The sequence below is a fragment of the Siphonobacter sp. SORGH_AS_1065 genome, assembly GCF_030818595.1.
In the GTDB taxonomy this organism is placed as follows: Bacteria; Bacteroidota; Bacteroidia; order Cytophagales; family Spirosomataceae; genus Siphonobacter.
Window position 1 is genome coordinate 3,355,145 of record NZ_JAUTAM010000004.1, and the last position, 230,686, is coordinate 3,585,830.

Below are 230,686 nucleotides of genomic sequence, written 5' to 3' on the forward strand. Positions count from 1 at the left end.
CTTTGCCATGAAGCTCGTATAAATCGGAGCAAAAGATTCGCCGATGGCTTTCGTAAACTCGAATAAATGCTCTTTCGACTGCGTTTCGGAGGGCTTCAGGTAATCATAAAAAATACCCCCGATGCCCCGCGTTTCGTCCCGGTGAGGAGAGAAGAAGTAATCATCCGCCCAGGTTTTGAACTTGGGGTAATAGTCTGGCGAAAAGCGATCGCAGGCCGACTTTAACTGTTGATGAAACCAGCGGGCATCTTCTTCAACGACGTAATGAGGCGTTAAATCAATACCGCCGCCAAACCAGCAGGTGCCTGTAGACAATTCAAAATACCGAACATTCATGTGAATAATCGGTACGTTTGGATTTACCGGGTGCTGAACGATGGACACGCCCGTGGCAAAAAATTCGGTCCCTTCCTCTACTCCCAGCGAAGCCCGCATCTTGGGATGAATTTCTCCCGATACGGCTGAAAAACCGACTCCCCCTTTTTCCAGAACAGCACCGTCGGCAATGACCCGGGAGCGACCGCCGCCGCCGCCGGGGCGTTCCCAGAGGTCTTCCCGGAACCTGGCGAGGCCATCGGCTTTCTCTAGTTCCTGGCAAATGTGGTCCTGTAATCCTTTAAAATACTCGGAAATTTCCTGTTTATCTATAACGGCCATGCCGGAATTTGTCTTTAAAGATTCAATGAATCGGGTCGTATATCGATAGTGGGAGGTGCGAACAGATCTTCCAGTGAATCGTTTTCAAAATAATTGGTAGTATCACTCTGAATCGGAGCGTAATAAGACTGACAGGATTTGTATTCTTTCGAAATCGACAGATTCATTTCTTCCGCCGTTGGGAAAGGCTTCAGTGTGTAGGCTCCCGAGTTCAGCATTCGTAACATGAAGTCCTTGTAAATCGGAAGTGCGGTTTGAGCTCCTTCGCCGCGTCGACCCTTGAAGTGAATACTTCGGTCATCACCTCCCACCCAGACTCCGGTCACCAGATCAGAGGTTACTCCCATGAACCAGCCGTCGGAATAATTGGAAGTAGTTCCGGTTTTTCCACCAAAGGAATCATATAACGTCTGGCGTGAAACGCCTTTAGGACTGAATTGCCAGAGGAGGCGAGAAGAGGTTCCTCCGCCTGAAACGCCACCCTGAAGCATGTTTCGCAACAAGAAAGCTGATTCTGGACGAATGACCTGCGTCCGGTTTTTTACAGCCATATCCTTGAAATCGGCAATGATTTCACCATCACGACCTTCAATTCGAAGAATCAATTGAGGTTCAATGCGATAACCACCGTTAATAAAGGCTGAATAGGCTTCTACCATTTCATAAAGCGAAACGTCTTCCGATCCTAGTCCGACGGAAGGAACAGCCTGAATTCGGCTCTTGATGCCTAATTTATGAGCGTATTGAGAAACGGTGTCTGGGGTTACCAGATCCGTTACCTGAGCCGCTACGGAGTTGATGGAACGAGCCATTGCTTCGCGTAAGGTCATCTCACGGTAAGTGAAGTACCCTTCCGCATTTTGCGGAGACCAGCGTTTCTTCTCCCCGTTTTCTTCATATTCTTTAGTGAAGGGCTGATCCCTCACGGTATAACAAGGGCTCAAGTCACGTGGGCCATCGATAGCAGCACAATACATAATGGGCTTAAACGTAGAACCCGGCTGACGCTTGGCCTGACGAACGTGATCGTACTTGAAATAATTATAGTCCAGTCCACCAACCCAGGCTTTGATGTAACCCGTTTGAGGGTCCATCGCCATCATACCGGCTTGAAGCATCCGCTTGTAATAACCCAGCGAATCCATGGAAGTAAACTCTTCCTGACGGCGGGTAATCTGAGGGTCACCTTCTTTGGCCTTATCATTCCAGGCAAACACACGAACGGGGTGTTTAACCTTAGTCAGGTAATAACGGATCGAATCCGGCTGTCCGGGGAAACGTTTCGCTAAAGCTTTATAGGCTTCGGTACGTTTCATAGCCGAATCCAGGAAGTTTGGAATCTCCTGGCCGTTCTCGTAAATCCAGGGATTACGCGAGCCCAAGTGATTCTTAAATTCCCGTTGCGTCTGCCGCATATTTCCCACCAGAGCTTTAATGGCATCCGCCTGCATCCGGGAGTCGATGGTGGTATAAATCTTCAAACCATCGGTGTATAAATCAATACGCTCGTCATTGCTTTCCGCCCATTTGGCAACGGCTTCGGCAATGTATTTTTTGAAGTAACCTTCATAACCAATGGCTTCTTCTTCCTGAAGAGCTTTCTCGCGATCAGTTCTCACGCCTAAATCCAGACGGGCGATGGAGTCGGCCTGGGGTTCCGTGAGGTAACCGTACTTAGCCATCTGGGCTAATACCACATTCCGGCGTTCTTTGGACCGCTCGGGATTGATGTAGGGATTATAGGTAGTAGTAGCTTTCTGTAAACCAACCAGAACGGCTCCTTCCTGTACGCTTAATTCCTGGGGCTGTTTCCCAAAATAAACCCGTGACGCGGTCCGAATACCGTAGGTGTTGGAACCAAAATCTACGGTATTGAAATACATCAGCAAAATTTCATCTTTTGAATATTGCCGCTCCAGCTTCAGGGCCGTTAGCCACTCTTTGGATTTAATCACAAAAAGCCCTACTACTGGAATAGAGCCTAGTAAGCCTTTACGGGCGATCCCCGTTTTCTTGCGGATTTTGAATAAGTTTTTGGCTACCTGCTGGGTAATGGTTGAGCCTCCACCGCGTTGGTTGCCGGTAATGACTCCAAAAGCCACCCGACCCATCGCAGGCCAGTCAATGCCACCGTGTTCGTAAAAACGGGCATCCTCGGTAGCAATCAGAGCTTCAACCGTATGTTTGGGAAGTTCCTCAAAATTGCGGACGGGCGTCCGGTTTTCAGTGAAAAAACGACCCAGCGGTTTTCCGTCAGCCGTATAAATCTCGGAAGCTACAGCTAGGTTTGGGTTCGCCAATTCTTCTGTACTAGGCGTTTCCCCGGTGAGGTACAGAAAGTTCGTTTCCAGTACGAACCAGTAGGCTAGTAATAAAACGAATAGATTCAGGCCAAAGCCAACAATTCGGCCGGGCCAGGGATGCTTCCGGCGAAAGGCCCGGTAAGGGGCTCGAATGCGATGAAACCAGAAGTCAGAAACATTGGTCTCAACTCGAGTATAAGAGGTACCGAAAATTCGTACTAATGCCATACGAATCAGGCTCCAGAGCTTAGAAAAAGCCCAGACAAAGGGGAAAGTAATGATTTTCCAGAGCGTCCTGAAAAAGCCGCGAATTTTTTCCATGTGTGCGTAAAATTCCTGCCTAGCGGGCGGATGAGGGCGAAGTTAACACTTCCCGTCAAAAAGTAAGCCCTTCCGATATTAACTCGAAAGGGCTTCTTTTATTTTATCCAATCTTTATTGCTGATTTTCTTAGGCTTCAGCGGAATTACAAAATTCATCAAAAACCATTTCCAGGTGTTGAGCAATAATCTCAGCAGGACGACCTTCGATGTGGTGACGCTCTACGAAATGCACCAGTTCACCGTCTTTAAATAACGCAATAGCTGGTGAGCTTGGAGGATAAGGCAGCGTAAACTCACGAACCTTAGCTGTAGCTTCCATATCCACCCCTGCAAATACAGTATACAGACGGTCGGGTTTAGCCTGAGAATTATTCACTGCATATTTTACACCGGGACGAGCCGTGCGGGCTGAACAGCCACAAACAGAATTGATGAAGACCAGCGTCGTTCCTTCTTCCGCTTCAGCCATGGCCTTATTTACATCTTCAGCCGAGTGTAATTCCTGGAAACCACCTTCAGTGATGTCCATACGCATGGGAAGTACGAGTTCAGCAGGGTACATTGACATTGCTTTATTTTTTTTAGTTTGAAATAGTATAGTTGTTGGTTGTTTGTTGATGGTTGTTGGAATTTTACGAACAACGAATACCCATCAACGAACAACTAAAAAATTACATGAATCCTAGTTCGAGTTTCGCTACGTCGGACATCATATCCTGCGAGTACGGAGGATCGAAGGTTAATTCCACGGAAACATCCGAAACACCTTCAATTTCGCGAACTTTCTGCTCGGCTTCTCCCGGAATTTCACCCGCAGATGGGCAGGCGGGGGAGGTGAGCGTCATCAGTACGTATACGTTATTAACGGGAAAAATCTTGATGTCGTAAATCAGACCCAGTTCGTAAATGTCCACCGGAATTTCGGGATCATAAACGGTCTTCAGAGCCGCAACCACCTTTTCCCGTAATTCTTCTTCATTCATGGGGAATGTGTTTAAAGTTTTGAGTTTAGGGTTTTGAGTTTAGGGTTTGGGTGAACTAAATTATTCAACAATAACTCCAAACTCTCCACACAAAACTCCCAACATAATTTAGTTCTTCAATGCACTGAAAGCCAGTGCGTAGGTTTTCATTTGTTTTAGCATCGAAGCCAGACCGTTGGAACGGGTTTGGGCTAAGTGTTGCTGAAGACCCACACGCTCCATAAAGTACAGATCAGCATTGATGATTTCTTCGGGGGTATGCCCGGAAAGAACTTTCACCAGCATCGAAATCAGACCTTTCACAATAATAGCGTCGGAGTCTGCGGTAAAAACAACTTTGTCGCCGTTAAGTTCAGCGTGTAACCAAACCCGACTCTGACAACCTTTAATGATGTGATCTTCAGTTCTGAACTGCTCTTCAAACGGAGCCAGTTTTTTCCCTAAATCAATGATGTATTCGTATTTCCCTTCCCAATCATCAAATAACTCAAACTCTTCGATGATCTCGTCCTGGGTTTCGTTAATAGTCATATTTTGTTGTTGGTTGTTAGTTAATAGTTGTTTGTAAAATCCAGTAACAAACAACCATCAGCCAATAACTAAATGTTACTGATTGTTGGTTGATCGTTGTTAGTAAAGACTAATAACAAACAACCATCAACCAATAACTAAATTAAGCCATAAGCTTTTTCACGCGGTGTAAACCCGCTACTAATTTGTCAATTTCTTCAATGGTATTGTAAAAAGCGAACGAAGCCCGTGTGGTTCCCAGAATACAGAAACGATCCATGACTGGTTGGGTGCAGTGGTGACCCGTTCGAACGGCAATGCCTTGCTGATCCAGGATGATACCGATGTCCTGGTGGTGAATACTCTCCAGAACGAAGGACAATACCGAGATTTTTTCTTTCGCCTGACCAATAATCCGAACACCCTCTATTTGACTTACCTGCTCTGTTGCATAGGTCAGTAAATGATTTTCATAAGCCGAAATAGTAGATTTACCGATGGAATTGATGTATTCCAGAGCGGTTTTCAGAGCAACTACGTCGGCAATGTTCGGGGTACCGGCTTCGAACTTATAAGGAAGATCATTGAAAGTCGTTTTCTCGAACGTTACTTCTTTAATCATTTCCCCGCCACCCATGTATGGAGGCATGGCTTCGAGTAAAGCCCGCTTGCCGTATAAGGCACCGATGCCCGTAGGGCCGTAGAGTTTGTGAGCCGAGAAAGCATAAAAATCGACATCCAGATCCTGGACGTCAATTTCAAGGTGGCTGCTGGCCTGGGCTCCGTCTACTAATACCACCGCACCGACGGCGTGTGCCTTGGCAATGATTTCCTTAACGGGGTTCACCGTGCCCAATGAATTGGAAGCATGGTTCACTGCAACGATCTTCGTGCGGTCGGAAAGCATGGTATCGAACGTTTCCATATCCAGTTCTCCATTTTCGAGAACGGGAATCGCCCGAACGGTTAACCCTTTTTCACCCGCCAGCATTTGCCAGGGAACGATGTTGGAATGGTGCTCCAGCCCGGAAATAATGATTTCGTCACCTGCTTTCAGAAAGTGACGACCATACGTTTGAGCCACGAGATTAATCCCCATGGTGGTGCCGGAGGTAAAAATAATTTCTTCTGCCGAAGGAGCGTTCAGAAAATCACGAACGGCCCGACGGGACGCTTCAAAATCAGCCGTAGCTTTTTCAGCCAGCGTATGAATACCGCGGTGAATATTGGCATTATAACCCCGATAATAATTCATCAGAGCCTCAATCACCGCGACGGGCTTTTGGGTCGTAGCGGCGTTATCAAAGTAAACCAGTTTGCGGCCGTTTACTTCCTGATCCAGAATGGGAAAATCAGCCCGGATGCGTTCAATATCAAAACTAACTGCGGAGGTTGTAGTCATCATACTGGGAATTGGTTGCTGATGCGTTTGGGGTTAAAGGTTTCGTGTTTTGAGTTAATTTTCCCAAGACCTCAAAACCACAGCGACGAACGCTATGAACCCCCTACACTTAATCAAGATTCTTTACAGTTGGTTTGGAGTCAAGAACGCTTGGTAATGGCTTATAAAATTAACCCAAAACTCTAAACTCCACTAACCTAACTCTACTAATCAAGATTGCTTGAAAAGAGTTTCGAAAGGTGAAGATATTACCTGTAAGAGTCTATCTTTTTACTAGAGTAACCTATTTTCTAAAAAAATGACCGAAACGATTGGTGATTGGGAAAATCCATCGTTTCGGTCACAAGACAAAGGAATCAGGTGATTAGACTTCGCCTACTTTTTTAGCAATAGCGGATTCCAGATATTCCCGGATGGCTGGGATTTTGATTTTCTCCACTACATCTTCTGCAAAAGCCAGCATTAATAAAGCACGACCTTTGTCTTTAGGAATACCTCTGGACTGTAAATAGAATAACGCTTCTTCGTCCATCTGACCCGTCGTCGTTCCGTGTGAACATTTCACGTCGTCGGCGTAGATTTCCAGCTGAGGCTTGGTATTCATGGTGGCATCTGGAGAAGCCAGCACGTTTTTACAGCTCTGGTAGGCGTTGGTTTTCTGGGCATCCTCGCGAACGAAGATCTTACCGTTGAAAACACCCGTCGATTTATCAAACATGATGCCTTTGTACAACTCGTTTGAGTAGGAGTTAGGCATTGCGTGATCTACCAGGGTATGGTTATCAATGTGTTGTTTGCCATTAGGCAGGTACAGGCCCGTCAGGTGAGCTTCTACGTACTCTCCACCCATAACCAGATTCAGGTTATTACGAACCCAGCCCCCGTTGAGGGTTACGGTTGTATCGTAACTCAACGCTTTATCGCTGTGGTGAACCTGAGTGGTGCCAATGTGGAAGGCTTTTTCTGATTCGTCCTGAACCTTGTAGTGATCGTAATTGGCTTCTTTTCCTAAAAAGGCTTCCGTAACAGTGTTCGTGAATGAAGCAAATTCTCCCAACGTTCGAAACGATTCAGCTACTTTCAGCGAAGCTCGCTCTTCCACGATAATCAGGTTACGCAGTTGAACCGCTACATTTTCGGTACGGGCATCAGAAATGAACCGCAGAATGATCGGAGCTTCTACAACTTTGCCTTTGGTCACGTGAATAAAAGCACCGTACTGAGCAAAAGCCGTATTCAGAGCCGTAAAAGCATCATTTGAATCGTCGGCATATTTGGCAAAGTGCTCTTCAACTAACGCGGGATATTTTTTATATCCTTCGGTAAAGGTCAGAATCTCCACTTCGTCAGCGGGCGACACAATGGTCGAAAGCTGGGGCTGATACTGACCGTTGATAAAGTAAAGTATATTTCCTGCCAGATTCGGGATTTCGAGGGAAGTCAGATGGTCGTGCGAGATCTCAGCCGAAGGAGTAATATTAAACTCCTGACTAACGAGATTTTTGACGTTCGAATACTTCCACTCTTCATGTCTGATCGTCGGAAAACCTAACTGCTCGAAACGCGACAGGGCGAGCCGGCGTCGCTGATGAAGCGAGCTACGGCTTTCACCGTTGAGTCGGGTTTCGTTGAGCTGAAATTCGGCGATCAACTGGGCTTTAAAATCAATCGGAGTAGTCATTACTATCGTTGAATGTAAAATTGAGAATGTTGAATGGAGAGTTCTCTCCACGGTCCATTCTTCATAATCAATTAAACCAGAGCGTCGACTTCCGCCTTGATCCAGTCGTAACCTTTTTCTTCCAGTTCGAGAGCCAGTTCTTTCGTACCGGATTTCACGATACGGCCTTTGTAAAGAACGTGAACGAAGTCGGGTACGATGTAATCCAGCAGACGCTGGTAGTGAGTTACTACGATGAACGAGCGTTCGCCATCGCGGAGGGTATTAACGCCTTCTGCCACGATACGCAGGGCATCGATATCCAGACCAGAGTCCGTTTCGTCCAGAATGCCTAGCTTGGGTTCAAGCATTGCCATCTGGAATACTTCATTGCGTTTTTTCTCACCGCCGGAAAAGCCTTCGTTCAGGGAACGGCTCAATAAAGACTGATCAATATTAACCAGCTTCATTTTTTCCTTCATGCGTTTCAGGAAGCTTACCGCATCGAGTGGCTCTTGACCCTGATATTTTCGGATCTCGTTCAGAGCCGTTTTCAAAAAGTTGGTAGTCGATACACCGGGAATCTCTACTGGATACTGGAATGCCAGAAAAATACCTTCCGCGGCCCGTTCTTCAGGAGCCAGTTCGAGCAAATCCTTGCCTTCAAAAAGTACGCTACCGCCCGTTACGTCGTAGTCTTCACGACCCGCCAAAACAGAAGCCAGGGTACTCTTACCCGAGCCGTTTGGGCCCATAATCGCGTGAACTTCACCGGGTTTCACTTCCAGATTGATGCCTTTCAGAATCTGCTTTTCCCCAATGGATGCCTGAAGGTTCTCTATTTTAAGCATAGCTGCTTTGTGTCAAGTAAGTGGTTCTAAACTGCAAAGGTACAGGTTCTCAGTTAAAAGAACGCTGTTTGTGAAAGGATAACTTGCTTTTGAAAAGATTGGTTCTCCTAAAATCAGGAAGTTACTGGTGGATAAAGAGAAAAATAGGGGGGATTTAAGGATGATTTTTAGGGGGTATTTCTACAATAGAAGTATAACCCCGCTGTGGTTAAATAGGCTGGATAACCCCGGATGATAATCCGGGCAAAGTGGAAGAGATGGACGATTATCTCAATTAATTCTACTATGTATGTAATAATCAAAACCCCAGCGGGGTTAAATCATGGATAGCCCCGGGCTGGCAATCCGGGGAAATCCAGCGGGGGAAACGGGAAACCATACCATTATCTACCTAATAACCTTGATTTATGCTATCCTTATAACCTCGATTCGGGGGGCATATGCAATGCGGGCCACTGACAGTCTCCCCCGGGTTATCACCCGGGGCTATCCATAGTTTAACCCCGCTAGGGTTTTGAATAAAGAAAAACGACACGGGTTTAGCCAAGTAACCGTGTTGCTTGGCGTGTGAGCCATTCAAATTAAGCCCCGACAGGGCTGGAAAGCGTTAGCCAAATGACCCAAAATCCCCTCAGCAGGCGAATTTCGGCCTTTTAAGAATGATCATCCCGAAAACTTTTTTCTGGGTTTAAAAGCAATAGGCCCATTTTTGGCAATTTGAGCTGGAAATGAAATTTTTCACTTTGCAGAAAGCGTTTAACTTGCGGCCAACCATGTATAGGGAGTCAAAGACGGTATCAACGAAAACCTAATAAACCGACGAGCAAATCTTGTCCTTAATCACCGCCTGATTCCCGTCCAAAAATGTAGTGTATGCAATCCATTTCAGTTTCGAGTGAAGTAGGAACCTTAAAACGCCTGCTCATTCACAGTCCAGATTCAGGATTAGGGAAGGTAGTCCCTTCCAAGGCTCAGGACTGGCTATTCGAAGACATTGTGCATCTGGATACGATGCGAAAAGACGAGTACGACTATTACGTTAAAATTCTTCTATACTTTCTCGATCCCGAGAAAATCAAAGGCAAACTTGCCGCTATTGATGCTGACCCCAAGCGATCCTTTTATAAACCCGATCATCCTGAATATTTCAATTCCAGCAGAGTCATTGAATTTCAGAAACTGCTGGCCGATATCCTGGATAATGATCAGGTAAAAACCAAACTCATCGCGGCGATTTGTGCCGTTGAACACGAATGGTACACTACGCAGAATGAGTTGAGTGAGCTGTCTTCCGTGGAACTGGCCAAAACGCTGATTTCAGGAACGACACCCGCAGGCGAAATGCTTTTTGCTCCCGTACCAAATTTTATTTTTACGCGGGACATTGGCATTACCATCAATGACCATTTTCTGCTGAATAAACCGGCCAAACAGGCCCGCACGCGGGAAGCCTTACTAGCTCAATACATCTTTTATACGCACCCGGTTTTCGCCGATCTTCGCGGGAAAATTATTGAGTTACCCGACAATGAACTGTACTTTTTGTTACCCGATAACGAAAAGAATTACAACAAAACTACGCTGGAAGGCGGCGACGTAATGATCGTTGCTCCAAATCACCTGGTCATTGGCGTTTCGGAACGGACGACAGTTTTTGCGGCTCAGCAGGCCATTAAAATTCTGTTTGAGAAGCATGTGGTCGATAAGATTACCGTCGTGAAAATTCCCTTCAAGCGGGATTATATGCACCTCGATACGGTTTGTACCCAGGTAAAGAAAAACGTCTGGGTGGTGTTGGGGTCCTTACTCAAGCAAGGCCGCCACGGCGAAGATCAGATTGATCCCACCATGAGTGGGCTGATTCCGCCTAAGTTAGATGATGACGTAAAAATTGTTCAGTTCTTTAAAGGAGAAACGGCTACCCGCGAGTTGGCTAGTCTGGAAGAGTTACTCATTCAAATCAGCGTTGAAGATTTAGGCTGCTCGCCAGAGGAGGTAAGGTTTATCTATTCGGGTAATAACGAATTCCCTTACGGGGCACGTGAGCAATGGACGGACTCCTGCAACCTGTTGGCCTTGAAAGAAGGCGTAGTGATTGGGTACGATCGTAACGATAAAACCCTTGAAGCGTTCCGTCAGCAGGGATTTCGTACCGTTCGGGCGGCTGATTTATTACAGGAATTTGAGCAGGGCATTACTTCACCCGACACGCTGACGGATACCTTTATTATGTTACCCAGTGCCGAATTATCCCGGGCCCGGGGTGGTTCGCACTGTATGTCAATGCCTTTATTGCGTAGCTAGCACTTATTTAATACCATGAGAACGCAGTCCACAAGTAATCTTTTAATGATCCGGCCTGTGCGGTTTGGATTTAACGAACAAACCGCGTCTTCCAACGCTTTTCAGGATGTTCACGCGGCGGATGAAACCAAAGAAATTGCCCAGCAGAAAGCTCTCGAAGAGTTTGACGAAATGGTGCGTTTATTACATGCCAAAGGTGTAAACGTGCTGGTCATTGAGGATACGGTTGAACCCTACACGCCCGACTCCATTTTTCCGAATAACTGGGTGAGTTTCCATTTCAACGGAACGGTGATTACCTATCCGATGCAGGCGGAAAATCGTCGGCTAGAGCGACGGGAGGATATTTTGAAACAGATTGAAGAGCATTTTTACATCAATCGCCGGGTAGATTTAACGGCTTTTGAGAACGAAGGCAAGTTTTTGGAAGGTACCGGATCGATGGTTCTGGATCGGAAATACAAGATTGCTTATGCCTGCCTTTCTCCTCGTACGAACGAAGAAGTTTTGGATGCCTTTGCCTTGCAGATGAACTACGAAGTGGTAAAATTCCACGCTGTAGATGAGCTGGGTCGCCCCATTTACCATACCAACGTATTGATGTGCATTGGTGACATGTTCGCAGTCATTTGTCTGGATGCGATTCCCGATCCTGACGAGAAGTTTATCGTACGGAGTTCACTGGAAACATCCGGTCGGCAGATTATTGAAATTACACTGGATCAGATGAAGCATTTTGCGGGTAATATGCTCCAGATTCGCAATACGAAAGGAGAGCAGATTTTGATGATGTCGACGAAGGCCTATGAAAGCCTGACGCCCCGACAGATTGATTCGCTTGACGACTACTGCCAGATTTTACACACGGACCTGAGCATCATCGAAAGCAACGGTGGCGGTTCGGCTCGTTGCATGATTGCGGAGATTCACCTGCCGGTTAAATATTAAGGTAGAGACGCGACTTTATCGCGTCTGGGTAGAGGCGGGTTTGGGTACTTTTAAACTAATATTATTCCCAGACAAGACGCCATAAATGGACGTCTCTACAAAAACGGGAATCGAGGTATGATCGATTCCCGTTTTTTATTACTGAACTGTGGTGAAGGTCATTTTTGGCAATTTCAGGGCCTTTTCAATAACCTTAATCTCCAGATACAGAATGCCCGCTTCTGATTTCAGATCAATCTTTTCGGGATCGTCGGTAGGTTTGTGATAATCCTCGTGACCGCCCGTATGAAAGAATAAAACTGGAATGCCTTTCGCATAAAAAGCCGCATTATCCGAGCCGCCATTTCCGGCCCGATCCGTGAAATATTTGATGGAAGCCTCCTGGCCTTCAAAGATTCCCGGCCAGGCGTCACTGGTGCCTACACCACCCACGCCTACGCCTCGTTCGGGATTGTAGCGACCAATCATGTCCATGCAGATCATGAAATTGAGTTGATCGAGGGGCACCGTAGGGTTATTCAGGAAGTAACGCGAACCCTGCAAGCCAAGTTCTTCAGCACCAAAAGCAATGAACAGAAAGTTATATTCTTCTTTTACCCCATTTTTCGAGAAATAACGAGCCAGTTCCAGCAAACCCGCCACACCAGAAGCATTATCATCCGCTCCGTTATGAATTTTCCCTTCGGGGTTAGGTTCCAGCGAGCTGCCTTGCCGACCCATGCCGAGGTGATCGTAATGAGCACCGATGACAATGGTATTCGCCGCCCGATTATTGATAAAACCAATGACGTTCTTGGCTTTACGCAAGCTATCCGTTACCAATACTTTCTTCACTCGAGCCGTAAAAGGTTGCCAATACCCCTCTGACCCCATGGGTAATAAGCCCAGTTTTCGAAACTCTTTGGTAATGTACTGAGCGGCTTTATCATTTTCCTTGCTACCCGTTCCACGGCCTTTCATCTGATCCGAGGCCAAGGTTTTAATATGGGTTGAGATACGATCCGTCGAGGGAAGATAATCTTGTCCGAAGAGTGGACTGGAGGCTAGCAAACCCAGCAGTGCAATCAGTTTTTTCACAGAACAGAAGTGTTAATAATGGATTTCAAAAGTAAGGCTGTCCTGGCGTTGACTCCTTCTTTTTTTCATTTTGAAAAAGAAAACCTTTCAAAACGGAAAGCCATTGGTTACTAAAGAAAAGAGTAATGAATTGACTAATAACGTTTTATAAAATTTACTGCGGGCTGGCTGTTGTTTGGTAAGAGTAGAGGCAAATCAAAGTTAATTACGATGGAAGCTTTGCAACTGGATTTATGGCATCTGCTGAAAACGCATCTTCCCGATTTCGAGAATGACTCGTGTCACCTGAGTGCCTATCGACTTACTACTCAACTATTAAAACTCACCCGGCATTATGCCGATACGCACGATTTCATCGCCGTTCGGCATTGTTTTCTGGTGGCCAATGATCTTTTAACCGAAGGTTCCAGCTCTACTCAGAACGCCGTATGTTCAGTTTACGTATACGGTCTGGAGAATCTTCTGTACACCCAATCCAACTCCCGTGAGGTATTACTTCGGCTCATGCCTTACGCTTTACACGAAGAATACCGCCGTCAGATTACGCATTCATTACCCTAAAATTATGGAAGACCAACCGTTTATAATAGAGGAAGCCTCCACCAAACACCTCGTTTGGGCCGAACAAATTTGTGAAGCCATGCGGGAAAGTGCCGTCACTCGGGGTACGGGCATTGGTGATCGTTCGCCGGAAGATATTCGTCAGAAAATGCAGCAGCATCAGGCCTTAGTCGCCGTAGACTCGCAGGGATGCTGGGCGGGATTTTGTTTCTGGGAAATGTACGAAGAAGGAAAATTTGTTTCCAATTCCGGCCTGATTGTGGCTCCACAATTTCGGGGTAAAAAATTGGCCGAGTTATTGAAAACCAAACTGTTTGGGTATTGTCGCTCGCTTTTTCCTAAAGCCCGAATCTTCGGGATTACGACCGGAACCGCCGTAATGAAAGTAAATACGAAACTGGGTTTTCAGCCTGTTGCGTTCGATGAGCTAACTCATGATCCCGCCTTCTGGAAGGGTTGTCAGATTTGTAAAAATTACGACATCCTGACTCGCACCCAGGGACGTTATTGTTTGTGTACGGGAATGATTTTCGATCCTGAAAAACAACGAGTCGGCTAAGCGTGAGCCAGTTTAACGATATCCCGAACCTCTAATACCCGAGCAGGATAGCCCTTCAAAACGGAATTAATCATGGCCTGACCTAATTCGGCCAGAGTGCTTACGGAGTCTGGGAAAAACTTCCGCATGGCGGGATAAAGCCAGTTGATGAACGTATAGAGGCCAATCGTATTTTTTAGTCCTGGTGTGGGTTTCATGAAACCCGGACGAAAAGCGTAGGTATTCTTGAAGGGCAACTTCGCCAGATCGTTTTCGGTCTGGCGTTTGACTTTGGCCCACATCAGCGAGCGATCCGTACCCGCCCCCGAAACATACGTAAAGACCAGATGCGGTGATTGCTGCACCAGCGTTTCCGCAAAGTGCATCGTTAAGTCGTAGGTAATTCGTCGATATTCCGGTTCTTTCATGCCTAGCGACGACACGCCAAGGCAAAAAAAGCAGGCATCGTAACCGCTCAACTGTGGAGCGATGGGAGCAAGGTTAAAAAAATCTGGATGAACGATCTCCTGCATTTTCGGATGACTGATGCCCGAAGGTTTTCGGTTAATAATCAAAACCTTCGTGACGGCTGGGTGAAGCAGGCATTCATGCAAAACGCCTTCGCCCACCATTCCGGTAGCTCCTGTAATGATAACTTTCATGTGGAGTAGGTTTACAAATTCCTAAAGAAGAACTTCAGGAATTTAAGTGATTACTTTAGGAAACTTAAAACGGCTTTCGTGTATGCGGGTAAGTCCTGGATGTGCGGAATGTGGCCTACGCCGGGCAACTCCACGAGCTTACTGCCTTTGATTTGCTGCTGCGTACGCTTGCCCAGAGCCGGGTACTGTCCGTATTGACTCACAAGCTCTTTAGGAACGCGATTCTTTCCCACAATCGTTCGGTCTTCCTGACCGATGATTAATAACGTTGGAACACGGATGCGGTTGAATTCATAACAAACGGGTTGCTCATAAATCATCTGGTAGGTCAGAGCATTAACCCAGGCAATTTCTTTAAAGCGGGGATCTTTCAACGCCGAAGCTTGCACCTTTACCCATTCTTCATACTCGGGTTTCCATTGCGGGTAATAACTCTGCTGGTATTTTTTATAGGACTCGTAAGTGGCCGATAATTCATTGGTATATAATTCGTTCAGCGGAGCATAAGGCACCATGATTCGGTAATCTTCCAGACCAATCGGGTTTTCCAGAATGAGCTGATGCACTTTTTCAGGAAACATTAACGTAAAGCGAGTAGCCAGCATGCCACCCATGGAATGAGCAATCAGGGTTACCTTAGTAATATTCAGCGAATCCAGTAATCGTTTATTCGTACTCGCCAAAGCATGAAAACTGTAATGCAAATCGGGATAACTGGATTTACCCCAACCGACCTGATCGGGAACAATAACACGGTAACCTGCCTGACTTAGAAAAGCAATTACTTCCCGCCAGTATATACCATTGAAGTTCTTTCCGTGAAAAAGCAGGGCCGTTTTTCCATTCGCTTTTCCTTGGGCCGGAATGTCCATGTAGGCCATGTCTACCGTTTTCTGTTCCTGATTAACGCGAAAAATATGGACGGGGTAGGGGTATTGAATTTCCTGAGCGTAACCCGAAACAACCAGCAAGGACAAAAAAATAGAGAGTAAGAAAGGGCTGATTTTCATAACAGAGGCAGATTCTAAGAGAACAGAGCAAAAAGAAATGTTCCAAGAGATGAAAATAAATCGGTAATTCACGAATTAATTAAACAAAGCATACGCCATTCGATTACCTACAATACTAACCACTCCGCCTGTGGAGACGGGTTGATTTAGTTTGAGGAGGTTAGCGTTAATTTGAAGTTTGATGGGGTTGGAAAGGACTGATCATTAGTTAATCAGACCTCATGTACATCCAGCTCTTAGGTTTTGCGGATGTAATGGTAACCACCGCAATGCTAGCAATTTAACCCGAAAGGAAGCCTTCAAACCAGTTCAAACCCATTAAACCTGCTGTCTTTATGAACCGAATAGTACTGATTGTTTTAACCCTTTGTTGCAGCTTTAGTTCCTGGGCCCAGCAGGCGTCGAAGGCCTTGCAAACCTGGAAGAATGACAAATATTCCATGTTCATTCATTTTGGGGCCTATTCGGCTTTGGGGGGTGTTTGGGAAGGAAAGCCCGTAACCCGGGGATATAGTGAACAAATTAGGGCCCATGCACCTGGCTTATACAGCGATACGTATGAAGGCGTGGTCCGAAACTTCGATCCTAAACTCTGGAATCCTGATTCAGTCGTAGCTCTGGCGAAAGCCGCGGGGATGCGTTCGGTGGTATTAACATCCAAGCACCATGATGGTTTTTGTATGTTTAAATCCGCTTTCACGAAGTTCAACATCGTGGATGCTACTCCGTATAAACGTGATATAGTGAAAGAGCTGGCCGAGGCCTGTGAACGCCAAGGCATGAAGTTTGGGCTTTATTACTCCATCATTGACTGGCATTTTCCGGCAGCTTATCCCATTTCCAGCAGTAACTCTGATCCCATTCCGGCGGCTCATCACGAGTACAACAAAAATCAGGTTCGCGAACTATTAACCCATTACGGACCTATCTCCGAGTTATGGTTTGACATGGGTTCGCAAACCCCGACTCAAAGCCAGGAACTGGCCGACTTAGTGCACGAACTACAGCCGGACTGTATGGTTAGTGGTCGCATTGGTAATGAGGCCGGGGATTTCTGCGTGATGGGAGATAATGAATACCCGAACTACAAAATCGCGACGCCCTGGCAAACGCCCGCTTCGATCTATGATGAAACATGGGGGTATCGTTCCTGGCAGGAGCACGGCTCGGCGGATGATAAAGCTCGTGAAAAATTAGTGAGTTTACTGAAAGTAGTGAGTCGGGGCGGAAATTATCTGTTGAACATCGGGCCTCGTGGCGATGGAACCGTAGTAGAATTTGAGCGGGACGTATTACTGAAAATGGGGGATTGGCTCCGTCAAAATGGTGAGGCGGTGTATGGCACTAAGGCCGATCCCTTCCCGAATCCATTCAAGTGGGGTGAAGTAACGACGAAAGGACGTAAGCTGTATTTGTCGCTGCTGGGCATGCCCGCTGGCCGAACGATTACTCTGCCCGGAATTACAGGAAGTTTGCAGATTATCCATGTGCTCGGCAAACCCCGTGAGACAGCTTCTTTCAAACGCGTTGGTAACGATATTCAGATCATCTTACCCGCTGAAATCAAGTCGGTTAAAGATATTCCGGTAGTAGTGGTTGAGTTTAGCGATGACTTTAAGGTAGCTCCGGCTAATATTATTCAGGTGAATGCCATTCAGAAAAATCTGGTTTTATCCCATGCCAATGCTCAGCATGAGTACAGCATTGGTGGGGTAGACTACAACAGTTATTACCGAACTACGGTTAAGGAATCCTGGCGATTTGAAATTCCAAAAACTACTGCCGTTCATCCCCTGGTTGTTTTTTCGGATGAAGAAAAAGGAAAAAGCATTGATCTGGATGTAAATGGGGTACGTCGTTCCATCATTCTTGACGATGGTGAGCCTTATCAGATGGCTAAAACCGGAAAGGTAACCTGGGGACCGACGTATCTGAATCAGGCCAAAGGAACGGGCATTGGCTGGGGAAGTGTATTAACGATCGATCCATCCAAGGGCTGGCCCCTGCGGGAAGGTCCGATCTGGAAGGAAATAAACCGGAGTGAAGTACGTCAGCTTCCTACCGAACCTTCACAAAGCTGGTTCGTACTACAGGAGTTAACTACCGACCGCCCTCAGAATTTGATGGTTGAAATTTTAAGCGGTGATGGTATCGGGGTTTGGCTGAACGGCGAGCAGCTTTTACTCCATAGCAACCGGGCCAAAACCGACTCTACCCGTGATCTGGTTTTACTTAAATTGAAAACAGGTTCCAATCAGTTACTGGTGAAACTTTATAATCGTTACCATGAGCAGGTACCGCTGTCCATTACCGATCAGGTACCACAGGTCATGTATCGGAAACGACTGGATCGGATTCCTCTGGAACTGAGTAATGACGTAAGCTGGCAATTGCACGACCCGTCTTCCCCGCACCAGGATCTGGAGTTACCAAACCTGTTTCTGGAGTGGAAATTGAAGTAGTTTTCCGTTTACGGTTTTTAGTTTTCAATTGCGTTGGTACCCAAAGAGGCCGGTGAAAACCGGCCTCTTTGGGTTAGAGAATACACAACCCCGGAAGGGGTTAATTATGAATAGCCCCGGATGATAATCCGGGGTGGCCTAATCTGGCTTTGGGTTAGAGGAAATAGAACCCCGGAGGATTTTATATTATGAATAACCCCGGATGATAATCCGGGGTGGCCCAATCTGGCTTTGGGTTAGAGAATAGACAACCCTGGAGGGGTTTAATTATGGATAGCCCCGGATGGTAATCCGGGGTGGCCCAATCTGGCTTTGGGTTAGAGGAAATAGAGAACCCTGGAGGGGTTTAATTATGAATAGCCCCGGATGATAATCTGGGTTCCATTCAGACCGGGGTCTCTGTAAATAAGACCAATCTAAATAACAATCTGGGGTAATGCGTTTGTTGTTACGAGATTCCCCGGGTTTCACCCGGGGCTATTCAGATTAAACCCCTCCAGGGTTATGATTATTATTAGAGGGTACTGAAAAAATCTGACAATCAACTTATTTCTAAGGTTTCTGATTATTATTTAGAGGGTACTGAAAACCGTAAACTAAAAACTGAAAAAAAACCAGACCCAGCCAATGAAGAACAATTGCAGCGGCATTCGGAGCCAGAGATACGCAAGGCCGGGGCCGTCGGTTGTGCCTTTTTGATAGTCGATACGATGAAAGGCCGCGTAAATATTGGCTGGTAAAATCAGAATGAAAAACAGCATAAGCCACAAAGCAGTCAAGTGACGAAAGCTGGGAATCATCAAACCAATGGCCGCGGCTACTTCAATAACGCCCGTTACATAAACCAGCGGAACCCGATAGGGAACGAAAGGAGGTAACATCTCCGCCATGCCTTTCGGAAACATAAAATGTCCCAGTGCCGTAAAGAGGAGCATTACGCTCATGCCTACATTACCAGCAAAGCGAAGGTGCCATTCTCCCGAGGCCAGCCAGAGCACAAGTAAGGTAAGTAACGTGACGATCAGTAAAACATATAAGGGCTTCATAAGCAACAGTTAGGATTAGTTTCATTCATCCCGCCCCTTAAAAATAGTCCTTTCCTGCTTTTCTTCCGCGATTAATTGCCGATTCGTTCGCTCAAAAACCTTGAATAAAACAATCAGGTATGCAATTAAAAGGGGACCAATAACCAATCCCAGAATTCCGAAAAGTGGTACGCCCAATACCACGCCAGTCAGGGTAATAAGGGGGTGAACATCGCCCATCCGTTTAGCCAGAATGATGCGTAAGACGTTATCGACATTCGTTAACACAATCGCTCCTACCAACAAAATTCCAATGCCCCGGCCCGTATCACCCTGAGAGATGGCGATTAACCCGGCAGGTCCCCAGACAATAGGCGTTCCTAAAACGGGAATGAAGCTCAAAAAGAAAGTAACGGTTCCCCAGAAAGCAGCGTCGGGCGTGCCAAAAATCCAGAGGGTAATTCCTGTTAAAATTCCTTGAATCAGAGAAATCAGGCCCTGACCAAGGATGTTGGCATTCACCATGTTCTTCAAGCTTTCGCCTAGTTCCTGGTCGGTATTGGAGTCAAAGGGAAGGTAACGCTTCAGGCCATTGAGAAAACTTTCTTCCTGCGTAAACATGTAGTAAAGCGTAAAGAAGAGTAGGCCAAGAATAATCAATACGTCCAGCGTGCCTCCAATGATGCTGGGAAACTGCTGACTGGCCCAGCCAGCTCCCTGTTGAATCAGGGATTTTATATTGTTTTGATCAGTAATGGAAATCCCCGTCAGATCCTCAATTTTTTCTACCAGTTTCAGAATATCTTCATAATTCTGACTGTAATACCTCACCCGGTCGGCCAGTAACAAACTCAGCACCAGAAAGGGAATGATAATGACAATGATTGAAAAGAGTAATAAGCCTACGGAAACCCACGTACGGTTAAGCTTCTTTTTATTAACCAGATTAGTAAGCCAGGGACGAAAAATAACGTATAGAATGGCGGCTCCGAAGAAAGCCGTAATATACTGACGTAACCCGGCAATGATAAATCCTGAAATAACGATCAGACTAAAAATAAGCAGGTAACGCTGCTGTTTGGGGGTGTAGATGGATGACATAAGGGATAGAATTGAAGGAATAACATTCGTGAATGGCCAGACGGGCAAAGCTTACCATTTTTAATGATAAGGGCAGTACGATTTCTTAAAAAACAATACCTGGTTTTAACTTAATACGATTCGGAAAGGGCAGGTTCATTTGAATAATCGTTACTTTGTCTTTACAAACGAGTCGATGGATGATTCGTTACCAGCGATACTAAATAGTTGATTATTTTTAGCGGCCGCCGCTGCGGTTGTTAATGGATTGATAGTCAGGTTTTACAACTGAACCATCTATCATTAAATAATGACAAGAACTTAAAGACACGCCGCAAGCAATTGTTAAATCACGATACCCTATGAGTTTTGAGAAAATTACCCTGGAAGTCACCAAGTTGGCCAAAGCTGCCGGGGAGTTCATGTTAGCCGAATTGAAGCATTTTGATTCTACCCGAATTGAGCATAAATATGGCGAGAACTTTAATCTGGTTTCCTACGTCGATAAAGAAACTGAAACGCGTCTGGTAGAAGGGTTATCGGGGCTGATTCCGGGTTCAGGTTTTATTACCGAAGAAGGCACCGTAGAGCAGGCCAAAGATCAGGATCTGGTGTGGGTAATCGACCCGCTCGATGGCACGACTAACTTTCTGCACGCCTATCCGCAGTTTTGTACGAGTATTGGCTTATTACAGGGTGGTAAACCCGTAGCAGGCGTAATTTACGAGCCTTTCCGCGATGAAATGTACTATACCTGGAAAGACGGCGGAGCCTGGATGAACAAGCAACAACTGGTGGTTTCGAAAGTAAGCGAAATTCGTCATAGCCTGCTGGCTTGTGGTTTCCCCAGCCGCCAGAATCAGAAAACGGATGCGTACATGGACATGATTCTGAAAATCACCCGCGAATCGCACGGGTTCCGTCGCATCGGTTCGGCAGCTCTGGATTTGGCATATACCGCTCGGGGCTGGTTTGAAGGTTATTTTGAGTATAACATCAATAGTTGGGATATTGCGGCTGGGGTGTTACTGGTGGAAGAAGCAGGGGGTAAAGTAACCGATATGAAAGGCGGCGACAGTTACCTGGCCAACGGCGAAATCATCAGCTCGAACGGCCTGGTGCATGACGAGCTGGTTCGCATGATTCGGGAAAGTTTAGGAGAGTAATCGGGTTTGAAAAGGTTTGAATTCTGAGGTGTTTGAAGATTATTCCCTTTTTCTGAACAAAAAGAATCCTTTTGAACGTTGTCTGGAAAATTAAGAAGACTATGGAAACCGCTATCATTATCCTTTTATTTCTGGGAGCTTTAGCCTACATGGGTAATCAGTTCAGAAAGCAGTTTAGCTTGCGAAAGTCGGGCGGTTGTGCGAAAGGCTGTGGTTCCTGTGGGGTTACTAAGTTTGAAGATATACACGTGGAGGCATTACCGAAGAAGTAAGGCTTCCCGATCATTACTACGAAACCCCGGCCTGCTGGTCGGGGTTTTTCTTTGACTTTATCGCTTCTGCATATGCTGAATCAATGTATCTAAAACGGAAGTTAATTGCTGTTCGACAGCCGCATCATTCCATCGCTTGCGAGCGTTGGAAATTAATACGCTGGTCTCTTCAGAAATCTGCGTTCCTAATACATTCAGAATAAACTGAAGTGATTCATGAGCTTTTTCACCCGAAGTTGAGGCTGTAATCAAAGCGGTTGGTTTTTCGGCCCATTCGCCCGATGAAAAACCGACCGTCCAGTCCAGCAGGTTTTTGAGTGATCCGGGAATGCCGAATACGTATTCAGGCGTACAAATCAGAATACCATCGGCCTGTAATAACTGATTTCTGAAACGCTCAACCGACTCCGGTAATACTTGTAAATCAGGATTGAAAGCTGGAATCTGCTCCAATTCCTGATAACTATTCCAGGTAATGGTTGCCGGAATCTGAGTGGAGAGTTTCTCTAAAATCTGATTATTAACTGAAGCAGCACGTAAACTGCCAGAAATGGCAAGGATTTGGTGGGTATTTTTCATTCGAATAAAAGATAGGTAAGGGCAGAACCCCTTCTTTTCTGAAAAAGATCACCAAAGCCTCACGAAATTCATTCCCATCTATATAACTGAAAGCGGCTTGGGATACCTTAACTTGCAAGCCAGAAACGCAGCGATTGCATGAAAAAACTATTTCTTCTGGACGCGATGGCCCTGATTTACCGGGCACACTTCGCTTTCGCCAAAACTCCCCGTATTACCACCTCCGGCATGAACACCAGTGCCGTTTTTGGTTTTACAAATACCTTATTAGAAGTTATCCGTAAAGAAAATCCAACGCACCTGGGCGTTGCTTTTGATACTCCCAAACCCACCTTTCGGCACATGCGTTTTGAGGCTTATAAAGCTCAGCGTCAGCAACAACCGGAAGATATCACCATTGCCATTCCTTACGTGAAGCGTTTGTGTGAAGCCCTTTGCATTCCGGTTCTGATTCTGGATGGGTACGAAGCAGATGACATCATCGGAACGCTGGCAAAAAAAGCTTCAGCCGTTGGCGATTTTGAGGTATTTATGATGACTCCCGACAAAGACTATGGTCAGTTAGTGGAGGAGCACGTAAAGCTTTACAAACCTGCCTTTATGGGTAAGGATGTCGAGATCATGGGCCCCAAAGAGGTTTGTGAACGCTGGGGGATTACGAATGTCGATCAGGTGGTTGACTTATTGGGCCTAATGGGCGATGCGGTTGATAACATTCCGGGCATTCCGGGCATTGGAGAAAAAACGGCGGTAAAGCTGATTGCCGAATATGGTTCCGTTGAAAACCTGATTGCGAACGTTGACCAGTTAAAAGGCAAGATGGCGGAAAATGTACGCACGTTTGCGGAGCAGGGCTTATTGTCGAAAGAACTGGCGTTAATCGAGCAAAACGTGCCGATTGAGTTTGATGCGGAAGCTCTGAAAATCTGCGAACCCAATCGGGAAATGCTGTCAGCTTTACTGGACGAACTGGAATTCAGAACGCTTCGCAAACGGATGTTAGGCGATGAAACACCCGCTCCTGAGCCTGCTGCGAAAGTATCCAAAGCCAAAGCTCCCACGGCTCAGATGGATCTGTTTGGAGCCGCCCCTGTAACGGAAGTAGCAAGTGCGGAAGTCGCTACGCAATGGGAAACTTCCACCGTTCGCCGAACCGTTCACGATACGGTTCATGATTATCAGTTAATCGATACGCCCGAATTACGCCAGTCGCTGGCTCATTACCTGAATGTACAGGAGGCCATCTGCTTTGATACGGAGACCACCGATCTGTCAGCCATCGAAGCGAAATTAATCGGTATATCCTTTTCCTATCGCGTAGGGGAGGCGTTCTACGTCCCTGTTCCCACAAATCAGGAAGAGGCTCAGGCCATTGTAGAAGATTTTCGGTCGGTCTTTGAAAACGAAGCAGTCGAGAAAATTGCTCAGAATATCAAGTACGACTTGACCGTTCTGGCCAACTACGGCATTGAGGTAAAAGGAAAGCTCTATGATACGATGTTGGCTCATTACCTGATTGAGCCGGAAAAACGGCATGGTATGGACATTCTGGCCGAAACGTATCTGAATTATACGCCCGTTGCCATTGAAGAACTGATTGGCAAGAAAGGCAAGAATCAGGGGAATATGCGGGACGTTGACTTGGAGAAAATCAAGGAATACGCCGCTGAGGATGCAGATATTACCCTGCAACTGAAGGAAGTCTTAAACCCCATACTCAAACAGAATCAGAAACTGGTTTCGCTATTTGAAGAAGTGGAAATGCCGCTGGCCCGGGTGCTGTCTGAGGTAGAATCGGAAGGGGTTCGGCTGGATTTAAACTTCCTGAGCGAGCTTTCCCATCAACTCGATACCGACCTTCGGGACACGCAGCAAAAAACCTGGGAGCTGGCCGGACAAGAGTTCAATATTTCCTCCCCGAAGCAATTAGGAGAAATTCTATTCGAAAAACTGCATCTTGACCCTAAAGCGAAAAAGACCAAAACGGGTCAATACATGACGGGGGAAGATGTCCTGCTAAGTCTGGAGTCCAAGCATGAAATTGTACGTAAGATTCTGGATTTCCGTGAGTTGCAGAAATTAAAATCCACCTACGTCGATGCTTTGCCGGCTCTTATTTCTCCCAAAACGGGACGGCTACATACCAGTTTTAATCAGGCCGTGACGGCTACGGGACGGCTTTCTTCCACGAATCCAAACTTGCAGAACATTCCGATTCGGACGGAAAGAGGTCGGGAAATTCGAAAAGCCTTTATTCCCCGCGATGCCGATCATGTTATTCTCTCTGCCGATTATTCGCAGATTGAGTTACGCATCATGGCGGCTTTCTCGGGCGACACCAGCATGACCGAAGCCTTTAACAAAGGACTGGACGTTCACCGGGCCACAGCCAGTAAGGTATTCCATGTGCCGCTGGAAGAGGTTACCTCAGATATGCGGCGGAAAGCCAAAACGGTAAACTTCGGTATTATTTACGGCGTGTCAGCCTTTGGACTTTCACAGCAGGTAGAGGTATCTCGGACGGAAGCTAAAGAACTGATCGATAACTATTTCCGTGAATTTCCGGCGGTTAAGGAATACATGGATGAAAGCATCAGTAAAGTTCGTGAAACGGGCTTTGCCGAAACCATTTTAGGTCGTCGCCGTTATTTACCAAACATTAACTCCGGTAACCAGACGGATCGGGGGTATGCCGAGCGTAACGCCATTAATGCTCCCATTCAGGGTTCGGCTGCGGACATTATGAAGGTCGCCATGGTGAAAGTGCAGGATTTTATCCGAAAAGAAAAACTGAAATCCCGCATGATTCTCACCGTACATGACGAATTGGTTTTCGACGCACACGTAAGCGAACTAGAGTACCTCCGGGAAAGGGTTAATGATTTGATGGTTCATGCCTTACCGTTATCTGTGAAAATGGAAACAGGCATGGGCGTTGGACAAAATTGGCTGGAAGCCCACTAATCCATTCAATAAGCGGGCTTAACCAAACGTTAAAGACTGAAAGGTCGGTCGTCAATCGACGGTCTTATGAGGTTTTTAACTGAATAGAGTAGCCTTAAAGCTATTTCAAAGCTTTTTACGTACATACTAAACTCAAACCCCGGAAAGGAAGTCTTTTCAGTTCGCTAGCGATTGATCTCCAATCCCCCACAAACGAAACAAAAAATTAGATGAAAAAGAGCTTAATGTTTCTGGCTTTATCAGCTGCTTTAGTTTTTGGTTGCAAGAAGGATAACGAACCGGATTCGTCAGCAACCTCCGCAACGGTGAAAGCCAACCTATCCAGAACCTGGCAGGCACAAACCGTTAAAGGTATTCCTGGCGGATCTGGATCTTTCGGAATTACGGTGTATACCAGAGGTGGGGGTAGTGCTAATTTGATCAATGATCTAGCAAACTTCTTCGTAACCTTCAAACAGGACGGAACGTTTGAGCGTAGCTCATTGGACACTCCGGGTGCAGTAGAAAGCGGTACCTGGACTTTAGCGTCTGATAATAAAACGATTACCATGAAAAGCTCTACGGGTGCTACATTAACTTATGTGGCAGACCCTGTTAAGGCTACTAATGCGACTTTCAAGTATACGATCAATGTGAAAAATCCTACGGGACTTGATTTACAAATCGTACAGAAAGCAGCAGCGATGGGCTCCACTCTCCCTGAAGGTTCTACTTTAAATTTTGAAGTAATTCCAAAGTAAGGTACTAGCGAATAGGATGAAAGGCTGCAAACGTAAGTTTGTGGCCTTTTTAGTTAGAATAACTTCATTTGCATGCCATCCTTGCGGAATTGAGTAATGTCATAGGGAGGCATTACCCGGTGGGCCATGTACCTATGCAGCGAAATGCGATGTAATTGTCGAATATGCTCAGCTATTTTTCCTTCCCCCATCATCCGAACATTCCAGCGACTGTCATTCAACTGTCCGCCGTGACAATCCCGAATTTGATTTAATACTTTTTCGGCCCGGTCGGGAAAGGTTTTATGAATCCAGTCTTCAAATAACTCAGCAATGGCTCCGTTTAGTCGCACGATGGTATAACCCGCCGTCAAAGCTCCGGCCTGAGCAGCAGCTTCCAGAATTTTAGGAATCTCCTGATCGTTCAAGCCCGGAATAATCGGGGCCGACATAACGCCAACGGGCACACCTGCCGCGGTTAACTGCTCGATTACCTGCAAGCGTTTGTGAGCCGTTACCGTTCTGGGTTCCATCGCCTGCCGCAGATTTTCGTTGAGGCTGGTAATGGAAATGTAGACGTGAACCAGCCGATGAGCGGCCAGCTCGCTTAACAAATCAATATCCCTTAGAATGAGGGCATTTTTGGTAATCATTCCCACCGGATTTCGATACTTCAGGAACACCTTCAGCAAACTTCGGGTTAACTCGAATTTCTTTTCGGCGGGTTGGTAACAATCCGTATTTCCAGATAACTCAATGGGGGCGGGTTCCCAGCTTTTCCTGAGAAACTGTTCTTCCAGCAACTGTGCCGCATTTTTCTTCACCATGATTTTTGTCTCAAAATCAAGTCCGGCTGAAAAGCCCCAGTATTCGTGCGAGTTACGGGCATAACAATAAATGCAGCCGTGCTCACAACCCTGATAGGGATTGATGGATTTGCCGATGGGTAAGTCAGGGCTCGAAAACGTACTGATGATTTTCTTTGGCGTTTCGGTAAAAAATTGCGTTTGCGGCGAAGGCTGTATTTCCTCATCCGGTTCTGCTTCCAAACGCTGTTTCAAAAATCGATTGGCCGTATTGAGCTGAGCTCCGCGACCTTTGAGGTAATCATTCATACCCATGGCTGTAAATTTTGATCAAATGTATATAAAAACAGATCAAATAATCAGTTATGTAGACAAAATGATTATTTTATGTAGTTATTGAATAAAAAAAATAGCGACTAATCAGTCGCTATCCAGAACTTTATATCCAGGTAATTAGAGGTTTAATCGCAATTAAGCATCCATTTGATGCCGTATTTATCCGTCAGGGTTCCGAATTTCGAACCCCAGAAGGTATCCTGTAAAGGCATCGTCACACGCCCACCCTGAGACAAGCCTTTGAAAATTCGCTTGATCTCTTCCTGCGAACCACAGGTGACATTCAGAGTAACCATATTGCCTGAATGAACCGATTTGTGCTGTACGTCATCTGCCGCCATCAGTTCGAGTGAATGATTTTTTAACCGCGAATGCATGATTTTCGATCTAACATCATCCGGGATAGGCATCGGCGAGTTTTCGTAAGTCATACAATCAAATTCACCACCGAAGCATTGCTTATAGAAAGTCATCGCTTCCAGGCAATTACCGCCAAACATTAGATAAGCTTTGATTTGTGCCATAGCTCAATAAATAGAAGTAGAGGAACAGGTAACCGATGACAATGATAAGTATAATTTATAATTATTGAAATTATTATTTGTAATTTATTTATAATATCAAAAATAAAGGCTGGTGGAAACACCAGCCTTTATTTGGGAAGTCACTCATTAGAGCAAAGGGAATACCTACCCTGTGGGTGGTGTCCTTTCCTCCCGTGGTTGGTGTCCCCACCAACCACTTGTAACAAAATGGCTGGTGGGGACACCAACCATGATACGTGATTGAGTATTGTATTTTACTAGCCAACCACGGCAATTGACTACTGCTCCCGTGGTTGGTATCCTCACCAGCCACTTGTATAGTTGATCGGGCTTATGGCTTTTGAGTTGTTCAATAGATAAGTATGTGCTTTATCTTATATAGTACTTGAATGAGATCGGCCAAAGGCCTATCGCTAGGTCGTTACTCGGCAGAGCCGAGCGACTGCGGTTAGGAATGAAGTAGCCAAGGTTTCCTCGATCTAGCTATTCAAATGCTGCCAGATTAAATCGTAAACATCGGTAGCCAGTATTTCAGTTTTTCCCGTGGGCTGATCCGAGATAAACACGGGATGGAATGCTTTGGGGGCGTAAATGGCTCCGTGAGAACCTTTAACCAGCGTCGCATCCAGCGGAATGACATCCATCAGATACCGGAAGCCTAATAACTTGCGAGCCAGTTTATATCCTGCTCGCAGCTTGATGAATGGATTCTTGGGGTCCATGAACATCTCTACCGGATCGTACCCCGGCTTACGGTGAATATCCACCAGATGAGCATAATCGGGAGCCTTTTTATCATCTAACCAGTAGTAATAGGTAAACCAGCTATCCGTTTCAGCCATTAGTACCAGATCTCCCGAACGTTCATGATCGATGTGATGCTCGCGTTTTCCTGCTTCGTCTAATACCAGCTTTACGCCCGGTACTTTTTCAAGTAACTGCTTCACAAAAGGAATTCGCGATTTATCCTTCACATACACGTGTGCAATCTGGTGATCGGACACCGCGAAGGCTTCGGATACACCTGCGTCGAGTAACTCGTACCAACGTTCGGTTCGCACTGAGATTAACCCGGCTTCCCGCAAAATGCGGTTCAGGTGAACGGGACGATTCACATCATTAATACCGTATTCCGAAAGCAGAATAATCTTCGCATTTTTCTGCTGGTAATACTCAATCAATTGCTTTAATACCCGATCAATTTCACCGAGTTCCTGCTTGATATGATCAAAATCCAGGCCGAATTTTTGCAGGCAATAGTCCAGGTGCGGCAGGTAGATCAGGGTTAATGTGGGATCATTCCGCTGGTCTACCCAGATGGAAGCGTCGGCAATCCACTGCGTTGATTTAATATTCGCATTCGGGCCCCAGAAGCTGAAGAGCGGAAATTGCCCCAATTGTTCCTGTAACTGATCTCGTAGTTCCGGGGGGTAGCTATAGCAATCGGGAGCCTTTACGCCGTCGGCATGATACTGGGGGCGGGGCGTAACCGACCAGTCTGCCGAAGCGTACATATTATACCACCAGAACATCTTGGAAACGGTAAATTTGGAATCAACTTTGCGGGCCGCTTCCCAGATTTTCTCACCTTTTACCAGGTGATTCGACTGTTTCCAGAACTTGATTTCGGCATCCTGATGGTCGTACCAGCCGTTGCCGACGATACCGTTTTCACTCGGCCATTTTCCGGTAACATACACACTTTGTGCAGTGGTGGTAACCGCCGGAAAAACGGGAGTTATGGTTTGTATATTTCTGGTTTTGAGGTAATTGCTTAGGAAAGGCGTATGTTCCCCGATCACACTCTGACTCAGGGCAACTACGTCAATGACAACCGTCTTTTGCATGATTTTCAACAGGAGTTAGGCAATAAGGTCGGGGCTTAATTAAGATCAATCCGCGTGCCGAGTTCAATGTGATCGAGCACCCATTTCATTTCGCGGGTAATCGATTCCGTAATGGGTAATTGCGATTCGGAGGGTAATACGCCCCAGGTATAGGTTTCGACTTCGAGGTGCTCCGTAAAAGGCTTACGTTTCTGCCGATTGAGCACCTGAATAATGTCCTGCTGCGTCGATTGCAGCAATCCGTATTGTTCCAGAAATAGGGGAACGTGGTAATGAATTCGCCATTGTCCGGTTGGATCGGCCTCCCAGAGAGCGGCGTTCAGGTCGGGATACTTGAGTAATGTATCCTGATGTTTAGCTACGACCTGATGCAGATACGTAGGTTCGTCAAAACGTTGGAGTAACTCCAGCTTCTCTTCGATTTGATCCTCAAAATCAACCTTCAGGGCCGAGCTAATCTGAATTTTACCAATACCAATGCCTTCCTGTTCAAATAGATCAATGGCCTGAGTCTGGTTCTCAAATTCTACGGCAAAATGGCAGACGTCGTAACAAACCTGCACGTGCGTGCGAAGAGCTGCCTCGGCTTCGGCTTCGTTTAATCCGGCCTTCTGAACCAGGTAAGGAACCCCGTCGAATAGTAACTGATCGTTAAACCAGGCGATGAACTCGGTGGAGTTTTCGAGTAATCCATCCGGTTCGGGTTCCAGATTGAGGTGTAAAACCTGACCCGTTTCCTGATTGATCTGAATTAAAGCCAGCACCACTTCTAAAATATGATGCGTCGCCTGTTGAAAGGCTTCCGTCCGGGTAGATTCCTGTGGGCACCAGTGGCGGTAGGTCAGGGGTGAAGTCGAAATACTGCCCCGCATGCCTTCGGGTAATAACTTCGAAAGAATCTGAAACAGACGAAGGGTATAGTCGCGGCGTTCGGGCTGAATCCAGTCGGGAGCGTGGACATTTTCTTTGACACGGGTATCGTGAAAACCGCCGTAGGGAAACCCATTCATGGTAAAGACATAGGCGTTCTGATCTTTCAGCCATTCCTGAAAAGGCTTGAGATTGGTTTCCAGTAACAAGTCCTTACTCGCCAGACCTGCCACTCGTAAGCCTATGCCGAAGGGTTTGTGCGGAGCCAGGGATTGCCGGATGCTAGGAATGCTGGCTTTTAAAGCGTCGAAATGGTCATCCCAACGTTCGCCGGGGTGAATATTGCTGCAATAAGTTAAGTGACCCAAAGATGTTTTCATAGACTGGTCCTGTTTTGGGTTAGAGGATTATTGAGAAAGCCCAGGTGATTATCCCGGGCTAGTATTAATTTAAAGTACTTCGCTTACGTTTTCAAACGTATTTCCCTGTAGGGCCGCTACGGATTTCTGAATTAATTCGTTATCCATTTCATGCACTTCTACGCCTTTACCCAACGCATCGAGCAAGGTAATGGTTAATCGTCCACCGAGGTGTTCCTGGAATTCCCGGAGTCCGTTAATCAGGTGGAACGAATCATTTTCTGCCAGTGCCGGATGGTATAATTCAAAACCTAGCTGCGTTAATACGCTTAACACCCGCTGCGTGTCTGCTTGATTTAACCGACCCGCGAGTAAGGAATAATACGTGTCTAAAGCTATACCAATGGCTACGGCCTCGCCATGACGAATTTCAAAATTGGTTAGATATTCCAGTTTATGAGCCGACCAGTGCCCAAAATCGAGCGGCCGAGCCGAGCCACTTTCAAAGGGATCTCCGCTGCTGATGTGCTGAATGTGTAACTCCGCACAACGGTGGATGAGGTATTGCATTGCTTCGGTACCCCGCTGAGACAGAGCAAAGGCATTCGCTTCAATCCACTCAAAAAAGGCTTTATCCTTAATGAGAGCTACTTTAATGGCTTCCGAAATGCCTGAACGCCAGTCACGGTCGTCCAGCGTACGCAGAAAATCGCTGTCATTGAAAACGGCAATTGGTGGAGCAAAAGTGCCCAGAAAGTTTTTCTTGCCTTTGTAGTTAATACCGTTTTTCACACCTACGCCCGAATCATTCTGTGAAAGTACGGTTGTTGGAATCCGAATGTGTTTCACGCCCCGGTGCGAAACGGCGGCAGCGTAACCTACCAAATCCAGAACGGCACCTCCCCCAATGGCGGCTACAAACGAGTGACGATCAATGCCAAAGCGATCCACAGCATCGACAATTTTTTCGAATAAATCAGGATCGTTTTTAGAGGCTTCCCCTCCTGGAATAACCAGCCATTCGGGAACGCAGGTAATACCTTTCACCGAACGGAAATAATGGGCAATCTGATCGGGTAATGTAGGGTGAGCTTCCAGCACGCCAGAATCGATGCAAAAGAAAATCTTCTTGTGGAAATCGCTTTCGCCGTATTGACTAAGAAAATCCCGAAGCTGGGGATTCTCAGGATCGAAAAGTTGCTGGGTAAAAAAAACCGGATACGAAAACGTGACCGTGAATCTCTGCTGAATGGTTTCCATGGACTTTAGTGGATGATTTAGCGTTGTGAGTTTTGGGTTTAGAGTTTAGGGTTGAAATAACCCCTAACCCTAAACTCTAAACCCAAAACTCACAACTCTTACGTTACGGCGAACCATTTGGCTAACTGTAGCGAAAAAGGTAACAAGAGGAGAGTTGCCAGTCCCAGCGGCCAGGCTCCGAAAGCCATGCACCAGGCAGCATTCATAATGATTAAAGACAATACCCCGGCTTTCACGGCTTTACCAATATTTGGGCCAATAGGATTCTGATAGGCCGTTAATAAGGGCTTGAAAACCATAAAGGCATGAATCAGAACCAGAGGCAGAGCTTCGAGTAAATGCCCCTGCATGTAACCAAAGGTCAACTGAGCTATTTCTACCACGGCATATAATATCCCCGCAAAAAGCATGGTGCGGGAGTGGCCGCCGTGCACTTCACCCCGGCTAATCATGGTAATGGCTGCAATGAAAATAATGGGTAGAAAACCGACGGCATAATAATCGCTGAGTAACTCAGGAATTAAGCTTACGCCTAATAACAAGTTTAGTCCGCGGCAAAGGCCCATATTCAAAGGCCCAAGGATAGCGTCATGCTTGGCAAAACGATCATAGCTTAGGGTAAGGATAGCGATGGCGGCGGCAATAATACCACTTTCAAGGCTACATAAGCTGGCGGCTCCGATGCCTAATAAATGCAGAACGGTTCCCTGAAAAATGGCAGCTTCGATGGAAACCTGTCCGCTAGGGATGGGACGTTCGGGACGTTCTACAGCGTCGAGCTGAGCATCGAAAACGTCATTAAAAACCACACCTCCTCCGTATAAACCAACCGTGGCGGCACTGAGGGTGAGAAAAGAACGCCAGTCAAACGCGGGAGGAATAGCTCCGGCGATGGCTGCTCCGGCCCAGACATCAGCGACTGCCGTGACGAGGTTCGCCGGTCGCATTAACTGAATAAATGCCTTGATGTTCAAAATAGTATTCTTCTAGAGCTTAGAAAAGCAGTGATAAAGCAGGTTTCGAAAAATCCTTTTCAGAAACAGACAGGCAATTTAGTCAACATGGTTAACAAAAGCAGTACCTGAATTCATCTCTATCGACAAAATAAGGTTTCAATAAGACTTAATAGTTTCCTAAAGGCCCATAAAAATAAGTTTGTTTTTCTGAACACAAACGTGGTCCGTAGCACGCAGAATGATAGGATGCATTCTTACGTGTTACAGACCACGGTAGCAAAGGTAAATAGTTGACCGTTTTTAGCGGCCGTCGCTGCGGTTGTCAGTGGACCAATGGATAGTCAGTATTTTATAACCTAACCATATAGTATTGAATAATTACAAGAACTTAACGCAATAGGTATTACTTAATAAAAATTGAATCTTTGTCAATGCGGGGCTGCTGACCACCGCGAAGAATGGTATTACCATTGAATTTCTGACTTTGGTCAATTTCCTGTCCGAAATCAGCTTCATCAATTTGTCCGCTTTGGGCGAAGGCATCGAGGGCATTCTGATAGGTAACCAGTCGAACCGCTTCGTCAGAAATGCCTTTCATTTTCATCAGAGCCGCCGTTTTGGGAACCGCCAGCGGATCGGAGATGCCCCAATCTGCCGCCGAATTCACCATAATCCGCTCAGGGCCGTATTGTCTTACGACTTCCACCATACGTTCATTTCCCATTTTAGTGAAAGGGTAGATGGTGAAAGCTGCCCAAAAGCCCTGATCCAGCACACTTTTTACGGTTTCTTCATTGTTGTGATCAACAATGACCATACCAGGGTCCAGACCGTGTTCCAGAGCGATAGCCATACTGCGTTCGGTACCCTGTTTTTTGTCGCGGTGAGGCGTGTGAATCTGAACGGGAAGATTGGCTTCTTTGGCCAGTTCCAGTTGCAGGCGATAGAAGCGTTCTTCGGCAGCGGTCTGGTCGTCAAAACCAATTTCGCCGATGCCTACCACGCCCTCTTTGTACACAAACAAGGGTAATACTTCCATTACCTGTTCCGCCAGAGCTTCGTTATTAGCTTCGCGGGAATTGAGGCCGATGGTACAGTAATGCTTAATCCCAAACTGTGACGAACGAAAACGTTCCCAACCCACCAGACTGCTGAAATAATCTTTAAACGAAGCCACGCCCGTACGGGGTTGCCCGAGCCAGAAGGCGGGTTCAATCAAGGCTACTACTCCGGCATCGGCCATGGCCTGATAATCGTCGGTCGTGCGGGAAGTCATGTGTACGTGGGGATCAAAGAACTTCATGCCCTTGATCAGATCCCGGTACTGCGTGAATTCCAGGTTACTATGCGTAACTTCTTCTTTATTTTCTTCGAAATGAGAAGGATTTAATTCGTGCTGGCACATAGAAATAGCGGCTTTGAAAACCGGATAAAATATGAATTAAGCAACCTGCGTATCGAGCTGATGCCAGGTAAGATGTTCAGGAACGTCACTGGTATATTCCTGTAGTAACAGGCGGGCCGGGGCAAAATTCGTTTCCGTACAAATAAGGTAAGCCGCCTCGCGGTCAATGGCTCGATTGGAGTGGAACAAATGCCGAATGTCAGCTAACATAGATTCATTGACAAAAGGAACCACCACCTGCCAGGCTCTGGCGGGTACGTAACGACCAGCGGCCCAGCGTTCATGGGCAAAATCCACCAGAATGCGTGCTAACGCAGGGTTACTACGTTTTTCCAGCCCTAAAATACCACCTACTGATTTATCATTGAAAATGGTTTTCATGACTAGCTGGTTCCAGGCCAGTTCGGAAAATTGCTCGGAAGGGTAGGGATTCCCCAGGGCCAGTGAATCGAAAACCAACCCCATGTTGGAACGAACGGCCTCTGTGGCTCTAAAAAACCAGGCTTCGGGGTAAGGTAATACGGGAAGTGAAGCGTATAGGGCAACGAGTTCATTCATCTCCGCCGTTTCAAACAGGGTTTCGATGGATTGAATAAATAACTCTTTTTGCTCCAGAGGCAGGTGCAAAAGCAGGTATAAGCGAGTAACCCGATCCAGAGGCCAGGCCAGTATACTGAAATGGGAACGCAGCTCAGCGATTTGCTGGCGACGTTCGGGGCTTAAGGAGACCGGCTGTTTCCCCGTAAAACGCGGAGCCGCTACAAAAGCCGTTTGAATGCTGACGGGGTTCGTGAGATTTACTTTCGTATCCAGCCATTGGCGACCGGCTTGGGGTAATTGTCCAGCTAAAATCTCACCCAACATGAGTCGTAGCGTAAGAATAGAATCAAGAGGCAGTGTCATACGCAGAAAATAGAGCCGGCCTAACCGGGGAAAATCATTTCCTACAAAAATACCAAAGCCTTTTGAGTTTAGCTGTGATTTATGTCATTTGAAAAAATAACTGATGGACTTAGTAGTTGGTGAGGACATCAGTAAGGGAGTTACCCCGTGGCAGGTGTCCTCACCAGCCACGGCAGATTATTTTTAAAAGGATAAGAACGTAGAGACGCGATTGATCGCGTCTGGCTTAGGAATGGAATTAATTTAGAGGTAACGAAAACAATTGTGATCAGCGTGAGGGATAGCCAGAACGAAGAAAAGCTACCCCGTGGCTGGTGAGGACACCAGCCACGGTATAGAGCCGCGATTGATCGTATCTCTACAACAACATATAAAAATAAATATAAGATAGTAATCTCGCATAAGTTGCGGAATAGGGTAACCGCAGTCAGTGTGACCCGGATAGTTTTGCTGCCAGCGAAAAAGCTGGCAGCGGACCTGCAAGTTTCACCGTGGCTGGTGTCCTGACCAGCCACTTGTTAGGGAAGGAGGACACCTGCCACAGCAAATGAATTAAGGATGTTGCGAAGAGATGAATTGCATCGCTACACTAATAAAAAAGAGAACGCAACCCAATGGCGTTCTCTTTGAAGGGTAACAAAGAGTTTATAGTTAGTCATTCAAAAGCCACTTACTCAGATTCTTTGCGGCTTTGAAGTTTTCGTATTCCATTGGTAATCGTTTACCGTTCAGGTATTCGTTGTAAATCCAGGGATCGCCGAGGACAAAAACACGACCTTTGCCAAGCTGAGCTACGGCCATAATTTCATCGCCGTTGGCCGTTAATACCGGTTTGGCAGGAGCTTTGGTTTTTAAGGTAACTAATTCTTTGATGAACACCTTTTTTACATCGCCGAAAATCGGGTGGTTACCGTCAAAGAGAAGCTTCCCCTGATCGTATATGTTGTTTTTGACCATGTTCACGTTTTGGTCTGTAAACTGAATACCAAACTTCCCTGCCAAAATATTGAAGTTTTTAATCTCCGCATTAGAGGTATCGTTAGCTAACAATACCAGCGTTCCACCCGCTTTCACCCAGTCGGTAATGACTTTAGCGTAAGCTTCCGTCATGTAGTTGGGTTTCGCCGTTTCTTTTTTGGTATCAGGATCAACGATGATGTACACATCCAGTTTTTTCAGCGATGCCGCCGTAGGAGCCTCAGGAACGGATACCGTTTTGGCTCCATAATCGCGGAAAATGCTACCCCATAACGAATAACCTGAATCACGGTAATCGTCCCAGGTGTAATGGTAACGCTCGCCTTTACTGGTGTATTCGTTGTTGAAAAAATAATCCAAGCCTACCGTTTTGCCTTTCACATAGGACCATTCAGGAAGGGTTTCCATCTCAATACTCGCCAGAATGAACGGCCCTACGCCCTTGAGATCATCCAAACGGATTTTCTCACTCATGTAATAGGCATAACTGCCGTCGCGGTAGGGATCCCCACCTAATCCACCTACGCTTACCGTTTTGTCGAGATGAACTAATCCTTTTTCATCCGTAGTAATGAATTCTTTCAGGATACCCTGATACCCTTTTTGTGCCGCTTTCAGGAAAGAGGCATCCAGTAAACCTTTGCGAATGCCTTTGGCTAGTCCATACACAAACATGTTGGAAGCCGAAGCTTCAAGGTAGTTCCCTTTTTCGGTGCCTTTATCCAGGATTTGCCACCAGCAACCACTTTTGGGATCCTGAACCTTAACAACGGCGGGCATTAATCGCTGGAAAATTTCCTCTAGTTGACCGCGTTTGGGATGATTTTTCGGGAAATAATCCAGCACATCGACTAGAGCCATGACGTACCAGCCTACGGCACGACCCCAGAAATGCGGCGAAACGCCGGTTTGTGGATGGGCCCATTTCTGTTCGCGACTTTCGTCGTAGGCATGGTATAACAAGCCCGTTTTAGCGTCGCGGGAGTTTTTCTCCATCCAGATGAACTGATTGGCAACTTCATCGAGATACTTAGGTTCCTTGGCAATCAGGGCGTATTCGGCGGAGAAAGGCTCTGCCATGTAAAGGCCGTCGAGCCACATCTGATTGGGGTACCGTTTTTTGTGCCAGTAACCGCCTTCTTTCGTGCGAGGCTGAGATTCCAACTGACTATGTACGTACTGAGCAGCTTTCCAGTATTTCTCTTTACCCGTGTCCAGGTACAATTTCAGCAGCAAACGCCCGGAAGGGATGTTATCCAGGTTATAATCCTCGAAACGATAGCCTCGAATTTCTCCCTGGTCATTGACGTAAGAATCAATATTCCGCTGCATGTAATGGAAGTATTTTCCATCTCCAGAACGCTCGGCCATGCGACTTAGGGCATACAGAATAACGCCCTCTTCGTAACCCCATTGCGTAAGCTTACCTGCTTTGATTTCAGCAGAATCCAGGCGGGTAGTCATGATGGAATTAGCCATGCGTTCAGACCAGGGAAGTGGTTGAGCCCAGGTGGTTGCCGCCAGCAGAATTCCCAGAAGGCCAAGTAAAAGTCTAGAGGATTGCATATTCTAGTTAACAGGTAACGATCGCTTTTCTAATAAAGAAGCTTATTGACGAGCCTTTCCCTTATTCTGTAGTCTGAGCTTAATAGGAGGCCCATTGCATAAGTAACCCGGTGATATAGCCTGCGTATGTACCAATGGCATAACCTAGAATGGCTAATAAAACTCCAACGGGGGCCAGCGAAGGATGAAAGGCAGCGGCTACGACGGGAGCCGAAGCCGGGCCACCAATGGCCGCCTGCGATCCGACGGCCATAAAGAAAAAAGGTGCTTTGAAAAGTCGGCCTGCCAGGACAATAAAAACGCCGTGAATCAGAATCCAGATCACGCCAACAGCGAAAAGCCCGGGGTTATCGGCGATGGCCCACAAGTCCATCTTTAATCCGATGGTGGCAATTAATAAATACAGAAAAACACTGCCAATTTTGGAGGATCCTACGTGTTCGAGCTGACGAACGGGGGTGAAGGAAAGGGTAATTCCCACGATCGTGGCCATGGAAATAATCCAGAAAACTTTAGAAGTTAAGCTAAAGCGTTCGAGGCCTGGGTATTCTTTTAAAACGGGCACAATAGTATCCGCAACGACATGGGCAAAACCCGTAACCCCTAAACCAATGGCAATGATCATCAGTAAATCGCGTAGCTGTGGAATTCGCTGGTTTTGGGCCTGATACGTTTCCAGTTTTACCTGCACTTCGGTAATGGCCGAGGCATCGGCTTTAAAGAATCGATCGATGGCAAGGGATTTTCCCGCTCCATAAATCATGAGGGCCATCCAGAGTTCACCAACGATAATGTCTACTGAAACGCTTTGGGAAAAGAGTTTTTCGGACGGTTTGAAAATTTCCTTTAATGCCACCTGATTGGCTCCGCCGCCGGTCCAGCTTCCGGCAATGGTGGCTAGGCCTTTCCAGACGGCATCGGCTCCTTCGCCGCCCACCGTTGCGGGCGAAAATTGCTTGACAATCCAGACGGCAATGGGCCCCCCAATCACGACGCCGATGATACCCGCCAGGAAAACCATTACCGTTTTAAAGCCGAGTCGTTTTAAGGTCTTCAGGTCCATTGACAGGGTAAATAATACCAGTGTGGCGGGAAGCAGGTATTGCGAAACGACTTTATAAATCGCGGAATCATCACCGACCACTTCGGGTGCAAAGACCCCTGCCGTAGTTAATAAACCAGGGATGAAGTAGCTCAGAAGAACTGGGGGGATGATATCGTAAAATTTTTTGAGGGAAGGAAAAGTAGAGGTATAGAAGATCAATCCTAGAACCGAACATAAAATGCCTAAAACAACCGCGTAGTTTGATACCATTTGATGAAGACGTCAATGGGAAAATAAAAAACGCGAAATAACGGGAAAGGATTGGTAAATGTTTGGCGAAACCAGGAAAAGATAAGAAATCATTCCAAAAAAAACACGCAATCCTCAGAAAGGTTGCGTGTCAGAATTACACTTCATCAACAAACTAAAAACCAAATAAAAATACTGCCATTTCTTCGAAATCCCGCTTTCACCGGATAAAAAAACACTAGGCGGATCAATGATCCGTAGAAGCCTAGCCTTGAAAGAATGGGAATAAATGGTACTTAGAGCTGTAGGAGAAGGATTCGAACCTCCACGAAGCAGTTAGATACAGCACAAAATTTGGTGGTCAACCCCAGTCGGACTTGCCCGGCTTTATACTGATTTTTTCCTGGACTCTTCACCCCCGAGACAGGAGGGCATGGCTGCCAATTTCATCACCCTACAGTGTGGAACAGCGTTATCGCGTTTGATGTTACAAAGGTAATGTACAGAAGTGTCGTTTTGCAAGAGTTGTATAAAAAATTTAAAAAATTTACGATATTATTAATAATTGGTCTGTATTATTGCTTAGTTTTAAATAGAAACGCCAAAGCAATGGATAAAAATTATGAGATTGATAACGTAGACCTGAAGATATTGGGTCTGCTGATGCAGGATGCCACCATGCCCTATACCGAAATTGGTAAAAGAATCTTCGTTTCCGGGGGTACTGTACATGTTCGGATGCGTAAAATGGAGCAAATGGGTATTGTGAGGGGTTCTACGTTGATGATTGATCACACTAAACTAGGGTGGGACATTGCCGCTTTTCTAGGAATTTATCTGGATAAAAGTTCTTTATACGCTGAGGTAGCCGAAAAACTGGCGGCTATTCCTGAAGTCGTAAATATCCATTATACCACAGGTATCTATTCTATTTTCGCGAAAATCGTTTGCCGGGATACGACACACCTGCGGGAAGTATTACACGATAAAATTCAGAAAGTAGGCGGTATTCAGCGAACCGAGACCTTTATATCCCTGGAAGAGAGTGTTTCCAGACCCGTTCCCTTTGCAGAATTAACAAATGGGTAAATTTATCCATTGCATTGAACGTTCCACCGCAGGTTTTGTTATATTTTTGCATAAATCTCTGACAAGCAAACATGGCGAAGGAAGCAGATATCCTAGACGAAATCACCAGTTCCGAATACAAATATGGGTTTGAGACCCTGATCGAAGCTGACGAAGCTCCGGCGGGGCTTAGTGAAGATATAGTGCGTTTTATTTCCGCAAAAAAGAATGAACCCGAGTGGATGCTGGAGTGGCGATTGAAAGCCTACCGCATGTGGCTGGAAATGACAGAACCCGCGTGGGCGAACGTGCATTACGAAAAAGTAGATTACCAGTCGGTAAAATATTACTCAGCTCCGAAACAGAAAAAAACGGTTGAATCCCTGGATGATATTGATCCAGAATTACGTCGTACGTTCGAGCGTTTGGGTATTTCCCTGAAAGAGCAGGAACGTATCGCGGGCGTAGAGCGTCTGTCAGGCGTAGCGGTGGATGCAGTGATTGACTCGGTTTCAATTGCTACTACTTTCAAGAAAGACCTGGCCGAACGAGGTATTATCTTCTGTTCGATGACGGAAGCGATTCAGGAACACCCTGAGTTGATTAAAAAGTACCTGGGATCGGTAGTTCCTCCTAAAGATAACTTCTTTGCAGCGTTGAATGCGGCTGTTTTCTCGGATGGTTCGTTCTGTTATATTCCCAAAGGCGTTCGTTGCCCGATGGAACTGTCTACGTACTTCCGTATCAATGCGGCTGGAACGGGTCAGTTTGAGCGTACGCTGATTGTGGCGGACGAAGGAAGTTACGTAAGTTACCTCGAAGGTTGTACAGCTCCCATGCGGGATGAAAATCAGCTTCACGCGGCGGTAGTAGAATTGATCGCAGCTGAAAACGCTGAAATTAAATACTCAACCGTACAAAACTGGTATCCCGGAGACAAAGAAGGAAAAGGAGGTATTTATAACTTCGTAACCAAACGCGGAATCTGCGATGGAGCGAATTCTAAAATTTCCTGGACTCAGGTAGAAACGGGATCGGCTGTTACCTGGAAATACCCTTCGGTTATCCTGAAAGGCGATAATTCCATTGGGGAGTTTTATTCAGTTGCAGTTACGAATAACTTCCAGCAGGCAGATACCGGAACCAAAATGATTCACATCGGGAAGAATACTAAATCCCGTATTGTATCGAAAGGTATCTCAGCGGGACGTTCGCAAAACTCGTACCGGGGATTAGTGGAGGTAATGAAGAGAGCCGAAAATGCTCGTAACTTCTCCCAATGTGATTCCCTGTTATTAGGTGATAAATGTGGAGCACATACGTTCCCTTATATTGAAGTTAAAAATAATACCGCAACCGTAGAGCACGAGGCAACGACTTCGAAGATTGGCGAAGACCAGTTATTCTACTGTAACCAGCGGGGTATTCCTTCCGAAGCAGCCGTTGCTCTGATTGTAAACGGTTATGCGAAAGAAGTATTGAACCAGCTTCCGATGGAGTTTGCTGTTGAGGCACAAAAACTGCTTGAAATCAGCCTGGAAGGAAGTGTAGGTTAATTGGATTACTAGTTAGTTGTACCGCCCGATTTATAGATTATACCGCCAGTTCATGAACGTATAATGCAATCAATCGGACCTTCAATGTATTTGGAACAAAGAGTAGAACAACTAGAAAATTTAACTGTGGACCACGTTAAACAGATAGACACCATCGCTCACGGCTTAGGTCAGTTGACTACTGACATGGGCCGACGATTTGATCGGGTAGAAAACCGATTGGATCGCCTGGAAGCGGGTCAATATCAACTGGTCATTGCTCAGGCTGAATTTAACGTAAAGCTTGGTTTTTTAACGGATCGAGTAGATACGTTATCTGGTAGGGTAGATTCTATTGGAGTCAAAGTAGATACGTTATCTGGTCGCGTGGATGCTGTGTCAGATCAAGTAGCTACGTTATCAGATCGTGTAGATTCGATGTCCATTCGGATGGGTACGTTATCTAACCGGGTGGATTCCATATCAGACCGAATGGACACTTTATCGGATCGCGTAGATTCGATGTCTGTTCGAATGGATACGTTATCAGACCGAGTGGATTCTATATCGGATCGAATGGACACCCTATCGGATCGGATGGATTCGATGTCTGTCCGAATGGATACGCTATCAGACCGGATGGATTCCATATCAAATCGAATGGACACCCTATCGGATCGGATGGATACGTTAACCGACCGCGTAGATAATCTGTCTGGTAAATTTGATGGTCTATCCGGTAAAATGGACATGGTTATTGATCTTTTACAGTCACGTAATGGGCATTAATTGATGCTCTTTCCTGATATCAGTAAACATCCCCACCTTTCAAAAGGTGGGGTTTTGTTTTAACAATACCTGTAACGTATGAATACAGAAGCAGAAGAGTTAGAAGACGAGTTATTTGAACATCACCGAATTCTGGTGGATGCGGGTCAGAAACTAGCCCGGATTGACCAGTTTTTAACAGAAAAAATTCCGAATGCTACCCGATCCAAAATTCAGGCGGGTATTGAAACGGAAGGCGTAAAGGTCAATGGGAAAGCAATCAAAGCGAGTTATAAGGTAAAACCGCTGGACGAAATCGTTATTTCCTTGCCTCAACCCCCGAGAGCCGAAACGGAGTTAATCCCTCAGAATATTCCGTTGGATATCCGTTATGAAGACGACGATTTACTGGTGTTGTATAAACCTGCCGGCATGGTGGTGCATCCGGCTTACGGGAACTGGGACGGCACACTGGTGAATGCTTTAATTTATCACTTTCAGAATTTACCGACGGGCAGAAATGGTGACATCCGGCCCGGTCTGGTGCACCGTATTGACAAGGATACGTCGGGATTAATGGTTGTGGCAAAAAACGATTATGCGATGAGTCACTTGGCTCGTCAGTTTTTCGAACACAGCATCGAACGTACCTACTATGCATTGGTTTGGGGCGAACCTAAAGAAGAAAGCGGAACAATTCAAGGACATATTGGTCGAAGCTCCCGCGATCGGAAAGTAATGGATGTGTTTCCCGATGGAGAATACGGTAAACATGCCGTTACCCACTATAAAGTACTGAAAAATTTGAAATACGTCAGTCTGGTTCAATGTAACCTGGAAACCGGACGCACGCACCAGATTCGGGCTCATATGCGATACCTGGGGCATCCCTTGTTTAATGACACCATGTATGGCGGCGATCGAATTGTCAAAGGAACGGTCTTTACCCGGTATCGTCAGTTTGTTGAAAATTGTTTTGCCCTATGTCCCAGACAGGCTCTACACGCCAAGTCCATCGGCTTCGAGCATCCTAAAACGAAACAATGGCTTCAGTTTGATTCCGAGTTAGCCCCGGATATTAAGGCCGTTATGGACAAGTGGGAAGCGTATAGCCAAGTTTAACGTTGTTGGTTGTTGGTTGTTGGTTGTTGGTTGTTGGTTGTTGGTTGTTGGTTGTTGGTTGTTGGTTGTTGGTTGTTGGTTGTTGGTTGTTGGTTGTTGGTTGTTGGTTGGAAAGTATAAACCCGCAAAGCTAGGCAAGACGTTTCGAAATGGAAGATGTAACCCCGGAGGGGTTAAACCTGAATAGCCCCGGGTAAAACCCGGGGTTGCATCGGGGTTACCTACTGGATGGACCCGGTCTGGATAGACCCAGTCTGGATAGATCGGATGTCTGTAATAAACTCAAAACACATAAAACCCTAAACTCAAACGTTTTCCCATGAGTACCATCATTAGAAAGGCGACGCCCGAAGATGTTCCATCCATTTACCAGTTAATTGTAGAACTAGCGGAATACGAGAAAGCCTTACATGAAGTCATTAACACACCGGAGCAATTATTGAAAGACGGATTTGGCGAAAATCCCTTATTCGGAACAATCATAGCCGAAGTAAAAGGAGAAGTAGTGGGAATGTCCTTGTATTATTATCGGTATTCTACCTGGAAAGGCAAGCGATTATATCTGGAAGACCTAATCATCAAAGAAGCCTTCCGAGGGTATGGTTTAGGAAAACGTTTGCTGGAAGCCACGGTAGAAGAAGCCAGACAAACCGAATGTTCCGGCCTCATGTGGCAGGTGCTTGACTGGAACGAACCTTCCATTGAATTCTATAAAAAGTTCGGAGCCAAGCTGGATGAAGAATGGATTAATTGTCATTTTGATCTATAATCAAAAAATCAAAAGCCTTGATCGAAAGATTAAGGCTTTTTTCTTAGGTATAATCTAATGGAGCATACTCTTTTAGTTAAAACCGAAGCCCTGATAGTACGGGTTGCTAGTAACCCCTTATTTTTTCTACCATTGTGTCTGTTACTGAAAAACCTATGTTACGTTCCGTACTTGCCGGAATTCTTTTTCTTGGGCTAGGAACGACCTCTGCCCAGTCGTATCGCTTTGATTTTGGGGCGGGTCCGGCAGCTCGTGGCTACACCAAAGTAACAGCGGATATGAAGTATACCTCTGAACGAGGGTATGGATTTCTGCCCGGCTCGTCCGTGCAGGGTTTTTACGCAGTTCGTTACCTCCGGGATTACATTACCAGCTCTCAGCCTTTCTTTTTTTCGGTGAATCTGCCGGAAGGTAACTACGATGTGAAGGTTTTACTGGGCGATGAAAAAGATGCTTCCTATACAACCATTAAAGTCGAAAATCGTCGATTGATGCTGGAAAAAGTGGAAACAAAACCTCGCAAACTCGTCTGGAAAGAATTCACGGTTAACCTTAAATCTGCCCGAATTTCGGATCAGGATTCGGTTCGTTTGAAGCCTCGCGAAAAGGACTATAGGCACTGGGATAATCAGTTAACCTTCGAATTTACGGATGCCTTACCCAAAGTGGCCGCTCTGGAAATCCGCCGAAACACAAAGGCCCAAACGATTTTTCTGGCAGGTAACTCTACCGTAGTCGATCAGCCTCAGGAACCTTATGCGGCCTGGGGACAGATGATTCCCCGTTTTTTCAAGCCAGCCAAAGTTGTGATCGCCAATTACGCAGAGTCGGGCGAATCGTTACGGAGTTTTCTGGCAGAAAAAAGACTGGAAAAGATATTGAGTGTAATCAAACCAAATGACTACCTCTTTATTGAATTCGCTCATAACGATCAGAAGCAGAAAGACTTATTGCCTTTGGTGGGGTATAAAGAATTGCTGAAAAAGTACATCGCTGCCGCACGTGACAAAGGAGCGAAGCCCGTCTTGATTACATCCATGCATCGAAGAAATTTTGATGCGAAAGGTCAGATTGTTAATACGTTGGGGGATTTTCCCGAAGCCATGCGACAGACAGCGAAGGAGGAAAACGTTCCTCTGATTGATCTGAACGCCATGAGTAAAACACTATGGGAAGCTCTCGGACCTCGGGAATCCGAAAAGGCGTTTGTCCACATTGCGGCAGGTAGCTTACCGGGGGTAACGAAGGACATTCATGATAATACTCATTTTAGTAACTACGGAGCTTATCTACTTGCTCAGTGTGTGGTGAACGGAATAAAATCAGCTCAATTGGATCTGGCGAAAGAATTGGTAGCAGAGTTACCCGGGTTTGATCCAGCTCATCCGCCGCTGGCTGAGCAATGGAAATTCCCGGCCAGTCCATTGGTGGAGACGATCCAACCTGACGGTAATTAATCTGTAATCCATTTATTAAACATCTTCTAATGACTGGACGAGGGTTCGATATCTACCTAATACTATGCAAACGCTCAAGCGACTTTTTCTTTTTGCTTTGGTGTTAACGGTTGCTCTGGCGGCCCATTCCAAAGTAAAACCCACCCTGTATTTGATTGGAGATTCTACCGTAAAAAATGGTTCTGATAATGGAGACAAAGGCCTCTGGGGCTGGGGTCATTTTTTGCCGGAATTTTTTGATACTACTCGTCTTTACATCGAAAATCACGCCATTGGTGGCCGTTCCAGCCGAACGTTTCAGACCGAAGGCCGTTGGGAAAAGATCGTCGCTCGCTTGCATCCCGGTGATTATGTACTGATGCAATTCGGTCATAACGATGCCGGAGCTCTGGACGATACTGCTCGTGCTCGTGGCAGTATTCGGGGTATTGGAGAGGAGACCCAAGACATTTATAACCCTATTCAGAAACGACCTGAGACTGTGCATACCTATGGGTGGTACATGAAGAAGTACATTACCGAAGCTCAGGCCAAAGGGGCTATTCCGGTGGTTTTATCGCTGGTGCCTCGTAATAACTGGAAAGATGGGAAAGTAACTCGGGCTTCTTCAGATTATGGTCTTTGGGCGAAACAAGTGGCCGAACAAACTGGAGCTACGTTCATTGACCTGAATGAAATAGTGGCAAAGCATTACGAAGAAACGGGGCAGGAGAAAGTAAGTAAGCAACACTTTACGGAAATCGATCACACGCATACGTCACTGGAAGGAGCGAGACTTAACGCAGCTTCGTTAGTGGAAGGAATAAAAGCTGCAAAAGGATTAAAACTGGATCAATTCTTAAGTAAAAAATAACGATTCCTACGGGTTAACCTAGTGCGATTCCTGTCTTATTCTAAACCTATTAGATGATGAAGAAAAGATTCCTAGCCACGATTGGCTTGTTTGCCTTAAGCATCAGTGTGCAGGCACAGAAGCTTTCGAAGACTAAAGATATTCTGGAGCCTATGCAGCGGGCGAATGCCTATTTTATGCAAAAATGGCCGGATACGGGTAAAGAAATAGTAACGAATATAGCTCGCCCCAGTAACATCTGGACTCGGGCGGTGTACTACGAAGGGTTACTAGCCTTACACGAAATCGATAAGAAAAAAAAGTATCTGGATTATGCTTATGCCTGGGGAGAATCCCACAAATGGGGCCTGCGTGGCGGGATCAAAACCCGTAATGCCGATAACCAGTGCTGCGGTCAGACGTACCTGGCTTTGTATGAAATGAATCCTTCGAAAAAGGAATGTATGCATGACATCAAGGCTAGTATCGACAGCATGATGGCTACATCCAAAGTAAACGACTGGACCTGGATTGATGCCATCCAAATGGCGATGCCTGTGTTTGCCAAACTGGGGCAACTGACCAATAACCCAGCGTATTACGAACGCATGTATGAAATGTACAAACATTCCAAAGACGTAGAAGGAGGGAAGGGACTGTATAATCCACAGGATAAACTTTGGTGGCGGGACAAGGACTTTGTGCCTCCCTACAAAGAACCCAACGGCGAAGATTGTTACTGGTCACGCGGCAATGGCTGGGTTGTTGCTGCAATGGTTCGGGTATTACAAATCATTCCTAAAAATGCTCCTCACCGCGAAGAATACCAGAAAATGCTGGTAGATATGTTAAGTGCCTTACCAAAAATTCAGCGGACGGACGGTTTCTGGAATGCCAGCCTTCATGACCCTACTAATTACGGTGGAAAAGAAGCAACCGGAACTTCTCTCTTTGTATACGGCATGGCCTGGGGCATTAATCAGGGGATTATTCCAGCAAAAACTTACCGCCCTGTGGTTTTGAAAGCCTGGAATGCTCTGGTAAAAGAATCCGTTCAGCCTAACGGATTTTTAGGGTATGTCCAGGGTACGGGCAAAGAACCCAAAGACGGTCAACCCGTAACGGTAAGCAGTAAGCCTGATTTTGAAGATTATGGCTTAGGCTGTTTTTTACTGGCGGGAAGCGAAGTGTATAAGATGAAATAGGTGTTCGTTATTGATAAATAGATTGTGGTTAGCATCTCTACCTAGCCACAATCCGTTTCGATACATTACTAATAATTTTCTATTCGTGTGTTTTTCTGCTTTACCATATCATATACTTTTATACCACTGGCTGTAGCGTAATCAGACAATTTAGAGTCAGAGGTTATTAGAAATTTACATTCTTTTGCATATTCTAAAATCAAAGAATCGGTTAACCCCAGCTCATAAAATGAATGAGTTTTTGTGCCACTTACAGAATCAAGATACTTTTCTGAAGTAACGCTTATGATTTCTGTAATTCTTTCTAGGTAAGGGTACTTATAGGTTCCACCGAAATTATTCAAAAGGTTATCGACTTCTGTCCATATATTGGGTAAAACAACTAACTGATTGAGATCACCAATTACCTGTAGCAGTAATTGAAAATCTTCTTCGTCGTATATAGAAGTTCGTTTATGTTTTCCAATTAGATTATTATCAATTAACCCAACTATCAACAGAACCAAAGCATTGGTATCAATTAAAATCATTTCAATTATTGTATATATACAGACCTACCACTTCCTTATTTGCATTGATTTTTAATTTTTTATAAATTCTATGGTACTGAAAATCAGACGCTAGTTGAGCAAGAGGTGTGGCAGCTACACGCTTATTCGTATTTTCAACTAGATAAGAAACAACGACTTCCCAGATAGATTCATCTTCTTTATACTCTGCCTGTTCTAATCTGAAATCTGGATTAGCGAGAGTAGACAAACCATTAAGTTCATTTTTAGCAATAGTTAGAAGATCTTTAAGATTCATGGCGTGTAAGATTAAAGACGATTATGGTAGATTAACTTTCGTAGGTTATTAAGGTCAATGTTACCAATTTTTTGCAAAGGATGAAAACCTTAAAATAATATAAAAAGAAAAATCCTCGCCTAAAAGTTAGGTCGAGGATTTTCTTTTATGCTAACAAATCAGGTCTTCTTTGTTGGGTTCGTTCAACGGCCTGTTCATGTCGCCAGTCCTGAATTTTGGCATCGTGTCCAGATAGTAATACGTCCGGGACTTTATGCCCTTCCCATTCCGAGGGCCGCGTATAGACGGGAGGGGCGAGAAGGTTATCCTGAAAAGAATCCGTCAGGGCTGAGGTTTCATCGCCTAAAACGCCGGGTAATAGACGAATAATAGCATCTGAAATTACCGAAGCTGCTAATTCACCACCCGATAAAACGTAGTCGCCAATGCTGATCTCTTTGGTTACAAAAATCTCTCGCAGCCGTTCGTCAATGCCTTTGTAATGACCGCAGATAATGATCAGATTTTCGGTCATGGAAAGCGTATTCGCCGTTCGCTGGTTGAAACGCTCTCCGTCGGGGGCCGTGTAAATGACCTCGTCGTAAGTACGTTCAGATTGTAGCTTGCGGATCAGCTGAGCAATGGGATCGATCATCAGGACCATACCCGCACCGCCGCCAAAGGGATAATCATCAATCTGCTTGTATTTACCAATGCCGTAGTCGTGCAAATTATGAATATGAACCTCGACATGGCCTTTTTCCTGAGCCCGTTTTACAATCGAGTTCTGAAAAAAGCTATCCAGCAATTCAGGAACGGCACTAATAATATCCAAACGCATGGTAATAATCATTGAAACTGAAAAAGGAACTATCCTCAATCAGCATAGCCTAACAACAAGTAATAATGAACTAACAACGAAATTAAACGTCTTCTTCCTCTTCGTCGTCATCCCGTTCTTCCGAGTCTTTCGCTTCGCTCATGTAAATATCGAGCAGACCTTCAGGAAGGGTAACGGTTAAGGTCTGAGCCTCATGATCGGCTCCACCAATCATTTCATCAATAACAGGAATCAGGACTTCTTTCCCTTCGTAATCCATCACCATCAGATCCTGGTGGGAGAGGGCCGCAAATTCACGAACCTTACCCAGAGGCCCTAAGTTGGTGTCAATAACCTGATAACCCACTACTTCATGAAAGTAAAACTGATCGTCATCCAGATCGGGGAGATTATCGAGCGTCAACCAAAGTTTGGCCCCTACGAGAGGCATGGCCTTTTCGATGGTATTGATGTCCTCAAACTTGGTGATAATACGGTTGGGCTGGATGTTGATGTTTTCGATGAAAAAAGGAATTAACTGCCCTTTCACTTCGACTAACACACTGTCCAGTTCTTCATATTCAAATGGATCGTCCACCTCAAAAAGCATCTGCACTTCGCCTTTCAGGCCGTGGGCTTTGGTGATCCGTCCTAATTCGTAACAATCTTCTTTTGTCATGCTCTTTTAAAGCGATCTATAACCAGTGAGCGATTTTCTATAGCTCAAAAATAAAGCAAGTCCGCCGGGAAACCCGCCAGACTTGCCAAAATCGTTTACCAGGGAAGAAGCTTATTCAGCTGCTTCTGGAGTAGCTTCACCTTCAGTTGCCGGAGCTTCTTCGGTAGCAGCTTCCTCTTCAGCAGGAGCTTCTTCTACTACTGGAGCGTTTTTCTTAGCTAAAGCTTCTGCACGAGCAGCGTTAACTTTAGATTCAGCTTCCAGACGAGATTTTTTGTCTTCTGCTTTTTTACCAGCGATACCTTCCGTAGCAGCAACTACTTGAGCATCTTTGGATTGCTTCCATGAAGCAAATTTTTCATCAGCTTGTTCCTGAGAAATAGCTCCTTTGTTTACACCAACCTGAAGGTGTTTCTTCAGCATCAAACCTTTATACGAAAGAATGGCACGAGCCGTATCCGTAGGTTGAGCACCGTTTAATAACCATTTAACAGCACTAGCTTCGTTAAGGTTAATAGTTGCAGGTTGAGTGTTAGGATCATAAGTACCTAATTTCTCGATGAAACGACCATCACGGGGTGCACGAGCGTCTGCAACAACGACATCATACATTGCATGTTTTTTGCGACCGCGACGAGCTAAGCGAATTTTTACCATTATAGTTGGGTTTGTGGGGGAACCCGTCCCCCGGTTTCCGAATCGGATCGCAAAGATAAGACTTAGTTTTCAGTTTTCAGTTTATTGTTTGGAGTTTTTCTGTTTGGAGTTTGGAGCGGCTGCCGCTGCGGTTTGGAGTTTGGAGTTTGGAGTTTGGAGTTTGGAGTTTGGAGTTTGGAGTTTGGAGTTTGGAAAGGAAAAACCGATAAAGGTAGGGGAAAGGTTTGGAAATGAGAATCATAACCCTGGAGGGGTTGAATATGGATAGCCCCGGATGACAATCCGGGGTTTCTGTTTGATTTCACGGTTCTTATTCTCCCGCCCTGGCTGGTGTCTTCACCAGCCCTTACTAAAAGCCTAGCGGTTGGTGAGGACACCAACCAGGGCGGATGGGAAACCTATAAAGGCAGGAGAGTTGCTTGAGAAGAGAACAATAACCCCAGCGGGGTTGAATACGAATAGCCCCGGGTGTAACCCGGGGAAAATGAGGTCCTTCGCTTTGCTTGGATGACCGTTCAACAGAAATCATGGCAGGTAGGAACCTGCGGTTAGAGTAGGAACAAAAGGGAATCTCACACTAGAGGTCTTGATTTTGAATAAGCCCCAAAACGCTAAACAAAAAACTCCAAACCCAACAATGTACCTAAAAGAGAAAGGGTTTTGAGCTGAACAAATCAACCCAAAACCCTAAACTGAAAACTGTCAACAGAAAACTAACCTAATTCCCTGGGTAATTCTTCCAGTTATTCAGCGGTAAAATTCTCAGCTCTACGCGGCGGTTGCGTTGCATGCCTGCGTTCGGACGATCGTTCGGGGCTACAGGGCGGAATTCACCGTACCATTCGACCGTTACCCGGCTGGGATCTTTCAAACCATAACTCGTCAAATATTTTTTCACAGCCTGCGTCCGCCGACGGGATAATTTCATGTTGTAGGCGTCAGAAGCCCGGCGGTCGGTGTGACCAACAACCACGATACGGCAATCAGTTGCGTTATTCAAATACGAAATAACATCATTCAGCAGACGTTTGGCTTCGGGTAAAAGCGTCGATTGATCCGTCTTGAATTCTACGTTACCGAAAATCTGCGTACAAACGTCTTTCGGAACCTTAGCGTCCACAAAAGGTTGCAATAATTCCTGAAGATTCATGGCCACACCAGAGCCTGAAACGATGCTATTGGCGGGCGTGTCTGGTTCTTTATCAAATAGATCCGCCACACCATCGCCATCTGAATCAGTATATAGGCGAGGATCCACTTCGCCCGGCATAATGGCCTTTACCCGAGCCAGAGCGGTATCAAGTGTAGGGTTATAAGGTGCTTCAATGAGATCTTTAGGGTCCGTCCAGCGTAAATGATAGACTTTGTCTTTTTCATACGTGCCATCTGATTTTACCCGACCCGCTTTCCGGCCAAATTTATAGGTAACCTCAATTCCCAGGGTCCCGTACGTATCGTTGGCAGATTCTCCCTTACGAAAAGAGGTATTATTAACCGAAGAGAAAACCTGACTGGCTGATGAGTTATCATATCCACCCAAAGTCATATCCAGCTTTTCGGAGAATGTATGGTTGAAGGAGTATCGAATACCTAAATCCAGGTTAGGGGACCATTCATACACCAGGTGAACACCCGTAGGAATCACCAGATCACGGGTATATTTAGAGCCTGAGCCACCCCAGACCCCAGCAGTTTTTGAACTGTTAGGGCCGTTAGAAAACCGAATCTGATCATTGGGTTCGTAGGTAATATTCTCACCCAGTGAGTTAACAAACGACTGGGCATAAATAGAATAGACCCGAGTGTTATAATAGAGGAAACCCACACCCGCAAAAACGTCGAATTTCAGCCGACGAAGTTTACGTGTACCAAAAAGGAGCGATTTAAGGTTCACACTTCCCGTCAAGGCTCCCTGCATAACATCAGAGTTGAAATAACTCGGTACGTAGGAAATGCTGGGGGAAACACTATTGTGATCGGTATAAGTGGTACGATCCTTACTACCACTGAGCTGTCCAATTCCAAATTCAGCGGATACGCCGAAAATGTGCGAAAGCTGTTTATTGACGGAAACGCCCCCATAGAAAGGTACTTTCTCTCCGGGACCTTTAGCGAAGAAATTACCCGTTTGTAAGTCACCGTAAAACTTGCTGATGCCACCATGCACGCTTACCGACCAGGTATTCATTTTGTTGAAACCTTCATAGGAGCGATGCAGCCGTTTACTTTCAGCTTCAGCTAATACTCTCTGCTGGTTTTGCTCTTCCAGAGTCTGAGGAGTCTGGTATTTTTTGTCAGGTGTTTGAGCCATCAGGGGCCGCACCAATAAACTTAAAAGCGTAATCGACAGAAGGGTTCTTTTCATGTGCACATTAAATAGAAAGCGATTCCGGTTGAGGAGAATGCTTGACCAGGAGCTATGAATAGCTTTTGAACAGGTTGAACTCACTTCTTTTTACTAGAAAAAAACAAGCCGATAAGCCGGGTTCTGTCATCTTTGCTGTTACACAAAAACGTCTTATCATTTATCTAGGACGCCAGTCACCCGACGCCTCTAACGACCTACCCACCAGCACCGGACGAGCAGCCCTTCGACCCTTGCGGGTACCGCTGGTTTATTTGGTCTTTCAGCCCGTGAGGTTTGCCCTGCCTACTTTGTCACCAAAGGAGCGGTAGGCTCTTACCCTACCTTTTCACCCTTACTCTTCCGAAGAAAAGCGGTATCTTTTCTGTGGTACTAGCTGTCAGTTAACCGTCGCCAGTTAACTGCCTACCTGTTAGGTAGCACGGTGCTCTACGCTGCCCGGACTTTCCTCTTCCTTCGGTTAAAAAGGAAGCGATAAGATGGCTTGCTGCCTACAAAGGTAAGCAGTGAGTGGTTAGTTTTCAGTTTTCGATTTCCAGTTTTCCGTTAATTTCAGTAGTACGCTGTTCTAGTAACCACAGAGTTACTCAGAGTTAAAGGAGCGAAAATGTATGGTATTACCTGAAAATGACCACGGAAAACAATCCACTGATCACTAAACTAAAGTCCGTCGACATGCAATTGGACTTTTCCTTTTGCAAACACTACGGCGTATATCGATCCCGAAGTCAGGTACACCTGATCGGGGGTAATGGACTCAATTTTACCCGTTAGGGTTACTCCTTTGGCTACCTGATTTTTCGTTAATAAAGCCTGAATTTGCTTCTGAGCTTCTACGATGGGTTCGCCAACGGGAAAAGTTAAAGCTGACTGTAACGTTTTCCGCAAACGACTTTGCAATAACCAGTTCGCCGTCTTAAAGAGGAAACTACGCGTCTCCAGATCGTAATCCATGTCTCGCAAAGTAACCGATTTGCTTACTGGATCATAATAAGGAATACCCTTAAAATAGATAAATCCATCAATGCTTCCTTTCAAGCCAGCCCGAATGGCTAATGCATTAGCATCTCCATAAAGCTTAATGGAAGTTACTTCCACGGAATAGTTACCATACGTAAACTTCTGTCCCACGACGGTGTCTGATACCATTCGTTCAGCTTCGGCGTGGGTGAGTTCACTAACTAAACCAATTTTAAACTCATCGGTTGCCTGAGTCGCCAATTTTAAATCTGGAACCTGAGTGACGTTCTGAATAACAGGCTTTTCACCAAAGGCGGTCTCAGTATAGGTCTGAATACCGATGGTCGATTGAATCGTCTTGCCCACCGTCCGCAGGGGTGACATCTGAATGGAAACCGGTGTTATTTTTAACCAGGTTCTGTATTTTTCGGATACCTGGTAGGGTTGTAAAGCCGCATTCCAGGCCTGAATGACGTATTTTTTTACTTCAATATTCTTCGCAACTGCATCATCAATACCTTTCTCAAGCGAAGATTTTTTTGAATTCAGAGCCTTTTCTACCAATCCTGCGACCGGAATGGAAAGGGGACCGAGTTTTAAAACGGGCTTGGTCACCCAGTCATACCCCTCCAGTTTGGTGGTCGTATGGGCATCCCAGTTGGGAGCAATCATAAACCGCGTCGACAAACGAACGTCAATCTCGAAATTAAGCTCTTTTTCGGTAGATAATCCCAAAACGCTATAACGGGTTTTAATCCAGATTTTTAGCGGAACCTTCAGATTCAAAGAACTTTCATTCGCGACGCTGGCTCCGGGTGTAACCAGGATACGGCCTCGTTTCCAGACCCGAGCCATGAGATCATCCTGATCTTCGTAACTCAGGTCTTCATAAATCAAATCTGTTAAATTGGTATTAATCTGACGTTCTACTTCCAGTAACGAAATGTCAACGGGAAGATTAATAGTTGAGAGGTATCGACGACTTTCCACTTGTTTCTTCGTGTAGAGATACGATTCCTTGGGGGCTGGCGGATTGCTGGACACCGAACGTTTCGGTTGACAGCCCCCGAGCGAAATCAAAAAAAGGAATCCAATTGCCGCCCAAAAACCACTGGAAAAAGGAAAACGGCACTGATAATGATGCATTACTTAGGGAATTCGGAATGATGGAATAATGAATATGATAGGAGTACGAATGAATCAATACATTTATTCCCTAAAAGATTTTACCAGCAGTAAATTTTTGAATTTTCAGTTGTCGGTTTACCGTTTTCAGTTGGGTAAAGGTGCGATGCATTGCGTGTAAAATGCTGTTGTCGTGGCTGCACGCTCTTTCGGATTTGTAATCTGAAAGCGATCTGTTTGGGATTTATAATCCAGAACAACGTAGGAAAGAATCAGCCACGACGAACCTACTTTTATCTTGTATTGAAAACTGAAAACAGTAAATGGGAAACTATTTAATTTTCACCCGGGTAGCTCCATATCCAAACTTCTCTTTCTGAGCATCAGAGAAAAACGCTACGTGGGGGTGACGACCCAGTTTGCGGTGAATCTCCGTGCGAAGAGTCCCATTACCAACGCCATGAATGAAAATTATTTCGTCCAGACCGTGAGCAACGGCGTTTTCCAGGGCGGTATTAAACGTTTTCATCTGAAGCTCCAGCATTTCGGCATTATCCATCGCCAGGAAATGACGGGTTAACTTTTCAATGTGCAGATCAACCGTAGTTTCGGGTTTTTCGAGTACCGGCTTTACTTCTTCCACTTTCTTCTCTGTCAGACTTTCTTTCAGTTTTTCGGGCTGAATATTTTCTTCATCCAGTTGAAATAAGTGTCCGACCTGGTCAAGTACGGGAATCCGCTGCTTCGTTTTAAAGAAAGTCCCTGCCCGGAAACGGATTTTCTTTTCCAGGGGCGGCCGTACCTGCATAAAGGCTAGGCGAGAGAACAAAGCCTGAACGGTAAATACGCCCCAGCTTTCAAAATCCTTTACCTGCCAGTCGCCCGTTTTCTGGCTGCTGCGAGCTTTCAGAATGCCTGATCCCAGGCTTTTGAAATGAGGTTCAGAACCATTGATAACTGAGAAAGGAACGTCCCAATCCGTATTATTAACGATATACATCGTCATTTCCCGGTCATTTACGGGAATAAAAGCCAGGTATAAGCCTTTGTTGGCGACAACTTCCGAATGACGAGGCTTAATCGCATCCGTATTTTGAGCAGGAACGGTCCGGAACCGGTTTTTCTCTTCTGGTGAAATCAGCGATACTTCCCGCTTTTGCACGGGAATCCGGAAACCGGCTTCAATTTCTACTTCTACCAAATCTCCCGCCAGGAATTTAGTAATAATGCCTTCTTCGCGGCCATGCACCAACCGAACTCGATCTCCAATATTCATAGTAATTCGTAGTATTCACTTGAAACAGCAAAGGTAAGGGGTTTTGAGCGGCCGCCGCTGCGGTTTTGAGTTTTGAGCGACCGTCGCTACGGTTTTGAGTTTTGAGTTTTGAGTTTTGAGTTTTGAGTTTTGAGTTTTGAGTTTTGAGTTTTGAAAAGAGAAAACCCATAAAGGTAGGGGAGTTGTTTGAAAATGGAGACCCTAACCCCGGAGGGGTTGAACCTGAATAGCCCCGGATGATAATCCGGGGTAACCAGTCTGGACATTTCTGCCACCCTGACTGGTGTCTTCACCAGCCCTTACTAAAAGCATAGAGGTTGGTGAGGACACCAACCAGGGCGGAAACCTATAAAGGTAGGGAAGGGGTTTGAAAAGGGAGACTTTAACCCCGGAGGGGTTTAATATGGATAGCCCCAGGCTGGATAGCCCCAGATGACAATCCGGGGTAACCAGTCTGGACATTTCTGCCACCCTAGCTGGTGTCTTCACCAGCCATCCATATAAAGCATAGTGGTTGGTGTCCTCACCAACCAGGGTGATGGAATCATAACTTGGCCGACCCTAACGATCCGTCACTGATCACTATACACCAACCATGGCGGATGGATGACGAGCTGGGGAGAATGCCGGGGTTGGTGTTACAAAAACAGAGAAAGAGAAACCCGTAATGGCGTTTTAAAAAGGCAAGTAATAACCCCGTGGGAATCAAACCTGAATAGCCCCGGGTCATCCAGAAATTTTAATTAATGACATTTGAGTACAGGGATAGTCTGGCCTGCACGTTAGGGAGTTTTAATCAAATAAGAGATGAAAATCCATTCACAATCAAGGAGAAATCTACGTCTTTGCTGGTGGATTTTCTTTTCGGGACGAAGGGTAAATCGTAAACAGAAAACAGAAAACTGCTAACTCCAAACTGAATTCTAATTTTGTGCGGTTAATTTTGTTACTTGTACTTCAAACACTTTTATTAGTTATGCCTTTATTAGAAGGAAAAGTTGCCCTGATTACGGGAGCTTCCCGGGGAATTGGCCGGGCCATTGCCACACGCTTCGCTCAGGAAGGTGCTTCCGTAGCCTTTACTTATCTGTCGAGTGTAGAAAAAGGTCAGGCTCTTGAAGCAGAATTGGCCGCTCTAGGCGTTAAAGCCAAGGGATACCGTTCAGATGCTTCTGATTTCAAGGCGGCGGAAGAACTCGTTGCACAGGTTGTGGCTGATTTCGGAACGCTGGATGTGCTGGTTAACAACGCTGGTATTACGAAAGATGGTCTGTTGATGCGGATGACGGAGGAGGCTTGGGACGAAGTAATCCGGGTGAACCTAAAGTCAGTATTTAATCTGACGAAAGCGGCTACTCGCACCATGATGAAAGCCAAGAGCGGTTCAATCATCAACCTGACGTCTATCGTTGGCGTTCGTGGAAATGCAGGGCAGGCTAACTACGCGGCTTCTAAAGCGGGAATCATTGGTTTTACGAAATCAGTTGCCCTGGAATTAGCGAGCCGTAACGTTCGCTCCAATGCCATTGCTCCCGGTTTCATCGTTACCGAAATGACGGGTGAAGTAAACGAGAAAGCCGTAGAAGAATGGATGAACTCAATCCCTATGAAACGCGGTGGCGAGCCTGAAGAAGTGGCCGACGCCTGCGTATTCCTGGGTTCTGATATGTCAAAATATATTACAGGTCAAACGATCCACGTAAACGGTGGTTTATTGACCTAGGAAATGTGTTTGGGAGTTAATAGGTTTTGAGTTTTGGGTTATTAGTTAAAAGTAGATAAAGGCTGCCACCACGTCTTGTACTGATAACTCAAAACCCAAAACTCGAAACTCAAAACCCCAAACCCAAAACGCTAACCCATTTGAACTTCGTTTTTCAGTCGTCGCCGTGGTGGATTCCGTTATGCCTTTTGGTGGGTGGACTCTACGCTTTTCTTCTTTATCAACCCAAGTCTTCCTGGAGTAAACCTGCTAATCTGGCTTTAGCCGGGCTTCGGTTCGTAGTAGTGTCTACGCTATGTTTGTTATTGCTCAATGTATTACTGAGGCAAACGGAAGTTAGTATAGAAAAGAAAACGGTGGTTCTGGCTCTGGATAATTCCGCTTCGGTAGGAAAACTGGGCGAAAATCTGAAGGCAGGACTGAAAAAGCTGAGTGAATCTTTACAGGATAAGGGTTATACCGTCGCCCTGCAAACCCTACGAGAAACGCCTGTTTCAACGTTGGACTCTGTGCAATTTACCCAAAAATCGACGGATCTTTCCGGCTTATTGAGTCATGTCAAAACCAATCTCGAAGGCCGAAACGTGACGGACGTAGTGCTGCTTTCAGACGGCATTATTAATCGCGGAGCTTCACCGACTTTCAATTCTTATCCCTTTCCCATTCATGCCTTGGCGGTAGGAGATACGACTCCAAAACGCGACGTCAATCTGAAATCTCTTTCGGCCAATCAGATTGCTTATCTGGGAAATCAGTTTCCGTTACAAGCCGATGTAGTAGCGGATGGGTATGCCGGAAAAACGGCGACCGTTCTCCTTCGGAAAGGCGGGCAAACCTTAAGCCAGCAAACCGTTCGCTTTGATAAAGAAAATGCTTTAGCGACGGTTAATTTCACAACTCAGGCTTCGGCCAAAGGCATTCAGCACTTGACGGTTGAAGTACTGCCATTACCCGGTGAATTCAATACTCGGAATAACCGAAAAGACGTTTACATCGAAGTCATTGATGGTCGGCAAAAGATATTAGTAGTGGCTTCTGCTCCGCACCCGGACATTAAAGCCATTCGTAGTATTATTGAAAAAAATGACAATTTTGAATTTGATTTTCAGATTGTTAACCCCAGTTCTCCGGCTCAGCCTTCTGACAAAAAATATGATTTAATAATCTTTCATCAGCAACCGGATGCCTTTAATTCGGCTGGACCGTATATCAAAAGATTACTGGATACGGGTGTTCCAGCTTTCTGGATTGTGGCCAGTCAAACGGGTACAACGCCCTTAAATAATGCTCAGCAGATTGCTCAGATTCAGTCGCAACCGGGACAGGTGGATAAGGTAACCGGATTCTACAACCGTAATTTTACCCGATTGAATCTGAACCCTGAAACGATGGAGTTACTGCGTCGGCTCCCACCTATGACGGTGCCTTTTGGGGAAGTGAAGCCGTTGGCCAATTCGGAAGTCGTACTGTATCAGAAAAAGAATAACATCGAGACCACGAAACCTCTCTTAGTATTGAATACGGGGGCTAAACGCGGGGCAATATTACTGGGAGAAGGGCTATGGGAATGGCGTTTGGAGGAGTATCGGTTAACCGAAAAACAGGAAGCCGTAGATGATCTTTTTACGAAAATTATTCAGTTTTTATCAGCAAAAGACGATAAGCGAAAATTGCGGGTATATCCCACGCAGCATCAGTTCCAGATTGAAGATAGAGTGTCCTTGGAAACTGAAATTTATAACGATCTCTACGAGCGAATTTACGGTCCGGAAGTAGCCCTAAGTGTAACGGATGAAAAAGGACAGACTCGCAAGTATACCTATGTTTCTTCTGCCAGTCGATTTGAAATCAGTAACTTACCCGTTGGGGTTTACAAATATACGGCAACGGCAAAAGTGTTGGGCAAAGACGAAACGGCTTCGGGTGAATTTATCATTCGGGATGAACAACTGGAGCTAGCCAATACCACCGCTGACTATAATGGCTTACGCCAGTTGAGCCAGCAGACGGGTGGACAGTTTTTTACGGCTAGTCAACTAGATAACCTTGAAAAAGCATTAGTAAGCCGCGATTTACCCGATAAACTTACCAGTACGGAAGACCTCCGTGAACCCATTAACTTACGCTGGATTTTCTTCATTCTTATTACGCTGTTGGCTTTGGAATGGGGCGTTCGGAAATACCTTGGGAGTTATTAGGGGTGGGTTTGAGATTATTTGTTTATAAATACTTGATTCATTCCTTTTCCTAACTTCTAAAAGAGGCCAATTCTGAATAATACGCAGGCACTTGGCTGGGATGTATTTTATTTGCAACTCAGAATGTTTTCTATGCGTATACTTTTCCTAATCCTTTTAGTGACCACATCATCGGTTTTCGGCCAGATTCGGCAGGATCGACTGAATGGATTATTAATCGGGCAGGGGGTAGGTTTCGCCGGAACGATTTATGGTTTGAGTAAGGCTTGGTATAAAAAGCCGCTGAAAAACTTCCATACGTTCAACGACAATCAGGAGTGGTTGCAGATTGACAAGGCCGGCCATGCGTATACCGCTTACCAGATCGCCCGCGTCGGAATGGCGGCTTACCAATGGGCGGGAATGAATAATAAGCAGGCTGCCGTTTCGGGAGCTACCAGCGGAATTACCTTCATGTTACCCATCGAAGTCCTGGATGGGTTTTCGCCCGAATACGGTTTTTCTCTGGGTGACATTGCGGCGAATGTAACGGGCCCGGCCCTATTGGTTGCTCAGCAGTTAAGCTGGGGAGAAGTTCGTTTCACGCCCAAGTGGAGTGTTCACTCCACTAAACTCGCCCGGGAACGTCCAGAATTATTAGGAAGAAGCTGGAATGAAAGCTGGCTGAAAGATTACAATGGGCAAACGTATTGGCTGTCCGTAAATCCTGCTTCTTTTCAGAAACTAGATGATCGTCAGATCCGCTGGCCTAAGCTGATGAACATCGCCGTAGGGTACGGCATTGATAATATGATTTCTGCCGATTACGAGAAAAGTGTGGCGATGGGCCGTCGCCCGGTTCGGCAGTTTTTCATCTCTCCTGACCTGGATTTAACCCGAATTCCTACGCATTCTAACCTTCTCCGCAGTTTGCTTTTTATTGCCAATTGCTTCAAAATCCCGGCTCCAGCGGTAGAATTCCGGGTTTCTAAGGTTCCCCCCAAGTTCAAAATAAAGGTGCATCCGGTTTATTTTTAGTTTTTCAGTTTTGAGCGGCCGCCGCTGCGGTTTTGAGTTTTGAGTTTTGAGTTTTGAGTTTTGAGTTTTGAGTTTTCAGTTTTCAGTTTTCAGTTTTCAGTTTTCAGTTGGAAAGGGAGAACCTGTAAAGTTAGACAAGACGTTTGGAAATGGAAGGTATAACCCCAGCGGGGTTTAATTATCAATAGCCCCGGGTGCAACCCGGGGTGAGATGCAAGGTAGATAAATCCGATCTGGATGGACCCAAGTGATAACCTAGGCAAACGATCCCTGGATCACATCCGGGGATCGTTTAAGTTTAACCCCAGAGGAGTTTTTGTCTACATCTTTCATTCAGAGCGTAGCGAAGGACCTTTCGTCTTTTAAGTAACCCATTCCTTTATATATACAAGACTTTCGTAAACCACAGGTATTTCTCATTCCTGTATGAATTCTCTTATTTCGTCCGAGATAACAGGTTCCACCTTGGCTGGTGTCCTCACCAGCCATTAGAAAAAGCCTATTGGTTGGTGAGGACACCAACCAGGGTGGAAAAATTCTGTTACTTTGTTCGAGAGGACAGGTTAGGTTGTAGGAAGTGAATAAACAACAAAAAAGCCGTTACTAGGCAACGGCTTTTTTGGCAATCTTACAGTGGGTTGGTATGCTTATACGGCCTGAAATTGTTGTTCGTAGGCAGAACGTAGCATCTTCAGGGCTCGGCCCATTTGGGCTTCTACGGTTTTAATCGAGAGGTTTAGTTTTTCTGCAATTTCCCGATACATCAACCCTTCTTCGCGGCTCATGCGGAAAATCAGGCGGCAGCGTTTAGGCAAAGCTGAAATATTGGTTTCAATGAAATTGCTAACAATCTGGTAATCGTACTGATCTGCCAGACGGTCTTCAGACAGAGGCAGCGAATTGGCTACTTCTGGAGTAATTTCGTGTAAATGTAATTCGTGACGGTAATGTTTTAAATAATCGAAAGCCAGGTTACGCACCGAACGGAATAAATAGGACTCAAATGAGGTATGAATTTGCAAACGGGAACGATTCGTCCAGAAGTGCATAAACACGTCCAATACGACTTCTTCAGCCAGCTCAGTGGAGTTCAGAATCTTGGTTGCATAGACCAATAACCGCTTGTGATACCGATGGTACAGGTCGGAGAAAGCGGTAGCGTCGGCATTTTGAATAAAACGTTCGAACAGTTGAGCAGTAGTGACCTTCGATTTTGCCACTGTTGAGCGTAAAGTAGGACGGCGGGACGTGCTGTTCATAGACCTGAGGTTAGTAGATATCACATTCGATTATTCCTGGAAATCTGATTTTTACCGAATCAAATTCTGGCGAAATCATGGAATGATATTAGCGGAGTGATGAACCGTCTACCAAAGGAATATGAAAATATTTTCACGAAACCGTTCCCGAAACCGTTCCCGGAACTATCTTTACTTCAGTTTTTTTTTGGTAAAGTTCAATTTCAATTCAAAAGCCTTTAACAATAGCCCTTTTAATGGGTAGGAAATAAATTGTATTATTTATAGAAAGGCTGCTTTCTCCTATGGCGAATACACCCATCATTACGCTGAAAGAAATTGCCCGCCGATTGGGCTTATCTAAATCGACCGTTTCCCGAGCTTTGCGAGACAGCAGTGAGATTGGAGCCGAAACCAAAAAACGTGTATTGGAACTAGCCCGGGAGCTGAGTTATACGCCTAACCCTATTGCTTTGAGTTTGCAACGAAGTCGTAGCCAGACGATTGGCATTATCGTTCCTGAAATTGCGAATTCGTTTTTTAGCTCAGTTATTAGCGGGATTGAGGATGTGGCGTACCGGATGGGTTATTACATCATGATTTATCAAAGCCATGATTCAGTGGAACGCGAAGTAACCGATGTACGAAACATTCTGGTGCGTCGGGCGGATGGGTTAATCGTTTCTACCGCCAGCCAAATTCGTAATCTGGATCATTTTCATACGTTACAGGAGCAGGGCATACCGGTTGTTTTCTTCGATCGGAAAGTAGAGAACTTCCAAACCCACCAGGTGATTGTCGATGATTTTGACGGAGCTTTTCGGGGTACGGAACACTTGATTGAACAGGGATGCCGAAAACTGGCCTGCTTAACCGGACCTCAGCACTTACCTATTGTGCAACAACGAACGGCGGGCTTTAAAGCTGCTTTACAAAAGCATAATTTACCCATCCGAAGCGAATGGTTGGTGGAAGGGCCCTTTCGGCAAATAAGTGGGAATCAGTTAACGAAGGAGTTATTTTCAGACTTGACAGATCATCCCGACGGAATTCTGGCCGCGAGTACGAGCATCGCTCTGGGTGCCCATTTAGCCATTCGGGAGGTAGGCATGAAAATGCCCGATCAGGTTTCATTGATTGGCTTTTCAGATCCTCCGATTGCTCCCTTGTTAGATCCGCCGCTGAGTTCAGTGGCTCAGCCCGGCTTTGAAATGGGGCAACAGGCCGCGGAATTATTAATCGATTTGATCGAAAAGAAGGGGAAGCCCATTCGTTACCAAACCCGGATTCTACAAACCGACTTGGTGGTCCGGCGATCTTCTCAACGGAGTTAATAAACCAGAAAGGCTCCGACGTTCGAACGTCGGAGCCTTTCTGGTTTATTACGCTATGACTAGTCTTTGAAGAGTGTACTCATCCAGTTCTTCAGCCGTTCAGTCCATTGATCGGGAGTGGTTTTATTATTCATTCCAAACCCATGGCCGCCTTTCGGATAGACGTGTAGCTCGACGGGGACGCCGTTTTTTTCCAGAGCCTGAAAGAAACTGATGGAGTTATTAACCGGAACGGCTTTGTCATCCGCTGCGTGAACCAGAAACGTTGGTGGCGTTTTTGAAGTAATCTGCTTTTCGTTAGAATATTCCGTTTCCAGTTCAGCCGTTGGCTTTTTACCGAGCAAGGCATCGTGTGAACCCATGTGCGTAAAGGATGGGTCCATGGTAATAACGGGGTATAACAAGATCATAAAATCCGGGCGAACCGAAACGTCTGGCCGACCTTTCCAGTTACCCACGGGTTTTTCGAAATGTGTTCCAGCCGTTGACGCTACGTGCCCCCCCGCTGAAAAGCCCATAATTCCAATGCGATCAGGATTAATCCCGAACTCCTTCGCTCGGGAACGTACCAGACGGATGGCTTGCTGGGCATCCATCAAGGGGCCAATCTCATTTACCTCCATCAGGTTCGCCGTAGAAGGAAGTCGATATTTCAATACGAAAGCCGTAACGCCCGCTTCATTGAACATTTTCGCTACGTCAACGCCTTCGTGGTCAATGGCGAGAATGTAGTAACCACCACCGGGACAAATAATAACTGACGTACCATTAGGTTTGGCGGGCTTGTAAACGGTAATGGAAGGTTTCGTTATATTTTTGATTCGATGGAAAGAATCTTTCCCGGACCCTTCCTCAATTTCATCGGTCAGAGAAGCTTTGGGGCCCTGATTCGGAATCGGGCTGAAGTCGTAAAGAGGGATAACCTGTTGAGCCTGCACGTTTAGAAAGAGCATACTGCTTAATAAAACCAACCATGGTTTTTTCATAGGATCAATAGAGATTAAAGTTCTGTTCAAAGCATCTGAAATGAGACGATACTAGGAGGCAATTAACCTTACGAACGCCACTTTTCAAATGATCCTGAATTTATGATTCCTGAAAAACAGGCTCTGCTCGTTTTTTCAATCGCTGCCCCACCGAAATCAGAATGACAGCCGAAATGATAATTCCTGCGGCCAATACTACTTTTAATGACAGAGGTTCGTTAACAAATAAGTAACCTAATAGCAAAGCAACCAGCGGGTTAACATAGTTATAGGTCGCCAGTAACGTGGGGGACGTACGTTGGGATAACCAACTGAATACGGTAAATCCACCGAGCGAACCAAAAATAAGCAGGTATAAAAAGGAATAACAAGTGCTGGCGTTCAAACCCGATGGATTAAAAAGAGGAAACTCACCTGCCACCAAACTTCCCAACAGGGTTACAGTCCCGCCGCCCAACATTTGCATGGCCGAAAGGTAAGCTGCCGAATAAGGTAGCTGAGCTCGCTGAGAAATAACCATCCCCAGGCTCCAGCAAAACGTAGCCGTTAATAACGCGATAATGCCCAATGTGAACTGAGCCGAATCGCCTTCCAGCGAGAATGAATTGAAATCAAGTAATAAACCGACGCCGACGAGCCCGATTAATACGCCCATGATGACCATGGGGCTTGGGATATTTTTTAGCCAGAGCCACTGTAACAGAACCAGCCAGATCGGTACGGCTGCGACAATGAGAGCTGCATAACCCGTAGGAACCCAGGCCAAAGCGATGGTTACACCCCCGTTCCCTACACCCAGCAACAAGGTTCCGATGAGGAGAGAAGTAAGCCAGGCTTTGGAACTCAGACGAACGTTGGGTTCGGTAACTTTTGCCCAAATCATCATAATAATCCCCGCCGAAAAATTTCGAATGCCAGAAGCCATTAGCGGAGGAACGGTTTCAACGAGGTAATGAAGAGCCAAATAGGTACTTCCCCAGGCCAGGTATAAATAAAGTAATCCTGACCAGATTTTCAGAGTAGACGTGTGATTCATAGCATTGAAAAAAGCGAAGCAAAGGTACAGGAATCCACGGGGAGTACGTGTTAGATTGCCCATGAAGCCGCTGAGAAAGCGTATATTTTAAGTCATGCTTAACTTAAAATAGGATTAAAATCGACTTAGAGATTTTGTTAAAAAAAGGCTCCTTGCGTAATTCAAACCCGGTCTGGTAGTGTGACAATTAGTTTTTGATTAGTTGAACGAAGGAAGGGGTTTTCGAAGATGTAGATGAGGCATCAAAAATCAATCATTCGAGATTAAAACAGATTTCTCAATTGACTTTTTCGTCCATAAATCATCAAACCTAGCATCAGGAAACGGCTTTTCTGAGCTTATTACCCTAAGAAGAGAAATAGAGCTTCGGCTCTTCGCGATATACACGATTTTATCAGAGTAGTTTATAGTGGGAAGGTTGAAAAACTCCGCTCGTTTGAGCGGAGTTTTTTCTTTATCAGCAGGCATGAAAAAACAGCTACGATAGTATTTTCAGAAAAACGTACGGGCATTTTACCGCTGTTAAGCTTCTGATGTACCCAAGCGTTTTCAGCTAGAATAGAATCTCCTAGCGTTTGACTCGATGAGCTAAAAACCAGATGCCTAAACCCAGTATCACGACCAAGAATAAAGCTATTCGTAGGGTAGCCGCTTCGGCAATAAAACCAATGAGAGGCGGTCCCATCAGAAATCCGGTGTAACCTACAGTAGAAACCGCCGCCAGAGCAATTCCCGCAGACATGGTTTCGGAGCGACCCGCTTCTGAGTACACCAGGGGAACGACTGCCGCGACCCCAAATCCGATGATTAAGAAACCGATAATAACCGCAATCGGGAAAGATACGCCTACGGCCAGAGCCATGCCGAGAGCAATGCCTAATCCGCTCATTTGCAGCATTTTTCGAATACCATATCGAACCGTTAACCAGTCCCCCATAAACCGGCCCGTAGCCATGGTGATGGTAAAAGCGGTGTAACCCATAGAGGCCACTGCTCCACCACTCTGACGGTAATAAATGGACGACCAGTCGGCCATGGCTCCTTCGGTCAGCATGCAGCAGAACGAAATCAATCCCAGCAGTAATAAAGCACGGTCGGGCAGGACAAACATGGGTGTCTTTTCTGAACTTGTTTGCTCTTTCCGATCCGTACTAATCAATGATCGGTAAGCCAATAAGGCAATTAAAATCGAAAGAGCCATGACTCCCAGAAAATGATAAAAGGGAGTAATGTGCAGAGCCCCCGCAATACCACCCAGAGCAGAACCAGCGAAAGCTCCCAGGCTGAACAAACCATGGCAGGAAGACATGATGGGTTTTCCAAACCCCGCTTCCACACTTACTACTTGCGTGTTTACAGCGATATTGGCTACATCACCAGCGGCTCCGTAGCAGAATAAGGCCAGAGCCAGTTGCCAGCCCGTATCCATAAATCCCAGGAAGGGGAGGATACCCACGTAAAAAATCAATGACCATAAGGTTACCGTCCGACTGCCAATTTTCGTTACCAGCCAACCCGCCGGAGCCAGGGCTACCAGCGAACCCAGCGGCATACCCAATAAAACAGAACCTAACTGCCCCGGACTGAGGTGCATGGCTTGCTGAATGTCGGGAATACGGGCGGCCCAGCTAGCAAAACTCAGCCCCATTAAAAAGAAAAAGGTGCTTACTGATAGGCGAGCTGCCGGGTAATTCAATGGGTCTGTTTGGGTGATTTCAGACGAAACCATAGGGTCGTTTTTATGTCGTAAGGTCTACGCTTCAATGGGAGCAGGTAATAGCAACCGCTCTACTTCACGCCAGGTTTTTACGCGTTGATAACCTTCCAGCGTTTGGTTATGTGGGGCATCAAACAAAATTGGAGTGCCACGGAAGGTATTCAGATTTTTCTCGTGATCGTCGATGAGGTAATCCGCTTCAATCATCCATTTGTGCCCACAGAGGACAATATACCGCCAATCGATGAAAGGAAAATACTCTGCCAGCCAATCCACTTTTTCTTTAAGTGAATTGGGAAACTCAATCGCGGCAGAAACGATGAAAACTTCGTAGTGATCCATCAATCTTTTTACCACCTCCTGAGCATCAGGCATAACCTGCATTCCCCGGAAAAAGCCTGGTTCATGAACCCAGGTTTTAACAGTATCGGCGTGAATATCAACCGCTTCTGCCCAATTAGAGCCTTGCAACAACTCACGGGTAACCGTTTTTCCTACTCGATTAATACAATATTCGATGAAACGTCCAGAAGCATCTGCCAGAACGTCGTCCATGTCAATCAGAATTCGTTTCATATCCTACAAAGCAGTTTGTAAATCGGCACTTTTTAGAATGGTTAATAACTGAGAAATGGTATTTTCATTCCAGGAGTCGATTCGCCAGTCGGCTAACGATAAATCCTGGTTCCCGGAATTGGGATTGACATAACCCAGACAAGCCATTCCGGCAGCTTTGGCGGCCCGGCAGCCATTGGTAGAATCTTCAATTACCAGGCATTCCTCGGGTTTTACTCCGTAAAAAGCGGCCTGCCGCAGGAAAATCTCAGGATCCGGTTTGGACCGGGGTACATCTTCGCCGCTTAGAATATTCTGAAAGTAGGGTCGAAAACCCGAGCGATCCAGGCATAGTTCGATCATCCGCCGTTGGTTGGAGGAGGATAGAACCATAGGAATATTCTCTTCATCCAACCTTTTCAGAACGTCTGAAATGCCATTTACTAAAGGAAGTGGATCGAGACTGGCGAATTTTTCCATCAACAAATCATACTCCCGTTCAACGTACACAACGGCTGGTTCAGGAAGCAGATCGGGATAAATCGTTTTAAACCGTCCGAAAATTTCTCTCGGAGCCACGCCCGTGACGCTATCCAGCTCCAACTGACTCAAGGTAATGCCTAATTGAGTTTCAAAGTAATAAGGATGAAAATGATGATAGATGGGTTCACTATCAACCAAAACCCCATCCATATCGAATATGACTAGCTTCATGCGTTATTTTTCGTTAATACGATTTAGTTCAACAAAAAACCGTAACAAAACGCATACTTCCAAATTAAATATGTGTTACTTTTGGGAAGAAAAACGAATAAAAACGAAATGCTCCGCGAAGAACGCCTTCAATACATCCTTCAGAAACTGGTTCAGCAACAACGGGTAAGTTCCGTGGAATTAAGTCAGGAGCTTAACGTTTCGGATGATACCATCCGCCGGGATTTGAATGAACTGGCGAAGGATGGCCTTTTGAAAAAAGTCCACGGCGGGGCGGTTCCGGCGGTTCCTAAAGCTCCGGCTCCCTTGAAACTGACGGAACGAATTGCCTATGCTCAAACCGAAAAACAGGAGATTGCACAAAAAGCACTGGCCTTATTTGAATCCGGGCAAACGATTATTCTGGATAATGGATCTACCAACATGTTAATTGCCCGATCGTTACCACCAGAACTTCAGGTTCAGATATTTACGAATAGTTTATCCATTGCTCAAATTCTGAGCGAACACCCCAATGTGGAAGTTCATTTGATGGGGGGCTGGATTTTCAAACGGGCTCAGGTAACCCTCGGAGCGGCAGTGATTAATATGATCGAACGACTTCGCCCGGATTTGTGCATCATGGGTGTTTGTTCCATTCATCATGAACTCGGTGTGACGACGCCGTACTGGGAAGAGGCTCTGGTGAAACAGAAAATGACTCAGGTTTCCAAGAAAGTGATTGCAACGGCCTGGAAGGATAAGTTTAATACCGCAGAAACCTGTAAAGTGTGCGATTACGAAGAGCTGGATTTATTAATAACCTCGTCGCAGGCTCCTACCGAAAACTTGTCATCTTACCTCAATAAAGGCGTAGAAATCTGGTGAGGGGTTCAGTTTTGAATGATTGAGGGAATGAATGATTGAATGATTGAATACTGATTTTATTATATTCCTGTCTTTTGCAGTCGCTCGGCTCTGCCGAGTGACGACTTAACTGTAGGCCTGTGGCCGTGTTTCCCAAAGACAATAGAGGTAAGCTAAATAATTTACCAAATCCAGCTATTTTTCAATTCTATTGGTCCATTCATCCATTTCGTTGTTCGTCAAAGCCGAGCAACTGCGAGAGAAATCATTAGGTAGAGACGCAATGAAGTCGCGTCTGGCTTTCTCTGCTATGGCTAGTGCCTCACCTCACCAGTCATTTGTACGCGAACTGTGGTTGGTGAGACACCAACCACGGCATAAAGGGGATAAAGTTGCGTCTCTACGTGAAGAATCGCATGTTTTTGGGGTTATCATATAAATTGTAGGCTTTTGGCTGTCTTTTTAAAAGAGATAGGGGAGCTAATGTTTGCCTGACCTAAATGTTTTCAATGCCACCGGCTTGTTCATCTATTTCGTTACTCGACAGAGCCGAGCGATTGCGGGAGAAGTAATTCTAAAAACTCAAAACGCTTAACCCCAACCCAAAACTCCAAACGCATAACCATTTTTCGCTTTTGGCAGATTTTTTTACGGATATCACACACGTTTATGCTGAAAAATTAAGTTATCTTGCTTAAGCACCGTTTTTCAGTGATTTTTAAATGAGAACTGACCATGAAGGAATTGAGCGACTTTCTACCCGGAAAAAACAATGCTCAAACGAAGGTTACCAAGGGCTGTTTGTTATTGGCTGAACCTTTTTTGGGCGATGAAAATTTTGAGCGAAGTGTGGTGTTGATTTGTGAACATAACGAGCAAGGTTCTTTCGGACTGGTGTTAAATCAAACGACGGAGCTTTTACTGGATGATGTAATTGAAGAAGACATTTACCCCGATATTCCTCTGTTTGTAGGAGGCCCGGTGGAGAAAAACACGCTTCACTACATTCACCGGAGGCCTGATCTGATTGAAGATTCGATTCAGTTGGATGGAAATTTATATTGGAGTGGAAACTTTGAACAGATAAAGAAACTCTTGAATCTGGGTACGCTGAAAACCGAAGACATTCGATTTTTCATCGGCTACTCGGGCTGGAATGCCGGACAGCTTACTTCTGAGTTAAGTCGCGATTCCTGGATTATCTCAAAGGTTAATACAAACGATCTGTTTGATACGTCAACAGATCAGCTCTGGCGGGTTACGCTACGGAATATGGGGGGAGCTTACCGTGTACTTTCCCATTATCCTACCGATCCCAGATTAAACTAATATTCGTGCTTAAACAAAAACGACCCGGCTCATCACCGGGTCGTTTTTGTTTAAGCACGAATAACTAACGTCTTTTCCCTGAAAAGGAATTCTTCTTTTTATCGTAAGAACCCAGAGGGAAGCTATAGCCTACGAGTAAAGAGAAGGACTGGTTATGAACTTTACTGAGGTTTGGGTCCGTATAAACTTTACTAAATCCGAGATTATATCGAACATCAATATTTAACCATTGCTGATGAGCAAAACCAATATTCAAACCAGCTCCGGCAGTTGCTCCAACATCAAACTTTTTGAAAGAGTCGTTAATGATAAAAGGACTGCCTGATTGTCCTGTTTGAAAACTTACGCTAGGACCCAGAAATATTTTTGGACGAACGGCCCCCTGGCCCATATCGTTACCAAAGTAGTAGGTAGCCAAAATCGGTACATGGATGTAATCAAGGTTCAGATTAAAAGCTGGCGTTGGCGTTTCAATCTTCGTGCCCCAGCGGGTATAAAGTACGTTTGCTGATAGCCCGAAATGTTCTTTAATGCTATAGTTGATGAAAACACCAGCGGCTGGACCTGCTTTGTATTTAGTTGTGAGAACGTTAGAACCAAGATTGGGAAGCGTTGAATAAGTCCCTCCAATCATGGGGCCAATGGAAATATTTTCTCTTTGAGCGGAAGCTACACCGGCCCACAACAGGCCTAGAGCAATGAATAACGAACGCATGGGATAGAATTGGTTGAGATAAGATGGTAGGGTAATTCCTGACATAAAGTGAACGCAGATATAGGTAAAGCCTTTCATTTTACATATGAACGTAAGTTTACACGCAATAGACTTTACCATACGTAAAAATTGTTTCGGATGCAGGCTTTGATTAACGGTAACTAACTGGTTTTCGGGCTATTTTGTTGCACAAAAAAAGCAATGCATTTTTAAAATGCATTGCTTCAAAGGTATTCATTACGGGCCTAGTTCGAATCTTTGTCCCGGGGTTGTCGATTATGATTAAGGCGTTCGATTAGCATCTGGGTAAATCGCTGATCCGCTTTATATAACTCAGATAACTGTTTTACATTAATCACTTTCAGGTATTTAGCCTGATATTCCCGCTCCAGATCCACTTCCTGCTGGCGTAGATCGATGATCTCTTTCAGGTTCTTGCGGATGGCTTCATCACTGGCGGATAAATTATTCGTTTCACCATTTAATCGGCGAATGCGGTGACGAACTTCCCGACGCTTGTCTTCGTATTCGTTAAATAAAGGCCAGAAATCTTTGGCCTGATCGGGCGTAAGATTCAATCGGTTGGTAATCCAGGTGATTTTGGCGGCCCGGACTTGTTGCTGGCCTTCTCTACCCTTGTTTTGAGCCTGAAGCGTCAGCGACAAAAAGAAAAATAAACTACCTGCGATCCAGAGTTTCATAGTGCTTAGGGAAAAACCGTGGCAACGGTGGGTAATGGTACTAAATAACGTCTTCAAAATCTTCCAGCGAAAGCTGTTCCATAATTTCTTTATTGGAAATCTTCACCTGAGGTAAAGGCTGGTTACCTAAACTATCAATCAGCATTTTGTTCTTTTCCGTATCGGAAAGATCCTGCAAAGAAACATTTTCGTGTTCGAGGTATTGAACAATATCCTCGGTTTTGAGCTGGCTAAGCGTTTCTACGCCGATGGAATCCTGCCGGGTGGGCCAGCTCAGATACATCAGAATAGCAACTGAAGCGGCCGCTCCTGCGGTAAGCCAACTGTGGCGAGCCGTCCAGTGAGGTTTGAGTACTTTGGTGGGATTCTGCTGCACACGAGCCTGAATTCGTTGCGGTAAATCTTCAAAGTAGTGGTCAGGTGTATGGACGGGGTTAATTTTTGGAATGTGTTCCAAACGAATTCTTTTATTATCCATTGTATATATCCAATAAAATCAGCGGATAATTAAAATGAAATGACTGATTATCAGTTTGTTGATATTTTGCCTTTGGAACAAACTAAGCTCGCAAAGTTTAATTACCGTTTAAAAATTCTTCAATTTTTTTTACCGCATGGTGATAGGAAGCCTTGAGAGCTCCTTCGGAGGTGCCGGTCACTTCGGACATTTCTTCGTAAGGCATTTCATCGTAATACCGTAGATGAAAGACCAGTCGCTGTTTTTCAGGTAACCGAAGAATGGCTTTTTGTAATTTATTCTGAATGTCGTCGCCCGAGAGTAGGGGATCGGCGTCAATTTTAGCTTCCAGCTCATGGTCTACCGAATCCAGCGATAAAAAGAAGCGACGACGTTTTTTATTCAGGAAATTGAAAGTTTCATTCGTCGCAATTCGGTAAAGCCAGGTATACAGCTGCGAATCGCCCCGAAAGGTTTCGAGGTGTTGCCAGACTTTAATAAAGGTTTCCTGAGTAAGATCATCCGCATCGGAGTGATCGATCACCATTTTACGAATAAGTCCATACACCTTCTGCTGATATTTACGAACCAGCAGGTTGAACGCGTAGTTCCGCGTCTCCGGGTTCGCAAATTTATCAAGCAGTTCCTGATCGGTCATGGTCTGGTAATTGGTGATGGAAAAGCAATTATATGCATTTACGACCCCTCACTGCAAGCGAGTTTCGGGCAAAATCCCTGTCGAAATGTTAAAATCAGTGAAATAAGGGAAAAACAGACCGTAAAGTAAATGGAAAAAAAGAGAGCTAGAGATTAGAATTTCTTTAATCTCTAGCTCTGAAATCGTTGGAAGAACGATGTCTTATTTTGACTTACGGGCAATTGCCTTCTTCGCAGCTTCTACAATGCTGGCAGCTTTCAGTCCGTATTTTTCCATCAGTTCATCGGGCGTACCGCTTTCACCGAAGGTATCTTTCACGCCAATGAATTCCTGAGGAGCCAGGTAATTCGTTATCAGCGTATGAGCGATGCTCTCGCCTAAACCACCGTTAATCTGGTGCTCTTCAGCACTTACGCAGCAGCCCGTTTTTTTCACCGAAGCCAGAATGGCTTCCGTATCGAGGGGCTTGATGGTGTGAATGTTAATGATTTCGGCAGAAATACCTTCATCTTCCAGAAGCTGGCACGCCTGGAGAGCTTCCCAAACCAGGTGACCTGTAGCGAAGATACTCACGTCCGTGCCTTCATTCAGGGTAATAGCCTTACCGATTTCGAAAGGCATATCTTCAGGAATGAATACGGGAATAACCGGACGACCAAAACGCAGGTAAACGGGACCTTCGTAGTTCGCACTGGCGATGGTGGCTGCCTTGGTCTGGTTATAATCGCAGGGGTTAATCACGGTCATGTTGGGCAGAGCCTTCATCATGGCCAGATCTTCGAGTACCTGGTGGGTGGCTCCATCTTCACCCAGGGTAAGACCTGCGTGCGAAACGGCGATTTTTACGTTTTTGTTAGAGTAAGCAACGGATTGACGAACCTGGTCAAACACGCGGCTGGAACCGAAGTTAGCGAAAGTCGTCGCAAAAGGAATTTTTCCTGTAATGGCCAGACCTGCCGAAACGCCGATCATGTTTGCTTCAGAGATACCGCACTGGAAAAAACGCTCGGGGTTTTCCTGAATAAACGTATCAATTTTCAACGAACCCACTAAGTCAGCACAAAGGGTAACCACATCAGGATTGGTGCGACCCAGTTCGGTCATACCCGCACCAAAACCAGAACGAGTATCTTTTTTATCGGTATAGGGATATTGTTTCATTTTGGTAAGTTTAGAGTTTAGCGTTTAGAGTTTTCAGTTGGGGTAATTTACCACATTCGTTTAGAGTCAAATGAACTCAAAACAGAAAAACTCTAAACCCTAAACTTTATTAATAATCTCCTAAAGTTTCGGGAAGTTGAGCGAGGGCTTTGGCTAATTGCTCGTCGTTGGGAGCGGTGCCGTGCCATTTGTGCGTATGCATCATGAAATCAACACCCTGACCCATTTCAGTTTTCGTGATGATCATGATGGGTTTGCCTTGCCCGGCTAAACCTTTGGCCTGCGTCAGAACGGTATCGAGTGAAGTATAATCGTTACCATCCATGTGCAGCACTTCCCAACCAAACGCCTCGTATTTAGCTCCGAGGTCGCGATTGTTCATTACCTTTTCCGTAGGACCATCGATCTGCTGACCATTGAAGTCAATGAATGCAATCAGGTTATCTACTTTGTGGTGAGGAGCAAACGTCGCTGCTTCCCAGACTTGGCCTTCCTGCTGCTCGCCGTCGCCCATCAGGACGTATACCAGATGCGAATCGCCTTTGAGTTTTTTACCCAGAGCAACTCCGGTGGCTACCGAAAGCCCCTGACCCAGCGAACCAGAAGCAATACGAATGCCGGGTAAGTGCTCAGCCGTTGCTGGGTGACCCTGCAAGCGGGAATCCAGCTTACGGAACGTAGCCAGTTCGGGTACGGGGAAGTAACCGCGATGAGCCAGAACAGAGTAGAGAACAGGAGAAATGTGACCGTTTGAAAGGAAGAAAACGTCTTCGTTATTGCCTTCCATATCGAAAACAACCTGACCCTGATCGTCGGTCTTTAATTCCATGTGTTTGAAATAAAGACTCACGAGCAGATCAGTACAGCCGAGGGATCCACCGGGGTGGCCTGATTTGACTCCGTGTACCATCCGTACGATGTCACGGCGAACTTGAGAAGCGATGTCCTGAAGATTCATAAGTATAGATAAGCGAAACAATAAAGGGTATCTCTAAAGAAAGAGGTTAAATTTAGGCGATTACCCTGGAATAATTAAAAGCAGAAAAGCTACGTTACTTTAAAATCTGACTGGTGTGCTCTTTGGTATCTACTTTCTGAATTACCTCAGCAATAAGTCCTGATTCATCAATAACGAAAGTAGTCCGTGCAGTACCCATGTACTGGCGACCGTACATATTTTTCTCCACCCAAACGCCGTAAGCTTCCACAATTTTGTGGTCAGTATCCGCTAAAAGGGGGAAAGGTAATTCGTATTTCTTGGCAAATTTCTGATGAGACTTTTCATCATCGACACTTACGCCTAATACCACAAAACCTGACTTTAACAAAGCTTCGTAGTTGTCGCGAAGGTTACAGGCCTGAGCCGTGCAACCGGGCGTATCGTCTTTGGGATAAAAATATAAAACGACTTTCTTGCCAGTAAAATCGCTGAGCTTGACGAGGTTACCGTTTTGATCAACCGCTTCAAAGGCCGGAGCCAGATCACCTTTTTGAAGAGACATAAGTTTATTAATTGATAGCAGTCCGATAGGTTGGATGCTGAAAGTAATGTGTTATCAGAACGACGTATCTCCGAATAAGATTCCTGGAATCAGCTCCGAAAAGCTAACCTGTCTTCTAGTTCAGATTCGGTCTGCCAAAAGTAGCTTTGTTTCCTGAATTGTCCGTTATCTCCAGCTTCAATTCACCACGGAAAGGACGATTTTCTTCTCTTATTTCTGAAAAGAGCAAATTATTCTTCTCGTCATAATCCAGAATCACCGTTTCAGTACCTATACGAGTTTTCCAGGATTTTATACCCGAAAGATTGTCCCTAATTTTAAAACGCAACTGACGGCTGGAAATACTTACAGGGGTAATGGTGGGAGCTAGCGTGTCGGTAGCAAGGTAATAAGTACCAAAGAACCTGGTTTCGGCGTGTAACTGCCCGTCTTTCCAGTGTCCACCCACAAAAACGGATTGTTTATCTTCCCGGTATAAAGCCGTTTTCTCATAGAGTGAAATGGGCGACTTGGGCTGATAATGAATGGCTATTTTACCTTTCAATGGAGTGGTCGGCTCACCGACGAGTAACTTGCCATCCTTTTCCTGAAGCATAACGTAAAGCGTATCGTATAAACTGCCGGGCTTCCATTCCAGCGTTAGCCGATCATTCAATACCTTTCCTTGTTGCTGAGGATAAGCCGTCCCAACAAAGTTGAATCGAATGCGTTTAGTCCCCGCGTCAAGCGAATCGGGAAGCCCTTTTCTCAAATCCCAGAGGTAACACCCCGGATAAACTGCTGTTAAGGTTTGTTGCCCTTTCGGTAAGTATACATTAAGGGAGTCGGGTAATGATCCTTTGATGACCAGCCAGTTTTCTTCCACCGACCAACGCAGGTTAGGATCGGGGGAATTTCCTTCCGTTGCTTCGCCTTTTACGATCAGGTGTAATTGCGTTTTGTTCTGGAAATGATCCCAAATGGTTAAAGTAACCTGATGAACGGCCTTGTTTGTTACGCTCAATTTCCCCGAACCCGCAGAATAAATCGGAACCCGGTCGTTACCGTCGGCTTTGTAACACCGCTGGAAGAATTTGCCCGTTTCATAATAGGTCGCGTAATCGGTATGAATGTTAATATCATCGGTAAAGGCCTCTGGAATCTGGCTTAGTTGGTGGTAATGTAACTCCCGACCATCGACGTGAATTTCCAGACAACTGATTCCATTTTTGGAAGACGAACCATTACTTTGATCGTAAGCCAGTAGTTCCAGCCCTATTTCGCCGATGGCTCGAAGGGTATCCCGCATCCGGTACAGGTGTACCGAGGGCTTAGGCGATTCTTCCCGAACAAGACTGTATTCCATTCGACCAAATCTTCCCTGGATACGAGAGTCGCCTGAAAGCGTACGAATAGCCAACGCTTCCATGACGGGAGGAATATCATCCTGAACTTCTTTGAAAGAGTAATTCAACGGATCTACATTAAGTCCCTGAGCATTGCGTATTTCAAAATGCAAATGCGGTCCCATCGAACCGCCGGAGTTACCGGACAGCCCTAATTCTTCTCCTCGTTGCAGCGGTAATAGATTGGCTTTCGGGTTTACCATGATTTCGGTCGTGCCCTGAGCTAATTGCTGCTGCCTGAGGTATTGGGTAATGCGGGAGTTAAATTGCTGTAAGTGGGCGTAAACGCTGGTTTCGCCTGTGGTATGTTTTACAAAAACCACATTTCCGTAACCGGTTCGGCTAACAATGATTTTGGATACGTAACCCCGCTCAATGCACTTGACCGAGAGGCCTTCCCGTTGCTGGGTTTTAATGTCCATTCCGGCGTGAAAATGCTGCGGACGTAGCTCGGCGAAGGTTCCAGCCAATAGAGCGTTTTCACCGGGAAGAATCGGGAAAAGATAAGAATGCTGAGCCTGAGCAGCCAGACTGACTAAAGCAAAGAAAAGAATATAACGAATAACCAAGGGAATAGTGACGATAAAAGGTTTAGAGTTGGGCTGGTTTATAGCAATTATTGGCGGATAGTAAATCCATTACCGAGGGGCTTTGGGATCGAAATACACTACAGGCCTCTCGCTGCCAGCTTTTTTGCTGGCAACATTATGTCCCTGTTGCCTAAGTTTACCTTTAAGGTAAGTGTTAAGGACTTAGGTGATCAACTTCCCGAAAGTTCTGAACTTTCGGGAAGTTGGGTTATAAGTTAACTTATTAAGAATAGAAAGCAACTTAACTGAAAACCTACAACGCTTACTTGATTTCAAAATTGAACATTTCCTGCCCTTCCAGACGACCAACGAGGCGGTCTCCAATATGCACCTGACCTACACCCGCGGGTGTTCCTGTGTAAATCAGGTCACCGATTTTCAGGGTAAAGAATTTAGAAAGATAGGCAATGATTTCCCCAAATGACCACAGCATCATGGTTGTGTCTCCTTGCTGACGAACTTCGCCGTTCACGCTCAAATCGAAGGTGAGTTTCGGGAACTCAGCGAACTGACTCTTGGGTACGAACTTCGAAATAGGAGCCGAGCCATCGAAGCCTTTGGCAATTTCCCAGGGCAGACCTTTGGCCTTTTGTTTGGCCTGAATATCCCGGGCAGTGAAGTCAATACCCAGTGCAATTTCCTCGTAATAATTATCCGCAAATTGCACGGGAATATTCTTACCTAATTTGTTGATTTTAAGAACAATTTCCAGTTCATGGTGCACGTCTTCGGTAAAGTCCGGCAAATAAAAAGGATTGTTTTCTCGTAATAATGCTGAATCTGGTTTCGTAAATATGACAGGATCGGTCGGACGTTCGTTTTGAAGTTCGGCGATATGCTCCGCATAGTTTCGCCCGATGCAAAAAATTCGCATAGTATAATAAATGTTTAATTATAGTACTAACCCAGCGTAATTGAATGAGTTTTATTCCTCAATTTTGCGGCCTTAACTGAGACGTCCTGCAAAGCTAAGCGAACAAATATACTTTACAGGCTCGGTACAGGATTTTCTATGAGTAAGTAACATTTTTAGCATTTCCACAACATGAAAAGAACCTTCGCCCTGGGTATTGTACTGGCAGCCACTGTCTGGGCTTGTAGTCGTGTACCTATTTCAAACCGGAATCAATTATTATTAGTATCTGACGCTGAAATGAACCAGCAGGCTCTGGTAAGTTACAAGCAGTTTCTGGATACTAGCAAAGTCATCTCCAACAGTAACGCTAATACCCAGCTAGTCAAGAAAGTAGGGGAGCGAATTGCTGCTGCAGCTACGAAGTACTTCAACGAAATCAAACACCCTGAATACCTGGATGGGTATCACTGGGAGTTTAACCTTGTTCAGGATAATCAGGTAAACGCCTGGTGTATGCCTGGTGGTAAGGTAGTTGTTTACACGGGTCTGTTGCCTGTCACGAAGACAGAGGCAGGTCTGGCTACGGTAATGGGACACGAGATTTCTCACGCCATTGCCAAGCACGGTTCTGAGCGGGTTAGTCAGCAATACGTAGCTCAGGGGTTATTAACGGGTGGACAGGTAGCCTTAGGCGTGGCAAATGCCAGCAATCCTTCCCGAGCTAATAACATCTGGAGTTCGGTTTTTAACGTAGCGGCACCTATTGGAGCTAACCTGGCCATTCTGCGATACAGCCGTCAGCACGAAAGCGAAGCCGATCACTTGGGTTTAATCTTTATGGCGATGGCGGGTTACGATCCCCAAGAGGCTATTACTTTCTGGGGACGCATGGCTGAAGCCAGCAAAAATGCTCAGAAACCTCCCGTGTTATTATCTTCACACCCTTCGGATCAGCAGCGGATTAACGATTTGAAGAAATTGCTACCTGAAGCGGAGAAGTATTACGCTCGCAGATAGGGTTAGTTTGTAGTTTTCAGTGGTTGGAATAATGTGGTTTGGGTAGAAAAAGGAAATTGCGAACGATTCAAAATAAAGAAGGCCACTCTTGGAGAGTGGCCTTCTTTATTTTGAAGATATCCGATTTGCAGTTACTGAAAACTAAAAACCGTAAACTTCTTAGAATTGGGTAGCTAAAACGTCTTTCAGACGGTCAGCAGCGTCTTTCAATTGTACCGCAGAGTGTACTTCCAGACCTGACTCGTCGATGATTTTTGCTCCTTCTTCCGCATTCGTTCCTTGCAGACGAACGACGATAGGTACAGGAATATTACCGATTGCTTTGTAAGCTTCAACGATACCCGTAGCTACGCGGTCGCAACGAACGATACCACCGAAGATGTTGATCAGGATGGCTTTTACGTTAGGATCTTTCAGGATAATACGGAAACCAGCTTCTACGGTCTGAGCGTTGGCTCCACCCCCTACGTCGAGGAAGTTAGCAGGCTCACCACCGGAAAGCTTGATTAAGTCCATCGTAGCCATGGCCAGACCCGCACCGTTTACCATACAGCCAATGTTGCCGTCCAGTTTCACGTAGTTCAGGTTGTGGTGACCAGCTTCTACTTCCAGAGGATCTTCTTCGCGAACGTCACGCATTTCAGCTAAATCCGTGTGACGATACAGAGCGTTGTCGTCCAGGTTAACTTTTGCATCAACGGCCAGAATTTTGTTATCAGACGTTTTCAACACGGGGTTAATCTCGAATTGAGAAGCATCCGTATCGATATATGCTTTGTAGAGAGAGCCGATGAATTTCACCATTTCTTTGAAAGCATCGCCTTCCAGACCTAAAGCAAAAGCGATTTTCCGAGCCTGGAAGCCCTGAAGACCCACTTTAGGATCGATCCATTCTTTGATGATTTTTTCGGGAGAATGCTCCGCTACCTCTTCGATGTCCATACCACCTTCGGTAGACGCCATGATGACGTTACAGGCTTTAGTACGATCTAAAAGAATAGCCAGATAAAATTCTTTGGGCTCCGTAGCTCCGGGGTAATACACATCTTCAGAGATGAGGATCTTATGTACTTTCTTACCTTCGGGACCGGTTTGGTGGGTAACTAATTGCATGCCCAGAATCTGTCCTGATTTCTCACGGACTTCTTCGTAGTTCTTAGCCAGCTTTACGCCACCGCCTTTACCACGGCCACCGGCATGGATCTGAGCTTTTACCACAAACCATTTCGTACCCGTTTTGATGTTGAGTTCGCGGGCTACTTCTACCGCTTTGTCGGGTGTGTCAGCGACGATGCCCTCCTGAATACGTACTCCGTAACGTTTGAGGATCTCTTTCGCCTGGTATTCGTGTATGTTCATTAGGAAGTTGAGTGAGGTTTCACTTTACAGCCCGAAAATTAGGCAGAAATCGATAAAGTCTTTGAGTTATCTTGGACAAAGTTTTACAACTTTGCTCAACAAACTATAGCTGCCTTCGTTCAATAGTTTGGATGCAATTCATTTAACGAACTGATTAACAGAGGGATTACGGCCTATTTTTGCCTGATATATTTAATATGCTTGAAGCTCGTCAACTCGTAAAAACATACGGTTCCTTACCCGTCCTGAAAGGAATTGATCTACAGATTCAGCCCGGAGAAATCGTTTCCATCGTGGGAGCCTCGGGGGCCGGGAAAAGTACCTTGCTCCACCTGTTAGGTACCCTGGATCGGCCTGATTCTGGTCAGATTTTTCTGGATGGGCAGGAAATTAGTAGCCTAAAGGACCGGGCTCTGGCGGAATTCCGCAATCGTCGCATTGGGTTTATTTTTCAGTTTCACAATCTATTACCAGAATTTACGGCCCTGGAGAACGTGTGCATGCCCGCCTGGATTGCTGGGAAAAAGGCAGAGACCGAAGAGCGTGCCCGGATGCTATTAGCGAAGCTTGGATTGGCCCAACGGGAGAGTCATCACCCCAGCCAGCTTTCGGGCGGCGAGCAACAACGAGTTGCCGTAGCTCGGGCTTTGATTAATGCACCAGCAGTCATATTTGCGGATGAACCTTCGGGTAATCTTGATTCTAAAAATGCTCGTGAATTACACGAATTATTTTTCCAGCTTCGCGACGAACTCAATCAGACTTTTGTATTGGTAACCCACAACGAAGAATTGGCCCAGATGGCTGACCGTAAATTGGAAATGCTGGACGGAAGAATTGTTTCTGAATAGATTTATTGGTACCCAGACGCGATAAAGTCGTGTCTGGGTAGGAGATAGAATTTAATGTAATTCCCGCAGTCGCTCGGCTCTGCCGAGTGACTGCGTAGCTGTAGGCCTATGGCCGTCTCATTCAAAAAAATATGGATAACCTAAATAATTGCCTGACCTAATTGATTTTCAATACCACCGGCCGGAGGCCTATACTCTATTTCGTCACTCGGCAGAGCCGAGCGACTGCGGGGAACCGTGTCCCCGGATTTCATCCGGGGAAGCAACATCTATAAATAAGCTCTAAGTGGTATTAAATACCCAGACGCGATAAAGTCGCGTCTCTACCAATAAAGAAGGGCGGCAGATTTGTATCTGCCGCCCTTCGGTTTTTTAGTTTTTAAACGTTAAGCCAATGGCCCAGTGAAAATCGGTTCGTCTTCGACCGGGCAATACTACGCTTTCATAGGTGTGATCGGCAGTTAAAGATAAGGCCAGTCTTTTGCCCAAAGCATACGCCAGCGTGCTTAACGAACTCCAGCGAAGGTTGGCTTCATTCAGAGCGGGTTGGACGAAAAGCGTACTATTGAAAGCCATTTTGTTAAGCGTCGTTCCGATCCGAATACGGGTTGAGTTTCGGATTACCCGAATGTCCTGCATGGTAATAAAATCGGTATATTCGAAAACGATAGCATTGGTCATGGAAAGCTTAATGAGCGTATTAGGGCGTTTTTTCCCACCAAAAATTCGCCAGCCAATTCCCGATCCCCCATACCACCGAGCTGGAATTTGTCGCAGGTTACTCTCTTCGTGCACCCCGAAGGCCATCAAATAGGCATCATTCTGATTATACCAGAGCGTCGTGTTGAAATCGACAAATAACTCCCGTTCCTGAAGTTCGCCGCTGATGCGTCCGTATGTATACCGGGGCGAGCTGTAAAATCCAACGATAGATTTCGGATTCAGGTAGTCTAAAGAGGTATTAATGGTATAAAGCGAACGCTGTACGTTACCCGAACGATAATCCCCACCGAGTGTAACGGCGTAGGTGAAATGCTTGAGTGTATCTGCTGGTGGACGGGTTACCTGTACCAGACTCGGGAAATTTTCAACGCCAGGGGGTAAGGTATCGCCTTGCGTGATAGCACTGGAATCGGGTAATGACTTAAAATCAAGAGCGTAAACGGGGGCATCATTGAAAAAAACGCCCATCGAAATGAGAAGAAAAGGTAAGATCGAAAATAACTTCATAAGCACTGAATAAGTAAGTGTTGACGGATGCAAGCGAAGATAAACGAACGCGTAGTTACTAGGCTGAACGAAGAAAAACCGAGGATGTTTTCCCCGGTTTTAACCTTTATAACGATAACTTTGACTTTAACGGAGTACTCTATATACGGGATAACGGAGGTGTTCGGGTTCGTAGTAGGGCGAAAGTCGATACACAAAATCCAGTTGAGCTCGACCATTTTTAGCAAAGGCAGGATCATTCGCCCGCTTTTCCTCTAGTTGCTTTTTTACTTCGGGATGGGTCTTGAGAAACTCCGCCGCGAGGTCTTCGAAAACATAATCTGAATACCCTTCTTTTTGCTGTAAAATGGAATCAAAGAAGTTCCAGGCAAAAAAACCTTCGGGGCTGGTAGGTTCCAGCGTTTCAATGATATACCGATTCTTGTCCTGATTGCATTCGATGTAATAATCACCTTTTCGGAAATGAATTTCCTGCGTTTTTGAACTCACTTTCACGTCCGTGTGCGGGTAATGGCCCTCATACGCTCGTGGGGAAGTTTGGTAAGATTCAATACGATAGGCTTCCACAGACATCGTCTGATCTTTTTCCAGACGCTTCATGACTACCTTATTCATTTTCAAACGTTCGATCACAGGCCACCACGCTTGGGGAATAAGGTAGGCTTTGGGCTTTTGAACGGTAACCGTCGGTACAAAATAATCATAATACGGCACGCTCATCTGAAAAGGTTTGGAGCGATCATAATACAGCCGGGGTTGACCCGAAACTTCGCTGGGCTTATACCCATGCTCATAACCCAGAAACTCAATCGTACGCGAACGGGTAGTGTCCTTCTTCCAGGCTAAAGGAAAGATCTGCTGCGTTTTCACGGCTTCTTTGGCTTGTTTTCGCAGGGTTAGGATTTCTTTGGCATTTGTTACTGTGAAGTCCAGATAGATTTTTAATAACTCATACGTAGACTTTACCCGCTGGTCGTAAGACTTCAGCATGTGCGTTTCAGGCATGAATCCCAGCGTCTGAAACAGAGCGGCATAACCCGTTGAGTAGCGAGGGTAATCAATAAATCCGCTGAATCCTTCCTTGGTAACATTGGGGCCGAAATTCGTCACGTATGGAGTCATGGGATAACCCTTCTCCTGCATTTTCTGATAGAGGTAAGGCTCCATTTTCGTATGCAGGAACTCCCCTAAAACACCGCCCATTTTACTATGCTGCGTGGCAATCAGGGTCATGACGTGCTGGTAATCAGCTCCGTTACTTACGTGCGTATCTACAAATACATCAGGATCAACCTGATGAAAAATTTCGGCAAAGGAGGTCGCATTTTTACTATTTGCCTTTACGAAATCCCGGTTTAGATCATAGTTCTGCCCATTGGCCCGAAACCCGTACGCATGAGGCCCATTCTGGTTCGCTCGACTAAAGGAATTCCGATTCAAAGCTCCGTCGATATTGTAGAACGGAATTATGCATAGCACCAGATGGTCTGGCAGCCTTAATCCATCTTTTTCGGTTAATAGATTCCGAAGTAATAACTGACAGGCATCCACACCATCGGGCTCGCCGGGATGAATGGCATTATCAATCAGCAGAATGGCTTTGCCTTTTTTTCGCTGTTCGGCCAGATCAAAATTCTTGTCTTTGCTCACCACAATCAGGTGCAGGGGTTCGCCCGAATCAGTTGGCCCCATGGTTCGCATCTGAACCTGTGGATACTGCTGATCCAGTTGCTGAAAATAAGCCATACCCTGCTCGTAAGTTGGGGTTTCGGCTCCTTTCGACTGCTCGAAAATAGTTTGTTGGGCGGAGGCCATAGACCAAGTAAAGAAAGTGCTGAGGAAGAAAATAACCCGTTTCATACCCATAAATAAGGAAAAACGAGGAAAAGAAAAAGATTTAATTCGACCAAATCAAAGCATTCTACGACTCGCCATTAGTTTTTGATTGTAGGCGAACAATTAATTCTATTCATTTTTTGCGGAAAAGTTGACCGGAGCATGCTGGCAGCAGCCACGTTGGCAGCTACAATGCATCTAGTTTTTCTGAGCGGATAGGTAGGTCATACTGGTAGCAACTACTGTCTCATGACAGTATGATTTCATGGCTTGGGTTAGTGCTGTCAGCAAGAAGGCTGGCCGGGCCACGTTGGTAGCGGCAATACACCTAATTTTTGTTGAACGAATAGGTAGGTCATGCCGCTACCAGCGTGGCCCGACCAGCTTTTCCGCTGGTAGCAACCACTAATCACTGCCTCACAATGCTATGATTTCATAGCCTGAATTAATGCTCCTAGAAAAAAGCTTGGAGAGGTCACGCTGACAGGGAGGGCCGCATATTCAAAAGATTCAAACTTAAGATAAGCCTCTTCAAAGCCAGGTAACGAAGCCACCCTTCTTAGCTCTTCATTGTAGGTGAAAGACCGTTCGTATCATTTTTTTATAGAGAAATGATAAATCAATCATGAAAAAAAGGTCTTAACCCTGTTTCTCCGCACTCTATGAAAAAATGGATAGTTCTACTGTCAGTTCTTTCCCGTACGCTTGCTTTTTCGCAATCTGAACCTTCGGCTCCTCCGGCACCTTTGCCTACCGATTTCATGCAGGAATTATGGTACAAAAAGGCTCTGATATATAACCTGGATGTGAAAGTTTTTAAGGATTCGGATGGAAACGGCTTTGGAGATTTCAAAGGATTAACCCAACAATTAGATTACTTGAAATCACTGGGAGTGAACGTTGTCTGGCTGGCCCCATTTCATCCTTCACCGCTGGAAGACGATGGGTACGACATTGCCGATTACTATAAAATCGACCCCAGAGTGGGCACGGAAGAGGATTTTAAACAGTGCATTCAGGAAGCAAAAAAGCGGGACATCCGAATTATTACGGATCTGGTCATTAATCATACTTCCATCCAACATCCCTGGTATCAATCGGCCCGGAAGGATAAAAACTCTCCGTATCGTAACTGGTACGTCTGGTCGAAGGAACGCCCGAAAGATGCGGATGACGGAATGGTTTTCCCCGGCGTGCAAAAAGAAACCTGGACTTATGATTCACTGGCTCAGGAGTATTACTTTCACCGATTTTACGATTTTCAACCGGATCTGAACGCTCAGAATCCAGAAGTTGAAACGGAGATCAGAAAAATCGTCAAGCATTGGCTGGATTTAGGCATTGCTGGCTTTCGTCTCGATGCCGTGCCGTTTTACATGGAAATCCCGAAAACCAATATCAAGAATCCAACCTTGCAGTTTGATCTGCTGTATCAATTGCGGCAATTTATTCAATGGCAAAATGGGCAGGCTGTGTTATTAGGCGAAGCCAATGTCGATCCGAAAGAAACTGAAAAATTTATCGGTAAATATGGTGAAGGCATTCAGATGATTTTCAACTTTTACGCAAACCAGTATCTGTTTGCGGCCCTGGCTACGGAGAATACCGAGAAATTTATCAAGGCTCTGGTGGATACCCGTCAGATTGCTCCGACGAGCCAATGGGCCTGGTTCCTGCGAAATCATGATGAAATCGATTTAGGACGACTGAGTAATGAAGACCGGGAAAAGGTCTATGCTCGATTTGGACCTCAGAAGAATATGCAGTTATACGATCGGGGGATTCGTCGCCGACTGGCTCCGATGCTGCATGATCGGAAACACATTGATCTGGCATACAGCTTGTTATTCTCTTTACCCGGCACACCTAGTTTGCGTTACGGCGAAGAAATTGGCATGGGAGATGACCTTAGTCTGAAAGAACGAAATTCAGTACGAACGCCAATGCAATGGTCAACGGCTAAAAACGCAGGTTTTTCTACTTCTAATCAGCCTTTTCATCCGGTTATTAATCAGGGCGAATATGGTTATCAGAAAGTGAATGTAAGTGCTCAGGAAAAAGATCCTAAATCGTTACTGAATCACGTGAAGAAGTTAGTAAAGCTGCGTGAAGAATGTCCAGAAATTGCGTTGGGGGAATGGACGATTTTGCCCGCCTCAACGGATCAGGTTTTGGTGATGAAATACGACTGGAAAGGAAAATCAGTGATCGTAGCTCATAATTTCAGTAAAGACAAAAAATCGATTACGCTGGGTTTGAGCGAATGGAAAGGTAAAAAGCTGCAAAATCTGATGAGTAATGCATCGGTAGCCTCTACTTCCAATGATACCTATCCGGTTACGCTGGAGGGGTATGGGTATCAGTGGTATCGACTGAATTAATATAGATATTAGCCAACAAAAAGCCCCTTCAGTTTTCTGAAGGGGCTTTTATTAATATTGGAAAGCTGAGATTACATCATGCCACCCATTCCGCCAGGACCGGCAGCAGGAGCAGGATTATCTTCAGGCTTGTCAGCTACTACACATTCGGTAGTTAACAGAAGACCTGCTACAGAAGCAGCGTTCTCCAGAGCCAGACGAGTTACTTTCGTAGGATCGATGATACCTGCTTCGATCATGTTTTCGTAACGATCTTCGCGAGCGTTGTAACCGTAGTCACCTGTACCTTGTTTCACGGCATTGATTACTACAGAAGCTTCGCCACCAGCGTTACCTACAATGGTACGAAGAGGAGATTCAACCGCCTGACGGATAATGTTGATACCTGTCGTTTGATCGTCGTTTTCGCCTTTGAAACCTTCCAGAGCTGATACGGCACGGATCAGAGCTACACCACCACCGGCTACGATACCTTCTTCAACCGCAGCACGAGTCGCGTGAAGAGCATCGTCAACGCGATCTTTCTTCTCTTTCATTTCCACTTCAGTAGCAGCACCAATGTACAGGATAGCTACGCCACCTGACAGTTTCGCCAGACGTTCCTGAAGTTTCTCACGATCGTAATCAGAAGTAGTGTTTTCGATCTGAGTTTTGATTTGGTTCACGCGAGCAGTGATATCGTCTTTGCCACCCACGCCGTTTACAATCGTCGTGTTGTCTTTGTCGATAATGATTTTCTCAGCCTGACCTAAATATTCGATAGAAGCGTTTTCCAGTTTGAAACCACGCTCTTCGCTGATAACCGTACCACCCGTCAGGATCGCGATGTCTTCCAGCATAGCTTTACGACGATCACCAAAACCAGGAGCTTTTACAGCTGCTACTTTCAGGGCACCACGGATTTTGTTTACTACCAGGGTAGCCAGAGCTTCACCATCCACGTCTTCAGCAATGATTACCAAAGGACGACCGGTTTGAGCTACTTGCTCCAGCACAGGAAGAAGTTCTTTCATAGAAGAAACTTTCTTCTCAGAGATCAGGATGAAAGGACGCTCCAGATCAGCTTCCATTTTGTCGGGGTTAGTCACGAAGTAAGGTGACAGGTAACCGCGATCAAACTGCATACCTTCTACGGTTTTTACTTCCGTTTCAGTACCGCGAGCTTCTTCAACAGTGATAACCCCTTCTTTACCAACTTTGTCCATCGCATCAGCAATCATAGTACCGATTTCGTGGTCGTTGTTAGCAGAGATAGTGGCTACCTGAGCGATTTCTTTAGAAGTGCTGATGGCACGTGATTGTGACTTCAGGTTTTCTACAACTTTTGCAACGGCTTTATCAATACCGCGTTTCAAATCCATAGGATTCGCACCAGCAGCTACGTTTTTAACCCCGATCGAGTAGATCGCCTGCGTTAATACCGTTGCAGTAGTCGTTCCGTCACCTGCCTGATCAGCCGTTTTAGAAGCTACTTCTTTCACGAGCTGAGCACCCATGTTTTCCAGAGCATCTTTCAACTCGATTTCTTTCGCTACCGAAACACCATCTTTAGTAATGGTAGGGGAGCCAAATTTTTTATCGAGGATTACGTTACGGCCTTTAGGTCCGAGGGTAACTTTAACTGCGTCAGCTAAAGCGTCAACGCCACGCTTCAGACGGTCACGGGCTTCGGTGTCAAAAAAGAGTTCCTTTGCCATAGCTAAAAGAATTTATAATGTGTTGGAATGTGAAGCAATCTTCACGTTGTGATGTAAAAAGGAAAATAAAATTAAGCAGTCAGGATCGCCAGAATGTCTGATTCCCGCATGATGAGGTAGTCTTTTCCGTCCGAAGAGATCTCGGTACCAGAATACTTACCGTACAATACGGTATCGCCTTCTTTTACAGTAACAGGCTCATCTTTTTTACCAGGACCTACGGCTACAACTACTCCACGTTGAGGTTTTTCTTTGGCCGTATCGGGAATGATGATTCCAAATGCAGTTTTCTCTTCTGCTGGAGCGGGTTCAACAAGAACGCGGTCTGCCAAAGGTTTAACGTTTACTGACATATGTGTGTAAGATAGATTTGTTAACTTTTTTGATTAACCATCTGGTTATGGTATGCATTCCTATGATTGTCGTGCCAAACCAGATAGTCTGTCAATTTTGCAGAGCCTTCTGCCAAAATCACAAAACTGCCTATAAACCAAAGGAATACCTAGTTCTTTCGAAAGATGAAGTAGAAAAATTTGGATATTACTGAAAAAGAAGTAGCTTCGAAAAGGATAAACGAAAACCAGGAGTTTATGAAAAAGTTACAAAAAACCTGGATTACTGATGGATTACTTGATTTCGAGTATAAAAAATATCAGCTTCTGGGGTATCTACAGCATGTCAACGACTCGTTTCAGGCCAGAAAATTATACCCTGAACTGTCAGATTTGCAGAATCATTACCAGGAAAGTGTGACTTTGCAGAAACAGCAACTGAAATGGTCAACTCAGATTCAGAAAAAATTAATCGGAATCGATCCAGAGAAACTGCAATTGACCTACGCCAGCGAATTTGAAGAACTAGCTCCGTTGCAGGAATTAGACGATATTCTTAGTTACGCCATCCCGCGACTCGGTTCAACGCTTTCTAAAGGAACGGAGTTGCTGGAGACGGTTCAGCAGGAGTTATCCATTCAACCGATTGGGATCATGCCGCTTTTTCGTAAAGAAGGGTATTTGTTTGTATACGAAAGCACCAACCGGGATTTACGCATTTACCAGTATAACGTACAACTCTTCGAATCGCACGTTCCACCCCGACGTCGGGTTGAAACGACTTTGGTGGAAGCTCGACGAAAGAATTATACGACTACGTTTGAGAGTATAAAGCTGGAGTTAGTACGTAAGAATCGGAATCTGCCAAACCCGGCTTCGTATCTGGTGGAAAGCAGGCTGGGTTATCCTATCGATGAAACGTTATTACCCATTGCCCGGCAGAAGATCGCCGAGGAAGTAGAATAAGCACCTAAAGAAAAAGCCCTCACAATTCCTTGCGAGGGCTTTTTCTTTATATCTAGAAAGCTTACGATTACTTCTGAGGCTGTGCGGGCTGAGCCGGAGCAGGTTGTGCTGGCGTTGTTGCCGGAGCAGGCGTTGTTGGGCGGGGAGCTGGTACGGTAGCCGCAGGAGCTACGTTACCCAGGCCATCATCCATACCTGAAGAAACACTTTGACCATTCAGGAAGAATACAGAAGCCAGAGCGAAAACAGCAATGGCACCACCGAAACCCCAGGTCAGTTGCTCGAGCAAATCACCCGTTTTCTTTACACCAAAAAGTTGTTGTGAACCTGCTCCCGTAAATTGAGAAAGACCACCACCTTTAGGATTTTGAATCAACACCACCAGAACCAGTAAAGCGGCAAATACGATGGAAGCAATAATCAGAGTAGCAAACATTTTATGAAAGTAAAAAATTAATGTCCGGTTAGGATAAAGGCGGGTTGTTTTTTAGGGCCTCTATTTTTTCTGCAAAGTACGTCTTTTTTTCGGGAAACTTCAACTGTAGTTTTTCATAAACTTCAATCGCTTTTTCAGTTTTTCCCTGACGAGCCAAAACTTTCGCGTAGGCTTCTGTAACTGGCGTGCTATGGGATTGCTGTGGTTTTTGAGCTAAATCCACCTGAATTTCTTCGGGTTGACCTAGTTTAGCCCGTAAAGGCCCAATGCGTGGCTCAGCCTGAATGAAGCGGTCAATAATAGAAAGCTGGTCCAGAGGATTACTTTCCTGGGGTTCGGTTTCTGGTTTTTCTTCGTTCTTTTTTAACAAGACTTCCGAATAATCGAGACCCCGCAGGGCCTGAACCGGATTAATTTCTTCGAAAAATGGTTTGGTACTTACTTCCACCACTTCCCGGGCGTGGCGGCGGGTGAAGGGTAAGGCCTGATCCGTCGTTGAGGTGGATTGAGGAAAATCGCCTTCCATGAATTTACGTAACGCATTTCGACTCAGAGCATAGGCCGCTGCTTTACGCAGGCTCGCCTCGGCTGACTTCGAGTCATGCGTGTAACCCTTTGCCAGAAGGACGTGTCCAGTCTGACAAAAAGGGTAATGTTCCACCAATTGTTCCAGATAAACCAGATCATCAGAGGAGAGTTCACTCGGATTTGTTACGAGGTATGAAAAAGTATCACGTTGCATAATTGCCTACCGCACCAGGGAAAATTCGAAAAGATTAACTTCTAAGATACATCATTCACGAATCGATAATCAATAGTCGGCTTGTGTACTAAACTTCGGTATTCTAAAGTTAAAGTTTATTTAAGAAATTATAAACAGCTAAAAATAAAAAAGTTGTCCGAAAATTCTTCGGACAACTTTTTTTAAATAAAAATAACTATTTCTACCAGTCTCCAGCCGTTTTACTGAAAATATCCAGAATAATCTGATCCAGAATGGGTGGGATTAACTGGGCTTCGACCTGATTTAAACTTTGATTCTGGGGGAAATCCCGAAAGAAAGAAAAGGGCTGTTCGAAATTACTGGACTCGTCCTTGTTATTCGTAAACCGAACGGTTACCGTTATGTTCAGCCGGTTCAGACCCGCTTTATCCTGAGCCGTTGGAGCCTGAGGCGTTACTTCGTAGTTAGTAATAGCCCCTTCCAGAACCAGATCTCCGTCGCCTTCAGGCCGTAATTGTAACCTCGTGTTTCGCTGGAAATATTCTTTTAAACTTTCCGTGAATGTCGTCGGTAGCGTAGCGGGCCCTCCGGCAGCATTCATGACGAAGTTATTAATCGTGATCGTTTTTAAATCGGACGATAACTTCCCGCCCGGAGAGAAGGAATAAGGGCCACAACCCGAAAACAGAACCGGGATTAAAAGGACCATGATAAGCGAGCGAAAGCTCTTACTCTTCGTCGATTTCATACTGTTTGATTTTCCGATATAAGGTACGTTCGGAGATGCCAAGAGCCTGAGCTGCATTTTTTCGTTTATTACCGTTTTTTCGCAGAGCCTTAATAATCATTTCTTTTTCTTTCTTTTCCAGGGAAAGCGATTCGTCCTCGCTTTCTTCCGTTACATCCACAAAGGATGGTTCGTTGGAAGAGTCAATCGAAAAAACGTTCGGGCTCTGATTGCTGGTAGTAGAAACGGGTAAATACCGCGTTGGGGTATTGGGTTCACTAAAATTAACAGGTTCGTCGTGAACACCCTGAAAAAGATTAGCGTGCTGACGCAAAATTTCACCATCTCCGGTACCGTTCTGAGCCATTTCAACGAAAAGCTTTTTCAGTTCGGTAACGTCGCGTTTCAGATCAAAAAGGACTTTATATAAAATTTCACGTTCACTGAAATCCTGATTCTGCGATTGCTGATCCCGAAAGACGTCGGGTAACGAAGAGCGTTGAGCGTCAGGAATGTATTTCACAAGCGTACGTCCATTCACGAGTCTCTCTTCTTCCAGAATTGAAACCTGCTCAGCCAGATTTTTCAGTTGACGAATGTTACCGGGAAACCGATAACTTAGTAATACTTCACGAGCATCTTCGGTTAACTGAATGGGACGAATCCGCTGGCGTTCACTGAAATCAGCCGTGAATTTTCGGAATAACATGAGAACATCATTCCCCCGATCTCTCAACGGCGGAACAAAAATGGGAACGGTATTGAGCCGGTAATACAAATCTTCCCGAAAACGTCCTTTTTCGACGGCCTGCATGAGGTTCACATTCGTTGCGGCTACCACGCGAACGTCCGTCTTCATAATTTTGGACGAACCTACCCGAATGAATTCCTTGTTCTCCAGCACCCGTAACAGACGAGCCTGCGTACTCAGGGGCATTTCTGCAATTTCGTCGAGGAAAATAGTTCCGCCGTCGGTTACTTCAAAATAGCCTTTCCGGGCATCGACTGCCCCGGTAAATGCTCCTTTTTCGTGACCAAATAATTCAGAATCAATGGTTCCTTCGGGAATAGCTCCGCAGTTGATGGCAATAAACTGGCCGTGTTTACGAGTAGAAAGCTGGTGAATAATTTTTGAAAAAGATTCTTTCCCACTACCACTTTCACCGGTAATAAGAACGGTCAGGTCGGTTGGTGCCACCTGAGCCGCAATTTGAATGGCATAATTCAGGGAAGTAGAATCGCCAATGATCCCAAACCGGGATTTTATAGATTGAATTTCTTGAGGCGACATGCAAATAGTGTAAAGAGTGAAGGAGCAGAAAATACAGGGAGAGCGGACCGGAAATCTTCCTGCGTTTTCGGTCCGCTCTATTCAAACTCAATCCTCTGATAAAACGGGTTCGCCTAACAGAGTGGCTGCCGTGCAATCGGTTACCAATACGTTGACGTATTGTCCTTTCTCAAAATGATGTTTCGGGAAAACGACTACTTTGTTCTGGTCGTTACGTCCCTGCAAATGTTCGGTGGAACGCTTGGACGTGCCTTCAACCAGCACGCGGTGTACTTTACCAATGGCCATCTGGTTACGCTCCATGCTGTGTTGTTGCTGAAGAGCGATGATTTCATTCAGACGACGCTTTTTCACTTCTTCGGGAATGTCGTCTACGAATTTCTTGGCCGCTGGTGTGCCGGGGCGTTCGGAATAAGCGAACATATAACCGTAGTCATACTTCACATACTCCATCAGCGTCAGGGTATCGCGGTGTTCTTCTTCCGTTTCCGTGCAGAAACCAGCGATCATATCCTGAGAAATGCCGCAGTCTTCACCCAGAATCCGACGAATGGCATCCACCCGATTCATGTACCATTCCCGGTCATAAGTCCGGTTCATGATTTTCAGAACGCGGGAGTTACCACTTTGAGCGGGCAAGTGAATGTAGTTACAAACGTTGTCGTACTTTTTCATAGTGTACAACACTTCGTCGGTAATATCCTTAGGGTGCGAGGTACTAAAACGAACGCGTAAATCAGGGTGAACCAAAGCTACTTTTTCCAGCAGATGGGCAAAGTTGACGTGCTCGGTTCCATCTTCGGAAGTCCACTTATAACTATCTACGTTCTGTCCTAGCAGTGTTACTTCGCGGTAACCCTGGTTGAACAGTTCTTCTGCTTCTTTTACGATGGAATGAGCATCCCGCGAACGTTCGCGGCCCCGGGTAAAGGGCACTACGCAGAAGCTGCACATGTTGTCACAACCCCGCATGATGCTGATAAACGCGGTGACTCCATTGGTATTCAGACGAACGGGAGCAATGTCGGCGTAGGTTTCTTCCTTAGAAAGAAAAACGTTCACGGCTTTCTGGCCCGTCTCTACCTCTTCCAGCAAGCGGGGCAGGTCACGGTAAGCATCGGGGCCTACCACCATGTCCACAATTTTTTCTTCTTCCAGTAACTTAGCTTTCAGCCGCTCGGCCATACAACCCAACACGCCAATGGTAGTATCAGGCTTGCGACGTTTGAGACTGACAAACGTGCTTAACCGATTACGCACTTTTTGTTCGGCGTTATCGCGAATGGCACAGGTATTCAGTAACACTAAATCGGCATCATCTGGACTGGAAGTCGTGGCGAAGCCTTTTTCACGCATGATGGAAGCTACGATTTCGCTATCAGAGAAGTTCATCTGACAACCGTAACTTTCAATATATAACTTCTTTTTGCCCTGGGCACCTTGTTCATCTTCCAGTAAACGGGGAAGATCAATGCCTTGCTTATCTTCGGGAGTTAGAATTTCTAAGGTCTTCATGGATGCTCGGAGCCTTGAGCCTCAGGCTTTCGGCTTATGTGATAAATATGGAGTTCAGACGAAGCCACAAAGCTACAAAAAAACTGACAATCTGTCAGACAGTAGTAGGAAGTGATTTTTAAATACTTGTTTAAAAAAGCGGAAGGCTGATTAGGTATTCAGAGGATAAATAGCTTGAATGATAACCTTCGAATACTTTGTAACATAATAAGCAAAACGCAACTTTACGATGAATCACTCTACATCTGCTGCATTGGTAGCTAATTTTTGCCTAAACAACTTTACTGACTTAGATCAAGCAAAATTGGACCGGGAATACTATTATGCTCATCTGCCTTTATGCGTGATTGATAGTGTGTTTTCTATGGGAGTAAAGTATGAATCGGTGCGTAATGTTGTGACTCGAATAAAAGGTTTCTTCCATAATACCACCTACCGCGAATTTGGATCTGAACCTAAAAGTACTGCCGATCAGATTTCGATTACTGAATTTCGGAGAAAGTTAGCAAATCAGACCCCTGAAGAACTGGCAACTCACGTATATGGTAACAAGCAACGCACCTCTAGTCAAAACGGAATTTTAAAAGCCGAAGCGGTTAACCTTTTCCTTGAGGTATTAGTAAAATATGAAGTTGACTATTTTCAGGATGTAACTAAGCTGATCGGTAACGGGGATTTTAAGAAGGATATAAAAAGGATTCCCGGTCAAGCTAGTGGAATTTGCCTTTCTTACTTTTTCATGCTGGCTGGTAACGATACGCTTATTAAACCTGACCGAATGGTAGAAGCCTTTCTTGAGGGTATAGTTGGTAGAAAATGTACACTTACGGAATCTCAGAACCTACTAGCAGAGGCGTCGAACTTGCTGTGTGAGCAGGGGTACGAGATGAATCCAAGATTACTGGATAATGTGATCTGGAATTACCAACGAAAGCTCGTCATAACCAAGGGTTAATTCGCTCGAACAAAATACTTTCCCAAGAAGGCTATAAGGACTTCCGGTAAATAATAAATAACCCCACTATCCAGAATAAAGGCGAAGGAAACGCAGCCGCAAAGCCAAAGGGGGAGATGCAAAAGAAAAATAAAATACCTCCCCAGCAACCTATGGTTAAAGATTTCTTCACTAATGAAATAGCAATAACCAACTGACCTGCGACTATGAATAGCAAAAGGGTAGTCGCGTGCGATTTAAAAAAGCCATTGATAAAGACTTTGTAGAAAGAGAAGAAAGCAAAATCAGCAAAAGATTGGTAAGCTTCGGGCGTGGTGAAAGCAGTATAGGCATTAACTATCGCTGCCGCAAAAAACATAATGGCGTAACAGTAGCGAGCCAGGGTGACATTTTTTAAACTGCAAACAGCCATACTAATGGCAATGCTATTACTTACTAGGAAGGCAATCCGCGTATGATCCATAAACGCAATAGTAAAACGCAGGATAATAGCAATCGCTAAGTAATATCAGTTTTCAGATTGATCATGCGTTTAGAATGGATACCCAATCCCAAATCGCAACTGAGGCCTATATCGATTTTCCAGACGTTCGCTGAATAAATCTTTGATGACCCATTGGCCTGTGCCGCCATCCAGACGGGGGCGGGAAGGTTCGTAAAGTTTAATACCCCAATCGGCTCGCAGGATGAAGAACGATTTATCAAAACGGAGGCCAAAACCCGCGTCCAAAGCGGTTTGACCAATGAAAGATTTTACTTTGAATATTTCTTCTTCCTGACCTTGACGTAGTAACCAGACGTTACCCGCATCAACGAATAAAGCTCCGTTGAAATCGCCAAAAAGTTTAAATAAGGGGAATCGCCATTCCGCATTAAACTCCAACTGCAAACCGCCCGGACGTTCGAATTTATAGCTTGGCACTACAACTCCCGATTTCAGCGTATCGTAACTGGCCGCTCGTCCGCCCAGGCCTAATTTACGCGGATTCCAGCCCCGCATGGAGTTGGCTCCACCGGCAAAAAAGGCTTTTTCGTAAGGGAGAATGCCCCCGTTTTTCGAGTATTCCCAGCCCAGGCCCCCGAAGCCCCGGAAGACAAACATCGAACGCCCCCGACGACGCAAAGGCACGTAAAGGCGGTAATCGACGCTGGTTTTCAGGAATTTATAAAAGCGTAAGTTTTCATTATCCGTTAGTGCCTGCTGAGCTTTTTGTGAAAGCAAATTAAGTGTCGTTCCTCCCGATTCCATGAAAATTCGCAGGTACTTCGTTTTTCGAAACGTATTCAGGTTCAGGTTGTTATCATTATAAACGTAAGAACCACTGATGCTCGAAACAAAAGAGCGATTAAAGGTGTAAATCAGGTTATTACCCGCAAGTTGCTGCTCTCTTAAAAAGGCTTCAAATTCGGATGACTGGCGGCTCGTATTAATCAGGTTAATGTCAATCGGGCTGAAATAGAAGGTCTCCTTCGGTGAAATCTGCCAGGAATAGTTCACGGCCAATTTCAAACCCGTCCGGCGAAAATCTTTTCGATCACTGAACGAATAACCAATCCCGACCTGCGTGCGGGGTGTACTGTTCGCATACCGAATTCGCATGCTGGCGGGTAATAACAGCTGCGGGAAAATGAGCGAAGTATTAATGCCCGCTTCAAAGTTCTGATCTTTAAAGGCCAGGTTCTGAGAGCTTTGGGTGAAGCCTGGCTGTCCGTCATACCCCGCTTTTCCGGCAATTTCCAGGGTTTCCAGTCCTTGAAAAATATTACGAATCCGTAAGGCTCCGTTGAGGAAGGGGCCCGGCAGTCCCTGATACACGTTCATACCCACCTCCGAGGATAACTCATAGCGTTGCAAAGACTGAGCAAAAATCAGAGCATTTAAGGTACGGTCAGCCGTAGTATCGTAGGTAATGTTGGGAAATTTAAACTGATCCAGCGTCCCCAGCATTCGCAGGGTTTCGTTGTTTAAGGTCTGGCTATAGGTCATGTTAGGTCTTACCTTGACCTTGCTATCCAGCAGTTTAGTAGAATATTTTCTTCCAGCAAAGATGTACCGAATCCCCCGGAAGCTGGTAGAGTCAATACTCGGATTGGTTTCGGTTCCGTCCCGGCCATCCACAACAAAGGTAACCGCATTAATCTTGAAGTACGGGTACTGAGCGGGCATCGAATCAATCACCATGGTCACTTGCATGTGGTGTTTCATCGGCTCGGCCAGCGAGGTGTCGTAGGTGCCCGTGAAGGTGATGTTTTCCTTTGTGAATCCGTAGTACCCCTGATCGCGGAGGAGGGCTTCGATGCGATCCCGTTCGGCACTGAAATTACGCTCGTCAATGCGGGTCCCCTTTCTTAAAAAACGAATACCCCGCGTATTACGAATCAGACTATCAATGCGGGCATCCTGGGTAACCAAACGAATCGAGTCGATCAGGTAAGGTTTATGCTGCTCTACTTCGTACAAAACCTTCACCCGGCGAAACTTAACGGTATCCAGTTTATAACGAACCGAATCATCGAACATTCCACGGTTGGTTCGTAAAAAGGCCTGAATGTTGGCTGCATTCTGACGGGCGTCTTCTTCGGTGATAATGGCTGGAGGTTCGCCCACTACCCGCATCCACCAGTGTCCTTGTTCAATGGCGAGTCGATTATGGTCAATTTTTCGACTTAGGCGATCAATTTTCTTTAGAGTTCTTTTGGACTGGATGGAATCCGGGCCATTCCGAAGTTGATTCATTTCAGCCTGATACTCCCGAATTTCCTGCTCGAAACGAGGCTTTTTATACTTCAGAAAGTCAGGTCGGGCAATTTGATAAACCCATAAGAAAGGCGTAATGGGTTGGGTAATCAGCACGCGGTTGGATTCCTGGGGTAATAGGGCCTCCAGCTCTTCATTCGGAATTTCCTTGTTACCTTTGATCGTCTGTTTGGCGAGTAAATACTCGCCCCGACGCAATTCGGTACCTCGCGTACAGGCGGCTAAAAAACTAATAAAAGCCATTCCTATCATCAAAAACTGAAGAACAGAGTTCCTTTGGAGGAATGGCATAAGTATACGGGATAATGATCTCACAAAAGTGGCAAAAACAAATTCGCTTACTTCAACAAAAAAAACACCGGCAGGAGCTGGGAGCTTTTTTAGTGGAAGGCGGCAAGAGCGTTCTGGAGTTACTAAAGGCTGATTTTACGATTCAGGCTCTGTTTCTCACGGACACATTTTACAAAGAAAACCAAAAGCTGCTCGATGAGCAACCCTTTTCCTTTGAATTGGTTGAGGAATCGGAACTGGAGAAGGTCGGAACGCTGCAAAGTAATAACGCCGCCCTGGCTATTGCTAGAACGAAAGAGAACCGTCCGTTGCGTGTGGAAGGCTCGGAATTTGCTTTAATTCTGGATGATATTCGCGATCCCGGAAACTTGGGTACTATTATTCGGATTGCGGATTGGTACGGTATAAAGAAGGTGATTTGCTCGGAAACTTGCGTGGATGTGTATAATCCCAAGGTGATTTCCGCAACGATGGGATCGTTTACCCGCGTTCAGACGTATTACGTATCATTACAGTCTTTTTTAGAGCAGGAACAGACGAAAGCTATTTACGGTACTTTTCTGGGTGGAGAGTCGATCTATGACTTGACATTCGCCGATTCAGGATACATTGTTATCGGTAATGAGGCGAATGGGATTCGTCCTGAAAATGAGAAGTTTGTTTCGAAGAAAATAACAATTCCCCGTTTCGGAGAAGCGGAGTCGCTGAATGCGGGTATTGCAACGGCGATTGTGTTGGATAACTGGCGGCGAGGAGTGAAGCATTAGTTAATCCCCTAATGCAGTCACTTGGTTCTGCCGAGTGTATAGTCCTCAGGCTGATCTTCTGTAAGTTGATTTTGAATTGGGGAGTTTGCTCTTATGTAAGATAACTAGTTAGCTGAGACCGGCCAGAGGCCTATGAGCTAGTTAGTCACTCGGCAGAGCCGAGCGACTGCGGGAGACTGCCGAGATAGGCGGTAATCCCCAAAACTCTTTTTTAAAACGAAACGGGCATTTCTGTCGCGGCATCGTCGGCCATTTTGCGGGCGTTATCTTCACCCAGCCAGCGGTCAATCAGGTAGTGTACAACGTATAAAACCGGAATCATTAAAATTGAAATAATAAACTTATAGAGGTAATTATTCAGAGCGACCGAGAGGGCCTGCTTCGCCGTCCAGTTACTGAAAATGTAAAAGGCTACGAAAACGACAACGAAGCTGTCAATGAGCTGGGAAACCAGTGTGGAACCCGTCGCCCGAATCCAGATATGCTTGTGCCCGGTGTGTTTGCGAAGGTATTGGAAGACCGTAACATCCAGAAATTGAGCTAATAAGAACGCCGTAATTGAACCTATAATAATGCCGAGTCCCTGCCGGAAAATCGTTTTGTAGGCAAAGTCAATATTGAAATTAGTATCGCCCTTATTGATATCCATCCAGAACTGAGCGGGAGGTAGGGTGGTGGCGGTGTAGATAATGAAAAATGAATAGGTAATTAAACCCGCGGTCAGAAAGGATAACCAGCGAACGCCTTTTCGGCCAAAGTATTCATTAATCATATCGCCGATGATAAAGACAATGGGCCAGTTTAACGCTCCTGCGGCCTGATTGAAAGACCATTTATCGCCCCAGGGGGTTGGAATATTGGCTGGATTCATGCCCAGAACGGCTTCGACGGAGAAAATTTTACCACCAATGATTTCCGCAACCAGGGCGTTACAAATAAAAAATCCCGACAGAACGAAGAAAAGAATTTGTCGTTTAGAGCTAAATAAAGCCTGGTCTTTCATATACAAATGGGAGCTGATAAAAGCGGTCTGAACTGACAAGAAAGCCATTTTTCCTGAAAAAACGTTCGCGTCTTCTTACAAAATATCTTGCAAAAAGACGCGAACGTTTATGGATATAATTCAGAAATCAGGCCAGTGGAGTAACCTCCTGTGGTTCTAATACGGCTTTTTTTTCGGATCCGTTTAACAGGAAATTCTCAATTCGATTCGCGGCCAGATTCAACTGCTCGATGGGCGGTAACGTAACAATGCGGAAGTGATCGTCTTTGCCGTAGTTAAAGCCTGTGCCCGGAACGAGTAATACCCGCTCATTCACCAGCAATTCATAAATAAATTGTTCATCATTAGCGAAACTGAAGCGTTTCAGGTCCAGTTTCGGAAATAGATATAAGGCTCCTTTGGGCTTCACACAGGTAATCCCTGGAATGGACGTAATGCGATCATAAATGAACTGCATTTGCTGGTATAAACGACCCGAGGGAATTACCAAATCGTTGATACTCTGATAACCACCCAAAGCCGTTTGAATGGCGAATTGGGCGGGAACGTTACCGCAAAGCCGCAGACTGGCTAACAGATTCAACCCTTCAATGTAGGATTTTGCCTTATACTTGGCACCGCTCAAAATCAGCCAACCTCCACGAAAACCAGCCGCCCGGTAATTTTTCGATAAGCCCCCAAACGTCAGACAAAGCGTATCCGTAGCGAGTGTGCCCATCGGATAATGGACGGCTCCGTCGTAAAGGATTTTATCGTAAATCTCATCGGAGAATAACATTAATTGATGCTCTTCTGCGATGCGGGCAATGCGGGTAAGCACGTCTTTGGAATAAACGGCTCCCGTCGGATTATTAGGGTTAATCAACACAATCGCTTTCGTGCGACGGGTGATTTTACGTTCAATGTCTTGAATGTCAGGATTCCAATCGGATTCTTCGTCGCAGATGTAATGGACGGGTTTACCACCCGCTAAGGCAACTGACGTAGTCCATAGGGGATAGTCGGGCGAAGGAATTAGCACTTCATCCTGGTCGTCTAACAATGCCTGCATGGTAAGCAGAATCAGTTCGCTCACGCCATTACCGATGTACACGTCATCAATGCCGACTCCCGGAATGCCAATGCTTTGCGTATAGTGCATGACTGCCTTACGGGCTGCGAAAAGTCCCCGGGAATCCGAGTAACCCTGAGCATCCCGAATGTTCACGATCATGTCGTGAATGATTTCGTCGGGAGCGTCAAACCCAAAAGGGGCGGGGTTACCGATGTTCAGTTTGAGGATTTTGTAGCCCTGAGCTTCCAGCTCCAGAGCTTTTTCATACACGGGTCCACGAATTTCATATCGCAAACTATCCAGTCGAGTCGATTTGTAAAAAGCCATACGCGGCAAAAGTCTGGTAATAGGACACTGAAAATTTAGTTTTCAGGTTACGAACCGAGAAACTAAATTATTTTAAAATATGTATTCAAAACTTCGGATGAGGCTCGCAATTTCGCGACATTTGGGGAAAGATGAAGCGATTCATTCAGAATATTCTATAAAATCAGTAGAATATTTTGTCGGAAACGTGCTGGAACCATCAGAAAGGCATTTGAAGTTATTCACCATAGGGGCATATCCCCTGAATTTGTGCTTATTACCTCTAATCTTTTATGGCATCAACAACGAGTAACATTCGCGTTTTAGTAGTGGGTTGCGGCAACATGGGAACTTCCCACGCCCTAGCCTATCAGAATCTGGAAGGGTTCGACATTTGTGGGATTGTATCGACGGGCAAGAGCAAGGAAGTACTGAACGAAAAGCTGGGTGGTGGGTATGCCTTATACAATGAGTACGAAACGGCCCTGAAAGAAACCAAGCCCGACGCGGTTTGTATCTCAACGTATCCTGATACCCACGAAGCCTACGCTATTCTGGCTTTGGAGCAGGGGGCTCACGTCTTCATTGAAAAGCCTTTGGCGGATACCGTTGAAGGGGCTGAACGAGTGGTGGCTGCAGCGGAGAAGGCAGGTAAAAAAGTGGTGGTAGGCTATATCTTACGTCACCATCCAAGCTGGGAAAAATTCGTGGAAATTGCTCAGGACATGGGCAAGCCCTTGGTGATGCGGATGAACCTGAACCAGCAAAGCCACGGCAATATGTGGACGGTTCACCGGAATCTGATGAAAAGTCTGAGTCCCATTGTGGATTGTGGCGTGCATTACATTGATGTCATGTGTCAGATGACCCGCTCGAAACCCATTCAGGTGAATGCCATTGGAGCTCGTCTCACCGATGAAATACCCGATTCCAACTATAACTACGGTCAGTTACAGATTCGCTTTGAAGACGGTTCGGTAGGTTGGTACGAAGCGGGCTGGGGGCCGATGATGAGTGAAACGGCCTTTTTTGTGAAGGACGTCATCGGGCCGAAGGGTTGTGTATCCATTGTAGCCAAAAATGCAGGAGCTGCGGGGAAATCGGATGATGTGGATTCGCACACCAAAACGGAATCTTTACGCGTGCACCGGGCGAATCTGAACAAAGACGATGAGTTTGTGCAGGAGGATGAATGGATTAACCTGACCGATGAACCTGATCACAACGAACTTTGCGAGCGGGAGCAGAAGTATTTTTTGAAAGCAATCGAGGAAAATACGGATCTGACGGATCACTTGCAGGATGCGGTGAACAGCTTACGCATTGCCTTTGCCTGTGACGAATCTGTTCGAACGGGTGAGCCTGTTCGGCTATAATAAATAGAACGATACTTTGTAACCGGAAACGGCCCGCGAAAGTGGGCCGTTTCCGGTTACAAAGTATAAATGGTCTGAGGTTTATAAAAACGTCTTTCAATAGTAGTGTAGGTCCAACGCGAGATATAAAAAACCAGGATGTAGAAGACTGTCTAAAAACAAGATTTAACTTCCCTAGATGAAATCCAAAGCTAAAGCTATCCAGCCTGTGGCCATCCAGGCCGATACTACTCATATTGACCCCCGCTCTACCTGCCGTCCTCCCAAGCCTGTCAGCCCTAGAAAAGCGGAAAAACGTATTGCGATTCGCAATAAGGTCTTCAATTCTAAATGTTAGACAGCTGCTAGTACAGTAGAATAGTTACTAGGAGCAAATTTTACTTTTTACAGAAATAACAAGCGTTTGCAGGTTAGTAATTTCTGAATAATTGTAACGAATGATAAAGCCACTTAGGATAAAGAAAAAATCAACAAATAAGTCAGTTCCTTGCATAAATGGATTATTAAGAACGAGCGTGTCTGAGAAAAAAGACATGTGGACTAATACAATGAATGACGCTAAAATCCCTCTGAAAATATCAAGTGTCGTAAATCTCTGTTTCATTATTAGGCCTTTTTGCTTCTAAACTCTGCGGGTCGTCGATTCACCATTTGCAGAAAGGTATTACTAAAAGTTGACAAGCTCGTATACCCTACATCGTAAGCAATGTCAGTAATTGATTTATCCGTTTGTAACAAGTCTTCAATGGCCCGAATGATGCGATACATTTTCACGTATTGCAGAAAAGACATATCTAATTCCTGATGAAAAATTCGGGAGAGCGTTCGGGCACTTAAGCCGAATTCGTGAGCTACTTCTGGTAAATGCAAAGGCTGCGAAACGTTCCGTTGCAGATACTCAAGCACCGGCGTCAGCCGTTCGTGATGCGTGGTAGGAAGGGCAATAGGTAGGGGATGCTGGCTAATTTCCGGTAATAGATGCTTTAGCGTCATCAGAAATTCATAATCAAATCCACCGGGACGGATGGTTCTGCTCCATCGTTCCGTAAAGACTAACATCTCCAGTAATAAATCATTAACGGGATAAATGCCCATTTTACTGAAAAAGGGATGCTCCAAATCATGTTCATCCGTAAAATAGATGTTGGCTACCTTCAGGGTAGACGAAGTATGCAATACAAAATGCTCAAGCTGCGGAGGAATCCAGATGTAATGTCGGGCGGGCAAAAAATAGGCTTTGTCTCTGGTATTCAGGTAAGAAATCCCACCTTCGATGTACGTAAATTGTCCTTTTTGATGATTATGATAGGGAAAAGTCTGTTCTTGTTTTTGATTGACCAGGTAAATTGAATCTTTGAATAAATCAATGTTACTCAGATAGTCAGCTGTATAGAGATTCATAGTAAAAAGGGCTTGGCTGAAATGAACAAATAATTGGCAATTTATACAAAAAGAAGCGTTTTGCATTATTCTAATTTTGCATATCGGATGTAAATGAAAAAATGCAATGAAGTTAGTACCCCAAACCATCGTAATCTGGCTGATTACCTTGGGGATTATCCAGGCCCAGACTCCTTCCCCGCAACAAACCTTATCACTTTCTGAAGCCTGGCAAAAAGCTGAAAAGTTCAACAAGACGATTCTGGAACAAGATCTTCGCCTTAAGATTAGTCATGAAAGACTGGAGCAAACGAAAAGCGAACGGCTCCCCGAATTAGGGGCGAGTACGCAATACGCCCGGGTCAGTAACCTACCCATTTACGAGCGGGGTATTCTGAATACGCCTTTTCAATATCCCGTTTTACACAACTTTTTTCAACTGAAAACGGAGGCTTATTTTAAGGTGTACGAAGGCAAAAAACTTCAGACAAAAATTAAAGCAGAAGAGACGGAACATGCCTTGGTAGAAGAAGAAAAAAAGCAGACGGAGTCTGAAGTTAAGCTTCGGATAGCGGCGGTTTATCTGGATTTGCAACGAAATCTGATTTATAAAGATTTGATGCTGAAGAACATCGAAGAAGCCGAAAAGCGTCTGACTGAAATCAGGGAGTTGAATAAAAATGGAGTAGTCTTGAAAAGCGATTTATTACGGGCAGAGTTACAACTTTCCCGTCAGAAAATGACGCTTCATGAAATTGAAAATTCCATCCTTATTACCAATCAAAAATTGGATTTAATGATTGGATTGCCTGATACTACTATCGTAATACCAGCACCACTTCCCGCCAGCGATTCTCTGGCAAAAGGATATGAATCTTTTCTGGATGAAGCGTTTGATCACGCTTACCTGCTAAAAATTGCCAGTAAGCAAAAAGAAATAAGTGAATTACACTTGAAAGAAGTTCGGGCGGATTATAAACCTAAAGTCGGACTTTTTGCGGAGTATACCTATGCTTATCCCCAGATTACTTTTTACCCTTACGCTGGAGCTTTATACGGCTTTGGCATGGCGGGGTTGAAAGCTTCGTATTCGCTTTCTTCACTTTATCATAATAAGCACCGTGAACAAGCGGCTATGGTTGAAATTCAGCGGCAACAAGTAATTGAATCTGACCGGGAAGATCAGGTAAGGCAGGCGGTTAAGGAAGCTTATGTGCGTTATGGAGAGGCTTTACATCGTATTGAAGTCTCGGAATTAAGTACCAGACAGGCGGCTGAAAATTACCGCATTGTTCATAACACGTACTTCAATCAACTGTCTTTATTGACCGATTTACTGGACGCAGATACGCAGTTACTCCAAAGTCAATACGACCTGGCTTCGGCTCGTTTAGCGGCTCGTCTTCAATACTATCAACTCTTAAATACCTTAGGAAAACTTTAATCATGAACACGTCAAAATATACCCGTACTGATCAGTTAATCACCCGGATCACGGCCTGGGTTGCGGGACTTATTATTATTGGATTAGTGGCTTGGGGCGGCTTTACCGTGTGGGATTTATACCATTTCGAAGCTACGAATGACGCTCAGATTGATGAGTACATCAACCCCGTAACCAGTCGGGTGACGGGCTATGTTCGAAAACTATATTATGAGGATGACCAGGAAGTAAAAAAAGGAGATACGCTGGTTGTAATTGATGATGACGAATACCGGATTCAGAAAGCGGAAGCTGAAGCGGCCTTAATGACGGCCAAAGCCCAGATTGGGGTGCTCAGTAGTAATACCGTTACCTCGGATAAAAACGCGGTAGTGAATCAATTGCAAATCGGAGCGGCGAAGGCCCGTTTGGTGAAACAGCAGCAGGATTTTGAACGGTACGAAAAGTTATTAGCAACGGAATCCATCACGCAGCAGCAATTTGAGAACGTAAAAATGGCATTGGATGTAGCGAAGTCAGAATACGAAGCTTTGCAAAAAGCCTACGAAACTTCGTTGTCAAAAACGGATGATATTACCGCCCAAAAGGCCGTAGCCTTGGCAGAAATCAAGCGTCGGCAGGCAGTGCTGGATGAGATTAATCTAAAAATTTCCTATTCGGTCATTACGGCTCCTTACGACGGAAAAATGGGTAAGAAAACCATACAGAAAGGGCAATTGATTCAGGCCGGACAAACGCTGGCCTTTATGGTGGACTCCGAAGAAGGAAAATGGGTGGTAGCCAATTATAAAGAAACCCAGATTCGGCACATGCACCTGGGGCAGACTGTAGATATCGAGACGGACGCCTTTCCCGGTGAAGTCTTCCACGGTGAAATCGTATCGTTGTCGGCGGCAACGGGTTCCCGGTTTTCCCTATTACCCCCAGATAATGCAACGGGAAACTTCGTGAAGATTATCCAACGGGTTCCGGTTCGTATCAAACTGACCGATGATGTAAAGAAAACGCAGGTGCTGCGGGCGGGAATGAACGCCGTGGTAACGATTAAGAAAGGAGTCTGAGATGAACGAGAAAATGCCCGTTTTTAAAAGCTGGGTGCCTGAATGGCTCATTCGTGGGACGATCTTCACCGTTATTATGCCCGGCATGTTTTTACTGGGAATCTTTGCTGGAAACGTAAATGAAACGGTCGGATTTTACGGAATTGAGCCTGCCGATGTACAATTCTCGGTGCTGGTGTATTACGTAGCTCTGGCCAGTTTTTTCTCACTTGAACAACGACTGGTGAGTTACTTCATGGCCAAACATTACTTCCTGATGGGCCTTTGTCTAACCATCGGATTAAATGTTCTGCTCTACTTTGTGCGAGAACCGATTTATCTGTATGTGCTTCGATTTTTGCAGGGAATCTGCATCAGTGGGGTAATTGCCACGTCCATGAACCTGATCTTTTCCCGGATGACTTCCGAAAGGATTCGGGTAATGGGTTATACCGTTTTTTACGGCATGCTACTGGCTTCGGCTCCCTTATCTACCGTTTTTGTGTCCTGGGCCTTGCAATACGTGGAGTTCAATGTGCTGTTTAAACTAATGATTTACATTCAGATTCCTGGGGCTTTATTATTACTCGGAATCATGAATAACGTTCGCCTGAAACGCCGAATTCCGTTGGTGCAGGTGGAATGGATTAGTTTTGTTTTACTCGTCCCAGCCCTGATCAGCTGGGCGTATATGATGGTGTATGGTCAGCAGGAAAACTGGCTGGATTCGCCGAAGATAGTTATTTGCTTGGCTTTCAATCTGTTATTAATACTTCTGTTCATACTGCGTCAGCGAGCATTAAAACGTCCTTACATCAACCTGGCCGTATTTCGAAGTTCGGCTTTTAATCTGGGATTGTTAATTCTGCTGGTATTCTACGTGTGCCGGGGAGCCCTGGGCTTGACCTCTTCGTATTTCGGGACGGCTCTAAAAATGGACCCTATTCACGTAGCTGAACTGATGCTTGTTAACCTGGTCGGCATTGTCGTGGGATCTTTTGTCGTTTCCCGTTTTGTATTGCAGAACAAGAGTCTACGGATGATTTTGCTGACAGGTTTTGCCTTTTTAGGAATCTTTCATCTTTGGATGTATAGCCTTTTTTCTGATACCGCTGAGCCTGTTTACTACGTAATTCCCTTGTTTCTACAGGGACTGGGGGCGGCTACTTTAATGGTGCCCATTATTAACTATTACGTCTCATCGGTTCCGGCACCGATCAGTGGCTCGGCTTCGGCGGTAGGCATTCTGGTGCGTTATACGGGTTTTAGTCTAAGTATGGCCTTATTGAATTTCACCAGATTGTTCTCGAAAAGCATACACTACCACCGATTACAAGATGCAGTTACTTCCACCAATCCGTATACGGTTCAACGATTGACGGCCTATAAGGAAAGTTTGATTCACCGGGGAGTGCAGGCTGATCAGGCGGGACTGATGGCGAATAAGTTACTCGGACAAACGGTAGATTTACAGACGCAATTACGTTTTTCTATGGATTATTACCTGGTGATTGCGGCCCTTATTGGCGTTACTATGCTGGCCATTGCTACGGTTCCTTATGTGCAGTCAAAAATGATCTTCACGCGACAACCCGCTGCTCCGGTGTTGTAGCTTGCTGTTCGTCCGCATTTTTTACGCGGACGAACAGCGTATCAAAAGTGTTGTTTAGGTATAGCCTTAAGTAGAAAAACTAAGAGGATAAATTTCAATAATAATTGTAACTCTATACATGCTATTCCTTTCTATAAATACATCAATAATCAGGCAATTGATTAATTAGAAATATTCGCCGAATCAAAACTTACCAGTTGCTTTATAATTACCTCCCGTAAATGTTCTTCGTGTTCATCAGCCCATTGTCCTAAAGTGGCAATTACGGGAATTAATGTATGTCCGAATTCAGTTAGGCTGTATTCTACTTTAGGTGGTATGACAGGATAAATTTTTCTCTCAACCAATTCGTGTTCTTCCAGTTCTTTCAACTGAATATTCAAGACTCTGCGTGAAGCGTCGGGAATTTTACGTTGCAGCTCGCTGGGCCGTTTATAACCTTGATTGATAAACCATAGCAAACGAATTTTCCACTTGCCATACAACACTTCACCGATCAGATCAAGTCCACAATTCAGGTTCGGTATTATTTTTCTTTCATACATACTGCGAAAGTAAACGTATGGCTGAATTTGTGCAATAGGGGAAAAACTTATCCCTATATGAATCCTGATTCCGTACTTGTGTAAACTTCAATTAGGGTTCAATTTTGTCCTATCAACAATTTTTGAATAGGACAAAATAAATGGAGCCATTTAATTTCAACAATGAGTTATCGGGCAAGATTGCCCTGGTAACCGGCGGTACAAAGGGAACGGGTAAAGCCATTGCAGAAAGGCTTTTACAGGCGGGTGCAACCGTTATCATCACCGCAAGAAACGCACCGCAAGAAGCGGACAGCAGGCTGCATTTCATTGCCTCTGATTTAAGCAAGGCACCCGAAGCACAAGAGGTAATTAACGAAGTACTCTCAACGTACGGGAGGCTAGATATTCTAGTAAACAACCTGGGGGCTTCTGAAACACCCGCGGGTGGTTTCGCCGTATTATCGGATGCAAACTGGGAGTCAACCCTGCAGGCCAATCTGCTTGCTCTCGTCCGACTGGACAGGGGATTCCTCCCGCAAATGATCGAGCAAAAAAGTGGCGTTATTATTCACATTGCTTCCATACAGGGCAAATTACCCCTGTATGCTTCTACGTTGCCTTACGCCGCCGCCAAAGCAGGACTGATCAATTACAGCAAAAGTTTGTCCAATGAAGTTACGCCCAAGGGCGTTCGCGTGCTGACGGTTTCGCCGGGATGGATCCGGACGGAAAATGTCAAAGTGTGGTTGGAACGACTTGCCCATGCTTCCAATACTTCTGTGGAAGAGGCAGAGCAAAGTGTTATGAATGCTTTGGGAGGAATACCTTTTGGAAGACCGGCAGAGCCCGAAGAAGTAGCAGAGTTGGTTGGATTTCTGGTTTCACATCGAGCGAGCTATCTCACCGGAACTGAATTTGTAATTGATGGTGGAACTGTTCCTACCGTTTAATAACCTTTTAAAAGACAAAACCATGAATTTACCGAAAGTACTGACAGATTTAGTAACAGCACAAAACAACTTTGATAGTGTGGCCTATGCCAATTGTTTTTTAGAAACGGCCGTAGTGTTTGATGAAGGCAAAACGCATAAGGGCCGAAAGGAAATAGAACATTGGATTGCGGATGCTAACGAGCGATATGAGGCTGTTATGAAGCCCGTCAGCTTTGAAGAAAAAGAAACGGAAAGCCTTTTAAAGGCAGAGATTTCCGGAAAATTTAATGGAAGTCCTACAGTATTAAATTATCAGTTAGAAATAAAAGATGGATTTATACAGTCATTGAAAGTTACGGGATAACCGGGGAATGGCTAAACTTAGCCGTTCCTTTTTTAGTTTAAGATAACCATCAATAACCATCAAAGGAGATGTAAACTAATTTATTAGACAGGCATAGTAAATAGATAGTTCAATGAAAAAGGCTTTGCAGAAAGGTCACTTTTAGGCTTCTCAATTTACAACAACACCGAATAGTAATGGCAGATTCATTTTGCTTCACAGATGCATGGATTAGACATCTTCCTTCAACGAAAGTTAACAGCAACTTACTATGAACTTCGGGTTAACTCCGCCTGCCCTGTTGAACACATTGAAAGACTTTACGGATTGTATAAGATGAGTTGGGAATAACCAAGTGGTTTCGTCTTCGGCAAAGAACTTGCTAGAGGAGTAAGATCCTTCGCTCTGGATGACAGAAGAAGAGTTTTCCGGGTACCATCCTACAAAGAAAGCGGTTAACAGAAGATTCTGCTAACCGCTTTTCTTTTATTCCTAATCTCAGAAACCTACACTACTGAGAACATAGATTTCGCTTTGGCTTCGAGTTTGGAGGTACCACCATTGAGGTAGCAATCCGCCGCCCGGGCTGCTTCGCGACCTTCGGAAATGGCCCAAACCACCAGCGATTGTCCGCGACGCATATCTCCCGCGACGAATACTTTGTCAATACCCGTCTGATAGTTTTCTGAGAGAACGTTTCCGCGAGGATCGAACTCTAAGCCATTTTCTGCCAGTTGAGCTAATAAACCTTCGCGTTGAGGATGTAAGAAACCAGCCGCAATCAGAGCTAGGTCGCATTCAATCACGCGTTCGTTTTGCTCAACGTTCTGAGCTTTTCCGTCAACTACCGTAAGTACGATGTCAGCAATACGTAAATGCGTTAACTTCTCGCCATCGCCGATGAATTCCTTCACTGAAATGCTCCAGTGGCGTTCACAACCTTCGTCGTGGGACGTACTGGTACGTTTCATGTTGGGCCACAGCGGCCAGGGCGTACCTGGGTGACGATCTTTTGGAGGCTCAGGCATTACTTCTACCTGCGTTACCTTCGCCGCACTGTGACGGTTAGAAGTTCCGATACAGTCAGAGCCTGTGTCACCACCACCGATTACTACTACGTTTTTACCCGTAGCTATTAATTCGCCATTCTGGTATTTCGCTCCCCGGTGATCGTACACGCGGTCGATGTTGGCCACGCGTTTGTTCTGCTGACTCAGGAATTCCATGGCAGGATGAACACCTTTGTTCAGGTACGTATCCCAGCCAATTACATCCTTGCCATCCCAGGTTTTATTGATGCCACGGGCTACTGTTGAACCACCCGAGAGTAATACTAAGTCATATTGTTCCAGTAATTCAGAGCCGGAAACATCTTCACCAACGTTAACACCCGTTTTGAAGACGATACCTTCGGCTTTCATTACTTCCACACGACGGTCAATCGTCCATTTCTCCAGTTTGAAATCGGGGATGCCGTAACGTAATAAGCCACCTACCTGATCGGCCCGTTCGTAAACGGTTACCCAGTGACCCGCCTTATTAAGCTGAGCAGCGGCTGCCAAACCCGCAGGACCACCACCGATTACTGCTACAGATTTGCCCGTACGGTCTTTTTCATCGATAATGTTCGGTTTTACTAGATTATGTAAAAACGCATATTCGATGATCGATTTCTCGATGTATTCAATCGTAACGGCGGGTTTGTTAATTCCCAAAACGCAAGCTGACTCGCAGGGAGCGGGACAGATACGGCCCGTAAATTCGGGGAAGTTATTCGTTGAACTCAGAATTTCGTACGCTAAAGCCCAGTTGCCTTCATACACAGCGTCGTTGAATTCAGGAATGATGTTTCCCAGCGGACAGCCATTATGACAGAAAGGGATTCCGCAGTCCATACAACGGGCTGCGTTGTGCGTCTGCACCTGCTCAAAAGACAGATCAATATCAATTTCCTTGTAATCAAGTTTACGCTCAGCAACCGGACGCTTGGTGGGTACTTCACGCGTAAATTCCAGAAAACCAGTTGGTTTGCCCATTGTCTTATATTGTAATCACTGCCTAGGCAGTAAGGAATGATCAATTTGGAAAAGTAAATGAGGGGAGGAGAAGAGCGGATACATTAGCGTATCCGCTCCGTCCAAACTATTTGGCCAGCACGTCAGCTACAAAGTCACCGTATACGATTTCTTTATTAGCAATCTGATCGCTAAGGGAAATACCCTTGTTAGCCAGAGCGTTTTTGAAATCGGTAGGCATTACCTTCACAAACTGATCGGCGATGACATCCCAGCTATCTAATACCGTTGCCGCTACTTTGGATTTGGTAGAAGTCAGGTGCTTGTCTACAAACATTCGTACGATGCTGTGATCTTCGCTGGATAATTTTTCCAGCGTAATCATCTCAGGGTTAACCTTCTCGGCGAAGTCTCCGTTTTTGTCCCAGACGTAAGCTACTCCACCACTCATACCGGCACCGAAGTTCCGGCCTGTATTACCCAGGATAATCACCAGACCACCCGTCATGTACTCACAACCGTGATCACCGATTCCTTCAACCACAACTTTCGCACCAGAGTTACGAACGCAGAACCGTTCACCAGCCATTCCGCGAATGTAGGCTTCACCCGAAGTAGCTCCGTAGAAGCAAACGTTACCCACAATACTGTTTTGCGAAGGAATGAAATCGGGACGGATGTTACGGTCGGGGTAAATGATCAGCTCCGTTCCGCAAAGGCCTTTTCCTACGTAGTCATTGGCGTCACCTTCGAGTTCCAGTTTCATCCCGTTTGTACCGAAAGCTCCGAAGCTTTGTCCGGCTGTACCACGGAATTTGTAGTGGATCGTGCCCGCAGGTAATCCTTTGGCTTTGTATTTTTTCGTAATCTCGTTCGAGAGCATGGTGCCCACGGTACGGTTTACGTTGATGATACTGAATTCACCCGTTACTTTTTCCTGGTTGTCAAGAGCGGCTTTCGCTGCTTCGATCATCGCCCAGTCGAGCTGAACGTCCAGGCCGTGATCCTGCTCTTCTACTTTCACCATCGGCTCCGTATCGTACATCGGATCGCGGTAAAGGATGGACTTGAGGTTAACCGTTTTGGCTTTCCAGCTCTGAACGCCTTCCCGCATTTTCAGTCGCTCTACGTGACCTACCATTTCAGGAATCGTGCGGAAACCAAGCTTACGCATGTACTCACGAACTTCAGTCGCCAGGAAGCGGAACAGATTTACTACGTGATCGGCATCTCCCGTAAATAAGGCACGGAGTTCAGGGTTTTGCGTAGCCACCCCAACCGGACAGGTATTCAGGTGACATTTACGCATCATGATGCAACCCATCGTTACCAGAGCAGCCGTGGCTACACCGAATTCTTCGGCACCTAACAGAGCGGCGATGGCAATGTCTCGCCCCGTCTTTAACTGACCATCCGTCTGAATCGTTACGCGACCACGCAGACGGTTCCGAACCAGCGTTTGGTGAGTTTCAGCCAAACCAAGCTCCCAGGGCAGACCTGCGTGACGGATGGATGACAGGGGAGAAGCTCCCGTACCTCCATCGTGTCCGGCAATCAGGATGTGATCGGCGTGAGCCTTGGCTACACCCGTAGCTACGGTACCTACACCGGCTTCAGAAACCAGTTTCACCGAGATACGAGCCTGACGGTTGGCATTTTTCAGGTCAAAAATGAGCTGAGCTAAATCTTCAATGGAGTAAATGTCGTGGTGAGGAGGAGGCGAAATCAGACCTACGCCGGGCGTAGAGTGACGCGTCTTACCAATCCAGGCATCTACCTTATGGCCAGGTAACTGTCCACCTTCACCAGGTTTCGCTCCCTGAGCCATTTTAATCTGTAATTCTTTGGCGTTCGTCAGGTATTCCATTGTTACTCCAAAACGGCCAGAAGCTACCTGCTTGATGGCAGAGTTCATCGAATCACCGTTTTCGAATACCGTATAAAAACGTTTCGGATCTTCACCGCCTTCACCCGTGTTGGACTTACCGCCAATCCGGTTCATCGCAATTGCCAGGGTAGAGTGAGCTTCCCATGAAATGGAGCCGAAGGACATCGCACCCGAAGCAAAACGAGTCATGATGCTTTCAATCGGCTCTACTTCTTCGTCTTTCAGCCATTCCGATTGGGGCAGTAATTTCAGATCAAGCAGACCGCGTAATGTAGCCGTTTTCTGCGTTTGATCGTCAATGGCTTTGGTATATTTCTTGAATAACTCGAAATCGTTCTTTTTCGTCGACTGTTGCAGAGCGTGAACGGTTTCGGGGTTAAACAAGTGGAATTCACCACGGTGTTTCCACTGGTAGAAACCACCTACTTCCAGGCGAGGATTACCCACGTGAACTTCGGGGAAAGCCTGGTGGTGACGAATCAATACTTCCGTCTGGATACCTTCAATGTTCAGACCGCCAATGCGGGTAACGGTGCCGGTGAAATATTCATCCACCACTTCTTTAGAGATACCCAGTGCTTCGAAAATCTGAGCACCCTGGTAACTCTGAAGCGTTGAGATTCCCATTTTAGAGAAAATCTTCAGCAATTCTCCATTAACCGCCTTCGTGTAATTGGCACAGAGCTTATCGAAATCGTAAGGAACCGATACGAGATTTTTGTCTCGCATGTTCGAGATGGTTTCGAAAGCGATGTAAGGGTTCACAGCCGCCGCACCAAAACCAATCAGCGTAGCAAAGTGATGCGTTTCCCATACGTCTCCAGCCTCAACAATCAGACCGACTTTTGCCCGTAATCCCTTGCGAATCAAGTGCTGATGAACGGCTGAAGTAGCGAGTAAGGATGGAATTGGAGCGTGGTTGGAATCGACGCCACGGTCAGACAGCGTAATGATCTGGTAGTCATCATTAACTGCGTATTCCACGTCTTCACAAATGCGTTTCAGGGCTTTTTTCAGAGCACCTTCGCCGCCATTGGCCCGGAAGGTGATGTAAACCGTTTTGTTCGTGAAGTGACGGGTATCAATGTTCCGAATCTTTTCGAGTTCGGTATTATCCAGTACTGGCTGACGCAATTCCAGCACTTTGCAGTGTTCGGGAGATTCCGTCAGAATATTACCGTAACCACCTACATAACTCATCAGCGACATAATGGTACGTTCGCGGATGGGGTCAATGGGAGGGTTGGTTACCTGAGCAAACAATTGCTTGAAGTAATGGCTCAGGTGCTGGCTTTGATCCGAAAGGATGGCCAGAGGCGTATCCACACCCATCGAACCGAGGGCTTCCTTACCCGTCTCTACCATCTGAGTCAGAATGATCCGAACGTCTTCCGTCGTCATTCCGAATACCTGTTGCTTGGTAACCAGATCTTTATCGTAAGGGGTATTCCACTCCGTTTTAGGCTCGGGCAGATCGTTCAGCGTGATTTTGTACTTGTTCAGCCACTTCTGGTAAGGCTGAGACGCACAAATTTCTGATTTCAGTTCTTCGTCAGGAATAATGCGACCCTGCTCCATGTCCACTACGAACATACGACCGGGTTGCAGACGGCCTTTCGAAACTACTTTTGACTGATCAATGTCCAGAACCCCGGCTTCCGAAGAAAGGATAACGGTATCGTCATCCAACACCCAGAAACGGCTCGGACGCAGACCATTACGATCCAGCGTAGCACCGATGATTTTACCGTCCGTGAACGAGATCGAAGCTGGCCCATCCCAGGGCTCCATCAGAGCTGCGTGGTATTCGTAGAATGCTTTGCGTTGCTCATCCATTTCGGTGTTGCCGTCCCATGCTTCGGGAATCAGCATCATCATTACGTGAGGTAATGAACGACCCGCGAGGTAAAGTAACTCAATGGCATTATCCAGGTTCGCTGAATCCGACTGCCCGGCAGGACAGAGGGCTTCGCGAATGATTTTCAGTTCTTCATCCGAAAAAGCGTCTGACTTGAACAGGGCTGAAGTTGCCTTGAACCAGCTTACGTTCCCTTTTACGGTGTTAATCTCGCCGTTGTGAGCGATAAAACGGAAGGGCTGAGCCAACTTCCATTCAGGGAATGTATTGGTAGAGAAACGGCTGTGAACGATAGCAAATGCTGACGTTACCGATTCGTTCTGTAAATCCAGGAAATAAGGCAGGGTTTGCATCGTCGTGAGCATACCCTTGTAAATGATCGTACGGCTGGAAAGTGACGAGAAATAAAACTTCTCGTTAACGCCACGCACGGCTTCGTTAACCACGCGGGTAACTAACTGACGGAATACGTACAGTTTTCGCTCGAAGTCCAGTTCACCCGTAAGGTGGGCGGGCTTACGAATGAATAACTGCTCCATCTGAGGCTCGGAGTCCCCCGAATCGGCACCCTGAATGTCCGTGTTATTCACGGGAACAATGCGGTAACCTAAAATCTCAAGCCCTAACTCAAGAGCCTGACGGTGAATAACTTCCTTGCACTCTTTGCGTACAGCGTCATCTTTCGGGAAGAAGGTCATCCCAACGCCATAATCGCCGGAAGCGGGAAGACTGATGCCTTCTTTGGCACATACTTTCAGAAAGAACTCGTGAGGAATCTGTAACAGGATACCCGCTCCGTCACCGGAGTTTGGATCACAGCCGCAGGCACCCCGGTGATCCATGCGTTCCAGAATCTGGATGGCATCGCGAACCGTGCGGTGCGATTTACGGCCTTTCATATTGGCAATAAAGCCAATGCCACAGGCATCGTGCTCAAATTCAGGGCGATAGAGGCCCAGAGGTTGCTGGTTAGGCTGGTTTGACATATCCCTAACGGTTTGCTCGGTAAAAATTCAAAAATCGGTAATGCAATAAGGAAAAAAGGTTCAGAAGAAAATCTGTGTAAATAAGAATAAGTACCACAGATATTAAACTGGTCTGCTAAGATAGTGCAAAAAATAATTGGTAAAAAATAGTGTTAGCCATATAAAATTTGGATTATTTCTAAAGTACGGAAATAATGAAATTTTCAGTTAGGATTATCATATTATTAACAAAACACTAAAATCGTTAAAAATTTGATAATTACATTTACAGGTTTTCAATTTAAAGAATTAATTATTGAAAAATTGAAAATACTGATTTAGAGGTTTCGGATTTAATAAAAATTAAAATAAAACTGGTGAAATCTCCGATTTAATGTTTCATTAAGCTTATAAGTAAGTTTTTTGTAAAAAAATCTATCTTTTCTGTATAAAATCTCTTGCTGTACCTAACAAAAAGTGGGCAAATGAGTTCAAATCTGAAATTTTAGTGGATTTCGCCTACGAAAAGACACAACCAAACAGGCCGTGCCTTTTTCATAAAATAATACTTGGGAAGCCGAATGCTTTTAAAGATGATCTTCTCTATACTTCGCTTTCGAGTGATCTGAAGCTGAAAAGTAAATGGCCTGCTAGTTTTATGGGAAATCAGACCGACTTCCCAGGAATCCACTCTCAGCTCTAATTTTTCCCTTTCTAGAAACAGCTAACGTTACATCTGATTGGAAGAGATATGGGTTAGTCTCTGACTTTACTGAAATAGAAGGATTAAAAAATCTGATGATCGTTGCTGACCGGGTGAATTCCGATTTCATACGTTTTCCCTTCTTCTGCCAGAATGGATGCAGGAAAGACTTCCTGAGCATCCAGCAAAATTTGGGTAACGTCCCGGTAGCGGGAAGAAAAATGTCCTAATAATAACTGCCCCGCCTGAGCATCTTTGGCTACCTGAGCCGCTTGTCCCGCCGTCGAATGATTCGTTCGCAAGGCCCGTTCATGCAGGTCGTTCGCAAAGGTGGCTTCGTGGTATAATACATCTACGTTTTTAACAACTTCGGCTAAATCGGGCAGGTATAAAGTGTCCGAGCAAAAAGCATAACTCCGCAACGGTGGTGGCGGCGTGGTCAGGGCTTCGAAGCTGTACTTAAGATTCCCATTCGCATCATAAACGTCTTTCCCTGACTTAAGCTGTATAAGCTCTTCCGGCAGGGCTTTTTCTGGAACCAGGCCTTTGATGAGATTTCGTTTCTTGGGTTTTTCCCTGAAAATAAAACCGGTACACGGAATGCGATGCTTCAGCGGAACCGTCTCGACCGTCAGGTGTTCATTCTCGAAAATATGCTCCTGCTGATGCGGATTCGTGGTGTGAAATTCAAGCGGATAGGTAAGCCGGGTATCGGAATATTTGAAATGGGTAGTAATAATATCGTCCAGCCCATGGGGACCGTAAATAGCCAGTGGCTCCTGCCGTTGGGCCAAACTCATGCTGGTTAATAACCCAAATAAACCAAAGTAATGATCGCCGTGTAAATGCGAAATAAAGATATTATACAGCCGACTGAGCCGCATTTTATGCCGAAGTAACTGCAACTGTGTACCTTCTCCACAATCCACCAGAAAATGCTCGCTTTCGTACGTAATCCACTGGGCTGTTGGGTTTCGGTGAAGCGTTGGTGTGGCAGAACCTGTTCCTAATATCGTGACCTGAAATTGCAAAGCGTCTTCCTTTCGTTTATGTTGCAAAAGGCAAGAAAAGAATTATTCCTGAATCAAAAAAGCCGACCCTGCGGTCGGCTTTCCCTTAATATTCTTCGTCCTTGCTGCTGGAACTGCCTTCTTCATCGGCACTTCCGCCGTAATCGTATTCATCGTCTTCTTCTTCGCGAAATTCGCCTTCCAGCTCATTCATGAAGACGGCATCAACGGCTTCTTCAACGGTTGGCAGAATCGTCAGATCGCGGATTTTGGCCCCGTCCAATTCTTCCGTAAGCTCATCGTCTTTGGTGACCAGAACAAACAAACCACCATCCCGTAAGCACAGTTCGTTGGCTTTACGAAGTACAGAGAATCCGTCCTGTTCAATGTTCTGAACCTGAGCTAAATCGATAACCATGTTAGTATATCCTTCTTTCCAGAGTGAAGCAACGCTTTTGGAAAGAGCCTGAGAAGCTTCGGTATCAATCGTCGCCTGTGGGATGTCAATTAATACGTACTGCTGATTTTTTTCAATTTTTAAATCCATCGTTCTTTATATAGTTTTTAGTTGATGGTTGTCAGGTTAATAATGCTATAAAATCTTATTTGTAGAAACAACAAACAACAAACAACAAACAACAAACAACAATTATGCTCTTGAAGCTAATAACTGGTTCACATTCATTTCAATACGGGCCAGTGGATTTGGATCGGGCGTAGGCGTGAACGTTTCACCCGCTACTTTTTCAAATAACTCAATATATCGTTGAGAAATCTGATTAATCCACTCTTCAGACATTTCAGGAACGCTTTGGCCTTCCTGTCCCTGAAATCCATTGGCAATGAGCCATTCGCGAACAAATTCCTTGGAAAGTTGTCGCTGAGCTTCACCCGCGGCTTGCCGCTCCGCATAACCTTCGGCGTAAAAGTAACGGCTGGAGTCGGGTGTATGAATTTCGTCAATCAGGTAAATCTCCGTACCACGCTTGCCAAATTCGTATTTAGTATCCACCAAAATCAGCCCCTGGTCGGCGGCCATTTGCGTGCCGCGTTCAAATAAAGCCAGCGTATACTGTTCCAGTTGCGTATATTCCTCTTCGGAAATTAAGCCTTTGCTAAGAATTTCTTCCCGCGAGATATCTTCATCATGACCTTCGTGAGCCTTTGTGGTGGGGGTAATAATCGGCTGAGGAAGGCGATCATTTTCTTTTAGCCCTTCGGGCAAAGTAACGCCGCACAGCACCCGCTTGCCGGAACGATAGGTACGCCAGGCGTGTCCGGCTAAATAACCGCGAACTACCATTTCAACGGGATACGCTTCGCAACGCCAGCCGAAACTAGCGTTCGGATCGGGGACTTCCAGTAACCAGTTCGGAACGATATCCGCCGTAGCTCGCAGGAAATGAGCCGCTAACTGATTCAACACCTGTCCTTTATAAGGAATGGGGTGGGGAAGAATTACGTCAAAGGCCGAGATCCGGTCGGAGGCGATGGCCAGTAAGTAATCTTCGAAAAAATATACGTCACGAACCTTGCCATGATACAGGCCGGTCTGACCGGGAAATTGGAAATCAGTACGGGAGATAGGCATGAACCTGAAAATAAGTTACAAGCTGCAAAATTAACCAGCGGAGCGTCAAATGCCAACTTTAGCAAGGAAACAGCCGTAATCCTGATTGATGAATGTTTGGAAAAAAGAAAGCGGTTACCATTTCTCCTTGGTTTCCATCGTGTTCTCGGGTTTATGCGGGTGCTGCTGGATGTACTGGATTTCCTGATTTCGGGAAGCCTCCAGCAATCGTGTCGCCTGTTCTTCCGTGAGGTTATACTGCGTCAGGGATTTTAAAATCTGTTCCTTTCGGGTAGAAACCTTTACTTCTGCCGATTGAGTGGGTGGAGGTGGCGTCTCGGAAGATTTCGGAGTTTCTGGCGGCGGACTCCCTTGCGGTGGAGTCAGGTGTTTTCTTCGAACCAACTCATAATTAAACCGGGCCTGGTCGTTGTCTGGATTACGAACCATCGCTTCCTGGAACTGAGCTTCGGCCTGGAGGGTATCGCCGGAAAAGCATAACAAAACGCCCAACTGATTCAAAGCCGTTGACGCAATGCCCGCATTCGAAACGCGAGCCAGCCGACGGTATTGGCTGATAGCCAAAGCCGTGTCTTTTTTAGCAAAAGCCGCATGAGCCAGATTCAGGATGACATCCGGTTCGGGAACAAGCTGTGTGCGTTCCAGATACTCGTAATACGCCAAAGCCTGATCGTAATCTTTTTGACGATAGGCATTTTCAGCAATGGTTTTGGCTTGGTTTCGCTGGATGATCTGGTTGGGCCAGCCCAGGGTCGTCAGCCAGATGGCAATTTTCAGCCAGAATATATTCATAACTCGCAGTCTTATAGTCGGAACGTTCGAACGGTAATCATAATATCGAAGCTCAGCAAAATTAAGGCCAGAATCACGAAATAATAGTAACGGTTGGAGGTAATGGACACCTTTCGCTGGTCAATGAGTCGCCCGGCAATTTGCTGAATGCTTTGACTCAATTGTGGAAAATCATTTCGAACCGAAGTGATTTCGAAGTAAGAACCACCCGCTTCACTTGCGATTTTTTCCAGTGATTCGGACTGCAACATTGTTCGCACAAAATTGCCGTCCTCGTCTTTAACGTAACTCCCGTTGGATGGAATTCGGCTGCCTTCCCGAGTACCTACGCCCAGGCAAAGTAAATGAATGCCTTGTCGACGAATGGCCCGGAGCGTTTTAGTATTGACGCTGCTAAAATCTTCGCCGTCGCTAATGAGCAGGATTACTTTGGAAGCATTGGATCTCGTATCCGTTGATTGCTTGTCCAGAGCCATTTCCAAAGCGGGCTGAAAAGCCGTTCCCTGATCGGTGAGCATTTGAGTATTGAGCGATTCAATGAAAATGGTCAGAGCATTCCGGTCGAAGGTAAGCGGACATTGCAGGTACGTTCCCGACGAAAAAACAATCATCCCGAAGCGGTCGCTTGGATAGGTATTGATGAGCCGATTCAGTTCAAACTTGATGCGTTGCAGTCGGGAGGGCTGCACATCCGTGGCATCCATACTGCGAGAAACGTCTACGACCAGAAAAATATCTTTACCTACGGCCTGGAGTTCGCGTTCGGGATCACCGAAGGAAGGTTCCAGCAAACCAATGATGAGAGCACCCATGGCGGTAGAACGTAGGAAAAACTTCAGGGCAGCAGAGCGGGCAGAGGTTTTTAATTGATAAGCATACCAAAAAGTTCTACCTAAATAAATGAGGTAAAGAATGACAAATAAGGCAATGAAAATCAGCTCAGTCCGGCTCCAATCGCGGTTGAAAATCATAGGGTGGCAGGCAGTGAAAAACACAAAAGACGGATTTTTTTTTAAGAAATACTTGCGTTCGGCGATTTTATAACCCTATATTTGCAGACCGAAACGGAACAGGAGAGGTGCCTGAGTGGCCGAAAGGAGCAGTTTGCTAAACTGTCGTACGCCTAAAGCGTACCGCGGGTTCGAATCCCGCCCTCTCCGCAGTCTCTCAAGTAAATTAGAGTACGTTTAGTTTTTCGGGGTGTAGCGTAGCCCGGTATCGCGTCTGCTTTGGGAGCAGAAGGCCGTCAGTTCGAATCTGGCCACCCCGACACATTGACCAGTACCAGTTCTCAGAAATACTGCGAACCATTGCTGAAACCGGCTGAGTCTGGTCCCATAGCTCAACCGGATAGAGCAACTGCCTTCTAAGCAGTAGGTTGCAGGTTCGAGTCCTGCTGGGATCACCTGATAATCAAGGCCTTACGTTTTATCGTAAGGCCTTTTTTGTTTTACCTCGCCCACAAACTCGCCCATATCGCTAAATTCCTGCTACTGTAGCTGCTATCCAGCCGTATAATTGAGTACCAGCTGTTCGGTTGGCATAATACCCTGGGTGATTGAAATCATCATTAGCTACTTGAATTACATTGTTAGGCGAGCCTTCGTCCACTTGAAAGCTAACACTCGAATGAGATAAGGGCTGTCCAGCATGCCAAGTTGGAATAAGATAGATACGGTTTGTTTTCTGCTGATCCATTGTGCCGAATCGAGAAACTAATTCCTTATACAAATCAAATTTTGCGTTGTGCGCTGATTGATCAAAAAGTCCCTTATAGTTGGGGTGCCTCTCAGGAAACATCGGGCCTGGAATATCAGTAAGGCAAACCCCTACTTTTACGTTGGGTAATTGGGACGCACATTCGTTTGCCAATTCCATAATGTCATTTACGATTTCGACGTAATTACTATGAAATAATCGATCGTTTTCTCCTAGACATATAACAATGTGGCTAGGTTCGCATACATCATAGGAATTAACGTTTGTTACCTTCGTTCCCGCTGTAGAACCTACGACTAGTCGAGTTACACCATCATTAGCCAGCGTTTTATATCTTTCCAAATACTTTAAAATACTGAAACGATTCGTACCCGTTTTAGTAGTGTCGAGATAACGATTAGATGCTCCGTTTGGAACATTATCAATCCAAGACTGTACCGCTGCTCTTTGTTCAGTTGTATCCGTCCAAGCCCCTAAATTTGTTATTTGACTTTCAGCTACTAAGATCGCATATGAATCACCAGAAATTACAGGTGTATTTACCCCATACGGTGTTTTAGTAATTAGGAGTTTATCGGCCGCTGTTGCGGCATAATCTCTACCTGTTTGAGCTTTCAATCCCAACAAGTCCCAAGCCCCGGCAACGTTGCTTACCCACATTCTAAACGGGTGTCGTAAATAAGTCGAAGTAGCATAGCCACCAGCACCACTTGCCCCGCCTCGAATGTTTGTAGTCGTTCCTCGATAGCTGACCGGGACGGTTACGATATTTTGATCGCCTACGCAAACAAATTGATAACCGCTTCCTGCATCGATAGAATTTTTAAGGGACATTTCTTTCGCCATGAGCCACATCGAACCAGCACCTGTTCTTTGACCGTTAATCAATCGGCTGGCTGTAATACTATCTCCTATGTAGAGTAGTTTTGTTACGAAAGCTTGTAAAACAGCAGTGTCAACAGAAATTCGATTTATCGTCAGAGTTTTCGTAAGGTATCTACCTCCGCCAATGAGAATGCTCATAGCCTCTTGAACAATTGCTGTTGCATTAACTGCGTTCCGAGAACCGACAATGAAGTTCTGATTCTTTTCGAGGAAAATATCGACCCGTTCCCGGATAAAATGCTGTAAATACAACATCAGCGGTTCCTTGCGAGCATTATAATTGCTCATTTCGGCATCTGATCCCGCCGGCTTTACTGCGTTGTTAGCGAAATAAACGTTTGCAGGTGCTAGTACTTCGAAATCGAGGTTCCCGGTATTGGCCCCGCTTTCAACGTCTTTTAGGCGTTGATCGATGGTGCCAAGGTTATAGAAAGCCGTTACAACGTTATAAAAGTTTACCGCGTTGTAATTGCTATTCGTTGAGGGCAAAGCCGGTACATCTGTATACGTAGTGGTTACGGGGTTAGCCGACCAAAAGCGATAGCAATACGTACCGTCGTTCCATTCGCCCGACGGCAACAACGCGTTTGCTGTACCGTAAACAGGTGTCATTTTGTCCGAAGCCTGAACGGAAACAAAGAACGTATCGCCTACCTGTAAATCCATCGGGGTCGTAAAATCGACCTTTAGCTCGTAATTTCTAAAGTCGTTATTAATGATGCCCGCCGTATTGAATTTCGCAATTTCCGCCGCCGTATAGGTCTTATTCGCGAGTACTGTTGCCGTACTTCCCCGCTTATGTACGACCTGAACGCGGAGGGGATTCGCAAACGTACCGTTGGCCGTATTCTTATAAACAAAGACGCCTACCCGCGTAATTCGCTTTACCGACTTAGCCAAAAACCACGATCTTATTTCCGCCTGTTCACTTGAACCAAAAAGCGTAAAACCGTAATTCGGCATCGGTTGAATAGTAGCCGTTTCCGTAACCTGCGTTACTGAACTTTTAATATTTGTCGTATCAGTTTGAAGGGTACTAATGTTGCTTTTTGCGGTTGCAATATCAGCGTCTCGCGATACGAAATCGTCAAGGGTCGCGAGCTCCGATCCGTTCTTTTTGGCTTTAGAACCTACGACATCGGCCTTAAAAGGTGTGGCATTTAACCCCGCGTTAACGGATAACGAGCTGAACGCTTCCCAAGGCAAGGCTATGCTTCCCAAATTAACCATAATCGTACTTACGCGACCGGTATTGCTTGACGAGTAGGCTTGAAACTTCATAAGCACCGCCCCCGTTGGGATAGTGTACGTAGTTTTATTAACGGCCTGATCGTAGAGGCTTAAACGGGTTCCTGTAGCATTATAGAACGACAATCCCCGGCCGCTACCGTTTTGCAGTCCGTCAATGGTCAGTTGGGTATTATTAGCCGGAATTGGCATTTGAACAAGGCCGGCCGTAGCATCCGGGTATTCGACTCCATCCGTACCGATTCCTTTTCCCGCTACTACATGCCCGACCTGATCGAAAATCTGTCGGCTTGTTGGCACTACCTCGGTTGCACGCGTAACGGCTTTCCCTTTCAGGTCATTCACGTCCGTTTGCATCGTATCGAGCGTCGGAAACGTCGTTACGTAGTCGTAGAAATGTACCGCGTTGTAATTGTTTTCGGGGGCTGGTAGTGAGGGAATATCGGTATAAACGGGAACCGTAGAATTTACCAGCCAGTACCGGAAACAATTCGTACCGTTGTTCCATTCACCTGAGGCCAATAAACTGTTTTCATTGCCAAAAATCGGCGTTGTCGGGGATTCCGTATACAGTGAAACGAACATGGTATCACCCGATACAATGTTCATCGGGACATCGAGGTTAGCTTTAAATTCGTAGTTTGAATAATTCCCCCCGAAACCGTTCGTATTGTACGGCAAAAGCTCAGCATTCGTAATTACCCTGTCGAGTAATTTCGTGACTGTAGACCCGCGTTTATGAATCACTTGCAGACGGCCGCCGCCCGTAATCGGATTCGCACCCGCCTGATTATCCTTGTAAATAAATACACCAACCTGAGCGAGTCGTTTTGAACTCTTAGCAAAAAACCACGAATTAATCAGGCGTTGTTCTGACGTTCCGAATCGCTGATAATTTGAGGTAGCACTCGGACGAATGACCGCTTGATAGGTTGAGACCGGCCCAAGTTTGGCTACCTGCGATTCAAGCGTATTCGCTCGCGACTCCAACGCGATTGCTTTTGAAAGTGCAAGGCTTGGCTTCGGTCTTAGGTACCACTGAGTACCCATCTTTGCGAGTTCATCGCCTACATTCAATGTATTGCCAACTGCGAAGTTTACACCTGAAAACGGAACGGTGCCTCCTACGGTAATAGGGAAAAAAGCCCCGTCCTGATATGTCGCTGAGCTCGCAGTAAGGGCGGGCGTATTTGTACTAACATTCCAGGGGCCTTGATCTTTACCAGTAACCACGCTTTGAGCGGCGGCTATCGCTTGATTTTGTGCCTCGAGTGCGAGGCCTTGGGCGGCTTGTGCTTGGAAAACTAAATCTTCAAGTCCGAAATCGCCTACTCCAAAAAGAACTCCCATAGTATTATGAATTTAAGTCTGTGGTCAGATTAATTTTTTACTGCTTCCAGTTTGGTAATCAGGGGTATCATTTCCCGAGTAATTTCTTCCCGCTTATCGGCATCTTCCAGGCACTCCTGGATTAGGTTGATCTGGCCCTGGTAGAAATCGAACTGAAAGACCTGACTTTTCTCAGGGTTCCAGGTTATCAAGCCATTCCCTGAATCCTTCATTTCAAATTGTTGAATTTCGGAAGCTGAGAATTCTACCAAATCCGATATTGTTTTAGACAGGAGCATTTTGATTTTACCACCTCGTTGGGGCAGTAGCGAAACGATAATTGCTCGTTCTGCAATAGTGAGTTCTAATTGTTTCATCTTACCAGTTATTATCCCAACCACTTATTATGTAGAATTTATTATCGGTAGCATAGCATAATTGCAAACCGTAACCTCCGTTAAACTTGGGAATAGGGATGCTCGCTCTAATAGCATTTTCGGCTATACCAAATGATTCAGTTCGCATGTGTACAATTGTGACTATCTTACCAGGTTTGATTTTATCCATTCCCTGCAGATAATAAGCGTTGTCTAAACCACCCGTCGTAGGATTGTTTAATAAAAACACATCGTATAGATTCACGTCCAGATAAACCGATCCGGGTTGTGTAACGACTTGATAAGGTCGGCCCTGCTGTAACAACCCATCCATTGAGACATTACCCTCAACTATCAAAGCGTAATTACCAGGGTCGGTATTGGAATTTTTTAAATATGCGGTTACTGAGCTTCCAGTAGATGCCGAAACTACATTGGTACCCATTCGGGCCATCCGGCTACCATCGAAGTTTTGTAATACGAAAGCGGCTTCACCTTTAAATACGGAGCCCTCTTGGTTACTGAGTATCCCGTCTTTAAGTTGCATATTACCTATTTGGCCTTTCGTAGCGAAGAAGGAGCCATCTGCTAAAACGCGATAAGGGGCATTGCCTCGATCTTCATAAGTGGTACCTGCCCAAAAGCGAATAGAACCATCAGCAGATGTATTAGAACCAGAAATTCCGGCTTCTCCAACATTGTTTTCATTTAACAGCTCAATACGTTTTCTCGCCCACATCTCTCCACCCTGGTTTACCCGGAAAGGTGCAAAACCACGATTGCCATAAGAAGCCCCTGCCCAGAAGCGGATAGAAGAATCCGCGGTGCCTTCCCCGGAAATACCCGCTAGAATAGCTCCGTTTACGCCAGCCAGCTGGATCCGGCCAGAGGTGACAATGCCCCCATCAATGGTCGTGACCGTATTATCGTAGTAGGTGCCTTCCACCCAATCAAGCGGATCAAATGACTGGCCTTCCAATCGATCGGCTATGGAACGTAAAAGAATTTTGTCTTCTTTAAGCCAGATGTCTCCAATCTGGTAGGGGGGAACAGGATTTGATGCACCCACAAACGTAGTGCGTTTCCCGTCGGCCGTGTCCTGAGCTTTCGCCGCATTGGCCAGAGCTGCCAGAGCGTCCTTATCTTTAATTACTTCCCAGGTATTGGATGCACCATTATAGCGGAAAGCCTCATTGGTATTAGTCTTGTACCAAACATCCCCGTTGTGTTTAGCTCGGTCGGCCTCTGGCCAGGTAGCAGGATTAGTATCTTGATACCAGGTTTCAATCTTTCCGTCGATTTGTTCTTGGAGGTCTTCCTTGTCTTCGGGGTATACGACCTCTACGAAATCTTTCAGATCCTGATCAATTTCCGAGACATCTTTTATAGTACCATCAGAGCGGATAAATTTGATGTATCCTGCTATTTCGCCAGCGTCTAGGTCAAAGTAGGTGGTGCCGTCGAAGCTTTGGATCCGACCCGTTTTAATAAACCGACCGTTTATGCTGGTAGCTCCATACGTTAGACTGTACCAGCGAACCCCGAGCGTAGTATCTACTGCATGCAAAACACCTACCAGAAAATGGTAGTAATTAGGATCGTCATCGGGCTTAATCTGGGCGGTTGAGAAAATGATATTACCGTCAGAGTAATTCGTCTTGTTGCACTTGGCATAAATGTATCGGGCCGTATTATCACTAATCGTGTACGTCTGATTTTGAATTTGCCAGGTGCGAATGTTTTCCTCAATAGTATAGTGGGTGAGCGTTCCCGAGTTCACCTTCACAACATTGAAATTGCTTTGATAATTAGGCTCAATGACTACGTTCAAGATGAACTGACCTGACTTAGCCCCGACGACGAGCATCATGGTTTCAATACTCTCAGGCTTAATGTGCCCGTCGGTAAAGTAGCCATCTGTATCAAAGATCATGGACAGTAGCTCCTGCGTAGTACGCCAGCCATAACGGGCCCGAGCTGCATCACGGAGATCGTTGATCCGGATAATGGTTTTCGTATCTGCGTTATCGGCAATGATCCGCTCAATCAGCGTCACATCATAGGTATCTGCAATGGCAACCGTGTATCTATATGGATACTGTAAATCCCGATAAAAGGAAATGATGCGGCTGGCCTTATCGATGAATAGGTCATCGTCTTTTATTTGCAATTGATCACCAAGAGCGTAGAAGTTGGTCAGTGCTCCCTCGGAAGCAAAGTCTGAGAGGTACATTTCATCTACTTCAAGGCTATAATGAACCCGTGGAGCTGAATTATCATCCAGGTATTCCTGTGCTTTGGCTAGTAGTTCCGCTTCGGCAGTGGCCACGTAGCTATCCGGCATTACGATGTCAAGCAAGACATACTTATCACCGGCAGCAATCGTGAAAGCTCCTGAGTCACTAGGGAATTCCATACCCCGTTCATCCTTAAAGGGCAGGAGGGTAAAGGTTTTACTAGCGTGAGCGTATTTGGCAATCTCGAACTCGTATCCTGCCAGGTTACCCGTATTAAAATGAACTTTTGCCGATACGCCCTGAATCAACCACTTGGTTTCACTGACTTCTTTTCCATTTACAGTCGTGGTGCTGCCGGGTACAATTTCGCTCAAATCGAAATCCATCCCAGCATCCGTAAACGTGAGCTTATCGCTACCCAAAGCCGTTACGGTTCCCGTGCGATGTGGGTAGATTTCATCAAAGTTTTTTGGGCCTTCAATCAGCCCAAAGGCGGCTTTGGCTGCAGCATTCTCTATAAAGCTTCCCGGCGTATCCATCCGCAGTCGCGGTGAAAAATTCCGGTAGTTGGATTTTAAGTTCTTTTCACCCCCAAACGCATAAAGCCGGGTTATGAAATTCTTGTCGGATACCGTCTCACGCTTCAAATTATAAAGCCCACCTGCACGGCCATACTCGTATACGTGCCCGAGTAGCTGTCCAACCTTTTTAAAGCTTAGGGTCCGATTCCCGCCCGCAGAGCGGATGATTTCGAACTCCGTACTGTATTCCTGACAAATCTTTTGCAGGACTGCCAGACAGTTTTCATTCGAAAATGAAAGGGTTTTGACAATAGATGGCTCAATGCTACCCAGTGACCACTTCGATCCAAATACCCGGGTGATGTTATTGATGAGTACGTTAGCAAACATCTGCAAATCACCCGTAAGCGAAAATTCGTTTGAGGTGTTTACGCCATTGATGTCCGTGTTGAAATACACGACTTTTAATAACTCATACTGAGGGCCTTCAAAGGTTAGGTCATAGATAAACTTTCGAGAGCTACTTTTTCGGGCAATCGGCATGACATTGAGTACATACTCCTCGCCGAAAGCAATGACCTTATCTCCAATCTCAATATCCAGCGGAGTGACCGATTCAACGGTAATTGATACGCGGTCTTCTCCTAAAAGCTCACGATACTGCTGAGCCTTCGTCACCGTGATGGCGGGCTCTTGCTGCATGAGGACTAACTCTGCACCGTTTGCTTTTATAATTACAACTGATTCCATACAATGGGGGCGTTCGAGCTAAATCCAGACATTTCTTCAATCACGCCAGCGACGATGATGTAATGATCCCCACCGGTCGTGAAATTGTGGGAAACGGTTTTGTTGGTACCGTAGACGTTACGGGTTTTTGAGCCGTCACCCCAGTAAATGCTGGTCATCCATTTGGAAGTCAGCGTAATCGTAGCGGTGCCGGTACCCGTGAACTTGAGGACCCGCTTAATGGGTTCAGGCTCCCGGAGCTTGAGCACGAACGTTCCCACCATGAGATCATCCGACCATTTTTTCTGAAGATTGACCGATTCACGGCAGTACACCTCATATACCAGGGGCTTGCTGGAGTGAACCTGAATCATGAGTCGCTGGGTGCTTGGTTTCATGAACTCAGCCATAAAGTTTTTTACTCGATCCAGAAACTCATCCCGGCCTACACCCTCTATGAAGCAGGAGAGGGAAATCTCACGGACATCGTAGCGTGGTCGGTTCAAATCAATTACTTCTCCGTGGTATTCGTCCCATTCTACCTTGAAGGGCTCCTTCATATTCAGGTTGTCAATTACCCCATCGGATTCTGACACCCAGACGCCAAAATCTTTGAAATTGCGTCCATTTACTGAGTAGGTAACTTCCATGTTTGCAACGGGAGGGGTAATGATCTCACCGGAATTAATGCCCTGGTAAATCGTCAAATCTTCATAACTGCTGTGACCTGTCCCATTGAAAGGATTATCATTGAGCAAACACCAACCGGTCGGCGCTCCCCATTCGGGCGGAAACTCTTCTGACCCCACAAAGCGCGAATTCAAATACACGCTAACCTTATCAGTTTCCTGAATAATGGCAACGTAGGTCCAGCTGGTCATGGGAGAGTGTAAATCCACATAGACGTAATTTCCTTCGCCTGGGAACTTGAAAAGAATCCAGGAAGCGTTGGGCCCATCTATAAACTCATCAGCGATAACCCAGCAGGTAAAGGTGTATTCGCCATCTAGTGGAATCAGCTTCTTAGTGATTTCAGCACGACCTTCGCCGGGAAAATTGACGGCACGATTGACCCGCCCCTGCGTAAACCGTGCTCCAATCAGGGCTGCGTTGGCCTGATTATCTGATTGGTCATGCGCTTCATCAGATCCATCAGGGTCGTTAAAGGGGATATCCAGTATTTTATCGTTCTCTGCCATTATCCTGTAATTCCTTTTGAGCGTAAAGGGTCTGACGACTGAATTGAGCCCAGCTTTGCATCAATTCCTTCCAAAAACCGCATGTAGCGGGAGTAAACGGCAATTTCGGTTAGCTGGGTTAGTGCATTTTTCATGGTAAATAGCGTCTCTGCACCATTGATTCGGATAGCATTCATTTGTCCGGCAAGGACTGAAGCGGTTTCTTCGGACACGCCTTTTATAGCTCCAGAAAGAGCCGTGTTTGCCGCATCCTTTCCCGTGTTTGACTTTTTGAATATGTCCATCCCGTAAGCTCCAGCAGCGGACTGGGCGGCTTCTAGTCCTGCATAGAATTGTTTCCAGAGCTCATCAGCCTCACCAAAGAAGCGGCCGAAGTCATCGATCCAACTGCCGTCACCGGTTGGGCCATAGGAAGCAATCATTTCGTCCTGAAGCTTTTTAAAACTGGCAGAAAACACCTGGTTAAATATGAGCTGGGATAGCATGTCCTCTAAAATCTTGGACACACTGTCACCAAAGGCTTGAGCGGCATCCGTTCCTTCCTTGAATGCGGTCACCAGTGAATCCCGAAGTGTATTGCCAAGTGAACCCGCCAGTTCAGAAACGACACTTTTTACCTGCTCCTTGGCTTCCTCAATCTGCTGCATCCACTCAATGGTGTTTTGCAGTAATTGCTTGGTGTTCTCATCAACCAAATTTTGATCAATAAGCGTTTGAGCAAGTTCTTCGTCCAGTTCTTCCCAACCGTCTGCGGCTTCCTTGACTAAATCCGGATACATTTCCAGCAGGGAACCCCACTCGTCCTTTTTCTTTTTGCCTCCAAACAACCCTACAATCCCGCCGACGATTCCGCCCACGACACCACCCACTACGTTACCAATACCCGGAACGATGGTACCGATAGCGGCTCCAGCAGCGGCACCTGCCCCAATACCTTTACCAATAGCTCCGGCATCAATAGCATTTTTCTGGCCAGTTTTGGCCCGTCCATTCGTAAGCTTATCTATTGCTTCCTGATAGCCTTTGTTTGCATCGTTTAGCTTAGCTATACCGTCCTGAAGTCGACCTTGGAAGTCCTTAACAAAAACCGATTCATTTAGCTCGGATTGCAGACCTACCTGATCATTGAGAAGGATATTGTACTGTTGCTGCTGAGCGATGACGGATCGGTAATATTCTTCTTCAGCCTGCTTACGTTGACGGGATGAAGAAGCGATTATATCAATTAGGCCAATCACTCCGGAAATTCCGGCAGCCATTTTATCCGTTTTAGAGGCTGATTCATCAAAAGCAATCGTAACCAGATTTGCCTGTGAAGAAATGCCTGAAAGCAACCGGCCCGTTTCGCCTAATCCTCCGTTCACCTGAGAAAGGGCTTCTCCCAGATCACCTGCCAAACTGGCAAATACTCGGTAATCGTCAAGTGTTTCCCGTTTAAGATCAAAGCCTAAGTCTTTAATCTCTTTGGCGGTCTGCTTAAACAGTTCGCTTTCTTTACCTACCGTAGATTCTAACTCTTTTAAATAGGCCTTCAGTCGAGTAATCCTTATTCTAAGTGCTTCCCGTCCCTGTGCGTCGATTACCTTGTTGAGATCCTTGAAAGCCTGAGAGGCTTCGGCCTGTTGGATAGCTAAATCATCGTATTCCTGCTTCTCAGCTTTGTTGATGGCGCTTAAAGCTTTTTGATAATCGGCCCCGCGATCAGTATTAAATTTCTTCTCTAGGACTGCCCTGAGATCAGCGTACCGCTTTGATACAGCAAGCCGTTGCTCTTCTGATCCCAGAACCTGGTTGAGAAACTGAGCCAGTTGCTCTTTACGCTGCTTCTCGGTGTTATTTATCTCCTCAGCTAGGGTTTTTCTGGCTTCAAAACCATAATCGGTAGTATCGCCCTCCAGTGTATCCTGTTTTGCTTTTAACTCAGCCAGGTAATCCGTAAGATTCTTCGCTTCATCTTTGGCTCGAGTTAGGCTTTCCCGGAATAAATCAATAGCCGTTTTCGCCCCCGTAGCTTCCTGATACTGGATGTTAAGAGAAACCAGATTCTTTGAGCCTTCTACGGAAATAGTGCCCTCATCCTCTAATGATTTTAACTTGCTTATTTCGCTTTTAAGGTAATCGGCGTAGGTGTTGCCACTTTTAAGCAGTTCACTGAATCGTTCATCGGCGGAATGCTTATCTACAAACTCAACCCATTTGGTATAGAGCTCGTATTGCTTTTTCTTCTCGGCTAGTTCTTCTTCAAAGGTTTTTACCTCCAAGGTTTTCCGGATGGCTGCTGCCTTACGCTCCGCATCCAGCTTAATTGCGTTTTGCCGAGCGAGCACCCCTTTATTGGAATCAGGAGTTTTGTCAATAACTTCTTGGGCTTTTTTAGCTACGTTTTCCCAATAGGAAAGACTTCCCATGGGGCCAACTTTCTCCGCATCCTTTTCGGCTTTAGTCTTTTGGCCGGTTAGTCGGTTGCGGGACTTTTCCAGTGCGTCAATTTGCTTTTGATATTTATCAAATTCCGCACGAGAAGTAGCACTTTGCGATTGTTGTTCTTTAAGCGATTTAATCTGAGCGTCGTACCATTCAACCGTTTTCGCTACTGCTTTTTGATTGCCCCCTTCGGCAACTGCTGTAGACTTACCGACTTCGGAGATAGTTTTGACCCGTTCTTTAAGCTTCGACTGAATAAGATCTTCGTCTTTAACTATCTGATCGTTATACTTTCGAGTGGCATCAGCCGTTTCTGCTCCGAAGTTTCGATTGGCATTGGGCACTCCGGTAATGCTACCTGTTTGAGTCAGTCCAAGCTTGAGACGCTCCAGTATGGGTAGATCGTTCTTGCCTTCCCGTGCAGCTCGTTGACGATTGATTGAATCGGTGAGTTCCTTTTCAATCTCCTGCATCTCAAGCTTCCGTTTCAAAGCCTCGATGTAGGTGTTTAAAGCCGTAGTGCCATCGGCCGTAGCGACGTTTTCGAGGGTCAGGGCTTTGAGATGTTCCGGCGATAACCGGATAAGATCCTGCAGTTTTTTATTACGTTCGTCGCGGCTGAGATTCTCGTTATTGATCTGAGTCTTTAAAACCTCAATCTTAGCGATTTCAGAGGATGCCTGTTCTGTCGCCCGATTCATGGCCTCGCTTAACCGCTCCTGTACCTTTTCTGCTTGCGTTGCCTCATTGCGGAATACAACTACCGCAGTGATTAACCCAGTGAGTAAAGTGGCGGCTAGTACATAGGGGTTTGCTAAAATCGAAGCATTGAGAGCAGTCTGAGCTCTGGTAGCCGCTTGAGAAACCACTACCTGAGCGGCTTGGGCTACGGTTAACTGCCGTGTGACTTGAACGGCTACCATGCTGGCCCCGTTAAACTTCTGAATGGTATCAACGGTGGTCATCGCCGCCCGTACCTGTTCAACCACTACTAAGGCCAGAACCGCAGTGCGGTAAGCACCATAGGTGGCTACCATGACCTTGAGGACATCAATGACCTTCTCGTAATTCTCAACGAGCGTAGCGGCGGCTCCAATCCCGGAAGCCAGAATACCCTCATTGCTTTTGCCTATTTCGTTAAGCATTCCTTTCCAAGCATCTGATAATTGAGCAGTAAGGCCTGTCAAGGATTTAGACTGAGCTTCCATGAGTCCGCCGAACATCGAGCCGCTTTTGGTCAAATTGTCGATGACCTTTTGCACTTCAGGGAAACCTACTTTCCCCTGTTCGACCAGGTCCCTGACTTTACTTTCAGCTACTCCAAACTGTTTGGCTAGTTCCCGAATCATCGGGATACCTCTGCCCGTAAACTGATTTAAATCCTGCGTGTAGAGTCGGCCCTGAGTCATTGTGGTGCCGTACAAATACACAATATCGTTAAGAGGAGCCCCGATACCCGAAGCGATGTCACCTAGCTTAGTTAGGGTAGGGATAATCTTCTCGGCCTGCTCACCATAGGCAAGTAGCTGCTTAGCTCCTTGTGCGGTATCAGATAAACCGTACGGCGTTTTAGCCGCAAACTGAGCAACATCAGCAAGCAAGGCATCAGCTTTTGTCTTACTGCTCAGCATCGTAGTAAAGGCAATCTCCAATTGCTGGTATTGTCCTCTTACTTTGATGATTTCACCCGGGAGCTGCTGAAGGGATGCAAACGTCAGATAGCCGGCAGCCAACTGACTCATCATCTTAAAGCTCTGACCAATCCGATCATTCTCGGATCGTACTGTACGGGAATAGCCTTCAAAGCCCCTTTGTGCATCGCTGATTTGACGATTCAAAGTAGGAGGTAAGCCACGGATTGAACCTAAAGCTCCATCGAATGCTCTTACTTCGCTTCTGGCTTTACTCATCTTGCCGGGAACATCGCTCAGCTGAGTAGTAAAGTGTACTGCAGATTGACTAATACCTTTGAAACCCTTATCGATTCTGCCCGTTTCGTTGGTAACGTACGTTCCGAAACCCAGGATACGACGCTGCATCTCATCAATCTTTCGATTGAAAAAACTATCGTCGATATCGGCTTCAAAATCGAGAGGTCCCGAGTTATTCATGAGTCAAGACTATTGATGTAATTCATGATGTCCTTAGCATTCTGCTTGGTCAGCTTTTTCTTCTCTTTCACCTCTTTCTCTTCCTGCTTAGGCATTTCATAGCCAGGGGCATCAATGAGTACTCGTTGCATGATTGGCCATCTGATTTTCCAGTGTAGGTATTCCCATGACCAGCCATAATGCGCACAAATGGCCCCGCGCGTACCAAAAGGGCTTTTTAGGCCTTTGGCTCCTTCTTCTCTATCAGATCCGGAGCGGTCGTCCTTGGGTTTGTGGACATCAATCTGATAGAGTTTGTAAAATCCGCGATGTTGCTCATGGTGTTGATCAGTAGAGCAATCTGGAATAGCTTGGAAGGGGTTATCCGCCAAAGCAGATACTGTGTCAACACGCCCGAGAACAGAGCTATCTTTAGTTTACTGTTGAGAATGCACAGGGCGATGATGTGAGCACAGCGTTTGGCATTCACCAGGGCCAGTCGTTTCGATTCGCCGAGTGGGTCTTCTTTGATTCGCTCCTCCGAGAAATCCATTCGGATGTACTCAGCGGTGATGTAGTCGAGCGTACCTAAATAGGGTTGCTGGATGATGAAGGTTCGCTCTTTGGTTTTACTCAAGAGGCGTAGCCAGCTTCGAATAGGAGTCTTAAATTTGACGCCGTTTTCGATGAGTATGTCAAGCTCTTGTTTTTCAGCCTGTAAGGCGTCAAACACGTCAGGATTAACCTCCATGGATGGGGAATTGCATAAAAGCCCTAGAGTGTTCCAGGGCTTTTATAGTCGAAATAATTAAGCTGGGTTTGTTGCCCGAAACGTACCGACACCCGCTTTTTTAGGTTTAAGCGGCACAACGGAAATGTCAACCAAGAACATCCCTTTACGGCTAAACTGGGCATTAACTTTGGCTACCAGTGAGCCGCGAGGAATGGTGATCACTAAACCTTCCTGAGGCGTGATTTTAACCGTTTTTTCGATAGTTGGAGTTACATCCGGGGCATCCCAAGTTTTGGGTGTAGTCGATGAAACGGTGCCCCCGAAAATTTGCTGAAGCGTTTCCGCGTCCGGATCCATGAGTTGCCAGGCGAACGTGGTCCGGCCTTTTTTCATTTTTCGCACAATGGGGTCTTCTACCTCTTCGGCGAAAAACTCATTTACATCCGGATCATCCTGAGTCATGGTGCAGGAATCCTCGAACGTATAACCCAGGGAAGTAAGAGTAGTGCCGGGACCTCCGTCAGCAGCTACAGCGCCTACTTCAATTGATGCTAAACCTAACGTAACTACGCTTGCCATATCAATTTGAAAATAAGGTGATTACGAATTGTGAAACTTGAATTCTATTCTGAGATTCAAGTAATGCTGATTGATTTCCGGCTCTCGAAAAGTCGTTTGGTTGCTAATCCAGAAATTCCACTTTTCGGACGAATACCGCTCTTGTAAAACAGGGACAATGAGGGCGGTAATCGTTTTCAGGCGAGTGGTATTGGGTTGATACTGGGTCTTTCCGTTGATCTTGATCTGGATGTCGGGCACGTATACATTGACGTTAGCCGTACTGCGTTGTATTGAGCCTCGGTCAATGGGTAGGGAATTGATTATTACATCTTCCAGCTTAGAATCGTCAGGCCGGATTTGCTTGTATATCCCACCAGACAAAGCCGCTTTCACAGCAGATGTAGCCAGTATGGAATACAATATATCTTCCTGATCAAAGGTGGTTCTCATGCCGCGATTTGCAATTTCAGATCCCGGATCATTCGGGGGAACTCTTTTTCCGCCAGGTGCTCAGCAGAGCTTAACACGTCAAAGCCTTTCGATTCTACTGCAGCCGCGTAATTCATACCTGCCACTACAATGAGAGCATATCCGGTATTGTGCTGCTTAGCTAATTCTCTGGCTAGACCTCTGCCAATTTTTACGCCGTCCTCATCACTTTCAACCGTTCCCGTAACCGACTTGACAAAGGAAGAAGCTATCGTCCTGCCGTTTTTGACAATGATGTAGCCAATACTGTTTCGAAGGTTACCGGTCTGATCCTGATAGGTATTAACCGAACGCGCATGGTTGACGCACATTTCACCCAGATACATCAGCGTCGCTAGAATAGCCTGCTCAATGCGGTCTCTTCGCTGAACAAACGTTGACCGGATTTCTGCCTTGGTGAACTTCGGCTTTATACCCATATCCGGGAGTGTAACTGGTCTTTTGAGAAACGTTTCACAGTCGCCGATAAGCGAACCTCTGAACCGTCTCGGACTTCAACCCTGGTCCCGGCTTCCACCTTGGGTGCTTTTTTAGGCAACTGAATGAGTGATTCAAACCGATAAGACGACCCATCAACCAAATTAATAGTCTGGCCCTGTGAGTTCGACTCGTCCCGGCATTTTGAAACATTTACCCACTCAGAGGTTCCTTCCACCCAGTCTCCGTTACCATTCTGGTAGCTTTCAGTGGTTTGGAGCACCCAAAGCGTGTAAGGATACTGCTTTACCATAAATTCGAGCGGTCCTGTACAACCGGAGCTGCAGTGAAGACATTTTCGATTTCCAACTGAGCACATAAATAGCCGTAATAGGTAAGCAGGCTATCACGGTCATATTTGACAGAATAGCCACCTTCCGTTACATCAGCTCGATTCAACAAAACGGGTATGTACTGAGCGATGATTAGGTCAATATCCCTCTTACGATCTTTGCTATACGTAGCATCGCCGTTTAAGTCCGAGTCGGTGAGTAGAGTCTCAACCTTAACAGCAGACAACTCTACTTCCAACTCAGAGAACCGATCAACTACCACTTCCCTAATTGTTGCCATATATGCTAGTCCGTTAGTCCAGCAAAGGGTCAGATCCACCAGTGCCGTCTGCCTTACCATCAGTACCGTTGTTATCAGCAGGTTTGGTATCTTCTGCTTTACCTTCTCCGGCTTTCTTCGAGCTTTGCTTACCTGTATTGCCAGTAGGGGTAGCGTTACCAGCCTGCTTTTGCTCGATCAGGCCAAGACCAAGTAACGTAGTCAGACGCTGCTCTTCAAAATTGACTTCCTCACCCACTTCGTAATTCTTGTCGAAGTTGTCTTTGTCGCGAAATTCCTGTACGACTACATAAGCCGTTTCTGCTTTTTGCTTTGCCATTATGCCTGAACGGTTTTAGTGTCCAACAGATAGATACCTTCCGCCACAATGACGGGTACCACACGAGCCTGAGAGGCCGTGAACTCTGCCAGAGGCTTATTCGTACGATACTTTGAAACCAAAATATACTCTTCAGATTCTTCGTATTCGACCCCAGCGACTTTATGGTTTTTCTCCGCAAGAGTAGCATACGTCAGCGTGCCAACCTGGGGGCTGGTGATAGCTACAAATGCTCCTTCCGCCCATGGTTTGTACGAGGATTGAACCCCGTTTTTCTCGAAGATCACTGAACGATCCACCAGTTCAATTGTAGCCCCGAATTTCCGTTGTAATACTTCATTTACCTGATCCAGATCAGGAATGGGCATACCGGCTCCTACGAAACCTTTAATGAAAGCATATTGCTGCATCACCTGAGTCGTAGCGGCCATGTTCCGAAACGAGAAGCTATCCGTATAAAATTTAGTGATGGCACGGCCATCTTTTTTAGACTTGTCGATCATCTTTTGGATGTCGTCAAGGGGCTTGGCCGTCGCAGGCGTTGACCACAGGGTACTTACGCCGAACTTGTTGGCAGTCAAGTATCCATAATCTAAACGAATGCCTACACCTACATTTTTGTCGTCTTCTACTAAACCAATGCCTGTAGAAAGACCTTGCAGGAAAATTGCCTCGTTACGCTCGTGAATACCGGTAATTGCTTTAGACGTATCCGCAAACAGCTTAGCAAGGATTTGTTGCTCAGAAGCTTTCAGAGCTACCAGCGTATCCAAATCTGTAAGTTGCTGCTCGGTCAGCTTAAGCTCCATACCCATTTTAGGGATGTCGCCAGAGGCTTTACCAATCGAATCACGCGATTTAAGGGGTAATACCGAATCCATAGCCACGATGTCGGCCATCACCCGGGTATTCGAGGCCGAAAGAGCTTCCCATTTACCAGAAACGGAAAAATCTCTACGTAGAAGCGTTTTGTGTAAATACGTTAAAGGGTTGCCCGTACCGTTTACCCGCTCGGTGATACTAATGACAATTGCCGGGAAGTATTTTCTTACCCAATCAATGAAAAGAGACTGTTCCATTTAATTAATCCTCCCGGAAATCGATAAGAGGCAGGGCGGTTTTGACGGCTGCCAGAATTGATGACATAGAAAAAGGAGCCGCTGCTGGGTTCACGCGACCACGTGTTACGATACCCGCCATCGCTTTTTTGGTTGGAATGCTGGAGATCAGAATCCCGACATACTCATGCCCAGTCGGCAGTGAGGCATAAGCCGTAGCTCCTCCATTCAAAGGCATGGGTTTATAGTCTTTGGTAGCGGTTTCCATGATGATTACGTGTCCGGCCTGAATAACTGCAGGCGTAAAACCCGTAACGTTCAAAGATCGACCGCCCGGAATGGTATCAAGTACCAGGGGGACAACCACGGAGTCCTTTCCTGAGACGATTGACACGGAATCGTTGTTGAGATTCGTTGTTGCCATGTTTAAATCGCGTTCATTACGCCCTTAACGACAGCATCGTCTTTCGATACCGCCTTAACAGAGCTAGACCCTGATTGAGCGGGTTTAGTGACGCTGCCAAGCCCAGTGTTAGCTTCTGTTTGCTGGTGCTCCGCTCCGTCGGTTTTTACGTCTTCCAGATAAGCGTTGAAGTCTTCGTCAGTGGCAAAAGCCATTCTAGCGTAGTTCTTCTCCACTGTCTTTTTGTACGCATCCGAAAAGCCTGAAAGCACTTCAGCGAGTTTACCTTTCCGCGTATCCGTCGTTTTGCCTGTTTCAATTGCACTGATTTTTTCGGTCAATTTTTGGTTGTCCTCTATCAGCTTCTTGGCCCAGGCTGGCGTATCGTCAGGTACTTCGGTTTTCTTTTCTGGTTCCTCTTTCTTTTCAGGCTCGGCCCCCTTACCCGTTTCCTTTTTGGCTTTTTCGACAGCATCGTTTACACGCTTATCAGCATCGCCCTGGAAAGCTTTCAAAAGATCTTCGACCCCACCAATAGCGTTGTCAATTTCCTCTGTTTTAGTAACGGTTTTCGCTAAGAAGTCGGCCACCCCGTCAAACGCCTTATCCGTAAACCCCAAGTTTTTATACTTGATTTTTAACGCTTCTAAAATCTCTTTTTTCATACGTTACATATTCTTATGTATTTCGCAGTTAATAGTTGATGCAAAAATATAAATAAAAAATACTTTGCAAATAAAATTTTATATTTTTGTTACGCATGTAAAATGCTAATAATCAATACTTTAAACATTAATTTAAAGAATTATTTAAAGTGTATTTTAAAGGGTTTATTGAGTTATTTGAGCTGGTTTTGTATTTATAATATCTGCTTTTAATATCTTAATTAATTACTTTTTATTATTTATTAAATTGCAATAAAACCTTTTAAATGGTTTTCAAATGTCTAATAAAAAATACTTTGCAATTGAACAAACGGGTGGGGTTCCTACTAACGTTCAACAGATTTCTGCGGATAGGTACAGTGAAGCGATTAGGGTCGTAGTTGAGCCTGAAAAACCGAGTAAGAAAATCGGTATTACTGGAAGGTTTGTAGGTTACCAACTCTATGGAAAACTTTCCAATTATGGAGCAACTGTAAAGTTCAATTGGGCTGTATATAAAGGAGATGCTTTTGTAACTTCTCCCGTATTCATTGAAGGTTCGAATGAAGGGGATTTGATTGTATCCGATGGAGAGTTCTTCGTTAACCTTTTTGAGAAACGTGAGCTACTTCAGGACGGCGTTGATTATCGGCTCTATGTAGCTGACCATAATAACGTAGATGAAACGCGAGGTTTTGTGGATGTAAAATATTCTGCTCCCGAAGAAGATAATAAAGGTAATACCGGAAAACCTGATCCCGTAAAGCCAACGGATCCTATTACACCTACTGTTTCCATTCAACCAGGTGAAATAAAGGCACTGAAGGTTGACTTTGCAAAAGGTTGGAGTCAGATTCCCATCTATTCTCTACCTACTGATGCCATGAATATTCCTCCGGGTGATATGCCGTGGGAATACCAAGCTAAGTATGCTAAAGCTGGGGTTTATAATTATATCCATATTGAGGCCTTGCTTAAGTATATGGGAGGTATTAAAGAAGATTATAATCCTCGCGGAGTTACTTGGGAAGATGTTAAAAAGAAGCTAGCAGAATACGATTTACCTACTTCAGTTGGTTTGTATCGAATTGCTTATTCAAACGCTGTTGCTCATTTTTTTCCAGCAAAAATTCGGCAAGGCGATCAGGAAGTAGATAACCGTGCTATACCTGATCAACGTCAAATGAATGAAACCATTGAAGGTTTTGGAGTAGGTATATTAAAGGCTATTGGTTGGGATAAACACCCCATTATTATCGATTTAGATTTTGAAGAAAGAGCTTTTTTCTTCTGGGGAGCAACTAATGCTGTAGCTCAGGCGATCAAATATACTTTCGACCGCAACCCATCCATTAAGATCAACTTTATGGTGTTTGCCTCGGGTTGGAATGCTTCCTCTGATGATGAAGGAGGGAACGCCCAGAACCCACATTTGCAAACCAATGGTGGTGAGCGTTACCGACTGTTTAGACAAGCCAATGTTAATTTATATTCAGGCTCTGTTCCTTATTTCAAAACACCCGCTCAGGAGTGGAATGATCCAAATCATGCCCCTAGCGTGATTGGAGAGGGAAAACTTTATAAAGACGAAGCCGATTACGGTGCTAAATCGTTGAACCCCATCAGGGCAAAAATTGGATGGACCGACGGCTATAAGTCTAATAAAGACCTTGATAAGTTCCCAATGTTAGAATGGTACATGGCCCAATATGAGGGAGGGGATGACGGCAAGCAACGATTCTACGACCCGTTTGGAAATTGGATCAACTCTTTAAATTGGATTGAAATGCCCGAATGGATTCAGGAAGGGCTTACAGTCTTAGCTGGAGTAATGGGGACATTTGATAACGGAGGTGGTAGCCACTTGTGGGTAGATGGTCGTGCCGTAAAAGTATCCAATTTCGCCTTTGAGCTTGGCAAAGCCCGTCTTTACGCTTACAATGATTTCCACGAAAACTCAGCTACCCTTTGGAACCAGGTACTGGAATTCTCGCTCGATGGTGGGAAGACTTGGAATAAAGATACGGATTCCAGAGGGTCAACTATTCTGCAAACTAACACCGACCCTAAACCTTACGCTCGTGGGGCTTTTCTGAATGGGAAACTTTGGATTGTGGCAACTGCTGGACAACCCTATCATCTGAACGGTCAGTCACAATCTGTGATACTTCGCTACCGAGGCAAGCAGATTCCTTTCACGCTTGCCTCTCAAACTGTTCACTCCTTTACTGTTGAAATCTAATGGGAAGAAAGGTTGAAGAACTTCACCCATATCTGGCCGCAGCTCATAACCGGGCGGCGGCTGAATACCAGCGGTTATATCCAGACGATCCGCAGCCTTTTTACACGGAAACAAGGCGGTCTACAGAAGAGCAAACAGCCTATTATGCTCAGGGCAGAGAAAAGCTAGAAGAAACCAACCGACTCCGTAAAATAGCTGGTCTTGGAGCTATCACCTTCGAGGAAAATCAACGTAAAGTGACTAATGCCAAACCCGGCAAAACGCTTCACTCCGTAAATCCTTCCTTAGCCTATGACATTGCCTTCAAAATTGGCAATAAGCTCTATTACGACCTCAAGTACTTTCAGCAGTATGCAAAAATAGTCTTACAGGACCCTAGAATAGAGTGGGGAGGTAACTGGAAAAGCTTTGTAGATAATCCTCATTTTCAATTCAGAGGCGTAAGAGCAAGCCATCTCTCTCAGGTCGGTTTTGATCCCATTCGCTTTACGGAGCAGTTCACCCTAAAAAAGTAAATATTAATCACTCCCACACGAGCCTGATAGGATGAAAGAATTTATTGGCATTGATCTACCCTTACTGATTGCCATCCTCGTGGGCTCAATCGTGGGTATAGCCGGCGGAAACATGGCCTTTTGGGTAGATTTAGCAAGACACGGTCAAATGAAAGAACTCGGATATGCTACTCTCTTAGGGTTTATCAATATCGTCATTGGCGGAGTAACAGCCATTTGGATGACTCCAATAGCTATTCACTTTACCACCCTAGCTATTCGCCTTATTCCAGGCATAAAAACAGACTGGATTATTCCTCAATCACTCATGCCGGGTTTTGCCTTTATGATGGGTTTACTGGGTATGAATATCGCTAAACTACTCATTCGCTGGGGTACCAAGTTTGAACTTGACCCAGTCCGTGCGATTGCAGCTTTGCGACGCGGCTATGATGCCATGAGACAACCTTTAAACGATGAACACGATGAGAAACTGGATAACTAAGGTTTGGTGGCCCTGGCTAAAAGCAACCCTCAAGAATTGGGGTATAAAGATCATAGCCTGGATGGATGATCATGAAGGCCGGATTCTGTTCATAGTCATTGTATTTACTGCCATTACGGCTGCAACGTACTATGGCATTGATGCAAAACGGGCTTACGATCGTAGGCAGATTGAAAAGCTTCGGCATGAGAAGTCTCAAGAAAAGCGTGTAAACGATTCGCTTCGTGTCGTCATAGCCGACACTGTAAGGGCTAAAAACTTTCAGTTGGACTCTGTACTCACCACTTTCAATGAAATCACTGATAGTATACGTCGTGGCAGTGACTCTCTGGCTCGTCTGTATTTGCGTGAGCGAATCTACCGCTCAAGACAAGCCCAGCCACCCAGAAAAACAGGTACTCGTTGACGCTTGGTACCTAAGAGCCTTAGAAGATTCAGCTGTTCTATTCGAAGCTATCAAACCAGTAATGATCCGCTATAGCGAGACCCTGAGTGTTACCCGGACGGCTTATGAGCTGGAAAAACGTGGACGGCAGATCACTGATGAGCTTCATGAACTCGACCGCCGCAAGTGGCAAATGGCCGAAGCGGATTTGAAGCGTCAAATTAAAGGCCTAAAGATTCAAAGTAAGTTAATGGGCTCCGTAGGATTTGTCATTACGGGAGGATTACTAATTGTAATTGCTGTTAAATAAAACCACACCACTATGAAACAAGACTACCTATACGCCTCTTGGTATTTCGTCGGAATGGCAATATGCGTGATGGCTTTTGTCTGGTACCTGTGCTTTACAGACCCGAAAAAGAACGATTCAATCTATTAACCATGGGCTCAATCTTTAAAACTTACCTCAAGTTTGTCCAGATCAGAGATACGGGCAAAACTAAAATATTCGAAGTGCAGAGCTTCAAGTATGGCAATAAGCTGGCAGAGATCAAGTATTACGGTGCTTGGCGGAAGTACACCTTATTTCCTGAACCTCATACACTCTTTGATTGCAAATGTCTTCAGGAAATTAGCGATTTCATGAAGAATTTAATGGAGGAAAGACGCAATGGCAAAAAAGCGAAAGTACCCGTCTGATACGGAAGTTGGTATTAGGACTATAGCTCAGATCGAAAAGCTTCCGGTTTGCCAACTATCCGATGAAGAAATTTGTAAGCTGTTTTTTGGACGGTTTGAAGCTAAAGCCATGGTCATGATGTACGTTGATGAAAATAATGAGCAACAAGCGTTTGGCCGGCTAAAGGCTACTAAATCTTGTGAAGTACTTCTTGATCAACTCTCTACCTATTACGACACTGTACACGTACTAACCAACCTGGCTTTAATAAATAACCCAGATGGCAGAAACTAAATTATCAGATAAACAGAAGCGGTTTGCCGATGAATACCTGATTGACCTGAACGGCACTCAGGCGGCTATCCGTGCCGGCTATTCCCCAAAAACCGCTAATGAGCAGGCTGCCCAGTTGCTCCAACGGCCGCACATTAAAGCTTATATTGAAGAGAGAAAAGCTCAGCTTAATCAACAACTTGAGAATAAATACCTGATCAATAAGGAGCGGGTTCTGCTTGAATACGCCCGTATCGCTTTTGCAGATCTCAGGTGTTATTTCAATGAGAACGGTTCGCTTAAAGAAGTAGTGGATCTAACTGAAGATGAAGCCGCTGCCCTTGCAAGCTCTGAGACCGACGAAATGAAGGAAATGGGCATTCCTATTGGCGAAACTAAAAAGATCAAGCTTTGGGATAAACTCAGAGCATTAGAGGGTATCCGTAAAGTAATGGGCTATGACGCCCCAGTCAAGCAGGACCATACCACGAAAGGTGAGAGTCTGAATAAAGGGTTTGGCGATTTCTTACAGCAAGTGAACCAGGTAAAATGAGTGAACAGGAATTTGAAAAGCAGGGTGAGAATCAGGTCCGTGCTTGGACTGAGGACTGGTGCAAGTTTGCCCGTGAAGCTTTGAGTGTTAATCTGGATAAAGAACAGGAAGCTATTCTTACCAGTGTTCAGCTAAACCCGCGTACCTCCGTAGCTTCAGGTACCGCTCGGGGCAAAGACTTCGTTACGGCCGTAGCGGCTATATGCTTTATGTACCTAACGCCGAAATGGCGGGGAAAAGAGCTTATCGAGAATACGAAAGTAGCCCTTACTGCCCCGACTGATCGCCAGGTGAAAAACATCATGATGCCGGAGATTTCGCGGCTTTTCAACCGGGCTAAGCGAAACGGGGTACTTTTCCCAGGCCGGCTCAACGCCTACGATATTCGGACCGACAACGAGGAATGGTTTCTCACGGGTTTTAAAGCGGATGAACACAATCACGAAGCATGGTCAGGTTTTCACGCGGTTAACACCATGTTTGCTATCACGGAGGCCTCGGCTATCTCAGACGATACGTTTGCGGCTATCGAAGGTAACCTCCAGGGCAACTCCCGAATCCTGATTGTATTCAACCCTAATACTACGGTTGGTTATGCGGCCAAAAGCCAGAAAGGTCAACGCTGGTCCCGGTTTAGACTTTCTTCCCTTTCGGCCCCTAACGTGCTGGCCAAAAAGCAAATCATCCCAGGTCAGGTTGATTATGAGTGGGTAAAGGATAAGCTGGAACTATGGGCCAAAGAAATACGCCCGGACGAGTTCACCGAGGAAGAAGACGATTTCGAGTTTGACGGCAAGCTATACCGTCCTGAAGACTTATGCCGCATTAAGATTCTGGGCAAATTCCCAAAAGTAGGCGAGGATTCGCTGATTCCTGAGCAGTGGATTGAACTAGCTAACCAGCGTTGGGAGAAATACCATAAAACCTACCGTGTAAATCAGTACCCGGGCTTGCAACGTATTGGCGTTGACGTGGCTGGAATGGGACGTGACAGCTCATGCTTCGTTCACCGGCATGACAACATCGTCAGCAAGATCCGTAAGAAGAACTCCGGTGGCAGAGCTAATCATATGGAGATTGCCGGAGCCGTAAAGCATCACTTGGATAAGGATAAACGGGCCATTGCCTTGATTGATACCATCGGCGAAGGGGCCGGGGTTTACTCTCGTCTGGAAGAGTTGGGATTGGTTGAGCAAATTGCTTCCTGTAAGTACAGCGAGGCGGCAAAACACGAAAGCGAAGAACCCCTAACAGACGTCACGGGCCAGTACAAATTTGCTAACATGCGGGCGTATCTGTTTTGGGCGGTGCGGGATTGGCTTAACCCAAGGAACAACCAGAATGCCATGTTGCCTCCAAGCTCTTCGCTACTTGAAGAAGCCACGGAGATTAAATGGAAGTTCCAGTCTAATGGCTCCATTATTATCGAGCCCAAAGAAGAGATTGTCAAGCGATTGAGCCGCTCTCCTGACGAATTTGATGCACTCGCTAACACTTTCTATCCGGCTACCGTATCAGCTCCACAGAATTTAACCGGAATGTTTTTCTAAACAGCTATGAACTTAACTGAATTAAGAGCCGCAATCGCCGCAGGCCAAGATATAAATAAAGCAATCGAGCTGCTGAAAGGTAAACGGACACTTCCTAAGGTTGATGACTTTAAAAAGCAGTATGACGTCAAACAGCATGAGGTATTCGATACTGCGAAGCGTAAAGACAAAACCCTGGCAGATGGTACGCTAGAAATGGTTAACCGATTAGGGTTCTCTTTTCAGGAACTCATTACTGAGCGGGCCGTAAGCTTTCTATTCGGGCTTCCCCCTAAGCTGGTTTGCGATCCACAGGGAGAGGGTCAGAAAAAGGTCTTAGCGGCTATCAATCGCATTTTTAAGGACAATAAGATCCCCAGTTTCAATGCGGAAATTGCTTTGGAGATGTTCAAATCTACTGAGGTGGCGGAGTGCTGGTTTCCAGTTAAAAAAGATGTCGAGCATGAAGACTACGGCTTCAAAACCCCATTCAAGCTTAGGGTAATGGCTTTCAATCCATGGGATGGCAATGAGTTATACCCTCTTTTCGACGAAACAGGCGATATGATTGCTTTTAGCCGTGCTTATGTATTAGTCGATGAAGCGGGGAAAAATATTAACTACTTCGAGACTTATACAGATGCTGAAAAGATAGTCTGGAAAGAAGGCGATGCAGTTGCTGGTGCCGGCGGATGGGTACAGGTTAGCCGGGAAACTAATGTAATTGGAAAAATACCCATCGTATACGGTCGTCAAAAAGAAGTAGAGTGGGCAAACGTAGAATCGATCATTAAACGCCTTGAATATCTGCTTTCCAATTTTGCCGATACCGATGATTACCATGGATCCCCGACAATTTTTGTGCAGGGTGAGCTAAAGAATATGGCTAAGAAGGGGGAATCGGGCAAACTCATTGAAGGTAAAAACGGGGCTACAGCTGAATACCTTTCTTGGTCTCATGCTCCGGAGGCTATCAAGCTTGAAATAGAAACACTGTTACGGTTTATGTTCTCCCTGACCCAAACGCCAGATATTTCCTTTGAGGCGGTGAAAGGCTTAGGGGAGATTTCCGGTGTGGCACTTAAAATGCTCTTCTTGGATGCCCACTTGAAGGTTAAAAAGAAACAAAGGGTCTTTGATGCGTACCTCGAACGTCGTGTCAACATCGTGAAAGCCTTCGTGGGGATGATGGCTACAAGCCTAAAAGCTGACGTTTCAGCGATTGACATCGAAACGGAGATTCAACCCTTCATTATTGACGACGAAGCGGGTCTGGTGAGCCGTTTGGTGACGGCCAACGGCGGAAAACCGCTCATTTCAAAGAAGACGGCTACGGCTCTTTCCGGCTTAGTCGACAACGTAGAGGAGGAGATGAAGCAAATGCAGGCTGAAAGTCAGCAGGAGCGGAGTTTTGACGTCACCGAAACCGCGTTCTAATGGCCAACAAAGCGTTTAAGGTTTCGGATTGGGAGCTTCGGCACTTCATGCGGACGGAGGCATTTGCCCGCCGGATTGATGGCATCTATCAGGATGTGATTAAGGAAATCGTCCGTTTGGGTAAATCCGTTCGAGTGGATCCTGAAAAGCCATTTTCTTTCGAGCAGTTCCCGTATATACGCGAGCAGGTAAAAAGGCTCTTAGCTGAAATGGCTGAACGCATTGAAGCTCTTACGTTGGAAGGCACAGAGGCTGAGTGGCAACTGGCCAATCTGAAGAATGATGCGTTGGTGGCCTCGGTGCTTGATACGACCCAAATTCCCGCCAAGCTGTTGGTGCGGTACGAAGCTCAAAACCTCTCTGCCTTGGCTGCCTTCCAAAAACGAAAGGTAGCCGGCATGAATCTATCAAGCCGCGTCTGGAATTACACCCAGCAGTTCAAAGAAGAAATGGAGCTGGCTCTTGATATCGGAATAGGTGAAGGCCGTTCTGCCAATGAACTAAGCCGCGATGTTCGTGAGTACCTCAATGAGCCAGACAAGTTATTCCGACGAGTACGTAACAAGCGTGGCCAGTTGGTGCTTTCAAAAGCCGCGAAGACTTACCATCCCGGCCAGGGCGTGTATCGTAGTTCGTACAAGAATGCTCAACGCATGACCCGTACAGAAATCAATATGGCTTACCGGGCATCCGATCACGAGCGTTGGAATCAGCTTGATTTCGTGGTAGGAATTGAAGTACGCCGTTCTAACAACCCATATCCCTGCGATGTCTGCGAACCGCTGAAGGGTAAGTACCCTAAGAACTTCAAATTCGTCGGCTGGCATCCTAACTGCAGATGTTACGTTGTCTCTGTCTTAGCCACGCCCGAGGAGTTGCGTATGCTTACCCAGATGATTCTTAACGAAGAGGATTTGTCTGGTTTCCGATCTGAAAATGCCGTTATCAAAATGCCTGAAGGTTTTACAAACTGGATTGAGGCAAATAAAAAAAGGCTGTTAAGCAGTAAGTCACAGCCATATTTTGTTAGAGACAACTTTAATCAGGGGAGAGTGGATAAGGGATTTAGATTTACCCATAAATAGGTATTTCAATATTTACTCCATAGGAAGATTTTTACAAAAAAAAACGACCTATGAAATTTAGCTTTACGTTGTTTCTATTCTTAATTATTTCTGCAAATTTATTTGGTCAAGAAATAAGAGGTGTAGTTAAAGATGAGATGGGGGATCCCATTCCGGGAACTACAGTTAAAGTTAAAAACAAAAAAATAAGTACTGTCACTGATGCCCTAGGTAACTTCAAAATTAAAGCGTCAATTGGAGACACTTTGGAGTTTCAGTTCATAGGTTTTAGTCCGACATATAGAGTTATTGGGAGACAAGATTCTTATGAAATCAATCTTACTTCAAGTAATTATAAATTATATGAGGTGATGGGAGTTGCTGCAGCTACATCTACTGAAAGCCAATGGGTTGGGGCTAATTTGTTTTATAATTTTGATGGAAGTAATCTAGATAATGTAGTTGGAGGTGCTAAAGTACAATTGAGTACAGCTAAGAATCTTACAGGTGCTTTCAGGTTTTATGTTGTTGGAAATATTGGTAAATTTTCAAGCGGAGTCGATAAAGCTGATTTAGAAAAGAATATTAAAGATATTGTTCAATCTGAACAAGGCCTCTCAGTTGGATTATGCCCACTTTACAGAATTATGGATAAACCTAATTTAAAGATTAGAACTTGGTCAACAATTAACTATAAACTAAACTCTTTCAATAATATTGAAGATGGGCAAGGCAATAAAACATCAATTGCTTTAAATCAGGGAAGATTGACTTTAGGTGGGGAAATTGAAGCAATTGAATTTATTGATAATGAAAATAAAATGCATTTAGGTATAGAAGGATCATATACTTTTTTCGATAAAAACACATATTATAGTATATTTCAGAAGGAAAGAAAAGGTATTTTAGGGTTAGAAATAACTTTAGTGATACCAATTTTTAATAAATTCGGGTTTATGGTTAATCAAACCTTTATGCAAGGATCTAAGCCGGTTTTCGGAGCCGGGCTAATCATTCCAAGATAACTTGGCAGATTCATAATATATGATTTACACCTACTAAAACCTTCTGCTCGCAATCGCCAAGCAGGTAATCTACCGCCAGAACCGCAATAGCTCTGCTCTGCACAGTAGTTAACGCATCAATACCCTCATAGGTTTGGCGATCATTTACTAATATGTCCAATGCTTCCACGTAGCCTTCCTTTACTGCGAGGTTAGAAGCCAGTTCGGCTTTGGGGTCATCTAGCTTATCGTCAATGAGATCGATGGTTTTCTGGATCTGAGATTCAGTTGGTTTCATTATTTAGGCCAGTTTTTAAAAATAAATCATCTACAAGCGGTTTGAAAATTTCAATATTTTCTGAAAGTTTATTCGTGATACTATCTATATAAACAAATGAATCGTTGTTCTTATTAATAATTGGTATGAGAAATCGAGTAGCCTTCGTAGTTAATTGATAGACTTCCTTGATATTATGCTTATCTAGGTTTTTACTGAGTACCTCAGAAAGAGGTTCAATAAATAAAGACAAGTACTTTTCCATATTGATATAATAATATTGATCATTGTATAGTTTAGTATAATACTTAATTATAAGTTTATTTATTTTGTCTTCAGTTATTTCGTCAAGATCCTTATTAGAATTAATGTTAATAAGCATATTGACGACATCCTGTACAGTGTCTAAGAAAGTTTGTTTAGCTACGGCATTTTCTTCTAAGTCTTTATCTATAAGTACTTTCAATTTTTCTGTTTGAGAGTAGAAATAATCTATATGAATGATTATTTCATTGAAATTATCATTGCCTATGATATTTTTATATGAGTGGTAAAGTTGTTCTTGATTAATCCTTTTAGTGATTCTCTCTAAATTAAAGTCATTTAAGAAATAAATAGGTGGAAAAGTAGTTCTATCACTCGCTTTGTAAATGCCTGATTGTTTTATACACTCATTGCATACTGATTGTACATAATAAATAGATTCTTTAATCAACAATCCAAAATATTTCAAGTTTTTTAAATCAAATGAATATTGATCATCTTCTCTTTGTTTATATTCTAATCTTTTACCCTCTTTTAATACCCAGTAAGCTCCCCATGCACCAATACCTGCGCCCATCAAAGAACCGAAGAAAGTAGCGCTAACACTCCACCAATCCGTACTACCTGCACTACCAAATTCTCCTGACTGATAATAGAAATCGAACATATTATATAGGGGTTAATTACAGTCCCAATATACTCAAAAACTGAGCAACTTCATAAACTCATGATTGAAAGGTTTGGTTAGGCTTGCTTGAATTAAGGTAATTAATTAAATTTCTATAGTTACTTCACTATTTATAGCTGCACAAGCTGATCAATATGCTCCAAAGCTTTTATGGGGTTGAATCTTTTTCCATTGCAAAAGAAATATAAATGAGTCTAGCCCAACCTTTCTTGAAATTGTAGGAGATTTTTAGAATACTTTCCCTGATTAAAAATAATATAAATATACTTCCATAAATAAATGTAAAGTATAGGGGCCAAAAAGCCCAAGTTAAATGAAGACGATATAATAAGCTAAGACCTACTATTAGGATTGGTAAAGGAGACACTATTGTTAAATTAGAATAGCTTTTGTTGCGGCTTATTTGAGTCAATGTTTCAAGTGATGCATTATTCATTACGTAGTTTTCGCATAACTCAAAATATTCTTTTTGATTGATTTTTGAAGTTCTATCAATAGATGTTAGTTTATACCGTTCTATCAGCTTTGTATTGACTTGAGTAATAATGTCACGTATTTTGATTATATTTTCTATAACAGTGACTGATCCATAACTCTTATTGGTGATTTTTCTAAAATATAATATCTGCATTTGAGAAATAAAAAATCCTATGACAAATGATACTACAGACCATACGATTAATAAAAAAGGTTTTTCGGATATTATATCTAACGCAGGCAGAAAACTTATCTTCTTAGATAAGAAAACTATATCATATGAAAATGTACAAAACACAACTCCTGGGATGAAATAAGTAAGGAAGTCTTTAAAAGACAAGGTTGGTATTTTGTCAAGCATAATTTTTTTAAGTAAATATATAGGTTATTTTGATATTTACTACTTTCCCTTCCAAGAATAGGAACTTTGTTTAAATTGAGGTTATTCTGTGAAATACTATAACAATTTACAAAGGATCGTTTAAAGAATGTAAAACGGTTTAAGGAGCTTACGGATTATTAGATTTATTATCGTCTTTGCCATTATAATAGTCTAAATATCTGTCTTTAGGAAAACGCTTCTGGAGCTCAGGATTTTCCTGAAGATGCTTTCTTACCCAATCCCTAAAAGCAATACCTAACCATAATGATGAATCAAAGTCTAGTATGGCTCTTCGAGCTTGTAAAAATTTTGTTATTGTAAATATTATCAGAAGAATAAGCAGCAGAAATATTATTCCTATTAAAAAGGTAAGGCCTAAGTATGTAAGCCAATCATGTAAATTAATATCCATAAGGATCATAATTGTTAGGTTTAAGAGGCTTTTAAGCTATTTGACAGACAATATAGTCATTAATAGCTTAAAAGCCTCTCAGCAGAGCAGGAATTGACTCTGAACTACTATATAGCCTTTATCTTGTTGAGTTGTTCCTCGTAGAACTTAAGAGCCAATTGTCCTACAACATAAGGATTATGCCTTTTTAAAACAGGTCTTCCGTTATGGTAGTCCGGCGGAAGGTATATGACCCCTTTATTAGTGACGTTACGTAATCTAAATTCGGCAGGATGTGGGTAATGAGTCGTAGTTTCAACCACATTACCTTTGTCGTCCAATCTATGAAGCTGAAAAGGGGTGTTTAAGTCTGGTCTACTACCAGGAATTATGTCGAAAGCTGCCAGTGTTTGCACAGAATGTTGATCAGCGTTTCGAGCTTGCCAGAGATATTGTAGCAGTTTATCATTTTTACGCTTATCTCTGACAAAATTATTAAGTTGTTGATACTTGCCCTGTAGTCCTTCACACCCATGTTGAGCTTTCGTCCAAACTTTGTCAAGGTGATTGAGAAAATTACGCCAATGCTTTTCGGCATCATGGAATTGATCTGACTTACTCATCTCAACTAATTCCTTTTTTGCTTGCTTTAGTTCTTCTTCGGCGTAGTATAGATTTACCATAGATTTATTTATAAAATGGTGGCTAAAGATATTTATAAAACAAGAAAAGCCCTCCGGTTAAGAGGGCTTTTTACTCATGCTGGTTTGTCCATTACATCCGGCTCAGCCGCTAGATAAAACTCAACTGCTTTTTCTTCGCAGTGCAAAGCCTTACTGACGTCTTTGAGTGCATCATCTTTCTTACCAGCTCGCCAGAGGTATTTAAAGCGGGAGAGCTTGTAAAAGATAGCTACTTCCTACGGTCCCCAGATTCGGGCCATCGCTTCGTCGCATTCCATGCCATTAGAGACATAGTGAGATGGTGTTCGGGACTCATTAAGTTTGATTGCAGGCATAACTATCTGGTGTTTAGGACTCTTAGCCTTTGAAACTAAGTAAGGCTAAGAGGCGGTGAGGTTTACTTGTTGCTGTTTCGAAGAGCCTTCATGCGGTCTTTCCAAGCAGCTTTTCGTTCGAATTTGTTAAGAAGCCGTTCCTCGTCTTTTTCAGGCTCATAGGGTATAGTCGTCCTGATACGACGTGTTTCGTCGCTGTTAGAATTTGTCATAAAAGTTGTGGTTTGATTGGTGATTTACTTGTAAACTCGTCTGGAGAAGATGCTTATTTGGGTGTTGTAGGTATCAAGTATCTAGATAGGCTTGTAGTTGTTTCTGCGATTGACCATTCTAAGGGTCAGCATGAAAACGTTTTTCCTCCATTTGCTAGTCCACTTCTGGTTAGCTATGTAATTAACTATCCTCAAATGTTCAACCTTCATACTGGAGAACTTTCTGGTGAAGTAGAATTTGAAAAAGAATTTTATAGGTAAATAAGAATCAAGTCTATCTAATCCTTCGGTGATGAAGTAATAAATCAACATGAGGTCACCAACCAGGAAAGCAATTAAGGCAGATAGGTAGGCTTTTTTAAGACCCTCAGAACGTTCGGCTTTGAACTGATAGCCAGCCATAAAACCTTTTACAGTAAAGTATACAACTAAAATTATGCTTATCATTTTTTACCTCCTTTAATAATCTGCCAAATTGCTTTTTTTTGTTCGTAAGTTAAACTACGGATGCTGGTAAAATCCCAGAGAAACCGTTCTAGCTTTAATTACAGGGCAGCGTCAGCCGCAAATTGCTTAAATTCCTCTTCAGTATCGAAAAATTTAAGCTTATCGGTACCTTCCTTGGTAATACCCGTTTTCGGGTCGAACCTGCGAGTACTGGATTCCAAATACACCGACCGCTGTGTTACTTCTCTGACTCTGTCCTTATAATGCTGAGAGGGTTTACTCAGATTGACTAGCCAAACGTGTTGGCCTTTTAGGAGCTTCTTCATGAGTTTAGGATTCGTTGGATACGGGCTTTAAGAGCTTTCATTAACTCGTTTTGTCCAGCAGCTTTACGATCTAATGCCTTGATGATATCTTCCTCTATCGTGCCAGTGCAGGTAATCCAGGTATTGATGACTGACTTTTTTTGACCTTGTCGGTGTAACCGTGCTACGGCTTGTTGGTAGAGTTCTAAAGACCAGGGAAGTCCAAACCAAACCAGATGATTGCCCCCATGTTGCATATTCAGACCATGGCCAGCACTCGCAGGGTGGGCAAGCAGAAAAGGTATTTCACCTCTATTCCACTTATCCAGATCAGCTACGTCCTTAGTAAGCACATAAGGCTTATAGGCTTTTAAATACTTCATGATTCGTTCGACATCGCTCTTGAATCGATAGAAGCATAACACAGGTTGGCCGTTAGCCGCTTCCAGAATATCTGCCAGAGCTTCAATCTTAAGTTTATGCAATTCATGGTAATTCTTATCCTCGTCGTAAACGGCCCCATTGCTGAACTGGGTTAATTTACCTGAGAGGCTTGCAGCGGAAACGCTGGAGATATCGTCGGCATCAGCAAGTTGGAGTACTGAGTCACGTTCGAATTTTTTGTACTTGGCTCGAAGCTCTGAAGGCATATCAAGGCTTACGTGGTTATTAATCAGTGGAGGCAGGGTGAGCCAATCCTCGGCTTTCATGCTCAGACATATATCTTCTACTTTTTCATATATCGCTTTTTGGTTGATGTCCTTACCCAGAATCTCATCGCCTTCTTCGAGTAGGTATTCATACACTACATGCCCATTTCTGCGACCCGGAGTGAAATAAGATTCCCGGTATTTGCCGATGGTCTTTCCAAGCCGCTCACCGCGATCCAATAAATAGAGCTGAGACCATAGGTCAATCAGGGTATTTGGGGCTGGGGTTCCTGTCAGGCCTACAATGCGTTTAAAGAGTGGTCTGGCGGTCTTCAAGGCTTTAAAACGTCCGGACTGTGGATCCTTAAAGCTGGATAGCTCATCAATGACTACCATATCAAAAGGCCAGCGTCCTAAGCTTTGCAAATAGGCTACTAGCCATGGCACATTCTCACGGTTAATAGTATAGACGTCGGCATCTGCTCGCAGGGCGTCTTTCCGCTTCTTTTCTGTGCCGATACAAACCGATACCCGTAGGTGCTTTAAATGGTCCCACTGTTCTACTTCTTTAGGCCAGGTATGCAGGGCTACTCTGAGTGGTGCGATGACGAGTACTTTGTTAACTTCAAAGCGATCATACATAAGTTCATTAATGGCCGTTAGCGTAGCTACTGTCTTGCCAAGGCCCATTTCAAGGAAAAGACCTGCTCCGCCACAAAGCTGTACAGCCTCATTTTCGATAATATGCCGTGTGGCGTGTTCCTGGTATTGGTGAGGTACGTATTTCATAGCTGATCTAAAAATGCGTGGAGGGATTCTGTAGAGTCGACAATCCAAACCGGAAAGCCGAAGGAGGCAAAGACTTTGTGTGCGATGAGCTGGAGTGGGGTAGGCTTCTTGCCGGGTGATTTCAATTCAACAAAGTGAACCTTTCCAATCGTGAGGACAAGCCTATCAGGTACTCCACGAAACCCAGGTGATACGAACTTTAAAGCCAATCCACCTTTCTTCTTCACTGCCTCTCTGAGCTTCTTTTCAAGTTGCTTTTCATCCATGGTGGGTGAGGGGTTGCGTGCAATGCATACATAAAAAATATACTTTTTAAACACTTATAGCGATTAGGCAGATTAGGGCTATACGTAATTAGCTTTTACAGCCTAATTGCAGTATTTATTGTTTTTATAAATTCTTTGTATGCAGTGTATGCAATAGATGTTAAATTGCTGTTTAACAGAATTATAAGTGCATGCAGTGGGGCTAACTTTATGTATTCGATTTGTATGCAGTTGTATGCACTTCTTTTTTTTCTTTGTATGCACTTTTGTCTAAAGTCGAGTCCTTGCATACAAGGAAATATCCTCTTTGAGCACCGTACATACCAAATCTCGAAATGCTTTTATATGCTTCCCATCCCTTAGCTTTACGACGCATATAGTCCTTAATGAATCTTGTGTTAAAGGCATTCATGTCTTTATGATTACCCTCAAAGGCTTCACACCAAATTTCCGCAGCACATACTTTCGTACGGAGAACCGTACCCTTTGGCATGGTAGGGTCAGGGTCATTTTGGGTATTCAGGAAAGAACGACGTTCGAAGATGGACATCATATCCCAATTTTCTGGAAGCAATGAATCCAGATACCATTGAATCCGCTCATCGCGTGGATCATGTACCTCTTTGGCTTCGGTCCGCTTTTTAGCTTCGGCCTCTAATTCATCAGAAAGGTATAGCTTTTCGCCTTTCTTGAAAATCTGTACAGCTTCCGCCCAGATTTGGTCGCGTTCGGCTTCGAGTCGCTCATGCAGGTTTTCAGACCATACTTTCTTAGTATCCACTACCCAGAAGCGTCGGTTCCCCGTAGTAGATACCAGAAATTCTACCTCATTAGTTGTAGCAAAAAACACCGTTTGGCGAGGGAATACTTCTTTTCTCCGGCCATAAGCTACCCTGTATTGATCGTTCTGCTTGGTAATAAAGTGTTTTACTTTCTCAACGCTGCCCCGCTTGAATCCATCTAATTCACCAATTTCCATTAGCCATACACCCTGTAAACTTTCCTCGGCAACTTTCTCCTTATTGATGTCGCCAAAGCTGTTAGAAAACCAGTCGCCGCCCAGGATCGTAATGAACGTAGTCTTTCGCCCGCCCTCATCGCCAGCAAACGTAAGAACGTAATCAAACTTACAGCCGGGGGTGTATATACGTGCAACGGCAGCGGCCATTACTTTTCGGATCATGGCCCTGGTAAGTTCATTGTCTTCGGCACCTACATAGGTAGTCAAAAGTGTCTCCACTCGTTCTACACCATCCCAGACTAGTGAGCTTAGATACTCTTTTACGGGATGGAATCTATTGTTATCAAACGTATTTGCCTCCGCAAAACTGAAGGTCTTACTAATGACGGGTAAGCCGTACTTGGATTCAATAAATTCACGCAATTGATTTGAATCTGCGTCGGTCAAAAATTCCCCCTTGGTAACCTTTCGCCAGGGGAGGTCTTTAAGGGCTACTTCCCGCTTTGCAAAACTGTCCGTTGCTAAACAGCCTTTGAGTTGAGGGTCATTTTCCATGATAAGCCGGAAATTCTTGGTAGTGGGTAACAGCTTGCCTTTGTTATCAATATCTAACTTAGGTAGCCAACTAAGGTCTTCCTCATTGTCCTCATCATCCACGCCACTAAAATCTTCTCTGGCTGACTGCAAGCGTTCGGTCAGCATCAGTTTCTTAACCTGCTCATCCTTGCTGGCAAACTCCTGCATGGCCAGATAGGAGGGAAGCTTATTGACTGGGGTATTGGCTTCCTTATCTTCGTCTAAATGCCCTTTCAAGTGGATTCGTACCAGGTCGAAGGCATTACAGAGTTTCCCGCTCGTTGGATCCGTGCCGTGGTGGCTATATGCCCACTTGTTTTCATAGACGATTACCCCCGCTGCCGTTGTGCCACCTTTGAAGGTATATCTATTTTCAACATCACAAGGCTCATAGACATCGGATAGAAAGGCTTCAATGGCTTCGTCAATGCCGTAAATCCGGCAAAAAGCTCCGATCACGCCTTCCTTTTCAGTAGGGTCGCCTTGCCGCTTAATACCAGTTTTAATCGCTGCGGTTTCAGCATCACCGACGGGCCATTCTGAGGTATCTTTCCAGTCATGATAAAGTTCAAGAATCGAATCAGCCTCCAGAAACTCACCTTCCTGCTCTTCAAATACGAACTCCGCATCGGAAGAAGTGGATGGCCAGTACATAAGCCGGTTGGCCTGATAGGTGGTATGGTCAAACTGGTCAATACCCACCATCCCCGCAATTTTACGAGCAATAGCTTCATACTCATCAGGAGTGACGGTTCGGTCTAAAGGAATAATGAGACGAACCCGTGGTTTCTCTGAGGTATACTTATGGGTTGAATACAGAATAGCGGCACAACTAAAGTTCAGACAGAAGTCGAACCAGAAATCTTTACTAGCAAAATCAGCATCCAGGGTAATAAGCTGTCGATGCACCACCGACTCCTTCTTGCGACGGCCGTTAGCCAGATAGCCACCTACAAACGCACCTACATCCTTAATCTCATCCTGCCGGGATTTCGGTGAGGACATGAAAACCGCTAGCGTTTCTGAGGTACGGTGAGTCACGGAACACTTCTTCACAAAGTCCGACCACTCCACCGACTTGTTTTTCCAGTTTTTCTCGTTGCGGTGTTTGCCGACGGCAATATCTATCTTCGACATAATAGTATCTAAAACACTTCGCAGCTCTCACTGCATCCGTTGGTAACGTCTAATACTTCGTTGCTGAATTCAGGGTATACGGTTCTGTCATCAGGGTATTCCTGAAACCCACCCTTTGAGGCTAATTCCATAATCTCATCAACAGATAAGTTTCCTCTGAAAAAGCGAATAGGGGCAATACGACGCTTGAGCTGGGAGACAGGAATATGATTCTCAAACTCAGCCTCCCATTTTTTGAAGTTTTCAAACCGTTCAGGTTTTAATTTTGCCAGTGTCAGGTGTTTGCGAAGTGTTTTCTTAAAACATACTTTGCAATTATCCTCATATCCAGCAAGCTCTAATCGAAAAGGCATCTCACGCCAGAACAGATTAATAATAGGTTTCGTGGTGCCAAGCTTGACCAAAGGATAAATGAGCTTCTCTTTGTCCTTATTTTCACTGATCCGGTCAATCTCATCAGCTCTGATCCCTATAGCAGTATAGTAATCTTTCCAACCTAATGATTTAGCATAAGAGCGAATAGCCTTTAGCTTAAGTTCTCGGGTACAATGAGGAAATAATTTATTGGGGATTCCGTACTTCTGGATCATCGATTTAAAAGGCTCGCCATCTCGCGAAGCACTTTCGAAATCAACCACTTTATGGGTTGTTCCTTTATTATGTTCTGGGTGTATCAAGGCTTCGACCCATATGACACCCAAATCAAAGTGCTTATCAACCAAATTCACAAATTCAAGCGTATTGACTTTACCCACGTTTGCTTCATCCCAAGTCTCCTCACCAGTGTTAGCAAAAACGTAAATGATATCGTATTCATCGCTTAAGTGCTTTTGACAGTATTGAGCCATAAAGGCCGATGTCTCGCCACCTGAAAATGAAACTAATAGCTTCTTTTTCATTTATTTACCTCCTTTCACCACGCCTAAGGCCCGAAGCACAATGCCGTCCTGGCCAAGTCCCTGCTGGATACTCCACTCATTAAGCATTACTAAAGCTTCAACGGCGGCGAACTGAGATTTAAAGAACACTTCACCGCTCGTTGCTTTATAGGCTACTTCCAGCGTAAGCTTCCCGTCGGCATAGGCGGAATACCACTTTTCCTGCTTGTCATCGTCAAAATCCGCTTCCCACTCATCGTTCACCTGACGAGCTGCATTGATCATCACGCCAACCCACTTTTGCCACTCCACGTCAGACTTGGTATTCATCCAGATGGAGGGCTGGCCTCCGTAATCAGGGACGACACCGGGTAAAATAATACCGTTGATCGTTCCCTTATAGTGATCGGCATTTACTCTTTCAGCTACTTCTTGCATGCTAGGTATTTGGTCATTGCAACGAGTTAATGGCGTTATATGCTTATTTGAGGCAGTAGGATGCATGGTAGTGAGGTTTAAGAGGGTGGATTATTTTTGATAGAATTTAGCTTCGAAGCCCTCCGCCTTCAGCGGTAGATCCGTAGCCCAGGGCATCGGAGTACTCATGATGTGATCGATTTCTTCAACTGAAGCTTGTCCCTCGGGCACTTCGAGAACGACCTCATCGTGAACGTGCGTGACAATCGTATAACCCGCATCGTCAAGGCGAATCAAGGCTTCCGCTAAGCAGTCACGGGCGATAGCCTGTACCACGTTCTCAGTCAGCTTGCCTCCGTAGGTGTCCTGATGGATCCAGATTTTCTTCACCTGATCCATACCTTGATACACCACGCTCATTCTCCCATTGCCGAATTTGCTGGGAGCGAGTTTAGCGTTGAGGTAGGAGAGCATACGACCCGATGGCAGCTCAACAAAAAGCGTTTTTTGTTTAAGGATCATGCGGATGAACTTCCCGCATTTGAGCCAATACCCTGGACGCTCAATGGCCTCTATTGCGGCCTCTTCCAGATCGTTCCAGAGTTTGATGATGGCGGGATTGGAGGCTCGCCAGCGTTTTACGATCGTGGGTAATTCATCCTCCGCAACGCCCTGCTTCAAAGCCCCCATGGCTATGAGAGCATTAGGGCCACCGCCGTATCCTAGGGCCAATTCAGCCACCTTACCTTTTTTGCCGAAGATCACTACCCTTGGTAATCTGCTCGATGGGTACGTTAAACATTTTGGAAGCTGAGGCTTCGTAAATCTTCCCGTGCGTGGCAAATACGTCCAACCGCCACTGCTCGCCGGCTAACCATGCGATTACCCTAGCTTCAATAGCCGAGAAATCACTTATAATCAGCACGTGGCCTTCCTTGGGAATCAGAGCCGTGCGAATAAGTTGGCTTAGGGTATCAGGAACGGATTTCCATAACATGTGCAGTAGTTCTTCGTCGTTTTCTTTGACAACTTCACGAGCTAATTCAATATGGTCGAGGTGGTTCTGCGGAAGATTCTGGAGCTGAATTCCACGTCCGGCCCAGCGACCAGTCCGGTTGGCCCCATAAAACTGAAAAAGACCACGTACCCGGTTATCGGCCCCAATATAAGCCAGCATAGCTTCATACTTTTTAACCGAACTTTTAGAGGCTTCCTGTCGAATTTGCAGGATTCGACGAACTTCAGCTGCTAGTTCTTTAGAACTAAGCATTTCTGAAACGTCCTCTTTGCGAAGCTTTTCTACTTCCTGACCATTTTCATTAAGCCAAGAAGACAACTGCTTGACACTGTTGGGATTGTCAAGACCTGTAATTGAAATGGCTTCTTGCGTGATTTGAGAAACGTAAGATTCCTGAATTTGAATAGCGTTGGTAGCAAGGTTCACGTCAACCAAAATACCGGTATCGTTGATTTTCTGGTCCAAGCAGTAGAGCCGCTGTTCAAACTCGGTTACGGGAATGTCTATAACTCGATCCCGAATGGCCATTTCAACTACGACGTCCTGACGATTGTATTCAATGTATTGAGCCCATTTTTCCGGATCGTCCGAAGGCATGTTACGGGTACGGCCACCATTCTTTTTAGTAGGTGTACAGGGGACAGAGAAGTATTTGATCAGAGCTTTACCCGCTGTATCTTTTTCCTGATCCAAACCCATGGCTTTAGCAGCCTGTCCCAGTTGCAGGGGGTACCCAGCTCTGGCTGCTCGCACCATTGTACAATCCCACTGCTCAACAGGCAATTCAATGCCTAAATGTTTCGATAGACACAGACGTTCAAAGGCAGCGTTCCAGGCAGTCTTGATATGATTCGGATTAGTTAAGGAAGCAATGAGCCATTTATGCAAAGGCTTACATGTCATATCAATAACCCCTACAGGCCCGCCGTCAATGCTATAAGCCAGCATGAGTATCTGGAAGTCTGGCGAAGCGATGTATGGATACACGCCAGTCTTTAGCAGATTTACGCTGCTGTACGTTTCTATGTCTATCGAAAGGATCATGACTAAGCAATTAAAAGTAGGGCTTGAATCTGATTGTGTACTTCGTTAGCTGGCATGACGGCCAATAGCTCTGCAAGCGATTCCATCATGGTTTGAAGAGGGATGCTGTCAGCCGAATAGGTGAGTTTTCCGGAGGCCGAAACGATGTCAACTTTTTCTTCATCTTCTTCGTCTTTCTTATCCAAACTCTGCTTTAGCTCGGCGTACTGTTCTGCCAGCTTATCGTATTGCTCTCCTCGATTGTGGAGGATTTTAGCCTCGGTCATTGCCGCCTGAAGGGCGACGAATATGTTCCCTTTAGGAAGATCATCTACTGTAAATACAATGCTTGAGTCTGTAGTAGCCAGATCTTCGGGTTTGGTAGTTTTCTTTGCCATGGTAGAAGAAAAAGAGGCGACTCGGTAAGCCGCCTCTTAGCGGTTTAAGGTTAGTTCCACATTTCGTCTTCATCGGATTCTTCAACTTTGAAGTCATCTTCAGGACGTGAGTTACCTCCGAGCGGCTCACCATCTTTAATCTTCTGAAGGTTGTTCAATCCGCAGGCGATACCCTTTTTGCCTTTGACGTGATACGGGTAAAAGTTAATAGAAGCCTTACCGTAGCAGCCGGAATAAAACTCGCTGCGGTCTAAAATGGGCTTAACGTTTATATCAACAATACCTGGTTTGGTAAGTGAGCTGGCGTTAATAAAATAGCAACCAGCATAATTTGGGTCATCAGGACGGTCCTCATCCCCATCACGAAGCGGATAGCCGAACTTAGATTCGATAATCTTACCTTCGAATTTAGATTTCAGACCCTCAGCTTTTGCCTCGTCTACGGCCTTCTCAATAGCTTTGACCGTTGCCTTATCCTTCTTATCAATGATAAGATTAACCGAGTACTTATCTTTACCACCCTCTTCCATTGAAGCTTGTGGTTCCCATACGTGTACGTATGACATACGGACGAGTCCGGTAATAACTTTAGTTCCCATAATTATTTGAGTTTGATCGGTTTTTGCAATTGTTCGGCCCGGGCCCAGGCGAGCACTTTCTTAAGGGCCTCCGTATGGTTTGAAGCCGTTACGGTTCGGGTTCCGGAAAGGATGCCCGCCTTGATGGTGATTTCGTAGACTTTCATGCAAAATCTAGAGCAGCAGAGTTAAACTCAGGTCGTTTATCAGATTCTGGTACCAGCGTAGGTGCCCCAGGCGGTTTCACAATCAGATTACCCAACATGCTGATTCCGTCCTTACCAATAAGCTTCTCAAGCGTACCTAAATTTACTAACGTTTTAGTATATACGTCTTTTTCCTTGAAGCCCATTTTCAGTACTTCCTCAGCAACTTTATCTGAATCATCGTACTTGCGATTGCTTCGCCCCTGAACGACTTTCCATCCCGGAAACTTAATTCCAGAAACAGCTGAGGATAAAGCATAATCGTATACGGCATTGGCCCAACTGGTGAGAAGGTCTACTTGGTTTAAAACCTCAGCAATCTCTTCATTGGATAATAGTCTGCTTGCCTTGAAGTCATACCGAGCCAATCCTTGATTATAATCATTGAGGGCACGGCACTGGGCTTTGACTTTACAGAAGGTACAGTGCTTACCTGGACTAGGGTCTCCTTCTCCAGCAAAAGCTAGTGTAGCCTGTTTCTTCAACTCATTTTCACCCCAGGCAAGAAGCTCATCAGCACTAATTTCAAATATGCTGTAGTTATCTAATCTAGGTTGGAAAATGGTCATTCGAACTCTCTGGATGTCAAAGGCAAAACCAAATACAGCTAATGCACCTAAAGCGTAAATCATCATCTGCTTGTTCTCTTCTGCATCGACCAACACCCCTTTGCCGTATTTGAGATCAATAACATCAAGATAACCTTCTGCAACGATTGTACAGTCACTGGTTCCAAATCCTTCCGGTATGTATTTTGTTAAGTCCAATCGGGTTTCAAGAGCCATAATAGCTTGATCGTCAATCATTACAAGTTCGTTGAAACGCTCGATTACATAATCCCGATAAGCTTCAGCGTGCCGCTGCATTTCAGCGTTATAATAGCTGTTGGTCTTTAAGATATCGATCTCCAGATCCATATACTCCCCTTTGAATTGACGCAAAAGTGCTTCTCCTAGGGCATGAGCAACCGTACCCTCCTTAGCCGCTTCACCGGATTTGTCCGGGTATCCTTCTTCCATTCTGGCACTGGGAGTACAGGCAAACCAGCGGGAAGCGGCTGAGGGAGATAGTAGGGCATGGGCCATTATAGAATAGGCTTAATTTGTTCGTAGAATGCTTTGTAATCTTCTTTTTTGACGCCACTAAGAGCCGTGGCATTGAAATCAGCTAAAACGGCCTGAATCTTAGCTCGTTTCTTATCATTTGTAGCCGCTTGTTTGATTAAGGGCTTCAAGAAATCAAGATCAGTCAAAGGCTCATCTCCACTTTCTTCGTGAGTAAAATCTGACTCGGCTACTGAGGACTCTTCTTCATCTTCTTCGACAGGAGCAGGTTTAACGGCTTTCTCCTGCTTCGGTTTCGGCTGCTTAGGAGCCTTAACGGGCTCATCGTCAGCTGCGGATTTAGCCTGGATAGCGGGTTCAACAGTAGCCCCTGAACCAGAAAAGGCAGTGAGTACTTTTGCGATCTCGGTAAGATCGCCTTCGATGTGAAGGGAAACGTGCATGGTATATGGTAGTTAAAAAGGTTTTCTAGCGTCAGGAGGTAGTTTTAAATACCTCGGATACAATTTGAAAGCAATGGCTCCAGGGATTAGGCACCAGAGCGTTCCGGCCAGGGCCATCAGGCAAAAAGCAATCAGGCAGATAATGAACAGATAATCAATCCAGTCGGTCATCGCTTTCTGCGTTTATACTTTAGGATGGATGGTTCTGATTCCTCCACGGGGCCATTCATGTACTCAATCAGCTTTGACTTGTAGAACCTGAGCCGATTATGCTTTTTGATATGAGGTATCGAAGCGATACGTTTATAAAGGGTCTCTCGGCTAATGCCAAGGATAACCAAGGCCTCAGGAACACCTACCGTCAGCTCAGGTTCGGACGCTTTAGGAGGAGCAACCGGTTGATTGAATAAAAGCAAACCCAGCATACGTTCCAAGTTGTCGAATCGAGCATTGATGATATCAAATGGATTCTCCATTACTTTGAGGTTTGTCGAAGGGCATAATCTACACCCGATACACTGATCCCGAGTTGATTAGCTACTTTGCTCTTCGCTATTTGCTTTGAAGCACCTTGATTTCGTAAAGCCGTATAGGCTTCGAGAATTTGAGAAAACTTAGCTAGCTTCTCTTGCCGAAACGGCGTTAAGAGTTCTACAGGCGTCATATCAGTAATTATTTGCTGTTCAATGAATTATTGCAGAATTCGAGCTGGAGCTCTAAGCCTTTAACCGTATCGGCATAAGCTTGCTGATCTTTCCAAAGAATCCCATTCTGGCAACTCAGAAACTTAACTTCTTCCTGAAGGGCCTTGACGCGCTGACGGTCAAATGCATAGAGTGCAAACAGGGCCATTAGCGTAATGGCAAAGAGTAATAAGTAGTTGTTTTTCATTGATATACGTGTGGTTTTGGCAATACAGGGGAGGGCTACTACATTAGAGTTGCCGTTCAATTGTTCACCCAAATCCCCTGTTAGTGATTATGGATAATCTCGAAGAATTAAAAGTAAAATGGACACAAGAAGTACTTGAGTATTTATACCATAAGTATCCTCAGTATGATTATCTCTTCGAGTTTAGTAATAGGACTTGGGTAGAGGGGGATAAAAGAACAAAGGTTTACTTACCGATTTTGGACGAATTAGTTTTCAAAGGATATATAGACAAAACACCAGGTAATACATACAGAATCAATACGTTAGGCCGTGAAATTATAGACACTGGCGGCTATGAATCTTTTATTCATAGATCTATTACTGAGGCCGAGGAAAAACGGCAACTTGAGCGAGATACAGCTAATGCTACTATCCGTAGTGCTGATGCGGCTGACCGAAGTGCGAAATTTACTTTGTATTCAGTACTCGCTGCTTTAGCTTCTGTAGCCTTTTCAATTTACACTTTCGTTTATTCAGCTAATCAAGAATTTGACCCCAAACCTCTTTACAAAGAGATTAATAACCTCAGAGATTCTTTAAAGACGACAAACCAACAATTAGACAGCCTAAAACTACGGAAGCCCCAAGCAACAACATTGCGTAATCAATGGCCTCCCAAGGTTTATTTAAAGATTGCCAAGTAGCTTGTGAATTTTTTTCTGAATTCAAATCATCTATGTAATCTTTAACTATTGCATCAACCATCGCTTGGTCCAGCTTGGATAGTAGCCACCCGTGATCGTGAACAGCGTTAATTGATTTTAGACTCAAAATCAGGTAGCGAAGTACTAATACCTCATTCACGGCTAATGGCCTTACCTGATCTTTCTTACGTAGCTTAAGGATGTATATCCGAATCAGCCAGGTAATGGGTATGTGGATCAATCTGATCATAGTCATAAGAGGAAAGTAGTTACTGTTCAAATATTTACTCAAATCCCCTGTTAGAGATTATGGAAAAACAGACACCTATTTTAAAAGATAAAGTACTTCAGTTTTTAATCGAAAGTGCTAATTGGGAAGGTACTATTGAAATCAAATCAGAGGATATACCTACTGACTTGGGTGTAACCAGGGCTTCCCTTGATCGAATTCTGACAAGCTTTGAGAAACAAGGTTTTATTTCGGATTTTCACACGCATTCTGCAACTCGAGACATCTTCAGTATTACCTACATATTGAATCAAGAAGCTATTGACTTTATGGAGCAAGGAGGTTTTACTTTCCAGTCACATATTGTTTCGATGAATCTTGAAAAATTAAAGGCAGAAATCGAACAGTTGAAAACGGATTCGCCTGTCAGAGCTGAAAGGATGACAACTATAGTAAATAACATATTGTCGTCTCTTCAAATCCTTAAATTCTTTGAGTAACATTTATTACATCTGGCTTGTCACTAGAATAACTAGATATTTCGTCAGGATCATGTAGTTCTAGTTTAAGGATGAATTCAGTATCCTCAGGTGTTGTGTCTATTAAAACCTTAACAGCTTTCCCGGCACTTTTGAGTTCTTTAGCAAAATCGCCCAGTGAAGCAACTGCCATTTTTAATCCTGGAGAACTCTCACTCAAGGGTAGTGTTTTCATTGCCTGACTATTCTAAAACCAATCATTCACTTTTTCCGCGGATCTCCCAGGACTCGAACCTGGATGGCTGTTAGCAAACTCCTAGAGGTTAACCGTCCCGCATAGACACTTCTCAGCGGTTAGAAATATTTTCTATGCCGCTTGATAACCTTTTCCCCTTTAAAGCATTTGTTAAAGACTACTTTTACAATATCTTTAAAGAGTTAGGACATGACAAACTTACATCAAATGATGTATATGTACAAATCAATTGATGTATTTATTTAAATTTTTTTACTCCAAATTGAAATGCAACCTGATAATCAGTCTATTAAATCTGATAAAGCCGCCAAACTTAAAGATATCAGAACTAAAAAAGGTTTAAGTCAGAAGGAAATGGCTCAAAGGCTAGGATTTACTCAGCAAAATATAGCTGGGATGGAATCTCGAAAAAGACCCATTGGCCCGAGTGTAGAATACAAGATACTCAAAGAGTTAAACATTAATAAGCAGTGGTGGGAAACGGGCGAAGGCGAAATGTATAACGAATTCGATGAAGCGGAACCCATCAACACTATTGAGGACTCTGAGAACCCAAACATTTTTACAACAAACAACGGAATTGAATTCAAAGAATTAGGTGACGGTAGATTACAAATGACCATGCCCTTGGTTGATCAGAGTGCATCAGCGGGATACATGGAAAGCTGGGCTGACCCTACCTATATTGATGAATTACCAAAGCACACCATTATAAGAGAGAAACGCCATCGTGGCTTCTATCGAGCTTTCAGAGTAAAGGGAGATAGTATGGACAACGGCCTAAAGGATGCTATCTGCAACGGCGATATAGTCGCGGGCCGTAAAATCGAAAAGCAATATTGGACTAGTAAACTACACATTGACACCTATGAGGTATTTGTAATAGTACATCAGACTCAAGGCATAGCTATTAAATCGATTTTAGATCACGATGTTAAGAATGGGAAGATCACATGCCGATCTAAAAATCCTGATCGACAAGCCTACCCAGATTTCACCTTGGACCTAAATGATGTGATGGAGATTTATAACGTGGTTTCCATTGAACGAAAATTGTAGATAATTTTAACCAACCCACTTAATGAAACATCTTTTACTTTTTGCTTTCATCGGTTTATCTCTTACTTCGTGTAAGAAGGAGTTAGAAAAGTTAAATACAACTCCGAATGAAGATATTGACGGAGTAATATACGTTGGCGGAATATCTGAATTACCTAGTACATATAAGATAGAACTTGGAACATATCGGAGTGGAGTAGATACTACGGAAAGCCCTATCAATCATGAATGGTCAGCATCAGCATTAGTAGATGAAGGTGATGATGCCACTTTTGAATGGACTCTTAATGATTCGAAGCCTGTAAATTATATAGGAACAACTACTAAAGAGTGGTTATCTAGACAAAATAAATGGCGTATAGTTAGTACAGTATTTATCTACAATTACATATTCGATAATATTACTAATTTCAAACTTACATCAAGGGTAAAATTTAAAAAATCAGAGACCCAAAAAGTCCAGTCGACTGATTTTGAAGTGATTAAAAAAGATATAAGAAATGATTATTTGAGATTTGATTTTGGTATGACAAAAGACCAAGTTAAGTCAATAGCCAAAAAAGAATATAAAACAGATTATTATCTAGAAACATTACCAAACGTAGGTATTGTTAATAAAGCTCATATGTTTCAACCTAATGATTCGTTTACTTATTTCGAATTTGAAAATAATAAGTTAAAAGCTATAACTGTGTATCAAACTAATATACAACATTACGGTGGGTTTTATGGGTCTATTCTATGGTATTATTATCCTTTCAAATATCCAGATACAAAAATTACTTTTGATCAGGCCAAACAGAGATATGTTTTAAGTAACTCCGTAACGTGGAATAATGCTTTCTTGAAATTCACACTTCAAGAAAAAGAATTTCAAGTTAGCTCTACAGAAAAGAGAACATATATCGGATTGATTCACGAAAAATTATAATATCATTAGGGCTAACTTACCAAATCTACAAAAAAAATGACAGAGAGCAAAGCTACAGTTGTATCAAGCATACTAGCAGGTATTTTTTCGTTGCTTTCTATAATCCTGACATTTTATTTAACCAAATCTGAAAAGGCCAACGATGAGCTGAAAAATACAACTGATACTTACAAAGAAACTAACGAGAAATTGCTTTCATCTAACCAAAAGCTTCGTGAAATCAATAATCAACTCAAAACAAAAATAGATGAACTTATTTATGAAATAGAAAGAAGAAATACACTACTCAATGACAAAAATAGTGTGCCTAGTCAAAAAGTAAATGAAGAAAGAAGTTCTCTGTATACAGTACAAGCCAGAAATTATACAATTGAACCTGTTGGAGATTTATCTGGTAGTTATTCCGAACAGACTGTAAGTTTCAAATTTAGAATAAAAAGTAATAAAGATTACAGTATAAGTTTGCAATTACAAAGATTGGGATTGGTAGGTGATGATTATAATAATTATGATGCTGTCTATGCAGCAATAGCAAATTCTGTACCAGTCACTTCGGTAAGATCTTCCGAGCGAATTCGTTTATATGATAATGTGCCTTTCTTAGGAGAAATAAAATTTTATGTTGATAAAAAAATTAGATATGCCAAACTAATTAATATTGAAATTGATGGAGAAGTAATTAAATATGAAGGAAAAAATTTTCCTATAAAATGGTATTAAAGACAGAATGGAGTTAATATAGCCCATCTCGATTATCTCACTGCTCAGTACCTGGGCATTCAAGACCTCTTGGCCGCTTTTGCGCTGGACCATAGTGAGATACTCATCCTACTGGCCTATGAGTTAAACCGCAAGTAGAATGAGATTGTCAATGAGATGAGCCAGGAGCAATAGGGGGATTATTATGAATAGTAATTGTGCTGATAAGCAAAAACTGAAAAATAACTCATTAAAATATACTTAGGAATGAGGATTATACTGATTTTATTATTCGTATTTATCCCTAATATTACTTTCGCTCAGATAGAAGAGTTAATTGAAAATTCATATTATACGGATAGCATATCTACATTTTATGATTCCAAAAATAGAGAAAGTAGTGATATTCATTTTCTGAATAGGAAATTTTTAAAACATTATAGCATAGGATTCTTGCCTGATAGTGTTGGAGTGATAATAATCTATACTCGATTCGATAAAGGATTTACAATGAAGTATTTCCGCATAAAACAACTAGATATTCGATGCTATTCACCTGAATCTATCAAAATTGATAATATTTCTGTAAATCAAAATGCGATATTTAATTTAGAAGCAAATGGATTTTATGTACATCATTCAAGATTCATGAATAATGTTCAAATTGCCAAATCCAAAATAAAAAATTTAGAAATTAATGTTTCTACTTTCAATAATCGATTCTTTTATTCTGGGAATACTTTTAGATTCCTCATAGTAGATAGAAATAAATTTGTGAATAATTCTTTTTTTTTCGATGCAGTTCTTGGGAATGCTTTCTTTTTGGTAAATAATGATTTTAATAGTGATTTAAGAATTGCTAATTGTCAATTACCTGAAACCTTTTATTTTAGAAGTAATAGATTTAAATCTGACGTATATAAAATTGATCTTACGAAAAATAAATTAGATTCAATAAGACATAGTAATTTAAATAGTTATGAAAAATGTAAGATTTTTCTAGATCCGCTAAACGCCAGTAATGTAATTGTTGATAGTAAAAGTTTTATTATAGGAGAAGATAGTACTTATTCTTACGAAGATATGTTGACAGTTTATGAGAAAGTACTTAGAACTTGTCGAGATCTAGGTATGGATGAAAGCGTGGAAGAATTTGACACCCAGTACCAAATATTCAAAATTAGGCACAAGTATGGTATTTTCGATGATTCTATAGTTTGGTTTCAGGACTATTGGTGGGGTTACGGTTATAAGCGAAGTAATATTTTGCAAAACATCATATACGCTTTTATAGCTTCACTGGTAATTTTCTTCATTGGCTATAAGAAAGTATTTCGAGCCTACTCTCCAAACTCAGATCATGATCCCGAAACAGTTATAAAAGAATGTGCGGATAGTGCCCTTGAAAGATTCAAGGTGGTGTTCTTCTATACTGCAATGGTATTCTTTAGTTGGAAAGTTGAACACGCCAGGGTCGACTATCGCAGATACCCGTGGATAGCATTGATGATATACACTATCTATGTAATAGGATTGATACATCTAGCCTATCTGGCTGCTTTCGTGTTAGCCAAGTGATTGATTTAATTAGTTGCTGAATGATATGGATTATTTATAATTAACCTATTATAGTTACGAACGATCATATTGGAAAGATAGAAATTACTAAGAACGGAATTGAAATATCATATATCCGGTATTTAGAGGATTGTGCAATAGGTTTTGTTTTAGTATTATATTTGATATATCAATATTTAAGATTGAGTTTCACTTCCCCTTACTACCATTTTGTAAGCTCAGAAGATAAAATTTTTATTATTTTTTTACTATTCATCGCATTAAAATATGAGATTTATTGATTTGTTTGCTGGGTTAGGAGGGTTTCATAAAGCCTTGTCTGATTTAGGGCATGAGTGTGTATACGCAAGTGAAATAAATCTGAATTTACAAAAAATATACTTCCGAAACTGGGATATTGTACCACATGGCGATATACGAAAAATTGTTAATGATAGTATAGATCAGATACCAGAACATGATATTTTATGTGCAGGATTCCCTTGCCAGCCTTTTTCAAAAGCTGGTAAACAGGAAGGAAAAGAAGATAAAGAGAGAGGGACGCTTTTCGATGAAATTATCAAAATATTGAACTTCCGTAAACCTTCTTATTTTATTCTTGAAAATGTAGCCTACTTGGCAAAACATAAAAATGAAGAGACATGGGTTGAAATGAAGATACAATTAGAAAACGAAGGGTATCAAGTTGATCATAAAGTGTACTCGCCACACCAGCTAGGTATTCCTCAACATAGAGAACGAATTTTTATAGTCGGTAGTAGATTAGGCTTGGATAATTTTAAATGGTTTGATGATTTTAACACAAATGTAGGGGTTGAAAATTTTATTGAAGATAATCCTGAAGATAGTCGAATTGTCCCTTATGAGGAATTCGAATGTTTAAAAATATGGCAGAATTTGATTGATGCTCTTCCTTTAAGCAGCAAGTTAATTTCTCCACTTTGGGGTATGGAATTTGGTGCTGACTACCCGTTTGAAGAGTTCTCGCCCGCAAAACTTAGAAGTGATGAATTAGGGGAATATAAAGGAAATTTTGGCATAAGTTTGGAAGGGTTATCCAAAGAAGATCAATTGAAAAATCTTCCGAGTTATTCAAGAGATGTAAAGGATTTTCCTAGCTGGAAAAAAACATATATACGAAAGAGTCGTGATTTTTATAAAGACAACAAGAATTATATTGAGGATCATGTAAAAGAATTATCAAAATATAATTCTCAAAGTTGGCAAAAATTAGAGTGGAATGTAGGGGAATATTCTGAACGTAATATTTTTAAAAATATTATACAATTTAGAGCTTCAGGATTAAGAGTTAAAAAACCTGATTTTTTCCCTTCCTTAGTATGTACTCACACTCAAGTGCCAATCATTGGTTGGCAAAATAGATATATAACTCGCAGAGAAGGAGCACGGCTACAAGCCTTAGATGGAATTATTTTACCCGATAATGACGCCGCATGTTTTAGAGCTTTAGGTAATGCTGTAAATGCTCACATAGTGAAAAGGATCGCCGAAGACTTAATACCATTCGAGCATCATGTTATGAATAATAATTTGCAGTTAACTGAATGCTAATAATAAATAAATATGATGAATGACAAAATCGATATAAAGCCTGGTGTTGCTATGCTAGGTATCTTAAAACATATTGAATATGATCATTGGTACGCAATAGCTGAATTTGTTGATAATTCAATAGATAGTTTTATTAAGAATGAAAAGCGAATTAAGGAAAGAGAAGGAGAGGACTTTAAATTTGTAGTTTCTATTGAAATAAATATCAATGATAGTATAATTAGAATTAAAGATAATGCAGCGGGCATAGATGAAGCTAACTATCAAAGAGCCTTTAAACCTGCTGAAAGACCACCAGATGCTTCTGGTTTGTCAGAGTTTGGTATGGGTATGAAGTCAGCAGCATGCTGGTATTCCGATCAGTGGTCAGTTAAAACTAGTGCTTTGGGAGAAACAACTGAAAAAACTGTAGTTTTTGATATGGGAAAAATTTTCCATGATAAAATAGAAGAACTAGAAGTTTTAACCCAAAAAGTTCCAGCAGATAATCACTATACTATAATAGAATTAACTGAAGTTAATAGAATGCCTGTATCCCAAACTATTAAAAAAATAAAAAACCATTTAGCTAGTATTTATAGAGAATTTATACGCAAGGAAATCATAATTCTAAAATTTAATAAAGAAGTACTTACATATACCGAACCTATTTTATTAACTGCTCCCAAACACAATGATATAAACGGAAAATCTATGTTATGGCGAAAGGATATAGATTTTGATATTGATAAAAACTTAAGAGTTCATGGGTTTGTAGGTATATTGAAAAAAGGTTCAACTACTGAAGCAGGTTTTGCTTTATTTCGAAGAGGTAGAGTTATTCTAGGTAGTTATGACCAAACTTTTAGACCTGTTAATATATTCAAAAACCCTAATAGCTTTAGATATCAACGAATAATAGGTGAGTTACACTTGGACGGTTTTGAGGTCAGCTTTAGTAAACGAGGTTTCCAAGCTGATGAGAATATGCAAATATTTCTAGAATTGCTTGAAAATGATATACAAAACTTTTTAGAACAAGCAGATAACTTTAGAGCTAAGGCAACTGAATCTGAAATTAGGCAGACTGCAGAATATGTTTTAAAATCTACAATTGGGGAAATAAGTAGGAATGCTAAAGATGTTATTGGTAATATAAGAAACTTGCCAAAAGTTACAGAAACTGTTTCTGAATTAGTATACACTGATAAGTCTAATAATAGGACTTTAATAGTAGACTTCAATGATTCAAGTTGGGAAATCAATATTGAACTTTCTTATGATCCTTCAATTGTAAATTTCTACGAAGTTGGAGATCATCTTATAAGTCCTGATACAGAAAGGAATAACAAAATTAGAAGAGTTGGAATTAGACTTTCACTTGCTCATCCATTCATGCAGCAATTTATAGGTATAGATAAATCTAGGCTAGAGCCTATGCTTAGAGTCGTTGCAGCTTTGGGTTTATCTGAAACTATCGCAAGGAGTGTCAATGCTACCAATCAAGGTGAAATAAGAAGAAACTTTAATCAATTAATTAAAAGATTATTAACACCTCAATCGTAAGTTATTATGGAGAATGAATTTATTTCACCTGATTTTCAAAAATGGGAACCCTTAAGTCATGAAGTTGAAGTATTAGGATTGCTAAATGCTAAGAATAAAAATGGCAACTTGATGGCAGATTCTAATACTCCAACACTTGTTGGTGAGCAGATTATCACAGAAACCTTCAATATACTATCTCTATGCGGGCAGCCTTCGCAAACTAAGTTCAGTGAGACTGGTTTAGTTATTGGATACGTTCAAAGTGGTAAGACTCTTTCTTTTACAGCTCTTACCGCTATGGCTAGAGATAATGAATATCAACTTATTATAGTCATCGCAGGTATTTCTAAAAACTTGATTCAACAAACTACAGATCGCCTTAAAGCAGACTTAAAAATACCAAGCGATGAAAGGAAGTGGATACTAATAGAAAACCCTAAAAATGAAGATGATTTTGATAGGATCAACTCTGGTCTTAAGCAATGGAATGATCACAAATTCCCTCGTAAGGATTGTCAGACGGTTCTGGTAACTGTTATGAAAAATGCTAGTCATCTTAAAAATCTTGGTTCAATCTTACAAAGGTTAGATTTAACTAGTACAGCAACTATAATTATAGATGATGAAGGAGACCAAGCTAGCTTAAATACAAATTCTGCTACCGCTGCACGTGAGGGAGTTGAAATTATCGGGGCGCAACCTAGTACTATATATAAGTGTATTACCGATATAAGATCGCTTCTACCTCATCATACATTTCTTCAGTATACTGCAACACCTCAGGCCCCTCTTTTTATTAATATTCTTGATAGGTTATCACCTAACTTTATAAAAATGCTTACCCCAGGGTCTGATTACACTGGAGGTAAAACGTATTTCGTTGATAATCCTGAACTTATTGAAATAATCCCTGCTAGTGATATAGTTAGTGATGAAAATGAATTAACTTCAATACCAGAATCTTTATTAAAAGCCTTAAGGATATTTTTTATAGGTGTAGCTGATGGGTTTAGTAGACACCTAGATCGTGGTAATAATAGAACTATGATGATTCATCCTTCTCGGACAACTGGTGAGCAGCGTGAGTATACAAATTGGGTTAATGATACAATTAATAGTTGGATAAGAATTTTAGACGACAATGGCACTTCTGATCAAGAAGAATTTCTCCAAGATTTTGGTAGAATTCATCGTGAGATGAGTAATATTGTTAATGACTTGACACCATTTGATGATTTAGTTTCCGGTAATTTTATTGATAGAGCAATTAGATATACTGCTAGAATTGAAGTTAATGCTAGCTCTGGTAAAACGCCAAATATACATTGGTCTGATAGGTATTCTTTTATTCTAATTGGTGGACAAGCACTTGATCGTGGATTTACTGTTGAAGGCTTAACAGTTACTTATATGCCTAGAAATTTAGGTACAGGTAATGTTGATACAATTTTACAAAGAGCTCGTTTTTTTGGTTATAAGAGATCTTATCTTAAATATTGTAGATTGTTTCTACCAGAGGATGTTGTCAACGCGTATCGTCAAATTGTTGTTCATGAAGAAGATGTTCGTAGCAGGTTGACTGAGCATAATATAAATGATAAACATTTAGACAGATGGGGACGTGAATCAGTATTGAGTTTGATGCTTAATTTAACACGTCGAAATGTTCTCTATAATGACGTTATCAGACAAATTTTTAGATCTGGAAAATGGTTTGATATCAAATGGCCGCACGATACTGATACGCTCATATCTCATAATTATCAAACTCTAATTAGATTTTTAAGAGAAAGAGAACAAGATTTTGTAATTGATGATGGAGATAGTAGACGTACACAAGACCAAAAAAACCTTATAATGCGAATTCCAGTAAAAGAAGTACTTGAATTATTACTTAATCATTTGAAATTTACTAATGCGTCAGATTCAGCAAAATATACAATAATAAGAAGTCTACTAACAAATCAATCCGAAATTCAAGATAATTTAAATTGTAATTTATATTTGATGTCTACTACGTCAATTAATGATTGGAATCCTAGTATTCGGAGCTTTGATGTAAAAAGAGGAATTAGGGAGCTTTTCCAAGGTAGAAATGAGGCTACAGGTTATCCAGGGGCTCGAGAAATTGCTAAACCAGATGATATAAACATTCAAATTCATCTTCTCAACCTTAGAAGTAGAAGTATCAATTATGATAATGTGCCTACTTTAGCCATTCAATTACCAAGCAGCATGCAAGTGGATCTTGTACAACAACCAACTAATCATATTTAGTTTTAATAATTATATAAGCCTCTCTACGCTGGAGAGGTTTTCTTTTATAATAAAGATTTCAAAATTTCCTTTGACTCTTCATTGCCAAAGCTACCAAAGTAGTTCTGTGTGGTTTTTAGATCAGAGTGTCCTAGGCTATCCTGAATGAATACCAGATTGGCTCCAGACTTCAAAAGGATTGTTGCAAAGGAGTGTCTAGCCTCATAGGTACGTACTTTATCAGCAATACCCAGCGTAGCAGCAATAAGGCCTACGTGCTTATTTGTTACTTTAATAATTTGCTTGATGACATCCTTCTTTCGGCGTTCCGTCATCATATCATCCAGAAAAGGGAATATATAGCTATCAGGAGAGCCTTTTAAGTTACCCCAGCGATTCAGTATTTCAAGACTTTCCGAAAAGAGGTTGGCCACGATCTTTTGTTGATTACCCTTTTTATTACGTGCAGTCTTCCGGCGGATAAATTGAATCGTTGAGCGTTTGACATCAATATCTCTGCACCGGAGCGAGCAGATATCAGCCAGATTCATTCCATTACTTAAATAGGAGAGTACCCATAAATCCCGGCTACGCTGCTGGAAGGGCTCATTATCTTCACACTCAAACTTTACGATCTTTAAGACGTCTTCTTTGCTAAGTGCCTTTTTAACGTTAACTGCTGCCGGCACGGTGTAGCCCTTTTTGCCAAAAGGATAAAGGTCACTCGAAACGCGTTTGTCCTGAATGGCTGAGTTGAACATGGTCCTCAGCTGACGAACGTAAATACCAATGGTTGATATGGAAGCAGGTTCACTTCTGCCTCCGGCCTTCTTGGGTGCTTTACCCTCCTTTAGCATCCAGGCTTCGTACATCTCCAGAAATAGGGGAGTAATGTGTTTAAACTCCAACAGAGGCAAAGCTCCAACTTTGACATCCTTATTATAGAGAGCCTTTAACTGCTCCTTGCCAAGACTAGCCAGGAAACGTTCGATGGAAGTTGCGGTATTCCGGCGTAGATCCGCATTACCTACCTGGTCATTCTTATCTAAAAGAGCTGCGGACCTCACTAGGGCTTCAATTACTCCAGCCGCCGGCTCCTCGTCCTTTTTCTCGGAGTAGAACAAGTGTTTGAATTCTGGAAACGAGAACTCTTCCAAATTATCAATGATCTGTTGAGCTTTATCCAGAAAAGGCTTGATGAGTTGATACGTCTTTTTAATATCCTCTGAGGTCCTCCGGTTTTCGGACTCGTGGTATTTAACCAGCTTATCAAAGTCAGTATCTGATATAATCAGGGGATGCTTTAGAGGCAAAGAATAACGGCGGCGATCCCTTTGAAAGGATACTCGGATTTTAACTGAAACCAGCTTCGGATCGTCGGTTTTGTCGTAGGAGATTTTATAAGAGGCTTGATTCGTATTCATTTTTGTGGGCGAGTCAAAAATTGGGCAACTCGCCCACAAACTCGCCCACAATTTAAGAATATTAATACTTTTAAATACTGATAGATACTGATTTGTTTACTTTGTCAATGTCGTAATTGACTGGTTATCAGTATTGTTTTAACTATTTGTTCCGAGCGATACTGATACATACTAATAGATACTAAGTCAAGCCGTACGCCTTCTAAGCAGTAGGTTGCAGGTTCGAGTCCTGCTGGGATCACGCTGAAAATCAAAGGCTTACGAATTAATTCGTAAGCCTTTTTTTGTTGCTGCTCACCTACATTATATACGTTGTCCTTTTAACATATAGAAATAAAAAATACAAAGGCTCGAAAAATTAAATGTATTTACCAATGGAAATTGAGTAAACGGTACTATATCTAAACATAAGACCCTGATAAATGTATCAGGGTCTTGTAAAGCCTTCCTAATTTTCCAGATTACCAGGCTTTATCAATGCTCGGTCATAGCTCAGGAAAAGATCGCGGATCAAAGTTTTTCGGATTTCTCCTGAGCTATCTTTCTCTCTTGTCGTTCAATTTCTAAAAGCTGCTTTACTAGGCTGGCATTTTCCTCGTACAGCTTCGCTTTTTCTTCAAGTGTCTTAATGTAATTGTCTTTATATTCAATGTTCTTTTCAGTAATATTTCCGTTGATTGTGTTTTGATTTTCGCCTGTTAATAAAAACTCAACTGTTACGCCAAATATCTTAGCCATCTTTAACGCCAAGTCTGCGTTCATGGTCTGCATTTCCACTGACTTATTTGATTTATACTGGAAGGGTATACGTCTAAAAGCTTAACTAGAGCCGATTGAGAAAGATTTTTGCACTCACTCACTGAACGCTCTTGATTGAGCTTGGGGCAATCTTTTCTAATCAAGAGCTAATGGGAATGGCAAGTAAGTTCCTTCGCTTCGCTCTGGATGACAGGTTGAAGGCAGAACAACTCCCATAATTATCTTCTCGGAAGGGACCTGATTAGAAGTTATTAATTCTTGTACTAGAGACCTCAGTACTATTCTGACAATGAGATAATTAAAAAGTATAACTAATAAATATTCTAATTTATTTATCCCTAACCCTTGACAAATGCATTTATCCTGCCTATTTTTGCATCCCGTTTGAGCGAATAAGCTTTCGTCAAACAAAGAAAGGCCTCCTTAGCTCAGCTGGTAGAGCAACTGACTTGTAATCAGTAGGTCATTGGTTCGATCCCGATAGGGGGCTCTTAGTTAACAAAAGGTTACGAAGTCATTCGTAACCTTTTGTTTTATACTTTTCTTATCCATTTATTTACTTAGAGCTTAAAATAAGGTATTCAATGGGTCTTTTGCTTTCGACAAGTGTCAGACCTAATTTTTGAAGTCCTTCCAGTAAGCTTTGCTGTTTGTCTTCCAGGCGTAGTTCCAGATTCAAATCATATTGGTTAAAGTAGTCGGTCTCATCCCATACGGGACGTCTGAGTGTTATTTCAGTATAATTTGGTAAAACTTCGACGGGAACTCCGGTGGATTGGAGTCCTCTGCCCCTATAACTCATAGAGTACGGTTTATTTGAAGAAGGAAGAGCAGTTTTATCTTTGCGTCTGACTAGCAGATAAACGGATACGGTATTTAGTTGCAATTCAGCATGGATTGGTAATCTTTCATTATCAGTCAGATAAATCCGGTACCATATAGCTAGAAACTGATTACTACTAAGCTATTCTACACATTTGGAACGGAGAGGCTTCCTTTGGAATAGTAAATTCCAAACCATTCGATTTGGAATATTATTTTGTAGTTTATTGATATTTTAAAAATTTATTCTTCAGAAAGGATATAATACAATAATTGTGTACTATAAAAAGAACCTTTAGTAATTTAAGTACTTCGCATTAGGGATTCTGTATTTTATGCTGCAATGGTGATTTATTTGCGAGTTCTTTCATACAAAATGTCCCTGATTACCATGTGTTTGAGAAAAGTCTATATCCCTCTGTTTTTATTACCCTTTGCGTCTTCAGTACTGGCTCAGAAGCAATTGCCAGAGAAAACGTCTATGCAGATTGACCGCCCCTGGAGTGCTGCTTATGATATACGTTCGGACATTGCTATGCTTTATACCATGGATAGTACCTTTAACTACCGGGCACAGTCCTGGCGGGAGAAGGGCTATAATCTGCAATTCATGACGGGAGTATCCTGGGGTAATTATCAGGACTATTTCCACGGAACATTCGACGGTAAAACTCACGAAGACGATGTACAGACGGATCGCGAGGGGAAACCCATTTTACACGGTGTGGATGTGCCTTATATCGTACCTACCGAGTCTTATATCAGTTACCTGAAAGCTCAGGTCAAAAAAGCGATTGACCAGGGCGTCTCGGCTTTGTATCTGGAAGAACCTGAATTTTGGGCTCAGGGTGGGTATAGCCCTTCTTTCAAGAAGGAATGGCAGGCGTATTACCAAACGCCTTGGCAGGCCCAGCATGAATCACCCGAGGCGACGTATCTGTCTTCCAAACTGAAATATCATCTGTATTACCGGGCTCTTCAGCAAGTGTTCCTCTACGCGAAAGAATACAGCGAGAGCAAAGGCACGCGTATCAAATGTTACGTACCCACGCATTCGCTGCTGAATTATTCGGCTTGGCAAATTGTGAGTCCCGAGGCGAGTCTGGCGAGTTTGCCGGGAATGGATGGCTATATCGCTCAGGTCTGGACGGGCACGTCGCGGGTGCCAAACTATTTTAATGGTGTCAAAAAGGAGCGGGTTTTTGAGAATGCTTTTCTGGAATACAGCTCCGTATTATCCATGACGGCACCGACGAAGAAAACGGTATATTTCCTGACCGACCCCATCGAAGATGGCACCCGTAGTTGGGAAGATTACAAGCGGAATTACGAAGCGACTTTTACGGCTGAATTAATGTTCCCCAGTGTGGATCATTTTGAGGTCATGCCCTGGCCACACCGGATTTACCTAGGAAAGTATCAGGTGGGAGATAACCCCGAGCCGCAGTCCATTTCTCCGGCTTATGCCACGCAAATGCAGGTGATGATTAACTCGCTCAATGATATGCCTGCTTCGACGAATAAAGTAACGGGTAGTCAGGGGGTCTCGGTGTTGTTGGGTAACTCCATGATGTTCCAGCGATTTCCGACGCATCAGGGGTATGAAGATCCACAGCTATCGAATTTTTACGGCATGGCTTTACCGCTCTTTAAACGTGGCATTCCGGTTGATCTGGTACACATGGAAAACCTGAGTTACCCTGAAGCTTTGCAAGGCACGAAAGTACTCATTATGTCATACGCCAACATGAAACCTTTTGCGGCAAGTGTGCACGAAAAGCTGGCGGAGTGGGTAAAAGGGGGAGGCGTACTGGTATATTATGGACGGGATACGGATGCCTTTCAACACGTGCGGGAATGGTGGAATACGGGTGATAACCAGTATAAAACACCCCTCGAACACCTGTTAAAACTCATGGATGTACCCGTAACGACGAATGACGCTTCGTATACTTATGGTAAAGGGAAAGTTTTTATAACCAAAACGGACCCGAAGGAGCTGGCCATGCAGCCGGGGCGGGATGAGGCTTTTATCCAGCAGATTCAGCAAGCCTACGAAGGCGATGCAAAGGCGGGAACGCTGAGGTTTAAAAACTCCTATCAGCTTGACCGGGGGTCGTATACGCTGGCGGCGGTGATGGATGAGCATCCGGATAAAACGCCCTTAACCATTCCTGGGCCAGTGATTGACTTATACGATCCAAGTTTGCCAGTGCTGGCTTCTAAAGTAGTTCAGCCCGATCAGCAGGCTTTTGTGTATCGATTGAAGGGAATTTCGAAAAAGCCTCAGGTATTAGCGGCGGCTTCCCGAGTGTATGATTTTAAAGTAGGTTCGAAATATATCAGTTTCCTGACAAAAAGCCCTTCGCAAACGAATAACGTCATGCGGATAAGTCTGCCGAAAAAACCGCAGACGATTACGGTTCTGCATCAGAAGAAGGCCTTACCTTTTGAACAAAACTGGGACGAAGCAACGCATACGCTGTTATTAAAATTCGAGAATTTTTCGGAAGGGGTAATGGTAGAAATTAAATATTAACGTTTAGAGGGGCTTGCTTTCTAAAGCAAGCCCCTCTCGTTGATGAGATTTAGCGAAACGTTCTTAATAACTGTTGTAAAAAGATGTTTTGCCAAAGCGGCGTTTTACTTGAGCCTAACTAACGTCGGAGGATGGACAGGAGAAAGTCCCCATTTCTCCCTTCATCGCTACAAAATCCACTTTTCGTCTCTACTATACTTCTTATTGAAGAGGATTGTTAGTATTTTTAGCTCATCACCTCTATAAAATTCTTCTTCCCTCATGAAGCACATTTTCCTGGGTTTACTGGCTGCTCTGCAATTAGCTACGGTGGCTCATGCTCAAAATTCTCAGCGTCCGGCGGCGACTCCTACCGAAAAATCCGCTCCGAAAGACGATAAATCTTCTGCTCAAAGCCTGAGCCTGAATCTGGATTCTCAGGTGGTCACGAAGGGAGAAGTTACCATCAAAGGACATAAAGTGCCTTATAAAGCCACCGTTGGAACCATCCCGGTTTGGGACGAAGAAGGCAAACCCGCCGCAGGCGTTTTCTTTACTTATTTTGAACGCTCCGACGTTACGGATCGCTCGTCGCGGCCACTGATGATTTCCTTTAATGGGGGCCCCGGCACAGCTTCGGTCTGGATGATGATCGGGTATACCGGCCCTCGGATATTGAAAGTAGATGATGAGGGTTACCCCGTGCAGCCTTACGGCATGAAGGACAATCCTAATTCCATTCTGGATGTAGCTGATATTGTGTACGTCGATCCGGTTAATACGGGTTTCTCGCGTCCCGCCAACAAAGATGTCCCTGCGGCGAAGATGTTTTTTTGGGGTGAATGCCGATGTGAAGTATCTGGCTGACTGGATTAATACCTTCGTAAGTCGCTACAATCGCTGGGCATCGCCGAAGTATCTCATTGGCGAAAGTTATGGCACCACTCGTGTGTCTGGACTTGCTTTGGAGTTACAAAGTCGTCACTGGATGTATTTGAATGGCGTTATTCTGGTATCGCCTACGGATCTGGGTATCAAACGCGAAGGCCCTACGGAAGGAGCTTTGACTTTACCCTACATGGCCGCAACGGCCTGGTATCATAAAGCTCTGGCAGCAGATTTGCAGAAAAAAGATCTGACAGAAGTGTTACCTGAGGTAGAAAGCTTCACCATCAATGAATACCTTCCCGCATTGGCCATGGGAGGCTCAATTTCTGAACAGAAAAAGAAGGAAATTGCTACGAAAGTAGCCCGTTATTCCGGTTTATCCGAGAAAGCAGTGTTGCAGCAGAATCTGGATATTCCAACCAATTATTTCTGGAAAGAATTACTGCGGGATAAAGGCTATACCGTAGGCCGTCTGGATTCACGTTACCTGGGCATCGATGTAAAAGATGCTGGAACCAGCCCTGATTATAATGCCGAACTGACTTCGTGGTTGCATTCCTTTACTCCGGCCATTAACCAGTACCTCCGCGAAGAACTCAATTATAAGACTGATTTGAAGTATTATATGTTCGGCCCAACGTTTCCATGGGATCGCACAAACGATCATACCGGCGAAAACCTACGTGCGGCGATGGCTCAGAATCCGTATTTGCACCTGCTGGTTCAATCGGGTTATTACGACGGAGCCTGCGATTATTTCAACGCTAAGTATAACATGTGGCAAATCAACGCCAACGGCAAGCTGAAAGACCGGATGAGTTGGGAAGGGTATCGCAGTGGCCACATGATGTACCTGCGGAAAGAAGACCTCGCTACCAGTAACGAGCATTTACGCGAATTCATTAAGAAAAGCACTCCAAAAGCTGGACAGCCTGCGAAGTATTAATACCCGTTAGCAATAGAAAGAGGCCACCGGAATTTTTCTGGTGGCCTCTTTCTATAATATAACCCTCCGTAGAAAGGGAAGTAAAGTACCTTAGGACCCAGTTAGTTTGCAAAGGGTATAAGGTCCTTTGCTCTGGATGACAGGCTTAGAGGGGATGACGGCAGGTGGAACCTGCCTTAAGGTAGAAACGATAGGGTATCTCGCACCAGGGGAATGGGCGAATAAATCAATTCTAACTTTCCTCTCGAATGAGAGGCTCTAAAAATTCAACAAATAACCTGCTCCCTTGTCTGTTATGAATGAGTGGATAAGGCCTTTGGCTCTTTATCCGGCTTGGCATAGGCCATCCGTTGCAAGGGCTGTGTGAGGTAGTAAGCATCCAGCCCAGCCACGGTTACTGTACCCGCCTGATGATGGTTAATGAAGCCATCCTGTTCAATGAGAGGTTCGTCTACCAGCAGGGCCACTACTTCTCCAATCACCAGCGTAGTTCCGTTCAGCTCAATGTCAATCATTTCCCGTAAGTGGAGTCCCATTTTTATGGAGGACTGTTTCACAAAGGGAGCCTTTAACTCCTGAATATAAAGAGGCTCAAAGCCACAGGCTTCGAACTCAGATACACCACTGGGATAGGTAGCACTGGTTTGATGAGCTTTTTCGTACCAGTCGGGCAGAACGTTATTAAGCGTATACTGGCCGGTTGATCTGATGTTATGAAGCGTATCGTTTTCGGGTCGCTGAGGACGCATGATCAATCCAATCAACGGTGGATTTGACCCCAGATGGAAAGCAGAACTGACCAGGGCTAGATTAGTTACTCCTTCAGGACTTACGCTACCCAACATGTTGAGCGACTTGTAACCCGGTAAACTATTAATCAGGTTAATGCGGAAATACTTCTCCATTGCCGCGATATCACTGTCTCGAAAAATGGTCATGTCTATTAGTTTTTTAAATGGCCCAAGCCTCCGTCTACGCCAATAACTTGGCCCGTTATCCATGAACTCTGGTCGGAAAGTAGAAAAGCGATCAAATTACCAATGTCTTCGGGCTGCCCAATTCTTCCCAGCGGATGACGTTTGGCCGATGCTTCCTGTTTTTCAGATGTATTGAGTAAAGACTGAGCCAGTGGGGTATCCGTTAGGGAAGGAGCAACGGTATTAACCCTGATTTTCTGAGTGACAAATTCCGCGGCCAGTGATACGCCCAGCCCTTCAATGGCCGCTTTAGCCGAGGCAATACTGGCATGAAAAGGTAACCCGACTTTCGCTGCTACTGAACTAAGAAGCACAATGGAAGCACCTTTAGCTTCTTTCAGGGGTTTCAGACTTTGCTGAATTAGGGATACTGCCCCTAGGACGTTTAGCTGATAATCCTGCAAAAAGTCATCTGTTGTAAGTCGGCTGAAGGGTTTGAGGTTAATACTGCCTACGGAATAGACCAACCCATGTAATACGTCGGGTAAAAAGCCCTGCACAGATGCAGCGGGATCGGTTACGTCCAGGGCAAGGTGATGCACCTCAGCGGGCCATTGCTCGTGAGCGGTTCTTGAAACAATGTATACGTTGGCTCCTTGTTCATGGAGTAAGCTGACGGTCGAAAGACCAATGCCCGAGCTTCCGCCTGCGATCAGGATATTTTTTCCCTGTAAATTCATGTGGGGCAGAGATGAAAAGGTGTTTGCGTAGAAAAGCAATGCATTAACCCGTGATGTGGAGCATTGTTTAGCTAATTTGGGTGGAGTATATCTAACGGCAGGTGGAACCTGCCTTATTGATAGAAACGAGATAGAATCTCGCACTAGAGGAGTTTTTTCGGTAGGCTCTGACCGAGGTTAGCAAGCCAGTTTTGATTGGTGAAAGATTTCCCCGGATTTCATCCGGGGCTACGTATATTTAACCCCGCTGGGGTTGTTAACCTTGTTAAAATAGATTTACAGCAGAAAACCCCGGAGGGGTTAAACACGGATAGCCCCGGATGAAATCCGGGGGAGAAACCAAATAAGCTCCTCCGCTTCACTCTCGATGATAGATGGTAGCAAAAAATCTTCCTCTAACGGTCCTCCAAAAGGAGAGAGGCTTATAAATCTTTCCTCGCTTACCCCTGGTTCAAGATATCCTCTCGTTCCTACGATCACGGCAGGTTCCTACCTGCCTCTTCCAAGCCTGTCATCCAGAGCGAAGCGAAGGAACTTACGGGTCTTTCCATATACTTTCAGTCAGGCAAGGTTATCCTAAGACTAGGTAAGCTCTCTCCCTGCATTCGGGAAGACTGCTGTGGGAATTCGTTTATACTAAGGTCCGTCGATTATATAACTCTAGACAATTCCTTGATCTTTAGAAAAATATACATTTCAACAGCCCATAAAAAAAGCGACCTTCAGCAATGCTGAAAGCCGCTTGACTTCTCCAAACACAAGACATTATTTCATGCCAATCAAATCCTTGTTTTTCAGGTATTTCTGAATGGTAGCTTTGATTTCGGCTTTGTTAGCAGCGGAAGCTTTGGGTGCTTTCAGATAGGCACTCGCCAGAGCATCGAGGGATTGATTCAGGCTTTTACCGTCTACTTTTTTCTCTAGTTCGATGCCTTTTTTCTGGGCAATCAGGTCACCCCAGACGTTACGAACGTCCACCCAGAAGGTACGATTGGTTTTCCACCATTCTTTGGCAGAATTGCAGGCGGCGTCTTTTACGCGATGGTAATCGTTAATGCCTTTTTCGTAAGCAATTACTTTTTCGCCTTCGGGTGTACGTAAGATTTTGCCATTGTCCTGATCGTGAAGGTAGCCGTAATCGGTAATAACGATCTGGTTGCCACGACGCATGACGTTGTAATCATTACGCGTAGTATACTCGCGGCGGGGCAGGGGGGCGTCCGTGGTGTTTTCCCACACGTGACGACCATCGGCGTGGAACCAGGTCGCCGAGCCTTCGTAACGTGGACTGTCATCTACTTCAAAAACCTGTTGTGACCACTGACCTTTGGCCTCGGAAGTGGGTAATGACTTGTATTTCCAACTGGCCTCTTTTTCGTAAGCGAGCAGATCGGTGTTCTGGAATTTCCAGTCTTCCCGCCAGTGTTTGATAATCGTGCTATCATTAATAACCAACAAGTGCATCAGCACCAGCTTGTTAGGCGTTTCTTCGTCCACGAAAACATATTCAAGAGCTCCCATTTCTTTCCGTTCCTTGAACTTGTATTCAGGATTGGGGGAGAATGTCTCGGCGTATTTGAATGTAATCGCATGACAGCCACACTGCCCTTTGATGGCCTGAATGTCGGCGGATTTTTGAGCAAAAGCTGAGGTAAATAAACCGCCTAAGGTTAGGGTAAGTAAGATTCGTTTCATTAATAAACAATTTTAGATGGTTGCTCGGACACGGGCACTGACTCGGGGGATTTCATCCATTTCCAGGATTCGAGGGTTAATAAAGAACTCATGATCATCACAAACGTGAGTAATAAAAGTTGCGAAGGGTCCCCTTCCTTAAGCTCGCCCACGACGTGGCTGATATGAGCCAGCGTGAATGGAACGCTCAGAAAGAAGTTTACCCTCCGCCACGCGATAGATTGAAGATAAAGCAGGCTTACCGCCCAGATGAGCGGAAAAATTTCGAAGATAAAGCGTATGATTACCAGCGAAGTAGGCTTTTGGCCATTCGCTCCTTCCTGTACGATATTAATTCCGTAAAACAGATCGCCAACGTGAAAATTAAAGTGCAAAATCATGCATATCGTCGTCAGAACCCAGAAAAATAAAATGCGTAAACGGGAAAGGGTGATCATTGAGGATAGGTGTTTAAAATACGTTGAGCTTCTACAATCAGGCTGACTTCTTCCATCATGCTGATGAGTTCTTCCAGCTCGTGTTCGGAAAGAATGATACTTAAGTTCAAAACTGGCGAACGCATCAGTAATTCCTTGCCGTGGCTGGTGGGGAAATACACCAGATTAGAACGTTCGTGTAGCATTTCCAGAAAATACTGATAGTCATCTCCGTTGAAAATCAGCAGGATATTGTTATAGGCGACGTTGTAAGTAAGACAGCCTTCACAATAGCCAATGTATCCATTGGGATGCTGCGTGAGCGTTCGGAAGCAGTGATCTTGGTGCATAAAAGCCAGTTTTGAGCGTGATGACTAACAATCGGATGGGATTATTTCACGGCCAGTAGCTGACAATGAATATCCAGTTTCTTCAAGGCTTCAGCAATGCGTTCAGGAGCAATCCACTCACTGAATACTTCAAGTGAATGACTAATGAAATCCACGCTGAAGCGGGTAATGCCGAGTGGAGCCAGTGTTTCTTTGATGAGCTGAATCCCCAAAGGCGAATCCAGATTGGTTTGAAAGCTGATTTGTTTCATTGTAGTAGAGTTGAATAAGGGAATGTTCAAGTAAAGGGTACTACATGTTTAAAAACCACTTCTTTTATTTAGACTAAATATAATTAATGCAAATGTGCATGATACTTTTTTTACTGGCAAGCTCTTTTCATTAAAACTTTAGAAAAAGTGCTTTGGGTAACCCCGGTACCATGGATTTTTTAATTAAATAGCTAATTATCAGTAAAGTAAACAGAGTAATAGGAATGTGTATCAGGAAATGAGTAGGCAGTAAAGAAAACACAAATTATTTTATTTAGAATGATTATAAATAAAATAACTCTGTTACATTTGTTGCGGGGAAGACAATCCCACATTTCAGACACAACCTAATAAGCCTTATGAAAACATTACTTTTTCGGACAAACATTGATTGTCCATCCCGATTGGCTCAGGCTTCGTATGGTCTGGATGGTCTGCGGGGGCGTTATTACCGCTATAGTGTAGATCTGTTGGAAGCGAATCACCTACTGACCATCGACACGGAGAGTTTACAGTCACAGGAAATCATTCAGGCCATGCAGAAAAAGGGAATTACCTGTAAGGAATTCAGGCCTGCCAAGAATACAAATCAGTATGCAAACTTCTAAACAAAAAACGCCTTCAACTGAAGGCGTTTTTTGTTTAGAATCAGATGGTATCGTGAAGCGTAATAAACAGGTTAACCTGGCCGAAACGCTCGATTGCTTTCTGTTTGTAAAGGGAAGGATCTTCTGAGTTAGAGCCTACTTCATAGGCCAGATCATCGCCATTTCCCACGCCGAGTCGATGCAGAGCGGTTTGTAGAGCTTCTTTATCTTCATCGACCAAAAGAATTTTTGCTCCCTGTTCGCGAAGAATTTCTGCCAGGGTTGTAGCTACGCTTCCGGCTCCTCCGGTGATTACAGCCACTTGATTTTCTAGTTTTTTCATAAAAGCAGATTAATCTGGGTTGATGGTTATTGTTCTTTTTTGACTTCTTCGGTAATCACTTTCTTCATTTCCCGAAGGCCTACTTCCGGCACCGCCAGCCATTTCAAGCTGGCTACCATACCTGCAATGTTGGTGTGGTTCTGATGGCGGGCTTTCCAGGCATTCCAGGTTTGTATAAACGCACGATCTTTCTCTTCAAAATGACCGCGATTAACAATTTCTTTGAGGGTATCGTAACTGTCGTTGCCCTGCGTATTGCCGCCTTTTTTCCAGATTTGGGGATGATTCTGACGAATATCTTCAGCGTAATCCAGCAGCTTTTTCATCGACTGGGTTACCTTCGGAAGTCTTGTAGTTGCTGTAGCCATAGCTCTCTTTTAAAACGCTAGACTCAAAAAACTCGTACCTCTAGTATAGAACGAAGCCTTAACTCTTTTTAACACGCAGAGAATTAAAGCTTTAAACCTCAGGCACGAAATTTGAGTCATAGGAAGAAAATAGCTGAAGCCATGAAAAAATTATTGATCATAGGAATACTAGCTCTCGGCAGTTTGCTGACGGGCTGTTCGTCTCGGGTTTATTCAGATGGATATGGATACAATAGCGGATATTACGGTCCCTACTATGGCCCATCGTACGGATACCGGCCTTATTACCGGCCCCGGGTTTATAGAGCTCCCGCTCCTCGGGTATACCGAAAAAACTGGAACCGAAATTATAACTATCGACCCGCACCAAATGGTGGAAGAAGAAATGATTCATTCCGGGGGAATCGGGGGGGCGGGCCCAGAACCAGAGGACCGAGGTAAAAAAGAAAGCGGCAGGAATCGAATTCCTGCCGCTTTCTTTTTTACTATATCTTATCTATAAACTACAGAGCCGCTACTTTGTCCAGAGCTTGCTTGAAGTCAGCTACCAGGTCATCGATGGCTTCCAGCCCCACGGCTACCCGAACCAACCCGTCGGTAATGCCTACCTCAGCTCGTTCTTCCTTACTCAATTTTGAGTGCGTTGTGCTGGCAGGATGCGTCAGAATTGTACGGGTATCACCGAGGTTAGGAGAAATCGAAGCAATCTCCAAATGCTGCGTCAGGGCGTTTACTGCCGCAAAACCGCCTTTGACTTCCAGAGTCAGGATGGCCCCACCGTACTTCATTTGCTGTTTGGCTAAGTCATACTGAGGGTGGCTTTCGAGGAAGGGATAATGCACTGCTGCTAATACCGCGTTACCCTCCAGAGCACGAGCCAGCGTCAGAGCATTTTCGCTGTGAGCACGCATCCGTACGAATAAGGTTTCCAGACTTTTCGATAGAACCCAGGCGTTAAAGGGTGACATCGCAGGGCCGGTATGACGAGCAAAAAAGCGAATGGGTTCAATCAGGTCTTTACGGCCTACCAGAATACCGCCCAGTACGCGACCCTGACCATCCATATATTTGGTAGCCGAGTGCATAACCAGATCAGCCCCTAACTCAATTGGGTTCTGAATAACGGGCGTTGCAAAGCAGTTGTCTACCGCCAGAGCTACGTTATGTTTTTTGGCGATGGCTGAAAGAGCCCGTAAATCCGTCAGCTCCAGACCGGGGTTTGAAGGACTTTCGCAGAAGTAGAATTTCGTATTTTCCTGCGTAGCAGCTTCCCATTGTTCAAGATTATGGCCATCTACGAAAGTGGTCGTAACACCCCATTTGGGCATAATCTTGTTCAAAATCTGAATGGCCGAACCAAACAGAGCTTTCGAAGCCACGACATGATCGCCTGCTTGCAGACTTCCCGCAAAGGTTGCGAAAATAGCCGCCATTCCAGAGGCAAAGGCAATGCCGTCTTCCCCGCCTTCCAGCAGACAAACTTTAGTAATGAATTCGTCGACGTTAGGGTTTGAATAACGCGAGTACACATTCCCCGATATTTCATCGGCAAACATCGCCCGGCCCATTTCGGCGTCCTCGAAGGTAAAGCTGGAGGTTAAGTATAAAGGAACAGAGTGTTCACGATTTTGAGAGCGTTCGGCCTGTGCCCGAATCGCCAGCGTTTCTTTAGATGCCATGTATGCGAAGAAATTCGTTGGATTCAATTTTCTGCCTGCAAAGTTCGAGATTTAGTATATAAAACAGGTAATTATCTTTTAATTTGGAAAACAAATCTATACAATGAGTAATAAGCAGTAGATATGTTTGGTGAGTAATGAGTTTTTAAATCCTTATTAGAAAAATATTCTATGGAAAATCTGGATGAAATTGATCGACAGCTTCTGACAATTCTTCAGAGGGATGCTTTTGTCTCGAACAAAGAACTTTCGCAACAGGTAGGCTTATCCCTGACTCCCGTGCACGAACGGGTCAAACGTCTGGAACGGGATGGGTATTTAAAGAGTTACGTGGCCTTGGTGGACCGCAAGAAAATTGGTCGGGAACTGGTGGCTTTTTGTCAGGTATCACTAAAAGAACATACGCAGGAGTTTATCCGGGAATTTGAGGCAAAAATCGGTAGTTTACCGGAAGTAATGGAGTGTTATAATATTGCCGGGCCGTATGATTATCTACTGAAAGTGGTGGTAAAAGACATGGACGATTACCGCCGTTTTGTGGTGGAGCAACTGGCGGCTTTAGCCCATATTGGCGGGCCGCAGAGTGTCTTTGTCATGGCCGAAATTAAAGCAACGACGGCCTATGAACTATAAGGTCTTAATATTATGTAATTGTTAAGATTAATAGGAATGAGAAAACAATTTGATAACGTGCTGTACTTTTGCAGCGTTTTCAACATTCCCAATAAGTGAACAAGATACTGGTACGTATTGGACTGACCGTCAGTCTATTCATTAGTGTGCAACTCGCTTCGCACGCCCAAACTTCACTCACCTCTCCGGCTCCCTGGGGTTCCTGGTTTATCGGAACCGTCGTTCTTCCTGGCGGTGAGAAAAAATGGGGCGGTTTCGCGGAAGTTCAGTTTCGAAGTAACGCCCTTTTTCAGCAGGTTTTCTACAACGAATTAAAAGGAGGAGTTACCTACGACATCAATAAAAACTTCACCGCCGCCATTGCTGGAGGGCGTTATGCTACGTATGATTATAAGGAGTTATCCGATGGTCCACTCAACATTGAAGGCCGTTTGTGGGAGCAATTCACGATTAATCAGTATCTATCCCGACTTCGTTTTGAACATCGGTACCGCGTCGAACAACGCTGGTTTAGTTTTCGGGACGGAACACATCCGTATCGGAATCGGATACGTTATCGGCTCAATATGTTTATTCCGCTTAATAACTCAAGTCTGAAAGAAAAAACGTATTTCATTTCCATCTTCGATGAGATATTCCTTAATCCCATTGGGCCAACTTTTGAACGAAATCGTCTGTTTGCGGGCCTAGGTTACCAGATGAACAAGCACGTAACGGTTCAGTTAGGCTGGGTGAATCAGACGAATTATAGTCCGGCTACGTTCGATCAGGGCATCTTTAAGCCCATCGCCCATTCTGGAAAGAATAATGTTTTCATTTCGCTAAACTATCGTCTCAATAGTGTGGCGTCAGAAAAACTTCCTTCGCAAGTCGATTAATCCTAGTCGCCTAGCATAAAAAATCCCGGTTCGTAGCACTTACGAACCGGGATTTTTTATGCTAGGGATCAGCAATTAGTGATCGCCGAAACGTTTTTCTCCGGCGGGAATCCGAATCGCCAGTTTGTTTTGTTTGAGTGGCAAAGGGCAGGTAGCGTATGGCGTAAACGCACAGGGAGGATTAATAGCCTGATTAAAATCCAGAATGGTATTGCCCTCCGCATCAGGCTCTTCCACGTAAATGAAGCGGCCTGATCCATAGGTTTCGGTTTTATTGGTAGCGTCACCAAATACAATGAAAAGCTCACCTTTGCCCGTAGCATCCAAACGGTACGTTTTTCCGTTGAGTTTGAATACCAGCGTGCCCGCTAGTGGTTGCTCTGAAGTCTGACCAATCATGTTTACGATAGAAACGGTGGTTGGCGTAGCCGGTTTTTCAAGATGAGCTTTCACCCGATACGTTTCATTGACGGGGTAACGCTCAATGCCATGAAAATTTTTCAGTTGTTCGCTCTCCAGATCACGCAGACGAACGCCGTATTTATCGCCGCGTTTGATAATCACCCAACGCAGCGATTGATGCTGAAGGGTAGGCACATTTCTGGAATGGTCAGAAAAAATCGTTTGAGTTGCGGTAATTTTTTCACCATTCATTAGCACCTCCGCCTGAGCATCAGGCGTGAACGTGACTTCTCCATTTTTCAACTGGAAGTTCCCAATGTGTTGATCTCCAGCAGGAAAAACTATTTTATTATCCGAAACACTTCCCACGGTATTATCGCCCTCTTTGAGCCAGAAAAGTCCGGCCAGATTCAGCCAGCCGTTTTCCTCTTTCAAAGAGTTAATCCGTTTCTGATGCCAGGCTTCAAGTTTAGCTTTATAAGCTGGGTCTTCCGAAGCGGGCGTAAATGAAGCCAGCGACAGAACAGTGAAAAGAACTATGATAGATCGATAAGTCATGGGCGACTACCTATTTTGATTTGAGAGACGAAGATACTTTAATATCTATTAATTATATAGAGTATGTGTGTTAAGAAGTTTAAAATTTTGTAATTGCTTTTCTATTAGTAGTTTACGCTTTACGGAGTATAAAAAAGTACTTATCAATGGAATATCTCTAAATACTTAGATATTTTTGTGATGATTGCCTAACCTAGTATCCTGAAGAAGACCCTTGCGGTATGATTTTTAATTCGATTGAATTTCTCATTTTCTTTCCTATAGTCGTATTTTTATATTACACCTTACCCCATCGATTTCGGTGGCTAATGTTGCTGATAGCCAGTTGTTATTTCTACATGGCATTCATTCCCGTCTACATTGTCATTTTAGGTGCTACGATTGTTGTTGACTATTTCGCAGGTCTCTGGATTGAGCAAAGTTCCGGGCAAAAACGAAGACTTTTTCTCATCCTTAGTTTAATCGCCAATCTCGGTGTTCTGGCCGTTTTTAAATATTACAATTTCTTTGTTGAGAACATTAATTTCCTGATTGGGCCTAATCATCGGCATGTCCCCTTACTACAAATTCTATTACCCGTAGGCTTATCGTTTCATACCTTTCAGGCCATGAGCTACACCATTGAAGTGTATCGGGGCAATCAGAAAGCAGAGCGGCATTTTGGGATTTATGCCTTGTATGTGATGTTCTTTCCGCAGCTCGTAGCTGGCCCCATTGAGCGGCCACAGAATATACTACACCAGTTTCACGAAAAACATAGATTTAATTACCCAGACGTTGTAGACGGATTACGATGGATTTACTGGGGCTTATTCAAAAAAATGGTGGTAGCCGATCGGCTTAGCATGTACGTAGATCCGATTTTTGACAACCCCGGATCAAGTCAATACGGGGCTCTAGCCACCATGGCAGCAACCGCTTTTTTCTCCATTCAGATCTATTGCGACTTCTCGGGATATTCGGACGTAGCCATTGGAACAGCTAAAGTAATGGGCTTCAAACTGATGGAAAACTTCAGGCGTCCGTACATCGCTACAAACATCCAAATGTTCTGGTCACGCTGGCATATTTCCCTTTCCACCTGGTTCAGAGACTACTTGTATATTCCAATGGGGGGTAACCGAAAAGGACTGCTCAGGAAATATTTTAACGTTACTGTCGTATTTATTATAAGTGGGTTATGGCACGGAGCCAACTGGACTTACCTCATTTGGGGAGCTCTTCATTCGGTTTTTAATCTGGGCACCATGATTAGCCGGGATTTTAAACTCATTCAATTACCAAATCGCTGGTGGGTAAATTTGCTGGGTATGCTCACCACGTTTAGTCTGGTATCTTTTGCCTGGATTTTCTTTCGGGCCAGCTCAGTTGCCAACGCCTTTTCTATCATTGATACCATTTTTACCTGGCAAGGCTGGGCTATCGAATGGGAAGGATTTAGGTATTGGATACTGCGAACAGGCGATTTCAAGCCTCCTTTACGAATCATAGTCAGTTTACTGGTACTACTGGTTTTAGGCATCGGAGATCTATTGATCGAATACCGGAAGAACTATCTGCCAACGGCTGGTTTACGGATGATGCGTCCGGTACTGTATTCCTTAATGGTTATTTTCTTTCTTCTTTTTGCCTTGTTTGATACGGCCAAGCAGTTTATTTATTTTCAGTTTTAAGATTGCCTAGTATTCATATACTCACCTAACTAAATGTATTATGAAAACCTCCGTCAGAAAAATTTTACGTAGAGTCAGCTTCATTTTAGTATCCTTGTATGGATTAGGATGGACGATTGAGAAAGTTCTTGACTTCGGTATCCGGCATAATTACGACTTCAAACCGGCAATGGCTGCATCGGGTAATAATCCCTTTGATGTATTGGTAATTGGCCCTTCACGGGTGGATTACATGATGGATCCCAGCATTGTCGAAAAGAAAACCAATTTAAGCTGTTATGATTTCGGACTTAACGGTAACAACATTGAGCATCAGCTAGCCATGCTGAAATTGTGGTTACATTACAGTCCAAAACCTAAGTACGTATTTCTGGAAGCGACGCCCGAATATCTGGCTACTCCCAGTCGGGGCTTTTATGATTTCTCATTTGTGCCATTTCTGGATGAAGTGATTGGACAATCGCTTCTGAAAGACAAGAATCAGAAAATTGTAGATACCAGATATATCCCTTTGCTTAAATATGCTCACTACAATTCAATTCTGGTGCCTGAAGCTATGGTTGGCTTGGGTCTTTGGCTGAGTGGTGGGGGAAGAGAATGGCAGGCTCAGAACGGATACATCCGCACACCCTATACTAAATTTGACCATACCTTTGATAGGCTGAAAAGTCAAAATCCTAAAGGTTATGCACTAGAGGTATCAGGAAAACAACTACAGGCCTATCGGGAGTTTATTAATCTGGCTAAGTCCGAAGGGATCGAACTCATCGTTTACGAGGCTCCTTTACTAAAAGAATATACGGATTTACACATCAACCGCTCTGAGCTGCTTTCAAAACTGGATGCATTATGTCAGGAAGCAAACGTGCCTTACTGGAAATTTGATGATCATCCCATTTCCCAAAGCAGAGCGTATTTCTTCAACGCCAATCACCTGAATCAGGCAGGTACGGAACTGTTTAGTCATCTGCTAGCTAATCGAATGTTGGAATCCGGTTTAACCGAAAAAACCAGCTTTGCTTTTCGAAATAATCAAAAAGAGACTACGGAAATACACTAATCTTTTAGTATACATCAAATGCTGAACGTAGTAATCAATGAGCCCAGCGAAATCTAGTATTTCGCCGGGCTCATTGGTTTATGTTTTCCGTTTCTTTTTTCGGGCGGAAGGGAAAAGCACATTATTCAAAATCAATCGGTAACCGGGCGAATTAGGATGAAGGTTTAAATCGGTAGGCATGCGATGGAAACCGCGTTGCCCTTCCGGGTCGTGCCCGCTGTAAAACGTAAACTGGCCTTTGCCTAGCTCTCCGTAGACGTAACGATAGGTTGACTGGCTCTGTCCCAAAACCAGCACTCCCGGCTTGAGCGTTTTTTTGTTAAAAGCACTGGTTTGACCGAAAAACTCCCGAATGGTAGATTCATGATTCTGGACCAGTAGGGAAGGGATAACATCCCATTTCGCCGAAAAATCGAAAAGCGAAAAATAGGTCTCATCACCCCAGCCGTATCCCGATGAGGCATTAATGCTGGAGAAAGACATGCCGGGAAAATCTTCATCTGAAACCTCCAGTTCAAAATCCTGAAAGGCAATGGTTTTGCTGAAATCCAGTTTTTGCTGAGCTTTAGGGTCCACGCCATCACCGTCGAAAACGCTGGGGACAATATCCAGACCTTCAGCGGCCAGGGCCACATCCAGCGATTCGGTTCCAGAGCACATCGCAAAAAGGTAACCTCCACCCGCACAGAATTCCTTAATCGTACGGGCCACTTCGAGTTTCAACTGCGATACTTTTTTGAAGTGATACTTCTCTGCAATGGCTTTCTGAGCTTCCAGATCAGCCGCACTCATGCGACGGCGATTACGACCAAATTGGCCCGTAAAGTCCTCGTGGTGCAGATGAAGCCAATCGTAGAGGTGTAAATCTCCCTTTAGAATTTCTTCGTCGTACACCACTTCATAGGGGATTTCAGCGTAATTCAGCACCAGCAGTACAGCATCGGTATCTTCAAAACTGGCCTTACTGACCTTAATCGGGCTGTAAACCACTATTTTTGCAGCTTTGTATAACTTGACCACGTCCATGTTCACGTCTGGATTCGTTATCGACTGAATCATGGACTGTTCTACTGACTCCGTAACGACTTCATAGGAAACACTGCGTAGTTTGCATTCCAGTTCCAGTTCTGAGGTGTATTTCATCAGAAAACTACCGCCCCGATAATTCACCAGCCAGTCAACTTCGCGGTCGGCTTTCAACTCCCGATACGCCAGGCCGTACGCTTTGAGGTGATTGGTTTGCTGAACATCCATTGGAATCAGGATGGAATTGGCCAGAAGCGAAGGGCTTAGCAATACCAGTAACGAAAAGAAAGTCCACATTTTACCCATAAGCGTAGCAGTTTCGAAATGGATATAGATCTGAAAATGGACAGGTAAGCGGGAGAGTATCTGTAAGTTACAGAATTATAAAGGAATATAGAAGTTTAGGTACGTTTGAATGAAAAGAAAAAAACAAACGAACGCAAAGACTTCATAAACGGTTTGGAACATTCTCCTGGAAAGAACCAATTTAGTATTTTATACTTAAAAATCAGTTTGATTGCTATTACATGGAACAACTCAATCCCCTGGAGTTAGCCACCGAGTTTATACACTTTACGAATAAAAACGTTTTTCTGACGGGCAAAGCCGGTACCGGGAAAACTACGTTTCTGCATAACCTTAAAAAGAATTTACTAAAGCGAATGGTAGTGGTTGCTCCGACAGGGGTTGCTGCGATAAATGCGGGTGGTGTGACCATTCACTCTTTCTTCCAGTTACCTTTTACGCCTTACATTCCCGATGGGAAAAATCAGCGGCAAACGGGATTTACCAAAGAGCGGATTAATCTGATTAAAAGTCTGGATGTGCTGGTGATTGACGAAATCAGCATGGTGCGGGCAGATGTACTGGATGGGATCGATGAAGTACTGCGAAAGTATAAAAACCGGAGCCTTCCGTTCGGCGGAACCCAATTGGTAATGATTGGGGATTTACATCAGTTATCTCCGGTAATCAGTGACGAGGAATGGGAGTTATTACGACCCCATTATCAGACAATTTATTTCTTTGGTAGTAAAGCTTTACAGAAGACCCATCCCGTTCGGATTGAGTTAACGCATATCTATCGTCAGTCGGAACCCGTTTTTGTAGAGTTATTGAATCAGGTTCGGGAAAATCGACTGAATCGTGAAAGTTTAGATCTTTTAAATCAGCGGTATATCCCGGATTTTAAACCTGCCGACGAGGAAGGGTACATCACCTTATCGACTCATAATGCTTCCGCTCAGAAGATTAATAGAACGAAACTGGATGAATTGCAGGGTTCATTAAAAACCTTTGATGCGGAGATAAAAGATGAATTTCCGAATGCGTATCCTACGGAGTTGAAGCTAGGCTTGAAGATCAATGCTCAGGTCATGTTTGTGAAGAATGATTCCTCCCGGGATAAGTTATACTTCAACGGAAAAATCGGTAAAGTAACCCGCATCGTTGACAACATTATTTACGTCAAAGGCAAGGACGATTACGCCGAAATTGCCGTAGAACCTGTCGAGTGGACGAACGTAAAATACGTTTTGAACGAAAAAACCAAGGAGATCGAAGAACAGATCATTGGTACGTTTACCCAATACCCTCTCAAGCTGGCCTGGGCCATTACTATTCATAAAAGTCAGGGTTTAACTTTCGAAAAAGCCATCATTGATGCAAATTTATCCTTCGCTCATGGTCAGGTGTACGTCGCTTTGAGTCGCTGCAAAAGTTTGGAAGGCATGGTCTTAAGTAGCCCCATTAGCAGTCGAAGCGTACGGACGGATGGGGTAGTTTCGGCTTACAGTCGGCAGGCGGAAAAAGATAAACCAACGGCTCAGCAGTTGTTAACGGAGAAGATTCGTTTTCAGGAAAAGGTAATAAAAGAGCTATTCACATTCAACGAATTAATCTACGCGTATCAGTCTTTGAAGGCTTTAACCACTGAAATCTGGTTTGATGCCGCTGTAGTTCAGCAGATGGGTCAGACGATGATTGAAATACAGGAGGTATCCGAAAAATTCATTCGTCAGTTAATCACTTTGTTCTCTAAAAAAACGAACCTGCCGGAAGAAGAACCTGCGGTTATTGAACGGGTTCAGAAAGCGTCTACTTATTTCTTCGATAAATTGGAGACGGGGTTATTTCTGGAAAGCCAAAAGCTGGAGGTGAAAACGGATAATCAGTCCATTAAGAAGACCTTTCATGAAGCCTTGGAAAAATTACAACGCCTTTTATTTATCAGGAAAAAGATGTTGGAATCCGGCATGGGTAACCTTCAGATCAATGAATTATTGAAGATTAAGGCTAATGCTGACATTGAATTCAAAGGAATGATTCAATTACCGAAAGGGAAGGAGGCGGTGAAAGGCTATACCCATCAAGCCTTATACTATCAGCTTAAAGAATGGCGGGATAATAAAGCGTATGAAAAAGACGTGATGGAGTTCCAAATCCTGGCTCATAAATCATTGACTGATATTACTGAACAGTTGCCGGTAACTTTGGAAAAGTTAGGTAAAATAAAAGGCATTGGAAAGGCTAAGGTGAAAGAGTTTGGGGAGGAAATTATTACGATTATTCAAGAATATTGTGTTAAAAATGAGATTGTTAAAGAAACGGCTACAGCCGAAAAGGTAAATCCGAAAGCAGAAGTTTTGCGTTATTATCGGGATGGAATCAATACCGAAGCGATAGCCACTGCCCTAAGTCTTGAGGTAGAAACCGTTGAAGACTATCTGATCGAATACATTGGCACGGGCAAACTGGATATCTATGATGTATTTAGCCGCCGGAACATTACCCTCATTTTGGAGTATGTAACCGAAACGAATCAGCGATCATTAAAGAAGATTCAAAAGGCATTGGGCGGTACGGTAACGATGGCGGAAATTAAGGGCGTATTAACCCATCTGGAGCATACTGCTGCCTAAAAGTCAAGTTTCTCTTTTCAGGAATACTTTCACGTCCGCTTAAGATTCATCAGAGGGACACGGTTCTCCCCTTAAAATTGCCTACTTTTGCGGCTCGAAAACCGTTATCTCTTTCCGAAGAGGTAACCGTCAACTGATAACTGAACAAATGGAGTACGCTTTTCGCGATATCGAGAAAAAATGGCAGGAATTCTGGGAGAAAAACCAGACTTACCGCGTTGAAGATCAAACCGACAAACCCAAGTATTACGTTCTGGATATGTTCCCGTATCCTTCTGGGGCTGGCTTACACGTAGGTCACCCGCTGGGATACATCGCCAGTGATATTTTCAGCCGTTACAAGCGGATGAAAGGATACAACGTGCTGCATCCGATGGGTTTTGACAGCTTTGGCCTTCCCGCCGAGCAGTACGCCATTCAGACGGGGCAACATCCTGCTATTACGACTGAACAGAATATTAACCGATACATTGAGCAATTGAAAAACGTAGGTTTCAGCTTTGACTGGAGCCGGGAAGTTCGCACGTCCAATGCGGATTATTACAAATGGACGCAGTGGATTTTCATGCAGTTGTTCAATCACTATTACGATAAAGACGCGGACAAAGCTTTACCTATTTCTTCGCTGACAAAGGCGTTTGCCGAAGGAGGTTCGAAAGCAGTGAATGCCGTTTGCGACGAAGACGTACCAACGTTTACGGCGGAAGAATGGAATGCCAAAAGCGAAACGGAGCAGTACGAAATCACTCTGAAATATCGCCTGACGTATTTGGCGGATGCCGTGGTAAACTGGTGCCCAGCCTTAGGAACCGTTCTGGCCAATGATGAAGTAAAAGACGGTGTTTCGGAACGGGGTGGTTATCCCGTCGAGAAGAAGCTGATGCGTCAGTGGATGATGCGAATTACAGCGTATGCCAACCGCCTGATTGATGGATTGGAAACCATCGATTGGTCGGAGTCTATCAAAGAACAGCAGCGGAACTGGATTGGACGTTCGTACGGAGCCAGTGTGAAGTTTCAGGTGGAAGGCAAAGATCAGACCATCGAAGTATTCACCACTCGTGTAGATACGATTTATGGCGTAAGCTTCATGGTAATCGCTCCCGAGCATGAATTAGTGCCTGAGCTGACTACCGCTGAGCAAAAAGAAGCCGTCGAAGAATATGTAAACGCGACCAAACGCCGTTCCGAACTGGATCGGATGATGGAAGTGAAGAAGGTTTCTGGGGTATTTACGGGTAGCTACGTTGTTAATCCATTTAACGAAGAGAAAGTCCCTATTTATCTGGCCGATTACGTATTGGCAGGCTATGGAACGGGAGCCGTCATGGGCGTTCCTTCCGGCGATCAGCGGGACTGGAATTTCGCGACCCATTTTGGCTTACCGATTATACCGATTCTGGATGCTCAGAAAGGGATCGGTGAGCAGGCTGATGCTACAAAAGAGGGATCCTATATTAATTCCGGTATCATTAACGGCATGGGATATAAGGAAGCTACGGCAACCTTAACCGCGTGGCTGGAAGAACGGGGATTAGGTAAAGGCAAAACCAATTACCGAATGCGTGACGCCGTGTTTAGTCGGCAGCGGTATTGGGGGGAACCGGTTCCGGTTTACTTCAAGGACGGATTGCCTTATCTGTTGGACGAAAATGACCTGCCGCTGGAGTTACCCGCGGTTGATAAATACCTGCCTACCGAAACGGGTGAGCCGCCACTGGGCCGTGCTACTGACTGGAAGTATAAGGGTGAATACGAATATGAATTAAGCACCATGCCCGGTTGGGCGGGTTCGTCCTGGTATTGGTTCCGGTATATGGATCCGAAAAACGAGAACGAACTGGCGTCGAAAGAAGCGATTCAATACTGGAAAGGGGTTGATTTATACGTGGGAGGTTCGGAACACGCCACGGGCCACTTGCTATACTCTCGTTTCTGGAACAAATTCCTGAAAGATATTGGCGTAGCCGAGCAGGAAGAATTTGCGAAGAAACTGGTGAATCAGGGCATGATTCAGGGTCGCTCGAATTTTGTGTATCGGGTGAAAGAATCAAATCCGGTAACGTTTGTGAGTGCGGGCCTGAAAAATCAGTACGAAGTAACGCCATTGCACGTAGACGTAAATATCGTAGATCAGGATGTGCTGGACATTGAGAAATTCAAGACTTCACGTACGGATGTTCCCGCCGATGCCGTGTTTATCCTGGAAGATGGCAGATACGTGTGTGGCTGGGAGGTTGAGAAGATGTCTAAACGATGGTTCAACGTAGTAAACCCAGATGACATTGTTGAGAAGTATGGTGCTGATACCTTACGTCTGTACGAAATGTTCCTGGGCCCGCTGACGGATTCCAAACCCTGGAATACCAACGGAATCAGTGGAACGTTCAATTTCCTGCGTAAACTTTGGCGTTTATTCTACGAAGATCAGACGGGTAAATATCTGGTTACGGAAGACCAGCCCACGGCGGAAGAACTCAAGGTTTTACACAAGGCCATTAAGAAAGTAGGAGAGGACATTGAAGTACTTTCATTCAATACGTCAGTTCCGGCTTTCATGGTACTTGCCAATGAGTTAACCACGCTGAAATGCCACAAAAAAGCTATTCTGGCTGACTTTGTACGCATTCTGGCTCCTTTTGCTCCGCACATTAGTGAAGAGTTATGGGCGGCTTTAGGTAATGAACCCGGAACGGTAACTACGCAAAGTTTTCCTGAATTCAATGCTTCGTATCTGGTAGAGAATTCCTTTGAATATCCCGTTCAGATTAATGGTAAAGTAAGAACAACTTTAACGTTCCCCGCTGACGCGAATCCAAAAGAGATTGAAGCTGAGGTATTAGCGAATGAAACGGTGATCAGATGGCTCGAAGGGAAGACTCCGAAAAAGGTAGTCGTTGTACCAAAGCGAATCGTTAACGTCGTGATCTAGTATCCTGTACTATCCTGAAATTAAATATTTTTTAGTTCAGAACTAAGAGTAATACCCAAGCCGGATCGTCTCTTCAGAAGCAAGAGGCCTTCCGGCTTTAGTGTTTAAGTTGAAATGTTTAATGGTTAGGCAGAAAGACCTCGGTAATGCTGAGGTTTTTTGTTTGTATGGGTTTTCAGTTTTGAGCGGCCGCCGCTGCGGTTTGGAGTTTGGAGTTTGGAGTTTGGAGTTTGGAGTTTGGAGTTTGGAGTTTGGAGTTTGGGAAGGAAAAACTTGTAAAGGTAGGCAAGACGTTTGGATATCGAGACCCTAACCCCGTAGGGGTTCAATATGGGTAGCCCCGGGTAAAACCCGGGGTAAACGTTGGACTGGCCCATACGCTAATCTTCCGCCTTGGCTGGTGTCCTCACCAGCCATGACGGAGTTTTTGAGTTTACAATCCCCAATAACAGGCGATTATTCATGTAGAGATGCGATGAAGTCGCATCTGGGGGAGAGACGGTTAGTGTTACTTTAGGAATTATAAATTCCTTACAGATGGCTTTCGGATTACAAATCCGAAAGAGCGTATTATAAATTTAAAAAACATATTTCTACTTTTAAGATTCAAATATATTGGCATCATCTTATGAGTAAAATATACTTATTTGCAATTTTAGTTTTATTGATTTCTTGTAAGAACAACAGTAGTATTTCTAGCACTGAGCATAACTTTAGTACCCCTGAGTTATCTTTTCAAACAGGAATAGAAATTTCATTGATTAATTTGCTAGAAAAAGAAACTAAGGGCAAAGGAGAGCATTTAAAAACATATTTTTCACAAACTGACTTGATCACTGATTCTTTAGTAGCACCTCAGAGTTTTCCTGACCAAAAAACAGTGCTATTGCCAGGGATTTGTTACCCTATTAGCTCGAAAGAAGCTGGGATAAAAATTATCAAAAAACTACGTCCATATATTGAATCAAAAAATTATAGACTTTTTCTTGTTGATGGGAGTGATTCTACTGCCAAGTTAGCTGTTGTTCATTCGGAGGACGAATGGACTCCATTGGTATACATGCAAACTCGTGGAGCTAATTATGGCCTTAATACCCCTAAACTAATTACGCACCTAAAAGATTTAAATGAAACCTTACATTTAAAACTGATTGGTGCAGACTACGATTGGTGTGAATTTGAAATCGAAAAAGAACCCGATAATTGGCAGAAAGTGGCTGAGAAAGTATACCGTTTGTGCCCCGATATTGTAGATCAGGGAGCGGGTAATGTTGAATCTTTAACGAAAGAATTAGAGCAAACGAAGCGATTGTATTTATGGTTTGATTAGGCTAGATTTACTGATAATTCAGAATATTAATTAGGCACTATCGTGCTATTACATTAGTGTAATCAATATCATAAATTTTACCACCCAAATCGATTACACTAATGTAATTTTCTCCCGCCCTGACTGGTGTCATCACCAGCCATCAATAAAAAGCATAGGGTTTGGTGAGGACACCAACCAGGGCAGATAAAAAATGTTTCGGTTATGCAAACATTAGCTTACCTCTAATCTCTTTGAAAAAGACGGCCAGAGGCCTACAACTAGACCGTCACTCGGCAAAGCCGAGCGACTGCGGAAGATAGGGGAGAGGTTTTTGAAATGAGAACCATAACCCCGGAGGGGTTCAATATGGGTAGCCCCGGATGTTAATCCGGGGTTGATGTTAGAAAGCCATAAAAAGACAAACTCGTAAAGGAAAAAATAACCCTGGACGGGTTCAGCGTGACTAGCCTTGGGTTTACACGGGTTTCTGTTTGATTTCACGGTTCTTATCTTATATCCCTGACCGCCGTCGCTCGGCTTTGCCGAGCGACGGCGGAGGGACGCGATGAAATCGCGTCTGATTAAGAGGCAGTGAGCGTTACTTTAGCGTTACTTTAGGAATTATAAATCCCTTACAGAGGGCTTTCGGATTGTAGATTCAAAAGAGTGTATACAAAAAGAGAAGCCCTTTCCTGAATCATTCAGAAAAGGGCTTCTCTTTTTTAACTCAAAACCCAAAACTCAAAACCCAAAACTCACAATGCTTACGCACTCAGTTGAGATTCCCGGTGAATAATGGCTTCACGGTCAGGGCCTGTAGAGATAAAGCTAATGGGTAATTTTAAATCCTCTTCCAGGAAGCTGATGTACGCTGAAAGTTCGGCTGGTAACTCATCGTAGCAGTGGTAACTGCTCAGATCCGTTTGCCAGCCTTTAAAGGTTTTGTAAACGGGCGTTACTTCAATGTCGTTCAAATCATGAGGAATCTGTTCAGTTACCGTGCCGTCAGGCAATTGGTAATGCGTACAAACCTTGATTTCGTCGAAAATATTCAATACGTCTACTTTCATCATGATCAATTGCGTAACCCCGTTGATCATCATGGCGTACTTGAGGGCAGGTAAATCCAGCCAGCCCGTCCGGCGGGAACGACCCGTAGTAGCTCCAAACTCACGGCCTTCCTGACGGATGCGTTCGCCTACTTCGTCGTTCAATTCCGTAGGGAATGGACCACTTCCTACGCGAGTACAGTAAGCTTTAAAGATTCCGTATACTTCGCCTACATTTTTAGGAGCAACACCCAAGCCGGTGCAAACCCCAGCAGTCGTTGTCGTAGAGCTCGTTACAAAAGGATACGAACCAAAATCAATATCTAATAAAGAACCCTGAGCCCCTTCCGCCAGAATGGTCTTACCTTCAGAGATGGCCTGATTAATGACGTATTCTGTTTCTTCCAGTTTAAATTGCTTCAGGAATTCGATGGAGTCAAAGAATTGCTGTTCGGCTTCTGCAAGATCGTATTCAAAATTATAGAAGCCCAGAATCATTTTATGCGTGTCTACCAGGCGGTTGTATTTCTCCTGAAAGTTTGGCGAAAGCACGTCACCCACGCGTAGACCCTGACGAGATACTTTGTCCGTATAAGTAGGACCAATGCCACGCAGAGTTGAACCAATTTTAGAGTCACCCTTCGCTTTTTCGTAAGCCGCGTCCAACAGGCGGTGCGAAGGAAGAATAATGGCGGTTTTTTTAGAAATCAGCAGGTTCTTGGTTAGATCCATACCGAACTTTTCGCTCAGACCTTCAATTTCTTTCTTGAATACGATAGGATCCAGTACCAGACCGTTTCCAATGATATTCAGAACTTCGGAACGGAACACACCCGAAGGAATCTGGTGCAACACGTGCTTCTTTCCTTCGAATTCCAGTGTGTGTCCAGCATTGGGACCTCCCTGAAAACGGGCTACTACCTGATATTGTGGAGCTAACACATCCACAATTTTCCCTTTGCCTTCGTCGCCCCATTGAAGGCCCAGCAATACGTCAACTTTCATTGTACAATTTGAAATTTAGAGAGTAAACACAAAAATCCGGCTTCGTTTGTGAAGCCGGATGTAGTGCTGACCCGTATTATTCGTTCGTTAGGGCGTAAGGTTGCCCTGTGAGCATTGATTTACGATTCTCGCAATTCTGCTTGGTACAAGACCCGTAGAAAATCAGGCTGTGGTGCATGATGTTCGATTGCATCATATCACCTACCATGTTCTGGATGTTCTGCACCCGAGGATCGCAGAATTCAGTTACGTGGTGACAATCAGTGCAGATCAGGTGATCGTGCTGGCGACGGCCATATGATTTTTCGTACTGAGCCTGGTTTTTACCGAATTGGTGTTTGGTTACGAGGTTACATTCTACCAATACATCAAGGGTATTGTAGACGGTTGCCCTGGAAACCTGGTACTTTTTGTTCTTCATGGAAACGTAGAGTTCTTCTACGTCAAAATGGTCGTCGCGAGAATAAATCTCCTCCAGAATCGCAAAACGTTCGGGGGTTTTACGAAGACCTTTATTTTCCAGAAACGCGGTGAAGATCTGCCTCACCGTCGTAAAACTCGATTCGTTAAGAGGCATTGTTTTCAGAATAAAGTGCAAAGAAAGGGCATTTTGGGACTTTATCTCAGAGAATTGTCAACTCCTTAAGAATTTAGATTCATTATAGCCCTGTCCGTGGTAGTTTGGATGAATAATTCAGTAGTGAGGAGGTTAGAATAGCTGCTTAATTTTCAGAATATTCAAAACGCAAAACCTCGAATACGCCTTTTACTTTTTTCAATTTCGAAATCAGCGTATTCAAATGCTCGGTGTCGTGGACGTATAACTTAATTTTTCCGTCAAAAATTCCACCTTCGTTAGTATCCACAATAATTGACCGCATATTCACTTTGTGCTCTTTGGAAATGACCTTGGTCACATCATTTACCAGACCCACCCGATCGGTTCCCTTAATGCGAATACCCGCCAGAAAGGCTACTAACTGGCTTGACCATTTGGCTTTAATCACCCGGTTGCCATGGGTAGAAAGTAACTCACGGGCGTTTTTACAGGTAGTTTTATGAATTTTAATGCCTTCATTCACCGTTACAAAGCCGAAAACTTCATCGCCGGGAATGGGGTGACAGCAGGCGGAAAGGGTATAGTCAAACTTATCCATATCCTCGCCGATCAACAGCATGTCGGAATCGGGTCGGTCGCCGTGTACCCGTTTTAATTCCTTAACAATGGTTTTGCTATCCTGAGCATCATTACTATTGTTAAGCACGTTTTTGGCTTCCAGAGCACGCTTGTGAGTATCACGGGCAATTTTCCAGCGTTTAATATCATCTGTATGCAGGTAGCCTTTCCCGAAACGGTAGAATAAATCATTCGGGTCGCGGGCGTTGAAGTAAGCCCGGAGCTGATTGGTTACGTCAAAGGATAAGTCAATGCCCAGGTTTTTGAGCTTCTTGCTTACCATTTCCCGTCCTTCATTAACATGTTGACGGTTAATCTCCTTCAGGGCTTCTTTGATATTAGCCCGGGCTTTCGTTGTAATCACAAACTTCAGCCAATCCTCGCGGGGCGATTGCTTGGTTGAAGTTAAAATTTCTACCTGATCGCCATTTTTCAGGACATGACTAATCTCAACGAGTTTGCCATTGACCTTGGCTCCTAGACAGCGTGACCCAATTTGAGAGTGAATGGAATACGCAAAATCCAAAGCAGTCGAGCCGGCCTGCAATACTTTGAGGTCGCCTTTGGGAGTAAAGACAAAGACTTCATCCTGAAATAAATGGCCCCGGAAATCATTAATAAACTCGATGGCTGAGCTATCATTATGCTCCAGCACTTCCCGAACCTGATTCAGCCAGGCGTCGATACCTTCGTTAACGTTAGTGTTGTTCCCCTTATATTTCCAGTGAGCGGCGTACCCTTTTTCGGCAATTTCATCCATCCGACGGGAACGAACCTGCACTTCCACCCACTGCCCAGAGCTACTCATGACGGTGGTATGCAAGGATTCATAACCGTTGGCCCGTGGATTAGAAATCCAGTCACGGAGACGCTCAGGGTTAGGACGATAATGATCCGTTACGATAGAATAAGCCCGCCAGCAAAGCGACTTTTCCTGATCGGGCGTAGAATCAATAATAACCCGAATGGCAAAAAGATCATAAATCTCTTCGAAGCTTTTGCCCTGGTTTTTAATTTTATTCCAGATCGAGTGAATGGATTTGGGCCGTCCTTTGATAATAAAGGGAATGTTTTCACTGCGAAGATCTTTCTCAATGGGCCGAATAAATTCCCGAATAAACTGTTGTCGCCGGGTTTTGGTTGACTTCAGTTTTGCCGCGATTTCTTTATAAATCTTGGGCTCTGCATACTTCAGGTATAAATCTTCCAGCTCCGTTTTGATCGTATACAAACCCAGCCGGTGGGCGAGGGGAGCGTACAGATACGTAGTCTCAGAAGCAATTTTTAGCTGTTTATCCCGACTCATCGAACTGAGTGTCCGCATATTATGCAAACGGTCGGCGAGCTTGATGAGGATTACCCGAACATCTTCTGAAAGGGTTAATAACAGCTTGCGGAAGTTTTCTGCCTGAGCTGAAGCTCCCTGTTCAAAAATCCCAGCAATTTTAGTTAAGCCATCAATGATCTTAGCCACTTTGTTCCCAAACATGGCTTCAATATCATCCAGTGTAATGTCGGTATCTTCCACCACATCGTGCATGAGTGCACAGATGATGGCCGTTGTTCCTAAGCCGATTTCTTCCACACAAATCTGAGCAACGGCAATGGGGTGGTAAATGTAAGGTTCCCCCGTTTTGCGTCGCATGTCCTTGTGGGCGTCAGCGGCCAGCGTAAATGCCTTCTTAATTAATTTGGCATCATTGTCCTTCAAAAAAGGTTTAGCTGTCCGCAAAAGTTTGCGGTAGCGTTTCAGTATTTCCTGGCGTTCCGCCTCTAGGTCAATCGTAAGTTCCACAGTACTCATTAGCACCCTGATATCAAATGGGATTGAAGAAGGGTTAAGTCTTTTATTACAAAGAAGAACAACTCTTCAAGTTTTGGGGATTAAGGTAGTGAAGTATTCTAACGGAGAAAACATCATAGAACTAATATATATAACAGAATGGTAACATTAGCGACTTGAAATAAAAATTATAAGAAAGTGTGAAAAGGTATTGACAAAGGTAAAATAAGAGCTTACCTTTGCGTTCCGAAATCAAAGGAAGGTCTGTTGCAGATTCGACTTTGAAACGGAAGATCCCAGGTTATACGGACGTGGCGGAATTGGTAGACGTGCTAGACTTAGGATCTAGTGTCGCAAGGCGTGGGGGTTCGAGTCCCCCCGTCCGTACGTAGAAAAAACCGATGCTGAGTGCAGCAGGTGATTTAGCCCTCAGAGTCCCTGATTCTGAGGGTTTTTTTAATTTTTAGTCCATTTGTATTCTTTAATTTCCGTATTCATTTCATATCTGAACTTACGTTTAAGAGCAAATAGACTCAGATACGGATTTCGATTCTAGATCAACATGAACATTACGCTCGACAAAAGCAGCACTACCGAAGCTTCTCTGAAAATTGCGTTAACTCCCGCAGACTATCAGCCTCAGGTAGATAAGAAAATCAAAGAATATACGAAACAAGCGAACATCAAAGGATTCCGTCCTGGTAAAGTTCCTGCTTCGGTTATTCAGCGTTTATACGGAAAAAGCATCCTCGTAGATGAAGTGAACGAGACGCTTTCCAAAGCAGTAAATGATTACCTGCGTGAATCTAAGTTATTAGTAGTAGGTGATCCTATGCCCGACCGTGAGAAGGCTAACGGAATCGATTGGGATACGCAGAAAGAATTCGAATTTGTTTACAACTTAGGTCTGGCTTCTGATTTTGACATTGACTTTACGAAACTTCCTGAAGTGAATGCTTTTGAAATCCAGGCGGGTGAGAAAGAATACGAAGATACCTTGGCTGACCTGAAAAAACGTACGGGCGAACACGCTCACGTAGAAGAAGTAGCCGCTGGCGACCTCGTATACGGAACGTTCAAACAAGGGGAGTACACAGAGAAATCGGCCATCCCTACGGACAAATTGACGGAAGAAGCATTAGGCTGGTTCTTAGGTAAGAAAAAAGACGAAGTTCTGACATTCGATATTCAAAAATTATTCGCCGATGCGAATGGTCTGAAACTGGCGACGAGCCGTGAGGATCTTTCTGGTGAATTTGAATTCACGATTGAAGACATTACCCGTAATCAGGAAGCTGAACTGAATCAGGAGTTTTTTGATAAAGTATTAGGCCCTGGAAAAGTCTCTTCCGAAGAGGAATTCAAAACGGAACTGACTAAGATTATTCAGGAAAACTACAAGCGTGAAGCAGAGTTCCTGTTACGTGACGACATTCAGAAAATGTTGTTGGAAAACGTTCAGATCGAACTGCCTAACGAATTCCTGAAGCAGTGGTTACTGGAAACAAATCAGGGTGAAATCACGGAAGAAGAAGTTGAGAAAGATTTCGACAAATTCGCTAGTGATCTTCGCTGGACGCTGATCCGTAACAAAGTTGCTGAAGCGGCTGATATCAAAGTAGAAGCAGAAGACGTAAATACGTACGCAGAAGCAATGGTTCGTCAGCAATTCGGTATCTACGGTGATGACAACGGAATGGGCGATGTAATTAAGAAAGTTGCTCAGAACTACCTCCAGGAAAACAAGGGTCAGAACTACATGAACGTGTTTAACCGCGTATACGGTGGCAAAACGATGGACTTCATCCTGACTCAGGTTAAAACCAATGCACAACCCATCGACGTAGAAAGCTTCAAAGCAAAGTCGGGTTTAGCTGAGTAAGCATTAGAAAGTTTGAGTATAGATTGAAAAGGTTTGAAGTTGGAGCGTTAGGATACGTTACCACTTCAAACCTTTTTTCGTTACTGGGTTTGAGTATCGGTTGAATGTTTGATAAAAAATCGTTTGAAGTTTGAGTATTAGAGCAGTTGCTAAATCTCGCCGTCATCCATACTTTCAAACAGCAAACGCATGTCAAACTTCCTCAAGCTTATTTAAATCCAATGGGTTCGCGGCGGGTGGCGGCACCAATTCGATAGAGCTCAGACAAAACGCGTTCTTCAAATTTTTCCCTTAAGTATCGATTCTCCTGTTTTAGCTTTTCGTTTTCTATCCGAAGTTTCTCATTTTCCAGCAGAATTTTTTCGCTGGAATTTGGATTGAAAAAGACTTCTGTCTGGGTTCCTAGAATCTGTAATACCTGCTCCAGCCGACTGATCGTCAGTTCAGTTTTCCCTCGTTCCATATCTCCATAGGCCGTAGTTGAAATGTGTAATTCCTCGGCCATAGCTTCCTGGGAATAGCCTTTTTCAAGGCGAAGTGTCCGTATTTTTTCGTGAATTTTCATGGAGATCTCAAGTTATTCCGATGAATTACCGGAAATTTCAACGACAGATTGTTGCGGATGCTAGCAACTTTGTACCAGTTAAAAGATCGGACAGAATGTCAGAATTTCGGCCAGAAATCGTCTGTTTTTTCGCTGGATTTGTTTTTTTAGATTTCAGTGAACAGATTCGTACATTCCTGGTTCGGCAATATAAAGAATCAGAAACTAATTAATACAAACGCTAATTACATGTTGAACGCTGAAGAATTCCGTAAATACGCCGTACACCACCGTGGTCTGAATGGCTTATCTGTTGATCGTTACCTGCAACAAGTAGGAGGAGCAGCTAGCCATCACGTTGAAAACATGACCCGTGCCGTGATCGAAGAGCGTCCCATGCCTTTCCGTGAAGTAGACGTATTTTCCCGCTTAATGGCCGACCGTATCATCTTTTTTGGAACGCCCGTAGACGATAGTATTGCTAACATTGTAGTAGCTCAGATGCTATTCCTCGAATCGGCTGATTCCAAGCGGGATATTATGATGTATATCAACTCGCCCGGTGGTTCTGTATACGCCGGTCTGGGTATTTACGACACCATGCAGTATATCCGTCCTGACGTAGCAACCATTTGTACGAGCTTAGCGGCTTCGATGGGAGCGGTATTACTGGCCGGTGGTGCAGCGGGCAAACGCTCGGCTCTTCCCCACGCCCGGGTAATGATTCACCAACCCAGTGGTGGTGCTCAGGGACAGTCGGTAGATATTGAAATCACGGCTCGCGAAATCGTGAAACTTCGGGATGAATTATACACGATCCTGGCGAACCATACCGGACAAACCAAGGAGCAAATCGAAGTTGATTCAGATCGTGATAAATGGTTCCGTGCTGACGAAGCGAAAGCCTATGGTTTAATTGATGAAGTACTACACCGTGAAAAATAGGTGAATACCCCTGGTAAACGAATCCCCCGGCTTCTCAAAGAGGTCGGGGGATTTTTATATCTTTGTGAAAAAAACAAATGAGTAGGAAATAAGTAGAATACTATAGACTTTATATAAAAGCCCTTAACCCACGCAAATTCTAGTTTATTTCAAACCCATGAGTTCCGTCCCCTTGAGCCCTTCAACGTTGAGTAATGCTGTCGTTCGTTATAACTCTATTCAAATGCTGAGGGGTTTAGCAGCCATCGCCGTTACTTTATATCATATTTCCGAAAACATCTCCCGTACCTATCAGCAGACCTTTCTTTTTGACTGGTTCAACATTGGTTATGCGGGCGTCGATCTGTTTTTTGTCATTAGCGGTTTCATCATTGCTCATACCAGTGCCAAATACATTAATCAGCCTCGTGAACTGGTTCCTTATCTTGAAAAAAGATTCTATCGGGTATATCCCGTTTACTGGTTTTTCGTAGTGCCTTTATTATTGGCAATGCTCGCCATTCAAAAAATACAACCCGCGTTAGTGGCCGATGCTTATCCGTTTGACTGGATTAACTTAATAAAAACGTTGACTTTATATCCAGAACATATTGCACTGGATGCTGTTACCTGGACATTGTCGCACGAAATATATTTCTATCTGTTATTTGCCTTATTACTAGTGTCCCGGCATTCTGCCTGGATTTTAGTAGCTTTAACCCTGGGAACCATCGTTAATTCCTTTTACATCTTTTCCCACGGGTGGCTTTTTGGCAGTGGCATTGTCAGATTTTTTTTATTAAGTCCCATTAATTTGGAATTTCTTTTCGGAGTTTCGGTTTATTATCTCCACAAAAGATTCCGCTTGAATCAGTTTTGGTTAGTAATTTTGATTGGGCTTTTAGCAGCTTTTTATCTGGCACCCCGAACGGGAGGCGATATGACCCGCGTTTGGAATCTGGGTATACCTTCACTATTGATAGTTTGGGGATTTGTGGAAGCCGATCGTTCTCATGCGTATCGGGTTCCAAATTTGCTGATTCACCTGGGAGATGCTTCTTACGTGATTTATCTGATGCACTTCCCCGTCATTGTTTTTGCGAATAAATTACTTTTCAAGGCTGGCTTTTCTTCGGTTTGGGCTCTCGGAATGGCAGACATGGGTCTTATGTTACTAATTTTCTGGCTAAGCTGGAAAATCCACAAGAATGTAGAGATGCCCATTGTCAAATGGTCCAGAGGGAGTGCTAAACAGTCGGCAAAAAAATAGATAGTATCACCTGAGAAAGACATGCGAATGGATGCAAGTACGTGCTCGTTTTGTGGGCGAAAAAAGAAGGATGTAGATTTATTATTATCAGGAATGGACGCTCTGATTTGTAACTTCTGTATTGAGCAGGGGTTTGAATTGGTGCAGGAGGAACTGGGCGTTAAACAGCCCGTGAAGAAAAAAGAACCCCAACCAGCGTTTCAAATTCTAAAAGTACCCAAGCCGCAGGAAATCAAAAAGTTCATGGACCAGTACGTGATTGGTCAGGACGATGCCAAGAAAGTACTGAGTGTAGCCGTATATAACCATTACAAGCGTTTACAGCAACAGAAAACCAACGATGACATTTACATTGAGAAATCCAATGTCATCATGGTAGGAGAGACGGGTACGGGTAAGACGTACCTGGCTCGTACCATTGCTAAAATTCTTCAGGTGCCTTTCGCCGTAGCCGATGCCACGGTTATTACCGAAGCTGGTTACGTAGGCGAAGACGTGGAGAGCATTCTGAGCCGTTTACTTCAGGCTGCCGATTACGACGTTGAAGCAGCCGAACGCGGTATTGTCTACATTGATGAAATCGATAAAATTGCCCGTAAGTCGGATAACCCAAGCATTACCCGTGATGTATCTGGCGAAGGTGTTCAACAGGCTTTATTGAAGTTACTGGAAGGGTCAATCGTTAACGTTCCTCCTCAGGGTGGTCGCAAGCACCCCGAACAGAAACTGGTTCCGATTAATACCGAACACATTCTCTTTATTTGCGGTGGAGCTTTCGACGGCGTACAACGTCACATCTCGAAGCGTCTGAATACTCGCCCGATTGGATTCACAAAAGACGACAATACGTCTCGTTTGCTCGAATCTCAGCAATTACTGCGGATGGTTAACCACCAGGATTTAAAGTCTTATGGTCTGATTCCTGAATTGCTGGGACGTTTGCCAGTCATTACTTCGCTGGACCCATTGGACAAATTTACCCTTCGTAAAATTCTGACGGAGCCTAAAAACGCTTTGACGAAGCAATACGAAAAGCTCTTCAACATGGAGGGAATTCAGCTTCAGTTTGAAGACGACGTATTGGAATACATCGTTGATCAGGCCAATGAATACAAACTGGGAGCTCGGGGGTTGCGTTCCATCTGCGAAGCCATCATGACCGATGCCATGTTTGAATTACCCTCCGAAGAAGGCGTACAGGAATTCACGATTTCGCTGAATTATGCCCGTGAGAAATTCGAACGGTCGGCTTTCTTTATGATGAAGAAAGTTGCGTAATAGCTTCTACCGGGGTGTACTAACGATCCGTCTTTTGGAGTAATAAATTCCTCATATTGGGAAAGTCGATAAACAAAAATTCAGGTAGGTTAAAATGTAATGCTCTGGTTTCGACTAGGGCATTCGTTTTTTTAGGTCCGTGCCTGTATTTCCTGTATTAACTCTATTTAAATCAACTTTCCCTATGCGTAAAATCTTACTGTTATCGACTGTCGGGTCGATGTTATGGTTGACGTCCTGTAATCGCTCTGCAACGACAGGATTTCAAAAATCTACCGCTCCTTCTTACGAGCGTCAGGTAGCTGCGAAAACTACTACCCCTGCCACTTCAGAGGCGGTTGCCACGGAAGTAACGCCAGTGCAAACGCCAGAAACGCAGGCTCCAGTAGCGGTAGCGAAAACTACAGATCAACCCGCTTCTGCTGAAAAGCCTGTTACGTTACCTAAAGTTACTCCCGAAATGATTGCCAGTGCTTCTGAAAGACTGGTAACTCAGACGAAGGGTACTGCGTTCGAAAAACAAGCATTAGTAATTCAGAAGAAACTGGCTAAAATTCAGAAAAAAGCTAGTTCAGATAACCTGAATGCTGCTCAGAAAAGCGTAGTAGCTAATAAAATGATGACCAAATTGGTCACTAAGAAAGTGCAGAAGCAACTGGCTAAAGCGAAAAAAGCTAACAAAACAAACGCACTAAGCCAGAACGTTAAAGTGGGTTTGATTCTGTTATTAGTCGGCGTAATCTTCCTGATTATCCCAGTGAACGTTGTACAGATCATTGGTTTGATTATGATGGTTATTGGTGCGGTAATCCTGCTGATCGGTTTATTAGATAGCGTATAGGAATAACAGTCACACTTCATCAACGTACACCCGGGAAAGAGCCTATCTTTTTTCGGGTGTATTTTTTTTACAACTTTCCGGAAATTTGTTCAAACCTATTAATAAGGAAAAGATATGATAACGCCACTCATTTTATTACACGGATACGGAGAAGATGCTAAAGTCTGGGACACCATCAAAGCGGCTTTCTGGCCTGCCACCAATGTACTAACACCCAGTTATGCGTCCCGATCCGATTTAAAGACGATTGACGAATATGCCGAAGCGGTGTATAAGGACCTATGCTCTCAGGGCGTGGAGCGGGGTGTGGTAATTGGTCATTCGATGGGGGGCTACATAGCCTTGGCTCTGGCCGAAAAACATCCTGAGTTTATAGAAGGACTAGGCTTGTTTCATTCTACGGCTTATGCGGATACGGAAGAAAAAAAAGCCAATCGCGACAAAAATGTAGCCGCAATTAAGGAAAAAGGCCCCGCAGGTTTTCTTCAGGGATTCGTGAAGAATATGTACAGCGATGCATTTGCGGAGAATAACCCCGGTGTTCTGGAAGAGCACATTACACATGTCTCTCAACTGCCACCAGAAGCCCTCATCGCCGGGATGCAGGCGATGAAAGACCGCCCGGATCGGCGGCAGGTGCTGGAGAAGGCGACCTATCCTGTGTTGTTTATTATTGGCATGAAAGACAAAGCCGTGAAGCCTGAGGAGGCCATGGAACAGGTGCAGTTAACGCCTAATAGCAGTCAGTTGATTTTGGAAAAAGCGGGTCACATGGGGATGACGGAAGAACCTGACGACTGTCTGGAAATCATTCAGTCTTTTTGGCAAAGAGTAGAACGTGAAGCTTCTTTGAAAGAAATATAGTTTGAAAATTGGATTTGAGCGTTTGATCCATCGGTTGAGTTAGTGAACAGCGAGGCTTCTAGTTACCCTTCGCTATCACCCATTTAACCCAAATCAAACGCTCAAGCGATGAATTATTAAGTTAATCGGGTAACACTTTCAGGATGATTAGCTGAGATTTCTGGCGATTTTCTGGCGTTTTATTCCGATCAAACTTGTTGAAATTATTATCCGAAATTAATACCAGCGTTCGGTTTCCGTTGATAATCGGACCCCAGGACATCCCTTCAATATTATCCAGATGAACACCGCCCCAGTTCACCTCTACCGGATTCTTTTCCAGTAGACTCGTTGACTGTGAACCTGCGTCAGAGCCGGTTTTGGGAATGTAAGTCGTGAACAGACGAATGGAATAGTTACTTTGATCGCGTTCACCCGTCCAGCATCTTTCCAGAAATAATAACTGCCCATCCCGAGCCAGTAGCATTTCAGAAATGCCATTATCGGGATAACCACAAGCGTTCCGGTCCAGCGGATATAAGGCCCGAACCAAAGTATCCCCCTGATTCAGTCCATATCCGGTTACCTGACAGTAAGGATTATTGGGTGTTTGGGGCCATTCGCTGGCTCCCCACAGAACCCGGTTGCTGTCCAGAGCCATGGCTTCAAAGCCTTTATTGTCTTCAAAATCCTGGTAGCTGGCCAGCGTATGAACGGTTGAGTCTTTCTTCAATTTCAGAAACTCCCCGTACGTTTTTCCAGCTCCTAATTCAGTAGTGAAATACAGCGAAGAATCTGCTTTGTCAAATCTAACCGACTCGGCACTATGGATTTTATTAAGTTTCCAGCGTTTGTAATTCCAGGTATTAAATAAGGAATCAAATTCAAACAAGTAACTCTGGCGAGTGGAATCGGCTCCATCCGTTACCAGGTACCATTTCCCAAGTTTAGGGACGTATTCAATGCCCGACAAGCCCCCAAAATAGGGATCGTTCTGAAGAGTGGTGGAATCGCTGAGGTTATACCATTTCAATAATTCCAGCCGGAAATGTTGGGCCTCGGCTACCAGAGCGGCGGTCCAGAGCAGAAAAAATAATCCTATCGTTTTCATAGCTAAGTAAGGTATGGCTCAAGAAAGATACGAAAAAAGCCCACCGTTAGGCGGGCTTTCCCATGAAATCAAAAAGTAGTCTGAACATGCATCACTACTCAAAAAGAATTAGAGACGAACGATCCAGTTGTGCGTATCTTCTACACGACCGTATTTGATATCGTCCAGATACGCTTTTACGCGATTAGCGAAACTATCAGCCTTAATTTCGGGAAGTTCGAAGTTTTTGCCTTCGTAACCAATCGTCGAGATTGGCGAAACCACGGCTGCCGTACCCGCTCCAAAAGCTTCTTCCAGACGGCCATTTTCGAGGTTTTCGATTAACTCAGCGATAGAAACCTTACGTTCTTCCACTTCCATACCCCAATCTTTGGCGATCTGAACGATGGATTTACGGGTAATGCCGTCCAGAATACTGTCGCTTACGGCAGGCGTAACCAGTTTGCCGTCAATCACGAACATAAAGTTCATAGTTCCGGCTTCTTCCACATATTTATGCTCGGCACCATCCGTCCAGATCAACTGATCGTAGCCTTCTTCCTGAGCCAGTTTAGCGGGATAAAGCGAAGCCGCGTAGTTACCTGCACATTTGGCAGCACCTGTTCCGCCGGGAGCCGCCCGAACGTACTGCGTTTCTACTTTCACCTTGACGGGTTTCGAGTAGTAAGCTCCTACTGGACAGTTAAAAATGATGAAACGGTATTTTTTAGAAGGAGACACGCCAATGTACTCATCCGTAGCGAACATGAACGGACGGATGTACAGCGAGTAGTTATCGCGTTGGGGCACCCACTGAGAATCGAGCTTTAACAACTCATACAACCCAGCCAGAAAAATATCTTCTGGAATCTCGGCCATGCAAAGGCGATGAGCCGATCTGTTCAGGCGGGCCGCATTTTCCTGGGGACGGAAAATTAATACTTCGCCATCCGCTGATTTGTAGGCTTTCATGCCTTCAAAAATAGCCTGACCATAATGTAAGGGCATCAGGGCCGGAGAGAAAGCCATGTCGCCGTAAGGTACGATACGCAGATCGGTCCATTCTTTGCCATCAAAGTCCGCGACGAACATATGATCGGCAAAAGTGCGGCCAAAAACCAGTTGATCAAGATTTAACTCGCCAATCCGGCTTTGACTGGTCTGTTGGATGTCTATGGGCAGTGTGTCAATCATGGGGCAAAGAATTTACAAAATGAATGGGAATGCGTTATGTTTTGTTGCAGAATCGGTTTCGAAATTAGACTCTGGGAATCCACTTTACTTCTTCGACCTGTAATTCCTGAGCCATTTTTCGGGAAAGTACAAAAAAGTAATCGGATAATCGGTTTAAATATTGAATGATGATGTCCTCTACCTGAGCCTTCTCGCTGAGGAGAACCACCTGTCTTTCAGCCCTCCGGCAAACGGTTCGGGCCAAGTGAGCAAAAGAAACGGAAGGATGGCCACCGGGTAGGACAAAATGACGCAGAGCGGGAAGTTCCTGTTCCATAGCGTCGATGGCGAGTTCAATTAACGTGACGTCTTCTCGCTGTAAGTCGGGCAGCGGTTTTCTGGAATGCCGTTCCGGGTCATCTGCCAGATGGGAGCCAATGGTAAAAAGCCGATCCTGAATCTCCTTTAAAAGAGAACGGCGGTTTTCATTCACCGACTGATCCCGAACCAGACCTACGTAACTGTTCAGTTCGTCTACAGTGCCGAACACCTCAATGCGTAAATCGGCCTTCGAAATACGACGACCACTGATTAAAGAGGTAGTACCTGTGTCTCCGGTTTTGGTGTAAATCTTCATGCCTGACCTTCGCGTGCTATAGTAACTGCAAAACTAAAGGTTTTCGGCAAAGCCCGTCCGTAGAATTTAAAAATTAATTGTCTTGACAACTAATTTAATAACTAGCCCGATGTTCTTTGAAAATGAATGTTATAACACGGAATGAGGAAAATTTAGTGACCTATGAAGCCAGAAGCAAGGAATAAATGAAAGGTTTTCGGAAGTAATCACAATCTCAACGACGAGTTCGTCGTAACTTTGCGGCCCGAAACCACAGCCTGCCAATACGAGCAACAGGTAAAGTGGTCAGGAACATTGAGCAGATGACTATCGCATATTTCATTTCCCAGATTACCAGATACGTATCCATTCTCGGATTTATCGTGGCTATTTTAATGGCTTACCAAAAACTTCCCACCGAAGTTCCACTTTCCTTTGATCCTTCAAAAGAAGCTACAGAAATGTACTCGAAGGAGTTAATCTTCTACATTACGGGTGGTACCATGCTGGTTCTTAATATGCTGTTTTTGTGGATGAGTCGCTTGTTTCCCAAGTTACCCGACGGATTTATTAAGTTACCTGGAGCGGTAAAATGGATGTTTTACCGCAAGCAACTCAATTACATCATTACCGAATGGATGAACTTCGGAGCAACCCTCACGAATGTATTATTAGGAGCATCGGTATATATTCTGGCCCTCATTAATGACCCCCAGGAAACGGTGCAATTACCCCAATTCAGTTGGGTTACTAGTGCGGGAACCTTCCTGATGATTATGTGGATGGTATATATCCCCTTGCGTTTGCTGTTAACCGGCCCCGTAAAAGAGTAAAGCGTATGCAAAATCTACCCATTGCTGATTTTGAATACGAGTTACCGGATGAACAGATTGCCCGGTTTCCGCTTACCGAACGTGACGCTTCGAAATTACTGGTCTACCGGAAAGGACAGATTACCCATGCACAATTCCCCGAGATTGTGCGTGAACTTTCGGAAGATACGTTACTGGTTTTCAATAATACCCGGGTTATTCCGGCCCGTCTGCATTTTCAGCGAGTAACTGGAGCTCAAATTGAGCTATTTCTCCTGCATCCGGTCGAACCGAGTACGGTTATTCCGGTAGTGATGGAGGAATCACATGCCTGCGTTTGGGAGTGTATGATTGGGAATCGGAAACGCTGGAAGTCAGGTGAAGTTTTGCAGAAAGAACTGACGATTGATGGACAGTCGGTTATCCTTTCTGCGGAGCTGGTAAGTGCCGACGAATCGCTGGTACGACTGAGCTGGACGAACGAAATTCGGTTTGTGGATGTGGTGCAGGCCATTGGTAAAATCCCCTTACCTCCTTACCTCAAACGCGAAGCCGAAGAAGCGGACCTGGAAACGTATCAGACGGTTTATTCCGAAAAACAGGGAGCCGTGGCCGCCCCAACTGCCGGACTACATTTTACCGATCGCGTTTTTGAAGCTCTGGATAAAAAGGGTATTAAACGGGAGTTTCTGACCTTACACGTAGGAGCAGGAACGTTTCAGCCGGTCAAAACCGAAAATGCTCTGGAGCATAAAATGCACGGCGAGCAACTGGTTATTACCCAGGCCAATCTCGAACATTTATTACAAGCCAGTCGTATCATACCCGTAGGGACAACGTCCATGCGTTCGCTGGAGTCCATGTACTGGCTTGGCGTTCAGGTGATACAGGGGAAGTATTTCTCTTTTTCTGATGGGTTTTACATTACGCAGTTTATTCATCAGGAGTACGCTGACCCGGAGTTACCTACCAAAGAAGAGGCTTTTCGGGCTATTTTGAAGCAGATGCAAGCAGAGAACCGAATGGAAATTGTGGGCGAAACCCAGATTATGATTTTTCCGGGGTATCAATTTCGGGTTTGTCAGGGTTTGGTAACCAATTTTCATCAGCCGGGTTCTACTTTGTTGTTACTCATTGCTGCATTAATTGGTGATGATTGGAAACGAATGTACGCCGAAGCTCTAACTAATAATTACCGATTTTTAAGCTATGGCGACTCGTCGCTGTTGTTACCCTTCGATCTATAAGAAAATAGTTAGAAAATGAATCCTAAAAATCCAGTTGACGTCTCGATTGTATATTTTGGTAAGCCCTACCAGACGTTGGTGTCTTTGCTTAGTTTGTTAAAGTATAGTCGGCAACATATTGATACCATTCATATTAGTGTCGAATATAAACAACCGCACGGAGATATAAATGGTATTTACACCGTATTAGAGGGATTAAAAAACGAGAAGGTTCAACTGTATTACCCTACTCAGTTTTACCAGTTGGGTCCGCTGGATTATGAACAGGTAAAAAAGGACGAGAAACTTCGCTGGAGCTTGCCCTATCAGTATGCTCTGGAAAAATCTACTAATCAATATCTTTTCATTTTGCATAATGACATGCTGTTTCATGCAGATATGATTGGAGATATGTTCGAGAAGGGTTTTTCTAAACGTAAACTAGCCGGAGCTGGCTCCATTGGGCAGTGCTGGTCTTGTCCAGCTAACTGGGATAATAAATGTTCGGGTAGCAAGCAGGAATCATACGTTCCTTCACAGGCAGAAGCCATTGCTGTACACGAAGCTCATGCAACGCCTCGGCAAAAACTCGATCTCGAAATCATTCGTTCTGGTAGGGTTTATCCATTGCCAGAATGCCGGTTAAACGAATATGCCTGCCTGGTTAATCTGCAAAACTATCAGCACAATACCTTGCCTTCGGGAGAAAGTCGCTGCTTTGGAGGTGTCTGGAACGGAGCTGATTTAGGCACTAGCTGGTTTTATGACATGGTAAATCGTGGGCATCGTTTTCAGCATTTTGTTTTGGAAGACTACGCGTTACATTCGCCTTTTAACCCCATTGGTCAGGGTAGTCAGGATTATAGCAAGGCAGATAGCTATCGAATCTGTGAAAATCGAGCCAAAGAACATTTGAAGGAGCATTACGAATTACCCGTTCTTTCGTCGGCAACCCAGATAAAAATGGGAATTAACCGGGCAAAATTTAACGCTCGTAAAGCGGCTGGTCAGGTTTATGCCCGACTCTGGAAATTGGTACATTGATGATCTCCCAGACGGAATAATAATAGAAGAAATGAAAATCAATTTTATTGAAGAACTCCGCTGGCGGGGCATGTTGCAGGACATGATGCCCGGAACGGAGGAACAACTGGAAAAAGAACAGACATCAGCCTACATTGGCTTCGATCCGACGGCTTCTTCGCTGCATATTGGTAACCTCGCCACCATTATGTTGCTGGTACACTTGCAAAGAGCCGGCCATAAGCCTTATGCACTGGTGGGTGGTGCTACGGGTATGATCGGCGATCCTTCGTTTAAAGCCGCTGAACGCAGCTTTTTATCCGAAGAAACCTTGGCACTTAATCAGGCTGGTATCAAAAAACAACTGGAACAATTTCTGGATTTTACCGGAAGTAATGCCGCTGAAATCGTTAATAACTACGACTGGTTCAAGGATTTTTCATTCCTGGGTTTTCTGCGTGAAGCGGGTAAATTCCTGAGCGTGAATTACATGATGTCGAAGGATTCGGTGAAGAAGCGTCTGGAGACGGGTATTTCTTTCACGGAGTTTTCATACCAGTTGTTACAAGGGTACGACTTCTATCATTTGTACAAAACCCGTGGGGTAAAGCTGCAAATGGGTGGTTCGGATCAGTGGGGTAACATTACGACAGGAACCGAAATTATTCGTCGTAAAGAAGGGGGGAATGAAGAGGATGCCGAACGCCGTGCCTTCGCCTTAACGACGCCACTGGTAACGAAAGCGGACGGAACGAAATTTGGTAAGTCGGAGAGTGGGAATGTTTGGCTGGATGCAGAACGAACCAGTCCTTATCAGTTTTACCAATTCTGGCTGAATGCCGCTGATGCCGATTGTGGTCGTTTGATTCGGGTATTTACCTTACTTTCCAAGGAAGAGATTGAAGCCCTTGAAGCCCAGCACGCCGAAGCTCCACATTTACGTATCCTGCAAAAAGCCATTGCCAAAGACGTAACGACTCGCGTTCACTCGGCGGAAGCCTACGAAATGGCCGTTCAGGCAAGTGAAGTGTTATTCGGAAAAGGCACGCTGGAAACTTTACAGTCGCTCGACGAGCAGACCTTTGTACAGGTTTTCGAAGGGGTTCCTCAAACGGAAATTTCACTGGCTGATTACGAAGCCGCTCCAAACGTAACGGACTTGTTGGCCGCGGCTGAAGTATATCCTTCGAAGGGTGAAATCAGAAGAGCGATTCAGGGCAATGCTGTTTCAGTAAACAAAGCCAAAATCACCGATGCGAATCAGACGGTTGATTTTCAGTTATTGCAGGGTAAATATCTCCTGATTGCCAAAGGCAAGAAAAACCATTTAGTGAAAGTGGTTTAAGAAGGTTTGATTTAGTGTGAGTCTGTTTGATAAAAGGTTTGAGGTTTGATTTAGAGCAGAATACTACTTTAAGTCAAACCTCAAACCTTTTAAGTATCAAGAGAAAAGTTATTCTCAAAGGCATCAAAACCTCACACTAAATCAAACCTTCTTAAACTCTTTCAAACTTCAACACTTCCTTCAAATACCCGTTCGGCTGGGCCGATTAGGTAGATATTTTCGAAGGAATCAGCTCCGGTTTGTTCGAAGCTCACTTCCAGATTACCTCCCAGAACTTTCACTTTTACCGGACTTGCTACCCCACGTTTGACGTGAGCCGTTAAGGCACAAGCGGTTACACCCGTTCCGCAGGAATACGTTTCGTCTTCTACACCGCGTTCATACGTGCGAACAAACAGTTGATCTTCACCCAGTTGCTCTACGAAGTTAACATTCGTACCCCCGCGTTTTACCCAGTCATCTGAGTAGCGAATGGCGTAACCTTCGTTGTACACTTTGTAATTTTCCAGATCTTCCGTAAACGCTACGACATGTGGAGAACCTGTATTCATAAAGCTATAATCAGCGTGTTCTTCCAGGCCTTTTACATTACTCATTTTTAGAGCGATGCGTTCGGGAGTAACAGAGGCTTCGTGTTCGCCGTCCACGGCAATGAAGCGAGTTTCGTCGCCAATAACGCCGAGGTCGTGGGCAAAGCGAACGGTCGCCCGCCCGCCGTTTCCGCACATGGAACCTTCGCCACCGTCGGCGTTAAAGTATTTCATGCGAAAATCATACGCCTCATCCTTCTGAAGTAAGATCAGCCCGTCGGCACCGATCCCAAAGCGGCGGTGGCAGAGCTGAGCAATTTTTTCTTTAGCAACGGGAAAAAGGCCTTCACGATCATCAATCATAATGAAGTCGTTACCCGTGCCCTGGTATTTGTAAAATGGAATAGTCATCTGGTCAATAAAAAGAGGGACGTGTCCAGCCTGAACACGTCCCCGCAAAAATAGATTCTTATCCTCGAAAATTAATAAGCATCTTCCCAGGAAATCGCTACCTGCCGTTGCTCGCCGAGGCCTTCGATACCTAACTCCACGATGTCACCTGCTTTCAGGTAACGTGGAGGGTTGAAGCCCAGGCCAACGCCCGGAGGTGTGCCGGTTGAGATGACGTCACCGGGCAGTAAAGTCATGAACTGGCTGAGGTAACTGATGATTTGGGGAACGTTGAAGATCATCTGAGTTGTAGACGAATTTTGTAACGTTTCGCCGTTTACCTTTAACCACATGGGCAGGTTGGTAACGTCTTCGATTTCTTCGGGTGTCACCAGATAAGGACCCAGCGGACCGAAGTTATCGCAACCCTTACCTTTATCCCACTGACCTCCGCGTTCCAACTGGAATTCGCGTTCCGAATAGTCATTCATAATGGCATAACCCGCGATGTAATCTTCCGCTTCTTCTTCTGAAACGTAACGGCATTCGGAGCTGATCACTACGGCTAATTCCACTTCCCAGTCGGTTTTTACGGAGTTACGGGGAATGATCACATCATCGTTAGGACCACAAAGAGCCGTCGTTGCTTTGAAGAAAACAATGGGTTCGGCTGGAATGGGAGCGTTGGTTTCCTTCGCGTGATCGGCATAGTTCAGGCCAATGCAAATAATTTTGGAAGGGCGAGCCACGCAGGAAGCGTATTCGATGGGGCCCGTTAACTCTGGTAACTCAGAGGTTCCGTATTGATCCAGGTAATCTTCCAGAACGGCCAGACCTTCTTCTTCGAAAAAGATTTCGTCGAAGTCATAGGCTCCGGTTTCTTCTCCCAAAGCTTCGAAGAAGGGTTCCAGGCTGTAAGATTTCCCGTCGATCAGAATGCCGGGAATGACATCTTCGTCAGTAACGTAGCGAAAGAGTTTCATTCGTTAATATGCAAGTTTGATAATACTTCTTAAATAGAATTCGCCCTCGGGGCTTTGATACTCGTTCAAAGGTATACTTTCTTCGGCAGGCTTATCGCTTAAATCTGCGATTACTTGGTCTGCACTTCCAGAATTGTATCCCGGGGATCCATCGTTACTCCATTGAGGTAGATGAAAAGTCCTTCGGGTTGTTGTTTGAATTTCAGAGCTTTATGTCCGTCAAAGAGACTAACACCAGTGACTTTTGGTTTGAAGTCAGGAACAAATAAATAGGAGGTTTGAGGAGCGGTAAGGATGTGTAAAAAATGACGGGAATCGCCTATTTTCGTACTAACACCCCATTCCTGAGGAGGAACGATACCGCCCCGTGTTTCATAAATGGTCTCGCCGTATTTTTTCAGCCACTGACCCACCGCTTCGAGTCTTTCCACAAATTCGGGCTGAATTTCTCCGTTCGGCATGGGGCCGACATTCAGCAGGAAATTGGCATTGCGACCCGCGGCTCCTACGAGGTAATGAATGAGTCGTTCAGGCGATTTATAATTCTGGTCTTTCAGTTCAAAGCCCCAGCTACCGTTTAAGGTTTCGCAGGTTTCAAGGGGTAACTCGCTGATTTTGCTGGTACCGCTAAATCCAGCGTGATTCTGACCGGGTAAGTCCCGCTCAAACATCTGGAAATCTTCCCCATCAAAAGGGGCTACGTGGTGGTTGTTGCCAACCAAGGCAGCAGGCTGAAGCTTATGAATCAGGTCATAGGTTCGGCGTAATTGCCAGTCCACTACCGTTTTTTGAGGATTGTTCGGATCGTGTGCCGACTGATCCCACCAGCCATCAAACCAGATCCCACCGATTTTACCATAGGTACCATTCAGTAATTCCGTTAGCTGCGTATCCATATAGGTGAGATACTTGCCAAAATCGCCGGATTCAGGGCGGCCCGTTTGCTTGCCCGTTCTGCCACGAGGAAAATAATCGGGATGGTGCCAGTCGAGATGAGAATGGTAGAGGAAAAGCTTAATCCCTTCCTTTTCGCATTCATCCGCAAGCATTTTAAGAACATCTTTTTGGTAAGGCGTATCATCTACGATGTTGTAGGGCGAAATTTTGGAATGCCACATCGCAAAACCGTCGTGGTGCTTACTGGTAAAGGTGATGTATTTCATACCTGCGTTCTTGGCTATCTGTACCCAGCGTTTGGCATCAAACGCCGTAGGGTTAAAGAACTTAGGTAACTTTTCGTAAGCTTTGACTGGAATGTTCTGGTTGTTCATGACCCATTCCCCGTCACCCAAAACGCTGTA

General features: G+C 44.5%; 211 protein-coding genes, 5 tRNA genes, 1 other RNA gene and 1 pseudogene (2 of these 218 cut by a window edge). 83 read left to right on the forward strand and 135 right to left on the reverse strand.

Features of this window, described 5'->3' with window-relative positions; genetic code table 11:
• From hemF to sufC, 8 genes are all read right to left on the reverse strand, one after another.
• Positions 1–657, reverse strand: the 5' portion of a protein-coding gene (gene hemF / locus QE390_RS14465; protein WP_106635630.1) for an oxygen-dependent coproporphyrinogen oxidase. The gene continues 246 nt to the left of window position 1, outside the view; 657 of the gene's 903 nt are visible here — the first part of the coding sequence; its start codon is at positions 655–657; the stop codon falls past the left edge of the window.
• Positions 658–671: 14 nt separating this feature from the next.
• Complete coding sequence (locus QE390_RS14470; protein ID WP_106635631.1) at positions 672–3,281, reverse strand: penicillin-binding protein 1A; 2,610 nt, start codon at positions 3,279–3,281, stop codon at positions 672–674.
• 129 nt (positions 3,282–3,410) lie between these two features.
• Entirely contained in the window at positions 3,411–3,845 is a 435-nt protein-coding gene (locus QE390_RS14475) for a BrxA/BrxB family bacilliredoxin (protein ID WP_106635632.1), read from the reverse strand.
• 109 nt (positions 3,846–3,954) lie between these two features.
• A complete protein-coding gene (locus tag QE390_RS14480; protein ID WP_106635633.1) occupies positions 3,955–4,266 on the reverse strand; it encodes an SUF system Fe-S cluster assembly protein in 312 nt (103 codons plus the stop codon).
• Between the two features lie 108 nt (positions 4,267–4,374).
• Positions 4,375–4,797 carry a SufE family protein gene (locus QE390_RS14485; protein WP_307142656.1) on the reverse strand — a complete coding sequence of 141 codons (423 nt, stop codon included), beginning with the start codon at positions 4,795–4,797 and terminating at the stop codon, positions 4,375–4,377.
• A 142-nt stretch (positions 4,798–4,939) separates the two neighbouring features.
• A complete protein-coding gene (locus tag QE390_RS14490; protein WP_373424562.1) occupies positions 4,940–6,178 on the reverse strand; it encodes a SufS family cysteine desulfurase in 1,239 nt (412 codons plus the stop codon).
• A 364-nt stretch (positions 6,179–6,542) separates the two neighbouring features.
• The gene (sufD, locus tag QE390_RS14495) at positions 6,543–7,859 is read right to left on the reverse strand and encodes a Fe-S cluster assembly protein SufD (RefSeq protein WP_307142658.1); all 1,317 of its coding nucleotides are present in this window, start codon (positions 7,857–7,859) and stop codon (positions 6,543–6,545) included.
• Between the two features lie 71 nt (positions 7,860–7,930).
• Complete coding sequence (gene sufC, locus QE390_RS14500; protein WP_106635637.1) at positions 7,931–8,689, reverse strand: Fe-S cluster assembly ATPase SufC; 759 nt, start codon at positions 8,687–8,689, stop codon at positions 7,931–7,933.
• An 873-nt stretch (positions 8,690–9,562) separates the two neighbouring features.
• Between sufC and QE390_RS14505 the strand changes: the two genes are divergently transcribed.
• A complete protein-coding gene (locus QE390_RS14505) occupies positions 9,563–10,993 on the forward strand; it encodes an arginine deiminase family protein (RefSeq protein WP_106635638.1) in 1,431 nt (476 codons plus the stop codon).
• Between the two features lie 15 nt (positions 10,994–11,008).
• The gene (gene ctlX / locus QE390_RS14510; protein WP_307142659.1) at positions 11,009–11,941 is read left to right on the forward strand and encodes a citrulline utilization hydrolase CtlX; all 933 of its coding nucleotides are present in this window, start codon (positions 11,009–11,011) and stop codon (positions 11,939–11,941) included.
• A 138-nt stretch (positions 11,942–12,079) separates the two neighbouring features.
• On the opposite strand, the gene QE390_RS14515 is transcribed toward ctlX, so the two are convergent.
• Positions 12,080–13,018, reverse strand: a complete 939-nt coding sequence (locus QE390_RS14515; protein ID WP_307142660.1) for a M20/M25/M40 family metallo-hydrolase — start codon at positions 13,016–13,018, stop codon at positions 12,080–12,082.
• Positions 13,019–13,228: 210 nt separating this feature from the next.
• Here QE390_RS14515 and QE390_RS14520 point away from each other — a divergent pair, with 210 nt between their 5' ends.
• Positions 13,229–13,579 carry a hypothetical protein gene (locus tag QE390_RS14520; protein ID WP_307142661.1) on the forward strand — a complete coding sequence of 117 codons (351 nt, stop codon included), beginning with the start codon at positions 13,229–13,231 and terminating at the stop codon, positions 13,577–13,579.
• A gap of 4 nt (positions 13,580–13,583) precedes the next feature.
• The gene (locus QE390_RS14525) at positions 13,584–14,138 is read left to right on the forward strand and encodes a GNAT family N-acetyltransferase (RefSeq protein WP_307142662.1); all 555 of its coding nucleotides are present in this window, start codon (positions 13,584–13,586) and stop codon (positions 14,136–14,138) included.
• Here QE390_RS14525 and QE390_RS14530 read toward each other — a convergent pair.
• Complete coding sequence (locus tag QE390_RS14530; protein ID WP_307142663.1) at positions 14,135–14,779, reverse strand: epimerase; 645 nt, start codon at positions 14,777–14,779, stop codon at positions 14,135–14,137. The genes QE390_RS14525 and QE390_RS14530 overlap by 4 nt on opposite strands.
• A 50-nt stretch (positions 14,780–14,829) precedes the next feature.
• Entirely contained in the window at positions 14,830–15,789 is a 960-nt protein-coding gene (locus QE390_RS14535) for an alpha/beta fold hydrolase (RefSeq protein WP_307142664.1), read from the reverse strand.
• A gap of 335 nt (positions 15,790–16,124) precedes the next feature.
• On the opposite strand from QE390_RS14535, the gene QE390_RS14540 reads away from it, so the two are divergent.
• Entirely contained in the window at positions 16,125–18,251 is a 2,127-nt protein-coding gene (locus QE390_RS14540; RefSeq protein WP_307142665.1) for an alpha-L-fucosidase, read from the forward strand.
• Between the two features lie 596 nt (positions 18,252–18,847).
• On the opposite strand, the gene QE390_RS14545 is transcribed toward QE390_RS14540, so the two are convergent.
• Both QE390_RS14545 and QE390_RS14550 read right to left on the reverse strand, forming a co-directional pair.
• Entirely contained in the window at positions 18,848–19,297 is a 450-nt protein-coding gene (locus QE390_RS14545) for a DoxX family protein (protein WP_307142666.1), read from the reverse strand.
• Between the two features lie 21 nt (positions 19,298–19,318).
• Positions 19,319–20,377 (reverse strand): AI-2E family transporter, encoded by a 1,059-nt coding sequence (locus QE390_RS14550; RefSeq protein WP_307142667.1) that lies wholly within the window; start codon positions 20,375–20,377, stop codon positions 19,319–19,321.
• 341 nt (positions 20,378–20,718) lie between these two features.
• On the opposite strand from QE390_RS14550, the gene QE390_RS14555 reads away from it, so the two are divergent.
• Together QE390_RS14555 and QE390_RS14560 are read left to right on the forward strand one after the other, a co-directional pair.
• The gene (locus QE390_RS14555; RefSeq protein ID WP_307142668.1) at positions 20,719–21,522 is read left to right on the forward strand and encodes an inositol monophosphatase family protein; all 804 of its coding nucleotides are present in this window, start codon (positions 20,719–20,721) and stop codon (positions 21,520–21,522) included.
• A 101-nt stretch (positions 21,523–21,623) separates the two neighbouring features.
• Positions 21,624–21,794: a FeoB-associated Cys-rich membrane protein gene (locus QE390_RS14560; protein WP_106635670.1), complete on the forward strand. Its 171-nt coding sequence runs from the start codon at positions 21,624–21,626 to the stop codon at positions 21,792–21,794.
• 57 nt (positions 21,795–21,851) lie between these two features.
• Here QE390_RS14560 and QE390_RS14565 read toward each other — a convergent pair whose 3' ends face one another.
• A complete protein-coding gene (locus QE390_RS14565) occupies positions 21,852–22,373 on the reverse strand; it encodes an NADPH-dependent FMN reductase (protein WP_307142669.1) in 522 nt (173 codons plus the stop codon).
• A 138-nt stretch (positions 22,374–22,511) separates the two neighbouring features.
• On the opposite strand from QE390_RS14565, the gene polA reads away from it, so the two are divergent.
• Together polA and QE390_RS14575 are read left to right on the forward strand one after the other, a co-directional pair.
• Positions 22,512–25,337: a DNA polymerase I gene (polA, locus tag QE390_RS14570; RefSeq protein WP_307142670.1), complete on the forward strand. Its 2,826-nt coding sequence runs from the start codon at positions 22,512–22,514 to the stop codon at positions 25,335–25,337.
• A gap of 209 nt (positions 25,338–25,546) precedes the next feature.
• Entirely contained in the window at positions 25,547–26,077 is a 531-nt protein-coding gene (locus QE390_RS14575; RefSeq protein WP_307142671.1) for a hypothetical protein, read from the forward strand.
• A 53-nt stretch (positions 26,078–26,130) separates the two neighbouring features.
• On the opposite strand, the gene QE390_RS14580 is transcribed toward QE390_RS14575, so the two are convergent.
• The 10 genes from QE390_RS14580 to QE390_RS14625 form a co-directional block, all read right to left on the reverse strand.
• The gene (locus QE390_RS14580; RefSeq protein ID WP_307142672.1) at positions 26,131–27,171 is read right to left on the reverse strand and encodes a PA0069 family radical SAM protein; all 1,041 of its coding nucleotides are present in this window, start codon (positions 27,169–27,171) and stop codon (positions 26,131–26,133) included.
• A gap of 152 nt (positions 27,172–27,323) precedes the next feature.
• Complete coding sequence (locus QE390_RS14585; RefSeq protein WP_307142673.1) at positions 27,324–27,722, reverse strand: VOC family protein; 399 nt, start codon at positions 27,720–27,722, stop codon at positions 27,324–27,326.
• 500 nt (positions 27,723–28,222) lie between these two features.
• Entirely contained in the window at positions 28,223–29,590 is a 1,368-nt protein-coding gene (locus QE390_RS14590; protein ID WP_307142674.1) for an alkaline phosphatase family protein, read from the reverse strand.
• Between the two features lie 35 nt (positions 29,591–29,625).
• On the reverse strand, positions 29,626–30,840 hold the full coding sequence (gene eboE, locus QE390_RS14595) for a metabolite traffic protein EboE (RefSeq protein WP_106637607.1): 1,215 nt from the start codon (positions 30,838–30,840) through the stop codon (positions 29,626–29,628).
• Positions 30,841–30,909: 69 nt separating this feature from the next.
• A complete protein-coding gene (locus tag QE390_RS14600) occupies positions 30,910–32,079 on the reverse strand; it encodes a 3-dehydroquinate synthase (RefSeq protein WP_307142675.1) in 1,170 nt (389 codons plus the stop codon).
• Between the two features lie 98 nt (positions 32,080–32,177).
• On the reverse strand, positions 32,178–33,053 hold the full coding sequence (eboC, locus tag QE390_RS14605; protein ID WP_307142676.1) for a UbiA-like protein EboC: 876 nt from the start codon (positions 33,051–33,053) through the stop codon (positions 32,178–32,180).
• Between the two features lie 385 nt (positions 33,054–33,438).
• Entirely contained in the window at positions 33,439–34,338 is a 900-nt protein-coding gene (locus QE390_RS14610) for a TatD family hydrolase (protein ID WP_369804201.1), read from the reverse strand.
• A gap of 138 nt (positions 34,339–34,476) precedes the next feature.
• Positions 34,477–35,343: an EboA domain-containing protein gene (locus tag QE390_RS14615; protein ID WP_307142677.1), complete on the reverse strand. Its 867-nt coding sequence runs from the start codon at positions 35,341–35,343 to the stop codon at positions 34,477–34,479.
• 651 nt (positions 35,344–35,994) lie between these two features.
• The gene (locus tag QE390_RS14620; protein WP_307142678.1) at positions 35,995–37,887 is read right to left on the reverse strand and encodes a glycoside hydrolase family 88 protein; all 1,893 of its coding nucleotides are present in this window, start codon (positions 37,885–37,887) and stop codon (positions 35,995–35,997) included.
• 79 nt (positions 37,888–37,966) lie between these two features.
• Positions 37,967–39,202 (reverse strand): DUF819 domain-containing protein, encoded by a 1,236-nt coding sequence (locus QE390_RS14625; protein WP_307142679.1) that lies wholly within the window; start codon positions 39,200–39,202, stop codon positions 37,967–37,969.
• A 588-nt stretch (positions 39,203–39,790) separates the two neighbouring features.
• Here QE390_RS14625 and QE390_RS14630 point away from each other — a divergent pair.
• From QE390_RS14630 to QE390_RS14665, 8 genes are all read left to right on the forward strand, one after another.
• The gene (locus tag QE390_RS14630) at positions 39,791–40,270 is read left to right on the forward strand and encodes an Lrp/AsnC ligand binding domain-containing protein (protein ID WP_307142680.1); all 480 of its coding nucleotides are present in this window, start codon (positions 39,791–39,793) and stop codon (positions 40,268–40,270) included.
• Positions 40,271–40,341: 71 nt separating this feature from the next.
• The gene (sufB, locus tag QE390_RS14635) at positions 40,342–41,805 is read left to right on the forward strand and encodes a Fe-S cluster assembly protein SufB (protein ID WP_106637614.1); all 1,464 of its coding nucleotides are present in this window, start codon (positions 40,342–40,344) and stop codon (positions 41,803–41,805) included.
• A 126-nt stretch (positions 41,806–41,931) separates the two neighbouring features.
• Positions 41,932–42,573: a hypothetical protein gene (locus QE390_RS14640; protein WP_307142681.1), complete on the forward strand. Its 642-nt coding sequence runs from the start codon at positions 41,932–41,934 to the stop codon at positions 42,571–42,573.
• Positions 42,574–42,651: 78 nt separating this feature from the next.
• A complete protein-coding gene (locus tag QE390_RS14645; RefSeq protein WP_106637616.1) occupies positions 42,652–43,674 on the forward strand; it encodes an RluA family pseudouridine synthase in 1,023 nt (340 codons plus the stop codon).
• Positions 43,675–43,993: 319 nt separating this feature from the next.
• The gene (locus QE390_RS14650; RefSeq protein WP_307142682.1) at positions 43,994–44,443 is read left to right on the forward strand and encodes a GNAT family N-acetyltransferase; all 450 of its coding nucleotides are present in this window, start codon (positions 43,994–43,996) and stop codon (positions 44,441–44,443) included.
• Positions 44,444–44,598: 155 nt separating this feature from the next.
• The gene (locus tag QE390_RS14655) at positions 44,599–45,900 is read left to right on the forward strand and encodes a rhamnogalacturonan acetylesterase (RefSeq protein ID WP_307142683.1); all 1,302 of its coding nucleotides are present in this window, start codon (positions 44,599–44,601) and stop codon (positions 45,898–45,900) included.
• Between the two features lie 64 nt (positions 45,901–45,964).
• Entirely contained in the window at positions 45,965–46,753 is a 789-nt protein-coding gene (locus QE390_RS14660) for a rhamnogalacturonan acetylesterase (protein WP_307142684.1), read from the forward strand.
• 53 nt (positions 46,754–46,806) lie between these two features.
• On the forward strand, positions 46,807–47,937 hold the full coding sequence (locus QE390_RS14665; RefSeq protein ID WP_307142685.1) for a glycoside hydrolase family 88 protein: 1,131 nt from the start codon (positions 46,807–46,809) through the stop codon (positions 47,935–47,937).
• 68 nt (positions 47,938–48,005) lie between these two features.
• On the opposite strand, the gene QE390_RS14670 is transcribed toward QE390_RS14665, so the two are convergent.
• The 9 genes from QE390_RS14670 to QE390_RS14710 all read right to left on the reverse strand — a co-directional run bounded on the left by QE390_RS14670 (position 48,006) and on the right by QE390_RS14710 (position 56,605).
• Entirely contained in the window at positions 48,006–48,467 is a 462-nt protein-coding gene (locus QE390_RS14670; protein WP_106637620.1) for a PIN domain-containing protein, read from the reverse strand.
• Position 48,468: 1 nt separating this feature from the next.
• Positions 48,469–48,744 carry a hypothetical protein gene (locus tag QE390_RS14675; protein WP_106637621.1) on the reverse strand — a complete coding sequence of 92 codons (276 nt, stop codon included), beginning with the start codon at positions 48,742–48,744 and terminating at the stop codon, positions 48,469–48,471.
• A 145-nt stretch (positions 48,745–48,889) separates the two neighbouring features.
• On the reverse strand, positions 48,890–49,564 hold the full coding sequence (gene trmD, locus QE390_RS14680) for a tRNA (guanosine(37)-N1)-methyltransferase TrmD (RefSeq protein ID WP_106637707.1): 675 nt from the start codon (positions 49,562–49,564) through the stop codon (positions 48,890–48,892).
• Positions 49,565–49,646: 82 nt separating this feature from the next.
• A complete protein-coding gene (gene rimM, locus QE390_RS14685; RefSeq protein WP_106637622.1) occupies positions 49,647–50,222 on the reverse strand; it encodes a ribosome maturation factor RimM in 576 nt (191 codons plus the stop codon).
• A gap of 111 nt (positions 50,223–50,333) precedes the next feature.
• A complete protein-coding gene (locus tag QE390_RS14690; RefSeq protein WP_106637623.1) occupies positions 50,334–50,882 on the reverse strand; it encodes a 30S ribosomal protein S16 in 549 nt (182 codons plus the stop codon).
• 715 nt (positions 50,883–51,597) lie between these two features.
• Positions 51,598–53,244 (reverse strand): OmpA family protein, encoded by a 1,647-nt coding sequence (locus QE390_RS14695; RefSeq protein ID WP_307142686.1) that lies wholly within the window; start codon positions 53,242–53,244, stop codon positions 51,598–51,600.
• Between the two features lie 96 nt (positions 53,245–53,340).
• Positions 53,341–53,735, reverse strand: an RNA gene (gene rnpB / locus QE390_RS14700) — RNase P RNA component class A.
• A gap of 169 nt (positions 53,736–53,904) precedes the next feature.
• Positions 53,905–55,350, reverse strand: a complete 1,446-nt coding sequence (locus tag QE390_RS14705) for a DUF4403 family protein (RefSeq protein WP_307142687.1) — start codon at positions 55,348–55,350, stop codon at positions 53,905–53,907.
• A gap of 310 nt (positions 55,351–55,660) precedes the next feature.
• Positions 55,661–56,605 (reverse strand): Smr/MutS family protein, encoded by a 945-nt coding sequence (locus tag QE390_RS14710; protein WP_106637625.1) that lies wholly within the window; start codon positions 56,603–56,605, stop codon positions 55,661–55,663.
• A 976-nt stretch (positions 56,606–57,581) separates the two neighbouring features.
• Between QE390_RS14710 and fabG the strand changes: the two genes are divergently transcribed.
• From fabG to QE390_RS14725, 3 genes are all read left to right on the forward strand, one after another.
• A complete protein-coding gene (gene fabG / locus QE390_RS14715) occupies positions 57,582–58,328 on the forward strand; it encodes a 3-oxoacyl-[acyl-carrier-protein] reductase (protein WP_106637626.1) in 747 nt (248 codons plus the stop codon).
• A gap of 140 nt (positions 58,329–58,468) precedes the next feature.
• A complete protein-coding gene (locus QE390_RS14720; protein ID WP_307142688.1) occupies positions 58,469–60,526 on the forward strand; it encodes a VWA domain-containing protein in 2,058 nt (685 codons plus the stop codon).
• Between the two features lie 132 nt (positions 60,527–60,658).
• On the forward strand, positions 60,659–61,543 hold the full coding sequence (locus QE390_RS14725; RefSeq protein WP_307142689.1) for a DUF2279 domain-containing protein: 885 nt from the start codon (positions 60,659–60,661) through the stop codon (positions 61,541–61,543).
• Between the two features lie 647 nt (positions 61,544–62,190).
• Here QE390_RS14725 and QE390_RS14730 read toward each other — a convergent pair.
• On the reverse strand, positions 62,191–62,802 hold the full coding sequence (locus QE390_RS14730; RefSeq protein ID WP_106637629.1) for an RNA polymerase sigma-70 factor: 612 nt from the start codon (positions 62,800–62,802) through the stop codon (positions 62,191–62,193).
• A gap of 284 nt (positions 62,803–63,086) precedes the next feature.
• Between QE390_RS14730 and QE390_RS14735 the strand changes: the two genes are divergently transcribed.
• Positions 63,087–64,115, forward strand: a complete 1,029-nt coding sequence (locus tag QE390_RS14735) for a LacI family DNA-binding transcriptional regulator (protein WP_106637630.1) — start codon at positions 63,087–63,089, stop codon at positions 64,113–64,115.
• A gap of 59 nt (positions 64,116–64,174) precedes the next feature.
• On the opposite strand, the gene QE390_RS14740 is transcribed toward QE390_RS14735, so the two are convergent.
• From QE390_RS14740 to QE390_RS14760, 5 genes are all read right to left on the reverse strand, one after another.
• Complete coding sequence (locus tag QE390_RS14740; protein ID WP_307142690.1) at positions 64,175–65,101, reverse strand: alpha/beta hydrolase; 927 nt, start codon at positions 65,099–65,101, stop codon at positions 64,175–64,177.
• Positions 65,102–65,201: 100 nt separating this feature from the next.
• A complete protein-coding gene (locus QE390_RS14745; RefSeq protein ID WP_307142691.1) occupies positions 65,202–66,137 on the reverse strand; it encodes an EamA family transporter in 936 nt (311 codons plus the stop codon).
• Positions 66,138–66,705: 568 nt separating this feature from the next.
• Complete coding sequence (locus tag QE390_RS14750) at positions 66,706–67,866, reverse strand: MFS transporter (RefSeq protein WP_106637634.1); 1,161 nt, start codon at positions 67,864–67,866, stop codon at positions 66,706–66,708.
• 24 nt (positions 67,867–67,890) lie between these two features.
• Entirely contained in the window at positions 67,891–68,430 is a 540-nt protein-coding gene (locus QE390_RS14755) for a 5'(3')-deoxyribonucleotidase (RefSeq protein WP_106637635.1), read from the reverse strand.
• A 3-nt stretch (positions 68,431–68,433) separates the two neighbouring features.
• Positions 68,434–69,123 (reverse strand): HAD family phosphatase, encoded by a 690-nt coding sequence (locus QE390_RS14760; protein ID WP_307142692.1) that lies wholly within the window; start codon positions 69,121–69,123, stop codon positions 68,434–68,436.
• A 108-nt stretch (positions 69,124–69,231) separates the two neighbouring features.
• Between QE390_RS14760 and QE390_RS14765 the strand changes: the two genes are divergently transcribed.
• On the forward strand, positions 69,232–69,990 hold the full coding sequence (locus QE390_RS14765) for a DeoR/GlpR family DNA-binding transcription regulator (protein WP_307142693.1): 759 nt from the start codon (positions 69,232–69,234) through the stop codon (positions 69,988–69,990).
• 714 nt (positions 69,991–70,704) lie between these two features.
• Complete coding sequence (locus QE390_RS14770; protein ID WP_307142694.1) at positions 70,705–71,298, forward strand: YqgE/AlgH family protein; 594 nt, start codon at positions 70,705–70,707, stop codon at positions 71,296–71,298.
• 64 nt (positions 71,299–71,362) lie between these two features.
• Here the strand turns inward: QE390_RS14770 and QE390_RS14775 are convergent, their stop codons facing one another.
• The 9 genes from QE390_RS14775 to QE390_RS14815 form a co-directional block, all read right to left on the reverse strand.
• Entirely contained in the window at positions 71,363–72,013 is a 651-nt protein-coding gene (locus QE390_RS14775) for a porin family protein (protein WP_307142695.1), read from the reverse strand.
• 245 nt (positions 72,014–72,258) lie between these two features.
• A complete protein-coding gene (locus QE390_RS14780; RefSeq protein ID WP_307142696.1) occupies positions 72,259–72,714 on the reverse strand; it encodes a hypothetical protein in 456 nt (151 codons plus the stop codon).
• Between the two features lie 40 nt (positions 72,715–72,754).
• Positions 72,755–73,192: a hypothetical protein gene (locus QE390_RS14785; RefSeq protein ID WP_307142697.1), complete on the reverse strand. Its 438-nt coding sequence runs from the start codon at positions 73,190–73,192 to the stop codon at positions 72,755–72,757.
• A 97-nt stretch (positions 73,193–73,289) separates the two neighbouring features.
• Complete coding sequence (locus QE390_RS14790; RefSeq protein WP_106637643.1) at positions 73,290–73,829, reverse strand: RNA polymerase sigma factor; 540 nt, start codon at positions 73,827–73,829, stop codon at positions 73,290–73,292.
• A 201-nt stretch (positions 73,830–74,030) separates the two neighbouring features.
• Entirely contained in the window at positions 74,031–74,990 is a 960-nt protein-coding gene (locus tag QE390_RS14795; protein ID WP_307142698.1) for a transketolase family protein, read from the reverse strand.
• 109 nt (positions 74,991–75,099) lie between these two features.
• Positions 75,100–75,948 (reverse strand): transketolase, encoded by an 849-nt coding sequence (locus QE390_RS14800; RefSeq protein ID WP_106637644.1) that lies wholly within the window; start codon positions 75,946–75,948, stop codon positions 75,100–75,102.
• A 94-nt stretch (positions 75,949–76,042) separates the two neighbouring features.
• Positions 76,043–76,492: a thioredoxin-dependent thiol peroxidase gene (bcp, locus tag QE390_RS14805; RefSeq protein WP_307142699.1), complete on the reverse strand. Its 450-nt coding sequence runs from the start codon at positions 76,490–76,492 to the stop codon at positions 76,043–76,045.
• Between the two features lie 115 nt (positions 76,493–76,607).
• Positions 76,608–78,446, reverse strand: coding sequence for a M23 family metallopeptidase (locus QE390_RS14810; protein ID WP_307142700.1), 1,839 nt, complete (start codon positions 78,444–78,446; stop codon positions 76,608–76,610).
• 283 nt (positions 78,447–78,729) lie between these two features.
• Positions 78,730–79,341: a fumarylacetoacetate hydrolase family protein gene (locus QE390_RS14815; RefSeq protein WP_106637647.1), complete on the reverse strand. Its 612-nt coding sequence runs from the start codon at positions 79,339–79,341 to the stop codon at positions 78,730–78,732.
• A gap of 171 nt (positions 79,342–79,512) precedes the next feature.
• Here QE390_RS14815 and QE390_RS14820 point away from each other — a divergent pair, with 171 nt between their 5' ends.
• Entirely contained in the window at positions 79,513–80,340 is an 828-nt protein-coding gene (locus QE390_RS14820) for a M48 family metallopeptidase (RefSeq protein ID WP_307142701.1), read from the forward strand.
• 159 nt (positions 80,341–80,499) lie between these two features.
• Here the strand turns inward: QE390_RS14820 and sucC are convergent, their stop codons facing one another.
• The gene (gene sucC, locus QE390_RS14825; RefSeq protein WP_106637649.1) at positions 80,500–81,699 is read right to left on the reverse strand and encodes an ADP-forming succinate--CoA ligase subunit beta; all 1,200 of its coding nucleotides are present in this window, start codon (positions 81,697–81,699) and stop codon (positions 80,500–80,502) included.
• Positions 81,700–81,896: 197 nt separating this feature from the next.
• On the opposite strand from sucC, the gene QE390_RS14830 reads away from it, so the two are divergent.
• Complete coding sequence (locus QE390_RS14830) at positions 81,897–82,550, forward strand: ABC transporter ATP-binding protein (RefSeq protein WP_307142702.1); 654 nt, start codon at positions 81,897–81,899, stop codon at positions 82,548–82,550.
• Between the two features lie 372 nt (positions 82,551–82,922).
• On the opposite strand, the gene QE390_RS14835 is transcribed toward QE390_RS14830, so the two are convergent.
• On the reverse strand, positions 82,923–83,780 hold the full coding sequence (locus QE390_RS14835) for a DUF481 domain-containing protein (protein WP_307142703.1): 858 nt from the start codon (positions 83,778–83,780) through the stop codon (positions 82,923–82,925).
• A gap of 126 nt (positions 83,781–83,906) precedes the next feature.
• Entirely contained in the window at positions 83,907–85,640 is a 1,734-nt protein-coding gene (locus QE390_RS14840) for a M14 family zinc carboxypeptidase (protein WP_307142704.1), read from the reverse strand.
• Between the two features lie 638 nt (positions 85,641–86,278).
• On the opposite strand from QE390_RS14840, the gene QE390_RS14845 reads away from it, so the two are divergent.
• Positions 86,279–87,997: an alpha-amylase family protein gene (locus tag QE390_RS14845; RefSeq protein ID WP_307142705.1), complete on the forward strand. Its 1,719-nt coding sequence runs from the start codon at positions 86,279–86,281 to the stop codon at positions 87,995–87,997.
• A gap of 71 nt (positions 87,998–88,068) precedes the next feature.
• On the opposite strand, the gene groL is transcribed toward QE390_RS14845, so the two are convergent.
• Together groL and groES are read right to left on the reverse strand one after the other, a co-directional pair.
• Positions 88,069–89,694 (reverse strand): chaperonin GroEL, encoded by a 1,626-nt coding sequence (gene groL, locus QE390_RS14850; RefSeq protein WP_106637653.1) that lies wholly within the window; start codon positions 89,692–89,694, stop codon positions 88,069–88,071.
• Positions 89,695–89,765: 71 nt separating this feature from the next.
• Positions 89,766–90,047: a co-chaperone GroES gene (groES, locus tag QE390_RS14855; RefSeq protein WP_106637654.1), complete on the reverse strand. Its 282-nt coding sequence runs from the start codon at positions 90,045–90,047 to the stop codon at positions 89,766–89,768.
• 237 nt (positions 90,048–90,284) lie between these two features.
• On the opposite strand from groES, the gene QE390_RS14860 reads away from it, so the two are divergent.
• A complete protein-coding gene (locus tag QE390_RS14860) occupies positions 90,285–90,992 on the forward strand; it encodes a hypothetical protein (protein WP_157830405.1) in 708 nt (235 codons plus the stop codon).
• Positions 90,993–91,059: 67 nt separating this feature from the next.
• On the opposite strand, the gene secG is transcribed toward QE390_RS14860, so the two are convergent.
• The 5 genes from secG to miaB all read right to left on the reverse strand — a co-directional run bounded on the left by secG (position 91,060) and on the right by miaB (position 95,685).
• Positions 91,060–91,428: a preprotein translocase subunit SecG gene (gene secG / locus QE390_RS14865; protein ID WP_106637656.1), complete on the reverse strand. Its 369-nt coding sequence runs from the start codon at positions 91,426–91,428 to the stop codon at positions 91,060–91,062.
• A 28-nt stretch (positions 91,429–91,456) separates the two neighbouring features.
• The gene (locus tag QE390_RS14870) at positions 91,457–92,170 is read right to left on the reverse strand and encodes a hypothetical protein (RefSeq protein WP_307142706.1); all 714 of its coding nucleotides are present in this window, start codon (positions 92,168–92,170) and stop codon (positions 91,457–91,459) included.
• Between the two features lie 202 nt (positions 92,171–92,372).
• The gene (locus QE390_RS14875; RefSeq protein WP_232793771.1) at positions 92,373–92,900 is read right to left on the reverse strand and encodes an LptE family protein; all 528 of its coding nucleotides are present in this window, start codon (positions 92,898–92,900) and stop codon (positions 92,373–92,375) included.
• Positions 92,881–94,170, reverse strand: coding sequence for a sigma-54-dependent Fis family transcriptional regulator (locus QE390_RS14880; RefSeq protein ID WP_307142707.1), 1,290 nt, complete (start codon positions 94,168–94,170; stop codon positions 92,881–92,883). The genes QE390_RS14875 and QE390_RS14880 overlap by 20 nt, the downstream gene beginning before the upstream one ends.
• Positions 94,171–94,257: 87 nt before the next feature.
• Positions 94,258–95,685: a tRNA (N6-isopentenyl adenosine(37)-C2)-methylthiotransferase MiaB gene (gene miaB, locus QE390_RS14885; protein WP_307142708.1), complete on the reverse strand. Its 1,428-nt coding sequence runs from the start codon at positions 95,683–95,685 to the stop codon at positions 94,258–94,260.
• Positions 95,686–95,914: 229 nt separating this feature from the next.
• On the opposite strand from miaB, the gene QE390_RS14890 reads away from it, so the two are divergent.
• Positions 95,915–96,640, forward strand: a complete 726-nt coding sequence (locus tag QE390_RS14890; protein ID WP_307142709.1) for a hypothetical protein — start codon at positions 95,915–95,917, stop codon at positions 96,638–96,640.
• Between the two features lie 31 nt (positions 96,641–96,671).
• Here QE390_RS14890 and QE390_RS14895 read toward each other — a convergent pair whose 3' ends face one another.
• Together QE390_RS14895 and QE390_RS14900 are read right to left on the reverse strand one after the other, a co-directional pair.
• Positions 96,672–97,103: a hypothetical protein gene (locus QE390_RS14895; RefSeq protein WP_307142710.1), complete on the reverse strand. Its 432-nt coding sequence runs from the start codon at positions 97,101–97,103 to the stop codon at positions 96,672–96,674.
• 69 nt (positions 97,104–97,172) lie between these two features.
• Entirely contained in the window at positions 97,173–99,641 is a 2,469-nt protein-coding gene (locus QE390_RS14900; RefSeq protein WP_307142711.1) for a BamA/TamA family outer membrane protein, read from the reverse strand.
• Between the two features lie 62 nt (positions 99,642–99,703).
• Here QE390_RS14900 and QE390_RS14905 point away from each other — a divergent pair, with 62 nt between their 5' ends.
• Positions 99,704–100,456, forward strand: a complete 753-nt coding sequence (locus QE390_RS14905) for an RNA methyltransferase (protein ID WP_307142712.1) — start codon at positions 99,704–99,706, stop codon at positions 100,454–100,456.
• Between the two features lie 211 nt (positions 100,457–100,667).
• Here the strand turns inward: QE390_RS14905 and QE390_RS14910 are convergent, their stop codons facing one another.
• Together QE390_RS14910 and QE390_RS14915 are read right to left on the reverse strand one after the other, a co-directional pair.
• Positions 100,668–101,459, reverse strand: coding sequence for a queuosine precursor transporter (locus QE390_RS14910; RefSeq protein ID WP_106637711.1), 792 nt, complete (start codon positions 101,457–101,459; stop codon positions 100,668–100,670).
• 127 nt (positions 101,460–101,586) lie between these two features.
• Positions 101,587–102,840, reverse strand: a complete 1,254-nt coding sequence (locus QE390_RS14915; RefSeq protein WP_106637664.1) for a pyridoxal phosphate-dependent aminotransferase — start codon at positions 102,838–102,840, stop codon at positions 101,587–101,589.
• A 272-nt stretch (positions 102,841–103,112) separates the two neighbouring features.
• On the opposite strand from QE390_RS14915, the gene QE390_RS14920 reads away from it, so the two are divergent.
• Positions 103,113–104,195: a Gfo/Idh/MocA family protein gene (locus tag QE390_RS14920; RefSeq protein ID WP_307142713.1), complete on the forward strand. Its 1,083-nt coding sequence runs from the start codon at positions 103,113–103,115 to the stop codon at positions 104,193–104,195.
• A gap of 606 nt (positions 104,196–104,801) precedes the next feature.
• Here QE390_RS14920 and QE390_RS14925 read toward each other — a convergent pair.
• Positions 104,802–105,596, reverse strand: a complete 795-nt coding sequence (locus QE390_RS14925) for an AraC family transcriptional regulator (protein ID WP_106637667.1) — start codon at positions 105,594–105,596, stop codon at positions 104,802–104,804.
• 106 nt (positions 105,597–105,702) lie between these two features.
• On the opposite strand from QE390_RS14925, the gene QE390_RS14930 reads away from it, so the two are divergent.
• Genes QE390_RS14930 through QE390_RS14940 form a run of 3 tightly spaced genes read left to right on the forward strand, consistent with a single transcriptional unit; the run spans position 105,703 to position 109,671 of the window.
• Positions 105,703–107,019, forward strand: a complete 1,317-nt coding sequence (locus tag QE390_RS14930; protein ID WP_307142714.1) for a TolC family protein — start codon at positions 105,703–105,705, stop codon at positions 107,017–107,019.
• Positions 107,020–107,021: 2 nt separating this feature from the next.
• Positions 107,022–108,080, forward strand: coding sequence for an HlyD family secretion protein (locus tag QE390_RS14935; protein ID WP_307142715.1), 1,059 nt, complete (start codon positions 107,022–107,024; stop codon positions 108,078–108,080).
• Position 108,081: 1 nt separating this feature from the next.
• A complete protein-coding gene (locus QE390_RS14940; protein ID WP_307142716.1) occupies positions 108,082–109,671 on the forward strand; it encodes an MFS transporter in 1,590 nt (529 codons plus the stop codon).
• Positions 109,672–109,832: 161 nt separating this feature from the next.
• Here QE390_RS14940 and QE390_RS14945 read toward each other — a convergent pair whose 3' ends face one another.
• Positions 109,833–110,216, reverse strand: a complete 384-nt coding sequence (locus QE390_RS14945; protein ID WP_106637670.1) for a helix-turn-helix domain-containing protein — start codon at positions 110,214–110,216, stop codon at positions 109,833–109,835.
• Between the two features lie 140 nt (positions 110,217–110,356).
• On the opposite strand from QE390_RS14945, the gene QE390_RS14950 reads away from it, so the two are divergent.
• Positions 110,357–111,148 (forward strand): SDR family oxidoreductase, encoded by a 792-nt coding sequence (locus QE390_RS14950; protein WP_307142717.1) that lies wholly within the window; start codon positions 110,357–110,359, stop codon positions 111,146–111,148.
• 22 nt (positions 111,149–111,170) lie between these two features.
• The gene (locus tag QE390_RS14955; RefSeq protein WP_307142718.1) at positions 111,171–111,494 is read left to right on the forward strand and encodes a nuclear transport factor 2 family protein; all 324 of its coding nucleotides are present in this window, start codon (positions 111,171–111,173) and stop codon (positions 111,492–111,494) included.
• Between the two features lie 485 nt (positions 111,495–111,979).
• On the opposite strand, the gene QE390_RS14960 is transcribed toward QE390_RS14955, so the two are convergent.
• From QE390_RS14960 to QE390_RS14990, 7 genes are all read right to left on the reverse strand, one after another.
• Positions 111,980–113,509: a glutamate synthase subunit beta gene (locus QE390_RS14960; RefSeq protein WP_106637673.1), complete on the reverse strand. Its 1,530-nt coding sequence runs from the start codon at positions 113,507–113,509 to the stop codon at positions 111,980–111,982.
• Positions 113,510–113,615: 106 nt separating this feature from the next.
• A complete protein-coding gene (gene gltB / locus QE390_RS14965; protein WP_106637674.1) occupies positions 113,616–118,220 on the reverse strand; it encodes a glutamate synthase large subunit in 4,605 nt (1,534 codons plus the stop codon).
• 765 nt (positions 118,221–118,985) lie between these two features.
• Positions 118,986–119,960 carry a ribonuclease Z gene (locus QE390_RS14970; RefSeq protein ID WP_232793772.1) on the reverse strand — a complete coding sequence of 325 codons (975 nt, stop codon included), beginning with the start codon at positions 119,958–119,960 and terminating at the stop codon, positions 118,986–118,988.
• 58 nt (positions 119,961–120,018) lie between these two features.
• A complete protein-coding gene (locus tag QE390_RS14975) occupies positions 120,019–120,459 on the reverse strand; it encodes an STAS domain-containing protein (RefSeq protein ID WP_307142719.1) in 441 nt (146 codons plus the stop codon).
• Positions 120,460–120,561: 102 nt separating this feature from the next.
• On the reverse strand, positions 120,562–121,503 hold the full coding sequence (locus QE390_RS14980) for a phosphoribosylaminoimidazolesuccinocarboxamide synthase (RefSeq protein WP_307142720.1): 942 nt from the start codon (positions 121,501–121,503) through the stop codon (positions 120,562–120,564).
• Positions 121,504–121,617: 114 nt separating this feature from the next.
• A complete protein-coding gene (locus tag QE390_RS14985) occupies positions 121,618–122,295 on the reverse strand; it encodes a tetratricopeptide repeat protein (RefSeq protein WP_307142721.1) in 678 nt (225 codons plus the stop codon).
• Between the two features lie 11 nt (positions 122,296–122,306).
• Positions 122,307–123,266: a VWA domain-containing protein gene (locus tag QE390_RS14990; RefSeq protein ID WP_307142722.1), complete on the reverse strand. Its 960-nt coding sequence runs from the start codon at positions 123,264–123,266 to the stop codon at positions 122,307–122,309.
• Positions 123,267–123,367: 101 nt separating this feature from the next.
• Here QE390_RS14990 and QE390_RS14995 point away from each other — a divergent pair.
• The 3 genes from QE390_RS14995 to QE390_RS15005 all read left to right on the forward strand — a co-directional run bounded on the left by QE390_RS14995 (position 123,368) and on the right by QE390_RS15005 (position 123,700).
• Positions 123,368–123,455 (forward strand) — tRNA-Ser (locus QE390_RS14995).
• Positions 123,456–123,491: 36 nt separating this feature from the next.
• A tRNA-Pro gene (locus QE390_RS15000) sits at positions 123,492–123,565 on the forward strand.
• Positions 123,566–123,626: 61 nt separating this feature from the next.
• Positions 123,627–123,700 (forward strand) — tRNA-Arg (locus tag QE390_RS15005).
• 74 nt (positions 123,701–123,774) lie between these two features.
• Here QE390_RS15005 and QE390_RS15010 read toward each other — a convergent pair.
• From QE390_RS15010 to QE390_RS15085, 16 genes are all read right to left on the reverse strand, one after another.
• Complete coding sequence (locus QE390_RS15010) at positions 123,775–127,380, reverse strand: hypothetical protein (protein ID WP_307142723.1); 3,606 nt, start codon at positions 127,378–127,380, stop codon at positions 123,775–123,777.
• A 146-nt stretch (positions 127,381–127,526) separates the two neighbouring features.
• Positions 127,527–127,853: a hypothetical protein gene (locus QE390_RS15015; RefSeq protein ID WP_307142724.1), complete on the reverse strand. Its 327-nt coding sequence runs from the start codon at positions 127,851–127,853 to the stop codon at positions 127,527–127,529.
• 1 nt (position 127,854) lies between these two features.
• Entirely contained in the window at positions 127,855–131,361 is a 3,507-nt protein-coding gene (locus QE390_RS15020; RefSeq protein ID WP_307142725.1) for a hypothetical protein, read from the reverse strand.
• Positions 131,346–132,539, reverse strand: coding sequence for a hypothetical protein (locus QE390_RS15025; RefSeq protein WP_307142726.1), 1,194 nt, complete (start codon positions 132,537–132,539; stop codon positions 131,346–131,348). The genes QE390_RS15020 and QE390_RS15025 overlap by 16 nt, the downstream gene beginning before the upstream one ends.
• Entirely contained in the window at positions 132,539–137,074 is a 4,536-nt protein-coding gene (locus tag QE390_RS15030) for a tape measure protein (RefSeq protein WP_307142727.1), read from the reverse strand. Before QE390_RS15030 ends, QE390_RS15025 begins: the two co-directional genes overlap by 1 nt.
• Positions 137,071–137,205, reverse strand: a complete 135-nt coding sequence (locus tag QE390_RS15035; RefSeq protein WP_307142728.1) for a hypothetical protein — start codon at positions 137,203–137,205, stop codon at positions 137,071–137,073. The genes QE390_RS15030 and QE390_RS15035 overlap by 4 nt, the downstream gene beginning before the upstream one ends.
• An 86-nt stretch (positions 137,206–137,291) precedes the next feature.
• Positions 137,292–137,804: a hypothetical protein gene (locus QE390_RS15040; RefSeq protein ID WP_307142729.1), complete on the reverse strand. Its 513-nt coding sequence runs from the start codon at positions 137,802–137,804 to the stop codon at positions 137,292–137,294.
• Between the two features lie 57 nt (positions 137,805–137,861).
• On the reverse strand, positions 137,862–138,365 hold the full coding sequence (locus QE390_RS15045) for a hypothetical protein (RefSeq protein WP_307142730.1): 504 nt from the start codon (positions 138,363–138,365) through the stop codon (positions 137,862–137,864).
• A 21-nt stretch (positions 138,366–138,386) separates the two neighbouring features.
• Positions 138,387–138,797, reverse strand: a complete 411-nt coding sequence (locus QE390_RS15050) for a hypothetical protein (RefSeq protein WP_307142731.1) — start codon at positions 138,795–138,797, stop codon at positions 138,387–138,389.
• Positions 138,794–139,255: a hypothetical protein gene (locus QE390_RS15055; protein WP_104712214.1), complete on the reverse strand. Its 462-nt coding sequence runs from the start codon at positions 139,253–139,255 to the stop codon at positions 138,794–138,796. The genes QE390_RS15050 and QE390_RS15055 overlap by 4 nt, the downstream gene beginning before the upstream one ends.
• A complete protein-coding gene (locus QE390_RS15060; protein ID WP_307142732.1) occupies positions 139,246–139,566 on the reverse strand; it encodes a hypothetical protein in 321 nt (106 codons plus the stop codon). Before QE390_RS15060 ends, QE390_RS15055 begins: the two co-directional genes overlap by 10 nt.
• Positions 139,560–139,886 carry a DUF6706 family protein gene (locus tag QE390_RS15065; protein WP_307142733.1) on the reverse strand — a complete coding sequence of 109 codons (327 nt, stop codon included), beginning with the start codon at positions 139,884–139,886 and terminating at the stop codon, positions 139,560–139,562. Before QE390_RS15065 ends, QE390_RS15060 begins: the two co-directional genes overlap by 7 nt.
• 13 nt (positions 139,887–139,899) lie before the next feature.
• Positions 139,900–140,205, reverse strand: a complete 306-nt coding sequence (locus QE390_RS15070; protein WP_307142734.1) for a hypothetical protein — start codon at positions 140,203–140,205, stop codon at positions 139,900–139,902.
• On the reverse strand, positions 140,205–141,284 hold the full coding sequence (locus QE390_RS15075) for a major capsid protein (protein ID WP_307142735.1): 1,080 nt from the start codon (positions 141,282–141,284) through the stop codon (positions 140,205–140,207). The genes QE390_RS15070 and QE390_RS15075 overlap by 1 nt, the downstream gene beginning before the upstream one ends.
• A gap of 4 nt (positions 141,285–141,288) precedes the next feature.
• Complete coding sequence (locus tag QE390_RS15080; RefSeq protein WP_307142736.1) at positions 141,289–141,687, reverse strand: hypothetical protein; 399 nt, start codon at positions 141,685–141,687, stop codon at positions 141,289–141,291.
• A 2-nt stretch (positions 141,688–141,689) separates the two neighbouring features.
• Positions 141,690–142,331: a hypothetical protein gene (locus QE390_RS15085; RefSeq protein ID WP_307142737.1), complete on the reverse strand. Its 642-nt coding sequence runs from the start codon at positions 142,329–142,331 to the stop codon at positions 141,690–141,692.
• Positions 142,332–142,608: 277 nt separating this feature from the next.
• On the opposite strand from QE390_RS15085, the gene QE390_RS15090 reads away from it, so the two are divergent.
• From QE390_RS15090 to QE390_RS15145, 12 genes are all read left to right on the forward strand, one after another.
• Positions 142,609–144,552, forward strand: coding sequence for a hypothetical protein (locus QE390_RS15090; RefSeq protein WP_307142738.1), 1,944 nt, complete (start codon positions 142,609–142,611; stop codon positions 144,550–144,552).
• Positions 144,552–145,067, forward strand: a complete 516-nt coding sequence (locus QE390_RS15095; protein ID WP_307142739.1) for a M15 family metallopeptidase — start codon at positions 144,552–144,554, stop codon at positions 145,065–145,067. Before QE390_RS15090 ends, QE390_RS15095 begins: the two co-directional genes overlap by 1 nt.
• Before the next feature lie 31 nt (positions 145,068–145,098).
• Positions 145,099–145,551 (forward strand): hypothetical protein, encoded by a 453-nt coding sequence (locus tag QE390_RS15100; protein ID WP_307142740.1) that lies wholly within the window; start codon positions 145,099–145,101, stop codon positions 145,549–145,551.
• Positions 145,532–145,957 (forward strand): hypothetical protein, encoded by a 426-nt coding sequence (locus QE390_RS15105; RefSeq protein ID WP_307142741.1) that lies wholly within the window; start codon positions 145,532–145,534, stop codon positions 145,955–145,957. Before QE390_RS15100 ends, QE390_RS15105 begins: the two co-directional genes overlap by 20 nt.
• A 61-nt stretch (positions 145,958–146,018) precedes the next feature.
• Positions 146,019–146,246, forward strand: coding sequence for a hypothetical protein (locus QE390_RS15110; RefSeq protein ID WP_307142742.1), 228 nt, complete (start codon positions 146,019–146,021; stop codon positions 146,244–146,246).
• 131 nt (positions 146,247–146,377) lie between these two features.
• Entirely contained in the window at positions 146,378–146,635 is a 258-nt protein-coding gene (locus tag QE390_RS15115; RefSeq protein ID WP_307142743.1) for a hypothetical protein, read from the forward strand.
• The gene (locus QE390_RS15120; protein ID WP_307142744.1) at positions 146,607–146,909 is read left to right on the forward strand and encodes a hypothetical protein; all 303 of its coding nucleotides are present in this window, start codon (positions 146,607–146,609) and stop codon (positions 146,907–146,909) included. Before QE390_RS15115 ends, QE390_RS15120 begins: the two co-directional genes overlap by 29 nt.
• On the forward strand, positions 146,896–147,441 hold the full coding sequence (locus QE390_RS15125; RefSeq protein ID WP_307142745.1) for a terminase small subunit: 546 nt from the start codon (positions 146,896–146,898) through the stop codon (positions 147,439–147,441). The genes QE390_RS15120 and QE390_RS15125 overlap by 14 nt, the downstream gene beginning before the upstream one ends.
• Entirely contained in the window at positions 147,438–148,991 is a 1,554-nt protein-coding gene (locus QE390_RS15130) for a hypothetical protein (RefSeq protein WP_307142746.1), read from the forward strand. Before QE390_RS15125 ends, QE390_RS15130 begins: the two co-directional genes overlap by 4 nt.
• Before the next feature lie 6 nt (positions 148,992–148,997).
• Complete coding sequence (locus tag QE390_RS15135; protein ID WP_307142747.1) at positions 148,998–150,407, forward strand: phage portal protein; 1,410 nt, start codon at positions 148,998–149,000, stop codon at positions 150,405–150,407.
• On the forward strand, positions 150,407–151,492 hold the full coding sequence (locus QE390_RS15140; protein ID WP_307142748.1) for a hypothetical protein: 1,086 nt from the start codon (positions 150,407–150,409) through the stop codon (positions 151,490–151,492). The genes QE390_RS15135 and QE390_RS15140 overlap by 1 nt, the downstream gene beginning before the upstream one ends.
• A gap of 50 nt (positions 151,493–151,542) precedes the next feature.
• The gene (locus tag QE390_RS15145) at positions 151,543–152,496 is read left to right on the forward strand and encodes a carboxypeptidase-like regulatory domain-containing protein (RefSeq protein ID WP_307142749.1); all 954 of its coding nucleotides are present in this window, start codon (positions 151,543–151,545) and stop codon (positions 152,494–152,496) included.
• Positions 152,497–152,506: 10 nt separating this feature from the next.
• Here the strand turns inward: QE390_RS15145 and QE390_RS15150 are convergent, their stop codons facing one another.
• The 6 genes from QE390_RS15150 to QE390_RS15175 all read right to left on the reverse strand — a co-directional run bounded on the left by QE390_RS15150 (position 152,507) and on the right by QE390_RS15175 (position 156,184).
• The gene (locus QE390_RS15150) at positions 152,507–152,773 is read right to left on the reverse strand and encodes a hypothetical protein (RefSeq protein WP_307142751.1); all 267 of its coding nucleotides are present in this window, start codon (positions 152,771–152,773) and stop codon (positions 152,507–152,509) included.
• A complete protein-coding gene (locus tag QE390_RS15155) occupies positions 152,760–153,683 on the reverse strand; it encodes a hypothetical protein (RefSeq protein WP_307142752.1) in 924 nt (307 codons plus the stop codon). Before QE390_RS15155 ends, QE390_RS15150 begins: the two co-directional genes overlap by 14 nt.
• Before the next feature lie 169 nt (positions 153,684–153,852).
• On the reverse strand, positions 153,853–154,542 hold the full coding sequence (locus tag QE390_RS15160; RefSeq protein ID WP_307142753.1) for a hypothetical protein: 690 nt from the start codon (positions 154,540–154,542) through the stop codon (positions 153,853–153,855).
• A gap of 148 nt (positions 154,543–154,690) precedes the next feature.
• Positions 154,691–154,984 carry a hypothetical protein gene (locus QE390_RS15165; RefSeq protein ID WP_307142754.1) on the reverse strand — a complete coding sequence of 98 codons (294 nt, stop codon included), beginning with the start codon at positions 154,982–154,984 and terminating at the stop codon, positions 154,691–154,693.
• A 98-nt stretch (positions 154,985–155,082) separates the two neighbouring features.
• The gene (locus QE390_RS15170) at positions 155,083–155,637 is read right to left on the reverse strand and encodes a hypothetical protein (protein ID WP_307142755.1); all 555 of its coding nucleotides are present in this window, start codon (positions 155,635–155,637) and stop codon (positions 155,083–155,085) included.
• Between the two features lie 397 nt (positions 155,638–156,034).
• Positions 156,035–156,184 carry a hypothetical protein gene (locus QE390_RS15175; protein ID WP_307142756.1) on the reverse strand — a complete coding sequence of 50 codons (150 nt, stop codon included), beginning with the start codon at positions 156,182–156,184 and terminating at the stop codon, positions 156,035–156,037.
• 12 nt (positions 156,185–156,196) lie between these two features.
• Here QE390_RS15175 and QE390_RS15180 point away from each other — a divergent pair, with 12 nt between their 5' ends.
• Entirely contained in the window at positions 156,197–156,445 is a 249-nt protein-coding gene (locus QE390_RS15180) for a hypothetical protein (RefSeq protein WP_307142757.1), read from the forward strand.
• A 284-nt stretch (positions 156,446–156,729) separates the two neighbouring features.
• Here QE390_RS15180 and QE390_RS15185 read toward each other — a convergent pair whose 3' ends face one another.
• The 17 genes from QE390_RS15185 to QE390_RS15265 form a co-directional block, all read right to left on the reverse strand.
• Positions 156,730–156,957: a hypothetical protein gene (locus QE390_RS15185; protein ID WP_307142758.1), complete on the reverse strand. Its 228-nt coding sequence runs from the start codon at positions 156,955–156,957 to the stop codon at positions 156,730–156,732.
• Positions 156,954–158,375, reverse strand: coding sequence for a DEAD/DEAH box helicase (locus QE390_RS15190; RefSeq protein ID WP_307142759.1), 1,422 nt, complete (start codon positions 158,373–158,375; stop codon positions 156,954–156,956). The genes QE390_RS15185 and QE390_RS15190 overlap by 4 nt, the downstream gene beginning before the upstream one ends.
• Entirely contained in the window at positions 158,372–158,641 is a 270-nt protein-coding gene (locus QE390_RS15195) for a VRR-NUC domain-containing protein (RefSeq protein ID WP_307142760.1), read from the reverse strand. The genes QE390_RS15190 and QE390_RS15195 overlap by 4 nt, the downstream gene beginning before the upstream one ends.
• Positions 158,642–158,849: 208 nt before the next feature.
• Positions 158,850–161,315, reverse strand: coding sequence for a virulence-associated E family protein (locus tag QE390_RS15200; RefSeq protein ID WP_307142761.1), 2,466 nt, complete (start codon positions 161,313–161,315; stop codon positions 158,850–158,852).
• Positions 161,316–161,323: 8 nt separating this feature from the next.
• Entirely contained in the window at positions 161,324–162,214 is an 891-nt protein-coding gene (locus tag QE390_RS15205) for a hypothetical protein (RefSeq protein WP_307142762.1), read from the reverse strand.
• Positions 162,215–162,631 (reverse strand): hypothetical protein, encoded by a 417-nt coding sequence (locus tag QE390_RS15210; protein ID WP_307142763.1) that lies wholly within the window; start codon positions 162,629–162,631, stop codon positions 162,215–162,217.
• Positions 162,632–162,721: 90 nt separating this feature from the next.
• Positions 162,722–163,351 carry a hypothetical protein gene (locus QE390_RS15215; RefSeq protein ID WP_307142764.1) on the reverse strand — a complete coding sequence of 210 codons (630 nt, stop codon included), beginning with the start codon at positions 163,349–163,351 and terminating at the stop codon, positions 162,722–162,724.
• Between the two features lies 1 nt (position 163,352).
• Positions 163,353–164,672 carry a DNA polymerase gene (locus QE390_RS15220; RefSeq protein WP_307142765.1) on the reverse strand — a complete coding sequence of 440 codons (1,320 nt, stop codon included), beginning with the start codon at positions 164,670–164,672 and terminating at the stop codon, positions 163,353–163,355.
• 2 nt (positions 164,673–164,674) lie between these two features.
• Positions 164,675–165,049, reverse strand: coding sequence for a hypothetical protein (locus QE390_RS15225; protein ID WP_307142766.1), 375 nt, complete (start codon positions 165,047–165,049; stop codon positions 164,675–164,677).
• Positions 165,050–165,099: 50 nt separating this feature from the next.
• Positions 165,100–165,648: a DUF2815 family protein gene (locus QE390_RS15230; RefSeq protein WP_307142767.1), complete on the reverse strand. Its 549-nt coding sequence runs from the start codon at positions 165,646–165,648 to the stop codon at positions 165,100–165,102.
• A 2-nt stretch (positions 165,649–165,650) separates the two neighbouring features.
• Entirely contained in the window at positions 165,651–165,794 is a 144-nt protein-coding gene (locus QE390_RS15235; protein WP_307142768.1) for a hypothetical protein, read from the reverse strand.
• Positions 165,791–166,918, reverse strand: a complete 1,128-nt coding sequence (locus QE390_RS15240) for a DUF2800 domain-containing protein (protein WP_307142769.1) — start codon at positions 166,916–166,918, stop codon at positions 165,791–165,793. Before QE390_RS15240 ends, QE390_RS15235 begins: the two co-directional genes overlap by 4 nt.
• Positions 166,918–167,340, reverse strand: a complete 423-nt coding sequence (locus tag QE390_RS15245; protein ID WP_307142770.1) for a hypothetical protein — start codon at positions 167,338–167,340, stop codon at positions 166,918–166,920. Before QE390_RS15245 ends, QE390_RS15240 begins: the two co-directional genes overlap by 1 nt.
• Before the next feature lie 12 nt (positions 167,341–167,352).
• Complete coding sequence (locus QE390_RS15250; RefSeq protein WP_307142771.1) at positions 167,353–167,511, reverse strand: hypothetical protein; 159 nt, start codon at positions 167,509–167,511, stop codon at positions 167,353–167,355.
• The gene (locus tag QE390_RS15255; protein ID WP_307142772.1) at positions 167,508–167,816 is read right to left on the reverse strand and encodes a helix-turn-helix domain-containing protein; all 309 of its coding nucleotides are present in this window, start codon (positions 167,814–167,816) and stop codon (positions 167,508–167,510) included. The genes QE390_RS15250 and QE390_RS15255 overlap by 4 nt, the downstream gene beginning before the upstream one ends.
• The gene (locus tag QE390_RS15260) at positions 167,816–168,004 is read right to left on the reverse strand and encodes a hypothetical protein (RefSeq protein ID WP_307142773.1); all 189 of its coding nucleotides are present in this window, start codon (positions 168,002–168,004) and stop codon (positions 167,816–167,818) included. The genes QE390_RS15255 and QE390_RS15260 overlap by 1 nt, the downstream gene beginning before the upstream one ends.
• 8 nt (positions 168,005–168,012) lie before the next feature.
• Positions 168,013–168,231 (reverse strand): hypothetical protein, encoded by a 219-nt coding sequence (locus QE390_RS15265; RefSeq protein WP_307142774.1) that lies wholly within the window; start codon positions 168,229–168,231, stop codon positions 168,013–168,015.
• 89 nt (positions 168,232–168,320) lie between these two features.
• On the opposite strand from QE390_RS15265, the gene QE390_RS15270 reads away from it, so the two are divergent.
• Both QE390_RS15270 and QE390_RS15275 read left to right on the forward strand, forming a co-directional pair.
• A complete protein-coding gene (locus QE390_RS15270; RefSeq protein ID WP_307142775.1) occupies positions 168,321–168,917 on the forward strand; it encodes a hypothetical protein in 597 nt (198 codons plus the stop codon).
• A 309-nt stretch (positions 168,918–169,226) separates the two neighbouring features.
• Complete coding sequence (locus QE390_RS15275; RefSeq protein ID WP_307142776.1) at positions 169,227–169,646, forward strand: hypothetical protein; 420 nt, start codon at positions 169,227–169,229, stop codon at positions 169,644–169,646.
• On the opposite strand, the gene QE390_RS15280 is transcribed toward QE390_RS15275, so the two are convergent.
• Positions 169,630–169,860: a hypothetical protein gene (locus QE390_RS15280; protein ID WP_307142777.1), complete on the reverse strand. Its 231-nt coding sequence runs from the start codon at positions 169,858–169,860 to the stop codon at positions 169,630–169,632. The genes QE390_RS15275 and QE390_RS15280 overlap by 17 nt on opposite strands.
• Before the next feature lie 288 nt (positions 169,861–170,148).
• On the opposite strand from QE390_RS15280, the gene QE390_RS15285 reads away from it, so the two are divergent.
• From QE390_RS15285 to QE390_RS15315, 7 genes are all read left to right on the forward strand, one after another.
• A complete protein-coding gene (locus tag QE390_RS15285; RefSeq protein ID WP_307142778.1) occupies positions 170,149–170,940 on the forward strand; it encodes a helix-turn-helix domain-containing protein in 792 nt (263 codons plus the stop codon).
• A 22-nt stretch (positions 170,941–170,962) separates the two neighbouring features.
• Positions 170,963–171,871, forward strand: coding sequence for a hypothetical protein (locus tag QE390_RS15290; RefSeq protein ID WP_307142779.1), 909 nt, complete (start codon positions 170,963–170,965; stop codon positions 171,869–171,871).
• Positions 171,872–171,907: 36 nt separating this feature from the next.
• On the forward strand, positions 171,908–172,591 hold the full coding sequence (locus QE390_RS15295) for a hypothetical protein (RefSeq protein WP_307142780.1): 684 nt from the start codon (positions 171,908–171,910) through the stop codon (positions 172,589–172,591).
• A 246-nt stretch (positions 172,592–172,837) separates the two neighbouring features.
• The gene (locus tag QE390_RS15300; protein ID WP_307142781.1) at positions 172,838–174,148 is read left to right on the forward strand and encodes a hypothetical protein; all 1,311 of its coding nucleotides are present in this window, start codon (positions 172,838–172,840) and stop codon (positions 174,146–174,148) included.
• Positions 174,149–174,415: 267 nt separating this feature from the next.
• A complete protein-coding gene (locus QE390_RS15305; RefSeq protein WP_307142782.1) occupies positions 174,416–175,720 on the forward strand; it encodes a DNA cytosine methyltransferase in 1,305 nt (434 codons plus the stop codon).
• A gap of 12 nt (positions 175,721–175,732) precedes the next feature.
• Positions 175,733–177,265, forward strand: a complete 1,533-nt coding sequence (locus QE390_RS15310; protein WP_307142783.1) for an ATP-binding protein — start codon at positions 175,733–175,735, stop codon at positions 177,263–177,265.
• A gap of 6 nt (positions 177,266–177,271) precedes the next feature.
• Positions 177,272–179,524: a Z1 domain-containing protein gene (locus tag QE390_RS15315; RefSeq protein ID WP_307142784.1), complete on the forward strand. Its 2,253-nt coding sequence runs from the start codon at positions 177,272–177,274 to the stop codon at positions 179,522–179,524.
• Positions 179,525–179,568: 44 nt separating this feature from the next.
• On the opposite strand, the gene QE390_RS15320 is transcribed toward QE390_RS15315, so the two are convergent.
• On the reverse strand, positions 179,569–180,927 hold the full coding sequence (locus QE390_RS15320) for a tyrosine-type recombinase/integrase (protein WP_307142785.1): 1,359 nt from the start codon (positions 180,925–180,927) through the stop codon (positions 179,569–179,571).
• Between the two features lie 510 nt (positions 180,928–181,437).
• Positions 181,438–181,689, reverse strand: coding sequence for a hypothetical protein (locus QE390_RS15325; RefSeq protein ID WP_307142786.1), 252 nt, complete (start codon positions 181,687–181,689; stop codon positions 181,438–181,440).
• Between the two features lie 414 nt (positions 181,690–182,103).
• On the opposite strand from QE390_RS15325, the gene QE390_RS15330 reads away from it, so the two are divergent.
• Positions 182,104–182,176: transfer RNA gene (locus QE390_RS15330), tRNA-Thr, on the forward strand.
• A gap of 66 nt (positions 182,177–182,242) precedes the next feature.
• Here QE390_RS15330 and QE390_RS15335 read toward each other — a convergent pair.
• Positions 182,243–182,626 (reverse strand): DUF3738 domain-containing protein, encoded by a 384-nt coding sequence (locus QE390_RS15335; protein ID WP_307143553.1) that lies wholly within the window; start codon positions 182,624–182,626, stop codon positions 182,243–182,245.
• Positions 182,627–182,899: 273 nt separating this feature from the next.
• Between QE390_RS15335 and QE390_RS15340 the strand changes: the two genes are divergently transcribed.
• Both QE390_RS15340 and QE390_RS15345 read left to right on the forward strand, forming a co-directional pair.
• Positions 182,900–185,047: a hypothetical protein gene (locus QE390_RS15340; RefSeq protein WP_307142787.1), complete on the forward strand. Its 2,148-nt coding sequence runs from the start codon at positions 182,900–182,902 to the stop codon at positions 185,045–185,047.
• 261 nt (positions 185,048–185,308) lie between these two features.
• Positions 185,309–186,860: pseudogene (locus tag QE390_RS15345) on the forward strand (S10 family peptidase).
• A 293-nt stretch (positions 186,861–187,153) separates the two neighbouring features.
• Here the strand turns inward: QE390_RS15345 and QE390_RS15350 are convergent.
• From QE390_RS15350 to QE390_RS15375, 6 genes are all read right to left on the reverse strand, one after another.
• The gene (locus QE390_RS15350; protein ID WP_106638080.1) at positions 187,154–187,798 is read right to left on the reverse strand and encodes a flavin reductase family protein; all 645 of its coding nucleotides are present in this window, start codon (positions 187,796–187,798) and stop codon (positions 187,154–187,156) included.
• 5 nt (positions 187,799–187,803) lie between these two features.
• On the reverse strand, positions 187,804–188,517 hold the full coding sequence (locus QE390_RS15355) for an SDR family NAD(P)-dependent oxidoreductase (protein WP_307142788.1): 714 nt from the start codon (positions 188,515–188,517) through the stop codon (positions 187,804–187,806).
• 765 nt (positions 188,518–189,282) lie between these two features.
• Positions 189,283–190,212, reverse strand: coding sequence for a DUF6607 family protein (locus QE390_RS15360; RefSeq protein WP_307142789.1), 930 nt, complete (start codon positions 190,210–190,212; stop codon positions 189,283–189,285).
• The gene (locus tag QE390_RS15365; protein WP_106638077.1) at positions 190,212–190,649 is read right to left on the reverse strand and encodes a hypothetical protein; all 438 of its coding nucleotides are present in this window, start codon (positions 190,647–190,649) and stop codon (positions 190,212–190,214) included. The genes QE390_RS15360 and QE390_RS15365 overlap by 1 nt, the downstream gene beginning before the upstream one ends.
• Complete coding sequence (locus QE390_RS15370; RefSeq protein WP_307142790.1) at positions 190,646–190,978, reverse strand: DUF6686 family protein; 333 nt, start codon at positions 190,976–190,978, stop codon at positions 190,646–190,648. The genes QE390_RS15365 and QE390_RS15370 overlap by 4 nt, the downstream gene beginning before the upstream one ends.
• A 41-nt stretch (positions 190,979–191,019) precedes the next feature.
• Positions 191,020–191,229, reverse strand: a complete 210-nt coding sequence (locus QE390_RS15375) for a hypothetical protein (protein ID WP_106638075.1) — start codon at positions 191,227–191,229, stop codon at positions 191,020–191,022.
• A gap of 359 nt (positions 191,230–191,588) precedes the next feature.
• On the opposite strand from QE390_RS15375, the gene QE390_RS15380 reads away from it, so the two are divergent.
• Positions 191,589–191,837, forward strand: a complete 249-nt coding sequence (locus tag QE390_RS15380) for a hypothetical protein (protein ID WP_106638074.1) — start codon at positions 191,589–191,591, stop codon at positions 191,835–191,837.
• A 40-nt stretch (positions 191,838–191,877) separates the two neighbouring features.
• Here QE390_RS15380 and QE390_RS15385 read toward each other — a convergent pair whose 3' ends face one another.
• Together QE390_RS15385 and QE390_RS15390 are read right to left on the reverse strand one after the other, a co-directional pair.
• Positions 191,878–192,159, reverse strand: a complete 282-nt coding sequence (locus QE390_RS15385; RefSeq protein ID WP_307142791.1) for a hypothetical protein — start codon at positions 192,157–192,159, stop codon at positions 191,878–191,880.
• 26 nt (positions 192,160–192,185) lie between these two features.
• Positions 192,186–192,485 carry a hypothetical protein gene (locus QE390_RS15390; protein ID WP_307142792.1) on the reverse strand — a complete coding sequence of 100 codons (300 nt, stop codon included), beginning with the start codon at positions 192,483–192,485 and terminating at the stop codon, positions 192,186–192,188.
• 183 nt (positions 192,486–192,668) lie between these two features.
• On the opposite strand from QE390_RS15390, the gene QE390_RS15395 reads away from it, so the two are divergent.
• Positions 192,669–192,968: a hypothetical protein gene (locus QE390_RS15395; protein ID WP_157830438.1), complete on the forward strand. Its 300-nt coding sequence runs from the start codon at positions 192,669–192,671 to the stop codon at positions 192,966–192,968.
• Positions 192,969–193,030: 62 nt separating this feature from the next.
• Here QE390_RS15395 and QE390_RS15400 read toward each other — a convergent pair whose 3' ends face one another.
• Positions 193,031–194,206, reverse strand: coding sequence for a PLP-dependent aspartate aminotransferase family protein (locus QE390_RS15400; RefSeq protein ID WP_307142793.1), 1,176 nt, complete (start codon positions 194,204–194,206; stop codon positions 193,031–193,033).
• Between the two features lie 171 nt (positions 194,207–194,377).
• Here QE390_RS15400 and QE390_RS15405 point away from each other — a divergent pair, with 171 nt between their 5' ends.
• Positions 194,378–194,839 carry an Lrp/AsnC family transcriptional regulator gene (locus tag QE390_RS15405; protein ID WP_307142794.1) on the forward strand — a complete coding sequence of 154 codons (462 nt, stop codon included), beginning with the start codon at positions 194,378–194,380 and terminating at the stop codon, positions 194,837–194,839.
• A gap of 95 nt (positions 194,840–194,934) precedes the next feature.
• Complete coding sequence (locus tag QE390_RS15410) at positions 194,935–195,717, forward strand: DUF2490 domain-containing protein (protein ID WP_307142795.1); 783 nt, start codon at positions 194,935–194,937, stop codon at positions 195,715–195,717.
• Between the two features lie 75 nt (positions 195,718–195,792).
• Here QE390_RS15410 and QE390_RS15415 read toward each other — a convergent pair whose 3' ends face one another.
• Positions 195,793–196,677, reverse strand: coding sequence for a DUF1684 domain-containing protein (locus QE390_RS15415; protein WP_307142796.1), 885 nt, complete (start codon positions 196,675–196,677; stop codon positions 195,793–195,795).
• A gap of 338 nt (positions 196,678–197,015) precedes the next feature.
• Here QE390_RS15415 and QE390_RS15420 point away from each other — a divergent pair, with 338 nt between their 5' ends.
• Positions 197,016–198,350: an MBOAT family protein gene (locus QE390_RS15420; protein ID WP_307142797.1), complete on the forward strand. Its 1,335-nt coding sequence runs from the start codon at positions 197,016–197,018 to the stop codon at positions 198,348–198,350.
• Positions 198,351–198,390: 40 nt separating this feature from the next.
• Positions 198,391–199,410, forward strand: a complete 1,020-nt coding sequence (locus tag QE390_RS15425) for a hypothetical protein (protein ID WP_307142798.1) — start codon at positions 198,391–198,393, stop codon at positions 199,408–199,410.
• Between the two features lie 78 nt (positions 199,411–199,488).
• Here QE390_RS15425 and QE390_RS15430 read toward each other — a convergent pair whose 3' ends face one another.
• On the reverse strand, positions 199,489–200,742 hold the full coding sequence (locus QE390_RS15430) for an asparagine synthetase B (protein WP_106638062.1): 1,254 nt from the start codon (positions 200,740–200,742) through the stop codon (positions 199,489–199,491).
• 221 nt (positions 200,743–200,963) lie between these two features.
• Between QE390_RS15430 and QE390_RS15435 the strand changes: the two genes are divergently transcribed.
• From QE390_RS15435 to QE390_RS15445, 3 genes are all read left to right on the forward strand, one after another.
• Positions 200,964–203,357 carry an HRDC domain-containing protein gene (locus tag QE390_RS15435; RefSeq protein WP_307142799.1) on the forward strand — a complete coding sequence of 798 codons (2,394 nt, stop codon included), beginning with the start codon at positions 200,964–200,966 and terminating at the stop codon, positions 203,355–203,357.
• A 148-nt stretch (positions 203,358–203,505) separates the two neighbouring features.
• Positions 203,506–206,289, forward strand: coding sequence for a leucine--tRNA ligase (gene leuS, locus QE390_RS15440; RefSeq protein WP_307142800.1), 2,784 nt, complete (start codon positions 203,506–203,508; stop codon positions 206,287–206,289).
• Positions 206,290–206,917: 628 nt separating this feature from the next.
• On the forward strand, positions 206,918–207,619 hold the full coding sequence (locus tag QE390_RS15445; protein WP_307142801.1) for a DUF4253 domain-containing protein: 702 nt from the start codon (positions 206,918–206,920) through the stop codon (positions 207,617–207,619).
• Between the two features lie 746 nt (positions 207,620–208,365).
• On the opposite strand, the gene QE390_RS15450 is transcribed toward QE390_RS15445, so the two are convergent.
• The 3 genes from QE390_RS15450 to QE390_RS15460 form a co-directional block, all read right to left on the reverse strand.
• Entirely contained in the window at positions 208,366–209,655 is a 1,290-nt protein-coding gene (locus QE390_RS15450; RefSeq protein WP_106638059.1) for an adenylosuccinate synthase, read from the reverse strand.
• A gap of 76 nt (positions 209,656–209,731) precedes the next feature.
• A complete protein-coding gene (locus QE390_RS15455) occupies positions 209,732–210,232 on the reverse strand; it encodes a Fur family transcriptional regulator (RefSeq protein WP_106638058.1) in 501 nt (166 codons plus the stop codon).
• Between the two features lie 145 nt (positions 210,233–210,377).
• A complete protein-coding gene (locus QE390_RS15460; protein WP_106638057.1) occupies positions 210,378–212,636 on the reverse strand; it encodes a bifunctional (p)ppGpp synthetase/guanosine-3',5'-bis(diphosphate) 3'-pyrophosphohydrolase in 2,259 nt (752 codons plus the stop codon).
• A 284-nt stretch (positions 212,637–212,920) separates the two neighbouring features.
• Between QE390_RS15460 and QE390_RS15465 the strand changes: the two genes are divergently transcribed.
• Positions 212,921–213,002: transfer RNA gene (locus tag QE390_RS15465), tRNA-Leu, on the forward strand.
• Between the two features lie 175 nt (positions 213,003–213,177).
• Positions 213,178–214,497, forward strand: coding sequence for a trigger factor (gene tig / locus QE390_RS15470; RefSeq protein ID WP_106638056.1), 1,320 nt, complete (start codon positions 213,178–213,180; stop codon positions 214,495–214,497).
• Between the two features lie 208 nt (positions 214,498–214,705).
• Here the strand turns inward: tig and QE390_RS15475 are convergent, their stop codons facing one another.
• The gene (locus QE390_RS15475) at positions 214,706–215,062 is read right to left on the reverse strand and encodes a helix-turn-helix domain-containing protein (RefSeq protein ID WP_106638055.1); all 357 of its coding nucleotides are present in this window, start codon (positions 215,060–215,062) and stop codon (positions 214,706–214,708) included.
• A gap of 228 nt (positions 215,063–215,290) precedes the next feature.
• On the opposite strand from QE390_RS15475, the gene QE390_RS15480 reads away from it, so the two are divergent.
• The 5 genes from QE390_RS15480 to QE390_RS15500 all read left to right on the forward strand — a co-directional run bounded on the left by QE390_RS15480 (position 215,291) and on the right by QE390_RS15500 (position 220,218).
• A complete protein-coding gene (locus QE390_RS15480; RefSeq protein ID WP_307142802.1) occupies positions 215,291–215,986 on the forward strand; it encodes a ClpP family protease in 696 nt (231 codons plus the stop codon).
• A 157-nt stretch (positions 215,987–216,143) separates the two neighbouring features.
• On the forward strand, positions 216,144–217,235 hold the full coding sequence (locus QE390_RS15485; protein WP_307142803.1) for an acyltransferase: 1,092 nt from the start codon (positions 216,144–216,146) through the stop codon (positions 217,233–217,235).
• A gap of 27 nt (positions 217,236–217,262) precedes the next feature.
• The gene (gene clpX, locus QE390_RS15490) at positions 217,263–218,513 is read left to right on the forward strand and encodes an ATP-dependent Clp protease ATP-binding subunit ClpX (RefSeq protein WP_106638052.1); all 1,251 of its coding nucleotides are present in this window, start codon (positions 217,263–217,265) and stop codon (positions 218,511–218,513) included.
• Positions 218,514–218,697: 184 nt separating this feature from the next.
• Positions 218,698–219,354 carry a hypothetical protein gene (locus tag QE390_RS15495; RefSeq protein ID WP_157830437.1) on the forward strand — a complete coding sequence of 219 codons (657 nt, stop codon included), beginning with the start codon at positions 218,698–218,700 and terminating at the stop codon, positions 219,352–219,354.
• A 114-nt stretch (positions 219,355–219,468) separates the two neighbouring features.
• The gene (locus QE390_RS15500) at positions 219,469–220,218 is read left to right on the forward strand and encodes an alpha/beta fold hydrolase (protein WP_307142804.1); all 750 of its coding nucleotides are present in this window, start codon (positions 219,469–219,471) and stop codon (positions 220,216–220,218) included.
• A 121-nt stretch (positions 220,219–220,339) separates the two neighbouring features.
• On the opposite strand, the gene QE390_RS15505 is transcribed toward QE390_RS15500, so the two are convergent.
• From QE390_RS15505 to QE390_RS15515, 3 genes are all read right to left on the reverse strand, one after another.
• On the reverse strand, positions 220,340–221,308 hold the full coding sequence (locus QE390_RS15505) for an esterase-like activity of phytase family protein (protein ID WP_307142805.1): 969 nt from the start codon (positions 221,306–221,308) through the stop codon (positions 220,340–220,342).
• 108 nt (positions 221,309–221,416) lie between these two features.
• Positions 221,417–222,481 carry a branched-chain amino acid aminotransferase gene (locus QE390_RS15510; RefSeq protein ID WP_307142806.1) on the reverse strand — a complete coding sequence of 355 codons (1,065 nt, stop codon included), beginning with the start codon at positions 222,479–222,481 and terminating at the stop codon, positions 221,417–221,419.
• Between the two features lie 64 nt (positions 222,482–222,545).
• Complete coding sequence (locus QE390_RS15515; protein ID WP_106638047.1) at positions 222,546–223,097, reverse strand: cob(I)yrinic acid a,c-diamide adenosyltransferase; 552 nt, start codon at positions 223,095–223,097, stop codon at positions 222,546–222,548.
• Between the two features lie 302 nt (positions 223,098–223,399).
• On the opposite strand from QE390_RS15515, the gene QE390_RS15520 reads away from it, so the two are divergent.
• From QE390_RS15520 to tyrS, 4 genes are read left to right on the forward strand one after another with little or no spacing between them, the layout of a single operon-like run.
• Entirely contained in the window at positions 223,400–223,909 is a 510-nt protein-coding gene (locus QE390_RS15520) for a hypothetical protein (RefSeq protein WP_106638046.1), read from the forward strand.
• 5 nt (positions 223,910–223,914) lie between these two features.
• The gene (locus QE390_RS15525) at positions 223,915–225,135 is read left to right on the forward strand and encodes an S-adenosylmethionine:tRNA ribosyltransferase-isomerase (RefSeq protein WP_307142807.1); all 1,221 of its coding nucleotides are present in this window, start codon (positions 223,915–223,917) and stop codon (positions 225,133–225,135) included.
• A 15-nt stretch (positions 225,136–225,150) separates the two neighbouring features.
• The gene (locus tag QE390_RS15530; protein ID WP_307142808.1) at positions 225,151–226,158 is read left to right on the forward strand and encodes a hypothetical protein; all 1,008 of its coding nucleotides are present in this window, start codon (positions 225,151–225,153) and stop codon (positions 226,156–226,158) included.
• A gap of 37 nt (positions 226,159–226,195) precedes the next feature.
• Positions 226,196–227,482, forward strand: coding sequence for a tyrosine--tRNA ligase (gene tyrS / locus QE390_RS15535; protein WP_106638106.1), 1,287 nt, complete (start codon positions 226,196–226,198; stop codon positions 227,480–227,482).
• 161 nt (positions 227,483–227,643) lie between these two features.
• On the opposite strand, the gene dapF is transcribed toward tyrS, so the two are convergent.
• The 3 genes from dapF to QE390_RS15550 form a co-directional block, all read right to left on the reverse strand.
• Positions 227,644–228,423, reverse strand: coding sequence for a diaminopimelate epimerase (gene dapF, locus QE390_RS15540; protein WP_106638043.1), 780 nt, complete (start codon positions 228,421–228,423; stop codon positions 227,644–227,646).
• A 71-nt stretch (positions 228,424–228,494) separates the two neighbouring features.
• Positions 228,495–229,385, reverse strand: coding sequence for a fumarylacetoacetate hydrolase family protein (locus QE390_RS15545; RefSeq protein WP_106638042.1), 891 nt, complete (start codon positions 229,383–229,385; stop codon positions 228,495–228,497).
• Positions 229,386–229,495: 110 nt separating this feature from the next.
• Positions 229,496–230,686 carry the 3' portion of an alpha-L-fucosidase gene (locus tag QE390_RS15550; protein WP_307142809.1) on the reverse strand. Its footprint extends 141 nt past the window's final position, so the window shows 1,191 of its 1,332 coding nt (coding positions 142–1,332); the start codon falls outside the window, past its right edge — the gene reads right to left on this strand; it ends in the stop codon at positions 229,496–229,498.

What these genes read in the sequence shown, in the direction of transcription:
- QE390_RS14470 (WP_106635631.1), bottom strand. Translation starts at nt 3,281, where the DNA reads ATGGAAAAAATTCGCGGCTTTTTCAGGACGCTCTGGAAAATCATTACT.
- QE390_RS14475 (WP_106635632.1), bottom strand. Translation starts at nt 3,845, where the DNA reads ATGTACCCTGCTGAACTCGTACTTCCCATGCGTATGGACATCACTGAA.
- QE390_RS14480 (WP_106635633.1), bottom strand. Translation starts at nt 4,266, where the DNA reads ATGAATGAAGAAGAATTACGGGAAAAGGTGGTTGCGGCTCTGAAGACC.
- QE390_RS14485 (WP_307142656.1), bottom strand. Translation starts at nt 4,797, where the DNA reads ATGACTATTAACGAAACCCAGGACGAGATCATCGAAGAGTTTGAGTTA.
- QE390_RS14490 (WP_373424562.1), bottom strand. Translation starts at nt 6,178, where the DNA reads ATGACTACAACCTCCGCAGTTAGTTTTGATATTGAACGCATCCGGGCT.
- sufD (WP_307142658.1), bottom strand. Translation starts at nt 7,859, where the DNA reads ATGACTACTCCGATTGATTTTAAAGCCCAGTTGATCGCCGAATTTCAG.
- sufC (WP_106635637.1), bottom strand. Translation starts at nt 8,689, where the DNA reads ATGCTTAAAATAGAGAACCTTCAGGCATCCATTGGGGAAAAGCAGATT.
- QE390_RS14505 (WP_106635638.1), top strand. Translation starts at nt 9,563, where the DNA reads ATGCAATCCATTTCAGTTTCGAGTGAAGTAGGAACCTTAAAACGCCTG.
- ctlX (WP_307142659.1), top strand. Translation starts at nt 11,009, where the DNA reads ATGAGAACGCAGTCCACAAGTAATCTTTTAATGATCCGGCCTGTGCGG.
- QE390_RS14520 (WP_307142661.1), top strand. Translation starts at nt 13,229, where the DNA reads ATGGAAGCTTTGCAACTGGATTTATGGCATCTGCTGAAAACGCATCTT.
- QE390_RS14525 (WP_307142662.1), top strand. Translation starts at nt 13,584, where the DNA reads ATGGAAGACCAACCGTTTATAATAGAGGAAGCCTCCACCAAACACCTC.
- QE390_RS14530 (WP_307142663.1), bottom strand. Translation starts at nt 14,779, where the DNA reads ATGAAAGTTATCATTACAGGAGCTACCGGAATGGTGGGCGAAGGCGTT.
- QE390_RS14535 (WP_307142664.1), bottom strand. Translation starts at nt 15,789, where the DNA reads ATGAAAATCAGCCCTTTCTTACTCTCTATTTTTTTGTCCTTGCTGGTT.
- QE390_RS14540 (WP_307142665.1), top strand. Translation starts at nt 16,125, where the DNA reads ATGAACCGAATAGTACTGATTGTTTTAACCCTTTGTTGCAGCTTTAGT.
- QE390_RS14545 (WP_307142666.1), bottom strand. Translation starts at nt 19,297, where the DNA reads ATGAAGCCCTTATATGTTTTACTGATCGTCACGTTACTTACCTTACTT.
- QE390_RS14550 (WP_307142667.1), bottom strand. Translation starts at nt 20,377, where the DNA reads ATGTCATCCATCTACACCCCCAAACAGCAGCGTTACCTGCTTATTTTT.
- QE390_RS14555 (WP_307142668.1), top strand. Translation starts at nt 20,719, where the DNA reads ATGAGTTTTGAGAAAATTACCCTGGAAGTCACCAAGTTGGCCAAAGCT.
- QE390_RS14560 (WP_106635670.1), top strand. Translation starts at nt 21,624, where the DNA reads ATGGAAACCGCTATCATTATCCTTTTATTTCTGGGAGCTTTAGCCTAC.
- QE390_RS14565 (WP_307142669.1), bottom strand. Translation starts at nt 22,373, where the DNA reads ATGAAAAATACCCACCAAATCCTTGCCATTTCTGGCAGTTTACGTGCT.
- polA (WP_307142670.1), top strand. Translation starts at nt 22,512, where the DNA reads ATGAAAAAACTATTTCTTCTGGACGCGATGGCCCTGATTTACCGGGCA.
- QE390_RS14575 (WP_307142671.1), top strand. Translation starts at nt 25,547, where the DNA reads ATGAAAAAGAGCTTAATGTTTCTGGCTTTATCAGCTGCTTTAGTTTTT.
- QE390_RS14580 (WP_307142672.1), bottom strand. Translation starts at nt 27,171, where the DNA reads ATGAATGATTACCTCAAAGGTCGCGGAGCTCAGCTCAATACGGCCAAT.
- QE390_RS14585 (WP_307142673.1), bottom strand. Translation starts at nt 27,722, where the DNA reads ATGGCACAAATCAAAGCTTATCTAATGTTTGGCGGTAATTGCCTGGAA.
- QE390_RS14590 (WP_307142674.1), bottom strand. Translation starts at nt 29,590, where the DNA reads ATGCAAAAGACGGTTGTCATTGACGTAGTTGCCCTGAGTCAGAGTGTG.
- eboE (WP_106637607.1), bottom strand. Translation starts at nt 30,840, where the DNA reads ATGAAAACATCTTTGGGTCACTTAACTTATTGCAGCAATATTCACCCC.
- QE390_RS14600 (WP_307142675.1), bottom strand. Translation starts at nt 32,079, where the DNA reads ATGGAAACCATTCAGCAGAGATTCACGGTCACGTTTTCGTATCCGGTT.
- QE390_RS14610 (WP_369804201.1), bottom strand. Translation starts at nt 34,338, where the DNA reads ATGAAGTTCTTTGATCCCCACGTACACATGACTTCCCGCACGACCGAC.
- QE390_RS14615 (WP_307142677.1), bottom strand. Translation starts at nt 35,343, where the DNA reads ATGACACTGCCTCTTGATTCTATTCTTACGCTACGACTCATGTTGGGT.
- QE390_RS14620 (WP_307142678.1), bottom strand. Translation starts at nt 37,887, where the DNA reads ATGCAATCCTCTAGACTTTTACTTGGCCTTCTGGGAATTCTGCTGGCG.
- QE390_RS14625 (WP_307142679.1), bottom strand. Translation starts at nt 39,202, where the DNA reads ATGGTATCAAACTACGCGGTTGTTTTAGGCATTTTATGTTCGGTTCTA.
- QE390_RS14630 (WP_307142680.1), top strand. Translation starts at nt 39,791, where the DNA reads ATGGATAAAAATTATGAGATTGATAACGTAGACCTGAAGATATTGGGT.
- sufB (WP_106637614.1), top strand. Translation starts at nt 40,342, where the DNA reads ATGGCGAAGGAAGCAGATATCCTAGACGAAATCACCAGTTCCGAATAC.
- QE390_RS14645 (WP_106637616.1), top strand. Translation starts at nt 42,652, where the DNA reads ATGAATACAGAAGCAGAAGAGTTAGAAGACGAGTTATTTGAACATCAC.
- QE390_RS14650 (WP_307142682.1), top strand. Translation starts at nt 43,994, where the DNA reads ATGAGTACCATCATTAGAAAGGCGACGCCCGAAGATGTTCCATCCATT.
- QE390_RS14655 (WP_307142683.1), top strand. Translation starts at nt 44,599, where the DNA reads ATGTTACGTTCCGTACTTGCCGGAATTCTTTTTCTTGGGCTAGGAACG.
- QE390_RS14660 (WP_307142684.1), top strand. Translation starts at nt 45,965, where the DNA reads ATGCAAACGCTCAAGCGACTTTTTCTTTTTGCTTTGGTGTTAACGGTT.
- QE390_RS14665 (WP_307142685.1), top strand. Translation starts at nt 46,807, where the DNA reads ATGATGAAGAAAAGATTCCTAGCCACGATTGGCTTGTTTGCCTTAAGC.
- QE390_RS14670 (WP_106637620.1), bottom strand. Translation starts at nt 48,467, where the DNA reads ATGATTTTAATTGATACCAATGCTTTGGTTCTGTTGATAGTTGGGTTA.
- QE390_RS14675 (WP_106637621.1), bottom strand. Translation starts at nt 48,744, where the DNA reads ATGAATCTTAAAGATCTTCTAACTATTGCTAAAAATGAACTTAATGGT.
- trmD (WP_106637707.1), bottom strand. Translation starts at nt 49,564, where the DNA reads ATGCGTTTGGATATTATTAGTGCCGTTCCTGAATTGCTGGATAGCTTT.
- rimM (WP_106637622.1), bottom strand. Translation starts at nt 50,222, where the DNA reads ATGACAAAAGAAGATTGTTACGAATTAGGACGGATCACCAAAGCCCAC.
- QE390_RS14695 (WP_307142686.1), bottom strand. Translation starts at nt 53,244, where the DNA reads ATGAAAAGAACCCTTCTGTCGATTACGCTTTTAAGTTTATTGGTGCGG.
- QE390_RS14705 (WP_307142687.1), bottom strand. Translation starts at nt 55,350, where the DNA reads ATGCATCATTATCAGTGCCGTTTTCCTTTTTCCAGTGGTTTTTGGGCG.
- QE390_RS14710 (WP_106637625.1), bottom strand. Translation starts at nt 56,605, where the DNA reads ATGAATATTGGAGATCGAGTTCGGTTGGTGCATGGCCGCGAAGAAGGC.
- fabG (WP_106637626.1), top strand. Translation starts at nt 57,582, where the DNA reads ATGCCTTTATTAGAAGGAAAAGTTGCCCTGATTACGGGAGCTTCCCGG.
- QE390_RS14725 (WP_307142689.1), top strand. Translation starts at nt 60,659, where the DNA reads ATGCGTATACTTTTCCTAATCCTTTTAGTGACCACATCATCGGTTTTC.
- QE390_RS14730 (WP_106637629.1), bottom strand. Translation starts at nt 62,802, where the DNA reads ATGAACAGCACGTCCCGCCGTCCTACTTTACGCTCAACAGTGGCAAAA.
- QE390_RS14735 (WP_106637630.1), top strand. Translation starts at nt 63,087, where the DNA reads ATGGCGAATACACCCATCATTACGCTGAAAGAAATTGCCCGCCGATTG.
- QE390_RS14740 (WP_307142690.1), bottom strand. Translation starts at nt 65,101, where the DNA reads ATGAAAAAACCATGGTTGGTTTTATTAAGCAGTATGCTCTTTCTAAAC.
- QE390_RS14745 (WP_307142691.1), bottom strand. Translation starts at nt 66,137, where the DNA reads ATGAATCACACGTCTACTCTGAAAATCTGGTCAGGATTACTTTATTTA.
- QE390_RS14750 (WP_106637634.1), bottom strand. Translation starts at nt 67,866, where the DNA reads ATGGTTTCGTCTGAAATCACCCAAACAGACCCATTGAATTACCCGGCA.
- QE390_RS14755 (WP_106637635.1), bottom strand. Translation starts at nt 68,430, where the DNA reads ATGAAACGAATTCTGATTGACATGGACGACGTTCTGGCAGATGCTTCT.
- QE390_RS14760 (WP_307142692.1), bottom strand. Translation starts at nt 69,123, where the DNA reads ATGAAGCTAGTCATATTCGATATGGATGGGGTTTTGGTTGATAGTGAA.
- QE390_RS14765 (WP_307142693.1), top strand. Translation starts at nt 69,232, where the DNA reads ATGCTCCGCGAAGAACGCCTTCAATACATCCTTCAGAAACTGGTTCAG.
- QE390_RS14770 (WP_307142694.1), top strand. Translation starts at nt 70,705, where the DNA reads ATGAAGGAATTGAGCGACTTTCTACCCGGAAAAAACAATGCTCAAACG.
- QE390_RS14775 (WP_307142695.1), bottom strand. Translation starts at nt 72,013, where the DNA reads ATGCGTTCGTTATTCATTGCTCTAGGCCTGTTGTGGGCCGGTGTAGCT.
- QE390_RS14780 (WP_307142696.1), bottom strand. Translation starts at nt 72,714, where the DNA reads ATGAAACTCTGGATCGCAGGTAGTTTATTTTTCTTTTTGTCGCTGACG.
- QE390_RS14785 (WP_307142697.1), bottom strand. Translation starts at nt 73,192, where the DNA reads ATGGATAATAAAAGAATTCGTTTGGAACACATTCCAAAAATTAACCCC.
- QE390_RS14790 (WP_106637643.1), bottom strand. Translation starts at nt 73,829, where the DNA reads ATGACCGATCAGGAACTGCTTGATAAATTTGCGAACCCGGAGACGCGG.
- QE390_RS14795 (WP_307142698.1), bottom strand. Translation starts at nt 74,990, where the DNA reads ATGAAACAATATCCCTATACCGATAAAAAAGATACTCGTTCTGGTTTT.
- QE390_RS14800 (WP_106637644.1), bottom strand. Translation starts at nt 75,948, where the DNA reads ATGAATCTTCAGGACATCGCTTCTCAAGTTCGCCGTGACATCGTACGG.
- bcp (WP_307142699.1), bottom strand. Translation starts at nt 76,492, where the DNA reads ATGTCTCTTCAAAAAGGTGATCTGGCTCCGGCCTTTGAAGCGGTTGAT.
- QE390_RS14815 (WP_106637647.1), bottom strand. Translation starts at nt 79,341, where the DNA reads ATGCGAATTTTTTGCATCGGGCGAAACTATGCGGAGCATATCGCCGAA.
- QE390_RS14820 (WP_307142701.1), top strand. Translation starts at nt 79,513, where the DNA reads ATGAAAAGAACCTTCGCCCTGGGTATTGTACTGGCAGCCACTGTCTGG.
- sucC (WP_106637649.1), bottom strand. Translation starts at nt 81,699, where the DNA reads ATGAACATACACGAATACCAGGCGAAAGAGATCCTCAAACGTTACGGA.
- QE390_RS14830 (WP_307142702.1), top strand. Translation starts at nt 81,897, where the DNA reads ATGCTTGAAGCTCGTCAACTCGTAAAAACATACGGTTCCTTACCCGTC.
- QE390_RS14835 (WP_307142703.1), bottom strand. Translation starts at nt 83,780, where the DNA reads ATGAAGTTATTTTCGATCTTACCTTTTCTTCTCATTTCGATGGGCGTT.
- QE390_RS14840 (WP_307142704.1), bottom strand. Translation starts at nt 85,640, where the DNA reads ATGAAACGGGTTATTTTCTTCCTCAGCACTTTCTTTACTTGGTCTATG.
- QE390_RS14845 (WP_307142705.1), top strand. Translation starts at nt 86,279, where the DNA reads ATGAAAAAATGGATAGTTCTACTGTCAGTTCTTTCCCGTACGCTTGCT.
- groL (WP_106637653.1), bottom strand. Translation starts at nt 89,694, where the DNA reads ATGGCAAAGGAACTCTTTTTTGACACCGAAGCCCGTGACCGTCTGAAG.
- groES (WP_106637654.1), bottom strand. Translation starts at nt 90,047, where the DNA reads ATGTCAGTAAACGTTAAACCTTTGGCAGACCGCGTTCTTGTTGAACCC.
- QE390_RS14860 (WP_157830405.1), top strand. Translation starts at nt 90,285, where the DNA reads ATGAAAAAGTTACAAAAAACCTGGATTACTGATGGATTACTTGATTTC.
- secG (WP_106637656.1), bottom strand. Translation starts at nt 91,428, where the DNA reads ATGTTTGCTACTCTGATTATTGCTTCCATCGTATTTGCCGCTTTACTG.
- QE390_RS14870 (WP_307142706.1), bottom strand. Translation starts at nt 92,170, where the DNA reads ATGCAACGTGATACTTTTTCATACCTCGTAACAAATCCGAGTGAACTC.
- QE390_RS14875 (WP_232793771.1), bottom strand. Translation starts at nt 92,900, where the DNA reads ATGAAATCGACGAAGAGTAAGAGCTTTCGCTCGCTTATCATGGTCCTT.
- QE390_RS14880 (WP_307142707.1), bottom strand. Translation starts at nt 94,170, where the DNA reads ATGTCGCCTCAAGAAATTCAATCTATAAAATCCCGGTTTGGGATCATT.
- miaB (WP_307142708.1), bottom strand. Translation starts at nt 95,685, where the DNA reads ATGAAGACCTTAGAAATTCTAACTCCCGAAGATAAGCAAGGCATTGAT.
- QE390_RS14890 (WP_307142709.1), top strand. Translation starts at nt 95,915, where the DNA reads ATGAATCACTCTACATCTGCTGCATTGGTAGCTAATTTTTGCCTAAAC.
- QE390_RS14895 (WP_307142710.1), bottom strand. Translation starts at nt 97,103, where the DNA reads ATGGATCATACGCGGATTGCCTTCCTAGTAAGTAATAGCATTGCCATT.
- QE390_RS14900 (WP_307142711.1), bottom strand. Translation starts at nt 99,641, where the DNA reads ATGGCTTTTATTAGTTTTTTAGCCGCCTGTACGCGAGGTACCGAATTG.
- QE390_RS14905 (WP_307142712.1), top strand. Translation starts at nt 99,704, where the DNA reads ATGATCTCACAAAAGTGGCAAAAACAAATTCGCTTACTTCAACAAAAA.
- QE390_RS14910 (WP_106637711.1), bottom strand. Translation starts at nt 101,459, where the DNA reads ATGAAAGACCAGGCTTTATTTAGCTCTAAACGACAAATTCTTTTCTTC.
- QE390_RS14915 (WP_106637664.1), bottom strand. Translation starts at nt 102,840, where the DNA reads ATGGCTTTTTACAAATCGACTCGACTGGATAGTTTGCGATATGAAATT.
- QE390_RS14920 (WP_307142713.1), top strand. Translation starts at nt 103,113, where the DNA reads ATGGCATCAACAACGAGTAACATTCGCGTTTTAGTAGTGGGTTGCGGC.
- QE390_RS14925 (WP_106637667.1), bottom strand. Translation starts at nt 105,596, where the DNA reads ATGAATCTCTATACAGCTGACTATCTGAGTAACATTGATTTATTCAAA.
- QE390_RS14930 (WP_307142714.1), top strand. Translation starts at nt 105,703, where the DNA reads ATGAAGTTAGTACCCCAAACCATCGTAATCTGGCTGATTACCTTGGGG.
- QE390_RS14935 (WP_307142715.1), top strand. Translation starts at nt 107,022, where the DNA reads ATGAACACGTCAAAATATACCCGTACTGATCAGTTAATCACCCGGATC.
- QE390_RS14940 (WP_307142716.1), top strand. Translation starts at nt 108,082, where the DNA reads ATGAACGAGAAAATGCCCGTTTTTAAAAGCTGGGTGCCTGAATGGCTC.
- QE390_RS14945 (WP_106637670.1), bottom strand. Translation starts at nt 110,216, where the DNA reads ATGTATGAAAGAAAAATAATACCGAACCTGAATTGTGGACTTGATCTG.
- QE390_RS14950 (WP_307142717.1), top strand. Translation starts at nt 110,357, where the DNA reads ATGGAGCCATTTAATTTCAACAATGAGTTATCGGGCAAGATTGCCCTG.
- QE390_RS14955 (WP_307142718.1), top strand. Translation starts at nt 111,171, where the DNA reads ATGAATTTACCGAAAGTACTGACAGATTTAGTAACAGCACAAAACAAC.
- QE390_RS14960 (WP_106637673.1), bottom strand. Translation starts at nt 113,509, where the DNA reads ATGGGCAAACCAACTGGTTTTCTGGAATTTACGCGTGAAGTACCCACC.
- gltB (WP_106637674.1), bottom strand. Translation starts at nt 118,220, where the DNA reads ATGTCAAACCAGCCTAACCAGCAACCTCTGGGCCTCTATCGCCCTGAA.
- QE390_RS14975 (WP_307142719.1), bottom strand. Translation starts at nt 120,459, where the DNA reads ATGGATTTAAAAATTGAAAAAAATCAGCAGTACGTATTAATTGACATC.
- QE390_RS14980 (WP_307142720.1), bottom strand. Translation starts at nt 121,503, where the DNA reads ATGCCTATCTCCCGTACTGATTTCCAATTTCCCGGTCAGACCGGCCTG.
- QE390_RS14985 (WP_307142721.1), bottom strand. Translation starts at nt 122,295, where the DNA reads ATGAATATATTCTGGCTGAAAATTGCCATCTGGCTGACGACCCTGGGC.
- QE390_RS14990 (WP_307142722.1), bottom strand. Translation starts at nt 123,266, where the DNA reads ATGATTTTCAACCGCGATTGGAGCCGGACTGAGCTGATTTTCATTGCC.
- QE390_RS15015 (WP_307142724.1), bottom strand. Translation starts at nt 127,853, where the DNA reads ATGAAACAATTAGAACTCACTATTGCAGAACGAGCAATTATCGTTTCG.
- QE390_RS15020 (WP_307142725.1), bottom strand. Translation starts at nt 131,361, where the DNA reads ATGGAATCAGTTGTAATTATAAAAGCAAACGGTGCAGAGTTAGTCCTC.
- QE390_RS15025 (WP_307142726.1), bottom strand. Translation starts at nt 132,539, where the DNA reads ATGGCAGAGAACGATAAAATACTGGATATCCCCTTTAACGACCCTGAT.
- QE390_RS15030 (WP_307142727.1), bottom strand. Translation starts at nt 137,074, where the DNA reads ATGAATAACTCGGGACCTCTCGATTTTGAAGCCGATATCGACGATAGT.
- QE390_RS15035 (WP_307142728.1), bottom strand. Translation starts at nt 137,205, where the DNA reads ATGCAACGAGTACTCATTGATGCCCCTGGCTATGAAATGCCTAAGCAG.
- QE390_RS15040 (WP_307142729.1), bottom strand. Translation starts at nt 137,804, where the DNA reads ATGGAGGTTAATCCTGACGTGTTTGACGCCTTACAGGCTGAAAAACAA.
- QE390_RS15045 (WP_307142730.1), bottom strand. Translation starts at nt 138,365, where the DNA reads ATGGCAAGCGTAGTTACGTTAGGTTTAGCATCAATTGAAGTAGGCGCT.
- QE390_RS15050 (WP_307142731.1), bottom strand. Translation starts at nt 138,797, where the DNA reads ATGAGAACCACCTTTGATCAGGAAGATATATTGTATTCCATACTGGCT.
- QE390_RS15055 (WP_104712214.1), bottom strand. Translation starts at nt 139,255, where the DNA reads ATGGGTATAAAGCCGAAGTTCACCAAGGCAGAAATCCGGTCAACGTTT.
- QE390_RS15060 (WP_307142732.1), bottom strand. Translation starts at nt 139,566, where the DNA reads ATGGTAAAGCAGTATCCTTACACGCTTTGGGTGCTCCAAACCACTGAA.
- QE390_RS15065 (WP_307142733.1), bottom strand. Translation starts at nt 139,886, where the DNA reads ATGGCAACAATTAGGGAAGTGGTAGTTGATCGGTTCTCTGAGTTGGAA.
- QE390_RS15070 (WP_307142734.1), bottom strand. Translation starts at nt 140,205, where the DNA reads ATGGCAAAGCAAAAAGCAGAAACGGCTTATGTAGTCGTACAGGAATTT.
- QE390_RS15075 (WP_307142735.1), bottom strand. Translation starts at nt 141,284, where the DNA reads ATGGAACAGTCTCTTTTCATTGATTGGGTAAGAAAATACTTCCCGGCA.
- QE390_RS15080 (WP_307142736.1), bottom strand. Translation starts at nt 141,687, where the DNA reads ATGGCAACAACGAATCTCAACAACGATTCCGTGTCAATCGTCTCAGGA.
- QE390_RS15085 (WP_307142737.1), bottom strand. Translation starts at nt 142,331, where the DNA reads ATGAAAAAAGAGATTTTAGAAGCGTTAAAAATCAAGTATAAAAACTTG.
- QE390_RS15090 (WP_307142738.1), top strand. Translation starts at nt 142,609, where the DNA reads ATGTCTAATAAAAAATACTTTGCAATTGAACAAACGGGTGGGGTTCCT.
- QE390_RS15095 (WP_307142739.1), top strand. Translation starts at nt 144,552, where the DNA reads ATGGGAAGAAAGGTTGAAGAACTTCACCCATATCTGGCCGCAGCTCAT.
- QE390_RS15100 (WP_307142740.1), top strand. Translation starts at nt 145,099, where the DNA reads ATGAAAGAATTTATTGGCATTGATCTACCCTTACTGATTGCCATCCTC.
- QE390_RS15105 (WP_307142741.1), top strand. Translation starts at nt 145,532, where the DNA reads ATGAGAAACTGGATAACTAAGGTTTGGTGGCCCTGGCTAAAAGCAACC.
- QE390_RS15110 (WP_307142742.1), top strand. Translation starts at nt 146,019, where the DNA reads ATGATCCGCTATAGCGAGACCCTGAGTGTTACCCGGACGGCTTATGAG.
- QE390_RS15115 (WP_307142743.1), top strand. Translation starts at nt 146,378, where the DNA reads ATGGGCTCAATCTTTAAAACTTACCTCAAGTTTGTCCAGATCAGAGAT.
- QE390_RS15120 (WP_307142744.1), top strand. Translation starts at nt 146,607, where the DNA reads ATGGCAAAAAAGCGAAAGTACCCGTCTGATACGGAAGTTGGTATTAGG.
- QE390_RS15125 (WP_307142745.1), top strand. Translation starts at nt 146,896, where the DNA reads ATGGCAGAAACTAAATTATCAGATAAACAGAAGCGGTTTGCCGATGAA.
- QE390_RS15130 (WP_307142746.1), top strand. Translation starts at nt 147,438, where the DNA reads ATGAGTGAACAGGAATTTGAAAAGCAGGGTGAGAATCAGGTCCGTGCT.
- QE390_RS15135 (WP_307142747.1), top strand. Translation starts at nt 148,998, where the DNA reads ATGAACTTAACTGAATTAAGAGCCGCAATCGCCGCAGGCCAAGATATA.
- QE390_RS15140 (WP_307142748.1), top strand. Translation starts at nt 150,407, where the DNA reads ATGGCCAACAAAGCGTTTAAGGTTTCGGATTGGGAGCTTCGGCACTTC.
- QE390_RS15145 (WP_307142749.1), top strand. Translation starts at nt 151,543, where the DNA reads ATGAAATTTAGCTTTACGTTGTTTCTATTCTTAATTATTTCTGCAAAT.
- QE390_RS15150 (WP_307142751.1), bottom strand. Translation starts at nt 152,773, where the DNA reads ATGAAACCAACTGAATCTCAGATCCAGAAAACCATCGATCTCATTGAC.
- QE390_RS15155 (WP_307142752.1), bottom strand. Translation starts at nt 153,683, where the DNA reads ATGTTCGATTTCTATTATCAGTCAGGAGAATTTGGTAGTGCAGGTAGT.
- QE390_RS15160 (WP_307142753.1), bottom strand. Translation starts at nt 154,542, where the DNA reads ATGCTTGACAAAATACCAACCTTGTCTTTTAAAGACTTCCTTACTTAT.
- QE390_RS15165 (WP_307142754.1), bottom strand. Translation starts at nt 154,984, where the DNA reads ATGATCCTTATGGATATTAATTTACATGATTGGCTTACATACTTAGGC.
- QE390_RS15170 (WP_307142755.1), bottom strand. Translation starts at nt 155,637, where the DNA reads ATGGTAAATCTATACTACGCCGAAGAAGAACTAAAGCAAGCAAAAAAG.
- QE390_RS15175 (WP_307142756.1), bottom strand. Translation starts at nt 156,184, where the DNA reads ATGACAAATTCTAACAGCGACGAAACACGTCGTATCAGGACGACTATA.
- QE390_RS15185 (WP_307142758.1), bottom strand. Translation starts at nt 156,957, where the DNA reads ATGAAGAAGCTCCTAAAAGGCCAACACGTTTGGCTAGTCAATCTGAGT.
- QE390_RS15190 (WP_307142759.1), bottom strand. Translation starts at nt 158,375, where the DNA reads ATGAAATACGTACCTCACCAATACCAGGAACACGCCACACGGCATATT.
- QE390_RS15195 (WP_307142760.1), bottom strand. Translation starts at nt 158,641, where the DNA reads ATGGATGAAAAGCAACTTGAAAAGAAGCTCAGAGAGGCAGTGAAGAAG.
- QE390_RS15200 (WP_307142761.1), bottom strand. Translation starts at nt 161,315, where the DNA reads ATGTCGAAGATAGATATTGCCGTCGGCAAACACCGCAACGAGAAAAAC.
- QE390_RS15205 (WP_307142762.1), bottom strand. Translation starts at nt 162,214, where the DNA reads ATGAAAAAGAAGCTATTAGTTTCATTTTCAGGTGGCGAGACATCGGCC.
- QE390_RS15210 (WP_307142763.1), bottom strand. Translation starts at nt 162,631, where the DNA reads ATGCAAGAAGTAGCTGAAAGAGTAAATGCCGATCACTATAAGGGAACG.
- QE390_RS15220 (WP_307142765.1), bottom strand. Translation starts at nt 164,672, where the DNA reads ATGATCCTTTCGATAGACATAGAAACGTACAGCAGCGTAAATCTGCTA.
- QE390_RS15225 (WP_307142766.1), bottom strand. Translation starts at nt 165,049, where the DNA reads ATGGCAAAGAAAACTACCAAACCCGAAGATCTGGCTACTACAGACTCA.
- QE390_RS15230 (WP_307142767.1), bottom strand. Translation starts at nt 165,648, where the DNA reads ATGGGAACTAAAGTTATTACCGGACTCGTCCGTATGTCATACGTACAC.
- QE390_RS15235 (WP_307142768.1), bottom strand. Translation starts at nt 165,794, where the DNA reads ATGAAAGTCTACGAAATCACCATCAAGGCGGGCATCCTTTCCGGAACC.
- QE390_RS15240 (WP_307142769.1), bottom strand. Translation starts at nt 166,918, where the DNA reads ATGGCCCATGCCCTACTATCTCCCTCAGCCGCTTCCCGCTGGTTTGCC.
- QE390_RS15245 (WP_307142770.1), bottom strand. Translation starts at nt 167,340, where the DNA reads ATGCACGTTTCCCTTCACATCGAAGGCGATCTTACCGAGATCGCAAAA.
- QE390_RS15250 (WP_307142771.1), bottom strand. Translation starts at nt 167,511, where the DNA reads ATGACCGACTGGATTGATTATCTGTTCATTATCTGCCTGATTGCTTTT.
- QE390_RS15255 (WP_307142772.1), bottom strand. Translation starts at nt 167,816, where the DNA reads ATGGAGAATCCATTTGATATCATCAATGCTCGATTCGACAACTTGGAA.
- QE390_RS15260 (WP_307142773.1), bottom strand. Translation starts at nt 168,004, where the DNA reads ATGACGCCTGTAGAACTCTTAACGCCGTTTCGGCAAGAGAAGCTAGCT.
- QE390_RS15265 (WP_307142774.1), bottom strand. Translation starts at nt 168,231, where the DNA reads ATGAAAAACAACTACTTATTACTCTTTGCCATTACGCTAATGGCCCTG.
- QE390_RS15270 (WP_307142775.1), top strand. Translation starts at nt 168,321, where the DNA reads ATGGATAATCTCGAAGAATTAAAAGTAAAATGGACACAAGAAGTACTT.
- QE390_RS15275 (WP_307142776.1), top strand. Translation starts at nt 169,227, where the DNA reads ATGGAAAAACAGACACCTATTTTAAAAGATAAAGTACTTCAGTTTTTA.
- QE390_RS15280 (WP_307142777.1), bottom strand. Translation starts at nt 169,860, where the DNA reads ATGAAAACACTACCCTTGAGTGAGAGTTCTCCAGGATTAAAAATGGCA.
- QE390_RS15285 (WP_307142778.1), top strand. Translation starts at nt 170,149, where the DNA reads ATGCAACCTGATAATCAGTCTATTAAATCTGATAAAGCCGCCAAACTT.
- QE390_RS15290 (WP_307142779.1), top strand. Translation starts at nt 170,963, where the DNA reads ATGAAACATCTTTTACTTTTTGCTTTCATCGGTTTATCTCTTACTTCG.
- QE390_RS15295 (WP_307142780.1), top strand. Translation starts at nt 171,908, where the DNA reads ATGACAGAGAGCAAAGCTACAGTTGTATCAAGCATACTAGCAGGTATT.
- QE390_RS15300 (WP_307142781.1), top strand. Translation starts at nt 172,838, where the DNA reads ATGAGGATTATACTGATTTTATTATTCGTATTTATCCCTAATATTACT.
- QE390_RS15305 (WP_307142782.1), top strand. Translation starts at nt 174,416, where the DNA reads ATGAGATTTATTGATTTGTTTGCTGGGTTAGGAGGGTTTCATAAAGCC.
- QE390_RS15310 (WP_307142783.1), top strand. Translation starts at nt 175,733, where the DNA reads ATGATGAATGACAAAATCGATATAAAGCCTGGTGTTGCTATGCTAGGT.
- QE390_RS15315 (WP_307142784.1), top strand. Translation starts at nt 177,272, where the DNA reads ATGGAGAATGAATTTATTTCACCTGATTTTCAAAAATGGGAACCCTTA.
- QE390_RS15320 (WP_307142785.1), bottom strand. Translation starts at nt 180,927, where the DNA reads ATGAATACGAATCAAGCCTCTTATAAAATCTCCTACGACAAAACCGAC.
- QE390_RS15325 (WP_307142786.1), bottom strand. Translation starts at nt 181,689, where the DNA reads ATGAACGCAGACTTGGCGTTAAAGATGGCTAAGATATTTGGCGTAACA.
- QE390_RS15340 (WP_307142787.1), top strand. Translation starts at nt 182,900, where the DNA reads ATGTGTTTGAGAAAAGTCTATATCCCTCTGTTTTTATTACCCTTTGCG.
- QE390_RS15350 (WP_106638080.1), bottom strand. Translation starts at nt 187,798, where the DNA reads ATGACCATTTTTCGAGACAGTGATATCGCGGCAATGGAGAAGTATTTC.
- QE390_RS15355 (WP_307142788.1), bottom strand. Translation starts at nt 188,517, where the DNA reads ATGAATTTACAGGGAAAAAATATCCTGATCGCAGGCGGAAGCTCGGGC.
- QE390_RS15360 (WP_307142789.1), bottom strand. Translation starts at nt 190,212, where the DNA reads ATGAAACGAATCTTACTTACCCTAACCTTAGGCGGTTTATTTACCTCA.
- QE390_RS15365 (WP_106638077.1), bottom strand. Translation starts at nt 190,649, where the DNA reads ATGATCACCCTTTCCCGTTTACGCATTTTATTTTTCTGGGTTCTGACG.
- QE390_RS15370 (WP_307142790.1), bottom strand. Translation starts at nt 190,978, where the DNA reads ATGCACCAAGATCACTGCTTCCGAACGCTCACGCAGCATCCCAATGGA.
- QE390_RS15375 (WP_106638075.1), bottom strand. Translation starts at nt 191,229, where the DNA reads ATGAAACAAATCAGCTTTCAAACCAATCTGGATTCGCCTTTGGGGATT.
- QE390_RS15380 (WP_106638074.1), top strand. Translation starts at nt 191,589, where the DNA reads ATGAAAACATTACTTTTTCGGACAAACATTGATTGTCCATCCCGATTG.
- QE390_RS15385 (WP_307142791.1), bottom strand. Translation starts at nt 192,159, where the DNA reads ATGAAAAAACTAGAAAATCAAGTGGCTGTAATCACCGGAGGAGCCGGA.
- QE390_RS15390 (WP_307142792.1), bottom strand. Translation starts at nt 192,485, where the DNA reads ATGAAAAAGCTGCTGGATTACGCTGAAGATATTCGTCAGAATCATCCC.
- QE390_RS15395 (WP_157830438.1), top strand. Translation starts at nt 192,669, where the DNA reads ATGAAAAAATTATTGATCATAGGAATACTAGCTCTCGGCAGTTTGCTG.
- QE390_RS15400 (WP_307142793.1), bottom strand. Translation starts at nt 194,206, where the DNA reads ATGGCATCTAAAGAAACGCTGGCGATTCGGGCACAGGCCGAACGCTCT.
- QE390_RS15405 (WP_307142794.1), top strand. Translation starts at nt 194,378, where the DNA reads ATGGAAAATCTGGATGAAATTGATCGACAGCTTCTGACAATTCTTCAG.
- QE390_RS15415 (WP_307142796.1), bottom strand. Translation starts at nt 196,677, where the DNA reads ATGACTTATCGATCTATCATAGTTCTTTTCACTGTTCTGTCGCTGGCT.
- QE390_RS15420 (WP_307142797.1), top strand. Translation starts at nt 197,016, where the DNA reads ATGGCATTCATTCCCGTCTACATTGTCATTTTAGGTGCTACGATTGTT.
- QE390_RS15425 (WP_307142798.1), top strand. Translation starts at nt 198,391, where the DNA reads ATGAAAACCTCCGTCAGAAAAATTTTACGTAGAGTCAGCTTCATTTTA.
- QE390_RS15430 (WP_106638062.1), bottom strand. Translation starts at nt 200,742, where the DNA reads ATGGGTAAAATGTGGACTTTCTTTTCGTTACTGGTATTGCTAAGCCCT.
- QE390_RS15435 (WP_307142799.1), top strand. Translation starts at nt 200,964, where the DNA reads ATGGAACAACTCAATCCCCTGGAGTTAGCCACCGAGTTTATACACTTT.
- leuS (WP_307142800.1), top strand. Translation starts at nt 203,506, where the DNA reads ATGGAGTACGCTTTTCGCGATATCGAGAAAAAATGGCAGGAATTCTGG.
- QE390_RS15445 (WP_307142801.1), top strand. Translation starts at nt 206,918, where the DNA reads ATGAGTAAAATATACTTATTTGCAATTTTAGTTTTATTGATTTCTTGT.
- QE390_RS15450 (WP_106638059.1), bottom strand. Translation starts at nt 209,655, where the DNA reads ATGAAAGTTGACGTATTGCTGGGCCTTCAATGGGGCGACGAAGGCAAA.
- QE390_RS15455 (WP_106638058.1), bottom strand. Translation starts at nt 210,232, where the DNA reads ATGCCTCTTAACGAATCGAGTTTTACGACGGTGAGGCAGATCTTCACC.
- QE390_RS15460 (WP_106638057.1), bottom strand. Translation starts at nt 212,636, where the DNA reads ATGAGTACTGTGGAACTTACGATTGACCTAGAGGCGGAACGCCAGGAA.
- tig (WP_106638056.1), top strand. Translation starts at nt 213,178, where the DNA reads ATGAACATTACGCTCGACAAAAGCAGCACTACCGAAGCTTCTCTGAAA.
- QE390_RS15475 (WP_106638055.1), bottom strand. Translation starts at nt 215,062, where the DNA reads ATGAAAATTCACGAAAAAATACGGACACTTCGCCTTGAAAAAGGCTAT.
- QE390_RS15480 (WP_307142802.1), top strand. Translation starts at nt 215,291, where the DNA reads ATGTTGAACGCTGAAGAATTCCGTAAATACGCCGTACACCACCGTGGT.
- QE390_RS15485 (WP_307142803.1), top strand. Translation starts at nt 216,144, where the DNA reads ATGAGTTCCGTCCCCTTGAGCCCTTCAACGTTGAGTAATGCTGTCGTT.
- clpX (WP_106638052.1), top strand. Translation starts at nt 217,263, where the DNA reads ATGGATGCAAGTACGTGCTCGTTTTGTGGGCGAAAAAAGAAGGATGTA.
- QE390_RS15495 (WP_157830437.1), top strand. Translation starts at nt 218,698, where the DNA reads ATGCGTAAAATCTTACTGTTATCGACTGTCGGGTCGATGTTATGGTTG.
- QE390_RS15500 (WP_307142804.1), top strand. Translation starts at nt 219,469, where the DNA reads ATGATAACGCCACTCATTTTATTACACGGATACGGAGAAGATGCTAAA.
- QE390_RS15505 (WP_307142805.1), bottom strand. Translation starts at nt 221,308, where the DNA reads ATGAAAACGATAGGATTATTTTTTCTGCTCTGGACCGCCGCTCTGGTA.
- QE390_RS15510 (WP_307142806.1), bottom strand. Translation starts at nt 222,481, where the DNA reads ATGATTGACACACTGCCCATAGACATCCAACAGACCAGTCAAAGCCGG.
- QE390_RS15515 (WP_106638047.1), bottom strand. Translation starts at nt 223,097, where the DNA reads ATGAAGATTTACACCAAAACCGGAGACACAGGTACTACCTCTTTAATC.
- QE390_RS15520 (WP_106638046.1), top strand. Translation starts at nt 223,400, where the DNA reads ATGACTATCGCATATTTCATTTCCCAGATTACCAGATACGTATCCATT.
- QE390_RS15525 (WP_307142807.1), top strand. Translation starts at nt 223,915, where the DNA reads ATGCAAAATCTACCCATTGCTGATTTTGAATACGAGTTACCGGATGAA.
- QE390_RS15530 (WP_307142808.1), top strand. Translation starts at nt 225,151, where the DNA reads ATGAATCCTAAAAATCCAGTTGACGTCTCGATTGTATATTTTGGTAAG.
- dapF (WP_106638043.1), bottom strand. Translation starts at nt 228,423, where the DNA reads ATGACTATTCCATTTTACAAATACCAGGGCACGGGTAACGACTTCATT.
- QE390_RS15545 (WP_106638042.1), bottom strand. Translation starts at nt 229,385, where the DNA reads ATGAAACTCTTTCGCTACGTTACTGACGAAGATGTCATTCCCGGCATT.